The following is a 230,686-nucleotide window of genomic DNA, read 5'->3' as shown; positions in this document are numbered from 1 at the left end:
TCGAACTGGCGCAGCGCTTCTTGCCGCCGATGCTGCTGCTCGCCGCGCTGGGTGCGCTCGTCGGCTATCTGATCGTGAATCGCTGGGTGCGCGTCGCGACCTTCGTGCTGATCGCGCTGGTTGCGATTCCGCTGTGGCACGAGGGTGGGGTGGTGCTCGCGCAATTGCGCGGAGCGTCGGCGAACGCGGCCGCGAATGCCGGCGCGAATGGAGCGAACAATCCGCTCGCCGCGCAGCCGCTCGACCATAACGCCGCACTCGCCGCGTTCCGCACGCAGGAGTCGCAACGGCAGGTCAGCTTCGGCCATCTGGCCGCCGATCCGAACGCGCAGTTCGACGTGATCGTGCTGCACATCTGCTCGCTGTCGTGGGACGATCTCGATGTCGCGAAGGCGCGCAATCATCCGCTGCTGTCCCGCTTCGACTATCTGTTCACGAACTTCAGCACCGCGGCGAGCTATAGCGGGCCGGCCGCGATTCGCGTGCTGCGCGCAAGCTGCGGCCAGCAGGCGCACGCGGACCTGTACAAGAACGCGCCGCAGCAGTGCTATCTGCTCGCCGATCTCGCCCAGGCCGGCTACACGCCGCAGACGATGCTGAACCACGACGGCCACTTCGACAACTTCCTGGAACTGATCCACGACAACGCCGGCGTGCCAAACGTACCGCTGATTCCGAACACGAGCGTGCCGGTCGCGATGCATGCGTTCGACGGCTCGCCGATTCGCGACGACTACGAGACGCTCGCTGCATGGTACGCGCAGCGAGCGAGCATCGCCGGGCCGGTCGCGCTGTACTACAACACGATCAGCCTGCACGACGGCAACCGGCTGCCGAACAGCAGCCTGACGAGTATCGATTCGTATCCGCTGCGCGTGAACAAGCTGATGAGCGACTTCGACCGCTTCGCCGATCTGATCGCGTCGTCGGGGCGGCGCGCGGTGATCGTGTTCGTGCCCGAGCACGGCGCGGCGCTGCGCGGCGACACGAACCAGGTCGCGGGCCTGCGCGAGATTCCGACGCCGCGCATCGTGCATGGGCCGGTCGGCGTGCGGGTGGTCGGCTTCCAGGGCAGTCATGGGTCGACCACCGTGATCGACAATCCATCGAGTTTCCTCGCGCTCGCACAACTGCTGTCGAATCTCGTGTCGAACAGCCCGTTCAAGCCGGGCGTGAGCCTGTCGCAGTACGCGACGAATCTGCCGCAAACTCAGATGATCGGCGAAAACGAAGGGACGGTGACGATGAAGACCGCCTCCGGCTACGTGGTAAAGACGCCGGACGGCGTGTGGGTGGACGGCAAATGACGAACGCGCGCAATACGTCGAAAGACACTACGCACGGCGGCTGGCCCGTCGACGATATCAGCGGCCTCGCGTTGCGTCTGCCGGAGGTGGAGGCGGGCAGCTATTTCGATGCCCAGGCGAAGGAGGCTTACGAGCAGTCGCTGCTGAAGTGGCCGGTGCTCGCGCGGCTGATGAATCTCGTGCCGCGCGACGAGGCCGAAGCGCAGGCCACGCAAGATGCGCGGCAAGAATCGGGCGTGGAATAAGGCCCGCGTCGAACGCTCAACGCAACTGCGTAACCGCCAGCAGCAACACCATGCTGCCGATCGCGCCATCCAGCACACGCCACGCAGTCGCGCGGCGAAACAGCGGCGCCAGCATGCGCGCGCCATAGCCGAGCGCGACGAACCACACCGCGCTGACCGTCATCGCGCCGAGCGCGAAGGCGACCCGCGCGCCTTGCGGCTCACGCGCGCCGGCCGTGCCGATCAACAGAAACGTGTCCAGATAGACGTGCGGATTGAGCCACGTGAACGCGAGCGTCATCAGGATGATCGGCAACGCGCGCTGCGTGGGCGGGGCTTGATCGGCGGATGCGCCGCTCGAACCGTCGAGCACCGCGTGTCCCGGCCGTACCGCGCGGCGCAGCGCGCTGATGCCGAACCAGGCCAGATACGCGAGCCCGACGTAGAGCATCACGTGCACGAAGCGCGGGTAGCGCTTCATCAGCACGGCGGCGCCGCCGACACCCGCGCCGATCAGAGTGAAATCCGACAGCGCGCACAACGTCACGATCTTGCCGACGTGCGAGCGCATGATGCCCTGCCGCAGCACGAATGCATTCTGCGCGCCGATCGTCACGATCAGCGATGCGCATAGCGCCGCGCCGTGGGAGAAAGACAGCCAGTTCATAAATGATCCGAAAAATGAAAGCAGTGGGGATAGACGGGAAATACCAGAGGCGCTAGTCTGCGTGATTGCGTCACATAAGAGAACCTAATTTACTTAATGCAGATTAAGGAACGCTAATGCTCGACTACGCCTTGCTCGACGCGCTGGCCGCCGTGGTCCGTCACGGCTCGTTCGACCGTGCCGCGAGCGAGCTCAATATCACGCCGTCCGCGGTGTCGCAGCGGGTCAAGCTGCTCGAGGAGCGCGTCGGCAGCGTGCTCGTGAAGCGCGGTCAGCCGTGCGTCGCGACCACCTCGGGTGCGCTGCTGTGCCGCCACACCGAGCGCGTGCAACTGCTCGAAGCGGAGCTGAACGGCCGCCTGCCGACATTGCCCGGCGCGCTCGTCGAGCAGTGGCCGGCTCTGCGCGTCGCCGTCAACGACGACAGCGTCGGCACTTGGTTCATCGACGCGGTCGCGCCGTTCTGCGTCGAACGGGAGATGCTGCTCGACCTCGTGATCGACGACCAGGACTACACCGCGCAGCGCATCCGCGACGGCAGCGTGCAGGGCGCGATCACGACGCAGGCCGAACCGGTGCAGGGCTGCCGCTCGACGCGTCTGGGGCGCATGCGATACCTCGCGGTATGTTCGCCGGCGTTTTTCGCGCGCTATTTCGCCGACGGCGTCACGCGCGACAGCCTGCGGCGCACGCCGTGCGTCGACTTCAATCCGAAGGATCAGCTGCAAAAGCGCTTCATGCGGCGCATCACGCGCGCGGAGATCGATCCGCCGCTGCACTGGATTCCGCACGTCGCCGGCTTTATGCGCGCGTGCGTGATGAGCCTCGGCTGGGGTATGTGCCCCGAGCGGATGATCGCCGGGCATCTGGCGCGGGGTGAACTGGTCGAGGTCGCGCCGGGCAAGCATATCGACGTCGATCTGTATTGGCAGAGCTGGCGGCTGTCGATCGGCTGGCTCGACGATTTCAGCGCGATGCTCAGAAAGCGGGCGGGCGAGTTTCTCGATTGACCGCGCGGCGGCGCGCCAACCGCTACAGCATCAGCTCGATCGAATGAAACAGCCGGCGCTGCTCGGGGTCTGGCGAGCGCGCGCCTGCGTCGATCGTCTCGCGCAGGCAGTCGAGAAAGCAGGCGGCCGCCGGGCTCGTGGGCGCGCCGCGCCGCGACGTGATGCTGATGATGGTCTCGTCGAGCGTTTCGCGTAGCGGCAGCGCCCACAGGTTTTCCTTCGCGCGGATCGCCTCGACGAGCGGCCACGGAAAGATGCTGACCATGTCCGTGTGCGCGAGCAGGCCCAGCACGATCGACAGCGAATGCGCGAGCACGATCGTCTGCGGCACCCGCATGCCGCGCTTGACGAACAGATTGTTCGACATCGACTCGCGGCTCGCCGGGTCCCAGTTGAGGATCCATTCCTCGTCTTGAAGGTCGAGCAGCGTGCGGCATCCGGCCTTCGGATGGTCGCGCCGCGCGACCACCGCCGCATGCGTCGAAAAGAGCGGCGCGTTCTGAAACTCCGACTGCGGCGACGCGGGCGGCGGCCGGCCGATTGAAAAATCGAGGCTGCCGTCGCGCAGACGCGGCTGCACGACCGCGAGCAGGCCTTCGAAAAATTCCAGTTGCACGTCCGGCATCCGTTCGCGAAAACGCCGCACGGCGGGCGGCAGAAAGGTCAGCGCGACCCACGGCGTGACGCCGATCGACAGCTTGCCGGCCGCGGCTCCGCGCAGCGCGTCGATCTCGGCTTGTGCGCGCTGCAATTGGCCGAGCACGAGCCGCGCATGCACGACGAGCGCGCGGCCGAACTCGGTAAACGCGACACCGCTCGCGCTGCGCACGATCAGCGGCGCGTGCAGATCGGCTTCGAGTTCGCGCATCGCCTTGGTCACGGCGGCCGGCGACAGCCCCAGCGAGCGGGCGGCGGCCCGGATACTTCCGGTATCCGCGATCGCCGCCAAGGTATTGAGCTGATGCAGTTTCATGCGTATCAGGAGTATGAAAGGCGGCAACCAGTGGTTGGCACCCGCAACGATTCTACGCCTGCCTGTCGAAATTCGCCGCGGCTATGCTCGGTTCACGCTGACATGGAGACAGACGGCATGAACACGATGGTCATTCCGGCGGGCATCGCCGAAATCGAACAGGAAATGGTCGCGCTGCGACACCGCATCCACGCGCACCCGGAGCTCGCCTACGAGGAGTTTGCGACCGGCGATCTGGTCGCCGAACGTCTGCGGGAGTGGGGCTATACCGTGCATTGCGGCTTGGGGCAAACGGGCGTGGTCGGTCAACTAAAGCTCGGCAACGGCACGCGCCGGCTCGGCCTGCGCGCCGACATGGACGCGCTGCCGATCCACGAGACCACCGGCCTGCCGTACGCGAGCAAGCTGCCCGGCAAGATGCACGCATGCGGTCACGACGGCCACACGGCGATGCTGCTCGCCGCCGCGAAGCATCTGGCGCGCGAAAAGAGCTTCGACGGCACGCTGAATCTGATCTTCCAGCCGGCCGAGGAAGGGCTTGCCGGCGCGAAGAAAATGCTCGACGACGGCCTGTTCGAGCGGTTCCCCTGCGACGCCGTGTTCGCGATGCACAACATGCCCGGCTTTCCCACTGGCAAGCTGGGCTTCATGCCGGGGTCGTTCATGGCGTCGTCGGATACGGTGATCATCAAGGTGATCGGCCGCGGCGGTCATGGCGCGGTGCCGCACAAGGCGGTCGATCCGGTCGTCGTGTGCGCGCAGATCGTGCTCGCGTTGCAGTCGATCGTTTCGCGCAACATCGCGCCGCTCGATATGTCGATCATCACGGTCGGCGCGATTCATGCGGGCGAAGCGCCGAACGTGATTCCGGAGACCGCCGAGATGCGCCTGTCGGTGCGCGCGCTGCGGCCCGAGGTGCGTGACCATCTGCAACAGCGCATCACCGAGGTCGCGACCGGCCAGGCGGCCGTATTCGGCGCGCGCGCCGAGGTCGACTATCAGCGCCGCTACCCGGTGCTCGTCAACGATGCGGCGATGACCGCGCTCGCGCGCCAGGTCGCGGTGGATTGGCTCGGTGAAGATGGGCTGATTCGCGACATGCAGCCGCTGACCGGCAGCGAGGACTTCGCGTTCCTGCTCGAGCGCTGCGCGGGCAGTTATCTGATCATCGGCAACGGTGACGGCGAGGGCGGCTGCATGGTCCACAACCCCGGCTACGACTTCAACGACGCTTGCCTCGCGACCGGCGCAGCCTACTGGGTCAAGCTCGCGCAGACGTTCCTCGTTTGACGCGGCGGCGGCGCGCGAGCGCCTTGCCCCGGCAGCACCAGGATAATCATGGAGACACAGATGGACTATTCCGCCACACCGCGGCCCGCAAGCGCCAACGGGCTCGATGCGCTCGATGCGCAGCGCCTCGCCGATCAACCTCAAAAGCGCGTCGGCCATGCGAAGGCGATCGCCGCGATCACGCTCGGCAACGGCCTCGAGTTCTTCGACTTCACGATCTACAGTTTCTTCGCGACGATCATCGGCAAGCTGTATTTCCCGGTCGAGGGCCAACTCGTGCAACTGATGCTCGCGGTCGGCACGTTCGGCGTCGGCTTCATCATGCGGCCGGTGGGCGGCATCTTGCTGGGCGGCTACGCGGACCGCGCGGGACGCAAGGCCGCGATGAGCCTGACGCTGTGGCTGATGACGCTCGGTTCAGCGATCATCGCGTTCGCGCCGACCTATGCGGCGATCGGCGTCGCGGCGCCGCTGCTCGTGATTTTCGCGCGGCTGATCCAGGGCTTTGCGCTGGGCGGCGAGGTGGGCGCATCGACGGCGCTGCTGCTCGAATACGGCAGCGATCGCACGCGCGGCTTTTACGGCAGCTGGCAGTTCGTGAGCCAGGGGATGAACACGGTGGTCGGATCGCTGCTCGGCGTCGGTTTGGCCGCGACGCTGTCGCCGGCCGCGCTCGAAAGCTGGGGCTGGCGCGTGCCGTTCGTGATCGGCATGGCGATGGGGCCGATCGGCATCTATATCCGGCGGCATCTCGACGAGACGCTGCCGGGTGTCGAAGATGGCGCGGCAGCGGCTGGTGAAATGGGTGCGCAGCGCGCTTCACAGCCTCCGTCGCTGCCGGTCCGCGACCTGTTCCGCGACCACGCACGCTCGATCACGACCGGCGTGCTGACGACGATCGGCGGCACCGCGGCGAACTACATCGTGCTGTTCTATCTGTCGACATACGCGATCCGCATCCTGCATCTGCCGATGGCGACCGCGCTGTGGGCCGCGTGGACCGGCGCGGTCGTCACGGTGATCTGCTCGCCGTTCGCCGGCGCGCTGTCCGATCGGGTAGGGCGCAAGCGCGTGCTGTGGGTATCGCGCGTGTTGCTGATTTTCGCCGTCTACCCGGCGTTCATGGCGATCAATGCGTCGCCGACGGTGCCGGTGCTGCTCGCGGTGGTCGCGGGCCTTGCGCTGCTCGTCACGTTCACCGCGGTGCCCAATATCGTGATGCTGCCTGAGCTGTTTCCGCGCGCAATTCGCGCGACCGGCATGTCGATCGTGTACTGCCTCGGCGTGTCGATTTTCGGCGGCTTCGCCCAGTTCTTCGCGACCTGGCTGATTCAGGTTTCGGGCAGCAATCTCGCGCCGGCGTGGTATCTGATCGGCTGCGGCGTCGTGTCGTTGCTGCCGTTGCCGTTCATGCGCGAGACCGCGGGCAGGGCGATCGATTGACGTGACGGGGACTGCGGTCGGCTGTAAAAAAAGAGGCGTGATATTTCGATCGCGCCTCTTTTGTCGTTTGCACCGCGGTGTCAATACGAACGCCGCGCATCACCGGTGAATTCGTGACCTGCTCGTTTGATTGCGACCGGACTACGACGGGCCGCCCGCGTCCGCCCTGACCCTGTTGCGCTCCAGTCTCATGTACAGGTTCGCGACGCAGATACCGAAGACGATGTGAACGAACAGGCTGGCGCCGTTGCGCGCTTCTGCAAACCACGGAAAAAACTGTGTCATGCCGTAGAAATTGATCAGGTAAACGACTACAGCGAAAGCGCCACCCGCCAGTGAAGCCATTCCCATGCTCGAGTCAAGCTTGAATGACGTCATGATCAGACCGAGGATAAGCGCCAATACGATGGCAAGGCCAAAATGCACCACAAAGGCCGCGAGCACGATGCCAATCGAGAATGATTGCGGCGATTGCAATGCGCCTCGTCCCAGCATGATCGCGGCGACCATGCGTGGGGGCTCCAGCAGACTTCCGCCCGTCATCACTGCCATCAGGACAACTCCTAACGCCAGGAACACAGCCCCCGCGATGACGCCTGCCAGCACGGCTGCGCGCCAGTCGGGCAGGCCGTGTGTGAATTGATGGGAACCCATGTGAAGTTGCACGATTTTTCTCCCGATTGATTCGGATAATTCATTCTAGTTCTCTGTGTCGCGAGATTGATAGCGCCGCGTGACTATCGTCAGCCCGAGGAATGATCTTCGTTCTGGCGACCACGTGGCGTGCAGTCGTGTCAGCGGATCGATAATTAATCTTTTAACTGGCAGTGGAGGATCAAATGCCTTGCTGTCTGCTTTCGGCAACGGCCGCAAGCTATCCGTTCGGTGTGCGCGAAAGTGATCAACCAGAACGGCGGCAATGGCGTAGTGTTACATAGCGGACTGTTCAGAGTGGACGGAATGGAACCCGATCGCGGCACCATGGCGTAGTCCCGGTGCGTGCCACCGCGTGCACCTTTGCCTCGGCACGGGTGAGGTGGGGCGGCATAGTCTGCTACCGCTAGTCAATGATGGAAGGAGGCCACATGTCACTCATCGTCGCAGCACGCTTTACGACATTCCCCGCCGCTGAAGACGCGGCGCAACGGCTCTTCAATGCCGGTTTCGTCGAGGAGGACGTCACCCTGTTTTTCGTCAATCCGCCCGGCCAGCACGCACGTTTTCAGCCCGGCGGTGGTACCAGCACCGACGCAAACGCGAGAGAGGCGCCGAAGGGTGCCGAGATAGGCGTCACGATTGGCGCAGCGGTTGGCGCCGTGCTCGGCGTCGGGATCTTCGCGGTGTTTTCGGCGCCGCTCATCGTGTCGCTGATCGCAGCCGGGGTGAGTGCGTATGTCGGCGCATTGGTCGGCGCGATGATGCGCACGCAGGAAGCCAGCGACGAAGAAATCCGTGATTCCGGCGTGCTGGTGGCCGTACACGTGTCGCCGGACAACCAGTTGGACGCCGCACGGGTGCTGCGCGATGCGGGAGGCGCGGCGATCGAACGCGCTACCGGCAACTGGCAACAAGGGCGGTGGGCCGACTTCGATCCGCTCAAGCAGCCTGTGCCGCTCAGCGAATTCAGTGAGAAGCACGCCTGATTCGAAGGTGTTTTTCGCCGAAATTTTCAGCGAGCGAGAAAACATGAACGGCCCGGCATTTGTCGGGCCGTTTCGTATTTGGAGCGGTGCGTTCCAGGCACGCCCCCGTGCTGGCGCTGCGCGCGGAACGCCTCGGCAGCAATGCGCTCGCGCTGGCGGCGCCCCCCACGATGGCGCGCGTCTACTACCCGGGCGCCGGACGCAACTCCCGCCACTCGAGGAACGGTCGGCGATTAGATCAATGGAAGAAGAGTTCGCGCATGCCGAAGGTGTGATGCGCTTCGGCAGCCATCAGCACCAGCAGCACCAGCAGGCACAGGGGCGGTATCAGGATCGCGTACACCAGCGCCAGCCGCTCCCACATCATGTGCATGAAAATCGACACGATCAGCCCAGCCTTGGCGATCATCAGTACGATGATCAGCGTCCAGCGCAGCAGGCCCTGCACGTGGAAGTAATCCACCATGTACGACAACGTGCTCAGTACGAACAGCAGGCCCCAGATCTTCAGGTAAATGCCGATCGGATGCTGCTGGCCGTGCGCGGCGTCGGGTCGATGGGCGAGATCGGTGTGTTCCATGGTCTGCCTCACCACAAATAGAACAGCGCAAAGATGAACACCCACACCAGGTCGACGAAGTGCCAGTACAAGCCGGCAATCTCCACGATCTGGAAGTTGCCGTGCTCGGTGAACCCCGGCTGCAGGATCTTGCGTCTTATCAGCAGCAGGTAGATCACACCGCAACTCACGTGAAAGCCGTGGAACCCGGTGATCATGAAAAAGCACGCGCCAAACTGCGCCGCGCCCAGCGGGTTACCCCAGGGGCGGATACCTTCATGGACGATCAGCTTGGTCCATTCGAAGGCCTGCATCGACACGAAGGTCGCGCCCAGCAGCGCGGTCGCCAGCAACAGTTGGGCGGCGCGCCGGGCGTTGCGCCGGTAGCCAAAGTTGACAGCCATCGCCATGGTGCCGCTGCTGCTGATCAGGACGAACGTCATGATGGCGATCAGCAGCAAGGGCACATCCACGCCGAAGACAGTGAGCCCGAACACCTTGGAAGGGTCGGGCCACGGCACGGTGGTCGACATGCGCACCGTCATGTAGCCGATCAGGAAACTGCTGAAGATGAAGGTGTCCGACAGCAGGAAGATCCACATCATCGCCTTGCCCCACGGCACCTTGAAGGCCTCGCGGTCGGCCGACCAGTCCGTGACGATGCCGCGCCAGCCGTCAGGCCCGGCGTCGGGGGGCGGGGTGACAGCGGATTCGGTCGGGAGCGTGGGCGTGGTCATGGCGCAGCTCCATACAGCGGCCCGCAGATGGCGGCGACGAACCCAGGGGTGATCCACCACATCGCCGCCAGCAGCACGAGCCAGACAGCCAGCAGGAAATGCCAGTAGATGGCGCACAGCGCGATGGCACGCTGGGTCCGGAACGGGTTCCCACGCTGCAGACGCGCGATCGTCACGGCCCAGGCCACCAGCCCGCCCAGCACATGCAACCCGTGCAGGCCGGTGAGCAGGTAGAGGAAGCTATTGGAAGGATTGACGGCGACAGTCTGCCCCGCCGCCGACAGCATGCGCCACGCGCTCAGTTGTCCGATCACGAACACGGCCGCGAGCACACCGCCGCACAGCAGCCACGCCGCGCGGTGCATGGTAATCCGCCGGGCGCGCTGCATGGCGATGCTTGCCAGCACCAGCGCGCCGGTGTTCCACCACAGCAGAGCCGGATGCGGGATCGGCTGCCAGTCGGGCTCGCGCATGCGCATCGCATAGGCGAGCAGCAGCAGTGAAAACAATGTCGTTGCCACCGCCATGAAGATGATCAGGCCGATGCGGCTCGCATTCGGCAAGACAGGCGGCGGGTCAGGAACGAAGGAGCGGCGCAGTGTAGTCATTCGCTTGCCTCGCCGGGTTGCAGCGTCGGGTGGGCCGGTGCCGGTTCGGGCGCCGTCTCAGGCGGCTGGTTTTGCGGGACGAAGTCTTCCGCGCGCCCCGGCGGGCTGTATTCGTACGCCCAGCGGTAGACGACGGGCTGCACGGCGCCCCAGTTGCCGTGCACGGGCGGTGTTTGCGGCGTCTGCCATTCCAGCGTGGTGGCGCGCCACGGGTTGCCGTCGGCACGCTTGCCGCGCACGAGGCTCCACACCAGGTTGTACAGGAACAGCAACTGCGCCGCCGCGACGATCAGCGCAACGACGGTGATGAACGTGTTGAGCGTCTGCGCCGAATGCGGAATGAAGCTGTAGCCCTCATACTGGTAATAACGCCGCGGCATGCCCAGGATGCCGAGATAGTGCATCGGGAAGTAGATCGCATAGGTGCCGACGAAGGTAACCCAGAAGTGCACGCGCCCGAGCGTGTCGTTGAGCATGCGGCCCGTCACCTTCGGAAACCAGTGGTAGATGCCGCCAAACACCACCAGGATCGGCGACACGCCCATCACCATATGGAAGTGCGCCACCACGAAGTACGTGTTCGACAGCGGAATGTCCACGCTCACGTTGCCGAGGTAGAGCCCGGTTAGCCCACCCAGCACGAAGGTGCTGATGAAGCCGATGGCAAACAGCATCGGCACGGTCAGGTGGATATCGCCGCGCCACAGCGTCAGCACCCAGTTGTAGACCTTGAGAGCGGTCGGAACGGCGATGATGAGCGTGGTCGTGGCAAAGAAGAAGCCGAAGTACGGATTCATGCCGGCGATGAACATGTGGTGCGCCCAGACCACGAAGCTCAGCGCACCGATGATGATGATGGCCCACACCATCATCTTGTAGCCGAAGATGTTCTTGCGCGCGTGGGTGCTGATCAGGTCCGACACGATTCCAAAGGCCGGCAGCGCGACGATGTAGACCTCCGGATGCCCGAAGAACCAGAACAGGTGCTGGAACAGCAGCGGGCTGCCGCCGGCATGCTTGAGCGTCTGCCCCATCGACACCACGGCCGGCACAAAGAAGCTGGTGCCGAGTGTCCTGTCGAGCAGCATCATCACCGCCGACACGAACAGCGCCGGAAACGCCAGCAGCGCCAGAATGGTCGCCGCGAAGATGCCCCACACCGTGAGCGGCATGCGCATGAGCGTCATGCCGCGCGTGCGCGCCTGCAGTGTGGTGGTGACGTAATTCAAGCCGCCCATCGTTGCCGCGACGATGAAGATCGCCAGCGACACCAGCATCAACACGATGCCCCATTCCACGCCCGGCGTGCCCGGCAGGATCGCCTGGGGTGGATACAGCGTCCAGCCCGCGCCGGTCGGCCCGCCTGGCACGAAGAAGCTCGACACCAGCACCAGCACGGCCAGCAGGTAGACCCAGTAGCTCAGCATGTTGAGAAACGGGAACACCATGTCGCGCGCGCCCAGCATCAGCGGGATCAGGTAGTTGCCGAAGCCGCCCAGAAACAGCGCCGTCAGCAGGTAGATCACCATGATCATCCCGTGCATGGTGACGAACTGATAGTAGTGGTTGGCGTCGATGAAGCTGAACTTGCCCGGAAAGCCGAGCTGCAAGCGCATCAGGTTGGACAGGACAAGGCCGACCAGGCCGATGGCGATGGCCGTCAGCGAGTACTGCACGGCGATGACCTTGTGGTCCTGGCTCCAGACATACCGGGTCCAGAAGCTTTGCGGGCCGTGTTCGGGGTGCGCGTAGGTCATTGCGTCTGCTCCGCTAGGGTTGGGCTGCGCTGGTGGCGGCCGAGCCGCCTAGCGATTGGATGTAGGCCACCAGTGAGGTCAGCTCCTGCTCGCTCAGGTCGAACTTCGGCATGATGGGTGCGAAGCCCTTCACGACGCGGGCCGTCGGGTTGCGGATGAAGGCGCGCAGATAGGCTTCGTCCACCTTCGCGGTGCTGCCGTCGGCCATCGTTTCGGTCTTGCCGTACAGGCCCTTCCAGGTGGGGCCCACGCGCGGACTGCCGTCCACGGTATGGCAGGCGAAGCAGCCCTTGGCCTCTGCGAGCGTCTTGCCCTGGTTAGCGAGCGCCTGGGCGCCGCCGCCTGCAGCGGCGGTTGCGGCCTGCACCCTGGCCTGCTGCTGCGCGAACGTGCTCTGCTGCGTCAGCCAGCGCGCGAACGATGCTTCGTCTTCCACTACCACCACGCCGCGCATGTTGGCGTGCCCGAGACCGCAAAGCTGCGCGCACAGAATGTCGTAACGCCCGGCCTTGGTCGGCGTGAACCAGAAGGTGGTCACCATGCCGGGCACTATGTTCATGCGCGCGCGGAACGGCGGTACATAGAAGTCATGAAGCACGTCGCGCGACCGTGTCAGGACCTGGATCGGCCGGTTCAACGGCAGGTGCACCTCGGGTGTCTCGATCAGGTAGTTGTCACGGCCGTTGGGGTCGCCGGGGTTCATGCCGAAGGGGTTGTCGTTGCTGATGTAGCGCACGTCCGTCGTGCCCAGCTTGCCGCCGGGGCCGGCAAAGCGGAAGCGCCATTGCCATTGCTGGGCGAACACTTCCATCTGCAGCACGTTGGACGGCGGCCGTATGTAGTCCGCGTAGACGAAGAGCCCCGGTGCCAGCAACGCTGCCACGCCTACCGAGGTCAGGCCGATCAGCCACCATTCCAGCCGCCTGTTGTGCGGCTCGTAGTCAGCGCGATGACCCTTGCGGTGGCGGTAGCGCACCAGTGCGATCACGATGAACAGGTTGATCGCGATGAAGAACACGCCGGTAATGACGAGCGTGATCGTCAGCATGTCGTCCATGCGCACCCAGTTCGAGGCGATCGGCGTGGTCCACCACGGGCTGGCAAAGTGAAACCCCACCGCCAATACGATGATCAGGAACAGGGCAATCGCAAGCGACATAGGTCACCTCGCTGCGCGTCACTCGCTGGGAGCCGCTAACAAAAGGCCCCAGGCGTCGGCGCCGCCTTGCCGTACTTCGGTACTGTCCGCGCCGGCACGTCTTTAGACCAAAGGTAGTCCTCTCCTCTGCATCGTGCAAGGCTGCGCAAGGGGGAAGTGCGCCCCATGTATAGGGCGGATGAATGGAGGAGCCGCTTGCTGCGATGCAATGCGAAACGGCCGCCTCCTGCATCGATTTCCCAGGCCAACTATGTCTCCTGATGGCACGCGGCAGGGGTACGATAAACAGCATCGACCCGTTGGGGGACTCCTTGATTGATGGAGAGCCGACATGAGACGTCTTTATTTCCTCGTACCTGACACGACGACGGCGAAGGCGATCGTAGACGACTTGCTGCGGGCGCGGATCACATGGCGACATATCCATGTCCTCGCGAATCACAGTGTCGCACTCGAACAGTTACCCGAGGCATCCTTACTGCAAAGCAGCGACGTCGTGCACTCGCTAGAACGCGGCGTTGCGCTCGGCGGTGCGACCGGCGCGCTTCTCGGCCTCGTGGCACTGGTGTTTCCTCCCGCGGGGCTCACGATTGCGGGCGGAGCCGTCGTCGCATTGACGTTGACAGGTGCCGGCTTCGGAGCCTGGACGGCCACGATGATCGGCGTCGACGAACCGAACGCACGACTCGAGCGCTTTCGCGGCGCCATCCGTGACGGCCAGATTCTGATCATGGCCGACGTGCCTGGATCGCGCGAACAGGAGATCGAGCAGATGGTCGCGCATCATTTTCCGAAGGCCGATCTCGAAGGTGCGGAGCCGACGACCCCGATCTTCCCCTGAGTAGCAGTCGAGACGAGGCCATCGGCGCCCCTTGTCCTTCGTCACGACTTTCTTGAACGTGTGTATTTCTTGAAGAGCCGACACAAAAAAAATCTACAAACCGCAGACCGAATCGTTCCAGCTCACGAACACGGCGCCGCTGACCGCCCAGTGTGACGGCACGACGCCGTCGGAATGGTTCAGCCGCTTGCGGCGCGAACTGACTATGACAGTCAGCTCACGCGCCGACTCATACACCTGACGCGCCTCACCGCGCCGCCGACTTCCCACGCCCAGGCACCGCCGCGCCATTGCCATCGCCGTTGCTGGTTGCCGCCACGCGCGTCTCGGGCATCGCCGCCCACACCAGCAGCACCGCGAGTGCACCGGCCGCCGCGAGGCAGAAGAAGCTCACCATGTTGCCGAAACGATCGGCGACGAAGCCCGCCGCGGTCGTGCTCAGCGTCGCGCCGATGCCGGCCGCGAGTCCGAACAGACCGATACACAGGTTGTAACGGCCCTTGTCGCCGGCGACGTCGGCGGCGATCAGCGGCAGCATCACGCCGAATACCGCGGCGCTCAAGCCGTCGAGCATCTGCACCGGCACGAGCAGATAAGGGCTGCTGATGCCCGCGAACAGCAGCGCGCGCAGCGGCAGTGCGGAGAAGCCGAGCAGCAGGATCGGCCGGCGGCCCCAGCGTTCGGCCGAGCGTCCGACCCACGGCGACATCATCGCGACGATCGCCTGCGGCACGATGATGCACGCCGCGATCACGAGCTGCACGTTGTCGCCCATGCCGGCCGTCACTTCGCCGGCTGCGAGGTTCAGCATCGCCGCGTTCGACAGATGGAACAGCACGATGCACGCGGCGAACAGCAGCATGCGCCGGTCGCGCAGCAGCTCGCGCAGGCTTTCGCGGCGCTCGAGCTGCTCGGGGGTGGGCAGCGCTTGCGGCAGCTCGATCGTGTCGGTGCGCTGGATCATCGATAGCGCGATCAGCGCGGGAACCGCGAGACCGGCGGTCAGAAAGAACACTGCGCGCGGCGAGTAGTACTCGCCGAACAGTCCCATCAGACCGGCCGCGACCGCGCTGCCGATCGACGCCCAGCGCGCATTGCGGCCGAGCCGGTCGCCGAGCTTCGCGCGACCCACCAGCGCGAACGAGATCGCCGCGAGCGCCGGCGTCAGCATGCAGCTCGCGAAGCCGTGGAACACCTCGGCGGCGATCACCGGCAGCAGGGTCGGGCTCATCGCGAGCAGCATCGCGCTCAGGATGATCGCGGTGATCGCCCACGCGGCCGCCGCCTTCTTGTTGCGCAACGCATCGACCGCGGCGCCGCCGGGCACCTGGCTGACCATCGCGCTGATCGTGCCGACCGACAGCACCATGCCGATCTCGCCCTGGGTCCACTTGTGCGACGCGAGATACGACGCGATGAACGGCCCGAAGCCCGTCTGCACATTGGCGACGAAGAAGTTGAGCCAATCGAGCGCGCGCAGACTTCGCGCCGTGACCTGAGTGCGGACCGTCATCGGACCGCCCGTGCGTTGGAAACCGCGACGGCCGACGCTGCGGCCGGCGGCGCCGAGGCCGCCGGCGCGGCGCTCGCGGCAGACTGCGCAGGCGGTGCGGGTGGCGGCGCCGGCGACACCGCGCGGATCGGCTTGTCGGCCACATAGGGCGGCGTCGCGTTGATCTGCGCGTCGCTCAGCTCGATCTGCGGATGCAGCTCCTTGTCGCGCGTAACGAAGCGCAGCGCCGACCAGTTCGCGGCGATCGTGCGCCGGTCGGTGCTGACGATGCCGCTGACGTCGAGCACGACCGCCTGCGGCTGCGCGTTGCCGTCGATCAGCACGTCGACCACGCGGCCCACCTTGGCGCCGTTCGCGCGCTCGACGGTCGCATCGAGCAGCGCCAGCTCCAGCGCGTTCGTTTTGTTCGCGGCGGCCGGCACGGCCGTCGCGGTCAGCGTGATCGGCGCGCCCTTCGCGGTCGGCGTGAAGTGGAACGCGCCCCACGGGAAGTTCACCTTGCGATCCCCGACGCCGAGGAAGCCCTGCAGATTGACGACCATTTCACGCGGCTTGCCGGCTGCGTCGGCAGTCATGTCGACCGCGCGGCCAACCACCTTGCCGTCGGGTTTCTGCACCTGGCTGTCGAGCAGCGTGTGCGCGTCGCTGCGCTCGATCGTGCGCAGCACGATCAGCGGCGGCGGCGGTGGCGGGGGCGGCGGCGGAGCCGGCACGACGACGGGCGGCGGCGGTTCGACCTTGTGCGGCTTGACGACCGGCTTCTTCGGCTTCTTCGGCTCCTCCGGCCCCTCGTTCGCCTCGGTCTCGACCGGCTCGGGCGCCGATGCGGCGACCGGCGCGCTCGCCGGCTCGACCGGCATCACCCTCGCGTCGACGATCGGCGCCTGCTGCGTACCCCACAGCAGGCTGCTGCAACCGGACAGCGCGGCGAGCGCGAACAGCGCGGCCACGGTGCATAGCCAGCGAAACAATCGAAGCATCTCTAGCGAATCAGGCGACTCGAGCGGGCGAAGCGATCCAAGCGGTCCAAACGGGACAATCGGCAGGCGCCCGGCGGGGCGCGGAAAACCGCCAGTCATCGGGAAAAACTCCACGGGCAGGTGCGGACGGGCGCGATGAGCCGCCGCGGTTGGAATGGGGTACGGCCCAGAGTTTAACCTGCGCTGCCGCGCGGACAGGCTTTCGCGGACAGGCTTGCAGGCGTTTCGCCGATGCTCTGGCGATACGGCGCTGCACGCCGCGTGCCTGGAACGCCATCGCCGCGATGGGTTCGGCACGTTTCGCGGCGGCTCCGACATCGTAGGTGTAAACGCGCGCAGTGCTCGCGTGAGCGACCGCCGCGCAAAAGTTATAAGTCGCGCGACATGCCCGGCATGCCATACATGCGATTGGACACATAGTTCTCTTCACCTACATTTCGACTCAGAAAAGCGTTACCCACACCAACAATTCCACGAGACGAACCTGATGACGGCCGCGCCAGCGGCCGTTTCAGCGCGCTGATAAAGGAGGCACTCATCATGATGGAACCCCAGGCCCTCGCGAATTCCGACGTCGCGAGCGAATCCTTCGACACCGGATCATTCCGCGGTAAAGGCTTTCTCGACCGCTACTTCGACATTTCCGCGCGCGGCAGCACGCAGCGCCGGGAGATCGTCGCGGGCATCACGACCTTCCTCGCGATGGTCTATTCGGTATTCGTCGTGCCGGGCATGTTCGGCAAGGCGGGCTTCGATACCAGCGCGGTGTTCGTCGCCGTGTGTCTGACCACGGCGTTCGGCTCGCTGCTGATGGGCGTGTGGGCGCGTCTGCCGATCGCGATCGGCTGCGCGATCTCGCTGACCGCGTTCACCGCGTTCGGCCTCGTGCTCGGCAAGGGCCTGCATCCGAACGTCGCGCTCGGCGCGGTGTTCCTGATGGGCGTCGTGTTCACGACGATTTCGGTGACCGGCGTGCGCTCGTGGATTCTGCGCAATCTGCCGACCGGCATCGCGCACGGCACCGGCATCGGCATCGGCCTGTTCCTGCTGCTGATCGCCGCGAACGACGTCGGCCTCGTCGTCAAGAATCCGGGCGCCGGGCTGCCGGTGTCGCTCGGCAATATCACGGCGTTGCCGGCGCTGATGTCGGTCGCGGGACTCGCCGCGATCTTCGGGCTGGTGCGGCGGCGCGTGCCGGGCTCGATCCTGATCGTGATCGTCGCGATCTCGGCGATCGGGCTCGCGATCGATCCGGCCGTGGCGTTTCACGGCATCTTCGCGGTGCCGTCGTTGAGCGCGCCGGGGCACGCGTCGCTGATCGGCGCGATGGACGTGAAGGGCGTGCTGTCGATGGCGGTGCTGCCGAGCGTGCTCGCGCTCGTGATGACCGCGGTGTTCGACGCGACCGGCACGATCCGCGCGGTCGCCGGCCAGGCGGGGCAACTCGACGAGAACGGCCGCATCATCAACGGCGGCCGCGCGCTGACCGCCGATTCGCTGAGCTCGATCTTCTCGGGCCTGCTCGGCGGCGCGCCGGCGGCCGCGTATATCGAATCGACGGTCGGGGTCGCGGCGGGCGCGAAGACCGGGATGGCGGCGGCGGTCGTCGGTCTGCTGTTTCTGGTCGTGATGTTCTTCTCGCCGCTCGCCGCGCTGGTGCCTTCGTACGCGACCGCGCCCGCGCTGATGTACGTGGGGCTGCTGATGCTGTCGAACGTCAGCAAGCTGCATATGGACGACATGGTCGACGCGATGGCGGGACTCGTGTGCGCGGTGTTCATCGTGCTGACCGCGAACATCGTGACCGGCATCATGCTCGGCTTCGCGACGCTCGTGATCGGACGCGTCGTCAGCGGCGAGTATCGCAAGCTCAACGTGGGCACCGTGGCGATCGCGGTGGTGCTGGTCGGGTTTTATGTCGGCGGCTGGGCGATCTGAGTTTCGTTGCAGGTAGTCGTGGTTCTCCACCTTGACGCGGTGCGTCGCGATCCGCGGCGTGCCGCGTATCTTTTTGTCCGGTCCTCGGTGCCCACTGTCCTTGACTTCCGCGCCGGCGCTTCTAAACCATATCCTTATGGTCAAGCCCTGCATGCGCAGGAAAGGAGACGCAGATGGAACCGCAACATCGCATCGGCAGCCGGGAAGAGTGGCTGGCCGCGAGCCGCGCGCTGCTCGCCGACGAAAAAGCGCATATGCGCGCCGGCGACGAACTTGCGCGCAAGCGTCGCGAATTGCCGTGGGTCAAGGTCGACAAGCTTTATACGTTCGATACGCCTGACGGCCGCAAGACGCTCGCGGAACTGTTCGACGGCCGCAGCCAGCTGATCGTTTATCACTTCATGCTGGGCCCGGACTGGGAGGAGGGGTGCGTCGGCTGCTCGTTCCTGTCGGACCATATGAGCGGCATTCTCACGCATCTGGTCCATCACGACGTCAGCTATGTGACGGTATCGCACGCGCCGCTCGAGAAGATCGACGCGTTCAAGCGGCGCATGGGATGGACCTTTCCGTGGGTGTCGTCGAGCGGCAGCGATTTCAATTTCGACTACCACGTGTCGTTCACGCCCGAGCAGCTGGCGAGCAAAAAGGCGTTCTACAACTTCACCGAGCAGGACGTCGGCATTGACGAACAGCACGGCCACAGCGTGTTCTACAAGGACGAAAACGGCGACGTGTACCACACGTACTCATGCTACGCGCGCGGCGACGAGCGCTTCGTGAACACCTACGCGCTGCTGGACATCGCGCCGAAAGGCCGCAACGAGCAGAGCAATCTGACCGACTGGGTCAGGCATCACGACCGCTATGACGATCACGCGCGCGCGGCTTGCCCGGCCTGCGGATCGTACACGGTGTGAAATGGTGAAGCGTCGATGCAGAGGGTGAGGGGCGCGCGCCGCGCCAAGCCGGCGCGCCGCCTCCTGCAAAGCTCGTTACAGCGCCATGTCGAAGGCGGGTTTGAGGAACATTTCCATCGCCATCACGATGAGGCTCATCGCGGCGGCGGCCAGCGTCAGAACCCCGTATTCGTCGTAGCGCGTGTCATACAGACACGCTACGACGAACAGAATCGCCATCAGGTTGGTCAGCCAGTCGAAGTTCAGCGCGAAGCTCATCGGTCGAATCGGAGCGGGTATGCGACGGTGGCATCGCACCGTCAGGTGCCCGCGATTCTAGCGAAATGAGCTTACGGATTCGCAACGGCCGCGCTTACACAGTTTACGGTGCGTGGCGCGCAAAGCCCCGTCAGACGGCGCTTTGCGGCACCATCATGTCGCGTTCGATCCATTCGATCACTGACGTGCGCCGCGGTTGCCAGCCAAGCAGCTTGCGCGCGCGTTCGCCGCGCACGCGGCTATTCGAGCCCAGGCCGTACGAGGCCATTTCGTAGCCCCATTCCTGTTTCGCGTCTTCGAGCGGCCAGTCTTGCGGCGCGCCGAGCTTCATCGCGCGTGCAATCGCGGCGCTCATGTCGCTGAACGACGCTTCGCCGCTCTCGACGAAATAGAACGTGCCGGCAGGGGTTTTATCGAGCGCGAGGCGGTACAGCTCGGCGACGTCGTCGATATGCACGTTCGACCAGATGTTGCCGCCGCTGCCCACATGACGCACGACGCCGCTCTTCTGCGCCTGGCGCACGAGCCGCGGCAACTGCACGCTCGCGCTGCCGGCCACCGCGCCGTGACCGTAGATCAGCGTGTTGCACAGCACGGCCGAGCGCACGTTGCGCTGCGCGGCGTCGAGCACCAGTTGATCGATCGCGACGCGCGCGGCCTTGTCGGCGGTCGGGGTGGGCAGCGCGTCTTCGTGATAGATGCGCGCGTCACCGGCTTCGCCGCCCGACGCATCGCCGACGATGCTCGACCCGCTGGTGTGCAGAAACACCTTGCCCGAACCCGCGAGTCCGTCGATCAGCGCGCGCGCCGCGCCTTCGTGATCGCTGCTCGCGGCGTTGATCACCGCGTCGGCCGCTTGCGCTTCGGCGATCAGCACCGCGCGGTCGTCGAGCGTGCCGATGACCGGCTCGATGCCGAGCCGTTGCAACTCGGCACTGTGTTCGGGCTTGCGGATCAGCCCGCGCACCTGATGGCCGGCGCGCGCCAGATGCGCCGCGATCGAGCCGCCGATGAAACCGCTTGCGCCAGTAACGAAAATCTTCAAGACGTTCTCCTGAGGGAAATGCCAGACAGGCACGCAGTATCGCTCGCGCGGATTCTCGCAAAAAGCGTGTTAGTCTCAAATCAATCTTGATTTGAAATCAACAATGAAAACCTCCACCGACGAATTGCTGGTGTTCGTCACCGTGATCGACAGCGGTTCGATCACGGCGGCGGCAGAGAAGCTGGGTCAGACCGTCTCGGGCGTGAGCCGCGCGCTCACGCGTCTCGAACAGAAGCTCGACACCGCGCTGGTGCGGCGTACGACGCGGCGACTGCACCTGACCGAGGAGGGCGACGCGTTCCTGCGGCGCGCCCGCGCGATTCTCGACGCGCTCGAAGAGGCCGAGGAGTCGGTCGCGCGCGGCCGCGAACGGCCGTCGGGGCGCTTGCGCGTCGATGCGGCGTCGCCGTTCATGCTGCATTGCGTGGCGCCGCATATGACCGCGTTTTCGGCGCTGTATCCGGAGATCCGGCTCGAACTGACCAGTAACGAGCGGATCGTCGATCTGCTCGAGCAGAAGGTCGACATCGCGATCCGGATCGGCGCGCTGCAGGATTCGACGCTGCATGCGCGCGCGCTCGGCGAGAGCAGGCTGCGCGTGCTCGCGAGCCCGGCGTATCTGGCCGAGCACGGCGAGCCGACCACGCTCGATGCGTTGCGCGCGCATCGGCTGATCGGCTTTACGGCGCCGGAGCATCTGAATCGCTGGCCGTTGACGGCAGGGGGCCGGGGAACGAAGCGCGCCAACGGGCAGCGGGACGAAGCCGCGCTGCTGAAGATCGAACCGTCGATCACCGCATCGAGCGGCGAAACCTTGCGGCAACTGGCGCTATCCGGCTGGGGTATCGCCTGTCTGGCCGACTTCATGGCCGCCGCCGACGTGCGCGAGCACCGCCTCGTGCCGATTCTCGGCAACCTGCTCGTCGACGAACGGCAGCCGGTGCATGCGGTGTACTACCAGAGCGCATCGCTCGCCGGGCGCGTGCAGTGCTTTCTCGATTTCATCGCGGCGCGGGTCAAGCTCTGATCCGCGTCGCAGCGCCTTCTCTCCTATAACTCAGATATCGGGCGAGCCGCGCCGCGAAGGTGTATATACAACCGTGGTTTAAGCCACAGGACCGACCTGCGCCAGCCGATGCGTCCCGCATCCACCACATGCGGCCAACGGCCAAACGTGCCGATTTCGCGCCGAGCCATGCGGCAAATAATGGAAATCCCCAGGCACGAAATCTCGAAAAACAAGTTGTATATACAAGGCTCGCCGGCTAGACTTATTTGAACTTGTATAGACAGGACGACAACTATGATTCTGAAGCCCGGCTACCTGACCCTGCCGCAACTGCGCCAGATCGCACGCGAGCAGGTCACCCTGCAACTCGATCCCGCGAGCCATGCCGCCATCGACGCGTGCGCGCAGGCCGTCGCCGACATCACCGCCAAGGGCGAGCCGGCTTATGGCATCAACACCGGCTTTGGCCGCCTCGCCAGCACGCACATTCCGCGCGATCAGCTCGAACTGCTGCAACGCAATCTGGTGCTGTCGCACGCGGTCGGCGTCGGCGAGCCGATGTCGCGCCCGGTCGTGCGTCTGTTGATCGCGCTGAAGCTGTCGAGCCTCGGCCGCGGCCACTCGGGCATCCGCCGCGAAGTGATGGAAGCGCTGATCGCGCTGTTCAACGCCGACGTGCTGCCGGTGATCCCGGTCAAGGGCTCGGTCGGCGCCTCGGGCGACCTCGCGCCGCTCGCGCATATGTCGGCGATCCTGCTCGGCGTCGGCGAAGTGTTCGCAAAGGGCGAGCGCATGCCGGCCACCGAAGGGCTCGCGCTCGTCGGCCTGAAGCCGATGACGCTGCAGGCGAAGGAAGGTCTCGCGCTGCTGAACGGTACGCAGGCGTCGACCGCGCTCGCGCTGTACAACATGTTCGCGATCGAAGACCTGTTCCGCACGGCGCTCGTCGCCGGCGCGCTGTCGGTCGATGCGGCGATGGGCTCGGTCAAGCCCTTCGATGCGCGCATCCACGAACTGCGCGGCCATCAAGGCCAGATCGACGCGGCGGCCGCTTATCGCTCGCTGCTGCAAGGCTCGGCGATCAACGTGTCGCACGCCGATTGCGACAAGGTGCAGGACCCGTACAGCCTGCGCTGCCAGCCGCAGGTGATGGGCGCGTGTCTCGACCAGATGCGTCAGGCCGCCGAAACGCTGCTGAGGGAAGCGAACGCGGTTTCCGACAATCCGCTGATTTTCCCGGACACCGGCGAAGTGCTGTCGGGCGGCAACTTCCACGCCGAGCCGGTCGCGTTCGCGGCGGACAACCTCGCGCTCGCCGCGTCGGAAATCGGCGCGCTCGCCGAACGCCGCATCGCGCTCCTGATCGACGCGACGCTGTCGGGCCTGCCGCCGTTCCTCGTCAAGGATGGCGGCGTGAACTCCGGCTTCATGATCGCGCACGTGACGGCCGCCGCGCTCGCGTCGGAGAACAAGACGCTCGCGCATCCGGCCTCGGTCGATTCGCTGCCTACGTCGGCGAACCAGGAGGACCACGTGTCGATGGCGACGTTCGCCGCGCGCAAGCTCGGCGATATCGCCGACAACACCGCGAACATCCTGTCGATCGAACTGCTCGCCGCCGCCCAGGGCGTCGATCTGCGCGCGCCGCACAAGACCAGCCCGAGTCTGCAGAAGGTGATGGACCTCGTGCGCAAGGACGTTGCGCACTACGAGCTCGATCACTACTTCGCACCGGACATCGCGGCGGTCACGAAGCTCGTGCAGGCCGGCGCGGTCGCGAAGCTGAGCCCGTTCTCGTTCGTGTCGGAACAGTGAATTGTCGAGAGCGCGGATCACAACAATGAACGCACCCGCCTATCAGGGCATCAAGGACTTCATCCTCGCGCGCATTCATGCGGGCGAGTGGGCCGAAGGCGATCAGGTGCCCTCCGAAAACGAGCTTGCGCGCGAGTTCAGCGTCGCGCGCATGACGGTCAATCGTGCGTTGCGCGAGCTGACCTCGGAGCAGGTGCTGACACGCGTACAAGGCTCGGGGACTTTCGTCGCGCGGCCCAAGTACGAGTCGACGTTGGTGGCGATCCGCAGCATCTCCGATGAAATCGTTGCGCGCGGTCACCGCTATCAGGCGAAGGTGCTGAACATCGGCGCCAGCATCGCCGATGCGGCGCTCGCCGAAGAGATGCAGGTGAGCGCGGGCAGCCCCGTGTTTCATTCGCGTCTGCTGCATTTCGAAAACGACGAGCCGGTGCAGTTGGAGGAACGCTGGGTCAATCCGGCCGTCGCGCCCGAATACGGGTTGCAGGACTTCACGAACACGACGCCGAACCAGTACCTCGTGCGCGTCGCGCCGCTGCAGCGCGTCGAGTACCGCATCGAGGCGCTCGCCGCCGACGACATCACGCGCGAGCTGTTGAACATGAGTGAACGCGAGCCGTGTCTGGTGCTGCATCGGCGCACGTGGTCGCAAGGCGCGGTCGCCTCGATCGCGAACCTGTGGCACCCGGGCACCCGTTACCGCTTCACTGGGCATTTCTGAATTCGCGTTTTCGCCTTTTCGCGCTTTTTCGTCTTCGCCGAATCTTTATCGAACATCTTCCGCATTCCGAGGGACACCATGAACAATCCGAAACACATCGATCCGCGTCTTGATCCGACTCGCACGATCCGCGCACCGCGCGGCGCGGAAAAGACCTGCAAGACCTGGATCGCGGAAGCCGCGTACCGGATGATCCAGAACAATCTGGACCCCGAAGTCGCCGAGCACCCGCACGCGCTCGTCGTGTACGGCGGCATCGGCCGCGCCGCGCGCAACTGGGATTGCTTCGACCAGATCCTCGCGTCGCTGAAGGATTTGAACGAAGACGAAACGCTGCTGATTCAATCGGGCAAGCCGGTCGGCGTGTTCCGCACGCATGCGGACGCGCCGCGCGTGCTGCTCGCGAATTCGAACCTCGTGCCGCATTGGGCGACGTGGGAGCACTTCCACGAACTCGACCGCAAGGGCCTGATGATGTACGGCCAGATGACCGCGGGCAGCTGGATCTACATCGGCAGCCAGGGCATCGTGCAGGGCACCTACGAGACCTTCTTCGCGGTCGCGAACGAGCACTTCAACGGTGACCCGAAGGGCCGCTGGATTCTGACCGGCGGTCTCGGCGGCATGGGCGGCGCGCAGCCGCTTGCGGCGACGATGGCGGGTTTCTCGATGATCGCGGTGGAATGCGACGAGACGCGCATCGACTTCCGTCTGAAGACGCGCTACGTCGACAGAAAAGCGAAGACGCTCGATGAAGCGCTCGCGATGCTCGACGAAGCGAAGAAGACCGGCACGCCGATTTCGGTCGGCCTGCTCGGCAATGCCGCCGACGTGTTCGCCGAATGCGTCGCGCGCGGCATCACGCCGGACTGCGTGACCGACCAGACCAGCGCGCACGATCCGATCCACGGCTACCTGCCGCAGGGCTGGACGGTGGAAGACTGGCGCGAGCGTCAGAAGACCGCGCCGGACAGTATCGTCACGCCGGCCAAACAGTCGATGGCGAGGCAGGTGCAGGCGATGTTGACGTTGCAGGAACGCGGCGCGGCCACGCTCGACTACGGCAACAACATCCGTCAGATGGCGCTCGAAATGGGCGTGGAAAATGCATTCGATTTCCCCGGCTTCGTGCCGGCGTATATCCGCCCGCTGTTCTGCGAAGGCAAGGGGCCGTTCCGCTGGGTCGCGCTGTCGGGAGATCCCGAGGACATCTACAAGACCGATGCGAAGGTCAAGGAACTGATCCCCGACGATCCGCATCTGCACAACTGGCTCGATATGGCGCGCGAGCGCATCGCGTTCCAAGGTCTGCCGGCGCGGATCTGCTGGGTCGGGGTGAAGGATCGTTATCGTCTCGGTCAGGCGTTCAATGAAATGGTCAAGAATGGCGAGCTGAAGGCGCCGATCGTGATCGGCCGCGATCATCTCGACACGGGCTCGGTCGCGAGCCCGAACCGCGAAACCGAATCGATGAAGGACGGCTCGGACGCGGTCAGCGACTGGCCGCTGCTGAACGCGCTGCTGAACACGGCGGGCGGTGCGTCGTGGGTGTCGCTGCATCACGGCGGCGGCGTCGGCATGGGCTTCTCGCAGCACTCGGGCGTCGTGATCGTCGCGGACGGCACCGAAGCCGCGCACCAGCGCCTCGGCCGTGTGCTGCTGAACGATCCGGCCACCGGCGTGATGCGTCACGCGGATGCGGGTTATGAACTCGCGCAACAAACCGCACGCGAGGCGGGTCTCAATCTGCCGATGCTGGGCCGCTGATCGTGACCCAGGCCAACCACGCTGGCGACATGGCAAACGTCACGTTGATTCGCGGCGCCGAGCTCGTGGCGGCGCCGTGGAAAAACGGCGGCGGCGTTACGCGCGAAGTCGCGGCGTTTCCGTCGCAGCGCGGCGGCCAGGGCGCGGCGAGCGGCCATTTCGTGTGGCGCGTGAGCGTCGCCGATGTCGCGCAGGCCGGGCCGTTCTCGCGTTTCGACTGCGTCGACCGCACGCTCGTGTTGCTGTCTGGCGCGGGCATGCTGCTCGATGAGCTCGGCGACGCCGGCGTCGTGTCGACGCATGTGTTGCGGCAGCCGCTCGACATCGCGCGCTTTGACGGCGAGACGCGCATCGACGCAAGGCTCGTCGACGGCGCGACGCGCGACTTCAACCTGATGGTGCGGCGCGACGTGGCGCAGGGCGACTTGGACGTGTGGCGTGTCGGCGCGAAGCAGGACGCGCCGCGCGTGCTCGACGGCGACGTGGCGCTGCTGTTTTGCGCGGGCGGCGCGGTTACGGTCGCGTTGGCGCCGGATCACGCGCAAACGGTGCGGCTCGACACCGGCGATACGTTGCGCGTCGACGGGCCGAACGCGCTCGCTTGCACGCTAACGGGCGATGGCGCCGTGCTTGCGATCACGATCCGCTACACGCGATGACGATTCAACCGTGATCGGACAGCGCATGCGCTCCATCACGGCCAACCCATCCACAGACACGCAACGAGCGGCAAAGAGCACGCGATGAAGCAAACCGTCTGGCATCACCTGAACTTGTGCCCGCAGGGCGATCCTCGCCACACGCTTGCCGACGCCGCGATCGCCGTCGAAGACGGCCGTATCGCGTGGCTCGGCGCGTTCGCCGATTTGCCCGCGCAATATGCCGGATGGCCGCGCGAAGAGCTGCGCGGCGCGTGGGTGACGCCGGGCCTGATCGATTGTCATACGCACCTCGTGTATGGCGGCCAGCGCGCCGACGAATTCGCGCAACGGCTCGCGGGCGTCAGCTACGAAGAAATCGCGCGACAGGGCGGCGGCATCGTGTCGACGGTGCGCGCGACGCGCGCGGCGGACGAAGCGTCGCTGTTCACGCAAGCGGCGGCGCGGCTCGAACCGCTGCTCGCCGAAGGCGTGACGGCGATCGAAATCAAATCGGGCTACGGCCTCGACCTCGCGAGCGAGCGCAAGATGCTGCGCGTCGCGCGACAACTCGGCGAGCGCTATCCGGTCACGGTCTATACGACGTTTCTCGGCGCGCACGCGCTGCCGCCCGAATTCGCGGGCCGTGCCGACGCGTATATCGACGAAGTCTGCAACACGATGCTGCCCGCGCTCGCGGACGAAGGCCTCGTCGATGCGGTCGACGTGTTCTGCGAGCGCATCGGTTTTTCGCTGGAGCAAAGCGAGCGTGTGTTCAACGCGGCCGCGCGCTACAAGCTGCCGGTCAAGATGCACGCCGAGCAGTTGTCGAACGGCGGCGGCACCGCGCTCGCGGCGCGGCATCGCGCGCTGTCGGCCGATCACCTGGAGTTTCTCGACGAAGCCGGCGTCGCCGCGATGAAGGAAGCGGGCACCGTCGCGGTGCTGCTGCCGGGCGCGTACTACTTCATCCGCGAGACGCAGTTGCCGCCGCTCGAACTGCTGCGGCGCTACGAGGTGCCGATCGCAATCTCGACCGACAGCAACCCGGGCACGTCGCCGGCGACTTCGTTGCTGCTGATGATGAACATGGCGAGCACGCTGTTTCGCATGACCGTGCCCGAGGTGCTGCAAGGCGTGACCACGCATGCGGCGCGCGCCCTCGGCAACAGCGATCGGCACGGCGCGCTGCAAGCCGGTCGCGCGGCCGACTTCGCGGTGTGGTCGGTCGATTCGCTGGCCGAGCTCGCTTACTGGATTGGCCGGCCGCTGTGCTCGCGTGTCGTGCGCGCGGGCGAAACCGTTTATACGCGGCGCGAGTCGAGTGTGACCTGAACCGGAACTAGAACCTGAGAGATGACGCAATCCAATCAATCGTTGTTCGCCGCCGACGCGTATCTGCCCGAGGGCTGGCGCCGCAACGTGCTGCTCGAATGGGACGCACGCGGCACGCTGCGCGCCGTCATGCCGGATCAACCCGAAGCGCCGGCGGGTGTGCCGAAAGCGGCAGGTCCGCTGATGCCTGGCATGCCCAACCTTCACTCGCACGCGTTTCAGCGCGCGATGGCGGGGCTCACCGAATATCGCGCCAACGCGACCGATAACTTCTGGTCGTGGCGCGACCTGATGTATCGCTTTGCCGCGCGCATCACGCCGGAAGGCCTCGCGAGCGTCGCGCAGTGGCTTTACATCGAAATGCTGAAGGCGGGCTATACGTCGGTGTGCGAGTTCCACTACGTGCATCACGCACAGGACGGCCAGCGCTACGCGAATCAGGCCGAGCTTGCACAGCGTGTGGTGGACGCGGCAGCGGCGAGCGGTATCGGCATCACGATGCTGCCGGTGCTGTATCAGTACAGCGGCTTCGGCGCGCGTGCGCCGCGCGACGATCAGCGGCGCTTCATCAATACGCCGGAAAGCCTGCTCGATCTGCTCGGCACGCTGCGCGCCGCGCGCCCCGAACACGCGGCACTGCGTTACGGTGTGGCGCCGCATTCGCTGCGCGCGGTGTCGGAGGCATCGTTGCGCGCGCTGCTTAGCGGCATCGACGCGAGCGCGCCCGTGCATATCCATATCGCCGAACAGACCGCCGAGGTCGATGCGTGCATCGAAACCGAAGGCGCGCGGCCGGTGCAATGGCTGCTCGATCGATTCGACGTGGACAGCCGCTGGTGTCTCGTGCATGCGACCCATGTCGATGCGAACGAAACACTCGCGCTCGCGAAAAGCGGCGCGGTCGCGGGTTTGTGTCTGACCACCGAGGCCAATCTCGGCGACGGCATTTTCCCCGCGCACGACTATCTCGACGCGCACGGCCGCATCGGCGTCGGCTCGGATAGCCATATCGGCGTCGACTGGCGCGCCGAGTTGCGTCTGCTCGAATACGGCCAGCGCCTGACGCGCCGGCAGCGCAACGTGCTGGCGTCGGCGCAGGCTCCGCATGTCGCGGACCGCCTGTATGCGGCGGCGCTCGACGGCGGCGCGCGCGCAACCGGCCGCGCGGTCGGCGCGTTGCAGCCCGGCCATCGCGCGGACTGGCTCGTGCTCGACGCCGAGCATTCGAGCATCGCCGAGCACGAGCGAGAAGCGTGGCTGTCGGGCGTTGTATTCTGCGAGCACGGCGATACGCCGATCCGCGACGTCTATGCGGGCGGCATCAAGGTCGTCGACGATCGCCGGCATCGCGACGAAGAGGGTGCATATGCGCGCTATCGCGCGGCGCTCGCGGAACTGCTCAAATAGCGGCGATCACCACTGACCCGATTCTCCGATCCCAATGATTCCGGACTGACATGACTGCTTCGAACCTCACGCCGGTTTTCTCGCTGCATCAGGGAAGCCTGCCGCTGCTGATCTCGATCCCGCATCTGGGCACGCAAATCCCCGCCGACATCGCCGCGACGATGACGCCGGTCGCGCAACGCACCGACGATTGCGACTGGCATCTCGATCGCCTTTACGCATTCGCGAAGGTTCTCGGCGCGTCGTTCCTGACGCCTACCTACGCGCGCTACGTGATCGACCTGAACCGTCCGCCCGACGGTGCGAACCTGTACCCGGGGCAGGACACCACGGGTCTCTTGCCGGTCGATACGTTCGACAAGGAGCCGCTTTATCGCGACGGCCATCTGCCCGATGACGCCGAAGTCGCGCGCCGGCGCGATGCGTACTGGAAGCCGTATCACGACGCGCTCACCGGCGAGCTCGCGGCGCTGAAGGCGAAGCACGGCAAGGTGCTGCTGTGGGAAGCGCATTCGATCCGCTCGCGCGTGCCGCGATTTTTCGACGGACGTCTGCCGGACTTCAACTTCGGCACGTCGAACGGAGCGAGCGCGGCGCCGGGCCTGGCCGACGAACTGGCCGCGCTGGTCGAGCGCCACGGCGGCTATACGGCGGTCGCGAATGGCCGCTTCAAGGGCGGCTACATCACGCGGCAATACGGTCAACCCGAAGAGGGCGTGCATGCGGTGCAACTCGAGCTGTCGCAGATCACGTACATGGAGGAGCGCTTGCCTTATGCATACGATGAAGACCTCGCCGCGAAGGTCACGCCGCTGCTCGAAGCGCTGGTGACGACGGCTCTCGCTCGCGTGAAAGCGGCCTGACGCAGCGGTGTCTGACGGGTGCCGCGAAGACCGCGTCGGGGTGCATTGGTCAGCGGATCGCGAAGGTGTAACAGCATGTGTCCGTGATTGCCTATCGGCGCGATGATATGGAATGGTTTGGGCGTCGAGCGCGCACAGCGTATCGTGCGCCGGCTGTTTCACGACGCGGCGCGCCATGAAAAAAAGCCCCGCGAAAGCGGGGCTTTTTATGTGCACCGCGTCCTTGGACACGGTTTCACCGCCATTAGTGGCAGCGCTTTTCCCAATGGTGATGAACCTTCACCTTATGGCACTCGTGGTGATGTTCATAAGCTTGAGCGGGAGCGATCGCGCTCAGGGTGGCGACGGCTGCGGCGATGGCGAGAACGATTTTCTTCATTACAAAACCCTTAAGTCGATGTTGTGGAGCGACCAATGCAGCACGGCGCGTGCCGCATCGGCGTGTAAGCATGCCACATCAAACGGGTGCCGTTAGGAACGGCGCGCAAATGCGTGTGTCAATGCAACACGCGGTGTGTTGTAAGCCCTGTTTTAGCGTGCTTTGCGCTGAATCGGCCGGCGGGTACCGTGTCATGCGTGTACCTTCGGCGTCTGGGCTCCACCGCACGCAACGCGGCATAGCGGCGTTGCACGCGACACCGCGAGACGACTACCCTTTCAAAATGATGACATGCGCGACGCGGTCATCGATTCATCAGGCGAAAAGATGGAAGACCCAGCGATGGAAGATTCCGACGAATTGCTGCTGCCAGTCTGGCGCGCGAACCTGGTGTTGCTGACCAGCGAGGTTGGCGCCGCGAGCCGGCTCGCGCGCATGATGACGTTTTCCGCGAGCTATCTGAAGCTGATGCTGTCCGGCCAGCGCGAATTCAGCGAGGAATTCGTGCGCGGCGTCGAGGCGGTCACCGGCTTGCCGGGCGGCTGGATGAATGTGCCGCACAGCGGTCACGAGATTCCGCCGAATGCGCGCGAGGCGATCGACAACGAGCAGCCGCTCGCGCGCTTTCGTGGCACCGCGCATCCGGTGCGCAAGAAGACGGTGCTGCGGCCCGAGCCGATTTTTGGGCAGCCGGGGCCCGCGCGTCGCGTCGAGGAAGAAACGCTCGATGTCGAAGCGCACCGCCGTCATGTGCATTTTCGCAAGGTGCGCGATGTCGCGACGCAGGAAGTGCGGCGCTTCGAGCGGCATCTGCTGCATGCGCCGGTGGAACTCGCGTCGATGCGTGCGAAGGTCGAGGATGTGATGGCCGCGGCCGAGCTCGACGACCGCATTCAGGCCGACCTCGAGGGGCGGCTCGAACAGATCGACAAGCACCGGCACATGCTGCTGCGGCACGTGGAAAAACTGCAGGCGCTGCTGAGCCAGCTCGACGACGGCGAATGATCATGATTGACGGCGATTGACTGCGCCCGCTGCGCCGCCGCTGCGGCGGTGACTTCAACGAGGCTCGAGCTCGACGCGGCAACGCCGGGCGGCCCGAAACACGCGGGCCGGCGATGTGCTACAACGACGACACGAATCTGGCCGAGGTGGATCTTGCGGAACATCGTCGTTAGGTTGGCGCACGCGTCGATCGCGCGCAGCATGCGCGCCGCGGCGTTGCTTGCGGCGCTAACTGCCGCAAGCGGCATCGCCTTCCCCCTTTGCGCGACCGCCGCCGAAATCGCCACCTCCCCCAATGAACGCGCTCCCGCGACGATCGAGCGCGACGTCCATTGGTTCGTGATCCAGAAAGACGGCTCCATCGAGGAACGCGACGACACGGTGATGCGCGCGGACACGGCCAGCGGCGTCGACGCGATCGCGCAGCGCTACGTGTGGTTCAACAAGGACATCGAGCAGGTGCAACTGCTGGCCGCCGAAACGATCGATCCTGACGGCAGCGCGCATGCGGTCGGTCCCGAGGCGATCCGCGACGTGCAGGAGCCGCGCTCGTCCGGTGCGCCGAGCTTCGAGGACGGGGTGTTGCGCACGGTGATCTTCCCCGGCGTCACGACCGGCTCGCGCGTGCATCTGGCGTTTCGCAAGACCCGTGCGAAGCCGCTGCAGGTGGGCACCTTCGGTTATCTGGTCGAGCCGTCGCTCGAGCCCGTCGACGAGCAGCGTCTGATCTTCGATGTGCCCGCCGACGTGCCGCTCTATACGGACGCACGCGGCTACGTCGCGGTACCGCCCGTCACCGCGAACGGGCGCACCCGCTACGAGTTCGACTACCGGCACGGCCCGTATCCGCGCGTCGAAGCGGGCGCGGTCGGCTACGCGAACTGGGGCGACCGGCTGATGGTGTCGACGGTGCCGGACTTCGCGAGCTTTGCCGCGCGCTATCGCGGTCCCGCCGACAACGACCCGACCCGCGACGATCCGGCGATCGTGAGTCTTGCTCGGCAACTGACGGCCAGCCTCGGCGATCCGCGCGACAAAGCCCGCGCGCTGTACGACTGGATGCGTCTGAACATCCGCTACGTCGCGCTCTTTCTCGGCGAGACGGCGGCGATTCCGCACAAGGCGGCCGACATCCTGCGCAACCGCTATGGCGACTGCAAGGACCACGTCGCGCTATACGGCGCGCTGCTCGCGGCGGTCGGCATTCGCAGCGAGCCGGTGCTGCTCAATCTCGGCTCGTACTACTCGCTGCCCGAGGTGCCCGGTTACGGTGCGAGCGCGATCAATCACGCGATCATCTGGATTCCCGAACTGGCGCAATTCGCGGACACGACGGCGGGCGGCACTGCGTTCGGCTATCTGCCTGGCGGCGTGATGGACCGGCCGGTGCTGCTCGTCGGCGACGGCGTGCTCGCGCACACGCCGGCCACTCAACGGCACGAACGCACCGCGCGCGTGCAGATCGACATCGATGAAAGCGGCACTGCGCATTACGCGTACCGCGTCGAAGACCGGGGCTATCCCGCGGAGATCGAACGCAACACGTTCCGACGCGCGACGCGCCAAGGCGCGCAGCAGATTGCCGCGAGCCGTCTGCTGAAAACGGGCCTGCATGGCACCGCGCAGTTGCAGACCGACGACGTCGCCGTGACCGGCGGACCGTTCGCGACGTCGATGCAGGGCAGCGTGCCGCATCTGATCTGGCCGGACGGCACGACCGCCGTGCCGGCATTGACGAGCCTCGCGGGCGGCATGAACTCGCAGGTCGAGTCGTGGCTCGCGGAGCCCGTCAGAACGCAGCCGTGGGCATGCATCGGCGGGGAGTTCGATGAAACGCTGGAAATGAGTTTGCCGCGCTTCGTGCGCGTGACGGACCTGCCCACCGACAGCACGGTCGAGGACCCGTTGCTGTCATTTGCGTCGCGCTACGTGTTCGATCCGGCGACGCGCACGTTGCAGGTCAACCGCCATCTGCGCGCCGCGTTCGGCCATCAGATGTGTACGGCTAACGAGTTCGCGGCGATTCGCGACGACCTCGTGCGCATCGAGCGCGATCTGGATGCCGAGGTGGTCGTCAGGGCGGCGAGCGCGAGGCAGTCGCGCGAGTAGCGCGCCCCGCGCCGGCCGTAAGCCGGGCAGGGCCGCTACGGTTCACCGGACGGCGAGCTTAGGTGCCGCTCTTCGTCACGACCGGCACCCACGCGCCGTTCTTGACCTGATACAGCGTCGAGGCGCCGCTCTTCAACGCGCCGGTGCTGTCGAACGAGATCTTGCCGGTCACGCCGTCGTAGTCGATCGACTTGAGCACCGGACGGTACACGTTCGGCGATTCGGATTTGGCCTGCTGCATCGCCTTGATCGCGACCCACGCGCCGTCATAGCCGAACGGCGCATACGACAGCACGTCCGCGCCGAAGCGCTTCTTGAACTTCGCGTTGAAGTCCTTGCCACCCGGCAGTTGCGCGAGCGGGCGGCCGTATTCCCAGGCCATTGCGCCGTCGGACGCATCGCCCGCGAGCTTGATGAAGTCTTCGTCCATCACGCCGCCGCCGCCGACCAGTTGCGCGTTCAGGCCGAGCTGCTTCATGCGCCGCGCGAAGCCCGCCGCCTGGCTGTCGAGGCCGGCGAAGAACACGAGGTCCGCGTTGGCGCCCTTGAACTTGGTGATCTGCGTGCTGAAGTCGACCGCGTGGTTGTCGGTGTAGTCGCGCGCGACGATCGTGCCGCCGCGCGCCTTCACGGCCTTCTCGAATTCGTCGGCTTCGCCCTGGCCGAACGCGGTGCGATCGTCGATGATCGCGATGCGCTTGGCCTTCGTCACGTCGACCGCATAAATGCCCGCGTTGCCGGCGTTCTGCGCGTCGGTCGAAATCACCATGAAGGTGTTCGCGAAGCCGCGGCCCGTGATGATCGGATTCGTCGCGGCGGGGTCGAGCACCGGAATGCCGGCCTGCTCGTAGACCTGCGAGGCCGGGATCGTCGTGCCCGAGTTGAAGTGGCCGACGACCACCGCGACGCCCGAATCGACCAGCTTCTGCGCGGCCTGCACGCCGACGCGCGGGTCGGCCTGGTCGTCCTGCGAGACGATCTCGAAGTGCGCGACCTTGTCGCCGATCTTGATCTTCTGCGCGTTGGCTTCGTCGATCGCGAGCCGCACACCGTTTTCCAGATCCTTGCCGTAGCCGGCATTGGCGCCCGTCAGCGGCGCGGCAAAACCGATCTTGACCGGTAGATCGTCGGCGAAACTGGCGACAGGCGCGACGGCAAACATCGCACCCACGAGCATGGCCAGCGGTTTCAGCGTGTTGCGAAGACTCATGGTCTCTCCTTGCATCGACGGTTGTTATGAAAGCGGTACGACAGCAAAGCGGTACGACGCGTGAGGCCGGGGGAAGCCCTCGCGCATCGCAAGGCTACGAAGGATCGGTCGCCGCTCACAATGCTGGAATACGCGCAGTGGTGTTCGCTTCACAGCGTGCTCGCGGGGTCAATCTGGGGCGAATATAGAAAGCCAAATTGCTGTCGTCTTGGCAATTCGTGGCGTTTTGGATGAGCATTTCGGCACAGATCGCGGGGTCTGCATCGCGTGCACATGGAGCGTGCGTGAAGCATCCAGGCTGGCTTGCCGCGAGAAGGTCCGCTGGGGCTGCGGATTACGGCATACGCTTAAGAAACCGGCGCGAGCGCGCCGGCCGGTGTTGCGGTGTTGCGTTTGCGGCGGGGAGATTCGAGCCTTTGCCTAGCGCTCGCCTTGCTGGCGCAGCAGTTCTTCGCGCAGACGCAGAAGCGGCGCCTTCGTGTCTTCGTCGGCCCACGTGTCGAGATCGTCGATCGCGCGCTGGCAGCCGTCGAGCACCACGTCGAGATCGACCGGCACGCCGTTGTTCAGCGCGAATTCGATCGTCTCGGCGAACTGCTGGCACTCGTCCTCGCCGTACGAGATGTCGAGGTTGTCGGCGATGATTTCTGCGATGTTGCTGCGCGCCTTGTCGTCGGCCGTCACCATGTCGACGATGCCGCGCGAGACCGCGGGTGAATAGTAGAGCGCGATATCGAGCCATTGGGCGGGATCGAAGTCGGGCTGGTCGAACTGGTTCTCGAAGAACTCGATCGCTTCCTGTTCGTGCGCTTCGTCCGCGTCGACGCTGATGCACAACTGCTCAAAAAACTCTTCCCGCTCGCTGCGGATATGACCGTCCATCGAATGCCTCGTCTGCTGAATGCCGGATGCTGAAAAATCCCATGGAATGCGGGCGCAAGCCCCGTTCCACGCGGCACGCATTATAGGACGGCCGCTGGTGCGATGCTGGCGGCGTGCGCCCAGCAATGGGCGACGCGCCGGGATGACCTGAGCTCGACCTAAGCCGTCTCCGCAACCCACGCATCGAACCACTCGCGCGGCTGGGCGATTTCATTTTGCATCGCCACGAGTTCGAGTTCGTAGCGTCCGGCCTGCCAGGTCGCCTTGACCACCGCGTTGACCGCGGCGAGCGTGTGCTCGAAGGCCGAGCGGATCGAATCGCCAAGCAGCGTGCGCGCGACGAAGACCGCGCTCGTCAGATCGCCGACGCCGACCGGCTGGCGCGCGAACGGATAGAGCGGGCGCTGTCCCATCCACGCTTCGCGCTCGGTGACGACGAGCATGTTGAAGCGGTCGGCGGGACTGTTTCGATCGAGCAGATGCTTGACGAGCACGAGCTTCGGCCCGCGCGCGAGCACCTCGCGGCACGCGGTGACGGCTTCCTCGAGCGTCTCGATCTCGCGGCCGACGAGGCGCTGCAATTCGATGTGATTCGGCGCGATCCCGTCGGCGACCTGCGGCATTTCGTTCACGAGGAACTCCTGGATGCCGGGCTCGACCTTGTAGCCGCCCATGGCGCCCATCACCGGATCGCAAAAGTACCAGGCGCGAGGATTGGCCGCCTTCACGGCCTTGACGATTTCGATCACCGCCTGCGCCTGTTCCGTCGTGCCGAGATAGCCGGAGAGCACCGCGTCGCAGCGCGGCAGCATGCCGATCGCGCCGATGCTGTCGACGAGATCTTCCATCTTCGAGGCGTCGATCGCGCTGCCGCTCCAGTGCCCGTATTGCGTGTGATTCGACAGCTGCACGGTGTTGAGCGGCCACACGTTGACGCCGAGCCGGCACATCGGAAACACGGCCGCACTGTTGCCGGCGTGACCGAACACGACATGGGACTGGATGCTCAGAACATTTTTCGTCATGGTAAGGCTCGCGCAACCGGTCATGCGCGATCAACAAAGCGGGAAGGGAAGTCTCGCGCGGGCGGGCCGATGGCCCTGGTCCCGCGCGGCAGACATGCCTGATACAGATGGTGCAGGAAAAACACACGAACTGCATAGCCGGCAAGTCAGCAAACGATACAGGAGTTTGACAGCCGCGAGTTGATCCGTCCCCGTGCTGTTGCGCCGAACCATCAAACGCGCCTGAAGCTTAACGAAACCTGACAATTTCCCGCGTGGCCGATGCTTCAGACGAGCTCGCGATACAAGGCCAGATAGCGGTCGGCCGACGCGCCCCAGCCGAAGTCCTGGCGCATTGCGCGCCGCTGCGCGGCCTTCCATTCGGTGCGGCGTCCGTACAGCGCGAACGCGCGGCGGATCGCTGCGGCGAGTCCGGCAGGATCGAAGCGATCGAACACGAAGCCGGTGGCGAAGTCGTCGGCGAGGTTTTCGAGCGATGCATCGGCGACCGTATCCGCGAGACCGCCGACGCAGTGCACGAGCGGCAGCGACCCGTAGGCAAGCGCATACAGCTGCGTGAGCCCGCACGGCTCGAAGCGCGACGGCACCGCGACCACGTCGCTGCCGGCGATGATCGTATGCGCGAGCGCTTCGTCGAAACCGAGTTCGACCGCGACCGATTCCGGATGCGCCTGCGCGACCCTCTTCAGGCCGTTCTCGAGCGCCGGATCGCCGGTGCCGAACACGACCAGTTGGCCGCCACGCTTGACGATCTCGGGCACCGCGCCGAGCAGCAGATCGAGGCCTTTCTGCTCGGTCAGCCGGCTCACCACGCCGAACAGCAGCGCGTCGCTTCGTTGCGCGAGGCCGAAGCGCTTTTGCAATGCCTCCTTGCAGGCGAGCTTGCCGGCGAGCCGCGACGAGCTGTAGCGCGTCGCGAGCAGCGTATCGCTGGCGGGATTCCACACTGTGTAGTCGACGCCGTTCAGAATCCCGCTCAGATCGTGCGCGCGATGGCGCAGCAGCGCATCGAGCCCGCCGCCGTGCGCGAGCGTCTGGATTTCGCGCGCATAGTTCGGGCTGACGGTCGTGATGCGGTCGGCGTAGTAGAGCCCCGCCTTCAGGAACGACAGCTGTCCGTAGAATTCGACGCCGTGCATGTTGAAGAAATCGTGCGGCAGGCCGAGCAGACCGAACTGATGCGCGGGGAAGATCCCTTGGTAGGCGAGGTTGTGGATCGTGAACACGCTGCGCGCGGGCGCGCGGCCGTGCTCGCGTTCGGCGGCCTTCAGGTAGGCGGGCGCGAGTCCCGCGTGCCAGTCGTGCGCGTGAACGATCTGCGGCGACCAGGTCGGGTCCATCTGCTGCGCGAGTTGCGCGGCGACCCAGCCGAGCAGCGCGAAACGCTGCGCGTTATCGCCGTACGGCACGTGTTCATCGTTCAGATACGGGTTGCCGGGGCGGTCATATAGCGACGCGGCGCGGATCACGTAGACGGCGAGCCCGGTGGTGGGCAGCGTGCCGCGTTCGAGCGTCACGTTCGGCGCGCCGAAGCGGTTGCCCAGTTGCGCGAACGGTTGCAGATCGTGCAGGCCGGCGAGTACCGCCGGGAAACCGGGCAGCAGCACGCGCACGTCGGCGCCGCGCTCGATCAGCGCGGACGGCAGCGCGCCCGCGACGTCGGCGAGACCGCCCGTTTTGAGAAGGGGATACAGCTCGCTTGCGACGTGCAGGGCGCGAATCGTCATTGGCCGGGTCTCTGTCGGGTTGGCAGGGTTGCTCGGGTTGGTAAAAGGTCAGCGGTGTTGCGGGTGAAGCCGGATGAAGCGAGGAAAGGCATGGCCGGCGGCGCCGTGGCCGCCGGTGCATGCATGCGGCGGGCGCGCTACTTAGGATGCTTGCGCAGCGCTTCCTGCGTGACCAGCACGACGCCATCGTCGGTGCGATAGAAGCGCTCGGCGTCGCGCGCCGGGTCTTCGCCGATCACGGTGCCTTCCGGAATCGTGCAGCCGCGGTCGATCACCACCTTCTGCAGGCGGCAACTCGCACCGACCGTGACCTGCGGCAGCAAGACTGCCTCATTGATATTACAGAATGAACTCACTTTCACGTTCGACGACAGCACCGAGCGCGAAATCTGCGAGCCCGAGATCACGCAGCCGCCGCAGACGATCAGGTTGTTGCCCGAGCCTTGCAGCCCCTTCATGTCGCGTACGAACTTCGCGGGCGGCAACTGCTCCTGATAAGTCCAGATCGGCCATGACTCGTCGTACAGGTCGAGCGTCGGGATCGTCGACGCGAGGTCGAGGTTCGCGGCCCAGTACGCGTCGATCGTGCCGACGTCGCGCCAGTACGGCTCGACGCTCGGGTCCGACGACACGCACGACATGCTGAACGGATGCGCGATCGCCACGCCCTGCGTGACGACGCGCGGCAGGATGTCCTTGCCGAAGTCGTGGTCGGTATCGATCGCGGCGATGTTCTCTTCGAGCTGCGTGTACAGGTAGTCGGCGTTGAACACGTAGATGCCCATGCTCGCGAGCGCGATGTCGGGCCGGCCGGGCATCGCGGGCGGGTCGGCCGGTTTTTCGACGAAGCCGGTCACGCGGCGGTTTTCGTCGACCGCCATCACGCCGAACGCGACCGCGTCCATGCGCGGCACCTCGATGCAGCCGACCGTGCAGTCGGCGCCGCTGTCCGCGTGATCGGCGATCATGCGCGTGTAGTCCATCTTGTAGATGTGGTCGCCCGCGAGCACGACCACATACTTCGGACGGATCGAGCGGATGATGTCGAGGTTCTGGAACACCGCGTCGGCGGTGCCGCGATACCAGTGCGCGCCTTCGACGCGCTGCTGCGCGGGCCACAGATCGATGAACTCGCCCATCTCGCCGCGCAGGAAGCTCCAGCCGCGCTGCAGATGCCGCAGCAGCGAATGCGCCTTGTACTGCGTGACCACCGCGATGCGGCGGATGCCGGAATTCAGGCAATTGGACAGCGCAAAGTCGATGATCCGGTATTTGCCGCCGAAGTGCACCGCCGGCTTCACACGCTTGTTCGTCAGCGGCCCGAGTCGGGTGCCGCGTCCGCCGGCGAGGACGATCGCCAGGGTAGTGCGCTGTAAGTCGTTCAGCCGTGCCGGAGTATTCATATTTGTCTCCTGTCGATCGGCGTGAGACCTTCAGCACTCACGCCAACCTCATGCAAGATGGTTGCTTGATTGATATACCCCCGGGGATGATCTGGCCGCGTCCTCTCCGCTGATGATTTGGGCTGCCTGGCAGTCGTACCGCATTGCCGTTCTTTGCTGCCTGTTTTTCGCGAGTCCGTCAGTCAGTTCTAGCACCGATTGGGCTCGAATGAATAAATGTTTATTGCGGGGGCCGCGTGGCCGACCATCCTGTAACGATCGCCTGTCAGGGCGCATTTTTCGGTGCGGCGCAGCACATTGGCCACGAGGTCGCGTACGGACGATGCTCGAGCATAGGGCCGCAATATGCGTGCCACATCGGTGCTGCCGCGTGCCGTGTCTGCGCTGCACGACTGGCGTCAGAGTTCGGCGGTGCATCGTAGAATCGTGCGCTCCACTCCCCGTGCATCCGTGTTGCGTTTTTTACAGACCATCCCGATGAATCTTCGCCACTCATTCCTGCTTGCCCTGTCGAGTGTCTGCGCCTGTGCGGTGCTGTGCGCGGCGTCCGTCGCCGCGGCCGCGTCTTCGCTCGACGATTCCGGCCCGGCCTATGGTCCTGAGTTGCAGGGCTTCAGCTATCCGGCGCCGGTGGAACGTTTCGAATTCACGTCGCAGGGCGTGCCTTTGCAGATGGCCTACATGGACGTGAAGCCCGCGCATCCGAACGGCCGCACCGTGGTGTTGCTGCATGGCAAAAATTTTTGCTCGGCGACATGGGATACGACGATTCGCCGGCTGAGCGATGCCGGTTATCGCGTGATCGCACCGGATCAGATCGGCTTTTGCAAATCGAGCAAGCCCGAGCGTTACCAGTACAGCTTCCAGCAGCTCGCGCGCAATACCCATGCGCTGCTCGAGTCGCTCGGCGTCAGCGATGTGACGGTGGTCGGCCATTCGACGGGCGGCATGCTCGCGGTACGCTATGCGCTGATGTATCCGCGCGAAACGCAGCAACTGGTGCTCGTGAATCCGATCGGACTCGAGGACTGGAAGGCGAAGGGGGTGCCGTCGCTATCGGTCGACCAGTGGTATCAGCGGGAGCTGAAGACCAGCGCCGACGGCATTCGTCGCTACGAACAGGCGACCTATTACGCGGGGCAATGGCGCGCGGACTATGAACCGTGGGTGCAGATGCTCGCGGGCATGTATCGCGGGCCGGGCAAGCAGATCGTCGCGTGGAATTCCGCGCTGCTGTACGACATGATTTACACGCAGCCGGTTTTTTATGAGCTGGGGCAGCTCAGCATGCCGACGTTGCTGTTGATCGGTCAGAAGGACACCACTGCGATCGGCAAGGATGCGGCGCCGGCCGAAGTGCGCGAGAAGCTCGGCCATTATCCTGAACTGGGCCGCGCGGCCGCGAAGGCGATTCCGCATGCGACGCTCGTGGAGTTTGCGACGCTTGGTCACGCGCCGCAGGTGCAGGACCCGGACGCGTTTCATAAGGCGCTGCTCGAAGGACTCGCGGCGGTACCGACCGATCGTTGAGCGTCCAACCGGCTTGCTGTCCCGCTACCGTACTCCTGCGTCCTACGTCGCCAGGCGAAACTTCCTGGCAGCTACTTTATGGTTTTTCGCGGATTTCCAGGGAGGACGCTGGCGGACAGGCTGTAGTCGGCCGAGGCCGTGTAAAAACGTGCTTGATCGCCTAGACTAAATCAACCTGTTGGCGCGAAAGGCGAAGATGGGGCGATTTGTCGAAGGTGCAGACCGCAATCAGGCAACGCTGCTGCCGGAATGTCTCGATGACTTTATTGCAGAAGACAATCCCGTCCGGATCATCGACGCATTCGTTGAAGAACTCGAGCTGGTTTCTCTGGGATTTGAAGGCGCCACGCCTGCAATCACTGGTCGACCGTCTTACCACCCCACAGTGCTGCTCAAGATCTATATCTACGGCTATCTCAATCGCGTGCAGTCGAGCCGACGTCTGGAGCGGGAGTGCCAGCGCAATGTCGAACTGATGTGGCTGACCGGCCGGCTCGCGCCAGACTTCAAGACGATTGCCGAGTTCAGGCGCAGCAATGGTGATGGTATTCGCAACGTATGCCGTCGCTTCGTCGTGATATGCCGTGACCTGAAGCTGTTCACACAAGCGGTCGTGGCCATCGACAGCAGCAAGTTCAAGGCGGTCAACAGCCGCGACAACAACTTCACGCCCAACAAGATCACGCGGCGTCAGGCGCAGATCGAACAAAGCATCCAGCGTTATCTGGATGCGATGGAGACTGCCGATCGCACTCAACCAGCCGAGGTAGAAGCGAAGACTGAGCGGCTAAGGGAGAAGATTGAGACGCTGCGCGAACAGATGCGCGATCTGGATCACGCAGCAGAGCTTCTGAACGATCTGCCGGAAAAGCAGATCTCGATGACCGACCCCGACTCACGCTCGATGATCTCGCAAGCCAAGGGTACGGGCGTGGTTGGCTACAACGTCCAGGTAGCCGTCGACACCCGACACCATCTCATCGTCGCCCACGAAGTCACGAATGTCGGCAGCGACCGAACGAAGTTGAGCCCGATGGCTAAAGCCGCGCGCGATGCGATGGGCAAGAAGAAAATCAAGGCACTGGCAGACCGCGGATACTTCAGCGCACCGGAGATCAAGGCGTGCGACGACGCGGGTATTGCGGCGCTGGTGCCAAAGAGCCAAACCTCCGGTGCAAAGGCTGACGGTCGGTTCGACCGGGCCGACTTCATTTACATCGCCAAGGATGACCAGTACCTGTGTCCGGCGGGTCAACGTGCGATATACAGGTACACCTCCTTTGAGAGTGCCAATCTGCTGAAACTGCGGACCTACTGGAGCAGCGCCTGTCCGCGCTGTCCGCTCAGAAACCAGTGCACGCCGGCTCCTTACCGGCGCATTCGTCGGTGGGAACACGAAGCGGTACTCGAGAGAATGCAACTCAGACTCGATCGCCAGCTTGACGCCATGACAATACGACGTCGAACGGTCGAACACGTGTTCGGCACACTGAAGCACTGGATGGGCTCAACCCACTTCCAGACGCGCAGGCTCGGGCACGTATCGACTGAAATGAGCTTGCATGTGCTGGCATACAACCTCAAGCGCGTCATCAGGATTCTCGGATTTGCAAAGACATTGCGAGCGATGAAGCTGGCAGGCGCGTGATCTCACGCCTGACCATGATTGCTCGCATAACGCGATCCGGTCAGTCGCTGGCAAACCGGAACTGCGCAGACGCGGTCTCACAGGTGCTCTTCCGGCCTGCCGCCCCAGACGTTTTTACACGGCCTCGGCCAGTACCAGACGCTCGGCAACATCATGAGAATCGCTGGCAATTGGTCACGGATGGCAACCGTCCTGCGCCATGAAGCATAGCTTACGTCTATTGACATCTCCCCCAAGCCCAAAAAACTATGGCCGAGCCCTAAATTTCGCCAGCGTTTGGCCGATGTAGCTCTGTGAGGCGGTTTTATCTCCAGCGATGGTGGTTGGGTGTTCGGAACGAGAGCACGTGTTGAGAGCGTACGTAGCCGAGGGTTCGACTCCTGTCGTCTCACTGGGCAAAAATTTTTGCATTCGGAAATGGAAAATGAAGGGATATTACAAAGATCGTGCAGAAAATCCAGCCCATCAAATTACAAGTCGTATGGAGGGGGCATACCAGCGGTTCCTCGCCGGTTTCATCGAGGCAGGCGGTATCTCACACGCCTTATCCAAGGGCGAGCAGCGCGAAAACCCTATCAAAGAATTTTTTGAGTCTCTGTTGCCACGTCGGTTCTCCGTCACATCTGGGGAAATCATCGACTCTAAGGGTAATGTTAGCCCTCAAAGCGATCTCATTATCTACCGCGCTATCGACGGTATTCCCGTATTGAATCAGCAGCCTACGATTTTGCAAGCTGAGTCGGTAATGTCCGTCACTGAGGTAAAATCGACAATTAACACAGAAGAATATAAAGATTGTCTTATAAAGGCGGAAAAATTATTTAAACTAAAACCATTTGGCAACAAGCTTAATCGATATGCCCGCGGACATGAGCCAACGTCGGAAGAGTGCCGATATTTCATATCTATTTTTGCATACAGTAGCAATATCAAAGGAAATTTAGAGGATGAATATTTGCGCTATAAAGCTTGCGCTGATAGTGCTGGCATCGATGCGAAAATAATTGATCGGATTTATATTTTGGGAAAGGGAATTATCAATCCGTCAGAAGGTCGTTACGCCGAAGACACCGACGATAGAAAAATTGGTTTATTCTACTTTTACTCAAACCTCCTGCAGTTTGCGACTCGAGAGGCAAGACGACGAAAGGAAACGCCTTATATAGAGTATTTTGGAAGAATGTCCGAGGGTTGGAAAAAAATTAAAACGCATCACATCCGCAACAATGCTCCTGCGGTTGAGTTCAAATAATAGCTCGCTAAACAGGGTCGTAATCGGTCGTCGTTCGTGTGACAGCCGACTTATCCAGTTTCCGGGCGCTGGCCTTTGTTTATTTCAAGGGCCGCGTTGAGGAAAATCGAATGTCCCGTCACGGTCGGGTAAAGTATTTTGCATTATGGACCCGACAAGCACCGTCACGCTCGGTCGTGAGACGGCAGTGCGGACACAAGCGAACATTCGACGCCTCAGCCGAAATCGCCGACACCGATTACATCAGCGGCCCGGTAGTCGATTACGTCAAAGCAATCGATCGAAACAGATATAGAAAATATCACGCGCTTACATGAAATCACTTCCAAACGTAGATCAGCTTCAAGATGGATTCGTAGACTTTTCCATGTTCTCCTTCGAACTTCTTGAGCGAGCGGATAGGGATCGTAAGTATCTAAAGTTTGCGGCCGTCAATGCGCAGATTGCTCTAGAACTTTTTCTTAAATTTTATTTCACAAAGAAGGGGAGAATCGATCAAATTCGAAAGAAAAAGAATGGAATCGGGCAAAATGAATACATTGATTTTTCTCAGATATTGAATCTTTACTACTCTACGAGGACATGGTCTTTCGGCGTGAAGCGTGAGCTTGTTAACCTCTTGGATGCCAGAAACTCGATTCTGCACAAAGCGCAGCACACCGGTTCACCGGATGAACTTGCCATAAACGTAGTAAAAACACTTTATTTTATTCATAGCACATGGCATTCTGATTTCGGTGGACTGCTGTTTGAGAGGAGTTACGGCTTGCCTTCCGTTATGTCGAAAAATAGAATGTGGGGAAAAGGCGTCCAAGGATTCGTGGAGCAGCTAAAAAACGTGCATAAGATGGATGTCAGGCCTTGCTTGACCTGCCAGCAGCGTACTGTAATAACCGGAGAATTTTTTGGACTGATAGGCGCAGATGGAATGGAGTATCTGATCTGCCTCAACTGCTTTGACTCTCTTGATGTAGAGCACGAAGTGAGGTTGATTAAATGTCATGTTTGCCACAATCACACGTATATTGTCGAAGCTTTGAATGAACAAAAGCAGCAGCTCTATGCCGGGAAATGCACTGCTTGTCACGAAGATAGCTTCGTTCGTCGGTGTATTCAGTGTGAGAATTTTTACCATCCGGAAGATGGGGAATTCAATGAAAGCGGAAAATACTTCTGCTCATCTGGCTGTCTAGAGTGTGCATCGGACAGTTTTCCATGACGACCATCGCAGGTCCTAGGAGTTTCGCGCAAGCAGTAGCCTCCTCTCCCACTGGATGTAGATCTCAGCAGATCGAGCGACCGCTTCCGAGAAAGGCGATCGGCTGCTTCGGGTCGGGAACCGCCGTTCCCTAGAAGTCCGCGAACAACCATTTTGCTGCCTCTGGCCCAACTGAATTGCGCTCAACCCCTTATCGGATAAGGATTTGGACGGCGTCGGCGAAAAGTTATTGGTGTCAACAGTTGCACGCAGCCGGTTTTTTATGAGCTGGGGCAGCTTAGCATGCCGACGTTGCTGTTGATCGGTCAGAAGGACACCACTGCGATCGGCAAGGATGGGGCGCCGCCCGAAGTGCGGGAGAAGCTCGGCCATTATCCTGAACGGGGCACTCTTTCATGACCTGACAATGAATTATCGGTTGCCTATGATCTTGCATGTGTCGTCGGGGCGTTCGGTGCGCGCATGTCCACGGGCGCGCTCGCGAAGAAAAAATTTCGTCTCTACCAGTTCAGCGGCAGCAATCTCGAACTACACCTGTTTGACCGCTTGACGGCATACAACCGCAAGCTAGGACAGAATTTCTGATCACGGGCTTTTGAGCGTGGACCGCGGTGTTCTGATCGCGCGAGTGACCGCGGTGGCAGAAGACGAGTCCATCGACGACTGAATGAGTACATCGGGCCAGTTCCGTGCCGGCATGGCGCTACCAGCGCCCCGTCCTGGAAAATGCCACGGCACTCCCCACGCTTCTATTTGGTTCCGATCACCATTGAATCCGGGCCAGCGAGCGGCTCGACGCGAACCTGTGTGAAGCCAACCTCCTTCATCCATGCGCAACATTGCGCACCGGTATAGTCGAAACCGCCCGGCGTCTCGATAAGCATGTTCAAGCTCATCAGAAGGCCGAAGGCATTCTGCCTGCGCTCATCGTCGATCACTGCGTCGTAGACGATCAGGCACCCTCCGGGAGGCAGCGCTGCGTGGCACTTCGTGAGGAGCTCCATCTTCTGCGCAAGGTCCCAGTCGTGGAGGATGTGTCCCATCACCAGCACGTCTGCCGAGGGGCACGGATCTTTGAAGAAGTCGCCCGAATGGAAACTTAGCCGCTCCTGCAGGCCGTGCGACGCCACGTACTGCTCGAACACAGGGCCCACTACTGGCAGGTCGAAACCACCGCCACGCAAGTGGGGATGCGCGAGTGCGATCTCTACGGGCAAGGCTCCTTGCGCCGCGCCAATGTCGAGGAAAGTGCGGTAGTTTTGCCAGGGAAATTTTTGCGCCATCGCCTTGGCTGGGCCTAGGCTGATCCCGGTCATCGCTTGCAGGAAGCCTCGCAGTGACGGCTCGTCGCGATAGAGTGCATCGAAGGGGTTGCCGCCGTGTTTGATCTCATTTTGCGGCATCCCCGTGCGAAGCGCTTCCGTCAGCAAGCCCCAAAACGGATACAGCCGAGCGTTGGCCATTTCCAGCAATCCACCCACGTAGCTTGCCTTGGCCTTGTCCAGAAAAAGCTCGGCATCCTGTGTATTGCGGTATTTCCCGTTTTCGCGTTCCAGCAGATTCAAAGCGACCAGCGCATCGAGAAAATCGAGTGCCGAGCGCGGATGCAGTCCGACTGCTTCTCTCAGTTCCTCAGCGTTCTGAGGCGCGATCGCAAGGCGTGTGAATACGCCGAGTTCGACTGCTGACAACAGCGTCTTGGTCGCCCAGAATCCCATGCCCAGTTGGAGCAACCGTTCAGGAGAGGGTTCGCGCTGATTCGTGGAGGCAGCCCCAGACTCCTGCCGAACCACGGGTGGTATGTTGGCCATCGTTGCTCCCGGAGCGGAAGGGCGGGTGAAGTGCCTGCTCCCATCGTAGGCGGGCCAAATTCTTTTAATGTTCGCCACCGTACGGAGCGAAGTCGAACACCTTATGTAGCGGCTAAGGCTGAACTGTGTTTGTGAGCGAACCGCTGACTGAGGTTCGAGCGAATATTTGTCCCGTATCCACGACGATCTCACCAAAAGGAGACAGCCCGATCAGCGTAAGCCGATCGGGCTGTTCCGGTCAGGCTGACCGCCCAGACCGAGGGCACGTCAGCGCACGCGCATAGCGCGGCGGCTAAGGGAGCCGCGGTATCACTTCCGCTTCGAAGTTCACGCGACGCCGACGGTCGCGCGGGCGCGCATCAATAGCCACCGCTGCTGGTGGCGCCGCTGCTGCTGCCCGACGAGCCCATGTCGCCGCCCGTGGACTGGCACGCGGCCAACGACAACGATGCGACGCCTAGCGCGATGATCACGGATACGGCCGATAACAATCTTGATACTTTCATGTAGAACTCTCCTGCACAGCCAACGCGACTGACTTGCCGCGCGGCCACGCGTTGAGCCGGCGAGTCGCGGATCGCTGGCGGCAAGTCCCGCGACGCCGGCGTTGGTTACAAAAAGGACAGGCAAACCTTCTACAAAACGGGCAAGCAACCGCTGTGCGCGGCCGACGATTCCGTTTCGCGGTTCCACGGCTCCGCGCTCTTGCACGCGACGCCTAACCTACGAACGCCAACGGCGCGCCTTTATTCCACCGCAATGGTTATTTGTGACAGGTATCGCATCGGGATGATGGACTTCGATGCGGCAAGGACTTTGCGCACGCCCCGCGACGGTTACCGGCGCTAACATTGAGATGTGTAAGGAGTACGGATGTAGACAAGATCCATGCAAACCTCACCGATCCTCGAGTCCGCGTTGACCTGTCCGCACTGCCGGTGCATGTCAGACGTGACGATGCCGACCGACGCCTGCGTCTACTTCTACGAATGCCCGAGCTGCCAAACCTTGCTTTCTCCGAAGCCCGGCGACTGCTGTGTCTTCTGTTCGTATGGCTCGGTCAAGTGCCCGTCCATGCAAGAGGCAGGTGCGTGCTGCGCGAAATCTGTCACTCAAGCCGGGCCTTGCGGTCAACGCGTAGCCTGAAAGTAGGCTAAGCGTCGACCGAAGTCGCGGGATGCATGTCGAGCTTCGCGTTGGCGTCCCTTTTAAATGGCACCGCCGCCAGCACCGATGCAAGCACCATCAGACCTCCGCCGAACCACGCCGAGGCCGAAAGATGCTCACCCAGCCATACGTATGCGAATAGCGCACCAAACGCGGGCTCGCTGCCCATCAGCAAAGCGACCCGCGTTGGGTTACTGCGCTTGACTGCAAAGTTCTGTGCGAAGAATGCGAACAACGTACAGGCGAGCACGAGGTAAGCGATGCTCGCCCAGAAGTCGCCGTGCCCACCGAGCGACGGCAGCGCATGCCAATGTTGTGACGGCAACACGAACACCGCGAGGACACTGCCCAGTGCGACGACGCCAGCCTGGAGCGCCGTCACCGACAACGGCGCAAGTTTCGATTCGCGCATCACACGCTTGGTCACGCAGACCATCAGCGCACGCAGCAACGCCGCAACCAGAATCAGCGCATCGCCTGCGCCCGGAATCATCACGCCTCCGCTGACGAACGCGGCACCCGTCAACGACAGGCCCACGGCGATCCATTCGCCGCTCGAAGGCTTTCGTCGCAGCAGCACCCATTCGACCAGCGGCGTCAGCGCGACACACAGACTGATAAGGAACGCCGCATTCGACGCACGCGTGTGCGCGATACCGAATGTCTCGGCCAAAAAGATGCTGAGCAGGATTGCGCTGGAAGCGAGCGCACCCAGCAAGGCGGACGCTTTGACGTGCCGCAGCGAGCGCAACGCCGGCGACAACAAGACGAACGTCAGCCCGAAGCGCAACGCCAGCAGACCGAGCACCGGATAGACCGTGAGCGCGCCTTTCACAACCCCATAGCTCGTCCCCCACACCATCGCGACCGCAAGCAGCATGAGGTCGGATATCCATAACGCGCTCTTTTGCTTCGACATGACGGACCTTCTGTTTTCATTCGGATGGTCCGAATTGTCGGGTATTGCACTGAAAACTATAATCCGCGGCAGCGGAACATCTTTTATGTTTGAAATGCACAAATGTAAGAACAGGTGCGAGGATCGCGATGAATCCCAATGAGCTTTTTGCGTTGCTGCCCGACATGGCAATGTTTGCGAGGGTCGTCGACGCCGGCAACTTCTCCATTGCGGCGCGGCAACTGGGCAGTACACCGTCGACTGTCAGTCGGCAGATCAAGCGGCTCGAGGACTCGCTTGGCACGCGCTTGCTCGAGCGCTCGACCCGTAGCATCCGTTTGACGGACCCGGGCGCGCAGATTTACCGGTATTGCCGGGATATGGTCGGCGCGGCGTCGGGCGCCGTCGACGTCGCTGGACAAGGAGTAGGTGATCCGCGAGGCAAGGTCAGCATCAGCGCGCCGATTTCATTTGCCAGATCGGTCATCCATCCGCTCGTTCCCGAATTTCTGCGCAGGTGGCCCGACGTGGATGTCCATCTGGTCTTCGCCGATCACGATGTCGATCCGCTGCGCGACGATGTCGATCTGGTGATCCGGCTCACGCGTTCGCCTCCGCCCGGCCTTGCTGCGCGGCGACTTGGCGCGGTCAAATGGCTTCTATGCGCGTCACCTGCGTATCTCGCGGAGCGAGGAACGCCGGCCGAGCCGCGCGACCTTGCGCGGCACGCATGCATGTATCTAGGGGAGACGGTCGACGACAATCGATGGCATTTCCGCCGCGACTCCGAGACGCAGACGGTCGAAGTCAAGGGGCGCTACATCGCCAACGATGCGAGCGCGCGGTTGGATGCAGCGCTGAATGGCCTGGGCATTGCGAGCTTGCCCGATTTTGTCGCTGCGCAGGCGATTTCGGCTGGCGACATCGTTCGTGTGCTGACCGACTGGGAGTTCGAGGCGCGTCCCTATATGGGACCGGTCTGGCTGCTGTATCCGCCGAATCGATTTTTACCGTCGCGAGCACGCGCGCTGATCGATTACCTGGTGAGTCACCTCCACGACATGTAACGAGCGCTCGATGACTGCTTACGACACCACGCGACCCGACGCGGCAGGAATCAAGACGTCGTCAGGACGGAGCCGTCGCGCACGCGCTGGCCCCGCCTGTGGCATCGGGCGCGCAGGACTGCGCGCCGCCTTTCTATTAGCCGTGGTAGAAGCCGTCGGTAACGGAGTTTTGCAGCACGCCGTCGACATAGACGGCGACAGGGTCGCCATCGGCGGTCGTGAGGATCGAGCCGACGTGCTGGCCGGGTAGCTTCATCCGGCCACCCTGAATGTTGGTCATCTCCTCGCGATCAAGTTCCGCACAGTTCTGGATGTCGTCGATGGTCAGTGTGTTCATGGGGTGTCTCCTTGAACAAGAGGGTTGTAGAAACATACAAGCGGCCGGCTGCTTAAAGCACAGTAGGCATATGTCATGCCATCCGGGCGTGACCCGCGCAGAGCGTGTCCCAAGGCGAATCGCGATGATGCGAGTTCGGGCGCGACCATCACTCAGCCAAACGAAGTCGGAAAATCGCTGACATGGCCTCGTTTTCCTGCTCCTTCACGTACTTCAGATCTGCCTGCTTCGCTGTGCGTCTGTCACTCATGTGCGTTCCCGCACATACACGTTTTGCTGCTCCCGGCCATCGCCGCCAGATCATCTAGTCTTTTTGCTGTTCGAAAGCAACTGTACCCGACGTCGCGATTCTTAATTCATCCATTGAAAGGAAAACACCCATGGACCTGAATCTGACAGGCAAACTCGCACTGGTGAGCGGCAGCACAGCCGGCATCGGTCTCGCTATCGCCAGCACGTTGGCGCAGGAAGGCGCCCGCGTAATCGTGAACGGCCGCTCGCAGTCATCCGTGGATGACGTGGTCGCGCAGCTGAAAGCGCAGACGGGCGGCGACGTGCAGGGGTTCGCCGGCGATCTCAGTACCGCCGCTTCGGCAGAAGAACTCGCGCGACGCTATCCGGGCGTCGAAATTCTGGTCAACAACCTGGGCATCTTCGAGCCCAAGCCGTTTGAAGAGATCCCCGACGCGGACTGGCTGCGGTTCTTCGACGTCAACGTCTTGAGCGGGGTACGGCTCGCCCGCCTGTACTTGCCTGCGATGAGGCAGGCCAACTGGGGGCGCATCATTTTCATCTCGAGCGAAAGCGGCGTGCAGATCCCAGCCGAAATGATCCACTATGGGATGACGAAAACCGCGCAGCTGGCGGTCGCGCGCGGGCTCGCCGAAGCCGTCGCCGGTACGGGCATTACAGTCAATAGCGTGCTGCCGGGGCCGACGAAATCGCGCGGAGTGGGTGAATTCGTGGAGTCCCTTGCCAAGGCCGATGGCAAATCATTCGAAGCGTTCGAAAAAGAGTTTTTCGAGAAGGTCCGTCCCACTTCGCTGATCAAGCGATTCGGTTCGCCGCAGGAAGTCGCGTCGCTGGTGGCCTATATCGCCAGTCCGCTTTCGTCGGCCACCACGGGAGCTGCGTTGCGGGCCGACGGGGGCGTTGTAAAGAGCGCCTTCTAGCGCAACGCCGGCATGGAGCCGGTTTTTCATGCGGCCGGTCCAACTCGGTGCAAAAGACAAGGGCGGCTCGCCATGAGCCGCCCTTTTTTCGTGCGAGGCCGTGTCGGCCGATCGGTTCGCGAATCGCTTATTTGACCGCCATTAATTCGTCGCGCACCTCGGCGCCGATCTCGAACGAGCGCAGCCGCGCTTCGTGATCGTAAATCTGCGCGGTCAGCATCAGCTCGTTCGCGCCGGTCTGCTCGATGATCGATTGCAGACCTTCGCGGATTGCGTCGCGATCGCCGAGCACCGTGCATGCGAGCGCACGCGCGACGTTGTTCAGCTCCATCTCCGATGCGTCGAGCCGCTCGACCGGTGGCTGCAATTGCCCCGGCGTGCCGCGCCGCAGATTAATGAACTGTTGCTGCAGCGACGTGAACAGGCGCGCGGCCTCCTCGTTGGTGTCCGCGGCGAACAGATTGACGCCGACCATTGCATACGGTTTCGCCAGCGTCGCGGACGGCCGGAACTGCGAGCGATACACCTGTAGCGCGCTCATCATGTAATCGGGCGCGAAGTGCGACGCGAACGCGAACGGCAACCCGAGCGCCGCGGCCAGTTGCGCGCTGTACAGCGACGAGCCGAGCAGCCACAGCGGCACATTGAGGCCTGCGCCCGGCACCGCGCGAATGCGCTGGCCGGCGACCGGTTCGGCGAAGTAGCGTTGCAATTCGACGACATCGTCGGGGAAGGTTTCGGCGCTTGCTTGCAGATCGCGGCGCAGCGCGCGGGCCGTGGTCTGATCGGTGCCGGGCGCGCGGCCGAGGCCGAGATCGATCCGCCCCGGATACAGCGACGCGAGCGTGCCGAACTGTTCGGCGATCACGAGCGGCGCATGGTTCGGCAGCATGATGCCGCCGGAGCCGACACGAATCGTCTTCGTGCCGCCGGCCACGTAGCCGATCACGACCGAGGTCGCCGCGCTCGCGATGCCGGTCATGTTGTGATGCTCGGCGAGCCAGTAACGCTTGTAGTTCAGCTTTTCGGCGTGTTGCGCGAGTGACAGTGTGTTCCTGAACGCGTCAGCGGGCGTGGCACCCGCGGTGACCGGCGAAAGATCGAGAACCGAGAAAGGGATCATTGTCTATTGATTGCGATGGCGCTTTCGCGCGATGGGGCATTGTGGCAAAGCGGCGGCTTTTCTGCTGGCGGCGCGGCGATGCCCCTGATGGCCGAAGGGTCGCCAGCATCGGTGAGGCGCGCCGAGCCGCGACGAGGGGCGACGCGTGGCGCGGAAATTGCGCTTGCGTAGCGTGTTCGCGCGGCGGTGCTTCGCAATCGCAGTTCGCTCGAATAAGCAATCCCATGACTGACCGTGCGCCGATCGGAATTCGAGAGTACGGTTTAAGTATTCGGTACGGTGACGCGACCCGTTGCCCGAAATCTGGAATGTAGCGAAGGAGTTCCCGATCCCATGAATGTCGTCAAAGAGTTTCGTACCCGGTCATTCCAAGACGTGTGCCACGCATTGCTCGACCGCGAGGAGATCGCGCTTATCGACGTGCGTGAGGAAGATCCGCACGCGCGCAGTCATCCTTTGTTCGCCGCCAATCTGCCGCTGTCGCGGCTCGAACTCGATGCGCCGCTGCGGCTGCCGCGCCTCGCCGTGCCGATCGTCGTGTTCGATGCCGGCGAAGGCCTCGCGAGGCGCGCGGCCGAACGCCTCGACGAGCTCGGCTATAGCAACGTCGCATTGCTCGAAGGCGGTCTGCAAGGCTGGCGCGAAGCGGGCGGCGAGTTGTTCAAGGATGTCAACGTGCCGAGCAAGGCGTTCGGCGAACTGGTCGAAAGCGTGCGTCATACGCCGTCGCTGTCCGCGCAGCAGGTGCAGGCGCTGCTCGATCGCGAGGCCGATGTCGTGGTGCTCGACGCGCGCCGCTTCGACGAGTTTCAGACCATGAACATTCCCGGCAGCATCAGCGTGCCGGGCGCGGAGCTGGTGCTGCGCGCGCGACAGCTCGCGCCGGACCCGGCCACGCGCATCATCGTCAATTGCGCGGGACGCACGCGCAGCATCATCGGCGCGCAGTCGCTGATCAATGCGGGCGTGCCCAATCCGGTGGCCGCGCTGCGCAACGGCACGATGGGCTGGACGCTCGCCGGTCAGCCGCTCGCGCATGGCAGCACGCGGCGCGTCGAAGGCGCGGTCGACGACGTATCCCGTCTCGCCGCGGCCGACGGCGCGCGCGTGCTTGCCGACCGGGCGCGCGTGCGCCGCACCTCGCGGGACGAAGCGCGCCGCTGGGCCGACGAGGCGGTGCGCACCGTGTATCGCTTCGACGTGCGCACGCCCGAGGAATACGAGGCAGGCCACGTGCCCGGCTTTCGCAGCGCGCCGGGCGGTCAGCTCGTGCAGGAAACCGACCTGTTCGTGACGGTGCGCGGCGCGCGCGTGATCCTCGCGGACAACGACGGCGTGCGCGCGAACATGACCGCATCGTGGCTCGCGCAGATGAACGTCGAGGTGTTCGTGGTCGATGGCCTGACGGCGGGCGATTTCGCCGAAAAGGGCGTGGCGCCGCTCGTGCGCAACGCGGTGACGCCGCCCGACGTCGACGAGATCGAGCCGGCCGAGCTCGCCGCGCTGTTGCAGTCGCCGGGAACCGTCGTGCTCGACTTCGCGAGCAGCACGAATTATCTGAAGCGGCACATTCCGGGCGCCTGGTTCGTGATCCGCAGCCAGCTTGCCGACGCGCTGCGCACGCTGCCCGATGCGAAGCGCTATGTGGTGACGTGCGGCAGCGACGTGCTCGCGCGCTTCGTCGCGCCGGAGCTCGCGGCGGCGACCGAGCGGCCGGTGCAGGTGCTGCGCGGCGGCACGCGCGCGTGGATCGACGCGGGCTTGCCGGTGGAGTCGGGCGGCGCGCGGATGGCGTCGCCGCGCATCGATCGTTATCAGCGGCCGTATGAGGGCACTGAGAACGCGCGCGAAGCGATGAGCGCGCATCTGGAGTGGGAGCATGGGCTCGTCGCGCAACTGGCGCGTGACGGCACGCACGGCTTTCGGGTGATTTGACAGGCCGGCCATCCGGCGGCCGCGCGAATCTTCTGCCGATTCGGTGTAAACGCGCTCTCGTCGAAAGCCTCCGATGCGTTTAGATTATCGGCATCTGGAAGGCTTATCGAGGGACCAGGGCGGCCGTAAAAGGCAGCGGTTTGTCATTCGGCGATGGCGCAAGGTGAGTAGCCAAGGTTGCTCATCGCTTCGTCCGGAGCAGGCCGCTGCGCGTCGTCCGCGGTGCTTCGCGCAAGGCGGCCGATGAGCCGCCGTCACTTCCGGTTGATCGTATCGACCGACATGGCGACGCTGCACACAGCGTCGCCTTTTTGCTTCTGGCGTACCCATTTCAACCACTCCCCAGCCGATCTTTAGCGCTGCGCGCAACACGTTGCGTGCGTAGCCGCACTTGTCGCGCCTGCGTTGCTCGCGGTTTTGTCCGTGCGCGGTTATCCTTGTAGTACACACTACAGACCGGCCATGCGCAGCGACCGCAGATCCCGCGTATCCGGACAGGAATCGAAGTGAGCCTCAAACCGCTGGGCGTCACGCTGCTGATAGCGTGTGTTGCGCTGACCGGCTGCGACCAACAGCAGAGCGATCAAGCCGTGCAAAAACTCAAGGACTTTTTCAACGCCGTCAAACCGGACGCGCTGTTGCTCAAGAACATGACGCCGGGCGTCACGACCGAAGCGCAAATCCTCGCGCAGATGGGCAAGCCCGAGACCACCCGCACCTTCACCGACGGCTCGAAGCGCTTCGAGTATCCGCGCGGCCCGCAAGGCCTCAACACCTACATGGTCGATATCGATCGCGACGGCAAGCTGCAGGCGATCACGCAGGTGCTGACGGCCGACAACTTCGCGAAGATCCGCTCCGGCATGACCGAGGACGAGGTGCGTCGATTGCTTGGTAAGCCTGGACAGGTCGCGGTGTTTCCACTGAAGCCGGAAACCGTGTGGAGCTGGAAATGGCGCGAGGGCGGCGTGACCGAGGAAGGCATCTTCAACGTTCACTTCGACCGGAACCAGAGGGTGTACACCACGTCACGCTCGGACGTGATCCGTGGGCGATAGGTGGGAAGAATGTCGATTAGAAGACGGCCGGATAAGCGGGCCGAAAGAGCGGGGTAGGCATGATACGTCGACGTCGATACAGCCGGATCGGGCTGGTGTTGGGGGGCGGCGCCGCGCGCGGCTGGGCGCATATCGGCGCGATTCGCGCGCTGCAGGACGCGGGCATCAAGCCCGACGTCGTGTGCGGCACGTCGATCGGCGCGCTGGTCGGCGCCGTCTATGCGAACGGCGATCTCGACTGGCTCGAGGAGTGGGTGTCGCGTCTGACGTGGCAGACGGTGGTGCGGCTGCTCGATCTGCGCATCTCGGGCGGCCTGCTCGGCGGGCGCAAGGTGATCCAGCTATTCGCCGACAAATTCGCCGGCCGCTCGATCGCGCAATTGAACATGCCGTTCGCGGCAGTCGCGACCGAACTCGACACGGGCCGCGAAATCTGGCTGCAGGACGGCAGCACGGTCGACTCGGTGCGCGCGTCGATTGCGATTCCGGGCATCTTCACGCCGGTTTGGCACAACGGCGTGTGGCTCGTCGACGGTGGGCTGTGCAACCCGGTGCCAGTGTCGGTCGCGCGCGGCATGCGCGCCGACTGCGTGATCGCGATCGATCTGAACAACGACATCCTGAACGGCCGCGACTTCGGCGGTCCGGTCATTGAAACGCCCGCGCTCGATCCCACCGCGCCGCCGCCCGTCGCGCTGCGCCGCAACGGCAAGCCGTGGCCGCGCTGGCTGGCGCCCGCCGAGGCGAGCGCCACCGACGACGTGCGCGTGCCGCCGAAGCCGAGCGCGCACGTGCCGTCGATGCTGGCCTCGATCGCGCAAAGCATCGACATCATGCAGGTGCGCATCACGCGCAGCCGGCTCGCTGGCGAACCGGCCGATATCCTGATCCAGCCGCGTCTCGGTGGCATGGGCATCTTCGATTTTCATCGCGCGGAGCCGGCCATCGAGGAGGGGCGCGCGGCGGTCGAGCACATGCTGCCGGCGATTCGCGCGCGGCTCGCGCTCGATTGAGCGCGAGCGGTCCAGCGTCGGAGCCGGCGCGCTCGCGCTAATGCAGCAGCACCGCGAGTTCGGCCGGGGCGCCTTCGAACGCGAAGGGATTGAGGAACTGGCGCCGCCACATCAGTTCGCGATCGACCTCGCTCAACTGCGCATCGGCGCAGACCGCGTCCCAGTGCTCCAGGATGACCTCGATCTGCTGGCGCGCGATCGCCAATGAGTGATTCATATGTGCTTCACAAAGCGCCTTTACGACTCATATATGAGTCAGGCTGGCCCGCGTCGGGCGGAAGGGCGCCTGCCAACGCGGTCGCCGCGGCCTATCGAAAAAGCGACCCGAACTTTGCGAAATCGCGGCGCGGCCAGGCGCGCGCCGCACACCTGACAAAACGATAACCCTCGTGATACCAAGCGCTGCGAGCGCTCAGTGCGCGTGGGCAGCGTCATGCTGCGTCGCAGCAAGGCACCCACGCGCCATTTGAGAAATTGATTTCAGCTTGCGAGACTCCGCGCCATGCCGGAGCAGCGAGCCGCCTACGCAGCAGCCGCCATCCGCGCCAATTCAACGAACCTGGATGGAGACACGCGTGTTCCTATACGGCTTTGGTCCCGTGCTGCTCGCCGGCACGCTGCAGACGATCGAGCTGTCCGTTCTGTCGCTGGCGGCCGCTGTGTTGCTCGGCCTCGCGGGCGCGGCGGCGAAACTCTCGTTCAACCGGCCGTTGCGGGCCGTCGCGACCGGCTACACGACGCTGATCCGCTCGGTGCCCGACCTCGTGCTGATGCTGCTGCTGTTCTACAGCATCCAGATCGCGGTCAACGATGTGACCGACGCGCTCGATCTGCCGCAGTTCGACATCGATCCCTTCGTGGCCGGCGTGCTGACGCTCGGCTTCATCTACGGCGCGTATTTCACCGAAACCTTCCGCGGCGCCTTTCTGGCGGTGCCGCGCGGCCAGCTCGAAGCGGGCAGCGCGTACGGCATGAGCGGCGTGCGCGTCTTCACCCGCATCCTGTTTCCGCAGATGATGCGCTTCGCGCTGCCCGGCATCGGCAACAACTGGCAGGTGCTCGTGAAGGCCACCGCGCTCGTGTCGATCATCGGTCTCGCCGACGTCGTCAAAGCCGCGCAGGACGCGGGCAAGAGCACCTTCAACATGTTCTTCTTCATCATGGTCGCTGCGCTGATCTATCTGGCGATCACCACCGTCTCGAACGTCGCGCTGATCTGGCTGAACCGCCGCTATTCGATCGGCGTGCGACACGCGGAGCTCTGAGCGTCATGATCGATATCCTCAATCAATTCTGGAAGGCGTATCTGTTCTGGGACGGGCAGCGCCTGTCGGGTCTCGCGGTCACGCTGTGGCTGCTGGTCGCGTCGATTGCGATCGGCTTCGTGTGCGCGGTGCCGCTCGCGGTCGCGCGCGTGTCGAAGAAGCGCTGGCTGTCGACGCCGGTACGTCTGTACACCTACGTGTTTCGCGGCACGCCGCTCTACGTGCAGCTGCTGTTGATCTACACCGGCGTGTACAGTCTCGCGTTCGTGCGTTCGCACAGTTTGCTCGACGCGTTCTTTCGCAGCGGCTTTCACTGCGCGATCCTCGCGTTCGCGTTGAACACCTGCGCGTACACGACGGAGATTTTCGCGGGCGCGATCCGCTCGACCTCGCATGGCGAAGTCGAGGCGGCGCGTGCCTACGGCATGAGCTGGTTCACGATGTACCGGCGCATTGTGATACCGTCCGCGCTGCGTCGCGCGTTGCCGTTGTACAGTAACGAAGTGATCCTGATGCTGCACGCGACCACGGTCGCGTTCACGGCCACGGTGCCCGACATCCTGAAGGTCGCGCGCGATGTGAACTCGGCGACCTACCAGTCGTTCAACGCGTTCGGGCTCGCGGCGTTAATTTACCTCGTGGTGTCGTTTGCGCTGGTTGCGTTGTTCCGGCGCGCCGAGCGTCGCTGGCTCGCGCATCTCGCGGTGCGCACGCATTGAGCGCGCGTTGACATTGCGGTGGGCGCCGCGCGCTTGCGCACGGCGGCGTCCGCACCAGACCGATCCGTATCTTCACAGGGAGAGCATCTTGCTCCATACCACTCAAACCGAAGCTTGCAAGCTCGCCGTACAGGACATCCACAAGCGCTACGGCGACAACGAGGTGCTCAAGGGCGTGTCGCTGAACGCGAACAAGGGCGACGTGATCAGCATCATCGGCGCGAGCGGCTCGGGCAAGAGCACCTTCCTGCGTTGCATCAATTTTCTCGAACGGCCGAACGCCGGGCAGATCGTCGTCGATGGCGAGGCGGTGAAGACCAGGACCGATCGCGCCGGCAATCTCGAAGTCGCCGATCACAAGCAGCTGCAGCGCATCCGCACGAAGCTCGCGATGGTGTTCCAGCATTTCAATCTGTGGTCGCACATGAACGTGATCGAGAACATCATCGAGGCACCGATTCACGTGCTCGGTCTGAAGCGCAAGGAAGCCGAAGACCGCGCGCGCGAATATCTGGAGAAGGTCGGGCTCGCGCCGCGTCTCGAGAAGCAATACCCGTCGCATCTGTCGGGCGGCCAGCAGCAGCGCGTGGCGATTGCGCGGGCTCTCGCGATGCATCCCGACGTGATGCTGTTCGACGAACCGACCTCGGCGCTCGACCCCGAACTCGTCGGTGAAGTGCTGAAGGTGATGCAGAAGCTCGCCGAGGAAGGCCGCACGATGATCGTGGTCACGCACGAAATGGGCTTTGCGCGCAACGTGTCGAACCATGTGATGTTCCTGCACCAGGGCCGCACCGAGGAAGAGGGCAATCCGGCCGAGGTGTTGCGCGCGCCGCGCAGCGAGCGCCTGAAGCAGTTCCTGTCCGGCAGCCTGAAGTAACGCGCGGCTCGCTGTCACGGACACCCGATGGCCCGCACGTCCAGCCCGGCTCGCACGACTCAGGTCGCGGTCGTCGCATTGCCGCCCGTGTCGATGTCGGGCGTCGGACCGATCGTCGACGCGCTCAATCTCGCCAATGAAATCGACGGCCGAGCGCTGTATCGCGTGCAGGTCTGTTCGTGGGACGGCCGCGCGGTGCCGCTGTCGGGCGGCGCGCAATGGCCGGCCGATGCCGCGTTCGGCGACGCGATCGCGTGCGACTGGCTGATCGTCGTCAGCGAGCGGTTCCAGCAGTTCGCCGACTACCGGTTGTTTCTCGCGAGCCTCGCGCGCGTCGGCCAGCGCACGCCGCTCGTCACCGGCATTCATCACGGCGTGTGGTGGCTCGCGATGGCGGGGCAGCTGTCCGGCTATCGCGTCAGCGTGAACTGGGAAACCTATCAGCAGTTCTCCGAACAGTTCGAACGCTCGATCGTCACGCAGCAGATCTTCGAAATCGACCGCGATCGCGCGACCTGCGCGGGCGGTCAGGCGACCGTCGACTTCATGCTCGCGATGATCGGCCGCGAGCACGGGCCCGAACTCGCGGAGCGCATCGCCGATACGCTCGGCGTCGGCGTGCTGCGCGCCGGCGAGGAGCGTCAGCGCATTCCGTTCGTGACCGCGCCGGGCGAGCGTCATCCGCGCCTGAACGATGCGCTGCTGCTGATGGAAGCCAATATCGAGGACCCGCTGACCACCGACGAAATCGCCGGCTTGGTCGGCGTGTCGCGGCGGCAGCTCGAACGGCTGTTTCGCCAGTATCTCGGCTCGATGCCGTCCAAATACTATCTGGGGCTGCGGCTGTCGAAGGCGCGCACGCAATTGCAGCGCACCAGCAAATCGGTCGTGCAGATCAGCCTCGCGTGCGGATTTTCGTCGGCCGCGCATTTTTCGAATGCGTATCGGGAGCGCTTCGGCGTTACGCCGCGCGAGGATCGCCGCAACTGGATCGACCGCCAGACCGGCGCGCACGGCGGCACGAGCGAGCCGCGGCCGGCCGCGCTGATCGAGCGGCCCGAACTCGATTGATGCACAGCGGCGCGCGCAATCAGGCATGGCTCGTACGCGGTCTGGAAGCCGTCTGAAAGCGAAGTAGGGGCACGCCCGGCGCGGGCGGCGCGGCCGCACCGCCGAAGCCCGACACCAGGGCGACACAAACCCGACACGAACCGCTCACAAAGTACGAACGAAACGCCTGCACGAACAGTACCCGCAATACCCGCCGTGGCGGGACGACGCGCGGAACCTCATAGAAAGCGTCGCGTATGCGCAAGACGCGCCGCGCACGGTTTCCTACACTAGCTGTATTACCTGTCACCCGTAAAAGGATTAGCCATGAACGACCTGACTGTGACACGCCAGACCTTCGACGAAGTCATGGTGCCGGTGTTTGCCCCCGCCGCCTTCGTACCGGATCGCGGTCTCGGCTCGCGCGTGTGGGACACGCAAGGCCGCGACTATATCGACTTCGCCGGCGGCATCGCCGTCACCGCGCTCGGTCATGCGCATCCGGAACTGCTGAAGGTGCTGCATGAGCAGGGCAGCAAGCTGTGGCACATCGGCAATGGCTACACGAACGAGCCGGTGCTGCGCCTTGCGAAGCGCCTCGAAAGCCTGACGTTCGCCGATCGCGCGTTCTTCGCGAACTCGGGCGCCGAAGCGAACGAGGCCGCGCTGAAGCTCGCGCGCCGCGTCGCGGTCGACCGTCACGGCGCGCAGAAAGACGAAATCATTTCGTTTACGCAGTCGTTCCACGGGCGCACGCTGTTTACCGTCAGCGTCGGCGGCCAGCCGAAGTATTCGGAAGGCTTCGGCCCGGTGCCGGCCGGCATCACGCATCTGCCGTACAACGACATCGCAGCGGCGAAGAAGGCGATCGGCGCGCAGACTTGCGCGGTGATCGTCGAGCCGATCCAGGGCGAGGGCGGCGTGATCCCGGCCGATCCGGCGTTTCTGAAGGCGCTGCGCGAAGCGTGCGATCAGCACGACGCGGTGCTGATTTTCGACGAAGTGCAAACCGGCGTGGGCCGCAGCGGCTACTTCTACGCGTACCAGGACACCGGCGTGACGCCCGACATCCTGACCACCGCGAAGGCGCTCGGCAACGGCTTCCCGATCGGCGCGATGCTGACCACCAAAGAGCTCGCCGCGCACTTCAAGGTCGGCGTGCACGGCACGACCTACGGCGGCAATCCGCTCGGCTCGGCGATCGCGGAAAAAGTGGTCGAGCTCGTCAGCGACCCGAAGCTGCTCGAAGGCGTGCGCTCGCGCAGCGAAGTGCTGAAGGGCCACCTCGCGAAACTGAACGAGCGCTTCGGGCTTTTCACCGAAGTGCGCGGCAAGGGCCTGCTGATCGGCGCCGAACTGAACGACGCGTATCGGGGCCGCGCGAAGGACTTCGTCACCGCGGCCGGCCAGCACGGCGTGATCATGCTGATGGCGGGCCCGGACGTGCTGCGCTTCGTGCCGTCGCTGATCATGCCGCTCGACGACATGGCCGAAGGCTTCGCGCGTCTCGATAAGGCGTTCGGCGAACTCGTCGGCGCGAACGCGCAGGCGGCGTCGCGTTGATGTTCAGGCAGCTCCGCACGCCCACGCTGATGCGGCGATTCATGCGTCACATTCAACAGGAACGATGATGTACTTCGTACGTCCCGCCCGCCTTGCCGATCTCGATGCGCTCGAGCATATGGCGCGCACCGCTCAACCGGTGCTGCATTCCCTGCCGCACGACCGGCGCGCGCTCGAAGCGCGCGTCGCGTTGTCGGAAGACTCGTTTCGCGCGGAAGTCGACTTTCCGGGCGAGGAGTTCTATCTGTTCGTGCTCGAAGACTCGGACACCGGCAAGTTGATGGGCACCGCGAGCATCGTCGCGGCGGCCGGTTACGCGGACCCGTTCTACGTGTTTCGCAACGATGCGCTGATTCATGCTTCGCGCGAGCTGCATGTGAATCGCAAGATTCACGCGCTGACGATGTCGCACGAGCTGACCGGCAAGAGCCGGCTCGCGGGCTACTACATCGACCCGTCGCTGCGCGGCGACGCGGCCGCGCAGCTGATGTCGCGCGCACGGATGATGTACATCGCCGCGAATCGCAAGCGCTTCACGCCCGAGGTGTTCTCGCTGCTGCTCGGCGTCACCGACGAAAACGGCATGTCGCCGTTCTGGGAAGCGGTGGGCCGCAAGTTCTTCGGCCGCAATTTCGCCGACATCGAAGTCGAATCGGGGGGGCGCAGCCGCACGTTCATCGCCGAGGTGATGCCGACCTATCCCGTGTATGTGCCGCTGTTGCCCGAAGCGGCGCAGCGCGTGCTCGGCGAGCCGGACGCGAATGCGCTGCTCGCGTACGAGATTCATCTCGAGGAAGGCTTCGAGACCGATCGCTACGTCGACATTTTCGACGCGGGGCCGGTGCTGACCGCGCAGATGGATCGCAGCGTCAGCGTGAAGCACAACGAAACGCGCGTCGTGCGCGAAGCCCCGGCGCCGCACGGTGCAACGTACCTGATCGCGCACAACGGCGCCGACGGCGAGTTCCGTTGCGTGCTCGGCGATCTCGCGTCCGACAAGGAGTCGGGCGCCGCATTGTCGCAGGCGGCGCTCGCCGCGCTCGGGGTACGGGAAGGCGATACGGTGCGCTGCGTGCCGCTGCATCAGCCGCAGGATGAACAATCGGGAGACGCGCAATGATCGTCGTTCGCGTAGTGCAACGAGGCGATGTGGATGCGCTGATGCGGCTCGCGCAGGAAACCGGGCCGGGTCTGACCACCTTCAAGCCGGATCGCGATGCGCTTGCGGCGCGTGTCGAACGCGCGCGCCGCACGATGGAGGATCAGGCCGAGCCGCATGAGGCCGGTTATTTCTTCGTGATGGAAGACACCGCGACCGGCGACGTGGCCGGTGTCTGCGGGATCGAAGCGGAGGTGGGCCTGCAGCAGCCGTTCTACAACTATCGCGTGAGCACGGTCGTGCACGCGAGCCAGGATCTCGGCATCTGGACCCGCATGCACGCGCTGAACATCTCGCACGACCTCACCGGTTATGCGGAAGTGTGCTCGCTGTTCCTGAGCCCGCGCTATCGGACGAGCGGCGTCGGCGGCTTGCTGTCGCGCTCGCGCTTCATGTTTCTCGCGCAGTTTCGCGAGCGCTTTCCGCAGCGTCTGTGCGCGGAGCTGCGCGGCCATTTCGACGAGCAGGGCACGTCGCCGTTCTGGCGCGCGGTCGGCTCGCACTTTTACCAGATCGATTTCAATGCCGCCGACTATCTGAGCTCGCACGGCCGCAAGGCGTTTCTCGCCGAGCTGATGCCGCGCTATCCGGTGTACGTCGAGCTGTTGCCGGAAGAAGCGCAGCGCTGCGTCGGCCTCACGCATAGCGACACGATTCCCGCGCGCCGCATGCTCGAAGCCGAAGGGCTGCGCTACGAGAACCACGTCGATATTTTCGATGCGGGTCCGGTGCTCGAATGCCATATCGCCGATTTGCGCACGGTGCGCGAGAGCGTGCTGGTGGCGGCCGAGATCGGCGACGCAGCGGAGCCAGCCGCGCAGGACGGACTGAAGTCGATGGTATCGAATACGTCGCTCGGCGATTTTCGCGTCGGTGTCGTGGCGGGCGTGGCGCGCAACGGTGTGTTCCGCCTCAGCGCGGCCGAAGCCGACGCGCTTCGGGTGAAGGCCGGCGATCCGCTTAGGGTGCTGCCGGTGAAACACAAACAAGGATGATCATGAACGAGCTTTTCATCGCCGGCGAATGGGCCGCCGGCACAGGACCTGTATTCGCGTCGCACAATCCCGGCACGGGGGCGGTGGTGTGGCAAGGCAATAGCGCGTCGGCGGACGACGTCGATCGCGCGGTACGCAGCGCGCGCCGCGCGTTCGCCGCATGGTCGGCGCTGACGCTCGACGAGCGCTGCGCGGTGGTGCGCCGCTTCGCCGCGCTCGTGACCGAGCGCAAGGAAGCGCTTGCCGAAGCGATCGGCCGCGAGACCGGCAAACCGCTGTGGGAAGCGCGCACCGAAGCGGCGTCGATGGCCGCGAAGGTCGAGATCTCGATCCAGTCGTACAACGAGCGCACCGGCGAAAAGCGCTCGGCGATGGCCGATGGCACCGCGGTGCTGCGGCATCGTCCGCATGGCGTGGTCGCGGTGTTCGGGCCGTACAACTTTCCGGGCCATCTGCCGAATGGGCATATCGTGCCCGCGCTGATCGCCGGTAACGCGGTCGTGTTCAAGCCGTCCGAACTCGCGCCCGGCGTCGCGGCGCTCACGGTGCAAATCTGGCGCGATGCGGGGCTGCCCGCCGGCGTGCTGAATCTGGTGCAGGGTGAGAAGGACACCGGCGTCGCGCTCGCGAATCACCGGCAGATCGACGGGCTGTTCTTCACTGGGAGTTCGGATACCGGAACATTGCTGCACAAGCAGTTCGGCGGCCGGCCGGAGATCGTGCTGGCGCTCGAAATGGGCGGCAACAATCCGCTTGTGATCGGCCCGGTCGCGGACCTCGACGCCGCCGTGCACCACACGATCCAATCGGCGTTTCTATCGGCGGGGCAGCGCTGCACCTGCGCGCGCCGGATCTTCGTGCCCGACGATGCGTTCGGCGAGCGTTTCCTCGCGCGCCTGACGGAAGTCACCGCGCGCATCGGCGTCGGCGAATACAACGCCGAGCCGCAGCCGTTCATGGGCGCGGTGGTGTCGGAGCGCGCGGCCTCGCGTTTGATCAGCGCGCAGGAACGCCTGCTCGCGAGCGGCGCGAAGGCGTTGTTGAAGATGGAGCAGCGCGATCCGCAACTCGGCTTCGTCACGCCCGCGATTCTCGACGTGACCGACGTGAAGGACCTGCCCGACGAGGAGCACTTCGGCCCGCTCGCGCAGATCATCCGCTACCGCAACTTCGACGACGCGCTCGAACAGGCGAACGATACGGAGTTCGGTCTGTCCGCGGGCCTGCTCGCCGACGACGAAGCGCTGTGGACGCATTTCCAGCGCACGATCCGCGCGGGCATCGTCAACTGGAACCGGCCGACCAATGGCGCTTCGTCGGGCGCGCCGTTCGGCGGTCCGGGCCGCTCGGGTAATCATCGGCCGAGCGCGTACTATGCGGCCGACTACTGCGCGTACCCGATGGCCTCTGTCGAAAGCGCGCAACTGAACATGCCCGCGAGCGTCTCGCCGGGCCTTCAATTCTAAGGATCGACGATGCTGCAAGCCACTGAAGCCAATTTCGACGGCCTGGTCGGCCCGACTCACAACTACGCGGGCTTGTCGTTCGGCAACGTCGCGTCGCAGAGCAACGAGAAGTCGGTCGCGAATCCGAAGGCCGCCGCGCGCCAGGGTCTGCGCAAGATGAAGCAGTTGGCGGACCTCGGCTTTCATCAGGGCGTGCTGCCGCCGCAAGAGCGTCCGTCGATGCGTCTGTTGCGCGAGCTCGGTTTTTCCGGCGACGACGCTTCGGTGATCGCGCGCGTCGCGAAGAACGCGCCCGAACTGCTCGCGGCGGCGAGCTCGGCCTCGGCGATGTGGACCGCGAACGCGGCGACGGTGAGTCCGTCCGCGGATACGCACGACGGCCGCGTGCATTTCACGCCGGCCAACCTGTGCAGCAAGCTGCATCGCGCGATCGAGCATGAATCGACGCGCCGCACGCTGCGTGCGATGTTCAGCGACACCGACCGTTTCGTCGTGCACGAGGCGCTGCCCGGCACGCCTGCGCTCGGCGACGAGGGTGCGGCGAATCACACGCGCTTTTGCGAGCAATACCGGGCGCGCGGCGTCGAATTCTTCGTGTATGGCCGCAGCGAGTATCGTCGCGGGCCGGAGCCCAAGCGCTATCCGGCGCGTCAGACGTTCGAGGCGAGCCGCGCGGTCGCGCATCGTCATGGCTTGCAGGAAGCGGCGACCGTGTATGCGCAGCAAAACCCGGAAGTGATCGACGCGGGCGTGTTCCATAACGACGTGATCGCGGTCGGCAATCGCAACACGCTGTTCTGCCATCAGCTCGCGTTCGTCGATCAGCAAGCGGTGTACGACGAGCTGCGCTCGAAGCTCGCGAGCCTTCACGCGGGCTTCAACGTGATCGAGGTGCCCGACGCGCAGGTCAGCGTCGCCGATGCGGTGACGTCGTATCTGTTCAACAGCCAGTTGCTGACGCGGCCCGATGGCAAGCAGGTGCTGGTCGTGCCGCAGGAGTGCCGCGAAAATCCGCGCGTCGCCGCGTATCTGGATGAGCTGACTGCGCACAGCGGTCCGATCGACGAGGTGCTCGTGTTCGATCTGCGCGAGAGCATGAAGAACGGTGGCGGCCCGGCCTGTCTGCGTCTGCGCGTCGTACTCGACGACACCGAGCGCGCGGCGGTTGCGCCGGGCGTGTGGATCGACGACACACTGTTCGGCCGTCTCGATGCGTGGATCGAAAAGCACTATCGCGATCGTCTCGCACCGGCCGATCTCAGCGATCCGCAACTGCTGGTCGAATCGCGCACCGCGCTCGATGAGCTGACGCAAATCCTCGCTCTGGGCTCGCTGTATGACTTCCAGCGCTGATTACGCGATGCAAGCCCCGAGCGCGATGCTCGACGATTTTCTCGCGTGGACGCTCGCGGGTTCGCGGCCTGCCGCGCATCAAGCGCAAGGCACGTGCGCGAACGGTATGCGCTGGGCGTGGCAGGGCGACGGCGTACTCGTCATCGAGCCCGCGGAGCAGCATGCGGACGTACGCAGCGTGCTCGTCTCGGCCGGCGTGCATGGCGACGAGACCGCGCCGATCGAACTGCTGTCGCGCATCGTCGCCGATATCGCACACGGCCGCGCGGCGCTCGCGTGCCGGCTGCTCGTGATTCTCGGCAATATCGATGCGATGCGCGACGGCGGCCGCTATCGCGACGACGATCTGAACCGGCTGTTCAGCGGCCGTCATCTGCAACTGCCGCACAGTCATGAAGCGCCGCGCGCGGCCGCGCTCGAACAGGCCGCCACGCGCTTTTTCGCCGCCGCGTCCGACGCGCCCGGCGCGCGCTGGCATATCGACATGCATACGGCGATCCGCGCGTCGGTATTCGAGCGCTTCGCACTGTTGCCGCATACCGGCAAGCCCCTTTCGCGCGCGATGTTCGAATGGCTCGGTGACGCGCGTATCAGCGCGGTGCTGCTGCACACGACGAAGGGCAACACCTATTCGCACTTCACCGCGCAAGCGTGCGGCGCTGATGCGTGCACGCTCGAACTCGGCAAGGTGCGGCCGTTCGGCCAGAACGACCTGACGCGCTTCGAGGGCGCGGATCTCGCGGTGCGCGCGCTGCTGGCCGGCACGCGTGTGGGTTCGCGAGCCAACGCACCAGCCGGCGCGCAGGCGACGCTGCCGCGCGTGTTCACCGTCGTCGATCAGCTGACCAAGCAAAGCGACGCATTCGAGCTGCTGCTCGCGCCCGACGTGCCGAACTTCACGCCGCTCGCAAATGGCACCCTGCTCGCCCGCGACGGCGACTATCAATACAGGGTGCAGCGCGATGAAGAGCGCATCGTGTTTCCGAACCCGGCGGTCAAGCCCGGCCTGCGCGCCGGCCTGCTCGTCGTCGATACCACCGCCGAGACGCTGCCCAAGCTTGTCTAGACAGGTTCCGTGTACAATCGCGCGCTTCGCGGCTGTCGCACCTACCGGTCCCGCCGGCCGCGCGAGTCCGAAGCGCCGCAGGCGTACACCGCCTGTTCGCGCCGGATCGGCTCCGTTTCTGTCAACACCGTAAAGGAACACCCGTAAATGAAGAAGAATTGGCCCAATCTGGCCGCGCTCCCGCTGATCGCGACGGCTGCGTTGACCGCAGGCACCGCGTCGGCGGCTGAGATCAAGGAAGTGCGCTTCGGCGTCGAGGCTTCGTATGCACCGTTCGAATCGAAGTCGCCCGCCGGCGAGCTGCAGGGCTTCGATATCGACGTCGGCAATGCCGTGTGCGCGAAGCTGAAGGCCAAATGCGTGTGGGTCGAGAATTCGTTCGACGGCCTGATCCCTGCGCTCGAAGCGCGCAAGTTCAGCGCGATCAACTCGGATATGACGATCACCGATCAGCGTCGCCAGGCGATCGACTTCACCGATCCGATCTACACGATCCCGAATCAGATGATCGCGAAGAGGGGCAGCGCTCTGCAGCCCACGCCCGCATCGCTGAAGGGCAAGCATGTCGGCGTGCTGCAGGGCACGATCCAGGAAACCTATGCGAAGGCACGCTGGGCGCCGGCCGGCGTCGACGTCGTGCCGTATCAGACCCAGGACCAGATCTACGCGGACCTCGCGTCGGGCCGTCTCGATGCGTCGTTCCAGGACGCCGAAGCGGCATCGAAGGGCTTTCTGAAGAAGCCGCAGGGCGCGGGCTTCGAGTTCGCCGGTCCAGCCGTCAGCGACGACAAACTGCTCGGTGCGGGTGTCGGGTATGGCGTGCGCAAGAACGACAAGGCGCTCAAGGATGCGCTGAACGGCGTGTTGAAGGAGCTGAAGGCGGATGGCACGATCGACCGCCTCGCCGCCAAATACTTCGACGTGAAAGTCGTGCTGAAGTAACGATGCATCGAAGTGTGCAAAACGGCCGCTAATGCGGCCGTTTTGCTTTTTGCGCGCGTGTCGCAAACGTTCAACAAATATTTCGAGATATTGCCCTGTAAGCCTGTTCGTGCCCAATGACGCTGCGATAAAATTGCGACGCACGCTGCCGCGCGTCGACGAGCTTCCAACGTCATAGAAACGCGCGTACGTGCAGCGAAAAACAGAACATAGCGGCCAGGCGCCAGCGGCGCCGAGCGGGGGACTGGAATGACCACCATCGCAATCGAGACTCTGAGCGACAGCGGCACGACCGACGACGCGTCGCTCACCGCCAGCTACGCGCGGCAGCCCATACTGAATCGGGACGGCATGCTGTGCGGCTACGAGATCAAGGTGCGTGCGCCCGAGCTGCCGCTCGCCGACGCGGACCTCAGCGCCCCAGCAACCGATACCGATCTTCATCCCGACGCCGACGCGTCGCCGGGCCGCGCGCCCACGCCGGTGCAACGCGTTGCGCGCGCGATCGTTCGCGGGCTCGTGCAAAGCGACGTGCGCGGCGCGCTGACCGGCCATCCGGCCTACGTCGACGTGAACCGCGAGCTGCTGCTCGATGACGCGATCCTGCGACTTCCCGCCGAGCGCTTCATGCTCGAGCTGTCCACCTCGCTCGAAGTCGATGACGAGTTGATCGCGCGTATCGTGTATCTGCATGGCCGCCGCTACCGCTTCGCGCTCGACGACGTCACGCAGCCCAATGAGACTTTCGCGAAGCTGCTGCCGTACGCCGAAGTCGTCAAGATCGACGTCCCGCATACGCCGCGCGCGCTGCTGCCGAAGCTCGCGAGCGTGCTGAAGTCGGCGGGCAAGCTGCTGCTCGCATCGGGTGTCGATGCGCAGGCCGACTTCGAAACGGTGCATGAGCTCGGCTTCGACCGCTTCCAGGGCTATTACTTCGCGCGGGCGCAAAGCGCGTCGACGCGCAGCGTCAGCGCGCCGCGCCACGCGCTGCTCAATCTGCTGCAACTGCTCGCGGGCGACCCGACGGTCGCGCAGCTCGAAGCCGAGCTGAAGCTGAACCCGGTGCTGGTCATGCATTTGATGAAGCTCGCGAATTCGAGCGGCCTCGCGGTCGGTCACAAGGTGACGACGCTGCGCGACGCGATCAACGCGACCGGCACCGACCGCATCGCGCGCTGGACGCAGCTGCTGCTCTACGCCGACGGCCGCAAGGTCGCGCTCGAAGACGATCCGCTGCTGCAACTTGCGGCGACGCGCGCGCGCTTCATGGAGCTCGCGATCGAGCGCATGCCCGAGGCGGGCCGCGACGAAGCCGACGCGGCCTTCCTGACCGGCGTGTTTTCGTTCGTCGATGCGGTGTTCGGCGGCTCGCTCGAAAAAACGCTGAACATCCTGACGTTGTCGCGGCCGATCCAGGCCGCGATCCTGCATCGCGAGGGCAGGCTGGGTCTGCTGCTGAGCGCGGTCGAGGCGCTCGAAGGCGGCGCATGGGAGCGCGTCGCCACGCTATCCGAGCGTCTTGCGCCGTTGACGCTGGAAGAGGTCGCGCAGATGGGTCTCGCGGCCGGCGCATGGGCCGGCGTCGCGGATCGCAGCGCGGAAGGGCTGGAGCGGATCGAGGATTGAGTGGGGTAAAAGCCCCACACGGTGCCCGGATAAAATCGTTTTCGGGCAAACACGGAAAGGATCAAAGTGAAGCGGAGTGATCAGCGATCACGCCATGTCTTCACATCGTCTCCATTTCCCGCATCTGCCCCTGGCCGAAAAAACGTCCTAACTCCTTTGCCAGTTCGTTGAGCACGCCCATCTCCTTCTGCGAGATGCGGCGTGCCTCCTGCGTATGCGACCAGTCGCCGTACAGCAGCGCGACGGTCTGATCGGTTTCGTCGATGATCGGCAGCAGCACGAACGCGCGCGCGTCGTCGAACGAGCGTCGGAACCACTCCGGCAGCCGCGCGACCATCTTCGGATCGCGCGCATTCTCGATGAAGATGCCCACCGAGTTCGCGATCGCGAGATGAAACACGTCGGGCTCGAACGCGGTGTTGAACGCGAGCTTCGGCAGCGCCGCGTCGATCTTCGGCCCGAAGCCGATACGCGCCCTGAACGTGCCGTTGCTATGCTTGACGTAGACCACGGTGCGCGCGAAGCCGAGCGCCGCGAGCACGGTCTCGGCGGCCATCGCGAGCGCCGGCGCGAGCGGGCTGCCTTCGGGCAGGCCGCGCAGATCCTGCACGCCGACCTCGATGCGCGCCTCGGGCGTCAGCGCCTCGCGCGCGATCGCATCGGCATTGGCGCGCAGCTCGACGATTTCGCGCATCACGCTGTCGCCGCCATCCTCGCGCGCGAGCGCGACGCTCATCTGCAGCAGCACCTCGGGGTCGGTGTTCAGCACGCTGCCGTACTCGTGCGCAAGCTCACCGATGCGTGCCTCGCGTTCCCCCTCGGGCATGTTCTGCTGCGTGAGCACGTCGGCGACCGCGGTCGAGTAGTTGGTGATCGCGCGCAGCCACTGCACCTGGCGCGGTTGTGTCACGTCCTCGGGATCGAACTCGCCCATGCCGGAGCGGATCGTGTCGGGCAGACGCCAGCGCACCGCGGCTTCGGCGCCGATTTCATCGAAAGTGACGCCGAGCACGAGCACGCACGCATCGGCTTCGAGCGCACCGCCGTCGATATGGCGGCGAATCTGGTCCCACTCGGCGTCGAGATAGAACACGACCAGCAGCTTGCCGATCTGGCGCATCAGCGTGCAGACCACCGCTTCCTCGCCGGCGCGCAGGTCGCCGCGCTCGGTCAGCTTGCGCGCGACGCAGCCCGACAGCAGCGTGCGGTTCAATTCGAGTTTCGCGTCGATGCGGCGCGGCGCGCTTTGATGAAAGTGATCGACGATCTTCAGACCGACTACGAGGTGACCGACCGCATCCATGCCGAGCACCATCAGCGCGCGCGACACGGTCGTGATGTTGCCGCCGAACGCCATATACATCGCCGAGTTCGCGAGCCGCAGCACCTTCTGCGTGAGCGCGAAGTCCGACAGCACCACTTGCACGAGGCCGGTGAAGTCGAGGTCGTCGTTGGTCACTGCCGCCATGGTGGTGCGCAGCGATTGCGACAGCATAGGGAAATCGCCGCGCTCGCTCATTCGCGTCCAGAGCCGGTCGAGCACTGCCGCCTTTACCATGTGTGTCCCGCAAAAACCATACGTGTTCCAGTGAATGCCATGCCGGTCGTGAGCCGGCTTGTTCCGCTGCCTGGGCGTCGTGTCTGCATCGCCCGTTATGCGCCGTGCAGTTGAAGCTCGCGCGTTTCGAAGCGCTGCGCGAGTTCTTCGGACGGCAACGCCTTGCAGACGAGCCAGCCCTGAATGTGATCGCAGCCCATCTCGGTGAGCAGGGTGCGCTGCGCTTCCGTTTCCACGCCCTCGGCAACCAGTTCGAGGTCGAGCGTCTGCGCAAGGCCGACCACAGCGCTAACGATTGCCTGATCGTTTCGCGAGGTTAGCAGATTCTCGACGAAACTCCGGTCGATCTTCAGCTTCGCGAGCGGAAAGCGCTGCAGGTACGCGAGGCTCGAATAGCCGGTGCCGAAGTCGTCGACGGCGAAGCGGATGCCCATCGCGGTCAGGTCTTCGAGCAAGCCCTTCGCGTGCGCCGGGTCGTGCATCAGCAGACTTTCGGTGATCTCGAACACGAGCCGGCGCGGATCGATGCCGGTCAGCTCGATCGCCTCGCGCACCGAGTCCTTGAAGCGCGGATCGCGAAACTGCTGCGGCGACACGTTGACGGCCACGTACTGCAGCGGGATGCCCTTCGCGTCCCACTGGATCAGCTGCATGCACGCGACCTTCATCACCCAGTTGCCGAGGAAGTTGATCAGCCCGATCGACTCCGCGAGCGGAATGAACATCGACGGCGGCACGAGGCCATGCACCGGATGCGTCCAGCGGATCAACGCCTCGACACCGACCACGCCCCGCGTGCGGCTGCTCGTGATCGGCTGGAAGTGTAGCGAAAACTCGCCGTTGCGTACGCCGTCGTAGAGGTCGGCCTCGAGCTTCAGACGCTCGGCGTCGGCCGGGTTGTCGTCCGGCACGTAGAACGCGAGCGTGTTGCCGCCCGCGGCCTTCGCCTGCAACAGCGCGTGGTCGGCCCAGCGCAGCAGGTGGGTATCGTGGCCGCCGGTGTCGTTGGCATGGCGCACGTCCGGGTACAGCGCGATGCCGATGCTGGCCGACAGATGGACCTGCTGACCCTTGAACACGTACGGCTGCTGGATCGCGGTCAACAGACGCCGCGCCAGCGCTTCGGCGGCGGCCGCCGCGTCGGTGCGGCTCGCGGCAGGCTTCACGAGGATCGCGAACTCGTCGCTGGCGATCCGCGCGATCGTTTCGTTCGGGCTCGTCATGTTCAACAGGCGCCGCGACGTGTCGCGCAGCATCTCGTCGCCGGCGTCGTAGCCGAGCGCGCGGTTCACCCGCTGATAGTCGTCGAGATCGAGCAGCAGCAGCGCGACCGGCGTGCCGTGCGCGTCGGCCTTCTGTTGTGCGTCGAGCAGCGCGTGCACCAGACCCGACTGGTTCGGCAGACTGGTCAGCCGGTCCAGATGCAGCGCCTGGGTCAGCCGCTCTTCGGTGGCGCGCCACGACGACACGTCGAAGCCGGCGATCGCGTAGCCGTCGACGCCGTCGTGGCTGCTGCGCACGACCCGCAGCTCGACCGTGATCGGATAGGTCAGCGACTTGACGAGCCCGAGCGTCGCTTTCTCGACGTTGCCCGAGGCCGCCGCCTGCTTGAGCAGCGCATCGAGGCGCGGCACGTCGGCGGGGGCGACCAGATCGTGCAGCGTCGCGGTTTTCAGGTATTCGCGGTGATAGCCGATGAAGCGCAGGCTCGCGTCGGACACGTAGATGAAGCGCAGCGCATCGTCGACGTGGGCGAGCAGGTCGACCGCGCCTACCACCTGTTCCAGTGGGGGCGGGCGGTTCGCGCTGCTCGGCCGGTCGTCGTCCTCGCGCCGGCCGAACGTCCGCAGCCGGTCGATGACCGTGCGCAAGGAGCCCCGGCGGGGCGCGGTGATCGTGTTCGCTTCCATGTTCGTCGCTGGCAACCTGGGTTCGTCCGCGGGCGGGGCTGCTTGTCCGCCGGTCCGGGCGGCCGGGAGATAGCAGGCCGCCCCATCAGAACGAGATAACGACGCTAGCGGGGAAATCTTTAGCGGCGCGAGGAGAAAAACATCTGGTAATGCCTCGGCCGCTGCCGTCGCCGGGACGATTCGGTTAAAGTGACGCCGCTTCGCGGCCGTTAATACGGCGAATCTCCCTTAATTTGGCGGCGCTGAGGCGTCGCGCTGCGTAGACTTTCCGAACCTTGCACCGATGATCCATCTTCGAACGCTCCGTCATCAGGTCCGCCAGCGCCCCACGGCCCGTTCCGCGGGACGTCGAGGTGCGTGATGTCGCCGCCGGCGCGTCGGCCGGCTATCCTGAGCGCGGGCACCCGGACGCGGTCCCCCAGTACGTCTATGTCGGCCGCCAGCCGATTCTGGATCGGGATGGGGCGCTTCACGCCTACGAGCTGCTGTTCCGTGCCGGAACGTACAACTACGCCGAAATCAGCGACGACGCGCAGGCCACCGCGCAGGTGGTCGCGCGCACGATCGGCGGAATCGGCGTGCCGGCCGTGCTCGGTCAGCATCGCGGCTTCGTCAATATCGACCGCGGGCTGCTCTTTAGCGACATCGTCCATCTGATGCCGCCCGAGCGCTTCGTGCTCGAAATCCTCGAAACGGTGCGTTACGACGCTTCGCTCGCGCGTCGGCTCGACGAGCTGCATTGCGCCGGCTTTCAGGTCGCGCTCGACGACGTGCACGACCTGACCGACGAGCTGAGGGCGATGCTGCCGTACGCCGACATCGTCAAGATCGACTTCCTGCAAACGCCGCGCCGCAAGGTCGCCGAGCTCGCTGCGGCCTTGCGCGGCTACGGCAAGACGCTGCTCGCCGAGAAGGTCGAAACGCGCGAGGACTTCGCACTCGCTCACGAGCTCGGCTTCGATCTGTTCCAGGGCTACTTCTTCGCGCGGCCGCAGGTGCTGGCCGCGCCGCGCAACCGCTCGCTGCGCCCGGGCCTGCTGCGGCTGCTCGCGCTGCTGTCGCGCGACGCCGGCATCGTCGAGCTCGAGGCGGAGCTGAAGGTCAATCCGGGCGTGGTCGTGCAACTGCTGCGGCTCGTCAATTCGAGCGCGTTCGGCCTCGGGCGCAACATCGCGTCGCTGCGCGAGGCGATCATCGCGACCGGCACGCGGCAGATCGCGCGCTGGGCGCAACTGCTGCTGTACGCGGACACCGGCGACCTGCCGTGGCGCGCCGATCCGCTCGTGCAACTGGCCGCGACGCGCTCGCGCTTCATGGAGCTTGCCGCGAACTGGCTGCGTCCGGCCGACGGCGAATTCGCCGATGCCGCGTTCATGACCGGGATTTTTTCGCTGGTGCACATCGTGCTCGACAGTACGCCGGACGCGGTGCTCGAAAAGCTCGGACTCGCGCCGCAGATCCGCGAGGCGATCGTCGCGCGCAAGGGCGAACTGGGCGCGCTGCTGCTGATCGCCGAGGTCGCGGGCGAGGGCGGTGACGCCGCGCCGGTCGCGACGGCGGCGGGCTTTCACGCGCTGACGCCCGACGTGCTATCGCAGCTGAATCTGTCGGCGGCGGCGTGGTTCGGCGCGCACGTGGCGGAGCCGGACGCTTGATGCGCTGGGCCCGCGCGCCGCACCCTTTCGATTTGCTTGTGTTCCGGGCGCCCACCGACGCCGCGTGCGCATCCGTGGTCCAATAGACCGTTCAGCGGCGGCCTGTAACGCCGGCCGAAGCTGCTTCGATGGACCGGATCAACTGCGTGCGCTCACGCATGGAGGAGCAGATGAAGACAAAACACATACCGGCGGTATTGGCCGCCGTCATGGCGTTCGGATTCGCAATGCATTCGCCGCTCGCCTCGGCAACCCTGAAGCCCGGCGATACGGCACCGGCGTTCACCGCCGAGGCCTCGCTCGGCGGCAAGACCTACACGTATTCGCTGGCCGATCAGCTGAAGAAGGGGCCGGTCGTGCTGTACTTCTATCCGGCCGCGTTCACGAAGGGCTGCACGATCGAGGCGCACGAGTTCGCCGATGCGGTCGACGAATACAAGAAGTACGGTGCGACGGTGATCGGCGTGTCGCACGACAACATCGATACGCTGACGAAGTTCTCGGTCAGCGAATGCCGCAGCAAATTCCCGGTCGCGGCGGACGCCGACGCGAAGGTGATCAACGCATACGACGCGGCCTTGCCGATGAAGGCCGGCATGGCGAATCGCGTGTCGTACGTGATCTCGCCCGAAGGCAAGATCATCTACGAGTACACGAGCCTGCAGCCCGACAAGCATGTCGAGAACACGCTGAACGCGCTCAAGGAGTGGGCGGCCGCGCATAAGGGGCAGTGAGTGAAGGGCGCGCGCGCGGCATCGCCTGTTGCTCGTGCCAGGCTAACACCATTTACCGGATGAGCTTGCGATGCCGATTCTCGTTGCGTTGATTGCGCTGGTCGCGCTGGGGTACGGCGCGGTACGCGCCTTCGATGCGCTGCGGGCCAGTTTGGGGCTGGCGGTGGCGGAAAGCGTGGCGGTACTGGTTGCGTTGCTGATTGCCGGTGCGCTCGCGTACTGGCGGCAGCGGCGCCGCGAAGTCGCGCCGAACGTGCGCGACGGCGACTGGACGCACGAGCTGAAGGGCAGTTGGGGTTCGGTGCGGCTCGCGGCGGCCAAGCGGCTTTGCGAGATTCGCGTCGGCGACGAGCAGGGTGCGTATATCTTCGCGGATCTGCTCGGCGCCGAAGCACAGGGCCGCGACGCACAGGCGCGGCTCGCGGTGAAGGTCAAGGACACACGGCGCGGCGAGTGGCTCGTGCCGATGTCGAACGAGCGGGTGGCGCGCCGATGGCAGCGGATCTTCTCGCTGGCCATCGAGCAGAAGCTGTGAGCGCCACTTCCACTACATCATGACGACGTCGGCGCCGCGCCACCCGCGCGGCGTGCCTTTCTCGCCTCCCAGCGCACGCGGATGCGATCCATATACAGATAGACGACCGGCGTCGTATAGAGCGTCAGCATCTGGCTGACGATCAGGCCGCCGACGATCGAAATACCGAGCGGCGCGCGCATCTCCGCGCCTTCGCCGCTGCCGAACGCGAGCGGCAACGCGCCGAGCATGGCTGCGAAGGTGGTCATCATGATCGGCCGGAAGCGCAGCAGACAGGCCTGGTAGATCGCGTCGCGCGACGACAGCCCCTTGCGCGACGCGTCGATCGCGAAGTCCACCATCATGATCGCGTTCTTCTTCACGATGCCGATCAGCAGGATCACGCCGATCAGCGCGATGATGCTGAACTCGGTCTTGAACAGCAGCAGCGCGAGCAGCGCGCCGACGCCCGCGGACGGCAGCGTCGACAGGATCGTCAGCGGGTGGATGTAGCTCTCGTACAGGATGCCGAGCACGATATACACCGCCGCGAGCGCGGCGAGGATCAGGATCGGCTGATCGGACATCGACTGCTGGAACGCCTGCGCGGTGCCCTGGAAGCTGCCGTGGATCGTGGCGGGCATGCCGATTTCGGCCATCGTGTCGTAGATCACCTGCGTGGCGGTGGACAGCGACACGCCCGGCGGCAGGTTGAACGAGATCGTCGAGGCGACGAACTGGCTCTGGTGATTGACCGACAGCGGCGTGGTGCCCGGCCCGAAGCTGGCGATCGCCGACAGCGGCACCATCGTTTCCTTCGCGGTCGACACCGGCGAGCCCGACGACGCGCTCGACTTGCCGCTCGCCGCGATCGAGTTGATCGCCTGGTTGCGCGCCGAGTCGGCCGCGATGCTGGCCGCGCTGGTCGTGGTGGTGGCTGCGGTGCCGCCGGTTGCCGCGCCGCCGGCGGCCCCGCTCGTCGTGGCCGCCGTGGTGGTCGCCCTGGACGTCACGGTGCCGGCCGGCGCGTTGGTGGTCTGCGCGCCGCTCGCGCTGCCGCCCGAGGTGCTGACGTAAATCTGGCTCAGTATCTCCGGGCTCTGCCAGTAGCGCGGCGCGACTTCCATCACGACGTGATACTGGTTGAGCGGGTTGTAGATCGTCGACACCTGGCGCTGGCCGAACGCGTCGTACAGCGTGTTGTCGATCTGCGCGGGCTTGATGCCGAGGCGCGCGGCGGTGGCGCGGTCGATCGTCACCATCGCTTCGAGACCGCCTTGCTGCTGATCGGAGTTCACGTCCGCGAGTTCCTTGCGCGCCTGCAGCGCCTCGGTGAGCTTCGGCCCCCACTTGTACAGATCGGGCGTCGAGTCGGCGAGCAGCGTGAACTGATACTGCGCGTTCGATTGCCGGCCGCCGACGCGGATGTCCTGCACCGCCTGCAGGAAGGTGCGCGCGCCGGCCACGTCGCCGAGCGGCGCGCGCAGTTGCTGGATCACCTGGTCGGCGGACAGCTTGCGTTCGCTCTTCGGCTTCAGCGACAGGAACATGAAGCCCGAATTGGTCTGCCGGCCGCCGGTGAAGCCGACCACGCTGTCGACCGCCGGGTTCTTGCTGACGATGTCCATCATCTGCGAGAACTTGCCCTTCATCGCCTGGAACGACGTGCTCTGGTCGGCCTGGATGCCGCCGATCAGGCGCCCGGTGTCCTGCTGCGGGAAGAAGCCCTTCGGCACGATGATGTACAGCGCGACGTTCAGCCCGATGGTCAGCAGCAGCACGAAGAGGATCAGCCGTGGATGCCGCAGCGCCCAGCCGAGCGTGCGCTCGTAGCCGCGCTGCATCGACGTGAAGCCGCGTTCGAGCCAGCGGCCGAAGCGGCTTTCCTGTTTTTTCTCGTGCGGCTCGCGCAGCAGCCGCGAGCACATCATCGGCGTGAGCGTCAGCGAGACGACTAGCGACACCGCGATCGCGAGCGACAGCGTCAGCGCGAACTCGCGGAACAGCCGCCCGACGATGCCGCCCATCAGCAGGATCGGCAGAAACACGGCGACGAGCGAGATGCTGATCGACATCACCGTGAAGCCGACCTCGCGCGCGCCGAGGAACGCGGCCTTCATGCGTGGCACGCCGTCCTCGATGTGGCGCGAGATGTTTTCGAGCACGACGATCGCGTCGTCGACGACGAAGCCGGTTGCGATGGTCAACGCCATCAGCGACAGGTTGTCGAGCGAGAAGCCCATCAGGTACATCGCGCCGAACGTGCCGATGATCGAGATCGGCACGGCCACGCTCGGAATCAGCGTCGCGCGCCAGTTGCGCAGGAACAGGAACACGACCATCACGACCAGCGCGACCGCGATCACGAGCGTGCGCTGGGTGTCCTTCAGCGACGCCCGGATCGTCGTCGAGCGGTCCGAGGTCGGCGAGATTTCGACGTCGGCGGGCAGCGACGCGTGCAGCTGCGGCAGCATCGCCTTCACGCGGTCGACGGTCTCGATGATGTTGGCGCCCGGCTGCCGGTACAGGATCACGAGCACCGCGTGCTTGCCGTTGAAGAGGCCGAGGTTGCGCAGGTCCTCGACAGAATCGACGACCTCGCCCATGTCGGAGAGTTTGACCGGCGCGCCATTGCGATAGGCGATGACCAGATCCTTGTACTGCGACGCCTTGGTGGCCTGGTCGTTGGTGTACAGCTGCACGCGGTTCTCGCCGAACTCGATCGCCCCTTTCGGGCTGTTCGCGTTGGCCGAGGCGAGCGCCGCGCGCACGTCCTCGAGGCCGATGCCGTAGTGCGACAGCGCATGCGGCAGCAGCTCGACGCGCACCGCCGGATTCGCCGAGCCGCTCACGTCCACTTCGCCGACCCCCTGCACCTGCGACAGCGACTGCTGCAGCACCGTGGCGGCCGAATCGTAGAGCTGGCCGGGCGTGCGCGTGCTCGACGTCAGCGCGAGAATCAGGATCGGCGCGTCGGCCGGGTTGACCTTGTGGTAGGTCGGATTGCTGCGCAGGCTCGCGGGCAGGTCGGCGCGCGCCGCGTTGATCGCCGCCTGCACGTCGCGCGCGGCGCCGTTGATGTCGCGGTTCAGGCCGAACTGCATCGTGATGCGGGTCGAGCCGACCGAGCTTTGCGACGTCATCTCGGTGACGTCGGCGATCGAGCCGAGATGCCGCTCGAGCGGACTCGCGACGCTGGTCGCGACGGTCTCCGGGCTCGCGCCAGGCAGCGTCGCCTGCACCGAGATGGTCGGGAAGTCGACCTGCGGCAACGGAGCCACCGGCAGCTTGGTGAACGCGAATACGCCCGACAGCGCGATGCCGATCGCCAGCAGCGTGGTGGCGACCGGACGGGAAATAAATGGACGCGACAGGTTCATCGCTCAGTTCCCTGCATCGGTGGCGGGCGGCGTGGCGCTACCGGACGAATCGCCGCGGTTAAAGCGCTCGCGCAGCCGGCGGCCGAGCGAATCGAACGCGAGGTAGATCACCGGCGTCGTGAACAGCGTCAGCAGCTGGCTCACGATCAGGCCGCCGGCGATCGCGATACCGAGCGGCCGGCGCAGCTCAGAGCCCGCGCCGGTGCCGAGCATCAGCGGCAGCGCGCCGAGCAGCGCGGCGAGGGTGGTCATCAGGATCGGCCGGAAACGCAGCAGACACGCCTGGTAGATCGCCTCGCGCGGCGGCTTGCCTTCCTCGCGCTCGGCGTAGAGCGCGAAGTCGATCATCATGATCGCGTTCTTCTTCACGATACCGATCAAAAGCACGATGCCGATGATGCCGATAATGTCGAGATCGTGGCCGGTGATCAGCAGCGCGAGCAGCGCGCCGACGCCGGCCGATGGAAGAGTGGACAGGATCGTGATCGGATGGATGAAGCTCTCGTACAGCACGCCGAGCACGATGTACATCGTGACGATCGCCGCGAGGATCAGGAACAGCTCGTTCGCGAGCGACGCCTGGAACGCGAGCGCCGCGCCCTGGAAGCGCGTCTGGAACGACGCGGGCAGGCCGATGTCCTTTTCGGCCTGTTCGATCGCCTTCACGGCCGCGCCGAGCGACGAACCCGGCGCAAGGTTGAACGACACCGTGGTGGCCGGGAACTGGCTCAGGTGCGTGACCAGCAGCGGCGCGGGCCGCTCGATGAACCTCGCGATCGAAGACAGCGGCACCTGGCCGCCCGCCGCCGTGGAAGAGGGCAGGTAGATCGAGTTCAGCGACGTGGTGTAGTGCTGCATCGTCGGCTGCGCTTCGAGAATCACGCGGTACTGGTTCGACTGCGTGAAGATCGTCGAAATGATGCGCTGGCCGAACGCGTCGTACAGCGCGCTGTCGATCGTGGCCGGCGTGATGCCGAAGCGCGCGGCGGTCGCGCGGTCGATCTCGATGAACACCGAGCGGCCGTTGTCCTGCAGATCGGTCGCGACGTCGGCGAGTTCGGGCGACTGCTTCAGGCGCTCGACCAGCTTCGGCACCCACGTGGTGAATTCGCCGATGTTCGGATCGGTCAGCATGAACTGATACTGCGTCGGGCTGACCGTCGAATCGATCGTCAGGTCCTGCACCGGCTGCATGTACAGCGACGCGCCCGGAATATGCGCGACGTCCTTCTGCAACTGGCGGATCACTTCGCTCGCGGCGTTGCTGCGGTCGTCGCGCGGCTTCAGATTGATCAGCATGCGGCCGCTGTTCAGCGTGATGTTGCTGCCGTCCACACCGATGAACGAGGTCAGGCTTTCGACGTCCGGGTTCTTCAGGATCTGGTCGGCGAGCGCCTGCTGTCGCTCGGCCATCGACGCGAACGACACCGACTGCGGCATCTGCGTGATCGCCTGGATCACGCCGGTGTCCTGCACCGGGAAGAAGCCCTTCGGTATGAACACGTACAGCAGGCCGGTCAGCACCAGCGTGAGGACAGCTACGACCAGCGTGGAGCGCTGACGGTTCAGCACCCACGTGAGCGCGACCGCGTAGCGCGCGATCACCCAGTCTATGAAGCGGTGCGCCTTCGCCTCGAAACGGTGACTGTCGTGCGGCGGCGTGTGGCGCAACAGCTTCGCGCACATCATCGGCACGAGCGTCAGCGACACGACCGCGGAGATGACGATCGTCACCGCGAGCGTGATCGCGAATTCATGGAACAGGCGGCCGACCACGTCGCCCATGAAGAGCAGCGGAATCAGCACCGCGATCAGCGAGACCGTCAGCGAAATGATCGTGAAGCCGATCTGCTTCGAGCCCTTCAGCGCGGCTTCGAGCGCCGAGTCGCCTTCCTCGACGTAGCGCGCGATGTTCTCGATCATCACGATCGCGTCGTCGACGACGAAGCCGGTCGCGATGGTCAGCGCCATCAGCGATAAATTGTCGAGCGAGAAGCCGCACAGGTACATCACCGCGAGCGTGCCGATCAGCGACAGCGGCACCGACAGGCTCGGAATGATCGTCGCGTAGATGTTGGCGAGGAACAGGTACATCACCAGCACGACCAGCACGACCGACATCGCCAGTTCGAACTGCACGTCGCGCACCGACGCGCGGATCGTGGTGGTGCGATCGGTGACGACCTCGACCTCGAGCGCGGCGGGCAGCGACTGCTGCAAGCGCGGCAGCAGCGCCTTGATGCTGTCGACCACCTGGATCACGTTCGCACCCGGCTGGCGCTGCACGTTCAGGATGATCGCGGGCGTGTCGTTAACCCACGCGCCGAGCTTCGTGTTCTCCGGACCCGGCACGATGCTCGCGACGTCGGTCAGCATCACGGGGCGGCCGTTCTTGTACGCGACGACGGCGCTCTTGTACTCGTCGGCGTCGGTCAGCTGGTCATTCGAATTGATCGTGTAGTTGCGCGTCGGGCCGTCGAAATTGCCCTTCGGCGTGTTGACGTTCAGGTTCGAGATCGTGGTGCGCAGATCATCGAGATTCAGCCCGTACGCGGCGAGCGCGCGCGGGTTAGCCTGAATGCGGATCGCCGGGCGCTGGCCGCCCGACAGGCTCACGAGACCCACCCCCGCGACCTGCGAGATCTTCTGCGCGAGACGCGTGTCGGCGAGATCCTGCACCTGCGTGAGCGGCAGCGTTTTCGACGTGATCGCGAGCGTGATGATCGGCGCGTCGGCCGGGTTGACCTTAGCGTAGATCGGCGGCGCGGGCAGGTCGGACGGCAGCAGGTTGCCCGCCGCGTTGATCGCCGCCTGGACTTCCTGCTCGGCGATGTCGAGCGGCAGGTCGAGGCTGAACTGCAGCGTGATGATCGACGAGCCGGCCGAGCTTTGCGACGACATCTGGTTCAGCGACGGCATCTGCCCGAACTGCCGCTCGAGCGGCGCCGTCACCGACGACGTCATCACGTCCGGGCTCGCGCCCGGATAGAAGGTCTGCACCTGGATCGTCGGATAGTCGACCTCGGGCAGCGCGGACAGCGGCAGAAAGCGCAGCGCGACGAGGCCGACCAGCATGATCGCCGCCATCAGCAGCGCGGTGCCGACGGGACGCAGAATAAAAGCGCGGGATGGATTCATGCGGTAAGTGCCGTGCCTTTACTTTATTGCGATGCTTGCGACGCGCGCCGGCCGCGACGCTCGTGCGCGCCCGAGGCGGCCGCCGGAGCGCTCGCGCCGTGCGCGCCGGACGCGCCACGCGGCCGTTCGGCCGGGATCGTGATCTTCGAGCCTTCGCGCAGCCGGTCCGAACCGTCGATCACGACGCGTTCGCCGACCGCGAGACCCGACTGGATGCTGGTGCGCTCGCCATCGACCGGGCCGACCTTGACCTGGCGCACGGTGACCGTGTTGTCGGGCTTCACGATGTACACGAAGGTACCCTGCGAGCCGTTGAGCACCGCCGAGGTCGGCACGATCACCGCGTCCTTGATCGTATCGACGAGCAGACGCGTATTGACGAACTGGTTCGGGAACAGGCCGTTGTCCTTGTTCTCGAAGATCGCGCGCAGCTTGATCGTGCCGGTGGTGGTGTCGATCTGGTTGTCCATCGTCTTCAGCGAGCCGACTTCGAGCGGATGCGTGTTGCTGCGGTCGTACGCGGTGGCCGACAGCGACTCGCCGTTGCGCGTGTGCTGGATGATCTGCTGCAGATTGTCTTCGGAGGTCGTAAACAACACGCTGATCGGATCGAGCTGCGTAATCACGACGATGCCGTTGGCGAGGCCCGAGGTCACGTAGTTGCCCGGGTCGACCTGACGCAGACCGACGCGTCCCGACACCGGCGCGGTGATGCGCGCGTATACGAGGTCGAGCTTGAAGCTGTCGACGTTCGCCTGGTCGGCCTTCACCGTGCCTTCGTATTGCCGCACCAGCGACGCCTGCGTGTCGACCTGCTGACTCGCGATCGAGTCTTGCGCGAGCAGCGTCTGATAACGCTTCAGATCGAGACGGGCGGTGGCGAGCAGCGCCTGGTCGCGCACCAGCGTGCCCTCGGCGTTGCGCAACGAAATCTCATACGGACGCGGGTCGATCTGGGCCAGCACGTCGCCCTTCTTGACCATCTGGCCTTCCTTGAAATAGACGTCCTGCAGCACGCCGCTCAGCTGTGGCAGCACCGTGACGGTGGCAAGCGGCGTGACCGTGCCGAGCGCGGTCAGCACGACCGGCATCTCGCCCTGCGTCGCGGCGGCGACGTGCACCGGCTGTGGCATGTTGGCCATTGCGTTCGGACCGCCGCGGCCCAAGCGGCCACTGCGCGCGCCGCTCGCGGCACCCGGCGCGCTCGCGCCGCTGCCGGGGCTGCCCCACGGATGCCAGCGCCACAGTACGACGCCGAGCACGACCAGCGCCGCGACGATCAGCGCGACAGTGCGGCCGCGGTGGCGTTTCACCGCGCCGGGCGCGCTCGATTGCGCGCCGCTCGCGGACGGTTGGGAAGCGGCAGGGCGTTGGGTTTCCGGGTGCTTTTGTTGTTCGTCCATCGGTTCGGTCAGGTGGCTGGCTTTGTGATGTGAGCCGCCGATGCGCTCGCCGCCGTTCGAAAGACGGCGGGCCGGCATATGGGCGGCATGTCAGGCGGTCGTGGCGGCGCGCGCCGCGCAATATTTAGCGCGATGCTATCCGAGGCGCGGGACAGAGATGTTAACGCAATGCGGAATCATCACGGATCGGCGAGGCCGTTTCGACGGCGCTCGCGGCTCGCGGCGCGGTCCCGCGACGGGATGCGTGATCGTACGTTGCGGCGTCTGTAACAGTCCAGCCGCGTATTTTTCGGTTAATTACGAAGGTTACAGGCTGTTGGTGAATTGTAGGGTAAAGGTGGGCGCGATGCCTTCGTCGCTGCGCAGACCGCAGGCGGCCGGCGCCGCGTTCGGCCTGCGCGGGGCGCCGCGTTGGCGCCGGTTGCCGCCGCCGGGCTATTCGTCGAGCCGGCGCCCCGGCGTGCCGCCGATCTCCAGCACGATCTTGTCGATGCATTCGAGCAGCGCGGGTGCGGCGTCCGAGATCAGCCAGTCGCGCGGACACTGATCGGCCGAGCCGCCGCAATTGACCGCGTAGCGCTCGCCCGACGGCCCGACGAAGCCGAGCGCGATCGCGTTCAGCCCGTTGTACCATTCGCCGGTGGCAATCGCGAAGCCGCGCTCGAGCGTGTCCTGGATCGCGCTGGCGAGACGGCTGCCGATGTAGCCCCAATCGTCGCCTTCGGCCGTCTGCAGACCGACGAGCAGACGGTCGCGGTCCGGTTGCGCGAGCGCGGCGAGATACGCCCGGCCGACCGCGGTGCGCGTCAAGCTCATGCGCGAGCCGATCTCGAGTCGCGATACGAGCACCGCCGAACGCGGCCGGATCGCGTCGATGACGACCATGTCGTAGCGGTCGCGCACCGCCAGATGCACGGACAACGCGGTGCGTTCCGCGAGTTCGATCAGGAATGGCCGCGCGCGCGAGCGGATGTCGAAGTTGCGCAGAAAGCCGTTGCTCAGTTCGAGCACCGACGAGGTCAGCACGAAGCGCTCGCTTTCGGGCAGTCGCAGCAGGAAACCGGCGCCGACGAGCGTCGCGGTGATGCGCGACACGGTGGGCTTCGGAATCCCGGTTAATTCGGCGAGTTCGCGATTGCTGAGTGGTGCGTGCGCGGCGGCGACGGCACGCAATACGGTCAGGCCGCGCGCGAGCGCGGTGACTTCATCGCCCGGGCCATCTCGGTCTTTGCTGGCAGGGACCTTGGCGGTGACGGTTTGGTTGGGTGTGGATCGGTTCATGCTTTTTTTGGAACAGTATTTCAAATTGCTCGTTCGTTAACCTGTTGACGACCGTCCGCGCGGGGCGGGGGCATCTCCAAACCGGGGCATCCATTCAAATATGTTTTAGAAAATTATTGTATCGGAAGAAATTGCCGATCGATCAGCGACGGTATCTTTTTGCTTGACTTAGTCAGCATAACCATAAAAAATGGAACCTCATTTCGAAAGTCACATTTGTCCGCTGCGTTTTGGTGCCTGCGAGCGGAAAAATCCCGGAATCCAGGATCGATCGCCCTCCAATGCGCTTGCGCCTTTCGAATACCTTCTCTCAGGTTCTAGCACGGCCCTCGGAATGGCTAGAACTTTTTAAGGCGTCACGGCAACGTGACGCCTTTTTTTTGGGTCATCGCTCAGCACCCAACAGCTGAAGCCTGATTTTCAATGGCACGGTGGCCGTCGTGGTATCCCTCGGGTTCACTCGAACAAGGGCTATCAGAGCACGCAAACTCCAGGTTGTCGGGAATTTCCGCCCACGGAGAGTTCGACGAACGTCGCAAAAATCGGCGCCCCGTATTAAGTCGCTCAAGTCGCTTCATCTGAACTGTTAAATCCTGCCAAACCATGAGCGGCGTTGAAGTATCCGTCAATGCGGTTTTGCAGCTTCTGATATTGCAGGAGAGGAATCCCTTTTATCTGTCATTCAACATTCCGTCGTGATCGTTGTCGACGGTGTTCTTTTTCTATTTGTTGTTTCCGGCGCTCGCGCCACGCCTGCTGTCGATGCGCTTCGAGTGGGCGATGCAGATGGCGATGTGGGGCGCGAGCCTGTTGCCGACTTTTCTCGTTACGCGAGAACGACGCACCGGCGCGTTACCACCGGAGACCCCGCGTGGCGCTCACGAGCTGAATTGCGCTGCAAGGCTTCGCCTGTCGCGGAGCACGGATAGCACGAGCGCCGACATGCCGCACATCGCGATCAGCGCGGTCAACGCGCTCTTTCCAGCGTGCACGAGCACCCAGCCGCCGACGGCCGGAAAGCCGAACGCACCGAGCGAGTAAGCGACGATGAACCATGTCAGCGCGGCGTGACGATGGAGGGCGTCGGAATCGTTGACAGCCTGTTCCTGGATCACGGGGTAGGCGAGGCCGTAGCCGGTTCCGAACAGCACGGCGCTGGTCGGGTGAAAGAGCGTGTGATACGGAACGGCGAACATTGCGACAATGCCAAGCAGCATCAACATGAGCACGAGTTTCGTCGTGATTTCACGCCGCGAACTGATCACGAGCCGTCCGAGCAGCCAGCGCGCGAGAATGACCGTCACGGTATAGAAGCTGAAGAACGTACCGGCGTGCGAGCCAGTTCCCTGAACGAGCGACATCTGGAACGTCAATAAGCCGGAGAAAACGCAGGCGCACAAGCCAATCATCGCGATCGAATAAACCGCGCGCGTGCGGAGTATGGCGCCGGAATTGAGTGCCCATGGCTTTTGCGTGTGCGGTGCGGGATTCGGCGACAGCCGTGCGAACACTTCCAGCATCAACGAACCAACCATGCACAGCCCCGCGACGACGAGCAGCACGCTCGTCACGGTCCAGTGCAGCGAGCGGATCGCGAACGCGGCTAGCGCGGGACAGGTGCCGATGCCCACCATTTGTATCGTGCCGAACCGCATGAACCACGAGCCACGATCGGTATTCGTGGTTCGTTCGGCCAGTGCCATGGGTGCGGCGAGACTGAAGGAACCCCAGCCGAAACCGACAAGGAACCCGGGGACGAAACCGATCGCATGCTCTGGCGCGATTACCGTGAAAGCCGCGACACCTGCGCCCAGGCATAGTGCCGCGAACGCGGACAATCGCGCCGCGCCGACGCGCGGCGCGAGCCAGTCGACCAGCGGAAAGCTCACGAACGTGCCGATCACCGCTTGCGCCAACGCGACGCCGGTATTCAGGTCGGTTCCGCCGGCGGAGCGGAAATGCATCGACAGCAGAAACGTCGCGCCATAACCGCTGGCGGCGAGCAGCGTGCCGAGTAGAACGAAAAGAGCGTGGAATGGTTGCATGCGTCGAACTCTATTGATCGACAAGGGCAGACATATTAATCCGCCAGCCGGCGCTCAGACGGTCCCGAACGACTAACTCATACCAAGGTATTAGCTCACCATCCGAAAAATCTGTATGCCCTGGACATTCCGATTCAGGCCGCTCGACGCGAATTCCAATACCAAAGTACTAGAGCCTCTTCATTACGCCCCATGTAAGCTTCAGGCTTGACGTGACAGGGATGACCGCATCCCGGCCGGCAACCGGGCGGCTATTCCCTGCAACTGTCGAGTCAGGTATTGAAGTCCAACTGATATCGAGGGTGTCTGCGATGGCCCCATTCGCAGACCGTATCGTCGTAGAAGACTATCGTGATGCTAAATACTGAGACCGCGTGGTCCGCTACCACCGCAGCCAACAGAACCGCGGGCATCGTCTATGTCGTAGACGACGACGATTCGGTACGCGAAGCGCTAACGGGTCTGCTGCGCTCGATCGACCTGGAAGTCGACGCCTTTCGCTCCGCTGAGGAGTTCCTCGCGGCGCCCAAAGGCCCGGGGCCAGCGTGCCTCGTGCTGGACGTGCGCTTGCGTGGCCAAAGCGGATTGGCGTTGCAGAAGTCGCTATTGACGCAGCAACGCGCTCCGATGCCCGTTGTCTTCATGACGGGATATGGCGATATCGCCATGACGGTCGAGGCGATGAAAGCGGGGGCGCTGGACTTTCTCACCAAGCCGTTCCGCGATCAGGACATGATCGACGCGGTGGTCACGGCATTGCAGTGCGACGCACGACGCCTCGAAGCGGATACCTCGCTGTTCGAGGCTCGCGAACGGTGGGGCGCGCTGACGCCTCGCGAGCGGGAGGTGCTGGTCAACGTCGCGTCCGGTCTGATGAACAAGCAGATCGCATCCAGAATGCGCATCGCCGAGGTGACGGTCAAGATTCATCGGGGCCAGGCAATGCGCAAAATGAATGTGCGCTCCGTTGCCGACCTCGTGCGTAAAACCGTTGCGCTTGGCGTTGGTCCATCCGGGCAGTAAAGGCGGGTGCGAATGACGCCCGCAACGTGGCAATCAGCCAACTTCGCGGTCTTCAATACCACCTCAATGCGGCTTTGATCAGCCCGCCTTTTGCGCACCCATTGCAATTGCGATGACATTCGTCGCATGGGATAATCGCGCAACCTTCTGGTCGCACCAAACTACGCACCTGAACGCAGGTTTCGGCGAACGTTTGAGAATCTCGCGCCTGCTCGCAAAATCAAAACAATGATGGGACTGGCAATTGATCCCGGCATCGTCCTCGATGCGCTGTCTGTGATGGCCTGGACCGCGCTGCCCGACGGTCGGGTCGACTTCGTTAACCGAAAGTGGTCCGAATACACAGGACGCGTGCTCGGCACTTCGTCTGACTGGCAGTGGCGCGACGTGACCAGCGCCGACGACTTGCCGAAGCTGCTCGAGCGGCAAACCGCCATTCTGGCGTCCGCAGAGCCGGGTGAAATTCCGGTGCGTCTACGGCGCTTCGACGGCCAGTACCGTCGGTTCGTGCTTCAGATCAGTCCGCTGCGTGATGCCGAAGGGCGGATCGTCCGGTGGTGCGGAATCTGCAATGACGTCGAGGACTTGCAGCGAGCGGAGGAAGCACTGAAGCGCCGGGAGCTCGACCTGCAGTTGATCGTCGAGAGCATTCCCGTGCCCGTCACGGTGATGTCGCCAACAGGCGAAGTCGAAGCCCAGAATCGGCTCACGTCGGAATACTTCGGAAAGTCGTTCGAGGAACTCAAAGCGTGGCGGAGCGGCGGGTTCATTCATCCGGAAGATCTCGAGGCGGTGATCGTCGCACAGGAAGCATCGCTCGCGAGCGGCGCCGCGCACAATGTAGAGACCCGTTACCGGCGTGCCGACGGAAGCTACCGCTGGTTCAACGTGCGCGGATTTCCGTTGCGCGGCCGGGACGGCGGCATTCTGCGCTGGTTCTTTCTGTCGATCGATATCGAGGACAGCAAGCGTGCGGAAATCACGCTCGCCGCGAGCGAGCGCCACCTCAACGAGACAATCAATGCACTGCCCGCGCTGATCTGGTCAGCGCGCCTGAACGGCACCGGCGAGTTTTACAACCAGCACTACCTCGATTATCTCGGCAGAACCCTGTCGCAGGTGCGAGATTACGGATGGATGGACTCGGTGCATCCGGACGACCGGGCTGGGCTGATGTCGGTGTGGAGCGCCGTGATGGCCAGTCAGTTGCCCGGCGCAGCGGAGGCGCGAATGCTGCGCTACGACGGCCAGTACAGATGGTTTCTGTTTCGCACCAGCCCATTGCGCGACCAGCACGGCAAGGTCGTCAAATGGTACGGCGTCAACATCGACATCGACGATCGCAAGCGTGCGGAGGAGGAACTGCGGCGCAGCGAAGCATTTCTCGCCGAAGGTCAGGCGCTGGCGAGAATGGGCAACTTCTCGTGGCACGTCGATACCGGCGAGATCGCCTGGTCGGATCAGCTTTATCACATCTTCGAGTTCGAGCCGGGCACCACGGTGACGCTCGATCGTATCGTCGCGCGCTATCACCCGGAGGACGTCGGTCTCGCGTTTCAGTTGATCGAACAGGTGCAACGCGGCGATAGCGATGTCGAGAGCCAGTATCGCCTGTTGATGCCCGACCAGTCCGTCAAGCATGTGCATTTGCTCGGGCATCGCGCGACTGACCGTCCGGGACGCCGCGAATACATCGGCACGGCTCTCGATATCAGCCAGCGCCGTCGCTCGGAAGAGGCGCTCGACAAGGCGCGCTCGGAGCTTTTGAATGTCGCGAGGATAACGAGCCTTGGCGCGTTGACGGCTTCGATCGCCCACGAAGTCAACCAGCCGCTGTCGGGAATCGTGACCAACGCCAGCACCTGTCTTCGCATGCTGGCCGCGGTGCCCGCCAATATCGAAGGGGCGCAGGAGACCGCGCGGCGCACGATCCGCGACGGCAACCGCGCGGCCGATGTCATTGCGCGCTTGCGTGCGCTCTTCAGCAAACGCAGCGTGACGCTCGAGGCAGTCGATCTCGGCCATACGGCGCGCGAGGTCGTTGCCCTGATGCAGAGCGATCTGGACCGGGACCGGGTCAGCGTGCGCGCGGAGTTCGCGGACGGGCTGCCGTTGGTCGGCTGTGATCGGGTACAGGTCCAACAGGTGATCATGAATCTGCTGCGCAATGCCGCGGATGCGATGAGCAGCGTCGACGATCGGCCGCGCCGCATGTCGATCAAGACGGAGGCCGAGTCCGACGGGATGGTTCGTTTGACCGTGCAGGACGCAGGGATCGGCTTCGATCCGCAACACACGGAACGGCTTTTCGATGCCTTTTATACGACCAAGAATGACGGCATGGGCATTGGTCTCGCGATCAGCCGGTCGATCATCGAAAGCCACAACGGGCGTCTTTGGGCGGCTTTGCCGAAGGAGGGGCCCGGCGCGAGCTTCGCATTCTGTCTTCCCATATACGGCGGGTAAAGGCGGATAACGGGCATATACATACCTCTGTATGATGGATGCGCATCAGCGAATCCGGCATTGTCCGGTGTTCGGACCAGGATTCATTCGGTGCCTTCACACGAATCGGCGACCGATATTAGCGAGGTATGCCATGAAGAGACCTGGCGAAACCCAGGACCGCGTGTCCACGAGTACCCCGCAGGCGGTTCCTGTCGTGTTCGTCGTGGATGACGACATCTCCGTGCGCGAATCCCTTGAACTGCTGATTCGCAGCGCGGGATGGCAGCCGCGGGTATTCGGATCAGCCCGGCAATTTCTCGCGCACCCGCGTGTTTGCGGACCAAGCTGCCTGCTGCTCGATGTCTCTCTCCCGGATCTGCATGGTCTGGATCTGCAGCGGCAAATCGTGGCCGACCGCGCCGACATGCCGATCATTTTCATCACCGGCTACCCCGATGTGCCCGTTACCGTGCGGGCCATGAAAGCCGGCGCGATCGAATTCTTCACCAAGCCGTTCAACGGTGAAGCTTTGCTCGAGGCCATTCGCGACGGCATTGAACATAGCCGTCACGCGATCGAAGCGGCGAGCGAACATGCCGCGCTGCGGGCTCGCTATGCCGCGCTGACTCGTCGCGAGCGTGAAGTGATGGCGTTGGTGGTTTCCGGGTTGCTCAACAAGCAGGTGGCGGCCGAGCTAGGTATCAGCGAGATCACGGTCAAAGGCCACCGTGGCCGCTTGATGGAGAAGATGGCGGCGAACTCGCTGCCGGACCTCGTGATCATGGCCGCCCAGGTGGGCGGCCAGTTCAACTCGCGTGTCGGCGCGCCGAAGAGTTTTTCATTCGATTGATACCAAGGTATCGTGGATCAGCCGCTCCGCTTCGTGCATGCTTCGAGCGGAGTAATGGACTCAACGAGACTTGATTGCGGGAAATCATGCTGGTAACGGTGGTCGATGATGACGAAGCGGTGCGGGAATCGCTTCCGGATCTGGTGAGAATGTTCGGATATGCGGTCAGCGTGTTCGCGTCGGCGGAAGCTTTCCTTGCGTCCGGCGTCGTCGATCAGACCGATTGTCTGGTCCTCGACGTCAACATGACCGGGAAGGGCGGACTCGGGCTTTTTTCCGAGTTGAAACGTCTCGGCCAGAAGATTCCCGTTGTCTTCATCACCGCCCACAAGGACGAAGCCGTTCGCGAGCGCCTGCTCGCGCAGGGCGCGTCTGATTGTCTGTTCAAGCCCTTTAGCGATACCGCACTTCTCGCGGCACTCCAGTCTGCGCTAGGTGAAAACTGCAAGTAGCTCAGTACTTCGGCGCAATAGCGAGGCCGTTGCTCCGCGTGCGGATATACCTGCGTATAGGGCGCTAAACCGATCGCCGTATAGTCCGATCCGTTGATCGGATGGTGCCATGTCACGTCTGCCCATAAGCTTGATCGAGTCGACTTTAAACTACTCGAGAGGAGATGGAGCGTGGCAAAACTGATTAACGAACGTCGCCGGCAAATTCTGAGAACCGGCCTTGCCGGCGTTGCGGTAGCGGGATCGGGAGTTGCCGGATTCGCTCACGCGCAATCGGTGTCCGCGAGCACGAACGCCGCTTCCTTCGGAGAGATTCGCCGCGTTCAAGCAAATGGTTTGAGCATCGGCTACGTCGATGTGGGCCCGAAAGAAGGTCCGGTCGTTATCCTGCTGCACGGCTGGCCCTACGATATCCACAGCTTCGCCGAGGTCACGCCGATACTCGTGGCGGCCGGGCATCGGGTGCTCGTGCCGTATTTGCGCGGCTATGGTCCGACGCGATTCGTGTCGGCGGACACTCCGCGCAATGGACAGCAAGCCGTTGTCGCCGTCGATATCGTCGCGTTCATGGACGCGCTGAACGTCAGGCAGGCGGTGATCGGCGGATTCGACTGGGGCGCGCGCACCGCCAATATCGTCGCGGCGCTGTGGCCCGAGCGCTGCAAAGCGCTCGTTTCCGTCAGCGGTTATCTGATCGGCAGCCAGGCGGCCAACGAGAAGCCGCTGCCGCCGCAGGCCGAACTCGCCTGGTGGTATCAGTTCTATTTCTCCACGGCGCGCGGCCAGGCAGGCTATGCGCAGAACAGTCACGATTTCAACAAGCTGATCTGGCGTCTTGCGTCGCCGCAGTGGCGCTTCGATGATGCAACCTACGAACGCACGGCGGCATCGTTCGACAACCCTGATCATGTGGCGGTGGTGATCGACAACTATCGCTGGCGTCTGGGGCTTGCGCGCGGCGAGGCCAGGTACGACGACATCGAGAAGAAGCTTGCGCAGTCGCCGGCGATCGCGGTGCCGACCATCACGCTCGAAGGTGACGCCAACGGCGCGCCGCATCCGCAGCCGGCCGCGTACGCCGCGAAGTTCACCGGCAAATACCAGCACCGCGACATCAGCGGTGGCATTGGCCACAATCTGCCTCAAGAGGCGCCCAAGGCGTTCGCCGACGCGCTGCTGCAAGTCCAGCGTCTTTAACGGAAGAGTGTGCGAAATGATGCTCGCTCACTTCAGGGCGCCGCTTGTCGCAACGGCGCTCGTGCTGGCGGCAGCGGCGAATCAGGGTGCCGTGGCCGCCGATGCAATGGGCACGCCGTCGCCCATCTATGGCGTGACGATTCCCAAAGGCTACCGGCAATGGCAGATGGTTGCCCCGGCGGAGGAAGCCGCGCCGCTCGACGAACTGCGCGTGGTGTTGGGCAATCCACTCGCGATCAAGGCAATCGAGAGCGCCACGCAGCCGTTTCCGGACGGGACCGTTCTGGTCAAGCTGGCATACAGAAAGAAGCAGTCGGACGACTTTGCGCCGGCGACCGTGCCGGGCGAACCGACGACGGTGCAGGTCATGGTGAAGGACTCACGCCGCTATGCATCGACGGGCGGTTGGGGCTTCGGACGGTTCGTCAACGGTGTGCCCGCGGATGCCGCGCAGCATCAGACGTGCTTTGCGTGCCATGCCGCGCTTGTCAAGGATCGCGACTACGTTTTCACGCGATACGCGCGTTGACCTGAACGCATTAGCGGCAGCTTGCCCACGATCTTCCGGCTTTCCGCAGGATCATTGGCGTACCGTCGGCGCCGCCGTTCCCGCTCGATGAGCCTATCGAAATGCGCCGGCATTGCCGGCGCGATCTCCCACGATGAAACCGGCAAGATCAGGGCGCTGCGTACAGCGTCAGCTTGCTCGACACCGACTGAACGCCCGGCACTTTCGACGCGACATCCTGAGCGAGCTGGTCCTGCGATTCGTCGAGAATGGTGCCCGCGAGCGTGACCTTGCCCGTGCGCGTATTCGCGAATACGGCGATGTCCGTGTCGTTCAGACTTTTGGAACTGAACAGAGCCTCGCGAACCTTCTTTGCCAGTGCGTGATTGGCGGCGCGATCGGCGCGCATCTCCGCGCGAAGCTGCTCTTTGGTCGGAGCGGCGTTGTCGGCGGGGGGCGTGGCAGCTTGTACGAGTGCGGCCGACGACAGCAGAACGGCGAGAGCACCCGTGAGTGCCTTGTGGCGTAACGTCATGGAATCACCTGTTGACGAGGGATTGAGGAGGAGTCTTGAATGTGGGTCTTGCCCGCTCGAAAGCATAGTCTGCTGTCCGCCTCTTCTCTATCAGACATTCGGTGCCCAACCCTATACGGATGTCGACACAGCGTTATACCTTTGGATATGGCTGCGAGCGTGCGCACATGCAATTGCGCGTCAAACATCACCGCGTTTTTATCGATGCCCGGGAGAAACTCACAATGTGCCGTTACAAATAACGAAGTACCAGACAACATGCGGATACAAAGTGCGCGCTAAATGATGCCTGTATGCATGAGGCTCAATCCGGCACGGCGGCATAACCATCGTTCGGATTGGCGAAGACCAACGACGACTCCCGGGAGAATCCATGAAAGAACTTTGGCGCCTGAGTGCAAGCGAACTTGCGACGCGGATCAGGAACGGTGACGTATCGGCAAAAGAGGCCGCGCAATCCGCATTGGAGCGACTCGAATCGGTGAATCCGGTGCTGAATGCGATCGTTGCGTACCGGCCAGAAGCGGTGATTCAGCAGGCCGAGGCGGTGGACCGCGCGCGCGCTCGTGGCGACAAGCTGGGGCCGCTCGCCGGCGTTCCAGTGACGGTGAAGATCAACATCGACCAGCGTGGTTTTGCGACGACGAACGGAGCGCGGAGCCACGAGAATCTCGTCGCGCAGGTGAACAGCCCGCTCGTCGACAACCTGGAAAAGGCGGGCGCGGTGTTGCTGGGCCGCAGTAACTCGCCGACTTTTGCGTTGCGCTGGTTCACGTCGAACCAGGTGCACGGCAAAACCTTCAATCCCCGAGACCGGTCGCGCACACCGGGTGGTTCGTCGGGCGGCGGCGCTGCCGCCGTCGCGGCGGGCATTGGGCAACTCGCGATCGGCACCGATATCGGCGGTTCGGTCCGCTATCCCGCGTACGCGTGCGGTGTTCATGGAATTCGCCCGAGCCTGGGACGCGTGCCTGCGTATAACGCGACTTGGCCGGAACGCCCGATCGGTCCTCAACTGATGTCGGCGGCGGGCCCGATGGGCCGAACGATCGCCGACCTGCAGCTGGGTCTGCTGGCGCTGTCGGCACCGGACGTGCGGGACCCCTGGTATGTGCCGATGCCGCTGGTCGGCGCCGAGGCGCCGAAGCGCGCGGCGTTGTGCCTGCGTCCCGGCGGTTTGCGGATCGCTGCGGAAGTCGAAACGGCGCTGCGCGAAGCCGCGCGCAAACTCGTCGATGCGGGCTGGACGGTCGATGAAATTGACGACACGCCACCGATTCGCGAGGCAGCGCAAGTCCAGGAGCGGCTGTGGCTTGGCGATGGATTCGACGCCCTGGCAAATTCGGTGGAGAGCGATGGCGACCCGGGCGCGGCCGCGGTGGTCGCGGCGGCGCGGCTGAAGGTAGTCGACCTGCCGGTCGATGTCATCAAGGATTCGCTCGTCAAACGTACCACCTTGATGCGGCAGTGGCGGACATTCTTCGATCGCTATCCGCTTCTGGTCCTGCCCGTATCGGCGGAGCTGCCGTTTCCCGACGATCTGGATCGCGAGGGCATCGCAGGGTTCGAGCGCGTGTGGGAGTCGCAACTCACGATGCGAGCGCTGCCCGCGATGGGCTTGCCGGGTCTCACGGTCACGACTGATCTGGTGAACGGAGTTCCAGTGGGCGTTCAGATCGTTGCCGCGCATTTCAGGGAGGACCTGTGTCTGCAGGCCGGGCTTGCGATCGAACAGCGCAGTGCGCCGGTGTCGGTGGTCGATCCGGTAGCGGACTGATCATCCGTACGCGAAGCCGCGAAGCAGAATCGAATAATGAATGGAAGAAAGGACCATGCGTGAAATCAATGGAGGCTATATCAATGGCGAGTTCGCGCGCTTGCATGGCGCCGAGACCATCGAGTCTCTGAACCCCGCCACCGAGCAACCGATTGCGATAGTCCGGCTCGCCGATCGCGACGACGCCCGAAATGCGATCGCCGCGGCGTGTGCCGTCCAGCCATTCTTGCGGGATACGTCGAAAGCGGAGCGTATCGACATGCTGCATAGCCTGCAGGCAGCGATCCTCGCTCGTACCGACGACATCCGTGAAGCCACCATCGAGGAATACGGCGGTCCGTTGGCGCGGGCGCAGTGGGTCAGTCGATACGCGTCCGATTGCCTGTCGAGAACGGCCGACCTGTTGAAGGATTTTCCGTTCGAACGACAGATAGGCGATGCGAGCGTGCGTCTCGAACCGGTGGGCGTCTCCGCGCTGATCGTTCCATGGAACAGCATCGCGGGGACGATCTGCAGCAAGCTGGCGTCCGCGCTCGCGGCCGGCTGCGCAACCGTCATCAAGCCGAGCGAACTCGCTCCGTTGCAGACGCAGGTGGTGACGGAAGCCCTGCATGCAGCGAAGCTCCCTGCCGGCGCCGTGAACGTCGTGCTGGGACGTGGCAGTGACGTCGGCGACGAACTGAGCATCAATCCTGGCGTCAGGAAAATCTCGTTCACGGGTTCGACTTCGACGGGCAAGCATATCGCCCGCGCCGCTGTCGATACGATGAAGCGAGTGAGCCTGTCGTTGTCAGGAAAATCGGCGTCGATCGTGTTACCCGATGCCGATCTCGACAGTGCGATCCCTCTCGCACTGAACGCGGCCCTCATGAACAACGGCCAGGCTTGCGTGAACGGTACGCGTCTGCTTGTGCCGCGGATCAGGTTGAACGAAGCGTTGTCTCTGGTCGAACGTACGGTTTCGGCGATGCCGGTTGGCGACCCGCGCGACCCGGCAACGGTAATTGGGCCGCTGTCCACGCGCAGCCAGTACGAGCGCATCCAGCGCTACATTCAGGTCGGCCTTGCGCAAGGGGCGACGCTGGTAACCGGCGGGGAAGGCCGCCCAGATGGTTTGACTAAAGGTTTCTTCGTCAAGCCGACCGTTTTCGCTGACGTGCATCCGGAGATGGATATCGCGAAAGAGGAAATCTTCGGCCCGGTACTCTGCGTTCTCGCGTACGACTCCGAAGACGAAGCCATCAGAATGGCCAACGACTCGATCTACGGACTGCAGGCCTACGTCTTCTCGGGGCGGCAAGAACATGGCGTCGCGATTGCTTCGGCGTTGGAGGCGGGCAGTGTGCTGGTCAATCGCATCGTCCCGGAAACGATGGCGCCTTTTGGCGGCGTAAAGCAATCGGGGGTTGGCCGCGAATTCGGCGTGTACGGCCTCGAGGCATTCCTCGAGCCAAAGTCGATCGTGTCTCCGAAGCACTGATCACGCGTACGCAACAGCTATATCACCACAGAACCAGATCTATCGAGGAGGTCTTGATGAGTCGTATCGATATCTATGAAAAACTGAGCGAGCTTGGCATCGGTCTGCCGACTGCCGGCGCGCCGGCGGCCGCTTACGTGATGTGTCGTCAAGCGGGCAGCAGCGTCTATCTGTCCGGTCACATTGCGAAGCGTGATGGCAAGGTCTGGGTGGGCAAACTCGGCGAAACATTGGCGACGCAGGAGGGCAAACAGGCCGCCCGGCTGACCGCGATCGATGTACTGGCCTCGCTGCACACCTTTCTGGGCGATCTGAATCGGGTACAGGGGATCATCAAGCTCCTGTGCCTCGTCAATTCGGCGCCCGATTACACCGAGCAGCATCTGGTGACCAACGGCGCTTCCGAACTGCTGGTTGAAATCTTTGGCGAAGACGGCAAGCACGCCCGTTCGGCCTTCGGCGTCGCGCAGATTCCGTTGGGTGCGTGCCTTGAACTGGAAATGACGGTACAAGTGGCCTAGGTTCGTCCGGCAGGCGCGCGCCTCAGCGCGCCAGCAGCGAAACCGTCGCGATGCCGAGAATCGTCATGATCAGCGACGTGCTCACGTGAATCGCCACTTCGCCAGCCGCCCAGCCGAGCCGGCCGTCCTGCAGGCGCTGCACGACTTCCGCGGAGAACGTCGAGAACGTCGACAGCCCGCCCATCAGACCGGTGATGACGAATAGCCGCCATTCCGGCGAGAGCTGGGGCACACGCGCGAAGCCCGCGACCGCCACGCCGATGATGTAGCCGGCGATCACGTTGGCGGCGAGGGTGCCAAGCGGCAGGTCACTAAAGAGTGGGTTCAGTCGAAAGCCGAGGAACCAGCGAAACAGCGAGCCGAGTGCGCCGCCAATCGCGACAGCGAGAAAAGACCAATACATGGACGAGGATCGAACCGGGAATGTCGACAAACCGGTTGATGCGGGCGAGTTGATGCCGCGTCCGCATAACCGGGCGTAGCAGGCATCATCAGCCCCATGGGCGGTTAATGGAGAATGCCATCTCCAGCCGCGAAGTCTAACATCGGCGTGCGGATTTTGGGGACAGGCGTGTGGCCCACGCCGTCCCGCGTCCCGCGAGCGCCGCCCTGGTTTACTCCGGCGTCGCCGAAATCTTGTGAATCGACAGATCGGCGCCGTTGTACTCCTCTTCCTGGTCGAGCCGCAGACCGACCGTCATGCGGATCACGCCATACACGACCGTGCCGCCGAGCCCCGACACGACGATCCCGCCGAGCGTGCCGATGATCTGCGAGGCGAACGACACCCCGCCCAGCCCGCCGAGCGCGTGGGTGCCGAAGATGCCGGCCGCGATGCCGCCCCATGCGCCGCACAGGCCGTGCAGCGGCCACACGCCGAGCACGTCGTCGATGCGCCAGCGGTTCTGCACGCAGGTGAACATATAGACGAACAGCACGCCGGCGATGCCGCCCGTGACCAGCGCGCCGAGCGGATGCATGATGTCCGAGCCCGCGCACACGGCGACGAGCCCAGCGAGCGGGCCGTTGTACGTGAAGCCCGGGTCATTGCGGCCCGCGAACCACGCGCTCAGCGTGCCGCCGACCATCGCCATCAGCGAGTTGACCGCGACGAGGCCGCTGATCTTGTCGAGCGTCTGCGAGCTCATCACGTTGAAGCCGAACCAGCCGACCGTCAGCACCCATGCGCCGAGCGCGAGAAACGGAATATTCGACGGCGGGTGCGCGGCGATGCCGCCATCGCGGTGATAGCGGCCGTGGCGCGCACCGAGCAGCAGCACGGCCGGCAGCGCGACCCAGCCGCCGAACGCGTGCACCACCACCGAACCAGCGAAGTCATGGAACGGTGCGCCGAACGTCTGCGTGAGCCAGTCCTGAATGCCGAAACGGTCGTTCCACGCGATGCCTTCGAAGAACGGATAGACGAAGCCGACCAGCACGAACGTCGCGAACAGCTGTGGATTGAACTTGGAGCGCTCGGCGATGCCGCCCGACACGATCGCGGGGATCGCGGCGGCGAACGTCAGCAGGAAGAAAAAGCGCACGAGCGCATAGCCGTTGTGCTGGGCGAGCGTTGCCGCGCTGTCGAAAAACTGCACGCCGTATGCGATCGTGTAGCCGATGAAGAAGTACGCGATCGTCGAGACCGCGAAGTCCACCAGAATCTTGACCAGTGCATTGACCTGGTTCTTCTTGCGCACGGTGCCGAGCTCCAGGAAGGCGAATCCCGCGTGCATCGCCAGCACCATGGCGGCGCCGATCAGAAGAAATTCGGTATCGGCGCCGTATTTCAGACTTTCCATCGATATGTCCCGCTTATGCCAAAAAAGTGCGCTATGTGAGCAAGAACCGGGCCAAACTAGTGCTGGCCGCGTCGGCTCGGTGCAATCGGGCACCGGGATGGGAGTCCGGATGGTTTCGGGCGGTGCGCTGCCCGAGTGGGCCATGCACCTGAACCGAGATGTTAGGCACAACAAAAGTGCATGAATCGACGACTCTGCGCAGAATGACCCATACGAGGGCGAAATATTCGATTTAAATTACATTATCATTCGGAATCCTGACGCAAGAAGATGCTGGCGGCGCAACGGAGAAAGAGCCGCGATCCACAGGTTCGTGCCCCTCTTTCTTTTCCCGCGCAAACGCCGACATAATGTGCCGACTCCGTACACGATCCGCCTGCCAACCCTCCCATGGGCACGCATGAGACTGACCACAAAAGGCCTGCTGCTGATCGCGATCCCCGCCGTCTTCGAACTCGCGCTACTCACCGGCGTCGTGAAGGCGCAGGCCGACGCGACGATGGCCGAGCGCCGGGCGATACATAGCGAGGAGGTGCTGCGCCAGGCCACGGCGATTCTCGATCCGGTGCTGTCCGAGTCGGTCGCGCTGCGCGGCGCGGTGCTTGCCAACGATGCGCGCTTCACGACCCCGATCGCGGTATGGATGGACGTCGATCGGCGCATCGACGAGCTCGTCGATCTGGTCGGCGACAATCCCGCGCAAGTCGAGCGCGTGGTCGAGGTGCGCCAGGCGGTGCAGGCGTACCGCCAGTGGTCCGACCGCATTGAGGACCTGCTGCACGCCGGGCGGCGGGCCGAGATTCTCGCGCGCTTTCACGATCGCGCCCAGGCCGACGCGCTCGATCAGTTCCGTTTGCAGGTGACCGCGTTCCAGGCCGAGGAGCGCCGCCTCGACATGTCGCGCTCGAATGCCGTCGCCGCCGTGCGCGAGCGGGAACAGACGCTGATCGTCGCGGCCGCGTTGGGCTCGCTGCTGTTCGTCGCGCTCGCCATCTGGATGTTCACGCGCGGCGTGCGCGGCCGGCTCGCGCTGCTGTCCGACAACGCGGGCCGGCTTGCCGGCAACGAGCCGCTCGCGCCGCTCGGCGCGGGTCGCGATGAAATCGCGCGGCTCGATCGGACCTTGCACGAGACGAGCCGCCGTCTGCTCGAAGCCGAGCGCATCGAGGCGCGCTTTCATGCGGACCTCGAGCGCCGCGCCGCCGAACTCGCGCGCATCAACGAGACGCTGCGCCAGCAGACCCAGGAAAACGAAATGTTCATCTACAGCGTGTCGCATGATCTGCGCGCGCCGCTCGTGAACCTGCAGGGATTTTCGAAGGAGCTGATTCGCGCCTGCGACGAGTTGCGCGACGTGGTGCGCGGCTCGTCGCTCGCAATCAGCTCGCGCGAGCGGATCGAGCGGATCGTCGACGAGGACATCGGCGAGGCGCTGCATTATCTGCAGACCGCGGTGCTGCGCGCGTCGCACATCATCGACGCGCTGCTGCGGCTGTCGCGTGTCGGACGTGTCGAGTACCGCCGCCAGAAGGTCGATGTGCGCGACATCGTGCAACGCGTCGTCGATGCGATGCAAGTCTCGATCCGCGCGCGGCGCGCGCGCGTGACGGTCGGCGAATTGCCCGCGGTATGGGGCGACCCGACCGCGCTCGAACAGATCTTCGCGAATCTGATCGGCAATGCGGTCAACTATCTGGACCCGGCGCGCGAGGGCCGCGTCGAAATCGGCACGACGCCCGCACCGCCGGGCGTGCATTCGCTGCGAATCTTCTATGTGCGCGACAACGGCCTCGGCATTCCGTCGATCGCGCTGCCGCGGCTGTTCACCGCGTTCCAGCGCCTGCACGGCCACGCGGCGGCCGGCGAGGGCATCGGCCTCGCGCTCGTGCGACGGATGGTCGAGCGGCATGGCGGGCGAGTGTGGGCGGAATCGAGGGAGGGAGTTGGCACGACGTTCTATCTGTCGCTGCCGGTGGCGCGTGCCGCGGGCGCGAAACCGGTCGCGGCAGGAGCGGCTGTGCTCGACGCGGCGGGGCCGGCTCCGGCGGCGCGCGGTGCGCGCGAGAGTGGGCAGGGCGCTGCGGGGTCAGGCTGTGGCGCCGGCAGCGGGTTGCCCGCACCTGCGCTCGACGATGTGCGAGAGATCACTACGCGGTAGGAGCATTCGATCGTACGGCGCGGATGACGCCCGCCCGTTCCCTAGCGGGCGAAAATCCGCCGTGGCTTCAGCAGTCTTCGGCCGCGCACCGACCAGTAGCAGCTGCATGCCAGCAGCACGGCGATGCCGGCGGACGATTCGGCCGGCGTCGGCCGAACGCCGGCGATACCCTCGACGGCAAACAGGCCGTTCGTGACACCGAGCAGCGCCGCCCACAGCGCGCACGCGGCCTGCATCAGCAAACGGGTTCCCTTCATATGCCGAGCGCGGGTGTCGTGCGACCAGGTGGGTGGCCGGCGTGCGCAGAAGAAGACGATCACCATCAGCATGATGACGAGGGTGACGATCCAGTCGATCAGTTTCATCGAAACAGCACTCCCTAAAAGCAGCCGCGACTATAGGGAGGTGTTTCGTCTACAACTGTCGGAAGATTCTGAAATGTGGGGCGCTGTTGAACGATGTTGAGGCGAGCTCCACTGCATGTCGGGGCTCGTCGCGGGATGCATCAATCCTCGCTGGGTTCAGGATCGAATCCCGCCCTGGCCAGGCCTTCCGTGAAGACGGCAAGGTTTTCATCGCGCTGGATCGGCATCCAGTCGGTCAAGTTGACGACGCGAAAGTCGGGAATCAGTTCGCGTAAGCGAAGCGCAGCTTGTTGAGCTTCTGCGGGTTTCCCGAGCCAGGCCTGGCTCGCGGCGAGCGTTGCGTAGGCCAGGCCGAAACCCGGCAAATCCCGGATGGCTTTCTCGGCCCACGCAGCGGCCTCGACGAAGTTGCCCATGAACAAATGCGCAGCCGATAACCCGAACTGCATCCGGTAGCGTTCCGGGTCCAACGGACTCAACTGCATCGCATGGGCAAATTGCTGGATTGCCTGTTCAGTTTCGCCGTGCCACAAGCGGAGAAATGCGCCGAGAAACCAGGCGGCGGCAAGATTGGGATTCAACTCGAGCGCCCGATCCAGCAAGGCAATACCTTCAGGCAAATCGCCGGCCAGATGCGATAGGGCGTGACCGCTGCGCGCGAGAGCGACGGCGTCGTATTTGCCTAACTCCACGGCACGACGCGCCCACTGGGCGCCTTCAGCCATTTCCCTTGGGCGATCCTGCATCCAGCCATTGACCTTGCGCCAGCAATGACACCAGGCCGCCATTGCATACGCCGATGCAAGATCAGGGTCGCACGCAAACGCGCGCTGAAACAAGGGCAACGCTTCGTCGATCGCTTCGCGGCTGCCTTGATGAAGCCGCGCCATGCCGCGCAGGTAGTAGTCGTAGGCACGCAGACTTTCGGTCGGTTTGAACCGCGCGCGAGCGATCTCCGCCTGTTCGACCTGCGGTGCGATCGCGCCGACCACACTGTCGGCGATCTGGTCCTGGAACTCGAAAATATTGTCGAGCACGCCCTCGAAGCGGCCAGCCCAATGGGTCGCGCCGGTGCCCGCATCGACGAGCTGGCCGGTGATGCGAACGCGCCCCTGTGCCTGCCGCCAACTGCCTTCGAGCACGTAGCGCACGCCGAGCTCTCGCCCGATCTGCTTCACGTCTACGTTGCGATGCTTGTAAGTGAAGCTCGAATTGCGCGCGACGACGAACAGCCAGCGGTATCGCGACAGCGCGGTGATGACGTCCTCGATCACACCGTCGGCCAGATAGTCCTGCTCGGGGTCACCGCTGAGATTGACGAAAGGCAAGACGGCGATCGAAGGCTTGCTGGCCTGCGCCGCATCCGGCGATGACGTTCCGGTTGCCGTCGCTGGTTTCTCACCGGACTGCAGAGATGCCGGATGTTCGATGACGTCGGCGACAAACCGGAATCCCTTGCGCGCCACGGTTTTGATCACCCGCTGCTGTTGACCGTCATCGCCGACCGCGCTACGCGCGGCGTTGACGTGGCTGGCCATGGTGGATTCCGAAATCACGCGTCCATCCCACACCGCATTGATCAACTCATCACGGCCCACGACGCGGTTGCGATGGCTCGCCAGATAAACCAGCAGATCGAACACTTTCGGCGTGGTGGCAACCGCTTGGGACGCACGGCGCAAGTCGCGACGCTCCAGGTCCAGCGTGCAGTCAGCGAAAACCCATTGCATTCGGGACTCCAGGGCGAGAAAGACGCCAGTTATGCGCTAGCCGGCGCGCTGATGAAGCAGGTCAAGGAATTTTGGACGGAAATACAAGGCGCAGACAAAGCGGCGCCGGCGGCTGGAAATGATACTGCACCCATCGGATCAAGCAGCAAGCCCTTCGTCAACCGAACCTGAGGGAGTGGTACATGAAAGTGGTCGTCATTGGTGGTAGCGGACTGATCGGCTCGAACGTGGTGCGGCGGCTTCGCCGCGATGGTCACGACGTGGTGGCCGCCTCCCCGTCGACCGGGGTGGACCTGATGACAGGCGAGGGGGTGGCGAAAGCGCTTGAAGGCGCGCAAGTCGTCGTCGATGTCGCCAACGCGCCGTCCTTCGAGGACGAGGCCGTGATGGCCTTCTTCCAGACGACGGGCCGCAACCTGCTGGCCGCCGAACACGCGGCGGGCGTCGAGCACCATCTTGCTCTGTCCGTCGTGGGCACCGAACGCCTGCAGCAAAGCGGCTATTTTCGCGCCAAGGCCGCGCAGGAGACGCTGATCAAGGCGTCGCCCGTTCCGTACACGCTGCTGCGTGCCACCCAGTTCTTCGAATTCGTCAGCGGCATCGTCGAGGCCAGCGCCCAGCGAGGCGAGGTGCGCCTTTCGCCCGCGCTGATCCAACCGGTCGCCGCCGACGATGTCGCCGCAGTCCTGGCCGATCTGGCGGCGGGGATGCCACTGAACGACACGACCGAAGTCGCCGGTCCGGACCGCTTCCCGCTCGACGAACTCGCCCGCAAGTTCCTCGTCGCGCACAAGGACCCACGCACGGTGATCGCCGATATCCACGCCCGCTATTTCGGCAGCGAGCTGGACGACCGCACCCTCGTCGCCGGCAGAGGTCATCGCGTCGGCCCGACGCGCTTCCACACCTGGCTCAGCCGCTCCATCGCGAAAGGCTGAACCGCATTCCCGCAACGTTTTTCCTCTCTTTAACCGCACAAAGGACATGCCATGACCCAGCGCATCGACTACCAGCAGCAATCCCCGGAACTGTTCAAAAAGTTCGTCGAGTTCAGCCTCGTGCTCAAGAAGTCGGCAATCGAGGAGACCATCCGCCATCTCGTCGACATCCGCGCCTCGCAGCTCAACGGCTGCTCGTTCTGCGTCGACATGCACGTGAAGGAAGCCACGATCCATGACGAGCGTCCGTTGCGCCTTCATCACGTGGCCGTGTGGCGCGAGTCCAACCTGTTCACGCCGCGCGAGCGTGCCGCGCTCGCATGGACCGAGGCGCTGACCCAGATTTCGCCGCTGGGTGTGAGCGATGAAATCTACGATCGCGTGCGGACCCAGTTCTCGGAGAAGGAACTGTCCGACCTGACCTTCCAGGTGATGTCGATCAACGCGTGGAACCGGGTCAACATCGGCTTCCGCATCCCGCCGGGTATCTACGACAAGGCTTTTGGTGTGGACAAGTCGGGCCTGGCCTGATCGATAAGCAAAGGAGCACCGTCATGCATGTTTCCAGATTGCTGATCGCATCGCTGCTGCTGGCAGCGGGCGCCGCACACGCGCACGAGCCGCCGCAGGCGCAAGTTACGCCGCTGATGACCAAGGCGCTGGAAGACTATCCGGGCAAGGAGGTCACGGTGCTCTCGGTCGAGTATCCGCCCGGCAGTGCGGACCCGGTACATCGGCATGATGCGCACGGTTTCATCTATGTGCTGGAAGGCTCGATCGTGATGGGCGTGCGCGGCGGCAAGACCGTCACGCTGAAGCCGGGCCAAACCTTCTACGAAGGACCGAACGACGTGCACACGGTCGGGCGCAATGCCAGCAAGACCAAGCCGGCTAAATTCCTGGTTTTGCTGCTGAAGGATGTCGGCGCCCCGATTCTGACGCCGACGAACTGACTGGCCCGGCGGTATTCGCGCAACGGCCATTCAGGTGAACAGCGGTTCGGCCCATTCCGAACCGCTGCTTTTGTCACTTAGGCAGCGAAGTCAGTCGATGACGACAGCTGTTTCCAGGCTTCCGTTTCCTGCGTCACATAAGCGTTTTTCGCGGCGATGGCAGCCAGCGTGTCCGTCCCCAGCGGAAGGCGCAACGGCGGGGACGCCGCGTCGACCAGCGCGATCATCGCGGCCGCAAGCTTGGTCGGGTCGCCGGGCTGGTTGTGATTCAGTTGCATGGCTTTGCGGCGAACCGCACCCGAGGTTTCGTCGTAATCGTCGATCACGTCCGGCGCAACGACCAGCGACGACGCATCGAGAAAGTCCGTACGAAAATACCCCGGCTCGACGACTGTCGCGTGAATACCCAGCGGCTTCAACTCGGCATGCAATGCTTCCGTGATGCCTTCGACGGCGAACTTCGTCGACGAATACACGCCGAAGCCCGCTGCGGCACGATAGCCGCCAATCGACGACACATTGATCACGTGGCCCGAGCGGTTCGCGCGCATCGTCGGCAATACGGCGCGGGTGACGTTGAGCAAGCCGAAGACGTTGGTGTCGTACATGCGACGCACGTCCTTGTCGGCGGATTCTTCCACCGCGCCGAGCAGACCGAACCCGGCGTTGTTGACCAGCACGTCGACGCGGCCGAATTTTTCGACTGCGGCCTGCACCGCCGCCTTTGCCTGCGCTTCGTTGGTCACGTCCAGTTCCACCGGCAGCAGCGCAGCCGACTCGCCAAGCCTTTCGGCGATCGCAGCGACTTTGCGTCCGGCGGCTACCACCGCGTTGCCGTCTGCAAGCGCGGCTTCGGCAATCAGTGCGCCGATGCCTCGCGACGCGCCGGTGATGAACCAGACCCGCTTGAAACCGCCCTGTTGGATGTTTGCCATGATGTGTCTCCTACGTGTGGGTGATGAAGTGATGCCATCGTAAGCTCAGCGATTGACACAAACTAGCCATGCTTTACTGGAGTCATAATCAACTTATATTTGCTAATCGTCGGCTCCAGCATGTTTCGCAGACAGAGACTCGACCGGGCTCGCCGGGGCGACTCGAAGCGTCCGCGCGGCGCAACGGCGGTATCATGGGCACGTCTTCGCAAGTGCGAGCCGCCCGGCGCGGCTCCTTTCTGATCATGAATTCATCTGTTTCCTCATCGTTATTGCGCCGCGCGGCGGTCGTGGTCTTCGTGTTCGGCGCGCTGGCCGCGTGCCAGAAGAACGACGCGTCGGCCGGCCAGGTCGCGGGCAAGCTCAACGACGCCGCGCAGCTTGCCGGTCAGAAGCTCGATCAGGCCGCCAGCTTCGTCGGCCAACAGGTCACCGCGACCAAGGACGCCGCACAGCAGAACCTCGACTCGGCCTCCGCGCCGTCGATCAGGATCGACCCGGCCGCGCTCGCGTCGAGCGCGCAGGCCAACCTGCAGAACGCCGCCAGCGCGGCCAACGCGCAGCTCGGTAGGGCCGCGTCGATCACGGGCCAGGGCCTCGAAACGGCGGGGCGCAAGCTGCAAGCGTGGTCGGCGCAGAATGCGAGCTCGTCGGCTTCGTCGAGCGCATCGACCGATTCCGCCGACGCCCAGAAGCAGATGGACAAATAACCCGCGCGCCGTTCGAGCCGGCTTTCGCCGTTTGACTTTAGAGGTATATGTAATTACTATGGTTACACATTGTCGTTGCGGGATCTGTCGTGAACACGAGTAGCCGGTTTGCCTTTGCCGTGCATGTGCTCGCGCTGTTGTCGTTACAGGGCGGCGTGCCGTTGTCGTCGGAGATGATTGCGGGCAGCGTGAACACGAATCCCGTGCTGATTCGCCGGCTTCTGGCCATGCTCTCCGAGGCCGGCCTCACCACGTCGCAGATGGGTGCCGGTGGCGGCGCGTTGCTCGCGCGGCGGCCGGAACAGATCACGCTGCTCGACGTCTATCGGGCGGTGGAAGACGCGAAGTTGTTCGCGTTGCATCGCGAGGAGCCGAATCCCGCGTGCATGGTGGGGCGCAATATTCAGAGCGTACTGAGCGGGATCGTCGACGAAGCGCAGCAGGCAATGGAAGCGGCGCTGGCAGCACGCACGCTCGCCGATGCGACCGCCGACGTGGTCCGCTCGGAGAAGCATCGCGCGCGCAAGCGCCGAGCTTGAGCGCGTCTAGCAAGTGAACGGGGTGAGAGCCCCGCTTTTTTTCTCGCTATATGTAACTATAGAAGTTACATATAAAACAACTTGAGGAGTACGCTGATATGAGCAAGCAACTGAAGATCGCCTTGTTTGGCGCGACCGGCATGATCGGTTCGCGGATTGCCGCGGAAGCCGCGCGTCGTGGGCATCAGGTGACGGCGCTGGTGCGCGATCCGGCGCGCGTGCCGGCCGGCGTCGCGAATCTGCACGCGGCGCAGGCCGATCTGCTCGACGCGGCGAGCGTCGGCGCGGCGGTGCGCGGTCAGGACGTCGTCGCAAGCGCGTATGCGCCGCCGCAAGGCGATCTCGCCACGCTGACGCAGGCCACCCGCGCGCTGGTCGAAGGGGTGCGCGCGGCGGGGCTGAAACGCGTCGTCGTGGTAGGCGGCGCGGGCTCGCTCGAAGTCGCGCCGGGCAAGCAACTGGTCGATACCGACGGTTTTCCGGACGCGTACAAGGGCATCGCGCTCGCGCATCGCGACGCCTCCGACTACTACCGCGGCGTGACCGATCTCGACTGGACCTTCTTCGCGCCGGCCGCGCTGATCGCGCCGGGCGAGCGCACCGGCAAGTTCCGCACGGGCGCGAACACGCTGATCGCGGACGCGGACGGCAACAGCCGCATTTCGGCCGAAGACTACGCGATCGCGTTCGTCGACGAACTGGAGCAGGGCCGCTTCATCCGCCAGATCGCGACGGTCGCGTACTGACGACCGGCGCATCGATTTCGCCGGCCGCGCAAGCGTACTAACATTCGGTTACGCATGTTCGGGCGCGCCGGGCGTAACTGCGGCTACACTGGCGTCTGCCGTTTTCTCACGGATTGCCATGCAGTCATGCCCGTCGCGGCGTGAGTCCGAGGCTGCGCCGTCTGGCGGCGGGCAGCAGCCGGCGATTCTCACCGCCACTCACCTCTCCTCCAATTGCACCGTTCGCGGCACTGCCAGCGGCGACGCCCGCCCGCGCGCGAGCGCCAGTGCGCCCGGTTGGTTTGCCGTGCTGCTATGCGCCGCGCTGATTCTGTGTCTCGGCGTGCTGCCGCGCCTCGCGCAGGCAGCCGGCCCCGCGGTCGGCGGCGGCACGCCGGTGATTCCGGCCTTGCAGAGCCTGATCAACAGCGCGACGGTGAACGCGGCGCCCGCGTCCGCGGCGTCGGGTGCATCGGCGCCCGAGGCGGCGTCGGCGCCGTCGCCCGCCAGCCAGGCGGAGCTTGCGCGCTCGCTCGACAGCGTGATCGCCACGCTCGACAACGACCGCCAGCGCAGTGCGCTCGTCGCCCAACTGAAGAAATTGCGCGACGTATCGCAAAGCGCCGCGCAAACCGTCGGCCCGCCCGCGCCCGCGGCCGTGCAACCGAGCCCGGGCCTGCTCGGCGCGATCGCATCGGGCATCGCGTCGTTCGAATCCGATGTGCATCAGGGCCGCACGCCGGTGCGTTACTGGAGCGGGCGCGTGACCGCGGCCGGCAACGAGCTGTACACGATCGTCTCCGGCCAGGGCCGCGAGGGTGTCGGCACGATCCTGCTGGCGATGCTGGGGATGCTGGCCGGCTGGGGCGCCTGTGCCGGCGCGCTGATCTACCTGCAGCATCGGGTGCACAGACGCTTCGGCATCGAACTGGTGCTGCGGCCCAATCCCACCACGCGCGAGCTGCTGATCTTCGCGTTGCGCCGCGTCGGCCCGTGGATCATCGCGTTCATCGCGGCGCTGCTGTTCATGCGCGCAATGCCCGATGCGCTCGGCCGCACGCTCGGCATGGTGGTCGCGTACGCGATCGTCGCGGGCGCGGTGTTTTCCGCGATCTGCCTGATCATGTTCTCGCTGTTCGGCTCGGGCCACCGGCGCGTCGCGGTGCGCCTGCTGATCGATCACGCGCGCCGCGTGCTGTTCGTGATCGGCGTGTGCGGCGCGCTCGGCGACGCAGCCGTCAATTACGACGTCGAGCATCAGATCGGCACCAACCTCGCCGCGCTGATTTCGACCGCGGCCAACATGACGGCCGCCGTGCTGACCGGCTATTTCGCGCTCGCGTTTCGCCGGCCGGTCGCGCACCTGATCCGCAACCGGCCGTACGAACAGCGCAACGACCACAGGGCCGCAACCGATGCGTTCGAGGTGCTTGCCGCGATGTGGCACGTGCCGGTGCTGGTGCTGGCGGCCGCGTCGGTGGTCGCGACGCTGGGCGGCTCCGGCTCCAGCGAAAACGTGCTGCAGATCTCGATCGTTACCGCGCTGCTGCTGGTGCTGGCGTTTTTCCTGTCGGCGATCGTGCTGCGCATGACGCGGCCGCGCAGCGCCCGCGCGCGGCGCCGCTCGCCGTACCTGACGCGGCTGCTGCGCTTTTGCGGCACCTTGCTGACCTTGTTCATCTGGCTGTTTTTCTTCGAATTGGCGGCGCGTCTGTGGGACGTGTCGCTGGCCGCGGTAATCGAGAGGAACGTGGCGGCGCGCGGCATCGCGCATGCGATGACGGCGATCGTCGCCACCGTGTTCATCGCGTGGCTGCTGTGGATTCTGGTCGACACCGCGATCACCGAAACGCTCAATCCGGGCAGTCCGCGCAACAAGGCGCGCATCCCGAGCACGCGTGCCCGCACGATGCTGCCGCTGGTGCGCAACGTGTTGCTGGTTTCGATCATGACGATCGGCGGCATCGTCACCGCCGCTAACCTCGGCATCAACGTGACGCCGCTGCTCGCCGGCGCGGGCGTGATCGGTCTGGCGATTGGTTTCGGCGCGCAATCGCTGGTGACCGACCTGATCACCGGACTCTTCATCATCATCGAGGACACGATCTCGGTCGGCGACTGGATCGACGTCGATGGCGGCCATGCGGGCACGGTCGAACATCTGTCGATCCGCACCGTGCGGCTGCGCGACGGGCAGGGCGCGATCCACGCGATTCCGTTCTCGCAGATCAAGATCGTGAAGAACCTGTCGCGCGATTTCGCGTATGCGGTGTTCGAGGTGCGCATGTCGTTCTCGACCGATGTCGACGAGATCACGCAGCTGATCCGCGAAGTCGGCGCGGAACTGATGGCCGACTTCCGCTACCGGCGCGAGATGCTCGGGCCGATCGAGGTGTGGGGCCTCGACCGTTTCGATCCGAACTGGATGGTCGTCAAAGGGCAGATCAAGACGCGGCCGTTGCAGCAGTGGAGCGTGGCGCGGGCGTTCAATTTGCGGCTCAAGCGCAAGATGGACGAGGCGGGCATCGAGATTCCGGTCGCGCAGATGCGGGTGTACACGTCGTCGAAGGATAGCGAGGGCGAGCCGTTGCGCGACGATGAGATGACCGGGTTCGTCGCGCCTGTCGATGCCGGTGCCGATGACAGCAGGCATGCACATGGCGATGTGCGTCAGCGGGCGCGCGACGGCGTACACGGCAAAGCGCATCGAAAGGCGCATGAATCCACGCGCGAGCGCACCGGCGAAGCGGCGCACGAGTATCCGCGCGAAGCGGAGTATCAGGTGGGCGCTGTCGGCCCGTCGGCGCGAGCATCGACACATGTGCCGCTTGCGCCCGCGCGTGACGTGTCGCACGAACCGCGTCCGGCGCCGCCGCCGACCGGACAGACCGCGCCGATTCCGCCGCAGATTCCGACGGCAGGCGATGTGGGTGGGAAGAGTTGAGGCGGGGGGTGTTGCGGGCGGTGCGGCGACGCCCGCGTGCTGGTGTATTCGCGTGATTGCTTAATCGCGCGAACGCGTTACTTCACGTCACGCGTCGTCGCGACGTGCAACCATCGTCAAACCATCTCCGCGGCGTCGGCCATGCGCACGATGTCGTTCACGTGCGTGCCGATCCGCGCGCCTTCGACGCCATAGACATGCAGCGACACCGCCGGTGCATCGCTGCCGTTGCCGAGCCGATGAATCGCGGCACGGCCGCCGCGCACGTACGACACCGCGCCGCGTTTGCGCGTCTGAGCGCGCAGCGCGCTCGCGCATTGCTGCGCGTCGTCCCATTGGAAGACCGTTTCGCTCAGTTTGCCTTCGACCACCGCGTAACCGCACCACGTGTGATGCGCGTGCACGGGGCTCGCCTGGCCGGGCTGCCAGACCAGCGCGGCGATTGCATAGCGGCCATGCGGATCGGCGACGAGCAGATGGCGCCGATAGGTGTCGGCGGAACCTTCGCGTTGCATCGGTGCGAGCAGCGCCGGGTCGGCGGCCGCCTCGGCGAGCGCGAGCCGCATGGCGCGCGCGAAGAATGTCGAATGCGACGGTTCCGGACATTTCGCGCAGGCTTCGAACATCGCGTCGAGCGTGTCGCTCAGTCGCTCGAGCGGTGTGCGCTTCATATCGCGCAGCGCGTGCATAGGTAACGCGGCCGCTTCGGCTCGCGCCGGGTCCGGCAGCGACTTCAGGTAGTCGGGAAGGGGCTCGAAAGCGGTGGCGCGAAGGTCGTCGCTCATGATGTTGATGCAGCGCGGGCGCTGCTGGTCGGCAATTTTCGGTATCGATATTTATACCGGTTTGCCCGGAGAAAGAGTTTCCATATAATTCCCTCGACCGTCAGAAAAGTAGAATAATTTCCTATAAGGGGTGGGGGTATGGGTATGGATATCATCGATCGGAAGCTGCTCGAATTGCTGCAGGCAGACGCTACGATGCCGATCGCCGAACTCGCGCAGCGCGTGAACCTTTCACAGACGCCCTGCTGGAAGCGGCTGCAGCGCCTGAAGGAGGCGGGCGTGATTCGCGCGCAGGTGGCGCTGTGCGACGCGCGCAAGCTCGGCGTCGGAACCACGGTGTTCGTTGCGGTGCGCACGAACCAGCACACGGAGACATGGGCCGCCGCATTTACACAAGCGGTGCGCGATATTCCCGAAGTGGTCGAGGTCTATCGGATGAGCGGCGAGACCGACTATCTGCTGCGCGTGGTGGTCTCCGATATCGACGACTACGACCGGATCTACAAGCAGTTGATCACGGCCGTGCCGCTGTACGACGTGAGTTCGAGCTTCGCGATGGAGCAGATCAAATATTCGACGGCGTTGCCGGTGCGTTCGTCGGCGGTAACGTGATGACCGTGGAGCATCCGTGAATGCCGGGTGCGCCGCTTGCTGTTTCGAAAGCAACCGCGCCACGGCGCATGCATACCGCTCCCGTCGGCTGCAAGCCGCGTGCAAGCCCACTGGGCGTAGAATGCCGCCTTCTCCGACCCATCCGCGACTGCTTCGCGATCGAGCCCGCTTCATGACCAGACCGCCGCGCAAGAAGAACCCGACCTTTGGCATCGCCGTCTTCATCGTGGCGGCGATTCTGCTCGTGACCGTCACGCTGATCTACAACGCGATCCGTGAAAAGCACGAGTTCGAGAGCCAGCCCACGCAGGTGCCGCCGGTGGCTTCGGAGGCAGCCGCGGCAGTCAACGCGCTGAGGCCGGCGAGCGGCGCCGCGCAATAACGCGCGCCTGGCTGCTTCACTCGTCCGGCAACCGGATGATGCTCGCGTCCTTGCGAATCTGCGCGGATGCCGCGAGCATCTGCTTGCATTGATGCGCGAGCAGCTTCGTGTCGTGCACGGCATCGGCCGTATAGTCCGGCGATTTCTCCGTTTTGACGACCATCGCGTCGAGCTCGCGACTCATCAGTTTGATCTGCTCGCTCTGCTCGGCGGGCAACGCGGTGCCGGCTTCGGCGGCGCTCAGGTTGTCGCGCACGAGGCTCAAAGCGCGCTGCAGCGGTTGTAGCGAGACGTCCTCGACCTGTTGCTGCTGTTGCGCGGAAGTGCGCAGCAGCGGCGCGGCGGCCGTGATCTGCGACGCGAGCACGTGGCTGCGCACCAGCAGCCCGTTCAACTCCGGCACGAACTTCTGCGCGGACTTCGGTTCGAGCATCATCCGCTGGAACGCCTGGCCGAGATTGGCGAACGCAACGTGGACGTTCTTGCGCGCGAGCCGATAGCGGTAATCGCGGTCGAGCGCGGTCGCCGCCGCGGCAGCGGCAGCCGATGCGCCGCTTGCCGGGCGCGCGGTCGGATTGCGGATCGTGGTGGTGCCTGGGGTGGCGTCGCGCGCGTTCGCGCCGGCACTTGCGTCCGCGAGCGGCTGCGCACGGTTCGCGCGCTCGGCGCCGCGTGCACCGCCGGCATTCTCCACTTCCCGTTCGGCTCCGGCGACCGCGAGCGCCGGCCCGCCAAAGCCGAGCGCCGGGTCTGCCATCGCGGCCGCCGGCGCGCGCGCGCCCGCTTCGGTCACGGCCGCGACCACCGCCGCGGCCGGCTTGCCGCTCCACCACCAGCTCGCTTCGAGATACTGCCGCGTCGCGCTGATCATGTTGTTGACCAGCTTGCCCATCAAGCGGTACTCCCAGTACGGGAACAGGTGGCTCGCCGCGATCGCGATCGCGCAGCCGACCACGGTATCGATCGCGCGCTCGCCGATGATGCGCAGGCTGCCCGGCGCAAGCAGATGGAACAGCAGCAGCACGTACGACGACGTGAACACGACGCTCGCCGTGTAGTTGAACAGCAGCAGGCTGTAGCTCATCACCATCGACGCGAACATCACGACCATCAGGATGTGCGGCTCCTTCACGAAGATGATCAGCGCGATGCTCGCCGCGCAGCCGATCAGCGTGCCGATGATCCGCTGCCCGTTGCGCTGCTTGGTCAGCGAGTAGCCGGGCTTCAGGATGATGACGGTGGTCATCACGATCCAGTACGCGTTCGTCAGCGGCAGCAGGCGGCCGAGCCAGAAGCCCACGGCGACCGCGATCGTCACGCGCAACGCATGGCGAAAGCTCGGCGAGGCCATCGTCAGATTCGAGAAGATCTGCCCGAACGGCACGCGCCGGCTCGTCACGAAGCGGCTCAGCGCCTGGTCGATGCGCAGTTCGGTTTCGGTCGGGCTCGGCTCGGTGGTGAGGCTGCGGTGCATCTTGTCGATCAGCCGCGTGGCGCTCCAGATGCGCCGGAAATTCGACGACACCGCCGAATATGCCTCCGGGTTCTGCGTCGGCAGCTCCTGCTTGCGCATCAGCTCGATTTCATACTCGATCGCGCGCAACTCGGCCTTCACGTTCACGCGCTTGCGCGGCGCCTGGTTCTGCAGCACCGCGAGGCCGATCTCCTCGAGATCTTCGGCGGCCTTGCGGATCAGATCGCGATAGAACACCAGCAGGTCGGAGCCGCCGAACGTGCTGCGCACGAGCGTGTAGTCGGTTTGCGCGCCGACGAACAACTCGTGCAGATCGACGGTATTGATGAACAGGTTGTACAGCATCGCCCGGCGTGGTTCGAGCTTGCCGCGTTTGAGCTTGGGCAGATTGCGCAGCACGATGTCGCGCGCGGCCTCCTGGCGATCGACCGCGGCGATCTGCTTGTCGACCAGGTTGCGATAGCACTCGTCGAGATCGTTGTCGAGATCGTAGAAGGCGGCGCGCGCGAGCAGATAGTCCGCGCACGCGAACACGCTTTCGGCGAGCGCCTGCTGCTCGATCCGATACACCATCCATTGGCTCACGAAGGTCGACCAGTATGTGTACCAGAGGCCGCCGAGCAGGATCCACGACGCATTGACGAGCGCCTGCAGCGGCGTGAAGTGCTCCTCCAGCGTCAGGATCATCATGAACAGCGTCGCGAAGCTGATCTGCGGCCAGCGGTTGCCGTACACGACGATCAGCGACAGCACGAACGTGAGCGGCACGACCGTGCACCACAGCGCGATCGGATTGACGGTGGCGAGGCCGGTGGCGAGCGCGGACAGAAAGCCGATCACCGAGCAGGCCAGCATCTCGTTGTGCTTGTACTTGAGCGGGCCCGGCATGTCGACGACGCAGGCGCCGAGCGCGCCGGTCGCGATCGTGAAGCCGAGCTCACGATTGTGAAACACGATCAGGCACAGGATGGCCGGTAACGACACGCCGACCGCGATGCGCAGGCCGCCATAAAAGTACTGGCTATAAAGGAATTTTCTTATTTCGACCGAATAGCGCATCGACTACCTGAATCCATTCACCGAGAAAAACCGCAGTTGGAAAGACAGCGCGAAACTGCCGTCGAGTCTAACTGATTTTGCGCGCGTTCTGACCTCGTCCATTCGGCCAGGTTATGCCCTGGGGGATCGGTTTGTTATGCTGTCGCTTCAATGTTCGCCGTGGCTCGCGCGCATCGCTCGCGGGCCATCAGCGTGCCAAATGTGATCTGGAATCCATGCTTCAGCTCTTCTACTCGAACCGCTACGAAACGCTGGTGGGCGCGCTGCTCGACGACCTCGCGCAAGCGCCGTCCGACCCATGGACCGCGCGGCCCGTGATCGTGCCGAGCGCGGCCGTGCGCCGGCGGCTCGAACTCGATATCGCCGCGCGCCAGGGCATCTGCGCGAACGTGAACTTTGGTTATCTCGCGCAATGGTTGTGGGCGCAGATCGGCGGCGTGATCGAGGTGCCGAAGCATTCGCCGTTCGCGCCGGACCGGCTCGTGTGGCGCTGCTACCGGCTGCTCGACGACACTGACGAAGCGCTGCCATGGAACGCGTCGCCGCGTCTGCGCACCTATCTCGATGCGGCCGACGCGTCGATGCGCTACGAACTCGCGCGGCGCGTCGCGACCGTGCTCGATCACTATCTGACCTATCGCCCCGAATGGCTGCTGCAATGGCAGAAGGGCGGCTCGATCTTCGCGAGCGGCGCGGCGGACGACACCGGTCCGCGTCTGACCGGCGCGAGCGATGCGGCGCGCGAAGACGAGCGCTGGCAGGCGGCGCTGTGGCGCGCGGTGCTCGCCGAACTCGCGCAAGCCGGGGGGCATGCGCAAACATCCGCGGCCGCGCTGCCGCCCGCGTATCGGTTCCTCGATGAAATCGCTGCGCTCGATCTCGAGGCGATCTCGAACGCGCAATGGCCCGAGGCGGTCAGCGTGTTCGCGCTGCCCACCATGCCGCCGCTGCACATTGCGTTGTTGCGCGCGCTGTCGCGCTGGATCGACGTGCGTCTGTACGTGATGAACCCATGCCGCGAGTTCTGGTTCGACGTGGTCAGCGAAGGGCGCGTGCAGGCGCTCGACGCGGCGGGGCAGCTCGACTATCAGGAAGTCGGTCATCCGCTGCTCGCCGAATGGGGACGGCAGACTCAGGCGCAGCTGCATATGCTGCACGAGCTGACCGAAAGCGCGGCATCGGCCGAGACCGGCGAGTTCACCGAGAACCCCGAGCCGAGCTGGCTCGCCGCCGTGCAGAACGGCATCCTCGATCTGCGCAATGAAGCCGATGCCGACGAGTTGCCTGTCGAGCGCGGTATCGAGGTACACGTCTGCCATAGCCTGTCCCGGCAGCTCGAAGTGCTGCACGATCGCCTGCTCGGCTGGTTCGACGAGTTCGACGATCTGCAGCCGTCCGACGTGCTGGTCGCGGTGTCCGATCTCGCGGCGGCCGGTCCGCTGATCGATGCGGTGTTCGGCACCACGCCCGCCGGCGACACCCGCCGCATTCCGTACCGGATCACCGGCTTGCCGCCGTCGCAGGCCAATCCGGTCGCGCGTCTGTTGCTCGACTGGCTCGCGCTGCCCGAGCGCAGCGTCGGCGCGCCGGATCTGATCGAATGGCTGCGCGTCGATGCGGTCGCGGTGCGTTACGGCATCGACGCGAATTCGCTCGAAGCCGCGCAGGAATGGCTCGCGGCCGCCGGCGCGCGGCGCGGGCTCGCGCCGCTCGAACCGGTCGGCGAGCACGTGCCGGTCGCGCGTCATACGTTCGCCGATGCGCTGACGCGCCTGTACCTCGGCTATGCGATGCCGGCCGGCGGCGAGCCGGTCGATGCGTGGCTGCCGGTCGAAGGCGCGGGCGGTTCGGATGCTGAATTGCTCGGCCGTCTGTCGCGCTTCGTCGACGATATCGACAGCTTCGCGGCGAGTTGCGCGAGCGAGCGCACGCCGGCCGACTGGTCGCAACTGTTGCTCGAAACGCTCGGGCAGTGCTTCGACGGCGGCGTCGAGTTCGCCGATTCGCTCGCGGCCGTGCGCGACGCGCTCGATGCGATGAGCGCCTCGATGCAGGCCGGCGCGCATGATGTGCTGCTGCCGGCCTCGGTGGTGCGTACCGCGCTCACCGAAGCGCTCGACGACCCCGCGCGCGGCGGCGTGCCGTGGGGCAGCGTGACGTTTTCTTCGCTGACGAGTTTGCGCGGCTTGCCGTTCCGTGTGGTCTGCCTGCTCGGCATGGACGACGGCGTGCTGCCGTCGCTCGCGCGTGCCGACGAATTCGATCTGATGGCCGCGTTCGGCAAGGCCGGCGACCGGCAGCGCCGCGACGACGAGCGCAATCTGTTCCTCGATCTGCTGCTCGCCGCGCGCGAGCGGCTCTTCATCGCTTACACGGGCCGCAGCATTCGCGATAACGCGCCGCTGCCGCCGGCCGCGCTCGTCGACGAACTGCTCGATCATCTCGCGCAGGTGTCGGCGGGCGAGGACGCGAGTCCGGCCGAGGTCGACCGCGCGCGGCGCGAGTTCATCGTCGAGCATCCGTTGCAGGCGTTCGCGTCGGACTACTTTGCGGCGAAGCCTGACCTGTTCACCTACGACGCCGATCGTGCCGAGTTGGCCACGTTGCTCGCCGAACCGCAGCACGCCGACGCCGCGCCGTTCTTCGATCAACCGCTGCCGCCGGAAGACATGCGCGAGGTGCAGTTCGACGACTTCGTGCGTTTTTGGCGTCATCCGGCGCGCGCGCTGTTGCGCGACCGGCTCGGCATCGCGTTGTCGGATGCGCAGGGCGAGTTGCTCGATACCGAGCCGTTCGATCTCGACTATGCGGGCCGCGATGCGCTCGCCGAGCGCCTGCTGCCGGTGCTGCTCGATACCGACACCGCAGACGACGTGATGTACGGCCGCGTGCAGCGCGTCGCCGAGGCGAGCCCCGAGTTGCCGGGCGGCGCGACCGGCGCGGTGTGGCGCGCGCGCGAGCTGTCCGCGCTGCGGCAGTTGGCGCAAAGCGTGCGGCGCGAGGTGGCGGCCGGTGTCGAGCGCTTGCCGTTCGTGCTCGACATCAGGCCGCGCTGGCCGCAGGGCGGCGATGGCACCGATAGCGCCGATTCCCTGTTCGGCGACTACGACGCGCTGCTGCGCCAGTCCGCCGAAACGCCGCTGCAATTGCGCGGCACGTTGAACCTGCTGACTGGAACGGGACAAGTGATCTTTCGTTATGCCAAAGCCAGCGCGCGCGATTATCTATCAGCGTGGCTCGCGCATCTGGTCTATTGCGCGGCGCAGCCGGACGGTCCGCGCCGCACCGTGTGGCACGGCAGCGGCGAGAGCTTCGAGCTCGCACCGGTCGCGGCGCCGCTCGACGAACTCGCGCCGTTGGCCGCGCTCTTCAAGGCCGGCCGCCGGCTGCCATTGCGCTTCTTCCCGAAGAGCGCATGGGCGAGAGTCAGCGAAAGCGAGTCGGTGGCGCAAGGCGTGTGGATCAACGACCGCGTGCGCGGCGAATCCGACGATCCCGCGTTGCGCATCGCGCTGCGCGGCACCGCACTCACGCTCGACGAACCGTTCGGCAGCCTCGCCGCGATCGTCTTCAAGCCACTGATCCAGCATGTGCGGAGCGCCTCATGAGCGAAGCGCTGCGCCATCAACACCTCGTCGCCGACGAGCTCGACGTGTTCGCGTGTCCGCTCGACGGCGTGAACCAGATCGAAGCGTCGGCGGGCACCGGCAAGACGTGGAATATCTGCGCGCTGTACGTGCGGCTGCTGCTCGAAAAGAACCTGAACGCGGATCAGATTCTGGTGGTCACGTTCACGAAGGCCGCGACCGCGGAGTTGCACGAACGCATTCGCGGCCGTCTCGCGGAGTTGCATCGCGCGATCGAGATGGACGACGACGGCGGCGATCCGTTCATCCGCCGGCTGTTCGAAACGACGCTCGCGCCTGAGAACGGTATCGAGCGCGAGGCGGCGCTGAAGGTCGTGCGCCGTGCGCTGCGCACCTTCGATCAGGCCGCGATCCACACGATCCACGCGTTCTGTCAGCGCGCGTTGCAGGAAGCGCCGTTCGCCGCCGCGATGCCGTTCGCATTCGAGATGGAAGCCGACGACGCGGCGCTGCGCTTCGAACTCGCCGCCGATTTCTGGCGCGAGCAGGTCGAGCCGGTCGCGCATGCGCATCCGGCGTTCGCCGCGTGGCTGGTGGCGAGGCGCGCCGGTCCGGCGTCGCTCGACGAGCAGTTGGCGCGACGCCTGAAAAAGCCGCTCGCGCAATTGCGCTGGGGCAGCGTTCAGGCGGACGGCGCCGGCACCGATTCGCAGGCCGGCTTCGATGTCGCGTGCGCGATCTGGCAGGCCGAGCGCGACGCGATCGTCGCGCTGCTCGCCGAAGCGCAGGAGCGCCTGAGCAAGACCACACACAAGCCCGATCACGTCAGCGCCGCGATCGCCGCGTGGACCGACTACTTCGCGCGGGGCGACTGCCATGCGCCGCCGCCGCGCGCCGCGTTGAAGCTGACGGCGTCGGCGTTGAAGAAGGCGACCAAGGCCAAGTTCGAGCCGCCCGCGCATCCGTTCTTCGAGCACGCCGACGCGTTGGCCGCGGCCGTGGTCGCTGCCGAGGCCGCGCAGCGCGCGCGCTGGCTCGGGCTCGTGCAGACGTGGCTCGACTTCGCGCCGGCCGAGCTGGTGACGCGCAAGCGCACGCGCCGCGTCGTGTCGTTCGACGATCTGCTCGCGAATCTGTATCGCGCGCTGGCCGCGCATCCATGGCTCGCCGATGCATTGCGCAGCCGCTATCCGGCCGCGCTGATCGACGAGTTCCAGGACACCGATCCGCTGCAATTCGCAATCTTCAGCCGCATCTTCGCGCCGGCTGGGCCGCTGTTCCTCGTCGGTGATCCGAAGCAGGCGATCTACAGTTTCCGTGCGGCGGACCTGCATACGTACCTTGCGGCGCGCGAGTCGGCGTCCGCGTGCTACACGCTCGCGGTCAACCAACGCTCGACCGCACCGATCGTCGATGCGTGCAACCGGATCTTCGAGGCGAACCCGCAGGCGTTCGTGCTCGACGGGCTCGACTATCAGCCAGTGCGTGCGGGCGAACGGCGGCGCCCCCCGTTCGCCGATCCCGACGCGAGCGGCGGCGATTTCCGCATCTGGACGTTGCCGCGCGGCGAGACCGCGCTGAGCAAACGCGACGCGCAGCGCGCGGCGAGCGAAGCGTGCGCGGCCGAGATCGTGCGGCTGTTGCGAGGGGCGCGTGAAGGCGTGGTGACGATCGGCGACAAGCCGCTCGCGCCGGGCGATATCGCAGTGCTCGTGCAGACGCACAAGCAGGGCAGCCTAGTCAAACGCGTGCTCGCGGCGTGGGGCGTCGGCAGTGTGGAGCTTGCGCAGGCGTCGGTGTTCGCGACGCTTGACGCCGAGCAGATCGAGCGTGTGCTGGCCGCCATCGATACGCCCGGCGATCTGCGCCGTCTACGCGCCGCGCTCGCCACCGACTGGCTCGGGCTCGATGCTGCCGCGCTGTGGCGCCTTACGCAGGTCGCCGATGCGCCAGCGGCCCAAACCGGAGGCGTGGCTGATTCAACGTCCGCACCCGATCCCGCCGACGCGATGGGCTGGGTCGAACGTTTTTCACGCTACCGGATGCTGTGGCACGAACGCGGCTTCGCCGTGATGTGGCGCACGCTGATGCGCGAGCTGCGCGTCGCGCAGCGGCTCGTCGCGGGTGTCGATGGCGAGCGCCGGCTGACCAACGTGAATCATCTCGCCGAGCTCGTACAGGCGCGCGCGGCCACCCAGCCCGGCATCGCGCCGACCCTGCGCTGGCTCGCCGCGCAGCGCGAGCACGGCGGCGGGGAAGAGGCGCAACTGCGGCTCGAGTCGGATCGCAATCTGGTGCAGATCGTCACGGTCCATAAATCGAAGGGACTCGAATACGCGGTCGTGTTCTGTCCGTTCCTGAACGATGGGGGCTTGCGCGAGCCGCCGTCATCGGGCTTGCCCGATGCGCGCGAGTACCACGACGACAGCGGCGACGCGGTGCTGCACTACGGTTGCGACGAACAGGAAGCCGAGCGCGCGTCGCGCTACGCGGTGCGCGAGCAGGCGGCGGAACGCGCGCGGCTCGTCTATGTGGCGCTCACGCGCGCGGTGTATCGCTGCTACCTGGTCGCGGGCACCTATCTGTCGTCGCGCTCGACCAAGGAGTCGCGCCGCAGCGTGCTGAACTGGCTCGTCGGCGGCAGTGGACACACGTTCGACGCATGGCTCGCCGAGCCGCCCGACGAAGCCGCGCTCGCGGCGAGCTGGCATGCGCTCGCGGGCGGACCGGTCACGTTGCGGGCGCTGCCCGAAGTGACGCGGCGCGTGCCGCTCGAAAGTCTGCAGGATCACGGCGCGCATCTGCGCGCGCGCGCGAATCGGCGGGCGTTGCGCGATCAGTGGCGCATGGCGAGTTTCAGCGGCCTGATCGCGGCCGGCAGCAGGAGCGCGGATGCGCACGCGCACGCGCCGCAGGAAGACTTGCGGCCCGATCACGATGAGATCGCCGATGCGCTACGGTCCGCGCCGTTGCTCGTGCCGGTCGCCGCGACCAACGCCCCGGCGCATGCCGACGACGACATCCTCGCGTTCCCGCGCGGTGCGGCGGCTGGCGATTGCCTGCATCGGATGTTCGAGCTCGCCGATTTCAGCGACGCGCGCAGCTGGCCCGACGCGATCCGCGGCGCGCTGCGCGAGCGACCGGCGCCGGCCGCGCCCGAGCTGGCCGCGCGCTTGCCCGCGATGATGCATCGGCTGATCGCCGACGTGGTCTCGACCGAACTGGTGCCGGGCATGACGCTCGCGCGGCTCGATCCGCGTCGGCGCCTGAACGAACTCGAGTTTCTGTTCGCGGCGCCGTCGCTGGATTTTCCGGCGCTGCGCGAACTGCTGATCGAATACGGCTACCCCGACGTCGCGCTCGAGCCCGGCGTGCTGCGCGGGTACGTCAAAGGGTTTATCGACATGATCGTCGAGCACGACGGCCGCTTCTGGATCGTCGACTGGAAATCGAACCATCTCGGCGACACCGCCGCCGACTACGCGGCCGCGCCGCTCGAAGCAGCGATGGCGAGTCACGCATATCACCTGCAGGCGCTGCTTTATACGGTCGCGTTGCATCGCTATCTGAAGACGCGCGTGCGCGATTACGCGTACGACACGCATATCGGCGGCTATCTGTATCTGTTCGTGCGCGGCGTGCGGCCGGATTGGCGCGATGTCGACGGCGCCGCCGGCGTGCATAGACGGCGCGCGCCGTTCGAACTGGTGGCGCTGCTCGACGCGGCGATGATCGGAGGTGGCGCATGAGCACGCCGGGCACGCTTGACGAGCGCGCGGCCACGCCGCTCGGGCTCGAAGACATTGGCGTCAACCTGCCCGCGCCGGCCGATTTCAGCATCGCGCTGGCCGAAGGGTTCGCGCGTCGGATCGGCATGCTGGCGCGGCGCGGAGGCGCATCGACCGAGGTAGTGAAGTGGGCCGCGCGCGGCGCGTTCGCGGCGAGCCGCGCGACCGCCGAAGGGCATGTGTGCGTGCCGCTCGCGGCGCTCGCGCGCCGCTTCGACGCATCGAGCGCCGAAGTGCGCGCGGCGCTGCTCGCGAGCGGCATGGCAAGCGATGGCGCCGCGGACGCAGCGGGCGCGGCGGCGTTGCGGCCGCTCGTGATCGACGCGCAGGGGCGTCTTTATCTCGCGCGCTACTACGACTACGAGCGGCGCCTGGCCCACGCTCTGGTCGCAAAGGCGACGGCCGACCGGAGCACCGCGAATGTCGACGCCGACACCGCCCCCGCCGCTTTGCGCGAACGCCTGCTGCGTTACTTCGGTCCGCCGAGAGACGACGAAGTCGACTGGCAACGCGTCGCGGCCGTGATGGCGCTGTCGGGGCGGCTGACGATCGTCAGCGGCGGTCCGGGCACCGGCAAGACCACGACCGTGGTCGGCGTGCTCGCGTGTCTGCTCGATGCGCGCGCCGATCTGCGCATCGCGCTCGCGGCGCCGACCGGCAAGGCGGCGCAACGGATGCAGGAAGCGTTGCTCGCGCGCGCGGGCGAGCTGCCGGCAGAACTCGCCGAGCGTTTGCCGCAGACGTCATACACGCTGCATCGTTTGCTGGGCTCGGGGCCGGGCGGACGTTTCCGGCATCATCGCGATAATCCGTTGCCGTATGACGTGGTCGTGATCGACGAGGCGTCGATGATCGACGTCGCGATGGCCACGCATCTGCTCGACGCGATCGGAGCGCAGACGCGGCTCGTGATGCTCGGTGACAAGGACCAGCTCGCCGCGGTCGAAGCCGGCGCGGTGTTCGCCGAGCTCAGCGCCCGGCCGGCGCTGAGCGCGAGCGGATTGCGGCGGGTCGCGCAGGCGCTCGACATCGACGAGGCGCGGCTCGCGCGGGCTTTGCCGCGCGTGTCGCGTCAGGGCGATGAAGCGCCGTCGGATGATTTTTTTGTGCCGCCCGAGGCGCTGCAAACGTTCGAGCCGGACGCATCGGGCGATCTGTTCGCCGGTGTCGCGACAGCGGCGGGTGACGAGCAGCCCGATCGCGATGCGCTCGCGGACTGCGTCGTCTGGCTCGAGCGCAACTACCGGTTCGGCCTCGAGTCGCCGATCGGCCGTTTGTCGGTTGCGATTCGCAACGGCTCACCGAGCGCGGCGCTCGACGTACTGCGGACCGACCCGACCGAGGTCTGTGCCGCGGCGCTGCACGAGGACGCGCACACGACGCTGACCGAACGCACCATCACCCGACTTGCCGCCGGCTTCGCGCCGTACGCCGACGCACTTGCCGCGACGCTCGCCAGCGATACGCCCGATCCCTTGCCGCTGTTCGATGCGCTCAACCGCTTTCGCATCCTCTGTGCGACGCGGCTCGGTCCTCGCGGCGTCGATCAGGTCAATGCGGCGATGGCGGCTCAGGTGCGCCGCGCCGCGGGCGTCACGCTCGCGGTCGGCGCGCAGTGGTTTGCCGGACGGCCGGTGATGGTGACGCGCAACGACTACGCGCTGGGGCTGTTCAATGGCGACATCGGCATTGCGCTGCCGGGCGCGGGCGGCGCGCTGCGCGTGTATTTCCGCACCGGCGACGGCGGCGTGCGCGCGGTGTCGCCGGCCGCGCTGCCGCCGCACGACACCGCGTTCGCGCTGACGGTCCACAAGTCGCAAGGTTCGGAGTTCGAGCACGCGGTGCTGGTGCTGCCGTCGGCGTTCAGCCGGGTGTTGTCGCGTGAGCTCGTGTACACGGCGATTACTCGGGCGCGCGAACGCGTCGAGGTGATCGGCGCGCGGGCCGTGCTCGCGCAGGCGATCGCGACGCCGACGCAGCGTGATTCGGGGCTGGCCGCGAGGATTGCGGAGGCGTCGCGTTGATCGCGAACGCCGGCGGAACGAGCGGAGTGGGGGCTTAAAGTGCGAGCGGCGCTCAACCGGCCATGCCGCTCGCCCGCTCGATACACTCGACGCGGCTGCGCATCGTCTTGCGATACCACAGCGTCCACAGCGCGAGTCCGGCGTAGATGCCGTAGCCGATAAAGGGTGAAACGACGAGGAAGCGTTCGATCGGCCACGTCAGCGCCATACACGCGCGTAGCGCAGTTTCGGCGGTCAGACCGACGCCCCACACGAGCGTCATGGCTCGCATCGCGGGGGCGAGACCGGGGCGTTCGCGCCAAAGCGTCTCGAAATGCGCGGCGCCGCCTTCCATTTCGCGCGCGACCGTCGCGCGCGCGAGGTAGAAGATCAGCGGACGATGCATCGGCAGCGACAACAGGAACACGACGCCGACCGCGCCGGACACCAGCGACTCGCGCAACAGCAGCATGCGCGGACTGCCGCCGAGTGCCATGGCCGCCACCGACAACACGATGCCCGCGACCACCATCACGCTGAGGGCATCGACGCGCTTGAAGCGCGCGAGCTCGATCGCGCTCCACACGAGCGGGGGCACGGCGGACGCGATCAGCGCGCCGGTTTCGCCGACCCGCGGTAACGCGAGCCGGTAGGCCAGCCACGGCAGCAGAAAGTTGACGGCCAGTTCAAGCACGAAACCGGGACGGATCTTCATGTGAATTTACGCCGTAAGCGAAAAAGCCAGTATCGATGAACCCGTCGCGCCGACGCAAATGGTTTTTTTCGTAACGCGTTCGCGGCCGGGCGCCGCCGGGCACTCGACCTGGCGCTCCAGCGCGCTCCGGCAACCGCGGGCAAGCCGCGCCGAGCGCTTGTACACTGATGCAACTTTCTTCCCGACTTCTCATGACATCCCGCTATCCGATCCCGCCCAACGAAATCGAATTGACCGCCGTGCGCGCGCAAGGGGCGGGCGGGCAGAACGTCAATAAGGTATCGAGCGCGATTCATTTGCGTTTCGACGTGCGCGCCTCGTCGCTGCCGGAAGTGCTGAAGATGCGTCTGCTCGCGCTGTCCGACCACCGGCTCACGCGCGACGGTGTCGTGGTCATCAAGGCGCAGGAGCATCGAACCCAGGAGATGAACCGCGCGGCGGCGCTCGCGCGGCTCGATGAACTGATCGAAAGTGTCAGCGTGACCCGCAAGCATCGTGTCGCGACACGGCCGACCCGCGCGTCGAACCTGCGGCGGCTCGACAGCAAGGCAAAGCGCAGCGAGGTCAAGTCGGGGCGCGGCCGCGTGCACGAGTAGCGGCGCGGGTCGCTAATGCCGGGCGCCGCGTCTACCGGTGCGCACATCCGGCGGCGATGCCTCCGGCACGAAGTCGACGCACAGCACATGCGTGCCGTCGTGCTCGAACGCGATCGCCGCGGTGTAGCAGTCCTGACCATCGGCGAGCGAATAGTGCGGCCCCATCATCGCGACGCGGCCCGGCGCCGCGAGCGCGTGGCGGAAATACGCACGACGCGACCAGTTGCTGCGCGTCTCCGTATACAACGGCGCGAGCCGCTTCGGAGGCGGCGAGACCGACGCCGCCGTCACCGAAGGCTGGGTCTGCTCGCCCTGGCCGTCGGTGAGGAACACGCGGCGCGCTTCGGGCAGATGCCAGACCTTTTGCGCGGCCTGTTTGAGGTCGCCGGTCGCCTTGTAGGTGTCGGCGGCGGCCAGCACCGCCTCCGCGAAGCCCTCGAACCCGAGCCGCTGGTGGCCGGCGTGTGCGCGCTCGTAGTCGGCGAATTTGCTCCAGATCGACTCGACGAGCGCGGGCACCCTCGTGCAGGCGGCCCGCACGCTGCTCTTCGGCTGACCGAACCAGAAACCCTGCACGAAATCGACATCGGCCTGCATCAGGATCATCAGCTCTTCATCGGTTTCGACGCCTTCGGCGAGCACCAGCGTGCCCGACTGATGCAGCATCGCGATCAGATGGCTGATCATCGATTCGTCGCCCTCGCGCTTGCCCGCGCGTGCAACGAGCGAACGGTCGAGCTTGACAATGTCGGGGCGGAAGCGCCACACGCGGTCGAAGTTCGAGAAGCCGGTGCCGAAGTCGTCGATCGCTATCAGGAAATCGCGCGGCTGCGAGGCGGCGAGCATGCTGGCGACGGCGGATTCATCGTCGGCAGGCTGCTCGAGCACTTCGATCACGATGCGCTCCTGCGGCAGCCCGAAATGCGCGGACAGCTCGTCAATGAACGCGCGCTGCGGCCAGCCGGTTTCGAACACCTGCGGGCGCGTGTTCAGAAACAGCCACCCGGTGCTGATGCCTTGCTCCATGAAGTTCGCCACGTGCAGGCAGCGCGCGATGCGATCGAGTTCGCGCGCCTCGGCGGCCGAGCGCGTGCCGGAGAACAGGACTTCGGGCGAGACGGGCAGGCCGACCGGATCGAACGCGCGCAACAGCGCTTCGTAACCGACCACGCACTGATGCGTGACCGACAGCACCGGCTGGAACACGCTGTGCAATGTCAACGCGCGCCAGGTCGCGGTCCAGCCCGACTCGCCGCGGACCAGGTGCGGGAGCAGGCCGCTCACGGTCAATTCGCTGACGGATGGCATAGAAGCGGGCATGAGAGCTGACATGGGATTGTTGCGGCAAGGGGTGAAGGGGCTCGCAAACCCATTCGGCGCGCAGCGCTCGCAAACCCGAAGCGTCGCCGGGACGACACAGACGCGTCCCGCGAACACGGAGGGCTGTACCAGCTACGCTGGACTCCGGCGAATTGGTCAAAATGAGTCTAGCAGTTTGCAGCGCGCATCAATGTGCGGGTTATCACAAACGCATAAGCGCGAAAATTGTCCGCAAAACGGCTGCCAACGGCCGTGCGGCAACCCGTTGCGGTCATGCGCCGGAGCGTTTCGCGCGCTTGCCACGCGTGAAACCGATTCTCAATCGCAATGAGTTGCCGTACCACGCCGAGGTTAGCAGGGCGCCCAGTGGTCGCCCGCCAAACTCCAGGCGCCGACGGTGCTCTCATGTTAGTGCCGGTGCGGGGCTGATGTGGCGGTTCGGGCGGCGGGCTTGGCACTGCTTTGCCGGGCGGATTCCGGCTTGACGCGACGGTGGTCCGGTATGGCGGGCAGAGGCGAGATTCATGCGTCGCCAGGCTGGTTAGCGCCGGCGTCGGCAGGTTCCGCGATCGGCGGGTATGCTGCTGATTTTCGTAAACAGGAGATCAGGCATGGCGGAAATCGCGGTGGTCGCAATTTCGGTGGCGAAACCGGGGCACGAGGAGTTGTTGCGCGAGGCGCTCGAAGGCATCGTCGGGCCGACGCGCAAGGAAGCGGGTGTGCTGCAGTACGACTTGCACCGCGATGTGCAGGAGCCTCGTCGGTTCGTGTTCGTCGAGCGATGGGAAAGCCAGGATGCGCTCGCGGTGCATGCGCAATCCGCGCATATCCAGGCGTATAAGAAAGCGGCCGCGGATTGGATCGAGCACGCGGAGATTCGCGTGGTGTCGAAGATCGCCTGAGTTCGGCGGGCGGGCGTCGGGGGGTGCGGACAACACGCTCGACAGGTGCGGCGGCACCGACGCCGCCGGCGCACCGTCAGCGATCAGTGGGTTGCTTGCGGGACATCGAGAATCAGGATGATGGTCCAGTCGGCGTCGCCGTCATGGTGATACTGACGCTCCGCGACGATGAACGGCTGCTGCTTGCCAGCCGGGCCGAGAAACAGCACGTCGCCTTCCATCGGCAGGCATTCGACGGGCGGCAGCGCGAGGTACGCTTCCTGACCGCCACGCGGCATCAGTTTTTCTATCTTGCGAGATGCTGCTTCGGTCCATTCGATATCAAGCTGGATGTTGCTCATGCTGTCCTCCGCACCAGGGTGCGCACGGGTTAGGGGATGCCGGCGGCTCGCCGGTCGGTGCGCGACTTTAGCATACTGAAAGCCGAGCGCAGGCGGCTTCGCCAAGCCGGTGTGCGTTCGGCGTGCCTCGGCCGCGGCGAGCGGATCAGGCAAATAAAAAAGCCGAAACTGGCGCTGCCAGCTTCGGCTTTTTCACCTTCACGGCGAGGCCGCTACGCCAGGTCCGTGAAGTCGCTCAGGTACCCGACGTGTCCGCACCCTTCTTCGGATGATGCGGAGCCATCTTGTGGTGCTTGGCCGGGGCGGCGGGTGCGCTTTCCATCGACTGCTCGCGGTTTTGCAAAGCTTGCGCGCGCTGCTCGACGTCGGCGGCCTTGGCCGGATCGGTGCTCGTCGTGATGCCCTGGTCCTGCGCGTAAGCTGCGCCAGCCGCGGCACACAGGGAAACCAGGATCGCCATGGACACTTTCTTCATCGTTACCTCCATAGAGTGGTGGTGGACCCGAGTATTGCCTGTCCAGTGGGAAAGACAATTCATTCTATCGAGCAAACTCCGCTCCAACCGATGGCTTTGTAACCGCGCTCGACATTTGTTACGTTTTGTAATGGCTTCCTTGACGTGCGATAGCGGGTCGGCCTTACATGGTGCGTCAGAACCAGCCGATCGCGCGATACAGGTGAAATTGCGCGAGGCCGATCAGTTCATGCAATGCGATCTCCGCGGCCACGAGATTGCCGAAGCGCGGCAGCACGCCGAGCCGGACGCGCCGCGCGCTCGAAATCTGCGGCTGCGGCTCCACGCCGAAGCGCTGAAAGTCGAGCAGCGCACGCGGCATGTGATACGCGGAAGTGACGAGTATCAACTTGTCGTAATGTGATTGGCCGACAATCACCGAAACGTTGCGCGCGTTCTCGTAGGTCGTGCGGCTGCTTTTCTCGAGCACGATGTCCGAGCGCGGCACCTGCTGACGCAGCAGATAGGGCAGGTAGGTGTCGGCTTCGGTCGCGCTGTGCCGCTGAGGATTGCCGCCGCTCACGATCACCTGGCAGATGATCGCCGTGCGCTTGCAGGCCGCATAGTTCTGCGCGCTGACTTCGATGCGCGAAAGCACGTCGCGCGGCGGCACCAGCACGTGGTCGTGGTCGTAGATCGTGCCGCCGCCGAGCAGGATGATCGCGGTGCGCGGCGCGAAGGTGGCGGCCTCGGCGCTCTGTCGTTGCGGCTGCGCCAGATCGAGCAGTGGCGCGGTCAGCCAGCCGGCCGCGAGCAACCAGAACAGCGCGATCATGCAGATCACGAGCGGCCGGCGCGCACGTTTCCATAGCACGATTGCTGCAAAAAAAAGCGCTAATAAAGTGAATAGAATCAATTTAAATGGGGTAACGTATGTCTTTCGGGACAAATCCACGGACCAGCCATCGCGCCGCCGCGGTTGCATCGTCGGTTCGGGGAGAGAACGCTAACATGCCGTTCTGACGGGGGTTCCGAAAACGAGACCAGGCAGCACCTGGCCGAAATCCGCTGTCAAACAGGCGGCGAGCTTCTGACCAGGAGCGGGTGCTACGCGCGTCGCCGGTGGCGCAGCGGCGCGTGGGCATGAATGTGTCATAGCTGCACTTTAAGAAAGAAGTGAGATGACCACGTATTCCAACGAAGCGGTACTTGAAGCGCTGCGGCGAGCGCAATATCGCCAGGTTCCTTGGGCCAGAAGGCCGGGTGTCTTCCAATATCTTCGCGCGCTGGGGCTGATGGACACCGTTCGTCAGCGAACCGTCGCACCGGCGCCGGGCTTTCATGCCCCCGTCGACATCGCCGTGCTCACCGAGCGCGGCAAAGCGGAGTTTGCGCGGCTCGAGCACGACGAGCGTCTGCTCACATGGACAGCGCAACGCATGAACGATTACGTTCTCGGCACGGCTGAAGCGCGGTCCGCGGCGACAGCCGAAGTCAGGTCTTAGCTCAAGGTTCATCGCTTATCTGAATCACTGTCCGCCCGGGCCTGTCACCCCCACGGCGGGCGGTCTCTACCGTGGGCCGGTCGCTGCACGCGTCCGCGGGCGACTCTCGGCTTCCCCTTCGACGAAGTGACGACGCGGCCCGCGCCGGCCGTTGCGCGCCTGTCATGTCATCAACGCCTCGGGGGCGAAAAAAAGCCCGTATCACGAAGATACGGGCATACCGGAATTACTACTGCCACGCTGTGCTAATGGCGTTGAGTCAGACTGGTGCCGCGCCCGGTGGTTCCCCGATCGTGCATACGCAATGCGAGAGACTCGCTGCCGCGTCGCACGACGCGCCATCCACGCGGCGACACACGACATCAACGCCGCCGCTGCTGCTCACGCGGCGCATCGGGCCGAGCCCGCACATTGCTGGCGATATCGCCGCGCAGATCGCCTCGCGGCGTCGGCGGCGTGAAGTCGCGATTGTGGGCCTCGCTTTGCTGCCACGCTTCCAGCGTAGCTTGACGGTCCGGGCGCCAATTCCACCCTTGCGGGCGTTGTTGGGCAAATGCCGGCGCGACCATCGATGAAATCACAATGCCGCACAACAGCACTGACATTGGTTTCATTCCGAAATCCCCCTCAACCTCGAGCCCGTCGACTCAAGGCCTGTTTGCATAAGTATTAAGGTATGCCGGGGGAAGAAAGGGTGCTGTAATTAATAGTAAATGGATGTTTCACCCGGAGCTGTCGGGTCGGTTCGAGTCTGAGGCAGCGTGCAACGAGCGGGGCGCTCGGCGTGCGGAAGGCGCGCCGAAAGCGGGCGCGCGCTAAACCGAGAAGGCAGCGTCTCGCGCCGCGACCGTCAAATGCCGGTGGGTCGTGGCGCGCACGCAATCGTGAATAAGGCGGCTGGAAAAAAACCGGGCGCCCGCAGGCGCCCGGTGACAACGTAGTTTCGCGTCAGGCCATCTTGACCGGCGCGCGCCACGACTCCGGATTCGTCCAGAACGCGCCGCGCATACGGTCGCGGCTCGGCGGTGCGGGCGGTTTCGCGGCCGTTGCGCCGATCCTGCCGCGCAGCGAGATTTCGCGGCCGCTGGTGCCAAGCCGCTTCACAATTTCAGCGAGCGTGCCATCGGCCTGCCACTCGTCGAAGCGCCGACGGCACGTCGGCGGGGACGGGTAACGGCCCGGCAGCTTAGACCAGCCTTCGCCCGTCGACAACACCCAAAGCACGGCGTTGACCACCGCCCGAGCTTCCACGCGCGGCCGACCGCGCCGTTCGCTGCGCGCCGGCTCGGCACAGAACAAAGCCTCGACCAGCGCCCACTCGTTATCTCTCAAATCGTCGAACAGCATCATGTTTCACCTCAGCGAAGCTAACTCCGGTGCGCTGCCCCGCGCCGCGCACTCTTCATACACTCGATAGGCGAGTGCCAAAAGGGGACGGGCTTGCCACGGATTGCCTTTTCAGTCGGAAATCATGGCGCCGACCCTGCGCGTCTCTTAACGCACGAAGTGTGCCAATTTGATATCGATTGCCTGAAAGCCCCGTGGCGGCGGGCCAACGCGGGCGCCAACCAGGGCCGTATATGAATCCAAAAAACCCATCTCGCAAATCAGGACAATCACCAATCTTGTGCAGATGGGCCCGGCCAGCGTGCGTTCGCGCCTTTTTGCTGCATTGCAGCGACCATTGTGAACGGCGCTGTGCATCATAGATTTAGCCGTACAATGCGCATTAAATTGCGCTATTGATGAGGTCGACAAATGAATGTGACGCTGCGACAACTCAGGGTTTTCATCGAGGTGGCGCGCTTGCAAAGCTTCAGTCGGGCTGGCGACGAAATCGGCCTCACGCAGTCGGCGGTCAGTCGCTGCGTGCGCGAGCTCGAAGGCGAGATCGGCCTGAAGCTAATCGATCGCACGACGCGCGAAGTGCAACTAACCGACGTCGGCGGCAACCTGGTGTCGAGCGTGTCGCGACTGCTGTCGGATCTCGACGACGCGTTGCGCGAGATCCGCGAAATCGGCGAGCAGCGCCGCGGACGCGTGGTGGTCGCGGCGAGTCCGACCGTCGCGTGCCGGCTGATGCCGCGCGTGGTCGCATCGTGCGGGCAGCAGTTTCCGTATGTGACCCTTGGCCTGCGCGACGACGTGCAAAGCGACGTGGTGCGCAAGGTGAAGTCGGGCGAGGTGGACTTCGGCGTGATCATCGGTCCGTTCTCCGACGACGATCTGCTCAGCGAGACGCTGATGACCGACTCGTTCTGCATCGTGTCGCGTGACGATCATCGGCTCGCCGCGCGCAAGCAGGTTACGTGGAAGGACCTCGACGGCGAGCAACTCGTGATGCTCGATTATGCGTCCGGCAGCCGCCCCCTCATCGACGCCGTGATGCAGGCGCAGGGCGTGAACGCCACGGTGGTGCAGGAACTCGGCCATTCGGCGACGGTGTTCGGGCTCGTCGAGGCAGGCGTCGGGATCAGCGTGCTGCCTTGGCTCGCGCTGCCGCTGCCGGCGGGGGCGTCGCTGGTCGCGCGTCCGCTAGTGCCGCGCGCGGAGCGCCGCGTCGAGCTGGTGCGGCGGCGCGACCGGTCGCTGTCGCCCGCGGCCGAGGCGGTGTGGAATCTGATCAGGCAGTTGCCGGGGCGGGCCGAGGAATTGAATTAACGGGCGGGGTCGCGTGCGGTCCATCCGACTGATGGGGGTGGCGCCAGGCGCGGCCCGCCGCCCGTCCTGCACCCGCCACGCGTTCCGCCACTGTCCGGCCACCCGGCGCGCTAAACTACCGCCTTCATCGCGCATGCCTTCACGGTTGCGCCCCGAGCCTCTCACCCCTCACCGTCCGGAAGCCTCGATGAGCGAATTGGACCTGCCCGTGCCCTCCATCCCGAATGCGCGCGACGCCGTGCGCGCGCTGCGCCCATCGCAAATCCGTGAAGTCGCGAATGCCGGTTTCGGTGTCGAAGACGTGCTGCCGTTCTGGTTCGGCGAGTCCGACCGCGTCACACCCGCGTTCGTCCGCGACGCCGCGAGCGCCGCGCTCGCCGCCGGCGCGACGTTTTACACGCACAACCTCGGCATCGCGCCGTTGCGCGCGGCACTCGCGGGCTACGTCAGCAAGCTGCATGGTGCGACGTCGCCGGAGCACATCGCGGTCACGAGCGCGGGCGTCAATGCGCTGATGCTCGCCGCGCAACTGGTGGTCGGCGCCGGCGACCGGGTCGTCGCGGTGACGCCGCTATGGCCGAATCTGGTCGAGATTCCGAAGATTCTCGGCGCGCATGTCGAAACTGTCGCTCTCGGCTACGGCGAGCGCGGCTGGGAGCTCGACGTCGGGCGATTGCTGGCCGCGCTGACGCCCGACACGAAGATGCTGATGATCAACTCGCCGAACAATCCGACCGGCTGGGTGATGAATCGCGACGACCAGCGCAGCGTGCTCGAACACTGCCGTCAGCACGGTATCTGGATCGTCGCGGACGAGGTCTACGAGCGGCTCTACTATCCCGGCGATGACGGCGCCGAGGCGGACGGCGCACGCACGGCGCCTTCGTTTCTCGACCTCGCGACGCGCGACGAACGCGTGATCTGCGTGAATTCGTTCTCGAAAGCCTGGCTGATGACCGGATGGCGGCTCGGCTGGATCGTCGCGCCGACCGCGTTGATGGATGACCTGGCAAAGCTGGTCGAGTACAACACGTCGTGCGCGCCGTCGTTCGTGCAGCAGGCGGGCATCGCGGCGCTCGAGCAGGGCGAGCACTTTACGCAGGAACTGGTGCGTGATCTGAGGCGGTCGCGTGATCATCTGGTGCGCGCGCTGTCGGCCACTCCCGGCGTCGATGTGAAGGCTCCGCTGGGCGCGATGTATCTGTTCTTCTCGATGCCAGGCTCGAGGCGCAGTCTCGACTTGTGCAAGGCGATGGTGCGCGAGGTCGGGCTCGGCGTTGCACCGGGCAGCGCGTTCGGGCCGCAAGGCGAGGGGTTCGTGCGCTGGTGCTATGCGTGCGATACGGCGCGGCTCGATGCCGGCGTCGAGCGCTTGACGCGGTTTCTGGCGCGCCGCGCCGGCGCGTGAGGACACACAGCTTCATGGGTCCGCCGCGCAGCGTCTTTGCGCGCCGCGAGCGGCGAAAGGCCGCGAATTTGGAAAGTCTTCTTGCTCGCGACTCGGCCCGGACGGGCGCGGGCGCACTGGTCGGCGCCGCAGCAGAAGATGCACGGCAGATCGCGGCTTTACGCCCCGATCGTTTTTGCGTAATATGGCGCTCAGTTCACGCGAATCCTTTCAGGAATATCGCCGCTCCGTCCGGCTGGGTCTGGCTCGATAAGTCTGTTCGCCACCCCCCCGGTGCGTGCTCCCATCAATATGACCGATCAGAATCGGGCGAGCGCGTCTTCAGTTCCACATCGTCTGTTTGATCCGGTTCTTTGACCACAGGGTCTGACCTAGCTGCATGAATACCCAAGAGGCGAAGATCGTCCTCGAGACTGCCTTGATCTGCGCGCAGGAGCCGTTAAAGCTCGGCGAATTGCGCAAGCTCTTTGCCGACGGCGTGTCGGCAGACACTGTTCGGACTTTGCTCGAAGACCTGAAGCGGGACTGGTCTGGGCGCGGTGTGGAGTTGGTCGGGCTGGCGTCGGGCTGGCGGTTTCAAAGCAAGCCCGCGATGCGTTCGTATCTGGATCGACTGCATCCGGAAAAGCCGCCGAAATATTCGCGCGCGGTGCTCGAAACGCTCGCGATCATTGCCTACCGGCAACCGGTGACACGGGGCGATATCGAAGAAATTCGCGGTGTGACGGTGAACACGCAGGTCGTCAAGCAGCTCGAGGATCGCGGCTGGATCGAGGTGATCGGTCATCGTGACGTGCCGGGCCGTCCAGCGCTGTATGCGACCACGCGTCAGTTCCTCGACGACCTTGGCCTAACGGCGCTCGACGAGTTGCCGCCGCTGGCCGACCCGTCCGCGCAACTGAACGCGGATCTGTTGGGTCAGCATGCGATCGAGTTTGCCGAGAGCGATGCGCAAAGTGTGCAGCGGCCGGATCAGGATGCAGGGCACGACCCGGCGGCTGACGCGGTCGAGCCGGCTTCGCGCGAAGCGACGCAGCACGCCGCGTCGGGACTTGCAGCAGCGCCGTCCGAGACGGTTGCCGAATCGACGTTCGAGACAGAGCCCCATGTGGAAGCGGCCGGGCAGGCCGGCACGACAAATGCGCCGAGTGCATCAGATCCGTCGAACGCGCCGCACGACACGCAACAACAGCCCGAACCGGCACCCACGGCAACGCAGACCAGCGTCGCCGGTTCGGCACAGAATCACGATCCGGTCACCCCGACCGATCCGGCAACACCCGCGCACGACTCGGGCGAAGCTCGCAATACGGAGCACGCCGCCGAGCCGAACCCGATCGATGCGGCGCACGACGATCCCGAGGATCGCCGCGATGCCGCACAGGACGCAGGTTTCCTGACCGACGACGAAACCGAGTCGCGCAGCGCCTGACGTAACCGAACTTTTTTGCCGCGCCCGCAACGGGCGCGCGCGACCTGACATTTTGAGGTTGTTTTGACACATACCCACGACACTGATTCGTCCGAATCCGAGCGCCCCGTGCCGTCGGCGCGGACCGACGAACGCACTACGCAAGCGTCGGCAGGCGAGGGCGAGCGCCCGGCTCACGGCGCGGAAGCAGAGGGCGAAGAGCGCCCCCGCCGCGGTCTGCGTCGCGGGCCGCGCAGCCTGATCGCGCGACGCCGCGCTGGCGCGAAGACGAAGGCAGCCGAGGGCACGCCCGCGCAAAGCGCGCCGGTCGTCGCCGAAACGCCGCCGGACGGCGAGGTCGTCGCCCAGGCGCGCGCACCGCGCAAGGACGCGGGCGCGAAACAAGGCGGACGTCGCAATGCCGGCGGCGGCGCGAAGCGCGAAGGCCAGCGCGAACGTCAGCCGCGCGAAGGTCAACGTGAGGGCCAGCGCCAGAATCGACGCGGCGCCGAGGTGGCCGCGGCTACGGAAACAGCTCAGGACGATCTGTTCTCGTACGTGACGTCGCCCGCATTCGATGCCGACAACACCACGACTGGCGGCGTACGCGCGCCGATGCTGCGCCGTGGCAAGGCAGCGGGCCCGAAGCGCGTGCTGTCGCCAGATGACGACGCGCCGAAGTTGCACAAGGTGCTCGCCGAGGCGGGCATGGGTTCGCGCCGCGACATGGAAGAGCTGATCATTGCCGGCCGGGTGTCGGTGAACGGCGAGCCGGCGCACATCGGCCAGCGCATCATGCCGACCGACCAGGTCCGCATCAACGGCAAGCCGGTCAAGCGCAAGCTCGCCAGCAAGCCGCCGCGCGTGCTGCTGTACCACAAACCGACCGGCGAAATCGTCAGCCACGCGGACCCGGAAGGCCGTCCATCAGTGTTCGACAAGCTGCCGCCGATGAAAACCGCCAAGTGGGTCGCGGTCGGCCGTCTCGACTTCAACACCGAAGGTCTGCTGATGCTGACCACCTCGGGCGATCTCGCAAACCGCTTCATGCACCCGCGTTATAGCGTCGAGCGCGAATATGCGGTGCGTGTCGTCGGCGAGCTGGCCGAGGGTATGCGTCAAAAACTGCTGCACGGCGTCGAACTCGAGGATGGTCCGGCGAACTTCCTGCGCATCCGCGACGGCGGCGGCGAAGGCACTAATCACTGGTACCACGTCGCGCTCGCCGAAGGGCGGAATCGCGAAGTACGCCGCATGTTCGAAGCGGCCGGCCTGATGGTTAGCCGGCTGATCCGCACGCGCCACGGCCCGATCTCGCTGCCGCGTGGTTTGAAGCGCGGCCGCTGGGAAGAACTCGAGGACAATCAGGTGCGCGCGTTGATGGCCTCCGTCGGCCTGAAGGCTCCGACCGAAGAGCGCGGCAGCCGCAATGCGGCGCCGGAGCGTCGTCAGCCGGATCCGATGCAGACGTCGATGGGCTTCATCAACCGCGAGCCGGTGCTGATGTCGCATAGCCGCTTCGAGCAGCAGCCGCGCGGACAGGGCCGCCGTGGCGCAGCGGGCGGCGGCTTCGGCGCGGGCATGGGGGGCGGCGCTGGTTTTGGTGCCGGCGCAGGCAATCGTGCCCCCGGAGGACAGCGTGGCCGCGACGTCGACGGCAATCGCGCGCCGTCGCCCAACGGCAACCGTGCGCGCACTGGCGGTAAGCGAGCCGGCGCGGCCGGCAACAGCGGTGGGAATCGTGGGCCGGGTGGCAATCGTGGCGGCAACACAAACCGTGCCGGCGGCAACGCGGGTTCTGGCGGCGCCAATCGTGGCAGTGGCACGGCGCGCGGTCGCTCGCGCGGCCGCTAAGCGGGGCGCTGTACCGCGTTTGAGGGGCAGGCGTTGAGCGGCCATCCCCTTTGATGCAAATTCGTACGACCTGCAAGGCTACGGCCGCTTCAGACGGCTCGTTCAGCAATCGCGACGCACAGAAATGCCGAGCGATTGCCGGACGAGCCGTTTTTCGTTTTGGCGATTTTATGCCGCCTCTTCTTTGCAGCGTTCGAGCGTGGTTTCTGACGTGTCAAAACGCGTGCGAAACAGCACCGCATGGCAAAAGGACGATTCGCCGCAAAGTGTCGACGTAGCCCGTCCGGCTTCCTTTCCACACGGCTCGCGCGACCTTGCAAAACCCCGGATTTGCCGCCACATTGTCGAAAGATTCCTATCAAATCAAGCGGAAATGCGCATCGCCCGTCGTTCTGCGGATTGCCTTTGGACCGAAAAATGGCTACAATCGCGAAGTCGCTGGGCGTACGGTTTCATGTGCGGCTCAGGTGCGACCACCGGCAATAAGATGATGGGCGTTCAGCCCATTTTTTTTTGCCGCTCAGTTCATCGTGGTTCGGCATCTCGGGTTCGCACCAACGTGCGCCGGCTTGGCGCGCGGCCCGCATTGGTTGTTTGCAGAAGAGGCGAGGCTCGCTGCGCGAACATCTAAGAGGGCACTGTGCAACTGACGGAACTGATTGAAACCACGGTCGTGGGACTCGGCTACGAGCTCGTCGATCTCGAGCGCACCGGGCGCGGCATGTTGTGTATCTACATCGACCAGCCGGCCGGCATCGCAATCGAAGACTGCGAGAAAGTCACGCGTCAGCTCCAGCACGTTCTGACGGTCGAAAATATCGATTACGAGCGGCTCGAAGTATCGTCGCCCGGTCTCGACCGCCCGCTGAAAAAACTGGCGGACTTTGAACGTTTCGCGGGCAGCGAAGCGGTTATCACACTGAAAAAGCCATTAGACGGTCGGAAATCGTACCGGGGTATTTTGCATGCTCCGCAGGGCGAGACGATCGGTCTGGAATTTGAAGGAAAAGAAGGCGCCGCGATGCTCGATTTCACGCTCGCGGACATGGACAAGGCGCGCCTTGTTCCGAAAGTTGACTTTAGGAGCCGCAAACAATGAGTCGCGAAGTGTTGATGCTGGTGGATGCGCTGGCACGCGAGAAGAATGTCGACAAGGACGTGGTATTTGCCGCGCTCGAAGCGGCTCTCGCTTCGGCCTCCAAGAAACTCTTCGAAGAAGATGCGGATATCCGCGTCCACATCGACCGTGAAAGCGGCGAGCACGAAACGTTTCGCCGCTGGAAGGTGGTGCCGGACGAAGCCGGTCTGCAGGAGCCGGATCAGGAAATCCTGCTGTTCGAGGCGCGCGAGCAGCAGCCCAACATCCAGCTCGACGAGTTCATCGAGGAGCCGGTGCCGTCGATCGAATTTGGCCGCATCGGCGCGCAGGCCGCCAAGCAGGTGATCCTGCAGAAGGTGCGCGATGCCGAGCGCGAGCAGATCCTGAACGACTTCCTCGAGCGCGGCGAACACATCATGACCGGCTCGGTGAAGCGCCTCGACAAAGGTAACTTCATCGTCGAATCGGGTCGGGTCGAAGCGCTGCTGCGTCGTGACCAGCTGATCCCGAAGGAAAACCTTCGCGTCGGCGACCGCGTGCGCGCGTATATCGCCAAGGTAGACCGCACCGCGCGTGGTCCGCAGATCGAGCTGTCGCGTACGGCGCCGGAATTCCTGATGAAGCTGTTCGAGATGGAAGTGCCGGAAATCGAGCAGGGCCTGCTCGAGATCAAGGCGGCCGCTCGCGATCCGGGCGTGCGTGCGAAGATCGGTGTAGTCGCTTATGACAAGCGCATCGATCCGATTGGCACCTGTGTCGGAATTCGCGGCTCGCGCGTGCAGGCCGTACGCAACGAGCTCGGTGGCGAAAACGTCGACATCGTGCTATGGTCGGAAGACCCCGCCCAGTTCGTGATCGGCGCGCTCGCGCCGGCAGCCGTGCAGTCGATCGTCGTCGATGAAGAAAAGCATTCGATGGACGTCGTCGTCGACGAGAACGAACTCGCGGTCGCGATCGGCCGCAGCGGCCAGAACGTGCGACTTGCCAGCGAGCTCACCGGCTGGCAGATCAACATCATGACGCCGGACGAATCTGCGCAGAAGCAGAATCAGGAGCGCGGCGTCCTGCGTGACCTGTTCATGGCGCGTCTCGATGTCGACGAGGAAGTCGCCGACATCCTGATCGACGAAGGCTTCACGAGCCTCGAAGAGATCGCTTACGTGCCGCTCAACGAAATGCTCGAAATCGAGGCATTCGACGAAGACACCGTTCACGAACTGCGCAACCGCTCGCGCGACGCGCTGTTGACGATGGCGATCGCGAACGAAGAAAAGGTCGAGAATGTGGCGCTCGACCTGAAGAGCCTGGACGGCATGGATGCCGACCTGCTCGCGAAACTGGCCGAACATCAAATCCAGACGCGCGACGAACTCGCCGAGCTGGCCGTGGATGAACTGGTCGAGATGACTGGGATGGGAGAGGATGCCGCTAAGGCGTTGATCATGAAAGCACGTGAACACTGGTTCCAGTGAGAAATGACCATGGCGCACTGAATTGAACGCGGCCGCGAGGCCGCATGACCCGATGCTAACCGCAAGGAATCGGTCCTTGCATTAAGAGGAATGAATGGCGAGTAACAACGTAGCCCAATTTGCCGCGGAACTGAAAATGCCTGCTGGCGTGCTGCTCGAGCAGCTGCAGGCAGCGGGCGTCCAGAAAGCAAGCGAAGACGACAACCTGTCCGAGGCGGACAAGGCGCGTCTGCTCGATCACTTGCGCAAGTCGCATGGCTCGAACGATGCCGACAAGCGCAAGATCACGCTGACGCGCCGGCATACGTCGGAGATCAAGCAGTCCGATGCGACGGGCAAAGCTCGCACCATTCAGGTCGAGGTGCGCAAGAAGCGCACGTTCGTCCGCCGCGACGAGACCGTCGCGGAAGGCGGGGATGCATCGAATCATGTGGCCGAAAACGCGGACGTCGAAGATCTCGAACTGCAGCGTCGTGAGGAAGAAGCACGTCACGAAGCCGAGCTGCTCGAAAAGCAGGCGCAGGAGCTGAAGGCGCGTCAGGAACAGCTCGAGCGCGAAGAGGCCGAGCGTCAGGCGCGCGAGCAGGCTGCGGAAGCCGAGCGCCAGCGCGCGGAAGAAGAAGCGAAGAAGCGCGCAGCGGCTGCGGCCGAGGCGGCGGCTCGCGAGAAGGCTCAGCAGGCGGCCGCGCAAGCGGCTGCGCCGGTTGCCGCCAAGGCAAGCGAGCAGGACGACGAACGCGCGGCAGCGGAACGCGCCGCGCAGCGCGAAGCTGCGAAGAAAGCGGAAGACGCTGCGCGCGTGGCTGCCGAAAAGGCGCGCGCCGAACAGGAAGAAATCGCCAAGCGCCGTGCGGCGGCCGAAGCCGAAGCGCGCGCGATTCGCGAAATGATGAATACGCCGCGCAAGGCGCAGGTGAAGGCGCCGGAACCGGCACCGAAGCCCGTTGAGCCGGCCAAGGCGGCCGAAGCCAAGGGTACGCTGCACAAGCCGGCGCGTCCGGCTGGCGAAGCACCGGCTCGCCCGGCAGCGAGGAAGCCGGCAGCGGCGGCTCCCGCACCCGCAAGCGCACCGTCCGCGGGCGACAAGAAGAAGCCGGGCGCCGGCGGCAAGGGCGGCGGCAACTGGCAGGACGACGCAGCGAAGCGCCGCGGCATCAAGACGCGCGGCGATTCGAGCGGCGGCGTCGATCGCGGCTGGCGCGGCGGTCCGAAGGGTCGTGGCAAGCATCAGGAGCAGACCACCACGTTCCAGGCGCCGACCGAACCGATCGTGCGTGAAGTGCACGTGCCGGAAACCATCACGGTGGCGGATCTCGCGCACAAGATGGCGGTGAAGGCTTCGGAAGTCATCAAGGTGATGATGAAGCTCGGCCAGATGGTCACGATCAACCAGATGCTGGACCAGGAAACGGCGATGATCATCGTCGAGGAACTGGGTCACCGTGCGCTCGCAGCGAAGCTGGACGATCCGGAAGCCATGCTGGTCGAAGGCGAAGCGAGCGACGCCGAAGCGCTGCCGCGTCCGCCGGTCGTTACCGTGATGGGTCACGTCGACCACGGCAAGACCTCGCTGCTCGACTACATCCGCCGCGCGAAGGTTGCGGCAGGCGAAGCGGGCGGTATTACGCAGCACATCGGCGCTTACCATGTCGAAACGCCGCGCGGCGTGATCACGTTCCTCGACACGCCGGGTCACGAAGCCTTTACGGCAATGCGTGCCCGCGGTGCGAAGGCAACCGACATCGTGATTCTGGTAGTGGCCGCCGACGACGGTGTGATGCCGCAGACGAAGGAAGCGATTTCCCACGCAAAGGCTGGCGGCGTGCCGCTCGTCGTCGCAATCAACAAGATCGACAAGCCGGAAGCGAATCCGGAGCGCGTGAAGCAGGAACTCGTCACGGAAGGCGTCGTGCCGGAAGAGTACGGCGGCGACTCGCCGTTCGTGCCGGTGTCGGCGAAGACCGGCGCGGGCATCGACGATCTGCTCGAGAACGTGCTGCTGCAGGCCGAAGTGCTGGAGTTGAAGGCACCGGTCGAATCGCCGGCCAAGGGTCTCGTCATCGAAGCGAAGCTCGACAAGGGTAAGGGTCCGGTGGCAACGATCCTCGTGCAGTCGGGTACGCTGAACCGCGGCGACGTCGTACTGGCAGGCAGCGCCTACGGTCGCGTGCGGGCCATGCTCGACGAAACCGGCAAGCCGACCAAGTCCGCTGGTCCGTCGATCCCGGTCGAAATTCAGGGTCTGTCGGAAGTGCCGCAGGCTGGCGAAGAAGTGATCGTGATGCCGGACGACCGCAAGGCGCGTGAAGTTGCGCTGTTCCGTCAGGGCAAGTTCCGCGACGTGAAGCTCGCGAAGCAGCAGGCCGCGAAGCTCGAGACCATGCTCGAGCAGATGGGCGAAGGCGAAGTGCAGTACATGCCGCTCATCGTCAAGGCCGACGTGCAAGGTTCGCAGGAAGCGCTGGTGCAGTCGCTGCAGAAGCTCTCCACCGACGAAGTGCGCGTGCAGATCGTGCACGGTGCGGTGGGCGGCATCAGCGAGTCGGACGTCAACCTCGCGACGGCGTCGAAGGCGGTCATCATCGGCTTCAACACCCGCGCAGATGCGCAGGCTCGCAAGCTGGCGGAAGCCAATGGCGTCGATATCCGCTACTACAACATCATCTACGACGCCGTGGATGACGTGAAGGCGGCGATGTCGGGCATGCTGGCGCCGGAGAAGCGCGAAGTCGTGACGGGCACGGTCGAAGTGCGCCAGGTCTTCAAGGTGCCGAAGGTCGGCACGGTCGCCGGTTGTATGGTCACGGACGGGTTCGTCAAGCGCTCGTCGTCGGTGCGCGTGCTGCGCAACAACGTCGTCATCTTCACGGGCGAGCTCGATTCGCTCAAGCGCTTCAAGGACGATGTGAAGGAAGTCCGTCAGGGCTTCGAGTGCGGTATGTCGATCAAGAACTTCAACGATATCGTCGAAGGCGATCAGTTCGAAGTCTTCGAGGTCACCGAAGTCGCGCGTACGCTGTAATCCACGCGGCACGGCACAACGGGCGGAACGGGCTTGACGCCCGCTCCGCCCGTTGTTTTTGAGCCCGTTGCGTCGAATTTGTCGCTGGCTTCGTTGCCGCGTTCGTCGCCAATGGACTCTCACCGGCCGAGGCGATCGCGACGCCGTCGTATCGAACGGATAACGAACACGGGTCCCGCGAACCAATTTTTGCATCCGTCATAGCGGAGCACTTAACACCATGCCTAAGAAACGTACTACTCCCAATCGCAACGTGCAGATCGCCGATCAAATCCAACGCGACCTGGCCGAGCTGCTGCGCGAGGTCAAGGATCCGCGCATCGGCATCGTCACGTTTCAGAGCGTCGAGCTGACACCCGACTACGCGCACGCGAAGGTCTACTTCACGACGCTGACGGGCGACCCGCAGCAGACGCTCGAAGCGCTGACGCACGCGGCCGGCCATCTGCGCAACCTGCTGTTCAAGCGCCTGCATATCCATACGGTGCCGACGCTGCATTTCCACTACGACAAGACGATCGAGCGCGCCGTCGAGATGTCGCGCCTGATCGACGAGGCAAATTCCACGCGTGCGAAAGACGACTGAGTGACTGCCATGCCGTGGCGTTCCAATTAGCGCGCGGCGCCGTTTTTCGTATTTCCCGAACGTTCTGCCTCCCTCGACATGACCGCACCTCAACGCCCCCGCGTGCCGCGTCGCGCGCTCGACGGCGTGCTGCTGCTCGACAAGCCGCTCGGCCTGTCGAGCAACGACGCGCTGGTTCGCGCGAAACGTCTCTATCTGGCGAAAAAGGCGGGCCACACCGGCACGCTCGATCCGCTCGCCACCGGCTTGCTGCCGCTGTGTTTCGGCGAGGCCACCAAGTTCTCGCAAGACCTGCTCGAAGCCGATAAGACCTACGAGGCCACGATGCGTCTCGGCATCCGCACGACCACCGGCGACGCCGAGGGCGAGGCGCTCGACATCCGCGCCGTCGACTGCGACGAAGTGGCGGTGCGGGCGGCGTTGCCCAGATTCATCGGCGAAATCGTTCAGGTCCCGCCGATGTACTCGGCGCTCAAGCGCGACGGCAAGCCGCTGTACGAGTACGCGCGCGCCGGCCAGACGGTCGAGCGGGAAGGGCGGCAGGTGACGATTCACTCGCTCGAACTGATTGCGTGCGCGCTGCCGGATGTGACGTTTCGCGTGACGTGCAGCAAGGGCACGTACGTGCGCACGCTTGCCGAGGATATCGGCGAGGCGCTCGGCTGCGGCGCGCATCTGGTCGCGCTGCGCCGCACGGGCGTCGGCGCGCTGACCCTCGAACATTCGGTCACGCTCGACGCGTTGTCCGACGCGACCGAGCTCGAACGCGACGCATGGCTGCAGCCGGTCGACGCGTTGCTGTCGACGTTCCCGCAGGTGTGTCTGAGCGACGACGACACGCGCCGCTTCCTGCACGGCCAGCGTCTGAAGCTGTCGTCCTTGACTATCGCCGCCGACGCGGTAAATGCCCCGCGCGTGAGGGTGTACTCGGCACAGGGGCGCCTTCTCGGGGTCGCGAAACCCGGCGAAGGCGTGCTCGCACCCGAACGTCTGGTCGTGACGACGGAGACCTAGAGTTCGCCGTATTGCCAGCCCGGCACAGACAATAAAAAAGCGGGATCGCCATCGAGCGATCCCGCTTTTTTCATACTCCTAGGGTGGAGCGGTGTCGAACTAAAGCAACACCACAAACACCCCACTCAATGCGCCGCGGCGGCCGCCGCTCCCGAGTCACCGCCCGCCCGTTCCGGTCGGGTGATCCAGATCAGCGCGATCAGTGCGACGAAAATGCCGGCTGAAATGAAGAACAGATCGTTCACGCCGAGCTGCGCGGCCTGCTGCGTGACCATGGTGTTGAAGAGACCATAGGTTTGCTGCTGATCCAGGCCCGCTGCGCCCATCTGATGGATCGACTGACCAAACGCCGGATTGTAAGCGTTCGCCTGTTCAGTCAGTTGCGCATGATGCATGATCGTGCGGTGATCCCACGCGGTCTGAAAAATCGACGTGCCGATACCACCGCACATGATCCGCACGAAATTCGACAGCCCCGACGCCGCTGGAATCCGATGGCCCGGCAAGCCCGACAGCGTGATCGACACGAGCGGAATGAAGAAGCCGGCCATGCCGATGCCCTGAATCAGCGTGGGCAGCATCAGCGAGTACGTATCGACGCCGGTCGTATAGCGCGAGCGCATCCAGAAGCAGAGCGCGAAAATCAGGAACGACAGCGTCGCGATATAGCGCGGATCGGTGCGCGGCAGCACCTTGCCGGTGATCGGCGACAACAGGATAGCGAACACACCGACCGGCGCCATCACGAGTCCCGCTTCGGTCGCGGTGTAGCCGATATCGGTCTGCAGCCACAGCGGCAGCAGCACGAGATTGCCGAAGTAGAGCCCATAGCCGATCGACAGCGCGATCGTGCCGCCGGTGAAATTCCGCCGGCTGAACAGCGACAGGTCGACCACCGGATGCTCGGCCGTCAGCTCCCACACGATGAAAAACGCGAGCGCGATCACCGCGACGAGCGCGAGCACGACGATCGTCGTCGACGAGAACCAGTCGAGGTCCTTGCCCTTGTCGAGCATGACCTGAAGCGAGCCGACCCAGACGATCAGAAGACCGAGGCCGACGCCGTCGATTGGCGCCTTCTTGATCACCGAGTCGCGGTTACGGAAGATCATCCACGTCGCGGCAGCCGCGACCGCGCCGACCGGAATGTTGACGTAGAAAATCCACGGCCACGAGATGTTGTCGGAAATCCAGCCGCCGAGAATCGGACCGGCAACCGGTGCGATCAGCGTGGTCATCGCCCACATCGATAACGCCATTGGCGCCTTCGCGCGCGGATAGCTCGCGAGCAGCAGCGTCTGCGACAGCGGGATCATCGGGCCGGCCACCGCGCCTTGCAGCACGCGCGACGCGAGCAGGAACGGCAGGTTCGGCGACAGCCCGCACATCCATGACGACAGCACGAATAGCACGATCGACGCCATGAACAGCCGCACCTGGCCGATGCGGTCGGTGAGCCAGCCGGTCAGCGGCACCGAGATCGCGTTGGCCACCGCGAACGACGTGATCACCCACGTGCCCTGGTCGGACGACACGCCGAGGTCGCCGGAAATCGACGGGATCGACACGTTGGCGATCGACGTATCCAGGACGTTCATGAACACGGCGAGCGACACCGCGATCGTGCCGATCACCAGTTGCGCGCCCTCGAGCGGCGGGTGAGGGACTTGCGCCTGAGCCTGAGCCATTAAAAGAGCCTTCTAGGAATCGTCGGGCGGAGCCTTAGCTCTTATGGGCCACCGGTTTGGTGGCGGCCGCGGCGCTCGCCGCAGTCGACTTCTGCGCGCCGCCGTTCGCGTTCTGACCGGCGTTTTCCGCGATGATGCGGGCGATTTCGGCATCGGCTTCCGCGCCGTACTTGTCGAACACGTTGGTCTGGTAAGACGTGGACGGCGCCTGACCGAGCTGGCCGCCGGTGTCATCCTTGATGTTCACGTCAGCCTGCATCGACAGACCGATACGCAGCGGATGCTTCTCGAGTTCCTGCGGATCTAGCGAAATACGCACCGGCAGACGCTGCACGACCTTGATCCAGTTGCCGGTCGCGTTCTGCGCGGGCAGCAGCGAGAACGCGGAGCCCGTGCCGGCCGAGAAGCCGATGACCTTGCCGTGATACGGCACCGAAGAGCCGTAGACGTCGGCCGTCAGCTCGACCGGCTGGCCGATGCGCATGTGCTTCAGTTGCACTTCCTTGAAGTTCGCGTCGACCCACACGTCATGCAGCGGCACGATCGCCATCAGCGGCGTGCCCGGCGAGACGCGCTGGCCGACCTGCACCGAGCGTTTCGCGACATAGCCGGTGACCGGCGCGGGCAGCGTATTGCGAGCGTGGTTCAGGTAAGCGTCGCGCAGCTTCGCGGCGGCGGCCTGCACGTTCGGGTGGTTGGCGATCGTGGTGTTCGCGGTCAGCGCGCGGTTTGCCGCGAGTTGCTGTTTGGCGGCGTCGAGCGCAGCCTGTGCGCTCTTGACGGCGTCGCGTGCGTGCGAGATTTCTTCCTGCGATACCGCGCCGGTCTGCGCGACCGTCATCCGGCGCTTCAGGTCGTCCTGGGCTCGCGACAGGTCGGCCTGGCTCGCCGCGACCCGCGCTTCGTACTGGCTGTCGTCGGCGAACAGGCCGCGCACCTGACGCACCACCTGCGCAAGGTTGGCCTCCGCCTGTTCGAGCGCGACGCGCGCGTCGGCCGGGTCGAGCACGACGAGCGGGTCGCCGGCCTTGACCACCTGCGTGTCGTCCGCGTTGACCGCGATCACGGTGCCCGTGACCTGCGGCGTGATCTGCACGACGTTGCCGCTCACGTAGGCGTCGTCGGTGTCTTCATGGAAGCGTGCGTCGAGGAAGTAGTACAGGCCGTACGCGACCGCGGCAATCAGGATCACGATGACGAGCAGCGTCATCATGCGCTTGCGTTTGCCGTTGTTCGCCGCTTGCGGTGGAGTGGCGGGCTGCTGGGGGGTGCTCATTGATGTGCTCCGGGTTCTTTTGAACGTCGTCGTTTATTCGGGTGTTCGCGTGTATGCGTGTGTTGGCGCGGACGGGCTCGCTCAGTTCGCGGCGGTGCTCGTGGCGTGGTTCGCGGCGTTGGCCGATGCCGGAGCATCGGTCGGCACGACGAGACCGGTCTGGGTCGCGTCGAAGCCGCCGCCCAGTGCCTTGATCAGGCCGATCTGCAGACTGCGGCGGCGCATCTGCAGACCGGTGACCGTCTGCTCGGCGGCGAGCCGGTTGTCGTCGGCGGTCAGCACCTGCAGTTGCGGCGACAGCCCGGCCTTATAGCGGATCACGGCCAGCTGGTACGCCTTGCTCGACGCCTCGAGCGCGCGCTGGGCGTCGCCTTCCTGGCGGTCGATCGAGCGAATCGACGACACCTGCGTGGACACGTCCTGCAGAGCGTTGATCAGCGTCTGGTTGTAGTTCGCGACGTCGCCCTCGAAGTCGGCGTAGCGGCCCTTCAGCTGCGCACGCAACGCGCCGGCGTCGAAGAGCGGCAGATGGATCGCCGGGCCGAACTGGATCTGACGGCTCGACGAGGTCAGGAAACGGCCCCAGCCGAACGCGTCGAAGCCGAAGCCGGCCGCGAGATTCACGTCCGGATAGAACTCGGCTTTCGCTTCTTTCACGTCGTGCATCGCGGCTTCGACCTGCCAGCGCGCGGCGACGATGTCCGCGCGACGCGCCACGAGGTCGGCCGGGATGTTGTCCGGCAGCGCGACCACGTTGCCACCGGTGAGCACCGGCTTGTCGATCTGCAGGCCACGATCCGGGCCTTTGCCGAGCAGCGCGCCCAACTGGTAGCGCACGACGGTGATCTGGCCGTCGAGGTCGGTCAGGTTCGACTGGCTCGTCGCGATGTTGCCGGCGGCGGTCTGCTTCTCGACGTTGGTGTCGAGACCGGCCTTCACGCGGTTATCCGTGATACGGCCGACGTCCTGGCGGTTCGCGATTTCACGCGCGGCGATGTCGCGGAACGCATACAGCTGCGCGAGCTGGTTGTAGGTGCTCGCGACCGACGCGGCGAGCGTCACGCGCGCCTGCTGCATGTCAGCCTCGGCGGCTTTTTGCTGCGATACGGCCTGGCCGAGCCGCTGACGATTCTTGCCCCACAGGTCGAGATCCCACGACGCGCTCGCGAGCACGTTGTTCTCGCTAAACCAGGTGCCGCCGAACGGAGGCGGGAAGAGGGCGTTTGCCGAGTACAGCTCGCGAGTCCACGAATAGTTGAGTTCGGCCTTCGGGAACAGCGCCGAGCGCGAGCTTTCGATATACGACGAAGCCTTCGCGAGCCGCGCCTGTGCCTGGGCGATTGACGGGCTGCCCTCGAGCGCTTCCGCGATCAGCTTCGGCAGTTGCGGGTCCCCGAACTGATTGGCCCAGTCGAGCGATGGCCACTGGCCGCCTTCGTTGGGCAGACTCTGCGTCGACTCGTACTGCGTCGGCGAGGCGATCTGCTTGTCGCTCTTGACGCCGAAGTAGTTCGCGCACCCCGTGAGGGCGAGCGCCGTCGCCGCGGCGGCGACAGCGGCCCGGCTCGACAGTGCGGGCGCGGACAGGGAAAGGGATTTCATCGCTCGACTCTTCTTTGAGTGGAATGTATTGATGGACGCAGCAAGCAAGCTATTACGATTTGTTATCGGGATGGCTTGCGGCATCGCGGGAAAGTCCCGTGTGTTCGCCGGAATTGGCGAGCACGCGGCGCAGCATGCTCTTCAGGAAGCCCACTTCCTCCGGGGTGAACCCGTTCAGCAGGGTATCGAGCACGCCGTTGAAAATGGCCGGCATGCGGGCCGCGATCGCATTGCCTTCCGGCGTCAACGCGAGGCGCACTACGCGCCGGTCTTCGTTGCTGCGCACCCGAGTGAGCAAGCCGCGCTTTTCGAGCCGGTCGATCAGGCGCGTGACGGCGCTTGCGTCGATACCATATTCACGCGCCAACTCGGCCGCGAGCAGGCATTTGCCGCTCGCCACCATGAACAGGATGCTGCCTTGCTGGCTGGTGATGCCGAGTTCGGCCATGCTGCGCTGCGTAACCAGATTGTGCAGTGTCGATTTCACCCGCGAGATGAGATAACCGACACTTTCGCCGAGTTGATACTCGCTGAGGTCCGGCGTGGGTTCGTTGGACGGCTCCGTCATGATTCTCGTGCGATTGCAATGGTTGACTAGGCATTAGTATAGCTGGCTGTTGATTGACACGACAAGCGTTAATACAGCTTAGGCAAGGATTATTTCGCGCTCAAGCAGGAAGCCGTACGGATTGACGTAGGGGCGCGGGCGACGCGGATTCACAAGGTCATCAGAAGCACGGAGAGCGCACGGTCTATCGGGGAATACCAGAAAGGATCATCCGCGCGTGCTATAATTTTGGGTTCCCAAAAGTGCGCTTTGGGCTTGTTGTCGTGGTTTGGCTCCTCAACCAGCAGCATAAGCAAGCGGCGCACTCAACCGTCTTCAGGTTTCCTATGACCCGCGCCCTACGCAACATTGCCATCATTGCTCACGTCGACCACGGCAAGACTACGCTCGTCGACCAGCTCCTCCGTCAGACCGCCACGTTCCGCGAGAACCAGCAGATCGCCGAGCGCGTGATGGACTCGAACGACATCGAAAAAGAGCGCGGCATCACGATCCTGTCGAAGAACTGCGCGGTGGAGTACGAAGGTACCCACATCAATATCGTCGACACGCCGGGGCACGCCGACTTCGGCGGCGAAGTGGAGCGTGTGCTGTCGATGGTCGACTCGGTGCTGCTGCTCGTCGACGCGGTGGAAGGCCCGATGCCGCAAACCCGCTTCGTCACGAAGAAGGCGCTCGCGCTCGGCCTGAAGCCGATCGTCGTGATCAACAAGGTCGACCGACCGGGCGCGCGAGTCGACTGGGTGATCAACCAGACCTTCGACCTGTTCGACAAGCTCGGCGCGAGCGAAGAGCAGCTCGACTTCCCGATCGTTTACGCGTCGGGCCTGAACGGCTATGCGGGTCTCACGCCCGACGTGCGCGATGGCGACATGCGTCCGCTGTTCGAGGCAATCCTGCAGCACGTGCCGGTGCGCCCGGCCGATCCGGAAGGTCCGCTGCAACTGCAGATCACGTCGCTCGACTACTCGTCGTACGTCGGCCGTATCGGCATTGGCCGTATCACGCGCGGCCGCATCAAGCCGGGCATGGCCGTCGCGGTGCGCCAGGGCCCGGAAGGCGAAATCCTCAATCGCAAGATCAACCAGGTGTTGTCGTTCAAGGGCCTCGATCGCGTGCAGGTCGACTCGGCTGAAGCGGGCGACATCGTGCTGATCAACGGTATCGAGGAAGTCGGCATCGGCGTGACGATCTGCTCGCCGGAACAGCCGGAAGCGCTGCCGATGATCACCGTCGACGAACCCACGTTGACGATGAACTTCCTCGTCAACTCGTCGCCGCTCGCGGGCCGCGAAGGCAAGTTCGTCACGAGCCGTCAGATTCGCGACCGCCTGATGAAGGAACTGAATCACAACGTTGCGCTGCGCGTGCGCGACACCGGCGACGAAACCACGTTCGAAGTGGCGGGCCGCGGCGAGTTGCACCTGACCATTCTGGTCGAAAACATGCGTCGTGAAGGCTACGAGCTGGCCGTGTCGCGTCCGCGCGTCGTGATGCAGGAAATCAACGGCGAGAAGCACGAGCCGTACGAAAACCTGACCGTCGACATGGAAGACACGCACCAGGGCGGCGTGATGGAAGAACTTGGCCGCCGCAAGGGCGAAATGCTCGATATGGCGTCGGACGGCCGTGGCCGCACGCGTCTCGAGTACCGGATTTCGGCGCGTGGCCTGATCGGCTTCCAGTCGGAATTCCTCACGCTGACGCGCGGCACGGGTCTGATGAGCCACACGTTCGATTCGTACCAGCCGGTCAAGGATGGCGCGGTCGGCGAGCGTCGCAACGGCGTGCTGATCTCGCAGGACGACGGCGCGGCAGTCGCGTACGCATTGTGGAAACTGCAGGATCGTGGCCGCATGTTCGTGTCGCCGGGCGAGGCGCTGTATGAAGGCATGATCATCGGCATTCACAGCCGCGACAACGACCTCGTCGTGAACCCGATCAAGGGCAAGCAGCTCACCAACGTGCGCGCGTCGGGCACCGATGAAGCCGTGCGTCTCGTGCCGCCGGTTCAGCTGTCGCTCGAATACGCGGTCGAGTTCATCGACGACGACGAACTGGTCGAAGTCACGCCGAAGTCGATCCGTCTGCGCAAGCGCTACCTGAAGGAACACGAGCGCCGCAGCGCGAGCCGCAACAAGGTTGCCGGCGAATAAGCGGGATTCGAATCCGTCTGGATTAGCAGGGAACGGAAGCCACCTTCGGGTGGCTTCTTCGTTTCTGGGGCATCAAAACATGTGGCGCCGCACCATGCCTGCCCTTTGTCGAGCAGTGCACATGTAGACACCTATTGCGCTGTTCGTTTTCATTTTTCACAGAAGACTGTTGCGCGCTGTGAAAAAGCCCCGCACCACCCGCGAAACGCCCGCCGTCACAGGCTTTGCGCGTGTGCTGTCCGCTATCTGGGGTATTCGTTCTGTGCTATGCTCCCGGGTGCAAAGTTTTAGGTCCTTCCAAGCAAGACTTGATTCGCGCAATCCGCTAAACGGTCAGGCCGTGTCGCGGAAGGTTCTGTAACCCGCTATTTCTCGAGAAGCTCGAAGAAAGGTGAGCGTAAAAATGATGAAGCAATTCCAGTCGAACTCTTATCTGTTCGGCGGCAATGCTCCGTACGTTGAAGAAATGTACGAAGCGTATCTCGATAATCCGGCGTCAGTGCCCGAGACCTGGCGCAGCTATTTCGATGCATTGCAGAACGTGCCCGCATCGGATGGCAGCAACGCCAACGACGTGGCTCACGGCCCGATCGTCGAATCGTTTGCACAGCGCGCCAAGGCCAATGCCTTCCTGCCGCGCGCAACCGCCGGCGGCGAAGATCTCGCAACTGCCCGCAAACAGGTTTACGTCCAGTCCCTCATCGGCGCATATCGCTTCCTCGGCTCGCAATGGGCCAATCTCGATCCTCTGAAGCGCCGCGAACGTCCCGCGATCCCCGAACTTGAACCCGCGTTCTACGACTTCACTGAAGCCGATATGGACCAGGAGTTCAGCGCAACGAATCTGTACTTCGGGTTCGAGCGCGCGACGCTGCGCGAGATCGTCAAAGCCCTGCGCGACACGTACTGCGGCACGATCGGCGCCGAGTACATGTACATCAGCGATCCGGAACAGAAGCGCTGGTGGAAGGAGCGCCTCGAATCGATCCGTTCGACGCCGAGCTTCAGCAACGACAAGAAGAAGCACATCCTGAACCGCCTGACGGCCGCCGAAGGCCTCGAGCGTTTCCTGCACACCAAGTACGTTGGCCAGAAGCGCTTCTCGCTCGAAGGCGGCGAGAGCTTCATCGCGGCGATGGACGAAGTCGTGCGTCACGGCGGTCTGCGCGGCGTTCAGGAAATCGTCATCGCGATGGCGCACCGCGGCCGTCTGAACGTGCTGGTCAACACGCTCGGCAAGATGCCGGCTGACCTGTTCGCCGAATTCGAAGGCAAGCACGTCGACGATCTGCCGGCTGGCGACGTGAAGTACCACAAGGGCTTCTCGTCGGACGTCGCGACGGAAGGCGGCCCGGTTCACCTGTCACTCGCGTTCAACCCGTCGCACCTCGAAATCGTCAACCCGGTGGTCGAGGGCTCGGCGAAGGCGCGTATGGACCGCCGCGGCGACGAGAACGGCATCCAGGTGCTGCCGGTGCAGATCCACGGCGACGCGGCCTTCGCAGGCCAGGGCGTCGTGATGGAAACGCTGAACCTCGCGCAAACGCGCGGTTACGGCACGCACGGCACGCTGCACATCGTCATCAACAACCAGATCGGCTTCACGACGTCGGACCCGCGCGATTCGCGCTCCACGTTGTACTGCTCGGACGTCGTCAAGATGATCGAAGCACCGGTGCTGCACGTGAACGGTGACGATCCCGAAGCGGTCGTGCTGGCCATCCAGATGGCAATCGACTTCCGCATGCAGTTCCACAAGGACGTCGTCGTCGACATCGTCTGCTTCCGCAAGCTCGGCCACAACGAGCAGGACACCCCGGCGGTCACGCAGCCGCTGATGTACAAGACGATTTCCAAGCACCCGGGCACGCGCGCGCTGTACGCTGAAAAGCTCGTGCAGCAGGGCGTGATCAAGGCCGACGAAGGCGATGAATTCGTCAAGGCCTACCGTAAGGCAATGGACGAAGGCCATCACACGGTCGACCCGGTGCTCTCGAACTACAAGAGCAAGTACGCGGTGGACTGGGTGCCGTTCCTGAACCGCAAGTGGACCGACGCGGCCGACACGGCCGTGCCGCTGGCGGAACTGAAGCGCCTCGCCGAGCGCATCACCACGATTCCGGAAAACTTCAAGGTTCACCCGCTCGTCGAGCGCGTGATCAACGACCGTCGCGCCATGGGCCGCGGCGAAGCGAAGCTCGACTGGGGCATGGGCGAGCACCTCGCGTTCGCATCGCTGGTCGCATCGGGCTACGCAGTTCGTCTGACCGGCCAGGATTCGGGCCGCGGCACGTTCACGCACCGTCACGCGGTGCTGCACGACCAGAACCGCGAGCGCTGGAACGACGGCACCTACGTGCCGCTGCAGAACATCGCCGAAGGTCAGGCGAAGTTCACGGTGATCGACTCGGTGCTGTCCGAAGAAGCGGTACTCGGCTTCGAATACGGTTACTCGACCGCTGAACCGAACACGTTCGTCGCGTGGGAAGCGCAGTTCGGCGACTTCGTGAACGGCGCACAGGTCGTGATCGACCAGTTCATCTCGTCGGGCGAAGTGAAGTGGGGCCGCGTGTCGGGCCTGACGATGCTGCTGCCGCACGGCTACGAAGGCCAGGGTCCGGAGCACTCGTCGGCGCGTATCGAGCGTTTCCTGCAACTGTGCGCAGACCACAACATGCAGGTCGTTCAGCCGACCACGCCGGCGCAGATCTTCCACCTGCTGCGTCGCCAGATGATCCGTCTGTTCCGCAAGCCGCTGATCGTCGCAACGCCGAAGTCGTTGCTGCGTCACAAGGAAGCCGTGTCGGATCTGTCGGAGCTCGCGAAGGGTTCGTTCCAGCCGGTCATCGGCGAAGTGGACGAAACCATCGACGCGAAGAAGGTCAAGCGCGTACTGGTCTGCTCGGGCCGCGTGTACTACGACCTGGTTGCGCATCGCCGCGAAGCGAAGGTGAACGACGTCGCGATCGTCCGTATCGAGCAGCTGTATCCGTTCGCGCACAAGCAGTTCGAAGCGGAAATGAAGAAGTACGACAACGCTACCGAAGTGGTGTGGGTGCAGGACGAGCCGCAGAATCAGGGCCCGTGGTTCTACATTGAGCACCATCTGAAGGAAGGCATGAAGGAAGGGCAGAAGCTGGCGTACAGCGGCCGTCCGGCTTCGGCTTCGCCTGCGGTGGGCTACTACGCGAAGCACTACGAGCAGCAGAAGGCGCTGGTCGAAGGCGCTTTCGGCCGCCTCAAGAGCGCGTCGATCGCCAAGTAAAGAAACAGACGAGCCCGGGAAAACGCAGTGCGTTTTCCCGCGCCGCGCCGAACGATCCCATGAGATTCAGGCGCGGCGCTCGTGGTTCGCAGGCGGTCGCGATGAAGCGCCGTCACCCGATACGTATTCAGGATACTCATAATGGCTATTGTTGAAGTCAAGGTTCCCCAGCTCTCCGAGTCGGTCTCGGAAGCGACCATGCTGCAGTGGAAGAAGAAGCCCGGCGAGGCTGTCGCTCAGGACGAAATCCTCATCGAAATCGAGACCGACAAGGTCGTGCTCGAAGTGCCGGCTCCGGCAGCAGGCGTGCTCGCGCAAGTCATCTCGAACGACGGCGACACGGTCACGGCGGATCAGGTGATCGCGAAGATCGACACCGAAGGCACCGCAGGCGCCGCCGCTGTCGAAGCGGAAGTGAAGCCGGCTCCGGTTGCCGCAGCGGCTCCCGCGCCGGCAGTTCAGGCTGCTGCCGCAACGGGCTCGAACACCGCAGCTTCGCCGGCTGCCGGCAAGCTGATGGCCGAGAAGGGTCTGGCTGCTGGCGACGTCGCCGGCACGGGCCGCGACGGCCGCATCACCAAGGGTGACGTGCTCACCGCTGGCGCACCGGCTGCCAAGGCGGCTCCGGCTCCGGCTCCGGCTGCCGCACCGAAGGCTGCGAAGCCGTCGCTGCCGGACGTCAAGGCTCCGGCATCGGCCGACCAGTGGCTGAAGGACCGTCCGGAACAGCGCGTGCCGATGTCGCGTCTGCGTGCGCGTATCGCCGAGCGTCTGCTCGAGTCGCAGCAAACCAACGCCATCCTCACGACGTTCAACGAAGTGAACATGGCGCCGGTCATGGAACTGCGCAACAAGTACAAGGACAAGTTCGAGAAGGAACACGGCGTGAAGCTCGGCTTCATGTCGTTCTTCGTGAAGGCGGCTGTTCATGCGCTGAAGAAGTTCCCGCTCGTGAACGCGTCGATCGACGGTAACGACATCGTCTATCACGGCTACTTCGACATCGGTATCGCGGTCGGTTCGCCGCGCGGTCTGGTGGTGCCGATCCTGCGCAATGCAGATCAGCTGAGCCTCGCCGACATCGAGAAGAAGATTGCCGAATTCGGCCAGAAGGCGAAGGACGGCAAGCTGTCGATCGAAGAAATGACCGGCGGTACGTTCTCGATCTCGAACGGCGGCGTGTTCGGCTCGATGCTGTCGACCCCGATCATCAACCCGCCGCAGTCCGCGATTCTCGGCGTGCACGCCACGAAGGAACGCGCTGTGGTCGAAAACGGCCAGATCGTGATCCGCCCGATGAACTACCTCGCGCTGTCGTACGACCACCGCATCATCGATGGCCGCGAAGCCGTGCTGTCGCTGGTCGCCATGAAGGACGCACTGGAAGATCCGGCACGTCTGCTGCTCGACCTGTAAGCGCCCGCTCGTAGCGCGCCGGCTTGTGAAAACGCAAGCCGGCGCCATCTAGTCAGCACTATCTAGCATTTCGCAGTACAGGAACGGCGCGCGTCACGTCAGGTGACCCGGCGCCGTTCCGCCATCAAAGGGATTGTCATGTCCAAAGAATTTGACGTCGTCGTGATCGGCGCAGGCCCTGGCGGTTATATCGCCGCCATCCGCGCAGCGCAGCTCGGCAAGACCGTCGCATGTATCGAAAAGTGGAAGAACCCGGCCGGCGCGCTGAAGCTCGGCGGCACCTGCCTGAACGTCGGCTGCATTCCGTCGAAGGCGCTGCTCGCGTCGTCGGAAGAGTTTGAAAACGCGTCGCATCACCTCGCCGACCACGGCATCTCGGTGGATAACGTCTCGGTCGATATCTCGAAGATGATGGCCCGCAAGGATGGCATCGTCGAGAAGATGACCAAGGGCATCGAATTCCTGTTCCGCAAGAACAAGATCACGTGGCTCAAGGGCCACGGCAAGTTCACCGGCAAGACCGATGCCGGCGTGCAGATCGAAGTGAGCGGCGAGGGCGAAACCGAAGTCGTCACCGCGAAGAACGTGATCATCGCGACGGGTTCGAAGGCGCGTCATCTGCCGGGCATCCCGGTCGACAACAAGCTGATCGCCGACAACGAAGGCGCACTGTCGTTCGACACGGCACCGAAGAAGCTCGCCGTGATCGGCGCAGGCGTGATCGGTCTGGAGCTTGGCTCGGTGTGGCGCCGTCTCGGCGCGGACGTGACCGTGCTCGAAGCGCTGCCGGAATTCCTCGGCGCGGCTGACCAGGCGCTGTCGAAGGAAGCGGCCAAGCAGTTCAAGAAGCAGGGTCTCGACATCCACGTCGGCGTGAAGGTCGGCGAAGTGAAGACGAGCGCGAACGGCGTGACGATCGCCTACACGGACAAGGACGGCAACGCGCAGACGCTCGAAGCCGACCGCCTGATCGTGTCGGTCGGCCGCGTGCCGAACACCGACAACCTCGGCCTCGAATCGATCGGCCTGAAGGCCAACGAGCGCGGCTTCATCGACGTCGACGACCACTGCGCGACGGCCGTGCCGAACGTTTACGCGATCGGCGACGTGGTGCGTGGCCCGATGCTCGCGCACAAGGCTGAAGACGAAGGCGTGATGGTCGCGGAAGTGATCGACGGCCAGAAGCCGCACATCGACTACAACTGCGTTCCGTGGGTGATCTACACCGAGCCGGAAATTGCTTGGGTCGGCAAGACCGAGCAGCAGCTGAAGGCCGAAGGCCGCGAGATCAAGACCGGTCAGTTCCCGTTCATGGCGAACGGCCGCGCGCTCGGTATCAACAAGGCGGACGGTTTCGTCAAGATGATCGCTGACGCGAAGACCGACGAACTGCTCGGCGTGCACATCATCTCGGCGAACGCATCGGACCTGATCGCGGAAGCCGTGGTCGCGATGGAGTTCAAGGCGGCGTCGGAAGACATCGGCCGAATTTGCCATCCGCACCCGTCGCTGTCGGAAGTCATGCGCGAAGCGGCACTCGCCGTCGACAAGCGCGCGCTGAACATGTAAGCGCGCACGCCTGACCGAAACGCAACCTTGGCATCACCAAAGGCGGGCGGGGTTCACTCCCTCCCGCCTTTCTTTTTGCAGCAACACGATGAACGTCACCGAATACTACGAAAAAGAACTGCAGACGCGGGGCTATCAATCCGACCCGGCGCAGCGCGCCGCGGTCGACCGCCTGCAGCGGTGCTATGAAGAGTGGGTCGCATACAAATCGCGCCGCTCGAACGCGTTCAAGAAGCTGATCATTCACCCGGATCTGCCGCGCGGCGTGTACATGTGGGGCGGCGTGGGCCGCGGCAAGAGCTTCCTGATGGACAGCTTCTACATGATCGTGCCGTTGCATCGCAAAACGCGCCTGCACTTCCACGAGTTCATGCGTGAAGTGCATCGCGAGCTCGAAGAACTCAAAGGCCAGGCCGATCCGCTCGACGAACTCGCGCGCCGCATCGCGAAGCGCTATCGGCTGATCTGCTTCGACGAATTCCACGTGTCGGATATCGCCGACGCGATGATCCTGTATCGGCTGCTCGACAAGCTGTTCGAGAACGGCGTGCAGTTCGTGATGACGTCCAACTACGCGCCCGACACGCTGTATCCGGACGGCCTGCATCGCGACCGCATGCTGCCCGCGATCGAGCTGATCAAGCAGAAGCTCGACGTGGTCAACGTCGACGCGGGGATCGACTATCGCCAGCGCACGCTCGCCCAGGTCGAGGTCTATCACACGCCACTGGACGCCGCTGCTGGCAAGGCGCTGCGCGACGCTTTCGCGCGCCTCGCCGCGGTGCCCGACGAAAGCCCGCTGCTGCATATCGAGAAGCGCGAACTGAAGGCGCTGCGCCGCGCGGACGGCGTCGTCTGGTTCGACTTCGCGACGCTGTGCGGCGGCCCGCGCTCGCAGAACGACTACCTCGAACTCGCGAGCCGCTTTCACGCGGTGATCCTGTCGGACGTGCCGCAGATGTCGGTGCGCATGGCGTCGGAAGCGCGCCGCTTTACGTGGCTCATCGACGTGTTCTATGACCACAAGGTCAAGCTGCTGATGTCGGCCGCGGTGCCGCCGGAGCAGTTGTACGTCGATGGTCCGATGGCCAACGAATTCACGCGGACGGTGTCGCGCATCGTCGAGATGCAGTCGAAGGAGTATCTCGATACACCTCGCCGGATCGTCGACACATCTCTAACCTGAGCATCGGCGTACGACAGTTTTTAGGAATCGGAGTGGTCTTATATTCCGCGCGCGGGTGACTAGCTATCTTTTGTCGTTGTTCTGACAAAGGAGGAAGCATGAACCCGTATCGCGAAATCACGGATGAAGAATGGCAGCGCGTTGCGCCACTGCTGCCCGAACTCCAGCCGCGTCCCGAAATGCGTGGCCGTCCGCTTGCCAATACCCGCTCGGTGCTCAACGGCGTGCTCTGGGTCATGTATAGCGGCGCCACCTGGTCCGCCATGCCGCGCCGCTATCCGTCATATCAGACCTGTCATCGCCGCTTCAAGTCGTGGTACCAATCGGGCGTGCTCAAGCACGTCACGGAGCAACTGTGCGGCACCGCGAGCGAGGATCTCTGCAGATTGATGGAAGCGCGTATGCGCACGCACGCGAGCGCGCCGCACAAGCGCGCCGCGACTGGCCGCGCATCCTCGGCGTTTCGTCTTCCGCCCGCCGTGTACAAACGGGTATCGGCCATGTCGGCGCCCGCGACGTCGACCGGTGACGCTTCACAGTTCAAGCGGGCGGCATGACCCTCGCAAGCAATTTGCCCCAATGAAAACGGCCGCGCGACTCTTGATCGCCGGCCGTTTTTTTCATGCCGCGCCTCCGGGTGCCGAGCGCGCCATCGTTGCAGCATGACGCGCTCATTCAGGCGTCGTGCGAGCCGCCACGCATGCGCCCCACGTCGAACCTCACTGCTGCCGAATCCAGGTCTGCGAGCGGCCGAGCAGCGCGACGCCAATATAACCTCGCACGACGAGCTTGTTGCCGCCATCTTCGAGATGCATCTTGCATTTGTAGACCTTGCCGTTTTCAGGATCGAGAATCTGGCCGTGGTCCCACGCGTCGCCATCCTTCTTCATGCTGCTAATGATGGTCATGCCGAGGATCGGTTGGTCCTTGCGCGCGTCGGTGCATGCGCTGCAGCGGCGATCCGGCTGGTCGTTCGCGGCTAGACCCTTGATCACCTTGCCGTTCAATTCTCCATTGCCGTCTTGTGTGATCTGCACGAGCGCCTTCGGCTGGCCCGTGTGATCGTCGATGGTTTGCCACGTGCCGATCGGTGTCTCCGTTTGCGCCATCGCGGTCACGGCACTGGCGAGCAGGGCGCCGGCGAGCGTGGCGTGACGGGCCGTGCGCAGTGCGAGAGCGCGCGCACGTCGAGTGAATTGGATCATTGTCTTCCTCCTTGATATGAGACAGCGCGATCGTGGTCGCGCGGAATTATGGGCATCGTGGTTCGATGTTCGGCGCCGGTCTTCGCGATGCGGGACGATGCGAGCGGCGTGCCTTTTGCATCGTCAGCGCAGAATACGCGAAAGTGCATGCGCCGTTTGATAGAGGGGCTTCTAATCAGCACGCGGCACTTCGGAGTCGTGTCAATTCAGCCGTCCACCGGCGTATCACTGACCGGTTTCGCGACGAAAAGATCAAGGCGCGCGCCAGCTCGAACGACACACGCACGTGAGCCAGCGCAGATGCTTAATGTCGGGCGTGATCGGCCCGTCGACGTCGAACGTCCGGAGTTGGAAGTGAACGACTTGCCGTCGACTTTCAGCTCAAGCGTGGGGCCGCCGCCGAGGAAGTGCCATATTTGCGACGAAGAGCCCGGAACTCGCAAAATTGAGTAATAATTCCCCGTTTTCTACTAAAACAAGATCTGTTCAACGGGTGTCACATGGACCGAAAGTCGAAGCTACGAAAGATTGCTCTGGCCGCATGCATCGTATCGGGGGCCCTTCAGGGCGCGAATGCACAGGCTCTGCAGAACAGTGGTGCGAGCGGTACGATCGAGTCCCAGCCGGGTCCGACGAGCGCGTTGCCCGACACGCCGCAGGCCGGCCAGGCAGAGACCACTGCACTGACGCCGGATGAAAACCGGCAATCCGCCACCGGGAATGTGGCTGAATTGCAGCAGATGATCCACGGCTCGGATCTGAGCGAATTGCGCACCACGTACAACGGCAGCTATGGCGCGAGCCTGCTGTTCTACGGGAAGGAGATGACCTATTACGTCGCGCTGTTCCAGCAGAAAAACTTTTGGCGCGTGATCAAAACGCAGGACGTCGTGCGCGCCGAGCTGATCTACAAGGATTTCGCGCGGCAGACGATGCAGTTGTCGGACGTCGAGATCCGCCGTACGCAACTCGAAGCGCAGAAGGCGTTCACGCAGCGCCTCGTCGCGTTGTCGCAGGAACGCGCGAGCCGGCTGCAGGCCGACCTCGATGTCGCGCGTCAGCAGCAGAGCATCGTCGCGAGCCAGCAGGAGCAAAAGCGTGCCGAGGCGACCGAACTGGCGCAGCAGAAGGCCGCCGCGCAGGATCAGTTGCGCGTTGCGCAGCGTCAGGTCCGCGACCTGCAGCGTCAGCTCAATAGCGGCTTGCCGCTGCGTTGAGCGCGACGATTTGAACCGTGGACAAGGGGCGGGACGGCGCGCAAATCGATGCGCCGTCCGGCTCGTCCGCGGACGTTAACGTCGCGAAGTTTGAGGGTGCTGTCCGCACCCCGCCAACCCGCGCATCGCACTCCAGCGGCCGGGCTCTTCGGCATTTCTACTCGGCATTTTTCGCGAGCCATGACGGCTCACTGCGGCGCCGTCGTGCGACGCGAGACGGCGCGGCTTCAATGCCGCTTGCGCGTATCCGCCTGAGTTTTGCGCATCCGCTCGCGAAACGGCTCCGTCACGTCGACGGCGATCGGATCGCTGGCGGGAAAGCTTTCCATCAGGGCTTCATCGAGCCGCGTGTCGGCGGACGTCGGCGGCGTCCGGCGCGTGCGCGCAGGCCGGGAAGCATGCTGGCTTTTGCTGGTCATGGCGCGCTCCATCGGTAGAGATCAATCATTTAGCATAGCGCATTGCGGCTATCGACGAACGTCGGCCGAATGGCGCAGGCGCGTCGTTTGAAACCGGCCCGCAGCGATTCGTTCTTCGAGTGTCACGGCCGCGCGCGAGCCGCGCTTGCATCGCGCTCGAGCCGCAAGCGACACCTCCATCGATCCATCACACAGCGAACCACATGAACGGGAAAAAGCCGGCGGGTACGCGGCGAGTGCTCGCAGCGCACGTCGTGGAAGCCGAACTGGAACACCTGGATTGGGCGACGCGGCAACCGGCGCTGCACCTGTTCGACGCCGGCTACTGGCGGCGCCGCGTGCTGGTGGTCAAGGGGAAATTCGAGCTGACCGAGCGGCAGCTGATCCAACTGGAGAAAATTCTGCGGCGCCTCGGTCCGTCCGTGGACTAGCGAGGCGCGGCCGTTACCGCTGCTTCGTATTTATTCCTGATTGCCGCCGGGGCTGCCGCTGCCGTGGTTGCCGCCATGATTGCCGCCTTCGCCGCCGGTGCCGAATAGACGCCGCCGCCGCGTGACGACCACCGGACCTTCGGAGTTGCCGCTGCGCTCGCTCGGCGCGCGTTCCGTCGCCGACGCGCCATACGATTCACGCCCCTCGCGCGGCTCGCGATGTTCGCGCGAACCATGCGGACCGCGCGCGCCATGTTCGCCATGCGACGTCCGGCCCGTGCGCGGCGCAGGACGGGTGCCGGTGTCGAGCTGGATCGTGGAGATCGCGCGCTTGTAGATGCCTTGCAGGCCAACCGGCGTGCGCAGCATCACCAGGTACTGATCGAACGACTCGATGCATCCGGTCAGGCGGATGCCGTTGACCAGATAGATCTCGACGCGCTTTCGTTCCTTGCGCGCGGCGTTCATGAAGTCGTTTTGCGGATGCGATTCTGCGGAAGCCATGGACAATTCAGGTTAGATAGACGGTGGTTCGCCGCGATTCTACCCTTTCTACTCCAGGCGGGGGCAGTACGCGTCGACGGGGCGAACTTTGTCCACTATAACGACTTGTGAGCACATAAGCATCCGATAACGCGGGACTGTAACGTTGAGTTACGAATCTGCTGGTCAATGGCGTCTTCTTCCGGTCTCTCCAGGCATTGCCGGCAAGGTTGGCGGAAAAGGAAGAATATAGAGGCGTGTTGCGCGAGCACCGCGGTGGCGTCGAAGCGCCCCGAAAAAACCCAAAAAAGCCCGAAAAGGCCCGGAGAAAGCAGCGCAACAGCAGCGCAGCGACACGGCGCCACGACGGCGGTGGAATAAACCGCGCGCTCGCAGCGTTAAATCCAGTATGACAGCACCGCATTGCGCGGCCTGCCGTCCACCGCTCACCACGCCAGTCGGTCGATCGCGCGCTGGGCATCTGCCAGGAGGCTCAACATGATGAAAGCATCCCGTATTCTGTCAGCCCTGTTCGTCCTGCTCGCGCTCGCGTGCGGCTCCCTTGCACACGCGGCCGATACCGACAACGCCGCGTCGGGCTCGAGCAGCAACAGCAACAGCAGCGGCGGCTACTAAAGCCGCGACCGGGCCTGGCACACCGGGTGACCTTCGAATCGGAAGTGATCGCGTGGCTGCCCCAGCTGCGCCGCTATGCGCGCGCACTGACGGGCGACCGCGCCTGGGCCGACGATCTCGTCCAGGATACGGCGGAGCGTGCGCTTGCGCGCTGGTCGGCATTCCGGCCGAACAGCAACCTGCGCGCGTGGTTGCTGACGATCCTGCGGCATCTGTACATAGACCAGCTGCGCGGGCGGCGCGAGATCGCCGTCGACGAGGAAAGCGCGCCGTGGCGCAATCTCGAGGCGCCGCACGGCGAGGTCGATGGTCTGGTACTGCGCGACGTGCAGCGCGCGCTGTACTGCCTGCCACTCGAGCAGCGTGAGGTGCTGCTACTGGTGTGCGTCGAGGAGCTGTCGTACCAGGAGGCATCGAGCGCATTGGGGGTGCCGATCGGTACAGTGATGTCGCGGCTATCGCGTGCGCGCGAGCATATGCGCGCGTTGCTGTGCGAGGAGCCGCCGGGGCCAATGCACGGACCGCAGCCCCGTGCGCCGCGGGCGGCGCACAAAGTCGCGCCGCTGAAAGTGGTGAGAAACCGATAATGAACAACGATAACCCCGAATCCGGATTGCCCGACGAGCTCGATCTGCGCTCGCTGTCGGCCTATGTCGACGGTGAATTGACGGATGAGCAGCGCGCCGCGGTCGAAACGCAGCTCCGCCAGTATCCGCAGGCCGCCGCGCGCGTCGCGGCGTGGCGCGCGCAGAAGGCGGCGCTGCGGGCGCTGTGCGGCGTGCCGGGCAGCGATGCATGGCACGCGCAAGCGGGGCAGGGGGCCGACTATGAGCAGCAAGCCGCTGAATCCGGCGAGCGACGTTACGCAGGCAGCCAGCCCGCTGAGGCGGAGGAGCCGGCTTTCATCGTCGTGCGGCGTGCGCGGCCGTGGTGGCAGCGCGCGGGTCTCGCCGCCTGCTGGCTGGTGGCCGGGGCCGGGCTCGCGCTGGTGCTCGGTCCGCTCGCGCCGCGGCTGACCGGCGGCGCCTGGAGCGGCTTCGGCGGCCAGCCGGCCGGGTTTGCGCAGCGCGCGAATGTCGCGTATGCAGTGTACTCGCCGGAGCGGCGTCATCCGGTCGAAGTCGCGGCGAGCGAAGAGGAGCATCTGATCGCGTGGCTGTCGAAGCGGCTGAATCGGCCGCTGTCGGTGCCGTCGCTGCAGGAGTATGGTTATTCGCTGGTGGGCGGCCGGCTGCTGCCCGGCGAGGCCGGGCCGGCCGCGCAGTTCATGTACGAAAACCAGGACGGCGCGCGCCTGACGCTGTACGTGACCGGCGTCACGCGCGACGAAACCGAGTTTCGCCTGTTTCGCGACGGCAACCGCCGCACCTTCTACTGGGTCAGCGACCGCATGGGCTACGCGCTGTCCGGCGCGATCACGGAAGGCAAGCTGCGCGAAATCGCGATCGACGTGTGCAGCGAGCTCGGTGGCAAGCCTGAGGCGTGGCAGCAGTAGCGGGCGGTAGCGTGTCGTAAAGGCCGTCGGCGGCCACGCACGCATTGCTGCCCCCGCGCGACCACCCCCTCGGGTTACCCGACCGACAAGGAGACGCCTTGCCCCCGACGCTGCCGCCCAACCTGTCCGCCGCGCAGTTCGACCGTGCGCTCGCCGGCTGGCGCGCGATCGTCGGTGACGCGCACGTGCTGAGTTCCGACGCCGGCCTCGCCGTCTATATCGATCCGTTCGCGCCCGGCGAGCCGCGTGCGTTTGCCGCGAGCGCCGCCGTGCTGCCCGCGTCGGTCGATGAAATCCGCGCGGTGCTGCGCATCGCCAATCAGTACCGCATTCCGCTGTGGACCGTGTCGACCGGGCGCAACTTCGCCTATGGCGGCGCCGCGCCGCGGCTGACCGGCTCGGTCGTGCTCGACTTGCAGCGCATGAACCGCATCCTCGAAGTCAACGAAACGCTCGCCTATGCGCTCGTCGAGCCCGGCGTCAGCTATTTCGATCTGTACGCGCATCTGCGCGACAAGGGCTACAAGCTGTGGGTCGATCCACCGGCCGCCGGCTGGGGCAGTGTGGTCGGCAACACGCTGGAGCGCGGCTTCGGCTATACCGACTACGGCGATCACGCGGCCGCGCAATGCGGGATGGAGGTGATGCTCGCCAACGGCGACCTGCTGCGCACCGGCATGGGCGGCGTCGAGATCGGCACTGCGTGGCAGCTGTACCAGCCGGGCTACGGGCCGTCGTTCGATGCGATGTTCATGCAGTCCAACTACGGCATCGTGACGAAGCTCGGCGTGTGGCTGATGCCCGCGCCGCCCGCGTATCTGCTCGGCGAAATCCAGTTTCGTCGCGAGGCCGATCTGGAGGCGATCGTCGAGATTCTGCGGCCGTTGCGGCTCGACGCCACGATTCGCAATCACGCGGTGATCGAGGGCGGCTTGCGGCGCGCGGCGGGCCTGTCGCCGCGCCGGCAGTGGTACGACGGCACGGGCGCGATGCCCGAGAGCGCGGTGCAGGCGACGCTCGACAAACTCGGCGTCGGCCGCTGGAACCTGCATTTCGCGTTATACGGCACGCCCGAGCTGATCGATGCGCGCTACGCGCTGATCGAGCGCGCGTTCGCGCGGGTGCCGGATGCGCGGCTCACGGCGGCGCGGCATGCGGGCGATGCGCAGCCGACCGGGGGCGGCGACCGCAACATGGCCGGCATCCCCGCGATGACCGCGTTTCGCATGCTCGACTGGCGCGGCGGCGCGGGCGCGCACGTCGACTTCGCGCCGATCTGTCCGGCGACGGGGCGCGACGCGATGCGCCAGTACACGATGGTGAAAGCGCGCGCCGCCGAATACGGCTTCGATTACTACGGCGGCTTCACGGCGGGCGCGCGGCATCTGCATCACATTTTCGCGGCGATATTCGATCGAGACGACGCGAACCAGGTGGAGCAGGCCGGCGCGCTGCTGCGCTCGCTGATGAGCGACGCGCGCGCGGCCGGCTACGGCGAATATCGCGCGCATCTCGCGTATATGGATTTCGCGGCCGCGCAATACAGCTTCAACGACGGTGCGTCGCTGCGCTTCGCGGAAACGCTGAAGGATGCGCTCGATCCGAACGGCATTCTCGCGCCGGGCAAGCAGGGCATCTGGCCGGCGGCGTGGCGCGACCGGCGAGGCTATACATGAACTGCGCGTGAACAGCGCGTGAACAACGCGTGAACAACGAGTGAATGGAACGTACACGGCAATGGATCGACGCACTTTCATGCTCACTGGCGCATGGCTCGCGACGGCCGCCGGCGGCGCATGGCCGTGGCTCGCGCAAGCCGCCGCGTGCGCCGACGGCGCACGCACGTTCGCGATCGTCGATTCGACGCTCGAATGCGGCGCGTCGTTCGCACGCTATGCCGCGCACCTTCGATTGCCGACCTTCGAAACCGGCGACGATGCGGGCGCGCTGTGGTTCACCACCCTGGCGCCCCTGCTGGACGACGGTCAGCCCCCGCGCGCGATGCCTGCGCTGATCGGCTTCACGCGCGGGTCCGACTACTTCGTGCTGCAACACCTCGCGCTGCGCACCGGACGCTTCGTCGAGCATCGTCACGAAGCGCGTGAGGGGCTGCTTGCGCAACCCGCCCACGTGGCCTTCGCGCTTACGCCGCGCGGCTAGAACCCGGCTAGAACTTATAGTCCTTATTGTTCGGATCGAAGGTCGAATCGTCGAACGTCTTCGGCGTGATGCTCTCGAATACGATCTGCTCGAAGATCTTGCCGTCGTTGTCGTAAGACTCGATGGTGCGAAAGAACGGATGCCGCAGATCGAGCCCGAGCGTTTCCTTTTTCGCGTAGAACTGCGGCTGGCCGACCGGTGTCTCGAACGTGAACGCGACGACGCGCACATCGTCGATCGTCTTCACGTCGATCTGCACCGAGCGCGGCAAGCCGGTCTGACTGTATTTTTTCCCTTCACTCAGGTATTGATCGGCGACGTACTCGGTGCCGAGATCGCGCACGCTGTGATTCGATTGCGAGCGTGCGAGCGCGCCTGTCAGCGAGGTCCACAACGGCATCACGTTCATGATGCCGCCGAGGTGGCCGAACGTTTCGTCGCTGCGTTTCGATTCGTCGTAGATGATTTCCTGGCCCGCGTGCGCGCCGTCGGGCAGCCACTTCGCGTAGATGCGCAGCGGGTCGTGTGCGACGCGCACCAGCATGTGATCGGGCTTGTCGGGCCAGATGCCGCGAATGCGCTCGGAGCGCGACATCGTGAACTCGTACGACGGGTAGCCGTTCGGCCCTTCCTTGATATAGCGCGGCAGCGTCAGCGGATCGAGCGACTTGAACAGCGCGACCAGTTGCGCGTCCTCGAGTTTTTCGAGCGTGCCGCTTTTCTGCGCGGCGCGCAGCCATTTGACCTGCTGGTCGAGCGTCAGCTTGCCGACCTGCGAGGCCGGCGTGGTGGGCGGTTTCACAGCGCTCGCGGCGTCGAGCGGGGGCGGGCGGTCGTCGTTCTGCGCGAACGCCGTCGGCGCCGACAGCAAAGCGACGGTGACGAACAGCGCGCCCGGCAGCAAGCGGGGTCGCAGGCGATGCGAACGGGCGGACAAGCGGTGCTTCATGAATTTCTCCAGAAAGTGACGCGGCCGCTCATGCAACATGCAAGGCAATAACGCAAAGCAACAAAGCTATAACGCATTGAAGCAATGCTTATTCCCGTCAGGCAGACCCCTGTTTCGCGAGTGCCTCGTCGCGCAACGCACGGCGCAGAATTTTGCCGACATTGGTTTGCGGCAGCTCGTCGCGAAACTCGACGAGCTTCGGCACCTTGTAGCCAGTCAGATTCTTGCGGCAGTACGCGATCACCTGCTCTGCGGTCAGTGTCGGCGTGCGCCGCACGATGAATACCTTCACGCGCTCGCCCTGCGCGGGATCGGGCACGCCGATCGCGGCCACTTCGCGTACGTCCGGATGAGCGGCGATCACGTCCTCGATTTCGTTCGGATACACGTTGAAGCCCGACACGAGGATCATGTCCTTCTTGCGATCGATCAGACGGATAAAGCCGCGCGAGTCCATTACGCCGATGTCGCCGGTTGCGAGCCAGCCGTCGCCGTCGATCACCTTCGCGGTTTCGTCGGGACGGTTCCAATAGCCCTTCATCACCTGCGGGCCCTTCACGCACAGCTCGCCCGCCTCGCCGATATTGGCCCAGCTGCCGTCGTCTCTCCTGAAGCGCACCTGGGTGGACGGCGCGGGCAAGCCGATCGAGCCCTCGAAGTCGCGCAGATTGGTCAGATCGACCGGATTCATCGATACGATCGGCGAGCACTCGGTCAGCCCGTAGCCCTCGACGATCGGCTTGCCGGTCACCGCCTTGAAGCGCTCCGCGACGGACTTCTGCGTCGCCATGCCGCCCGCCATCGCGAGCTTCAGGTCCGAGAAGTCGCGCCGGCAGAATTCCTCGTTGTCGAGGAACGCGTTATAGAGCGTGTTGACCGCGGTCATGCTGGTGAATTTTTCGTGACGCAGGATCATCATCACGCGCTTCATGTCGCGGGGATTCGCGATCAGGATGTTGCGCCCGCCGAGCCCCATGAAAATCAGCGCGTTCACGGTCAGCGAGTAGATGTGATAAAGCGGCAGCGGCGTGAGCACCGTTTCGCCTGCGCCGGAAAGCTGACCCGCAGCCCACGCCTTCGCCTGCAACAGATTGGCGATGATGTTCCGGTGCGTGAGCATCGCGCCTTTCGCGACGCCGGTGGTGCCGCCCGTGTATTGCAGGAACGCGATGTCTTCGTGGGTCGCGCGCACCGGCGTGTGCGGCCGCGCGTAACCGATCGACAGCGCTTTCAGCAGCGGCACCGCCTGCGGCAGCTTGTACGCGGGCACCATCTTTTTCACGTGACGCAGCATGAAATTGAGCAGGTGGCCCTTCAGATTCGCGCCGTCGGCGAGCAGGTCGCCGAGGCCGGTCACGATCACGTTGCGCACCTTGGTGCCGGGCAACGCATCTTCGAGCGTCTTCGCGAAGTTTTCGAACACGACGATCGTCTGCGCGCCGCTGTCCTTTAGCTGGTGCGCGAGTTCGCGCACCGTATAGAGCGGATTCACGTTGACGACCACGGCGCCTGCCTTGATCGTGCCGAACAGCGTGACCGGATACTGGAACGTGTTCGGCAGCATGATCGCGACGCGCTCGCCGGGCTCCACGCCGATGCTTTGCAGGTAGGCCGCGAACGCGCTCGCCTTGCGGGCCAGCTCGCCGTACGTCAGGCTCGCGCCGACGCTGACGTACGCGACGCGCTCGCGGAACTGCGTGGTGCATTCGTCGAAGAACTGGTCGATCGATTCGTATTGCGTGACATCGATGTCGCGCGGCACGTCGTCCGGATAGGACGCGTACCAGATGCCGTCGGTGTTCGGGGCGGGGCTTGGCACCGGGTTTCCGCCTGCATCCGGCACGTGCTGCGGCGCTTGGGTGGGCTCGATCATCGGTTGCTCCTGAAATGTTGGTATCCGCTGCCGCGCTAGCGTTCCAGAATCGCGACGACCCCCTGGCCGCCCGCCGCGCAGATCGAGATCAGCCCGCGTGCGCTGCCGGCCGGTTTGTCGAGTTGCGCCAGCATCTTCGCGAGCGCGGCGACGATACGTCCGCCCGTCGCCGCAAACGGATGGCCGGTCGCGAGCGAACCGCCGTTCACGTTGAGCTTGGTGCGATCGACCGCCCCGAGCGCGCCGGCGAGGCCAAGCTGCGTGCGGCAATATTCGTCATCCTGCCATGCCGCGAGCGTGCACAACACCTGGGCCGCGAACGCTTCGTGGATTTCATAGAAATCGAAGTCCTGCAACCCGATGCCGGCGCGCGCCAGCATGCGCGGCACCGCGTACGCGGGCGCCATCAACAGGCCTTCCTGCTTGTCGAAAAAGTCGACCGCCGCGGTTTCCGACCAGCTCAGATACGCGAGCACCGGCAAGCCGCGCTCGGCCGCCCATGCTTCGCTCGCGAGCAGTACCGTGGATGCGCCGTCGGTCAGCGGCGTCGAGTTGCCGGCGGTCAGCGTGCCGGCGTCGCGGTCGAACACCGGCTTCAGATTCGAAAGCTTTTCGAGCGACAGGTCGGCGCGCAGGTTGTTGTCGCGCGCGAGGCCTTTGTACGGCGTCATCAGATCGTTGACGAAGCCGCGCGCGTACGCATCGGCGAGCTTGCGATGGCTCTCGTACGCGAGCACGTCCTGCGCCTCGCGCGAGATGTTCCAGCGCTTGGCCATCAGCTCGCAATGCTCGCCCATCGACAGCCCCGTGCGCGGCTCGACGTTGCGCGGCAGCAGCGGCTTGAAGAACATGCCGGGCCGCAGCCTGCTGAGCGCGGCAACACGTTGCCCGGTGCTCTTGCCGCGATTCGCTTCGAGCAGAATCTTGCGCATCCGCTCGTTGACGCCGATCGGCGCGTCGGACGTGGTATCGACGCCGCCCGCGATGCCCGCGTCGATCTGCCCGAGCGCGATCTTGCTGGCGACGAGGATCGCGGCTTCGAGGCCGGTGCCGCAGGCCTGCTGCACGTCGTAGGCGGGGGTTTCCTTCGCGAGCGTGGTGGACAGCACGGACTCGCGCGTCAGGTTGAAGTCGCGCGAATGCTTGATTACCGCGCCCGCCGCGACTTCGCCGAGACGCACGCCGTGCAGGTCGTAGCGATCGACCAGCCCTTGCAGCGTGAAGGTCAGCATGTCCTGATTCGATGCGCTCGCGTACGCGGTGTTCGAGCGCGCAAACGGAATCCGGTTGCCCCCGATAACGGCGACGCGGCGCACGGCGGGTTGCGGGTGGGACATGCTCGGCTCCTTTGGGTCGTGCCCAGATTATTGGTCGAAGCAAACGATGCGAACGCTACGAACGCTACGAACGGCGCGATCGCGGCTCACAGCAGCCGCCACTGCATGCGCGCGCGCAAATGCGGCTTGACCCCGGCAATATCGCGCACCTCGAGATCGCGCTCGATCAGCGAAGGCGATGCGCTCCACAGCGATGCTTCGCCGGGCAGCAGCATCGGCAGCTTGAACTCGGCGGCGAGCGTCGCTTCGGCGAGCGGCTTGGGCGGTTGCAGCGACGACGCGGCGCGCGCGAGCGTCCACATGCCATGCGCGATCGCGCGCGGAAAGCCGAACGCCTTCGCCGACAGCGCGCTGATGTGGATCGGGTTGTAGTCGCCGGACACGCTCGCGTAGTCGCGGCCCAGTTGCGGCGCGAGCTGCCAGCGCGCGATCCGTTGCAGCGCATCGGGGCCGAGCGTCAACGCTTCGAGCGGATGGCCGAGCGCCGGCACCGCGCGCTTCAGATAGACGCTGTCGCCGTCCCACACGGCCTCGCCGCGTCGATAGATGCGGGTATGCACGACGAACGCCTGGCCCTTGTCGTGACGCAGCAGCGCGCCGAATTCGACCTCGATACGCAACAGATCCTTGTAGGCGAGCGGCCGGCGCAGCCGCACGTGATTGGCCAGATGCACGAGACCGAGCGCGGGCCACGGAAACGCGGGGTCGGTCAGCATCAACAGATGCAGCGGAAACGCGAGCAGATGCGGGTAGGTGAGCGGCACGCCATGCTCGGGAATGAAGCCGCACACGCGCGCATAGCGCCACACGGGGCCGGGATCGAGCACGACGGCGGGGCGCACGAGCCGCAACGGCGGCAGCCGCGATTCGCGGCCTCGCTTGACGATGCCCGTCAGCGCGCGCCCGTACAGCTTCGCCGGCGCGGGCAGCGTTTCGATGACGACGGTCTTCGGCCGCGGGCCGTCGCCGCCCGGCGCGGGCGCAAGCTGACGGCTGCCGAACGGATCACGCGGTTCGTCCATAGCCATGCTCCCGTTCAGGCGCCAATCAGGCTTTGACCGCACACGCGCACGATCTGGCCGGTCACGCCGGCCGAGCCCGGATGCGCGAGCCACGCGATGGTCTGCGCGACGTCGACGGGTTGGCCGCCCTGGCTCATCGAATTCATGCGGCGGCCGGCCTCGCGGAGCGCGAGCGGCATTTTCGCGGTCATTTGCGTTTCGATGAAGCCGGGCGCGACCGCGTTGATCGTGATGCCGCGCGCGCGCAGTTGCGGCGCCATGCTCTCCACGCGGCCGATCACGCCGGCCTTCGACGTCGCATAGTTGGTCTGGCCGGCATTGCCCGCGATGCCGCTGATCGACGACACCGCGACGATGCGCCCGTCATCGCGCAGGATGCCGCCCGCGAGCAGCGCGTCGTCGATACGCTCCTGCGCGCTGAGATTGATGTCGAGCACACTCTGCCACGCGGCGTCCGTCATCCTCGCGATGGTCTTGTCCTTCGTGATGCCGGCGTTGTGCACGACGATGTCCACGCCGAGCTCGTCGAGCGCGGCGGCGATCTGCGCCGGCGCTTCCGGCGCGGCGATGTCGAACGAGAGCGCGCTGCCGTTCAGCTGACGCAGCGTTGCATCGAGCGCGTCGCGCGCTGACGGAATGTCGACGCCGATCACATGCGCGCCCTCGGCCGCGAGCACGCTCGCAATGGCGGCGCCGATGCCGCGTGCGGCGCCCGTGACGAGCGCACGCTTCCCGGCGAGCGGCTGGCGCCAGTCGAACGCGGGCGCGTCGGGCGGCGGCGCTTGGTTGCGGTTGCCCGCGATCCGCAACACCTGACCCGACACATAGGCCGAGCGCGGCGACAGGAAGAAACGCAGCGTCGCGTCGATGGCGCTTTCAGAGCCGTGCGCGACGTACACGAGATTCGCGGTGATGCCGCGCCGCGCTTCCTTGCCGAGCGAGCGCACGAGCCCTTCGAGCGCGCGCTGGGCGGTCCACTGACGCGGGCTCGCGCAGGCCTCGGGCGGCCGCCCCAGCACGACGATGCGCCCGCATTTGCCGAGCGAGCGCAGCGTGTCGTGGAAAAAGCCGTGCAATGGTTGTAACTGGCTGCTGTCGTCGATACCACTGGCGTCGAACAGCAGCGCGGCGAGCTTGCCCGGCGCACCGGCTTCGGCCGGCTCGAAGCGGCCGGTCATCAGGCCGTGTCGATTGGCGAGCGGTACCCACAGCCCGGCGCTTTCGTGCGCGACGCTCGTCATGCCGATGCTGGCGATCAGACTCGCGAGCGCGTCGAACAGGCGCGGCTCGCGGCCCGCGCCGATCGCGATCAGACCGTCGAACTCAGGCCGGTCCGCGCGGTAGCGCCGCAGCACCTCGGGCTTCGGCAGGCCGAGCGAGCGCGCGAGACGGCCGCCGAACGGCGAGTTGACGAACTTCAGGTAGGAGTCGTTCATGTTATCGGTTGCTCCGCTGGACGCGCCGCGGGCAGTCCCGTTGATTTTTCGGGGGTGCCGGACGTGTGTCAGTGTGCCTTGAGTTGCGTGACTCGGGTACGGTTAGCCGTGCCGCCTCGGTAGTTTTTTCTGCGTGAACGCGCGCGTCAGGCAGCCAGATCCAGCGCCTTTTCGAGCGCCTGCTTGCGCTGTTGCAAGCTCGCGAGCAGGTCGAAGTCGGCGGGGAAATCGTCGACTTTGACGACCTGCGCGCCGTAGCGCGCGTAATCGTCGAGCACGCGCCGCTCGTCGGCGTCGATGAGGCCCTGGCGTTGCGCCGCATGGGTCCATGCGGCGAGCTGCGGCAGGCTTTGCGGCAGCGGTTCGAGCAGGCCCTGTTTGACCGCGTCGCGCAGTTTGTGCTCGATTAGCGTGAACTGTGGATTCAGCGCGAACACGAGTTCGCCATAGCCGAGCGCGTCGACGTCGGGATGCGGCAAGTAGGAGTCGGCGACGAGCCGCTCGCGCGCGGCGCCTGGCGTCTGCATCAGTTCTGCGATCTCGCTGCCGAGCCGGTCCGACGGCTCGCGATGCGGCAGACCGAACGGGAACGCGAGCACGCGCACGAGCGTCGCGACGAGCCGGTTCGGATAGTTCGCGAGCACGCCGTCGAGCGCGTGCTGCGCCTTGTACAGCGCATCCTCGACGCCCCAGCGCACGAGCGGCAGGTCGTCCTGCTGACGGCCTTCGTCCTCGAAACGCTTCAGCGTGGCCGAGATCAGGAACAACTGTGACAGCACGTCGCCGAGGCGTCCCGAGATGCGTTCACGGCGCTTCAGATCGCCGCCGAGCACCAGCATCGACACGTCGGCGAGCAACGCGAACACGGCCGACAGCCGCGTCGCCGCGCGATAGTACGGGTGGAGCGGCGCGTACGCACCGCGCGGCTTCGCGATCAGCGCGCCGCCGGTCAGCCCATACACGGCGCTGCGCACCACGGTCGATACCGTGAAATTCACGTGACCGAAGAAGGCCGCGTCGAACTCGCGCAGGGCCTTCGCGCGATCGGGCTCGCGCGTCGCCGTCATTTCCTTCAGCACGTATGGATGGCAGCGAATCGCGCCCTGTCCGAAGATGATCAGGCAACGCGTCAGAATGTTCGCGCCTTCGACGGTGATCGAGATCGGCACCTGCTGATACACGCGCGCCAGGAAGTTCGACGGTCCCATGCAAATACCCTTGCCGGCGACCACGTCCATGCCGTCGTTGATGACGATGCGCGCGCGCTCGGTGATGTGGTACTTGGCGATCGCCGAAATGACGGACGGCTTTTCGCCGAGGTCGACCGCCTGCGCGGACAGGCGGCGCGCGGCGTCCATCACGTACAGGTTGCCGCCCATGCGGCCGAGCGCTTCCTGCACGCCCTCGAACTTGCCGACGGCGGTGCGGAACTGGCGGCGAATCGCGGCATACGCGCCGGTGCCGCGCACCGCGACCTTCGCCATCCCGACATTCGACGACGGCAGCGAGATCGCGCGGCCTGCCGCCAGACACTCCATCAGCATGCGCCAGCCGTTGCCGACCTGCGCGCGTCCGCCGATCACCCAGTCGAGTGGGATGAACACGTCCTTGCCCGAGTTCGGGCCGTTCTGGAACACCGCGTTCAACGGCCAGTGACGGCGGCCGATGTCGACGCCAGGGTGGCTGGTCGGAATCAGCGCGCAGGTGATGCCGGGCTCGTCGTTCGCGCCGAGCAGATGGTCGGGATCGAGCGCGCGGAACGCGAGGCCGAGCACGGTCGCGATCGGCCCGAGCGTGATGTAGCGCTTGTCCCACGTGACGCGAAAACCGAGCGTTTCGCGACCCTCGTGCATGCCCTTGCAGACGATGCCGACATCGGGAATCGCGGCCGCGTCGGAACCGGCATACGGGCTCGTCAACGCAAAGCACGGGATTTCCTCGCCGCGCGCGAGACGCGGCAGATAGTAGTTCTTCTGCGCGTCGGTGCCGTAGTGCATCAGCAGCTCGGCGGGGCCGAGCGAGTTCGGCACCATCACGGAGACGGCCGCGGCCGAGCAGCGCGTCGCGAGCTTCATGATCACCTGCGAATGCGCGTACGCGGAGAACTGTTTGCCGCCGTACTGCTTCGGAATGATCATGCCGAGAAAGCCGTGCTGCTTGATGAACTGCCATGTTTGCGGCGACAGGTCCTGCCAGACCATCGTGGTTTCCCAGTCGTTCGCGAGGTCGCACAGTTGCTCGCATTCGACGTCGAGGAATGCCTGCTCTTCGGCGCTGAGCGTGGCCGGGCCGTAGCCGAGCAGCGTGTCCCAGTGCGGGCGTCCCGAGAACAGCTCGGCGTCCCACCACACCGTGCCGGCTTCGATCGCGTCGCGCTCGGTCGGCGACATTTCAGGCAGGATCTTGCGGAACGTGTCGAGCACCGGTTTCGCGAGCCATGCGCGGCGCAGCGGCTTGATCGTCAGCACGAGGGCGGGGAGCACGAACACGATCGCGAGCAGTGTCGTCAGCAGCGGGCCAGCCGCGCCGCTCAGATGGGCGGCCGCGACCCAGGCGATCAGCGCCGCGAGCCACCACGAGGCGCGCGCCTGAACGTAGACCAGAGCGAATGCGGCGATGACGAGCGCCAGGATGAACCACGGCATGATGTTTCCTCCTCTGTCTTGCTGCGTGCGAGTTCTTCCCACGGGCGCGCGCCGCTCGCGCTGTGCTGATTTGTCAGCCGCCTTTTCTGCGGTGATGCAATCGCCGGGCCACCTGCGAGCCGCGCTACGTGTCGCATGCCACGGCGCGCGCGGCCGCCTCGCCGCTGGAGTCTCGTTGCGCACTAGCGAACGTGCGATCCGCGCCGTCGTCGTCGGTCGCATCGCCGAGTACCGCCGCGAATGCGGCCAGTTGCGTGCCGTCGGGCAACGGCGCCTTCAGCGCGGCGACCATCAGCGACGCGAGGCGCGCGATCAGCTGCAGATCGTTCATCGACTTGCCTTGCGAGAACTCGGCAATCAGGCGGTCGGTATCGGTGCCGGCGAGCACGCCCGACAGCGCGCCGATCGCGAAGTGCAGCCGCCAGCCGAGCTCCTCGCGCGGCAGATGCGGCAGCGCGCGCTGGAACGCGTCGAAGAAACGCATCGCCACCGACTCGTAATGCGCGTTCAGAAAATCGCGGATGAACGCCGACGGATCGGTGTACGCACGCCCGAGCAGCCGCAGAAACGCTTTGCCGCCGACACGCGGATCGCGCGACAGGCGCAACGCCGGAATGAACATCGCACCGAGCACGTGCTCGCAGGTCAGGCGCGCGCCGAGCATGACATCGAAGCGGTCGAGCAGCTTCAGGCGCTCCTCGTTCAGCCGATCGAGCCGGCGCGACAGCATCGAATGAATCAGCGATTCCTTGTGGCCGAAGTGATAGTTGACCGCCGCGAGATTGACTTCGGCGCGCGAAGTGATCTGGCGCATCGACAACGCCTCATAACCGCATTCGATGAACAGCGTCTCCGCGGCGTCGAGAATGCGCAACTTCGTATCGCCGGCATGCCGGCCCGTGGTGCGAACTGCCATGTTGCGTCTCCCAGTTGCCGGCGCTGCCGGCTCGCAAACACGCGATTCAAATTGATATTTGAAACAATCGTTTTTTTTAGGATAAAAAAGGAGGGCCGGTGCGAGCAAGGAGCGGGCTCGACTAACTCCTCTAGAAGATCTGACGAAAGTGGTGTTCGTGAAGCGGGGCTCGCGATACCGCGCGGAAAATGAAAAGGCCGTTCCGAATGAATCGGAACGGCCTCTATTGCGCTGCGAATGTGATGCACGCCAGGCGTTCATTCGAACGCCCGAAGCGGTCAAACGCGCTGTCCTCCGACCGCGCCGCCCGTCGCTCCCGCGCCGACGATCTCCCGCGCGGACTGCGTCATGTCGATGCCGCGGCGCTCGCGGCTGAACGGAATCAGCGCGCAGATCACGATCGCGACAATGCCGATCACGACCGCCATCACGAGCGCGTAGTTGTTGTCGTGCATCTCGGCGATCTTCGATTGCAGCGGACCGTTGACCGACGCGATCAGATTGCCCAGCTGGTACACGAGCCCGGGGAAGGTCGCGCGGATTTCATCGGGCGAGATTTCGTTCAGGTGCACCGGGATCACGCCCCAGGCGCCTTGCACGGAGATCTGCATCAGGAACGCGCCGAGCGCGAGCAGAAACGGCGTGGTCGAGAACGCCCACAGCGGCAGCACCGGCAGCGCGATCAGCGCGGCGATGAAGATCGCGCGCTTGCGGCCGATCTTCTCCGATGCCCAGCCGAAGAACAGACCCCCGCAGATCGCGCCGATGTTCAGGATGATCGTGATCCACGACACCGTGTGCGGATCGAACTTGAGCTGAACGCGCAGGAATGTCGGATACAGATCCTGCGAGCCGTGCGAGAAGAAGTTGAACGCGGTCATCAGGATGATCGCGTAGATCGACAGGCCGATATTCTGCCTGAGTGTCGCGACGAGGCCGGGACGTACCTTCTTTTCGAGCGTCCGGAACGCGGGCGACTCCGGCACGTGCGCGCGAATGTACAGCACGAGCAGCGCCGGCAGCACGCCGACGAAGAACATGCCGCGCCAGCCGATGTATTGATAGAACACGCCGAACACGATCGACGCGAGCAGGTAGCCGCTCGGATAACCGGCCTGCAGCAGACCCGAGACGATGCCGCGCGATTTCGGCGGCACGGTTTCCATGGTCAGCGCGCCGCCGACACCCCATTCGCCGCCCATCGCGATGCCGAACAGCGCGCGCAGCACGAGCAGCGTCATCAGGTTGGGCGACAGGCCGGACAGCAGTTCGAGCAACGAGAAGCACCCGATGTTGACCATCAGCGTCGGACGGCGGCCGTATTTGTCGGCGAGCCAGCCGAAAATCAATGCGCCGAGCGGGCGCATCATCAGGGTCAGCATGATCGCGACCGCGACCGACGGAATGTCCGTATTGAATTCCTGCGCGATATCTTTCAATACGAACACCATCAGAAAGAAATCGAATGCGTCGAGCGTCCAGCCTAGATAGGCGGCGATCGTGACGTTTCTCTGTTCCCGTGTCCAGCTCATTGGTTGTTTCTCCTGAGTATTCACATTCCGCGTTTGATCGCGGCCGGAACCGCAGCCCTTGCGCCTTATAGCAAGCGCCTTCCGGCGAGTGTACGCCGAGCATTAAGCGTTTGCATGGTTGAAGCCGTTTTTCTCCGTGTTAATGCGCGCAGCAATTGTCGTGCTGAATGAGTAACGCAGGTTTAATGTCGGGTAAATGTAAATGTCGGTTTATTGGGATGGGTTTTTTGTAATATTTATCGGGATTATCCGGGAGCCGATTTTTATCAAGTTTATGGCAATGGCATTGGGTGCGCGGACCGGTTTCATGCTGCCCGCAGCCCGGGATGAGCGGGGAGGCCGCATCCCGGCATAACGACGCGGCGACTTCCGCGCCGAACAGGAATACCGCCGCGCAGAAGTACAGCCACATCATCAGCACCGCGAGCGAGCCGGCTGCGCCGAACACGCCCGCCGTGCCCGCATGCACGAGATAGAAGCTGAACAGATGCCGGCCCGCCGTAAACAGCAGGCTCGCGATGGCGCCGCCCACGAGCGCGGGCCGGAAGGGCACCGCGGCGTCGGGCAGCCACTTGATCAGCGCGCCTAGCCCGACGGCCAGAATGACGAAACCGAGTAACGATTGCAGCACGTCTGCAACGATGCCCAGCGCCGAATTGCCGAACAGCGCACCGCCGAGGGTCTGAATCGCGGCATCGACGACGAGCGAAACGACCAGCAGAAAGCTGAGCCCGATCAGCAGACCGATGGACACGAGTCGCGCGCGCACCAGCAGCGCGATCCCGGCGATGCCTTTGCGCGGGTGGGCGGCAAAGACGATGTCGAGCGCGGTATTCAACGATGAGAACGTGGCCGACGCGCCGACCAGCAGCAGCGCGAGCGAGAACGCGGCGGCGACGCCGCTTCCGCCCGCGTAGTGCGCGTGGGCGACGATGTCCTGCATCGCGCGCGCCGCGTCGTTGCCGACCAGTTGCCGCGCCTGCTCGAAAAGCCGCCCCTGGGCGGCATCGCGGCCGAAGATCCAACCGATGACCGCGAGCACGAGCAGCAGCGTCGGGGCCAGCGAGAACGCCGAATAGAACGCGATGCTGGCGCCAAGCATCGCGCATCGGTCCGACAGAAAACGGCTGGCGGCGTCGCTCGCAACGTTGATCGTGCGGCGCCAGCGAGCGGGCCTCGCTGCGGTTTTCGGTTGCTGTGCTGACATGCTGTCCTCGGCTTGCGGCTGCGCGCGAACGCTCGCCTCGCGCTACCGCGACGATAAAGTGGCTGCGTCGAGCGCTGATGCAGCACGACGCGCGCCAGCCATCAGCGGCCCGTGCCGGTTCGCGCGCCGCACCGAACCTTCATGTAAAGTTATTTCGCCAACTTATCGACATATCGCTATGTCCGTGACGCCATCGCCTTCGTTGCTCGACGAGATGCTCGACGCTGTCGTGCGCCGCTATCGCCTGCCGGCGCTCGCGGCCGTCTGCGCGCCGACGCCGCAAGCGAGCCCCGCCACCGTGCTCGCGCTCGCGATCGAGCAGGCTCGCGAGGCGAGCGCGCGTGACGATGCGCCGGATGCCGCGAACCAGCGCTTCTTCGTCGAGGCGCTGGCGCGCATGATTCGCGAGGCGCTGCGCGAGGAAGCCGGCGACCCGGTGTTTCAGGCGATGCTGCTACGGCATCGCAGCGTGGTGGTGCGCGAGTACGCGTCGCTGGCCGCGCACGCGAGCGTCGATCGCCGGCTGATCTACGCGGCCGTCAATGCGATCGCACATCCGGCCAAACAGCAGCGGCTGCTCCCCGGTCCGCAACGCGATGCGCTAGCGCGTCTGCACGCGCTCGCGGTCGCCGAAGCGTGGCCCGAACTGGCAGTAGCCGTGCAAACTTGCATCGATACGCCGCAAATCGCGCACGACGCGGCGCTGCAACGCGGTCTCGCGCAATTGCTAGAAAGTGCCGCGTTGCAGCGCTTACGCCGCCTTGACGCGCTCACGTCCGACGAGCGCGTGCGCCACTACCAGACGCTGTGGGATCGTCAGGGGCCGCGCCCGGGAAGCTCGACCGCGGTCGAGCGAGGCTTGAGTTCGAAGCAGCGCGGCGCCGCGGTCGAAGCGTTGGCCGCCGATGCACTCGACGCACTTGCGCAGCGCCTCAATGACGCTCAGGGAGCGGTCGCCACCTACCGCGTCGTGAACTCGATGCGCGTGCCGGCCGCGATACCCGCAAGCCATGAGCGCGCCAAAACCGAATGGGATGTGGTGCTGCTGCGCCAGGCACAGCCCCCGGCCGACGCAGCGGCGTGGGACGTATGCCTGCTCGTCGAAGCGAAGGCATCGGTCGACGCGGCCACCACCGATCTGCCGCGGCTCGTGCGCGGACTGACGCTGCTGGCGCACGCGGACCCGCACACTGTCTACTCGTTTCGCACGCAGCAGGGGACGGTGCATTTGAGCGGCGCGTCGCTTGCCGCGCTGACGAGCGACGCAACCGGTCTTCGCAGCACCGTGCTCTATTGCTGTGACGCTCCCGTCGAAGCGGCGCCGCGCGTGCTGAGTCCCGCGAGCCGGATGCAGTTGCTGTCGGCCCAAGCCAGCCTCGATTTCGCAGGTGCGCTGGCGGACGGACGCGACGCCGACTGCGCGGATCTCGAACCGGTATGGCATCAGTTGCTCGAATCGCCGAGATGGCGGACGGTGCTCGATCAGTACGCGACGCTGCGCGAGGTTCGCGAATTGATGGTGCATCCGGACGACTTGCGGGCCGCGGTCGGCATCGCGGACGCGAGACGGTTGAGCGCGGCGCGCTAGGCCTCTGATGAAGAGGTGGCGCGCGCGTTGCTCGTGGCGATAGATCTTCGAGCAAAAAGGAGTGGTGATGGAAACGCCGTCGAAGCGACTGTCGGACACGCGGGTGCAGGTTGCCAGCAAGATCTACCAATTTCGCTCGCCGCAGGAGGCGGACCGTTTCGTGCAATGTCTGCGCGACGGGGGTGCGAGCCGCTGTGTCGCGGACGTTCCGCCCGAGACCGCAACCGATGCCTATCCCCCGGGAACCCGCACAGGGTCGGGCGCGGGCATCACGATCGCGCCGCCGCCAGGCGGGCTCGATAGCGACGAGTAACGCGTTTGCGACATGCAGGTTTGCGACATGCGCGTATGCGACGTGCGCACGTGCAACGTGCGTGTGCGCGCCTCACGCGTCAGCGCACCGGCTCCAGCATCACCGAGAGCGTTCCCCGCTCGCTTTGCACCCCTGCCGCGAGATCGATCTGGTGAGGCGTCAGCGCGGCGATCGCTCGCTGCAGCCTTGGGGCGAACGTCGTGGCGAAGCGGGCGAGCGCCGCTTCGCGCGCGGCGCCTTCATCGTTGGCGACATCGCGCAACTCGTCGAGCGGCAAGCCGACGAACAGATCGAGCGGGTAGGGCGGCGCTTGCGGCTCCATCGCGATGTCCGGACCGGCCGGCACGCGAATGCGTAATCCGGGCTGCAGATGCTCGTGCAGTTCGGCGAGAACTTCGTAATCGGCGTCGGCGGGAAGAGCGCTTCTGGCTTCCTCCCGCAGGAACGGCTCGACGCCTTCCAGCCGCGCCAGTTCTTCATCGCTCAGTACCATGTGAGTTTCCTCCGAATGGGGCCGTGCTTATCGGTCTTCGTCGAGGCGCCGCTGCGACGCCGACAGGGGGGCGGCGTGCTCGCCCAGTGTCCGGTCGATCAGATAGCGGCCCTGTTCGATGCCGGCGCGCAACGCTTCGGCCTCGGTGAGCCATTCCGGCGTCACGGGCTCCACGTTGGCCAGATTGGCCGGGATCTCCATCGGCCGACCGTCGCGCGAAATCGACACGTCGGCGATCCAGGCGCCTAGCGAGTTCCGATGCGCGGTCACCGTAATCAGCGCGCCGCGGTGCGCGCCATGCATCGCGTGGAGGGGGGCGCGCTCGTCGCGCCCGGCCGGCATCGCGCGTCCGTCCGCGGTAGTCATATCGGAGCCGGTCTCGCCGATGCTAGCGCCGGCGCTGTGGTCAGTGTGATCGGTTGGGGGGAGCGGGGTCATGCTGTCCTCGGCGAGCGAATGATCTGCCAGAGTCGAGCAAGCCCTGTGCCGCCAGCGCGAACGCGTGAAGGCATCAATCCGGCTACGGGCACGCGGCGTGCGATCGTTCAGCGCGGGCCCGGCTCTTGCGCTGCGTTCAGCGCTGGTGTCGCTTCGCTCTGTCGGCCGAGGGGCGAAGTCTTAGCTGATCGCGGCCGGCGCAAATGAATCGTGAGGAGGACGCAATGTCAATCCATGCGAAGGTCACGAGGTGGCGCAACGTCGGGCGATTCTGCGTCGAACGCGTCACCGACTATAGCGAACTGTTCTCGCTGGAAGTCGAGGAAACGCGAAAGCGCCTGGTGCGCGAACTGAGCGCACTCGTGGCGCTGGCAGTCGCGGGGCTGTTCACGCTGTCCTTCATTTGCATCGCGATCATCGCCACCGCGTGGCAGACGCCTTACTTTCTTGGCGTGGTCTGGGGCGTGGCTGCCGCGTGGTTGCTCGTGTGCATCGTGTCTTTGCTGGTCTTGCGGGCGCAAAAACCGGCGCAATCGCTGCACGTGCTCAAGGCCGAGATTCACTCCGATCTCGACGCTCTCAGGGAGTCGCTCAAATGAGTCAGCCACGTCACGCAAACGAGCTTGCCCGGATCACCATTCTGGAACGCATGGAGGCATCGCGAACCGCCTTGGTCGCGGCGAACCGGACTGCCGTGTTGCCGACGGCGCGGGCAGCGTCGCGCTCCCCGGTCAGCACCGTGTTCGCGTCGCTCGCCGAGGCGCCGCATGTCGCGTTGCTGCTCGCTTTGGTGGTCGGCGGCATCGTGCTGGGGCCGCGCCGCACGCTGTCGATCGCGGGCCGCTCCGGTGTTACGGCGTGGATCGCCCGCAATGTGCGAAGGGCGATCGCTCAGTGACGCGCTCACGGCTCGTGCATCGTCTTCTGGAATCGAACGAGCGGTTCGGCCAGATCGTCGTGGCGCTCCGAGCGAAAGCACACTGATCGTTCATGCGCCGATCGGCTTCGCCTGGTTCCCCGCGAAGTCCCAGTACAGCGCCTGCTTCGTCTCGACTGGCGCGGGCAGCAATCCCGCGCGATAGAACGCGTCGGCGATCGTCTGCTGCTCGCTGAAGTTCGGCGGCGCGACTGCTCGTACCCGATAGCTGCGCCGGGCATTGGCGCGTTCGATCGTCGGCGCGTCGAGGCCCCACACCGGCGCGAGCGTGTTGGCCGCGTCGAGCGGATTCGCGCGCAGCCAGTCGCCGGCCGTCTTCAACTGCTCGAACACGGTCTCGATGATCTGCGGATGCGCGTCGGCGAACGCGCGCGACGCGAGGTAGTACCGCTGATAGGACGCGAGGCCCGCGCCGTCGCTCAGTATGCGCACGTCGCCGTCGCGCTCGACTGACGCTACATAGGGGTCCCACGTGATCCAGACATCGACGCTGCCGCGCTCGAACGCGGCGCGGCCATCGGCCGGGCTCAGGTAGTTCACGCCGACGTCAGTGGGCTTGAGCCCCGCGCGCGCGAGTGCCGCAAGCAGCAGATAGTGGCTGCCCGCCGCCTTCGTCACCGCGATCCGGCGGCCCTTCAGATCGGCTAGCGTGCGCAGCGTGCCGTCCTTCTTCACGATGATCGCCTGCGCGCCCGGCGACGGCGCTTCCTGCGCGACATAGACGAAGCGCGCATGCGCGGCCTGCGCGAAGATCGGCACGGTGTCGGCGACATCGGCGCTGAAATCGACGGCATCGACGTTGAGCGCTTCCGTCAGCGGCAGTCCGCTCGCGAACTCGTTCCAGGAGATGCGCACGTTGAGCGGGGCGAGCGCTTTTTCCAGCGATCCGCGTGCTTTCAGCAATGTGATGAGCGTAGAAGACTTCTGATAGCCGATGCGCAGCGCGACAGGCGCGCTCTGCGAGAAGCCGCGCGGAGCGCTGGCGGCCAGTAGTGATGCCACTGCGAAGCGGGTGAATGCGCGCCGGGTTATTTGCGTCATGACGTGGGCGTCCTGTCGAGCGGTGAAAACGGGAGAATCGAGCCATCGTAACAACCCGATGTCATCGCGCTAACCGACGGATTGAGCTATCGATCGCAGTGATCGTCATATGAGGCAGGCCACAACGCTTTTCGCGACTTCGCGATCCGTATAATGCAGTCCAGTTGATTACGAGCGTGCTCGCGTCAACGCTGACGCAGCTGTCCGGTGCCCATGAATTACGGACAGCCGCAGCATCGCACCGGGTTCCTATACTGCGTCCGCTGTTCATGGGACGCCATGTCGACGGTGAGCGGAGCAGAACGTTGCGGACAAATAGAAGTAAAAAGCGCTGTGCAAATGAGACAAGGCGAGACCGCGCGCCCCAGCTGACCTACACTCGTCGGCAGCGGCATCGGCGCGGTATCGGCCCTTACGCCCGCGTTGCGCGCGGGTGCCAGTCAACGTCGGTGGAACATCATGGCTCCCAGTGCTGACGAATTAGCGAGCCGTCCAGCCAAACAGGCTGATTACGCCCGAGAGAACCAGTCGCTGCTGCGGCTCGCGCGTGCGCAAACCGGCTCGCGTGAACACCTGCTGAACGCGATTGCCAGCGAGGCCATGGCGCTGTGCTGCGCGGGCAGCGCGGGCATCAGTCTGGTCGAGGGGCCGCCCGATAGCCGGCGCTTCCGCTGGCTCGCGGTGGCGGGCCTGTGCGCCGGTCTGGAGGGGCGCACGACCGCGTGGGACGAATGTCCCTGCGGCGTCACGCTCGAAGGGGGCGCGGCGCGCCTGTTCGTCGATCCGCAACAGCAGTACCCCAGTCTGAACTTTCCGGGCGTCGAGGTGCCCGAGGGGATCGTCGTACCCATTCCGTGCGATAACGGCCACCTGGGCGCGATATGGGTGATGTCGCACAACACCGGGTGCCGCTTCGACAGCGAAGACGCACGGGTGCTGTCGGATCTGGCGATGGTCGCGGGCGCGGCCGTGACGATGGTCAACGTTCGCGACGACGGCGCGGACAACGACCGCCGCCACAACGAATTCATCGCGATGCTCGCGCACGAGCTGCGCAACCCGATGGCGCCGATCGATGGCGCCATCGCCGCGGCGAAGCGTCTGGTGCTCGACAACGGCAAGGCCGACGCGGTGCTGACCATCGCGCAACGGCAGATGAAGCATCTGCGCACGCTCGTCGACGACCTGCTCGACGCCGCGCGTCTAAAGCACGGAAAGCTGACGATCCGGCGCAGCGATACGCTGCTGGCCGAGATCGTCTCCGACGCGGTGACCACGATCGACCACGACGTGCGCTCGCGCGGCCATACGCTGAGACTGACCGGTCTGGACAGCGCGATTCCGGTGCGCGCCGACCATGTGCGGCTCAGTCAGGTGCTTGGCAATCTGCTGTCGAACGCGGCGAAGTACACGCCGGCGGGCGGACTCATCGAGCTGACGGTGCGCGCGCGAGACCCGCTCGATGCACAGATGCTCGTGATCGAAGTCAGCGATAACGGCATCGGCCTCGATGCGTCGATCGCGCCGCATGTGTTCGACCTGTTCGCGCAGTGCTCGAGCGGCAGCGCGCGCTCGGAAGGCGGGCTCGGCATCGGTCTGGCAGTCGCCAAACGGCTGGTGGAGCTGCACGATGGCGAGATCGACATCCATAGCGATGGGCCGGGCCGCGGCACCCGGGTCACATTGCGTTTGCCGATCCTGCGAACGCAGCCGCTAGCGCCGCCTGCCGACGCCGCCGACAAGGGCAGGGAGTTCCGGGCGCTGCGTATCGTTCTGGTGGACGATAACGTCGACGCGCTGCACGTTTTGTGCGTGCTGCTCGACCTCGAGGGTTATCGCGTGTCCGCGGTCGACAACGGTCGCGCGGCCATCGAGCTGATCGCGCGAACGAGGCCGGAGCTTGCCATCGTCGACGTGGCGATGCCCGTCATGGACGGCTTCGAGGTGGCGCGCAGAATTCGCGCGAACCCCGAGCTGAACGGCACGATACTCGTCGCGCTGACCGGCTATTCGTCGGACTCGGACCGCAGCCGGACGCTTGCCGCGGGCTTCGATCATCATCTGAGCAAGCCGTTGTCGCTGGAGAAGCTGCGGGACGTGCTGGCGAATTCGGCGGAGCGGCTGGTTCGCGGCGGTCGGTGACCCGGCGAGTCTGCGCAACTTTGCCAGCCTGCTAGACTGGAAATTGCCCTGCAAGCCACGGAGGGAGATATGACGACCGTCTACGTCGTAAAGACCGGCGATAAGTTCCTCTGCACCGCGGAGGACGGCGATATCGGCATGGCGCCGGAGATCAAGGAAGCCACGTCGTTTCGCTCGTACGAGGAAGCGAATAAAGTCGCGACCGAGAACGCCGACCCCGGATACGAAATCCTGACCGTCGACGTTAACAAACGCTGATGAGGTGTTAGCTGTTCGCGTCCGCGCGCTCAGCGAAAGAGGGTTAGCAATTCAGCAGGCGCCATGCAATATGGCGCGGTGCGGGTGTGTGCGAAATTCGGCACGTACTCCAATAGCCCAGCGCATCGTCACGATTTCCGGCTGAGCAAATGCGCACAGCACGACTCTCCATGCCGTCCCTGGCAGGGACGGCATGCTCTGCATCGTCGAGCTGGTCAGACGGGCAAGCTCAAGATCCGCCAAAGAACACCGGCTTCATCCCAGTCGCGCCGGCCGGATGGCCCATCTGCTGCGTACCGCTGGTCGCAGGGCCATAGCCGCTGCTCTGACCTGCGGCAGGGGCGGTGGTGGTCGGCATATAGGTAGGAAAGTCGACGGTATTCGCATTGGCCGGATTGAAGCCGGCTTGCTCGAGTTGCGCGATCTCTGCCTGGACTTGTGCGTGCGTCAGCGTGCTTTCGGTCTGTGCCACCGATGCGATTGGCAAAGCCATGACAGCGACCGCGCAAACTGTGTGGACTAACGTCTTCATGATGGCCCACCTCCTTGTTAATGACTCCGGCTGACTCGCGCTTCGCTTTTCGCGGTCAACTGATCAAAGATTAGGTGAGGAACCAAACAGTGTTCGTTTATTTTTTATGGTATCGGCCTCGTCGATCAGCCGACGCTGATCGACGAGGCCGAACGCGCTGATGCCGGCCGCGCATCCGATACCAGACTTCCGGACACGAGCCGACATCCTCGGATGCCGCCGTCGAACAGCTCAGGTGCGCGTAATCGAAGCCCCACCGTCGACCAACGAAGCCGTGCCCGTCACGAAGGACGAATCGTCGGAAGCGAGGTACAGCGCCGAGCGGGCAATCTCTTCCGGCTTTGCGACCCGCTTGAGCGCGTGCAGCCCGGTCACGAAGGTCTGCGATTCAGCCGTATCGTTCATGCCGCGATACATCTCCGTGTCCACCGCGCCCGGCAGGATCGCGTTGACACGCACGCCTTGCGCGCCGTATTCGGCCGCGAGCGCTTGCGTGAGTCCGATCAGCCCGGCTTTGCTCGCGGCATAGGCGGCCGTCCCCGGGAACGCGAACGAGTAGCCGACGAACGTCGACGTGAAGATGATCGATCCGCCGCCTTGCTTGATCATTTCAGGAATCTGATGCTTGGCGCCGATAAACGCGCTAGTCAGGTTGGTGGCCAGCGTCGCTGACCAGCCTGCTTCCGACACGCCGGTCGACGGTCCCATCTCACCGAGCGTCCCCGCATTGTTGTACGCGATGTCGAGACGGCCGAAACGGCTGACGGCGAGTGCGACCAGCGCTTTCGCGAATTCTTCGGATTGCACGTCCCCCGCCAGCGAGACAGCCGTACCGCCGTCGCGAGCGATCTCGCTGACCAGCGTCTCGAGTTCGGCTTCGCGGCGTGCGGCCACCACGACCTTCGCGCCTTCCGCGGCGAACAATTTTGCGGCAGCGCGACCAATGCCCGCGCTGGCGCCGGTGACGATAGCGACTTTTCCTGTCAAGCGATGCATGTTGAATCTCCGGTTTGATCATCGGCCGATGCCCGATGCGTCGGCTCGTTGAGAAGCACTATAAGATTCCGCTCTTGAGACAGAAAGACCAAAAATATGGCGTTATCATTCAGTTTTTATGAATGATCGGAGCGCCATATGGACCGGCTGCGCGCATTCGAGGTCTTCGTAACCGTGGTCAACCGGGGCAGCTTTGCGCGCGCGGCCGATGCGCTCGAAACCTCGCCGGCGAACGTGACCCGCTATGTGAATGACCTGGAGGCGCACCTCGGTGCGCGACTGCTGAATCGCACCTCACGCAGATTGTCTCTTACCGAGGCCGGCGAAACGCTTTATTCGCGCTGCAAGGCCATTCTCGAAGACGTTGCCGAAACGGAAGGACTCGTGTCGACAACGTCGATCGAACCGCGTGGACGGCTGCGTATCAATGCACCGGTCAGCTTCGGCATTCAGCATCTCGCGCCGCTGTGGCCGCGGTTCATGCAGCAATATCCCGACGTCGAGCTCGACATCACGCTGATAGACCGCGTCGTCGATATCGTCGAGGAGGGCTTCGATCTCGCCATCCGCATCTCGCGCGCCGGCACGGTCGATCACGCGGCCCGCAAACTGGCGACGTCGACGAACATCCTGTGTGCATCGCCCGAGTATCTGAAGCGTTGGGGACATCCGGAAACGCCGCTGGACCTGCTCAGACATCGATGTATCGGCTACACGTATGCGGCCACCGCGGACCTGTGGCAACTGATCGACAAACACGGCAAAACGCATGCTGTCGAGGTGAGCTGCCAGATGCACACCAATAACGGCGACACCGCGCGCGCGGCGGCGCTCGCCGGGCACGGCGTGATCTGGCAGCCGACCTTTCTGATCGGCGAGGACCTTCGCGCGGGCCGGCTGCTGCGGGTCTTGCCCGACTACCGCTTGCCGGATATCGATGTGCTCGCGCTGTATCCGAGTCGTCGCCACGTGAGCGCAAAAGTTCGTGCGGCAATCGATTTCCTGGCCGACGCGTTCTCCGGCGTGCCGCCGTGGGACAAGACGTGAAGGGGATGTATGTCGGCAACCCCTGAAACGGGATGCCTGCAATAGCGGACAGAGGCCGCCTGGTATGGCGCGTTCGATAGCATGATTCAACTGGAATTCGGCCTGTCACCGTTCTTTAATGTGCCATATGGCGCGTAATGCAGGAGAGCTATACCCCCGATGAAAGCTGCAAATTGAATCGCCGGCACGGTCGCCCTCCAACAAGCTCACGCATCGGCAGGTCTGGATCAGCGATGTCCCGGAACAAGAACCGACGGGAGACATTCGTGAGAACATTGGGCGCCATCATGGCTGGTCTGATCTGCTGTTCATGCGCAGCGGCAGCCTGCGCCGCCGACATCAAAGGAGCCGGCAGCACGTTCGCCGCCCCGCTCTATACCCGCTGGGCCGCCGACTACCAGAAGTCGGGTGGAAGCAGGGTGATCTATCAGGGCACAGGATCGTCCGATGGGCTCAAGCAGGTGATCGCCCGCGAAGTCGACTTTGCGGGCTCGGACGCTCCACTGACCGACGATCAACTGACCCGCAACGGCTTGCGGCAATTTCCAACCGTGATCGGCGGCGTGGTGCCCGTCGTGAACCTTCCGGGGCTCAAAGCCGGCGAGGTGATGCTGACGGGGCCGGTCATCGCTGAAATCTATCTCGGCAAGATTCAGTTCTGGGACGACCCGGCAATCGTGCGGTTGAACCCAAAGATCAAGATGCCCAATTACCCGATCGCCGTGGTGCGTCGCCAGGATGGTTCGGGCACGACGCTGATCTGGACTCACTACCTCGCGCAGGTCAGTCCGGAATGGAAGCGCAGGGTCGGCGAAGGCACTAGCGTGCGATGGCCGCTCGGCATCGGCGGCAAAGGCAACGAGGGCATTGCCACGTACGTCGGCTATCTGCCCGGCGCAATCGGCTATGTCGCCTGGGATTTCACGAAACAGAACCGCTTGAAGTACGTGGCCATGACCAATGCGGCGGGCAATGTCGTTCAGCCCAGCGGCGTTACCTTCAAGGCCGCGGCAGCGAGCGCCGACTGGTCCGGTTCCCTGTCGCAGTTGCTGACCAACCAGCCGGGCAAGGATGCCTGGCCGGTCATGGGCGCGACCTATGTGTTGCTTCCCGCGACGCCGAACCAGCCGGGCCACGACGAAGCCACCTTGAAGTTTTTCGAATGGGCGTTGAGTCATGGCGGACCGACCGTCAACGCGCTGGACTACATACCGCTGCCGGACCTGGTGGTGACGAAGATCCGCTCACAATGGCCCGCCGATCCAGGCGACAAACCGGTGCGCAAAGTGATCGCGGTGCCGTGAGCCGAACTGCGCCCGGTGTCGCCGCGATGGCTAACCCAGGCGATGTGGCGCGGTAATCTCGCCGGTGGCGAGCGGCTGTTGCGAGTCGCTGACGAAGCAGGCTGATGCGACGTGTATCCGGAGCGTGCATACAGGGACCTACGATGTACGCGAACTCGACGAAAGGGTGTCGTCAGGACGAGTGGGGTGAGCTGGTCCTGATCGTGATGAAGACGAGCCTGGCGGTGGCTCACGAGCTGGGACTGACGCCTGACGCCGTTCTCGACTGTGCCGCGAGGCATCTGCGCTTTCAGGATTTCCGGTGTTTCGCAGCCGCGATGCTGGGTGCTGCGCGCGCGCAAGCGTGCTGTCGCCGGCGCGACGTCGGTCCGTCAGTGGAGGCGTCATACATCAAGACCCTTGCTGCACGCGTCGATATCGACAGGAACGTCCTTGCATTCATGCCGGCGCAATGCACAGTCGCGCCTCGGGACCACGCGAGAGCGCCTGCTCACGTCTATGAAAAGGTCGCCGCGGCCCTTCAGCAGTTGAAAGAAGACGTGCAGCGCGTCTTTTCGCGCGGCAGCGACGCTTTCAGCCGTGCCGACATCGAAGGCGCATCCGGCTTCGCAAAGGCGCTTGCGGCGATCATGCCGGCCGACAACGATGCCAACGCCTTCGAGCGCGCATTCGCCGCGGTTTTGCAGGTGCGGTTTTCATCGCAACTCCACCTCGTACCTGGCGATGCGGAGCCCGTGCTGCGTGTTCAGGGTATCGATGTCGATGTTCAACGCAGCCAGACGCCCTTGCCCTGATGGAGAAGCGTTTTGCAAATCCGTGCAGGCGTGTCTTGCGCATGTCGATTTCCCCCTTGATCATTCGTCGTAGTTACTGGAGGCGCTGTTGCCTCCCGACATTTTCGTCTTCACAGGGAAAACTCAAATGCGCGTCATGGTCATCATCAAGGCAACTCCCGAATCGGAAGCCGGGCAAATGCCGAGTACGGAACTCCTCACGGCGATGGGGCAGTACAACGAGCAATTGGTCAAGGCCGGCATCATGCAGGGCGGCGACGGGTTGAAGCCGAGCTCGGCCGGCGTTCGCGTGCGGTTCTCAGGCAAGGACCGCAGCGTCATCGACGGTCCGTTCGCCGAAACCAAGGAATTGATTGCCGGGTACTGGCTGTGGCAGGTTCAATCGATGGACGAAGCGATCGAATGGGTAAAGCGCTGCCCGAATCCGATGATGAGTGATTCGGAGATCGAGATTCGCCCGTTCTTTGAGCCTGCGGACTTTGGCGAAGCCTTTACACCCGAGCTTCAAGAAGAGGAAAACCGTCTGCGCAAGCAAATCGACGGGCAGATGCGTTGACGATTCTCACCGCATCAGCGTGCGGGGTATGCGCAGGCAATCCCGTTACGACCGTGTGAGACACGAGGCGGGCTTCCGAGCCGTTGTCCGGAAGCCCAACTTCATTGGGCGATGATTGCCGTCAGTGCGAAGGTATCTGCTCGATCTTGGCGGCGCTCAGGTCGCTCGGGAAGCAGTGAGGATGCTCGAAGCCCATCGGGGACCCGCTCGTCGAGTAGACGATGTTATCCGTGTTGTTCGGTCCTTGGCCGGCGGGGACACTGCCGAGCCCCGCGAGCTTGCGCATGCGATACGCGATCGCATGATCGGCGCAGGCGCTATCGCCACTCACGCCTAATCCTCCGATGACTTTCCCTCCCGCATAAAGTGCGACGCCGCCGCCGAAGGTAATGACGCCGCCAAGCGTGTGTCCGATGCCGCTGCCCTGTTCGAGGAAGCGCGCGTCAAAAGGATTCGAATTATTCAGTCCATAAAGGGAGCCGCCCGGTTGCGTGGCCGCGTAGAGGTTTGCCGTGGATAGCGCGAGTGCATCGTTGCTGAAACCGTTCGCGGTATAAGCCTTCGCGATGGCGATGGCCCGACTACCGGGCCAGGCGTCCCCGGTCACGATCACCGAACAGAGATGTCCCTGCCGATCGACGATGGCCGCCCACATCCGGTTGGGTTTGAAGATCCCGCCGTTGCCATCGGGCAGGTTCACGACCGTATGCAACTGCCTTTCCACCAATGCGACGGTACCTTGCGGTAGCGTGCATCGGGCTTGTGGGACATCATCGTCGCCAGTCGCGCGACTTTCTTGCGAAAAGGACGCAATGCAAAACGCTGCGACAGCGACGGTAAGCATCTTACGCATGACGATTCTCCTGACGATCGATTTGACAGCAGGCGCGCTGTGGGCGGGAAGGTGGACAAACAGTAGGACAGCAGATGAAACAAGCGACTCATTGCTGTTGGATGCGGGCACGAACTCATGGCAGCGAAGGTATCTCGCTGATCTGAGAGTTCGTGTAAATAGTGAAGACCATCATGCAAAGGGGAATGGCCAAAACAGAGTCCACGTCAGCCACGCGGCACGTCAGAAACGTCATGGTGATGGCGATGGTTTTGATGGATTGGATGGCGCGGCATATAGTTGGCGCGTGCGAAACACTTTCCTCGGAGATCGACGCGATGCCTTATCTGCAACTTGATGTAAACGATCACTACTCTGTCGAGAGTAAAAGACTGCTCGCAGCGAAAATGAGTGAGACGTATGCCCGAATGATGTCGGTCGATGTCAGGCGAATCAGCGTGGCCATACGAGAACTCGGTCCGGGTAGCGTATGGCGCATTGCGGAGGAGAGCGGGGAGCCGGTGCCGGTTGCGTTGATGATGCTCGATATCAGAAGAGGGCGGCCGCCTGAGTTGCGCATGGAGTTGGCCAAAGCCCTTTGCTCGCTCTGCATCGAGATTCTGGGCTTGCGGCAAGACCGGCTCAACGTTGAATTCACTCAGCACTCGGGCGACGAGATGTATCACCCGGCGCTCGGAGGTTACAGTCCGGAATGGGAGCCGGGCCAGCGATGAGGCTTCGCCGGATCGGATCTGCATCCGCTGCGCCACAACCTGAGCCAAAGTAGGAGAAGGACCATGAGCAGGCTTGCCACATCCCTGGCGGAGAATCGACGGACGCGACCGTGGTGGATCGTCTTGATCGCCACGGTGTTGTGTTTCTTATGTCACAGCGTCGTCGCGCAAGCAGACGACAGCGCCGCCCGCCTGCGCGAGAAATATCAAAGTCTGACGCAGCAACTCGCGCACAACCCGTTTCATCGACCGCTGTACCTCGAATCTCAGGAGCTGCCGTCGGCGCTCAAGGGCGATATCTACGGTGTGCTCAACTATCCTTTCGCGGCGGTCAGCGGCGCGCTCAGCGACCCGGCTCAGGGCCCGGCCAACTGGTGCGACGTGCTGATCCTGCATCTGAACACCAAATACTGCCACGCGTCGATTAGCGATAGCGGGACGGTCCTCACCGTGAACATCGGCAAGAAGACCGAGGAAACTCTTTCGTCGTCGTACCGCGTGCAATTCAACTTTCGCCCGGTGGCGAGCACCGCTGATTATTTTCGCGTCGAGCTCTCCGCGGCCACGGGTCCGCTGAGCACGAAAGACTACCGTATCGTGCTTGAAGCGATCCCGGTCGGCGATAACCGCACCTTTATTCACCTGACCTACGCATACGGATACGGCACCGCGGGACGGATCGCGATGAAAACCTATCTGGCGACGATCGGCAGCGACAAGGTCGGCTTTTCCTTGACGCCCGATTCGTCGACGAGCGAGCCGCAATACATCGGCGGCGTGCGCGGCCTGGTCGAACGCAATACGATGCGCTATTTCCTCGCCATCGATGCCTATCTTGGCGCGCTTTCCAGCCCGCCCAACGCCCGGCTCGACAAACGTCTGGCTGACTGGTTCGATGCGACCGAGCAGTTTCCGCGGCAATTGCACGAGGTCAGCCGCGCCGACTATATGCAGATGAAGCACAACGAGTATCAACGTCAGCAGACCGCCCAGTGACGAGCGCGGCGTCTGATCAATGCAACGCCATCACGCGTTGAAGATTTTTTCGCCTGGATGTCGATCGGGTGGTGCGTCGAGCGTCGTTAGCTGGTAAGACAATCGGTCAGGAACCCCTCGTAATCCGACTCAGGAGCACACACTGTGAACAGACTCGACCATCCGATCCTGCAAGTTCTGGAAGGCTACACAGCCGCGGTATGGGCCAAAGACGTGGACGCGTTCGTCGCGCTCTACGACCGCGATGCGGTGATCTTCGACATGTGGGGTACATGGTCGTACAACGGCATCGCATCGTGGCGCGCGATGGCGGAGGGCTGGTTCGGTTCGCTGGGTGCGGATCGCGTGATCGTCGATTTTAGCGAGGCGCAAACGATGGCCGCCGCGGACCTTGCCGTCATTCACGCCTTCGCGACATACAAAGCCGTCGACGCGAACGGCCAGGAACTGCGTGCGATGGACAATCGCCTGACCATGACGCTGAGGCAGCAGGCCGACGGATGGAAGATCGTCCACCAGCACACCTCTTCTCCGGTCGAAGCCGGCACGGCGCAGGTGATTTTCAGGCGCTAGCGGTCTGGCGGTTCGACAGCGCGCTTCGACTCGCGAATAATCATGGCTGCGCGACTTTCCCATTAGCGACATACCTTCTTTCTGAAAGCAGCCATGAAACCATTGCTTGCCGGCCAATGCCTTTGCGGTGCCGTCCATTACTCGGTAAAGGACGAATTCGTCTACGCGTTGAACTGCCACTGTTCAAACTGTCGGCGCGCAACCGGCTCGGCGTTCAAACCCTTCGCGGGAATCGAGCGCGGCAAGCTGCGTATCACTGAGGGTGAACACAGCCTGCTGATTTTCGGCGATCAGCGCGCGTCGCACGATGTGCGCTGCAAAATATGCGGAAGCCTGATGTTCTCGGTGGTTCGTAACGGTGAATACGTTCACGTCACACTGGGAACACTCACGGATTCGCCTACCATCTCTCCCACTGCCCACATTTTCGTGGGGTCAAAGGCGCCGTGGTATTCGATCACTGATCAACTGCCGCAACACGACGAATTCGGGTAAACCGGCGCGGTCTTGCGAGTGGCGCAACCGCCTGCTCGTCATGCGCTATCAGAAGGATTTTCTCTCTCCTAGTAGTACAGCGTGACGACGATCGTATCGATGTAATCGCCGACCGCGAGATTGGGTTGCGCTGGCACGAGGCCATAAACGGTCAGCGAGGCCGTGTTGCCGGCAACGTCGGTCGTTCCCGCCACCATGCTTGCATCATCGTTACCCCACACCTGCGTGGTGCTGGCGTCCTGATACAGCTGATAGCGGACGAATCCGCCCGGTCCGGACATGCGGCGCATGGAGCCATCGAAATTCAGACCATTGTCGAGGCCCACGCGCCAGGACGTGCCCGGCGCACATTGGACACGGATGTTGCCGTTCTCGCGCAACTGGCTTTGAGGCGGCGCCACCGCCCCGAAGTCGATATCGGTGGCGGCGACCCAGCAGCCGTATTCGAAGGTCGCGTTGACACCCGACGAACTGAGATAGAGGCAGACCTGGTAGTAGTAGGTCTGGCCGCCCGAATAGTCTGGCTGGCAGTTCACGGTTATCGCGGACGTGGCCGCGCGGCCGCTGCTGCTGACGGTGCCGAAGCTCATCCCGAACGCGCCGCTGACATAGCAGGACTGCGAGTGAGCCAGCGGTGCATGAAGCGCGAGAGCCACGACGACCACGAGCCAGATCATCAGTGCGGTCGGCTTGCGCGGCAATGCGCGGGCTATCGGCATGGCTGATCTCCGAGGTCGATCCGGCCGTGTTGGGGCAGTTGGGCCGGCAGGGCCACGACGCACCGACCGGTGCTCAAGGGTACGGAAAGCCGTGCGTCCGCGGGCGGATTCTCGAGGAACACGCGGCCGTCATAGCCGATCGTCACAGGGACGTTGCCGGGGTCGAGCACGGCTTGCGTGCCCGCCGGAATCGCCTCGCCGGCGACGCTGTGCACGGAGAAGTCCAGCATCAGCATGGTCTGGATCTCGAAGCGCGCCAGCATGCCGCTTCCTGTCGAGGGTACCGCCTGCATACGCACGCGCTCTACGCTGACATCGGCCGGAAGCGCTCGCGGATCTATGGACAGATCATTGTTCTGCCATGCGTTCAGTGGTGTGACCAGCAGCAGGCCGTGATCGTCGGTGCTGCCGACCAGCCGGTTTTCCAGTTTGACCGGGACACCGGCTATGCCATCGGTCGAGACCGCGTGCGGTGTGGCCGGCGCATCGGTCGGATACCAGATTCCGGCAGTGAGCGGCGGCTCGGCGCCGTTCGGTATGTCGACCTTCTGAAAGCCGACCCCGGCGGCGCGGGCCGGCGCGCCCGGCATCAAGGCCAGCAGAACGGCGACGATCACGATCCATCTCACGGTGTTCTCCATGATTGTCGTCCGCGAGTTGAACGCGGGGCGGCTCGAGGCTATGAGACCAAAGTCCAATTGAATATTTGAGGTGCGGGTTCAATAGTAGTGGAACGCCGCGTTCTGTCCGACGACGAAACCGGCGCGATTCTCTTCCTGAAGATGCCGGAATTGCAGGCAGGCCTTGGTATTGGCGTCAAAAACGTTCCAGTGGGTTTGAGTTTTCGCGATTGCTGGCATATCACGGTGTCGCCGCGCAACCGCGCCGCGACCTGGCCGGAGAGGAACCTATGCTGCTCACACCGCTTTCCCAACGCACGCCTGCGAGAGAGATGCTCGATGTGCTGATCCGCGCCGGACTCATTGCGATCCTGGCCGTGTTCTGCTTTCGGATCTTCGCGCCGTTTCTTAACCTGATGGCCTGGTCGGTGATTCTGGCGATCACGCTGTATCCGCTGCAGGTCCGTCTGCGCCATACGCTCGGCGGCAAGGATGGTCTGATCGCCACGCTGATCATCCTTGTCGCGTTTGCCGTGATTCTGGTGCCCACGTATGCGCTGGGTCTCGCGGTCGCCGATTCGATCGAGAAATCGATAGCCATTGCGAAGAGCGGTAGCTTCCAGATTCCGCCTCCCGCGGAGTCGGTGGCGAGTTGGCCCATAGTCGGCCAGCGCGTGTACGACTTCTGGCTACAGGCATCGACGGACCTGACCGGCCTTGCGCATAAGTTCGCCCCGCAGCTGAAGGAGGCCGGCCTTGCCGTGCTGGCGACGGTGACGGGCCTCGGCGCCGGGCTGGTGATATTTTTTGTCGCGCTGATCATCGCGGGAATCCTGATGGCCCACGGCGAGAAGGGCTATCACAGCGCGGTGCAGATCGCCTCGCGCATCTCGGGCCCCGAGAACGGCGTTCAGATCGCCGATCTGTGCACGGCGACGATTCGCGCGGTGGCTCAGGGCGTGGTGGGCATCGCGTTTATCCAGATGCTGCTGATCGGCATCGGCTTCGTCGTGAAGGGGATACCCGGCGCGGGGCTGCTCGCGCTGGCCGTGCTGCTGCTCGGCATCATGCAACTGCCGGCCACGCTGATCACCATTCCGGTGATCGCCTTCGTGATCGTCACGGACGGCGTGAGCACCGCAAACATCATCTTCGCGGTTTATGTGTTCGTCGCGGGCCTCGCCGATAACGTGCTCAAACCCTTGATGCTGGGCCGCGGCGTCGCCGTGCCGATGCCGGTCGTGCTGATCGGAGCGCTCGGCGGCATGGTGACGGGCGGTGTGATTGGGCTATTCGTCGGGCCGGTGATGCTGGCCGTCGGTTATCAGCTGTTCTGGCGCTGGGTCCGAGACCAGCCGCAACCCACGCAAACCACGCAGATCCACGAACAGAAGCAGACCTGAAGCGCGAGGATGGCTCCGTGTCACCGTTCACGCGTCCGTACGGGATCGCAGCGCTTTTCTGGGCGCTCGGCCTGAGCGGATGCATGCGGGTGGGACCGGATTTCAAGCCGCAGCATGAAGCGTGGAGCGAGCATTGGAGCAGCGGATCGATCACGCAGGTCACGCAGCAAAGCGCACAGCCCGATGTGCGCCAATGGTGGCTGATCTTCGGCGACCTGAATCTCGAAGGTCTGATCGCCGCAGCCGACGCGAACAACGGCGACCTCAAGATCGCCGGACTGCGCGTGCTCGAGGCACGCGCGCAGCTCGGCATCGCGCTTGCGGGACGCTATCCGCAGGTGCAGCAGGTTAGTGCCGATGTACTCGCTTCGGCGCGCAAGCGCTCGGGGGGCGCCAATCCGCGCTCGGGTGCGTTCGTGCAGTACGGCGCGGGTTTCGCCATCGGCTGGGAGCTGGATTTCTGGGGGCGTTTCAGCCGCGCGATCGAATCGGCCGACGCCGCGTTCTTCGCCGCGCAAGCGAACCGCGACGATGCGCTGGTTCTGTTGCACGCCCAGGTCGCGGATACCTATTTCACGCTGCGGGTCGCGCAGGCGCGGCTACGTATCGCGCGCGAGAACGCTCAGTTGCAAAAGCGCAGCTACGACATCGCTCAAAAGCTCTTCAAGGCCGGCGAATCCGATGAACTCGACTTCCAGCAGGCGAAGACGCAGTACCTGGGGACACTGAGCAGCATCCCCGACCTCGAAAGCCAGATCGTGCTGGCGCGTCATGCGCTGTCGGTGCTGATCGGGCGAGCGCCGGGTCCGCTGCCGGAACTCGACGTGCAGGCGGGCAAGGAAGGCGTGGTGCCGCTGGTGGATCATGCGGTGCTGCAGGACGTGCCGGCCGATCTGCTGTTGCGCCGCCCCGACGTTCGCGCGGCCGAGTATCAGATGGCTTCGCAGTCGGCGCTGATCGGCGTGGCCAAAGCGGATCTGTACCCGTCGGTATCGTTGCTCGGCACGCTGACGTGGACCGCCAGTTCGCTCGCCGGCGCACCGAGCACACTGCTCTTTGCCGCGGGCCCGAGCGTCACGTGGAACGTGTTCGATTACGGCAGGATCACGAACAACGTGCGCGTCCAGGACGCGCGGTTGCAAGAGTTGACGGTCGCTTATCAGAACACGGTGCGCGAGGCGGCGCGCGAGGCCGACGATGCCGCCACCGCGCTGATCGCCGCGTTGCAGCGCGACACCATTCTGAATGACGCGCAAGGCGCCGCGCGGCGCTCGCTGACGCTCGCCAATACGATCTATCGGGAAGGCTATTCGGACTTCCAGCGGGTGCTCGATGCGCAGCGCGCGCTGTTCGCGCAGCAGGACGCGTACGTGGTCAATCGTAGCAATGCGCTCGGCAGTGTGATCGCGCTCTATAAGGCGCTCGGCGGCGGCTGGGAGACCGAACAGCCGCTCGTCGACGCGGCGACACGTGCGCAGATGCGGCAACGCACGGATTGGGGCGACCTTCTCGACGAAGCGACGCCGTCTTCCGGTTCGCCTGTGCAGGCCGAAGGGATGTCACGATGAGCGATACGCAGGATACCGGCGAGCCTCAAGCCGCCGCCCCGCCGAAGCCGGCGCCCGCCGCCGACCCTTCGGGCAGGGCGGTCAAGGTGGTCGTCTGTCTGATCGTACTGAGCCTGATCTGGTATCTGCTCGCCGATCGTTTCACGCCGTATACGCAGCAGGCAAGGATTCAGGCCTATGTCGTGCCGGTCGCCGCCGAGGTGTCGGGACGCGTGACCCATGTGTTCGTCCATAACAACCAGGAGGTCAACGCGGGGGACGTGCTGTTCGAAGTCGACAGCGAGCCCTACCGGATTGCCGCTGACCGCGCGCGCGCCGATCTGGAGTCGACGCGCCGTCAGGTCGGGGCCAGCACGGCCGGTATCGAGTCGGCACTCGCGGCGTTGCGAGCCGCCGTCGCGAACGAGGTCAAGGCCCGCCAGGACAGCGACCGTCTCGAGCGGCTCTATCGTGAAGACGAGGGCACCGTTTCGCTGCGACGTCTCGAGGTCGCGCGGGCGACGCATGAACAGGCGCGAAGCCAGGTCGACGGAGCGCGTGCCGAAGTCGAGCGCGCGCGGGAGCAACAGGGCGGACACGAGGCGCAGAATGCGCAGTTGCGCAGCGCCGCCAGCGCATTGGAGAAGGCCGAGCTCGATCTCGCCAACGCGCGGATCAGGGCCCGTTCGAGCGGTGTCGTAACCGATCTGCGCACGGAAGTCGGTCAGTTCGCGGCGGCTGGCAATCCGGTGATGACGCTGATCGCGATCCGCGACGTGTGGATCAGCGCCGACATGACGGAGAACAATCTGGGCCATCTGAAACCCGGCACGCGCGTCGAGATCGCATTGGACGTGCTGCCCGGTGAAGTGTTCGACGGGCGGGTTCGCAGTGTCGGCTATGGCGTGAGCGTCGGACAGACCACGCCGGCCGGCAGCCTGCCCACCGTCCAGAATAGCCGTGACTGGCTGCGTCCCGCGCAACGTTTTCCGGTGATCGTCGAATTCGACGACGGCGAGCGCGCGCGTCTGCGCGATCTGCGGGTGGGCGGCCAGGCCGAAGTGATGGCGTTTCCGACTCAGGGCAATCCGCTCAATCCGCTGGGACACGCGTTCATCCGGCTGATGAGCTGGCTTTCCTATGTCTATTGAGAAGCCGATGCAGCCCGTGACCCAGCGCCTCGGTTATCGCGCGATACGTGTTGCCATCGGAACGGCGATCGCAGTTGCCGTCAGCTTTGGACTCGATTTTCCGATACCCGTCGTCGCGCCGGTATTCACGGTTTTTCTGCTGGCCACGCAGAATCGTCCGCTGTCGTTGAAGGCCGGTGTGATTCTTTCGCTGGTCGTGGCGTCGACCACCGGCAGCGGCCTGCTGCTCGTTCCGTTGCTGCGTCACTACGCGCTGGCCGGCGTGCTAATCGTTGGCCTGATGTTGTTCTGCGCGTTTCGTTATGGTCTGCGCGGCGGCAATAATCTCGTCGCCACTTTTCTGGTCGCGGGACTGACGATGATTTCCGCCGCGGGCACGGCCGACTTCGAGTTGGCCCTGACAGTCGTCGGCGCGCTGGCGAAGGGGCTACTGCTTGCCGTACTGGTGTCGACGCTTGCGCACAGCCTGTTTCCCGAGCGCATGGACGCACGAGAACAGCCCGCGGCGGCAGCGCTGGCGCAAGACAAGGCGGCCTATATCGCGTTGCGTGCCGCGCTCGTCGTGATGCCGGCCTATCTGCTCGCGATGACCGATCCGGCGAACTACATGCCGATCATCATGAAGTCCGTCAGCCTCGGCAGACAAACCTGCACGACCTCGGCTCGCGGCGCCGCGCGCGATCTGATCGGCTCGACGCTGCTCGGCGGTCTGCTCGCCATCGCGTTCTGGTTTGCGCTGAGGCTGTTCGCGCATCTGTGGATGTTCTTTCTATGGATGCTGCTGTTCGGCCTGCTGGTGGGGCGCAAGCTGTACGGCCTGCAACCGACGCGTTGCTCGCCGGGCTTCTGGCTGAACAGTCTCGTGACGATGATCATTCTGCTCGGGCAATCGGTGCAGGACAGCGTGGCGGGCAAGGATGTCTACACCGCGTTTGCCGTGCGAATGGGGCTCTTTCTGGCCGTCACGATCTACGCATGTTTGATGCTGCTGCTTTTCGAGCAACACCGCCGTGTGGAGTGAGGTGGTGCGTGATGCCGCAAAGCCGACCCGGTGATCGCAACAGGAGCATGCAATGGGAAATGCGACAGGAGAAGGCGCGGGCCGACCTCGGGCCGGCGAGATCCTGAAGGAAATGGCGATCACCGTGTGGTATCTGCGAGCGATTCTGATCGGCCTGCTTCTGCTATTCGTGCTGCTGACGATTGGCATGTACTACTGGGGCGCGCCTGTCGAGACCGCGAACCGCACACCGTCGCAGCTGGGCGAAACGGTGTACTTCTGCGCGATCACGGCGCTTACTATCGGCTACGGCGACGTCGTGCCCACTTCGTCGTTCGGCCGGATCGACGCCGCATGCCTCGGGTTGATCGGCGTGGTATTCACCGGCTTGATCGTGGCCGCGGCGGTACGGGGTGTGCAGGAGGCCGCGCATCGGGCGCAAAGGACGGCATAGCGAGGTAAGGTATCGCGTGCGGGCACAGTCCGGCCGTGCGATATCCACGTGGCCGTCGCCGGGACGGCGGGCTGGCGCGCGGTATGCTTCCCTCGAAGTCTTGACGCAATGGAGACGACACACAATGGCACGCTTGCTTTGCGATATCTGCGGTGTCCGGCCGGCGACGGTGCGGCTTGCGGTACTTCAGAACAACCAGCGTCAGCTGCTCGACGTCTGTGATTTTCACTACGCGCAACTGACCCGCCATCAACGCTCTATCTCGCCGCTCGAAGCGCTGTTTCGCGCGCAGGCATCGGCCCGGGAACCGTCCGCTGCCGATCCGCATGCCGCGCAACAGCCCGTCGAAGGCGGCGAATCGTTCAGCATCGAGCGGCATTTCAGCGATGTCGCGATGGAGATGCTGCAGCGCGCCGCTGAAACCGCGGCGCAGTTCGGCCGTCGCGAGGTCGATACCGAACACCTGCTGTACGTGCTCGCCGACCATGCGGCCGTCGAAGCGATCCTCGCTTCGCTCGGTGTGAAGGGGGGCGATTTGCGCGCGTATATCGACGCCAACGCGGAGAAGCGCGAGCCCGCCGCGCCGAGCCCGCGCGAGCCGATGGGTGTCTCGCCGCGGCTGAAGAGCGCGCTCGATCGCGCGTTCCTTGCGTCCCGCCAGCTGGGTCACAGCTCGGTCGGCGCCGAACATCTGCTGATCGGTCTGGCCGAAGTACCGGAGAGCTTTGCGGGGCAACTGCTGGGCCGGCTCGGCGTTCAAGCGCCGGCGCTGCGTCAGCAGACGCTGCGCGCGGCCGGCGTGCAGAAGCCAGCGGCGCCGCGCCAGCCGTCGCGCACGCCGCAGCTCGACAAGCACAGCCGGGACCTCACGGTACTCGCGCGCGAAGGCCGGCTCGATCCCGTGATCGGACGCTCGAGCGAGATCGAAACGATGGTCGAAGTGCTGGCGCGCCGGCGCAAGAACAACCCGGTGCTGATCGGCGAGCCCGGCGTCGGCAAAACGGCGGTCGTCGAAGGGCTGGCTCAGCGGATGGTCAACGGCGACGTGCCGGAGTCGCTGCGCAATAAGCGGCTCGTCGAGCTCAACGTGAATTCGATCGTCGCGGGCGCGAAGTACCGGGGCGAATTCGAAGAGCGCGTGAAGCAGGTGATCGACGAAGTGCTGGAAAACCAGGACTCGCTGGTGCTGTTCGTCGATGAAGTGCACACGATAGTCGGCGCGGGGCAGGGCGGTGGCGAAGGCGGTCTCGACATCGCCAACGTGTTCAAGCCGCCGATGGCGCGCGGCGAACTCAATCTGATCGGCGCAACGACGCTCGCCGAATATCAGAAGTACATCGAAAAGGATGCGGCGCTCGAACGGCGCTTTCAGCCGGTACTGATCGCCGAGCCGTCCGTCGTGCAGACGATCAACATTCTGCGCGGACTGCGCGACAGGCTGGAGGCGCATCACAAGGTGACGATTCAGGACGATGCGATCGTCGGCGCGGCGGAGTTGTCGGATCGCTATATCTCCGGGCGCTTTCTGCCCGACAAGGCGATCGATCTGATCGATCAGGCCGCGGCGCGCGTGAATCTATCGTCGACGTCGCGTCCCGCCGCCGTGCTCGAACTCGAAGCGGAAATCGGCCAATTGCGCCGCGAGCAGGACTATGCGGCATCGCGCAAGCAATTCGATCGCGCGCATGCACTCGGCGGCGAGATCACCGCGAAGGAAGAGCAGCTGCGCGACTCGACCGACGCGTGGAAGAAGAGCATTGGCACCCAAACATCGCATGTGGGCATCGAGCAGGTCGCGGAAATCGTCGCGCGCCTCACGGGCATTCCCGTCGCGCAGTTGACGGCCGAGGAAAAGGAGCGGCTTCTGAATATGGAGCAGCGCCTGCATCAGCGCGTGATCGGCCAGGATGAAGCCGTCGTGGCCGTCAGCGATGCCGTGCGGCGCGCGCGTGCCGGCTTGCAGGCGCGGCACCGGCCCACCGCCGTGTTTCTGTTTCTGGGGCCGACCGGTGTCGGCAAAACCGAGCTGGCGAAAGCGCTCGCCGAAGTCGTGTTCGGCGACGAGGATGCGATGCTGCGCTTCGACATGAGCGAATACATGGAGCGTCATACCGTCGCGCGTCTGATCGGGTCGCCGCCCGGATACGTCGGCTACGAAGAGGGCGGGCAACTGACCGAACGCGTGCGGCGCAGACCGTACAGCGTGATCCTGCTCGACGAAATCGAAAAGGCGCATCCGGACGTGTACAACGTGCTGCTGCAGGTTTTCGACGACGGACGCCTGACGGACGGCAAAGGGCGCGTCGTCGACTTCAGCAATACGCTGATTATCGCGACGAGCAATCTCGCGTCCGACGTGATCACCGGACAGAACCGCACGGGGCCGGGATTTTTCAGCCAGGCGGGCTCCGTTAGCGTAGAAAGCGGCGTGATGAACGTGCTGCGGCAGCATTTCAGACCGGAGTTCCTGAACCGGATCGACGACATCATCGTGTTCAAGTCGCTGGGCCGCGACGAGACGCGTCATATCGTGCGGATTCTGCTGGAGCAGGTGCGGCGCATTGCCAGCAGCCAGGACATCGAGCTGAGCTTCGACGACTCACTCGTCGACCATCTCGCGAGCGAGGGCTACCGGCCCGAGTTCGGCGCGCGCGAACTGCGCCGGCAGATTCAGCAGCGCGTCGAGAACCCGCTTGCGAAGGCGCTGATCAATGGCGAGATCGGTGAAGGGATGCGGGTGGTTTGCCGCTACGACTCGCAGGAGCAGCGGGTGGCGTTCGAGCCCGTCTCCGAAGCAGGGGGAGCATTGCCGTAGAAGGCGATCGAGGCGCTTACAGAGCCTCTTTCATGGGGCTCTTGACTATTGACGACCGGCGCAAAAAGGGGGAGCTTGTCTGCTTGGGTTGGGTTCGCTGTTGTCTCGATCGTTTCGACCATCCGAGGTGACCATGTGGATCTTCCGTGTAAATGAGCCTCGTCTTGGAGCCATCCGTATTCGCGAATGGCGCCGCCGCGCACGCCACACGGTCGGCCTTCTCGTTCTGCTGCTCTGCAGTGCCGCCACCGGGCTGTTCATCCTGGATCAGTCCAATACCTCGTTCCGAAACAAAGTACTTACATCGGTGTGGGATGGGCTCAACCTCGTCACGACACTCGGCGCCTTTGGCGAATTCAATCGGCCTCAAAAGATCTTCATGCTGGTAGCCATGATCGCGACCATGCTGATCGGCGGATTCGCGGTTTCGAGGCTCACTGGCATGCTATCCGGCGACGACGTGATGGCTTATCGGGAGAACAGGATCATGGAGCGCAAGCTCGACCAACTTGCCGATCATGTCGTGGTAGTGGGATTTCATTCGCTCGGTGAACTGGTCGCCGGGCGGCTGCGCGACGCCGGACATACGGTGCTCGTGCTCGTGGGCGATCAGGGGCAGGCCGAACGGGCGGCGGATCACGACTTTCAGGTCATCCTGGGTCCGCCCGGCGAATTCGACGACGTGCTTAAGCACGCGCGGCTGGACCGTGCCAAAGCGCTGGTCGTGACGACCCCCGACAGCAACAACAATCTGGCGATCACGCTGGCGGCGCATACGCTGAATGCGTCGCTCGCGATTGCAGTGCCCGGCGAAAACCCCTTGAGAAAGATGTTGTTCGAGAGCGCGGGGGCATCCAACGTAGTGATCGCGAACGAGATCATCGCGAACGCGCTGGTCGGCAAGCTCACGACCTGAGTGGAGGTGGACCCATGAAACCAGCGGCTTCCACGCGCGCTCATCTGCATCACTCGCCGTTTCTGCAAGGGCTTTTGCCCTTCAATTCCTCTCAACTGCCGCGCGACATCATCGCCGGGCTCACGCTCGCAGCCCTCGGCATACCCGAGGTGATGGGGTACACGAAGATATCCGGCACGCCCACCGTCACGGGTCTTTATACGATCCTGTTGCCGCTGGTGGCGTTCGCGGTTCTGGGTGCTTCGCGTCAACTGGTAGTCGCGGCGGACTCCGCGACGGCCGCGATCCTCGCCGGTACGTTGACGACCGTCGCAGCATTGGGCAGCAAGGAATACATCGGGCTGACGAGCACGGTGGCTCTGACAGTCGCCGTGATGCTGGTGATCGCGCGTATCTTTCGGCTCGGCTTTCTGGCCGACTTTCTTTCACGTAGCGCGTTGATCGGCTTTCTGACGGGGGTAGGCGTGCAGGTCGCGGCGGGGGAACTCGCCGGGCTGCTCGGGCTCGCGAAGCAGGGGCATGGCCTCGTCATGCAACTGGTGAGCGTGGTTCAACGGGTGGCCGAGGCGAACTATCCGACCACGCTTCTTTCGCTTGCCGTACTCGCGGTGATCATCGGCTGCAAGCGTCTCGTGCCGCACGCGCCTGGCGCGCTGATCGCCGTGATCGGCTCCATCGTGGCGAGCGGGGTGTTCAATTTCGCCGCACACGGCATTGCGGTGACGGGCGAAGTGCCCGGCGGACTGCCGTCGCTGTTCGTGCCGCCGCTGCACATGAGCGAGATCAACCAGGTGCTGGCGACGGCCGCTTCGTGCTTCATCGTGATCATCGCGCAGAGCGCGGCGACCGCGCGTGCCTACGCGACCCGCAACAACGAGAGGGGCGACGACAATGCCGACATCATCGGACTCGCGGCGGCGAACGCGGTCGCGGCGTTCACCGGCACCTTCGTCGTGAACGGCAGTCCGACCAAGACCGAGATCATCGACGACGCGGGAGGACGCACCCAGGTCGCCCATCTGACCACAGCCGTGATCGTGCTGCTGGTGCTGCTGTTCCTCACGAGGCCGCTCAGCCTGATGCCCGCCGCCGTGCTGTCGGCAATCGTCTTCCTGATCGGTGTGAAGCTGATCGACGTGAAGGGGATGGCCGAACTGTTTCGCATGCAGAAGGACGAATTCGTCGTTGCGTTGCTCGCCGCGGGCGTGGTCGTGTTCGTCGACGTGATGCACGGCATTCTCGCCGCCGTCGTGCTGTCGCTGATCGCGCATGCGCGGCATAGCTATCGGCTGCGCACGCGCGTGTTGACGCGCGGCCCCACCGGCCACTGGATTCCCCATCACGTCGAGCCGAATCTGCTCGCGGCACCCGGCATCGTCATCTACCGGTTCGAGGCGGATCTGTTCTATGCGAACACGGGGCGCTTCACCGAGGAAGTGCTGAAACTCGTCAACGAGGCGAGCGTTCCGTTGCGCTGGGTCGTGATCGACGCAACCGAGATCAGCAATATCGACTACACGGCCGGCAAGACCTTGCTCCAGCTAGGTGCGGAACTCGACCAGCGCGGCCTGGGTATCGCCGTGGTCGCGGTTCCGGCTGGCGTGCGGCACGAACTCGAGCGGTATAGGGCACTGCGCGTGAGCGGCGCCCATCGCGAGATCTTCGAGACGGTCGATGCGGCGATCGACGCACTGCGCGATCTGTCGCCGCCCGCGTGGGCGGCTGCACCGGACGCCGACCAGCCGCGATGAAGCAAAGCGAAGCGAAGGCAAGTGAAGGAAGTGAGATGACAAAGCCGCTTGATCCCGATTCGAACAAGGAGTGACGCGTGTCTGATGCCGCTGCTGAGAAGTCCATCGAACCCGCCATCGATCAAGCTGATCCGAAGACGCTGGCGGCACAGGAAGATCCGTCCATGCTGTTCGCCGGGCGTGGCTCGCTGGCCGCACGCATGGAGCAGGGCAAGGCGGCGCGCAAGAAGGCGCCGCGCGCGGAACTGGGAATCTGCAAGATCGTCGATCGCGATCCCATCGCTCTGCTCGATGCGTCCAACGTGGGCCGGGTGCCCGAGCTGATACCGATCCGCTACGGTCGGATGGTCGCGAGTCCGTTCGCGTTCTATCGGGGCGCCGCACCGCTGATGGCGCACGACCTGTCGAAGCTGCCGCATTCCAACGTGACCGTGCAATTGGGCGGCGACGCGCATCTGGCTAATTTCGGGCTGTTCGCGAGTCCGGAACGGCGCATTCTTTTCGGCCCCAACGACTTCGACGAAACCCTGCCGGGCCCATTCGACTGGGACGTGCGCAGGCTCGCCGCTTCGTTCGTGATTGCCGCGCGCGAGCGCGGCTTCGCAATGCGCGACCAGCGCGCGGTGGTACGCCGGCTCTGCGAGACCTTCCGGCAACGGCTCGCCGGATTGAGCAGCATGGACACGCTCGACGTCTGGTACTGCCAGTTCAAGGCAGCGAGCATGCTGGCGATTGCCGATTCGGAGGAGGAGAGGCAGAAAGAACTGGCGGTCATCGAAAAGGCGAGGCAGCAGTCATCACGTTCCGTGCTGACTCGCGCAACCGAGATGGTCAACGGCAAGCTGCGCATCAAGGACTCGCCCCCGCTCGTGTACCACGTTCCGCTCGAGAGCAAGCACGACCAGAAACAGTACCAAACGCTGGTACGGCGCTTCTTTGCCGACTATCGGCTGACGCTTCCCGATGACAGGCGCGCACTGTTCGATCGCTACGAACTGGTGGATGTCGCCATTCGCGTGGTGGGCATCGGCTCGGTCGGAACGCGTTGCTACGAGACGCTCTTCATGGCCGACGGAGAGTGCCCGCTGTTCCTGCAACTGAAGGAGGCACGGGCTTCCGTGCTGGAGGAGTATCTGGCGCCGAGCCGCTATGCCAATCACGGCCAGCGCGTAGTGAACGGACAGCGTCTGCTGCAGTCGGCCAGCGACATTTTTCTCGGCTGGTCGAAGATGCATCACACCGGCAACGACTTCTATGTGCGGCAATTGCGCGACATGAAGGGGGCGTTCGATTTCACCACGTTCGACGTCGAAGATCTCGGCGAATACGCGGTGTCCTGCGCTCACGCGCTGGCGCATTCGATGGCGAAAGCAGGCGACCCCGCGTTGCTCAGCGGATATGTCGGCAAGTCGGACGCATTCGACGAAGCCGTCGTGCAATTCGCGCTCGCTTATGCCGAACAGAATGAGGCGGACTGGACGCTTCTGAAAGCGGCAGTCAAGGCGGGACGTATTCAGGTCATTCGTGATTGAGGTTCGAGTCCGAGCCTGATTTTTTCTCAATCACATCGCCTAATTGCCCTCCGGCATCTTCGACGAATGATGGCTGGTGATCAGCCACTTGTGCCCATTCCACGCGTAGGTGAACGTATAGCGGGCCTTGACGACCGAGCCGTCCGCGAACTTGAACGTATAGAGCCCCGAGTCGATCGCCGTATTGCATTCGATCATGATGTCGCGGAAGTCGATCGTGCCGACCGGCTTGTTTTCGAGGAAGTGCCTGAAATAGTCGAGCTTTTCGTCGGCGGTCAAACGCGGCTTGTTCGAGACGGTCGGGAGCAGGATCGAGTTCGGCGCGTAGTTCGCCACGACCTTCTGCGCGTCGCCGGTTTTCAGCGAGTCGTTCCAGCGATCGAACAACGCGGAAATCTGCTTCTCCGAGGCGGGATGGCACGCTTCGGACCTCGCGAATGCGCTGCCATGCACTACGACCGCAACCATCGCGATGACGATGGACGGCCCATATGCGCTGATTTTCATGATGCCCTTCGCGATTGGTGGCCGATGGGTTGTTCCGCCAGTAGATCGAAACTGCGCGCGGCATATCCGCCACAGCATCGACATTAGAGGACAGGAGATGGTGTAACTTGCGTCAGTTCAGCTCGCTTCTTCCAGTACCACGACACTGCGCGCCTCCACGCGACATTGCCCGCTTTCGATGACGCCCTGCTGCGCAACTTGCACGATGTCATGCGGACTGTCGCGCGCGGTATCGACGATACGCCGCCAGTGCCGCGCCTCCGGCGCGGGCAACTCGACCAGGCACGCGCGATCGTTCATGTTGAACACCATGTGCAGCGCCGGCTCACCCGGCTTCTCGCCGCCCAGCGTGACGGCGAGCAGCCGCGCGCCGGCATCGTGCCAGCCGGGCTCGTTCAGGCGCTCGCCATGCCATGCCACATCCGGCCGCGTTTGCCCGGGCGAAGGCCGGCCGGTCAGGAAATTTTGCCGGCGCAGACTTGCGTGGCGCATGTGCAGCGCAATCAATTCATGCACGAAGCGCGACATGGCCGAGCCGTCTTCGGTGGGTGTCCAGTCGAACCAGCTGAGCGCGTTGTCCTGACAATAGGCGTTGTTGTTGCCGCGCTGGCTGCGCAGCACCTCGTCGCCGGCGAGCATCATCGGCACGCCCTGGCTCAGGAACAGGATGGCCATCAGGTTGCGCGCCTGGCGCAGCCGCAGAGCGAGAATCATCGGGTCGGAGGTCTCGCCCTCGGTTCCACAGTTCCACGACAGGTTATTGGAACTGCCGTCGCGATTCTCGTCGCCGTTCGCCTCGTTGAGTTTCGACTCGTAGCTCACCAGATCGATCAGCGTGAAACCGTCGTGGCACGTCACGAAGTTGATGCTGTTGTCGGGCAGCCTGCCGTCGTCCGCATAAAGGTCCGAGCTGCCCGCGATGCAGGTGGCGACCTCCCCGATGAGGCCCGGGTCGCCGCGCACGAAACGGCGAATCACGTCCCGATAGCGGCCGTTCCACTCGGCCCACGCCATGCCGGGAAAGGCGCCGACCTGGTACATGCCGGCGGCGTCCCACGCTTCCGCGATCAACGGCACGCGCGCCAGCACACGCGAAGACTCCATCGCCCAGGGCAGCGGCGGATCGGCCATCAACTCGCCGTGCTGGTCGCGCGCGAAGACACTCGCCAGATCGAACCGGAAACCGTCGACGCCCAGTTCCTCGACCCAGTATTCGAGGCAGTGAACGATGAACGCGGTCACCAGCGGATGGTTGCAATTGACCGTGTTGCCGCAGCCGGTGTAGTCCCGATAGCGTCGCCGGTCGGCCTCGTCGAGGTGGTAGAAGATGTCGTTGACGAGGCCCTTGAAGTTGATGACAGGTCCCGTCTCGCCAGCTTCCGCCGTATGGTTGAACACGACGTCGAGCAGCACCCCGATGCCCGCGGCGTGCATCGCGTCGGTGAGCGCGCGAAATTCCTGCGGCGCGCGCGCAGGGTCCAGGCAGTAGCGAGGATGCGGGCTGTAGAAGCTATGGGTGCTGTAGCCCCAGTAGTTGATCAAGCCGAGGGCCGCCGTCCCGGGCGGAACGTCCTGCTCGTCGAAGGCCATCACCGGCAGCAGCTCGACGTGGGTCACGCCGAGTTGCGTGAGATACGGAATCTTCTCGATCAGGCCAGCGAAGGTGCCGGGATGCTGGACGCCGCTCGACGGATGACGCGTGAAGCCGCCCACGTGCAGCTCGTAGATGATCGCGTTGTCGAGTCCGCGCGAGATACGGTTGGGGGGTGCGCGCAGCGGTTCCGTCACGATCGCGCGGTGCGTGGCGTGCGGGTTGGGGTTCGGGTCGCCGGCCGGACGCCGTGTCCACAGAACGTCGCTGATCGCGCGGGCATACGGATCGAGCAGTTCGCGCTCGGGATCGAACGCGGAGCCGCCAGACTGCGTATCGCGCGGACCATCCACTCGCCACGTGTAGTGCGTGCCGAACGGCAGTCCTTCCACCATCACATGCCAGAAGAAGAAGGTTCGATTGTCATCGGTACAGAGAGGGACGATCTGAAACGGCTCCGGGCTGTCGGCGGCCTCGTACAGCAATAGCTCGACGCGCGTCGCGTGGCGGCAGAAGATGCAGAAATTGATGCCCCCGGGCACCACGCTGACGCCCGTCGGAAACCGCGAGCCTGGGCGAACCGCATGAGCACGCAGCAATGCCGTTTCAGGGTCATTGGTCAAGGGTGATCCTTATCGGGCAGATCCGCCAGATCTTCTTGCAGTATTCGCGGATGGCCCGGTCGGAGGAGAACTTGCCCGAGCGCGCGGTGTTCAGGATCGACATGCGGTCCCAGCGCCGCGTGTCCTGCCAGGCGGCGCTAACGTCGTCCTGACGCGCCACGTAGGCGGCGTAATCGGCGAGCACGAGAAACGGGTCCGCGTGCAGCAGATTGTCGATGAGCGGACGGAACATCTCACGGTCGCCGCGCGAGAAATGACCGTCGGCGATCAGTTGCAGCACTTCGCCCAGTTCCGCGTTGTCCTTCACGTAGTCCGCGGGGTGATAACCGGCGCGCCTCACTTCTGCCACTTCGTCGGCGGTCAGGCCGAACAGGAAGAAGTTTTCGTCGCCGACTTCTTCGCGGATCTCGACGTTGGCGCCGTCGAGTGTGCCGATCGTCAGCGCGCCGTTCATCATGAACTTCATGTTGCCGGTGCCCGACGCTTCCTTGCCGGCCGTCGAAATCTGCTCGGACAGATCGGCGGCGGGGTACATGAAGTGCGCATTCTTCACATTGAAGTCCGGATAGAACACGACCTTCAGCCGGCCGTTCACCACCGGGTCGTTATTCACGACTTCGGCGATGCCGTTGATCAAACGGATGATCAGCTTGGCCATCACATAGCCCGGCGCCGCCTTGCCGCCGAACACGAAGCAGCGCGGTGTCAGCGCGAGTTGCGGATCGTGCAGCAGGCGCCGGTACAGCGTAACGATCAGCAATGCGTTCAGATGTTGCCGCTTGTATTCGTGGATGCGCTTGACCTGCACGTCGAACAGCGCGCCGGTGTCGACGCCGATGCCCGTGACGCGGCGGATATGCTCGGCGAGCACCTCCTTGTTCGACTGCTTCACGCTGCGCCAACGCTGCTGGAACGCGGCGTCGTCGGCATAGGCTTCGAGCTTGCGCAGTCGCGCGAGATCCGTGACCCAGCCAGCCCCGACGGTCTCGTCGAGCAGGCGCGCGAGCCCCGGATTGCAAAGCAGCATGAAACGGCGCGGGGTGACGCCGTTCGTGACGTTGTGAAAGCGCTCGGGCCACAATTCGGCGAAGTCCCGCAGCACGGTCTGCTTGAGCAGCCCGGAATGCAGTTCGGCCACGCCGTTGATCGCGTGCGCGCCGACCGTCGCGAGATGCGCCATGCGCACGAGCTTGTCTCCGCGCTCGTCGATCAGCGACATGCGTGCGATGCGCGCTTCATCGCCCGGAAAGCGTTGCCGGACCTCGTCGAGGAAACGCCGGTTGATCTCGTAGATGATTTCGAGCAGGCGCGGCAGCAGATTGCGCATCAGCGGCAGCCCCCAGGTTTCGAGCGCTTCGGGCAGCAGCGTGTGATTGGTGTACGCGAGCGCGCGCCGCGTGATGTCCCAGGCCTCGTCCCACGGCAGCTCCTTGTCGTCCACCAGCAGTCGCATCAGCTCGGCGACGGCGATCGACGGGTGCGTGTCGTTCAACTGCACGTTGAACAGATCCGCGAAGTGTCCGAGCGGTTTGCCCTTGATTTCGAGCAGGCGCAGCATGTCCTGCAGCGAGCACGATACGAAGAAGTATTGCTGCGCGAGACGCAGGCGCTTGCCGATCTCCGGCTCGTCGTTCGGATACAGCACTTTCGACAGCGTCTCTGAGATGACCTTTTCGTTGACGGCCTCGTAATAGTCGCCGGCGTTGAAGTCTTGCAGGTCGAACGACTCGACCGCTTCGCTCTTCCACAGCCGCAAGGTGTTGCAGGTGTTGACGCGATAGCCGGGAATCGGTATGTCACACGCTACGCCTTTGACTTCCCGCGTGGGGGTCCAGCGCACACGCAGGTGCCCGCGTGCATCGGTCTCGTTGTGCGTGCTGCCGCCGAACCTGACGTAGTAAGCCACCTCCGCGCGCACGATCTCCCACGGATTGCCTCTTTGCAGCCATTTGTCGGTGGTTTCGACCTGCCAGCCGTCGCGAATCAGCTGGTCGAAGATGCCGAACTCGTAGCGGATGCCATAGCCGATGGCCGGGATTTCCAGCGTCGCGAGCGAATCCAGATAGCAGGCCGCGAGCCGGCCCAGCCCGCCATTGCCGAGCCCCGGCTCCTCCTCGATCTCGAGCAGCGTATCGAGGTCGACGCCGAGCGAGGCAAGCGCTTCACGCGCGTTGGCCTCGATGTCGAGGTTGGCGAGGTTGTTGCCGAGTTGCGGGCCGATCAGGAATTCGGCGGAAAGGTAGCAGGCCACGCGCGCATCGTTGACGGCGTAGGTCTGGACGGAGGCGGCCCAGCGCGCCAGCATGCGGTCGCGCACGCTGTACGCGAGCGCCATGTACCAGTCGTGCGGCGAAGCGATGGCCGGATAGCGGCCGAGCAGGCACAACAGATTGTCGAGCACGCCGCGCCGCAGCGCGGCGGCGCTCAGGCCGGTGCGCGCCGCATCCATGCTTTGCGGCGAAGTCGTGGTGGGAGCGTCGTCCATGGAGCTTTCCCCGGTGCGTGCTGCGCGTGAGGTTCAGAAGGGCCAAAGCCAGTCGGTGACCCCGGCGCGGTCCGTGACGTGCGTCTGCGCATAGGTCAGGTCGCCGCCGAGCGCGGTCTGCTGCGAAGCGTCCGCCGCGGGATGTTTGCCCATACCGACGTCTCCTGTGTTTGCAGTGGGAGCCCGAAGGTGTGGATCGTGTCGGGCGCGCTGTGCAGGCGTTTCGATGATTGATGGGGTCCGGATCGCGCCTGTTGCGGACCGCTACAACCGGGTAGTCTTTGGCAGCCGACGAACATCCATAACGAGAATATGTTACTGCGCGAAGATTGCAAGGATGATCCGACACCGTATTGCGCGGCCCGGAAAACCGTGTGCTGTATTCAGGCTGCGATCCGATGTTCGTAGAACGGCCGGTCCCGGTCATCGAGAATCGCGTACGACGCTGCCAGATCGCGCGGATCGGGATTCAGCCATGCGTCGATATGCTCGGGCTTGATCGGAATGATGCAGCGATCATGGCCGGCGGCGGCAACCTCGGGTGGCGGATCATCGGTGATGGCCGCGAAGGACAATAGATCGGGCTCGCCTTTGCCGCTCCAGCGTGACCATAAGCATGCGACCAGCATGTCGTGGGGCGGATTGGGGCTGAACTCCAGCCGGACATTTTCATCTTTGTCGCCGGGCGCCAGTGCACGGCCTTCCATCCGCGCGCGCGATACGTTCTCATAGAACGAACTGGCCAGCACGAGTCCATGCGAGTAGCCGAATAGTGTCTTCCAGAAACCTTCGAGACTGTCGCGACGAGCGTTGTACGTGCCCGGATAGCGGGTGTCGTGCGAGGCGGGCTTGCCGGCGAGGCGGCACTGATAGCGCATCGGCTTGACGACGCGCTGGCCGTTTTCCATCACCAGTACCGGCGCGTAGTAGCCTGGAAAGATGCGCGAGTCGCTTGCTTTGGGATCGACCCGGCGCAGATCGTCGAGCCGTTCGAGCGTGCGGTCGATCTTGTCTTTGGCGATCCGTTGGCTCTCGGTCGCCGCCTTCGTGACTTTGGTCTGCAAAGAGCGCTCGGCATCGGCGAAGCGGGTGCGCTGTTTGAACAGTTCCTGTTCGAGCTTCACGGTCTGCTGCGATCTGAAGCGCTCGATCAGCGCCCAGACTTCCCGTTCCGCGTCGGACTGCGGTTCCGAGAAGGCGTCTTCCATCGCTTTGGGAATCTTGGCCTGATTGTCCTCAGCGCGTTCGAAGAAAAGTCGCGCGAATTCCTCGATGCTCATCTGCGCGCCGAACATGCGGACGTAGCGCCGGTAGTCCGCCAGAATCTGAGCCGAATAGCACATGGATGCCCTCCGTTTGCTGTTCCGATGATACGCATTCGCGCGCCCGCGTCAGCAGAAGTTTCTGCTCGTCGTTTGCAACTCGCCCAGCAGATGAGACATATCGACGAGCCGCTGCGCGACCAGATGCCGTACTTCTCCCTGACACTGCCACGTGCCGTACACGGCGAGCAGCGTGGCGCCCAGCGCTTCCTTGCGCTGTTTTTCGAGCAGGCTCGGCCAGATGATCACATTGACGTTGCCCGTCTCGTCTTCGAGCGTGACGAACACGACGCCCTTGGCCGTGCCAGGACGCTGACGCACCGTCACCAGTCCGCAGCCGCGCGCGAGGCGGCCGTGGCGATAAGTCCGCAGCGTCGAGGCCGGCATCAGCCGGTTCGCGAGCAACTGCGGCCTGAGCAGTTCCAGCGGATGGCGGTTCAGCGTCAGGCCGAGCGAGCGGTAGTCGGCGACGATGTCGTGCGCTTCGCTCGGTGCGCCCAGTTCGGGCGTTTCGTCCTGAGTTGCCGCGGCCGCGAGCATATCCTTGTCCGGCACCGCGACGACCGACTGCCACAGCGCTTCGCGGCGGTTTCCCGCGAGCGCTGCCAACGCATTCGCATCCGCGAGCGCATGCAGGTCTTTGCGGTCGAGCTGCGCGCGGCGCGCGAGATCGTTGACGCTCGCGAACGGACGAACCGCGCGCGCGTTCTCGATCCGTTCGGCGGCGCCGTCCTTCATGCCGCGCAGCAGCGAAAGACCGAGCCGCACGGCGGGGCGCATCGCCCCCGCACGCGGTTCGAGCGAGGAGTCCCAGCCGCTCACCGTCACATCGACCGGCAACACCGTGACGCCGTGCCGCTGCGCATCCTGAACCAGTTGCGACGGCGAATAGAAGCCCATCGGCTGGCTGTTCAGCATCGCGGCGAGAAATGCCTCCGGTTCGTGACACTTGAGCCAGCTGCTCGCATAGACGAGCAGCGCGAAACTGGCCGCGTGACTTTCGGGGAAGCCATATTCACCGAAGCCCTTGATCTGCTCGAAGATCGCCTCGGCGAAGGCCTCATCGTAACCGCGCTCCTGCATGCCGAGCACGATGCGGTCATAGTATTTTTCGAGTCCGCCCTTGCGTTTCCACGCGGCCATCGCGCGCCGCAGCTGGTCGGCTTCGCCGGCGGTGAAGCCGGCCGCGAGAATCGCCACCTGCATCACCTGCTCCTGGAAGATCGGCACGCCGAGCGTGCGGCCCAGCGCGGTCTTCAACGCGTCGCTCGGATAGGTGACGGGCTCGAAGCCCTGGCGGCGCTGCAGGTACGGATGCACGGCGCCGCCCTGAATCGGACCCGGCCGCACGATCGCGACTTCGATGACGAGGTCGTAGAACGTGCGCGGCTGCATGCGCGGCAGCATGCTCATCTGCGCGCGCGATTCGATCTGGAACACGCCGACCGTATCGGCGGCTGAAATCATCGCGTAGGTCGCCGGATCTTCAGACGGAATGTCCTGCATTTCGAAACGTTCTCCGCGCTGTTCCGAAACGAGGTCGAGCGTGCGCCGGATCGCGGACAGCATGCCGAGCGCGAGCACGTCGACCTTCAGCAAGCCCAATGATTCGAGGTCGTCCTTGTCCCACTCGATCACCGAGCGGTCGGCCATCGCCGCGTTTTCCACCGGCACGAGCCGCGTGAGCTTGCCGCGGCTGATCACGAAGCCGCCCGAATGCTGCGACAGGTGGCGCGGAAAATTCAGCAGTTGCGAGGCGAGCTTCGCCCAGGCCTGAATCAGCGGCTTGTCCGGATCGAGGCCGGATTCCGCGAAACGCGCGAGCAGATCCCGGCTGGTATCGAACCAGTGATGCGACTTCGCGACCGCATCGACGATCTGCGGATCGACGCCGAGCGCCTTGCCCGTTTCCCGCAGCGCACCACGTGGACGATAGGTCGACACCGCCGCGGCGATCGCCGCCCGGTCGCGGCCGTACTTGCGATAGATGTACTGGATCACTTCTTCGCGTCGCTGGTGCTCGAAGTCGACGTCGATATCCGGCGGCTCGCCGCGCTCCTTGCTGATGAAGCGCTCGAACAGCATGTTGCCGCGCGCGGGGTCCACCTCGGTCACGCCGAGGCAGTAGCAGACCGCCGAGTTCGCGGCCGAGCCGCGCCCCTGACACAGAATGTGCTGACTGCGCGCGAAACGGACGATGTCATAGACGGTCAGGAAATACGGCTCGTATTGCAGGTCCGCGATCAGTTCGAGTTCGTGCTCGATCTGCTGCTGCACGTGATGCGGAATCCCCGCCGGAAAACGCCGCTGCGCGCCGATATAGGTCTCCTGGCGAAGATACGAGGCCGGCGTATGGCCGGCCGGCACCAGCTCGTCGGGATACTCGTAGCGCAGCTCGTCGAGCGAAAACGTGCAGCGGCTCATGATGTCGACCGTCGCGGCCAGCGCATCTTCCGGGTACAGGTTGGCCAGGCGCAACCGCGAGCGCAGATGCTGCTCGGCGTTCGGCGCGAGATCGTAGCCGCACTCATGGACCGGTTTGCCGACCCGGATCGCGGTCATCGTGTCTTGCAGCGGCTTGCGCGAGCGCACGTGCATCACGACTTCGCCGAGTGCGACGACGGGCACGTCGCGGCTCTTCGCGACGAATTCGACCGCGCCGCGATGCATGTCGTCCATCGCGCGCTGATGCAGCACGAGGCCGACCCATGCGCGGCCGGTGAAGGTTTCGTCGAGCCATTCGACCTGCGCGTCGAGCGCGTCTTCGCTGGCCGGGAAATCCGGCACCAGAATCGCGAGGCAGTCGGGCATGCCGAGCAGGTGGCGATATTCCTTCTCCGGCCGCGACAGATCCTGCGGCGTGAGCCGGTATTCGCCCTTGGGCGCGCGCATGCGCGCGAGCGTGATCAGCTCGGACAGATTGCCGTAGCCGTTGCGGTTGCGGGCGAGCAGGATCAGGCCGAAGGCCGGCGAACCATCGGCATTGACGAGCCGGAAATACGAACCGACGATGAACGGCAGCTTCGCTTCCTTCGCCGCGACATGCGCGCGCACCACCCCCGCGAGCGAGCATTCGTCGGTGATCGCGAGCGCGGAGTAGCCGAGCTGCGCGGCACGCTCGGCCAGTTCCTCAGCGTGCGATGCGCCGCGCAGAAACGTGAAGTTGGAAAAGCAGAACAGCTCGGCATACGCCGGCAGCATCGTGAAGGTGGTGTCCATGGCCGTTCATCCGCGCATATCAGCCGCGCCTGTCAGCCGAACAGGCCATGAAGGAACCAGCGTTGCTCTTCTTCCGCGTCGCGGCTGCTCACGCGCTCGCGGTAGATCCAGTAGCAGCTCTGGTCGTCCGCCTGCGCGACGAAGTAATCGCGCGTGACGAGTTCGCCGTCGAACCAGCCGCTCTCGATGCGCTCGCCCGGCGACACCATGCGCAACGGCGAGCCATAGAACGGGCGGTGCTGGCGCATCAACAGACGCACCGGCGTGTCGAGCATCCACGTCGGGCGCGGCAGATTCTGCGGCAGCGGTTCGGGTTTGACCGGCTGCGACACCGGCAGCCAGCGGTTCGCGATCTCCGGGCGATGATCGGCGCTCGGCGCGGGCTTCAGCACGTTCTCTTCGCCGAGCCGCGCGACCAGCAGTTCGAGCAGGCGCTCGTGGTCTTCCTGCGAGCCGCCCGGTTCGGGAAACAGCGTATCGGACGCGGGCGCGGCCGACTCGACGTTCGACGCATCGAGCCGCAACGCAATCACGGGCGCGGCGAGCTCGATGCGATGCAGCCGCTCCTTCAGCAACCGCATCAGATGTTCTTCGCGCCAGGTCGGCTCGCCAAGTGCGATGTCGATCGTGGTCGGCTCGATCGCATTGCGGCCGCGCTCGTGTTCGAGCGACAGGCGAATGCCGCTGACCGCCAGCTGTTTCGCACACAGCCATCCGCACAGTTGCACGACGAGCCGCTGCGCGCCGAACACCGCGCCATCCGCGTGTTCGAGCCGGTCCGGCATCTCGATGCGCGCCGAGAACGTGGGTGGCAGTTCGAGCCAGTCGAACAGTTCAGGCGCGGTCCCGAATGCGCGGTCGAGCGAGTCGAGCAGATGTTCGCCGCAGCGGCGCTGCAAGCCGGCGCGGGGCAGGCGGCGCAGATCGGCGATGCGCTCGCAACCGAGGCCCGTGAACCAGTCGGCGAACGGGCGGACTTCGGGCACGGCGAGCATCGGCAGGGCAGCGAGGCGCTGTTCGAGCGATGCCAGCTTCAGCACGCGGCGGTTGCCGAACTTCGCGAGCAGCCACGCGCCCTGGCCGGTCGGCGCGGCACTGATGCGCGCGGTGAAGCCGAGCGCATCGAGGATGGCTTTCGCGCCTCGGCACAGCGCGAGCAGGCCGCCAAAGAGCCGCAGACTCGCGCCGATCTCGACGACCACCGTCGCCTCGTCGAGCAGCGCGACTTCGGGCGAGAAGCGCATCAGCGCGATCCCCACCTCGCGATGGGCCGCCGCTTCGCGGCCGCTATCGCGCTCGTACATCTCGGTTTCCGGCGACAGCGTCAGCACGCCGCCGCGCTTCATGCCCGCACGCACGCCTGCCGAGCGCGCGGCGGGATCGGCCATGACCACCTTGTCTTTCTCCAGCACCGCGCAGCCATGCGCGGGCTCAGGCGACCACTTCGGTCTGAAGACCTCGAGCGGCAACTTTGGCAGATGAACGGCGAGAAAGACGCGCATGTCGGGAAAGCAGAACGGGAGTGGGTTGAAGGGGAATCGACAGGGGCTCTGCGCGAGCGGGCCCTCGTCGTTTCACGATGTCGATGGTCAGACCTTCGGCCGATGGCCTGAGCGCGAGCCGCAGCAGCGCGGGCGACGCGTCCTGCGCGGTGGCGAGCGGCCGCACCATGATGAACAGCGTCTCCGACGACTGCGCGGCCAGATGCAGCCGGCGCAGCGACGACGCCTGCGCGTACTGCGCCCAGAAGATCAGCGCGCCGCAACTGCCGGCGCGCAGGATCTGCTCGGCGGACCACAGCGCGTCGGCGGTTTTCGGCGCATTGATGCGTAGCACCTGCTGCAGCGACAGGCCGATGTAGTTCAGCCCGAGGCCGTCCGGCGTATGCGGCGGCTGCACGAAGGCGACCGGACGCTCGCCGACGGCGCTGAGCGCCGGCTGCAACAGCCGCAGTTCGCCGACGCCGGCCTGCTGCACCAGCAGATCGACCAGCGCGCCGAGCGGCCAGCCGCCGCCGGGCAATTCCGCCGACAGGGCCGGATAGCCGGTATCGACGCTGCGGCCGCGGCCAGCGCCAAGCTGGGACGCCCGCCACAAGGACGGGTGAATGGCTTCCGGTGCTGGCAGGGCGGTTGTCATTTGCGAAAATACCTGTATGGATATACAGTATCCTACATCGTTTTTAAGATATGGCGAATAGGCACTTTTTTCGGGAGCGGATGAATGGACATGCGAGTGCGCAAGCCGGCCGGGCATCCGATGCCCGAGATCGCGGCGTTCGTGGCCGAACTGAAAGCGGTGTTCGGCGAGCCGGGCATCGATGAAGCGATCCGCCGCGGCAAGGCGGGCGAGCCGAGCTTTCATGCGCGGGAAAACGGCCGCTCGGTGGGGACGGCGCAGCCGGTTGCGGCGAATGTCTGGCGCGTGGATCGCGCGGTGCGCGACCGTCATTACTGCGAGGGTTGCGACGGCTCGTGCGTTGGCAGCGCGAAGTCGTGCCGTCCATAATTGCAGCGGTCCTCAACCTCGGAGAACCCCATGCTGCGCACGTACCTCGGAAGTTGCCATTGCCAATCCGTGAAGTTCGAGGCTCGCATCGATTTCGACGAAGGCACGTCGAAATGCAATTGCAGTTATTGCAGCAGGCTGCGATTCTGGCACGTGCAGGTTCGCCGGGAGGACTTTCGTCTGCTTTCGGACGAAGCCGCGCTCAGCGAATATCAGGGGAAAAATGCGGTCGCGCATCATCCGTTCTGCCGGCGCTGCGGGGTCCATGTATTCGATCGGATCGATATGCCGAACGGCACGGGGTATCCGTATATCAACGTCAACATCATGTGTCTCGATGAACTCGATCTCGATGCGGCGTTGAGTGCGCCCGTGACTTATCGCGATGGGTTGCACAATGACTGGGGCAATCCGCCCGAGCAAACGCGGCATCTTTGATCGCTGCGTCTCCTGAATAATGCAAAATAATCGGATTCCAAGATGCGGAGACCGGTCGTGGGCGTCAACTTCGACTTGAACGACTTGCAGGCATTTCGCGCGGTGGTGGAGCTGGGCAGCTTCCGCAAGGCCGCCGAGGCGGTGAGCATTTCGCAACCGGCCTTGAGTCGTCGGATCGACAAGCTCGAGGAAGCGCTCGGCGTGCGTCTCTTCGAGCGAACCACGCGTAGCGTCACACTCACAACGGTCGGCCGCGTGTTCGCCCCGAGCGCGGAACAACTGCTGGATGACCTTGACATCGCACTGCTCGGCATTCGCGATGTTTCATCGAGCCGCCTGGGTCATGTGACTATCGCGTGCGTGCCATCGGTCGCGTACTACTTTCTGCCGAGCGTCATCGCGAGCTACCATCGCCGCTTTCCACGCATCCGGGTCAAACTTCTGGATGCGAGCGCCAACGAGGTGCTTGGCGCCGTCATCAGCGGCGAGGCTGATTTCGGCGTGAGCTTCATGGGCAGTCAAGAGTCCGAGATCGAGTTCAAAGTCCTGCTGCAAGAGCGGTTCGTTGCTGCTTGCCGCCGCGATCATCCCCTCGCACGCAAGAAGCGCGTGACCTGGAGAGAGCTTTACGAGCACGATTACGTGTCGGTCGACAAGACTTCCGGCAACCGTCTGTTGCTCGACCAGGCGCTCTCGAGCGTCGCGCCACGTGCGCCGAGCGTCTGCGAGACGCGACACGTGACGACCATGCTCGGGTTAATCGAAGCGGGGCTCGGCGTCGCCGCCGTGCCGTCGATGGCCATGCCCGGACATGACCACCCGATCCTCACGAGCGTGCCGCTCGTCGAACCGGTGGTGAGACGACGCGTGGGAATCGTAAGACGGCGCGGACGGCCGCTCACACCGGCCGCCCAGGAGTTTCATCGGACGATCATCGAGATGAAGCGCGCCGGAGCCGCAAGCGGTGATGCCGTGGGCAATAACGTTACGGCGACAGTCAAGACAGGAAGGAAGACCGCATCGTGAGGTTGGCAAGACCGCTTCGTCCGCTCTATGTGCAAGTCCTGCTGGCCATGGTGCTCGGCATGATCCTCGGCCATTTCTGGCCGGCAACGGGCGCGCTGCTCAAGCCGCTCAGCGACGCGTTTCTCGGGCTCGTGCGGATGATGGTCGCGCCGATCGTCTTCTGCACGATCGTCTCGGGCATTACGTCGCTCGCCAGCGGGAAGGCCATCGGACGCACGATCATCCGGGCGCTGGCACTTTTCTATTGCCTGACGGCCGTCGCGCTCGTGTTCGGACTCGGCATCGCGTTCGTGCTGCGACCTGGCGCGGGCATGCACATCGACGTACATCATCTCGATTCGAGCATCCTCGCGCAATATACGAAGCACGCGCAGGCGCGCGGACTCGTGGCGTTCGGCTTGAGCGTGATCCCGGAGACGATGCTCGGGGCCTTCGAGAAGGGCGAGGTGCTGCCGGTGCTGCTGCTCTCGCTGCTGTTCGGCTTCTCTCTGAATTCATATCCGCAGGCCGGCCGGCCCGTGCTGGCGCTCATCGACGGCGTCGCCCAGATCCTGTTTCGCGTCCTCGCGATGATCATGCGGCTCGCTCCGCTCGAAGCGTTCGGCGCGATGGCGTTCACGGTGGGCCGCTTCGGCATCCGCTCGGTCGGCTCGCTCGGCATGCTGATGGTGTCGTTCTACGTCGCATGCGTGATGTTCGTTGCGCTGGTGCTCGCGCCGCTCGCGCGGCTGCACGGTTTCGCGCTTTGGCGACTCCTGCGCTACCTGCGCGAGGAATTGCTCATCGTTCTCGCGACATCGTCGACGGAGCCGGTGCTGCCGCGTTTGATCGGGAAGCTGGAGGCGCTCGGTTGCGACAAGGGCGTCGTCGGTCTCGTGCTGCCCGCGGGCTATTCGTTCAATCTGGACGGCACCGCGATCTATCTGACGCTCGCCTCGATGTTCATCGCTCAGGCGTGCGATGTGCCGCTATCCGCGTCTCAGACCGCGACGATGCTCGCCGTCATGCTGCTCACTTCCAAGGGCGCGGCCGGCGTGTCCGGCAGCGGGCTGGTCGCGCTCGTCGCTACGCTCACGGTGATTCCGGACTTGCCGGTTGCCGGGGCGGCGCTGCTGGTGGGCATCGACCGCTTCATGTCCGAGGCGCGGGCGCTGACGAGCGTCATCAGCAACGCGTGCGCAGTGATCTTCGTTTCGATGTGGGAAGGCGCGTGCGATCGAGCACGTCTCGCACAGATGCTCACGGCGCCCGAGCCAGCCCGCCCGGACGTCGCGAATGATCCCGCGACAGACGCCTTGCGGTGACGGGAATACTGGCTGAGACAAGCCTTTCCGTGGTTCTGCCTCAATGCGCCACGACGGAATCGAGCCCGGTCGATTTCACTTCCGCTTGTACATCGGGTGAAGCAAGATAGTCGAGAAGCGCTTTCGCTTCCTTCGGATGCCGCGCCCCGACGGGAATGCCGGCGGCGAAACGTGTGACGGACTGCAGAGACTCGGGAATCTTGCCGACGAACGTGGCGCCCTGGACGGGCAGCAATTCGCTCACCTGCTGGAAGCCGATTTCGTAGTCCCCGTTTGCCACCACCGACGCCACCGGAATCCGCGGGATCATTTTCGCCTTCGACCTGACCTGATCCTCGATGCCCAGCTTCCTGAACAGCTCTCGCTCGATATAAACGCCGCTCGCGCTGTCCGAGTAGGCGATCGACTTCGCCTGCAACAGGGTCTGCCTGAGGCCCTCGGGTGAGCCGATGTCGGGCTTCACCGCCCCTTCGCGCACGACCATGCCGATGCGCGAATCGGCCAGCTCTACCCGCGATCCGGGGATGACCTTGCCTTGCTTGATCAGCTCGTCGAGTGCGTAGCCGACCATGATGACGGCGTCCGCGGGCTCGCCGCGCTCGAGCCTGTTGGGGATCGCTTCGGGCGATTTGCCCATCGAGGGCCCGAGCGAGGTGTCGAGCGTGTTGCCAGTCTGGGACGCGAACCTCGGGCCGAGCACCTTGTACGCGGCGGTGAAGCCGCCGGAGCTCATCACGTGCAGGTCGGCGGCCTGCACGTTCGCCGCAGCGGCCGAGCCTGCGACGAGCGCCGCGGCGCAAAGTTTCAGAAGCAGATTTTTCATGGTCATGGTCGTGTGCGGTTGCGGTGGATGCGGGGCAAGCGCATCAGTGCGCCGGCGTCAGCGTTACTGCGCGGCGGCGATAGAGCGCGAACGTCGCCAACAGCGCGCACGCTGCGGCGAGGCTCATCCAGTATCCGGGCGCGGCCTTGTCGCCAGTCATATGAATGAGCGCCGTCGAGATCGCGGGCGTGAAGCCTCCGAACACGGCCGTCGCGAGGCTGTAGGCGAGCGAGAACCCGGCAACGCGCACCTGCACCGGCATCACTTCCGTGAGCGCGACGACCATCGCACCGTTATAGATGCCGTACATGAACGAGAGCCAAAGGAGGACGAGCAGCATGTTGACGAAGCTCGGCGCGTGAGCGAGCAGCGACAGTGCCGGGTAAGCGGTCGCGATGGCGAGCACCGTCATGGCGACGAGGAGCGGCCGGCGGCCGAGCTTGTCGGAGAGCGCCCCGCCGATCGGCAGCCACACGAAGTTCGATACGCCGACACACAGCGTCACGAGCAGGCTGTCGGCGGTGCTCAGGTGCAGGACCGTCTTGCCGAAGGTCGGCGCGTAGACCGTGATGAGGTAAAAGCTCGTGGTGGTCATCGCCACCAGCATCATGCCTGCGACGACGACGGCCCAGTTCTGGACCAGCGTGCCGAGTACTTCCTTCATGGTCGGACGATGCTGGCGCGCCTTGAACTCCTGCGTTTCCTCCAGATTGCGACGCAGCATGAAGATGAACGGCACGATCATGCAGCCCACGAAGAACGGCACGCGCCAACCCCATGCTGCGATGGCCGATGCGCTCAGCCACTGATTGAGCCCGAAGCCGAGGCCCGCGGCGACGACGATCGCCACCTGTTGGCTCGCGGACTGCCAGCTCGTGAAAAACCCTTTGCGGCCGGGCGTGGCCATCTCGGCAAGATACACCGACACGCCGCCCAGCTCCGCGCCCGCCGAGAAGCCCTGCAGCAGCCGTCCGAGCAGCACGAGCGCGGGCGCCAGAAGTCCGATCGTCGCGTAGCCCGGTACGAACGCGATCAGGATCGTGCCGCTCGCCATGATCGAAAGCGTGACGATGAGGCCCTTGCGGCGGCCGACGTCGTCGATGTAGGCGCCGAGCACGATCGCGCCCAGCGGGCGCATCAGGAAGCCGGCGCCGAACACGGCGAACGTCATCATCAACGAGGCAAACTCGCTGTGGGCGGGGAAGAAAACGTTGGCGATCTGCGTGGCGTAGAAGCCGAACAGGAAGAAGTCGAACTGCTCCAGGAAATTCCCGGCCGTTACACGGAAAACCGTGGCGGCCTTCGAACGTCCGGTGGAAAGGTTAGACGAGGGGTGCATCGAGGTGTCTCCTGAGATCTTGAAAAGACGCGGTGGTCCGGCCGATTGTGGTTTTGGAAATATTGGCCTGGAGGCGGCAAAACGATAAGTGCAACT

The 230,686-nt window shown here is 64.6% G+C and carries 198 protein-coding genes, 1 pseudogene and 1 riboswitch (1 of these 200 running past the window's edge); of the genes and pseudogenes, 119 read left to right on the top strand and 80 right to left on the bottom strand.

The features are described from left to right. Both bcsG and GCT19_RS13440 read left to right on the top strand, forming a co-directional pair. Positions 1-1,307: the 3' portion of a cellulose biosynthesis protein BcsG gene (bcsG, locus tag GCT19_RS13445; protein WP_152852212.1), read on the top strand. The gene continues 265 nt to the left of window position 1, outside the view; only the last 1,307 of its 1,572 coding nucleotides appear in the window; its start codon lies beyond the left edge, outside the window; the stop codon is at positions 1,305-1,307. Further along, positions 1,304-1,552 carry a hypothetical protein gene (locus GCT19_RS13440; protein ID WP_152852211.1) on the top strand — a complete coding sequence of 83 codons (249 nt, stop codon included), beginning with the start codon at positions 1,304-1,306 and terminating at the stop codon, positions 1,550-1,552. The genes bcsG and GCT19_RS13440 overlap by 4 nt, the downstream gene beginning before the upstream one ends. A gap of 16 nt (positions 1,553-1,568) precedes the next feature. Here the strand turns inward: GCT19_RS13440 and GCT19_RS13435 are convergent, their stop codons facing one another. Next, entirely contained in the window at positions 1,569-2,198 is a 630-nt protein-coding gene (locus tag GCT19_RS13435) for a LysE/ArgO family amino acid transporter (protein ID WP_152852210.1), read from the bottom strand. Between the two features lie 116 nt (positions 2,199-2,314). Between GCT19_RS13435 and GCT19_RS13430 the strand changes: the two genes are divergently transcribed. Beyond that, on the top strand, positions 2,315-3,208 hold the full coding sequence (locus GCT19_RS13430; RefSeq protein WP_018432354.1) for a LysR family transcriptional regulator ArgP: 894 nt from the start codon (positions 2,315-2,317) through the stop codon (positions 3,206-3,208). 22 nt (positions 3,209-3,230) lie between these two features. Here the strand turns inward: GCT19_RS13430 and GCT19_RS13425 are convergent, their stop codons facing one another. Further along, positions 3,231-4,181 (bottom strand): LysR substrate-binding domain-containing protein, encoded by a 951-nt coding sequence (locus GCT19_RS13425; protein ID WP_018432353.1) that lies wholly within the window; start codon positions 4,179-4,181, stop codon positions 3,231-3,233. Positions 4,182-4,298: 117 nt separating this feature from the next. Here GCT19_RS13425 and GCT19_RS13420 point away from each other — a divergent pair, with 117 nt between their 5' ends. Together GCT19_RS13420 and GCT19_RS13415 are read left to right on the top strand one after the other, a co-directional pair. After that, positions 4,299-5,471 (top strand): M20 aminoacylase family protein, encoded by a 1,173-nt coding sequence (locus tag GCT19_RS13420; RefSeq protein ID WP_152852209.1) that lies wholly within the window; start codon positions 4,299-4,301, stop codon positions 5,469-5,471. A gap of 60 nt (positions 5,472-5,531) precedes the next feature. Continuing rightward, positions 5,532-6,914, top strand: coding sequence for an MFS transporter (locus GCT19_RS13415; protein ID WP_152852208.1), 1,383 nt, complete (start codon positions 5,532-5,534; stop codon positions 6,912-6,914). A 141-nt stretch (positions 6,915-7,055) separates the two neighbouring features. Here the strand turns inward: GCT19_RS13415 and GCT19_RS13410 are convergent, their stop codons facing one another. After that, entirely contained in the window at positions 7,056-7,568 is a 513-nt protein-coding gene (locus tag GCT19_RS13410; RefSeq protein ID WP_152852245.1) for a hypothetical protein, read from the bottom strand. A 431-nt stretch (positions 7,569-7,999) separates the two neighbouring features. On the opposite strand from GCT19_RS13410, the gene GCT19_RS13400 reads away from it, so the two are divergent. Then, positions 8,000-8,557 (top strand): glycine zipper domain-containing protein, encoded by a 558-nt coding sequence (locus GCT19_RS13400; RefSeq protein ID WP_013089046.1) that lies wholly within the window; start codon positions 8,000-8,002, stop codon positions 8,555-8,557. 238 nt (positions 8,558-8,795) lie between these two features. Here GCT19_RS13400 and GCT19_RS13395 read toward each other — a convergent pair whose 3' ends face one another. The 5 genes from GCT19_RS13395 to GCT19_RS13375 are packed head-to-tail and all read right to left on the bottom strand — an operon-like array spanning position 8,796 to position 13,377. Then, positions 8,796-9,137 carry a cytochrome C oxidase subunit IV family protein gene (locus GCT19_RS13395; RefSeq protein ID WP_018432348.1) on the bottom strand — a complete coding sequence of 114 codons (342 nt, stop codon included), beginning with the start codon at positions 9,135-9,137 and terminating at the stop codon, positions 8,796-8,798. A gap of 8 nt (positions 9,138-9,145) precedes the next feature. Beyond that, a complete protein-coding gene (locus GCT19_RS13390; protein WP_152852207.1) occupies positions 9,146-9,853 on the bottom strand; it encodes a heme-copper oxidase subunit III family protein in 708 nt (235 codons plus the stop codon). Next, positions 9,850-10,461, bottom strand: coding sequence for a cytochrome c oxidase subunit 3 (locus tag GCT19_RS13385; RefSeq protein WP_026228074.1), 612 nt, complete (start codon positions 10,459-10,461; stop codon positions 9,850-9,852). The genes GCT19_RS13390 and GCT19_RS13385 overlap by 4 nt, the downstream gene beginning before the upstream one ends. Then, positions 10,458-12,218: a cytochrome c oxidase subunit I gene (gene ctaD / locus GCT19_RS13380; protein WP_018432345.1), complete on the bottom strand. Its 1,761-nt coding sequence runs from the start codon at positions 12,216-12,218 to the stop codon at positions 10,458-10,460. The genes GCT19_RS13385 and ctaD overlap by 4 nt, the downstream gene beginning before the upstream one ends. A 13-nt stretch (positions 12,219-12,231) precedes the next feature. Then, positions 12,232-13,377, bottom strand: a complete 1,146-nt coding sequence (locus tag GCT19_RS13375) for a c-type cytochrome (protein ID WP_152852206.1) — start codon at positions 13,375-13,377, stop codon at positions 12,232-12,234. 331 nt (positions 13,378-13,708) lie between these two features. Here GCT19_RS13375 and GCT19_RS13370 point away from each other — a divergent pair, with 331 nt between their 5' ends. After that, entirely contained in the window at positions 13,709-14,218 is a 510-nt protein-coding gene (locus tag GCT19_RS13370; protein WP_013089052.1) for a hypothetical protein, read from the top strand. A gap of 247 nt (positions 14,219-14,465) precedes the next feature. On the opposite strand, the gene GCT19_RS13365 is transcribed toward GCT19_RS13370, so the two are convergent. Both GCT19_RS13365 and GCT19_RS13360 read right to left on the bottom strand, forming a co-directional pair. Beyond that, on the bottom strand, positions 14,466-15,731 hold the full coding sequence (locus GCT19_RS13365) for an MFS transporter (RefSeq protein WP_018432343.1): 1,266 nt from the start codon (positions 15,729-15,731) through the stop codon (positions 14,466-14,468). Beyond that, positions 15,728-16,711 (bottom strand): PRC-barrel domain-containing protein, encoded by a 984-nt coding sequence (locus GCT19_RS13360; protein WP_018432342.1) that lies wholly within the window; start codon positions 16,709-16,711, stop codon positions 15,728-15,730. The genes GCT19_RS13365 and GCT19_RS13360 overlap by 4 nt, the downstream gene beginning before the upstream one ends. 543 nt (positions 16,712-17,254) lie before the next feature. Between GCT19_RS13360 and GCT19_RS13355 the strand changes: the two genes are divergently transcribed. Continuing rightward, positions 17,255-18,649 (top strand): NCS2 family permease, encoded by a 1,395-nt coding sequence (locus tag GCT19_RS13355; protein ID WP_408582384.1) that lies wholly within the window; start codon positions 17,255-17,257, stop codon positions 18,647-18,649. Positions 18,650-18,822: 173 nt separating this feature from the next. Then, positions 18,823-19,569 (top strand): DUF899 domain-containing protein, encoded by a 747-nt coding sequence (locus tag GCT19_RS13350; RefSeq protein WP_013089056.1) that lies wholly within the window; start codon positions 18,823-18,825, stop codon positions 19,567-19,569. 75 nt (positions 19,570-19,644) lie between these two features. Here GCT19_RS13350 and GCT19_RS13345 read toward each other — a convergent pair whose 3' ends face one another. Further along, positions 19,645-19,827 (bottom strand): hypothetical protein, encoded by a 183-nt coding sequence (locus GCT19_RS13345; protein WP_018432340.1) that lies wholly within the window; start codon positions 19,825-19,827, stop codon positions 19,645-19,647. Between the two features lie 130 nt (positions 19,828-19,957). After that, entirely contained in the window at positions 19,958-20,872 is a 915-nt protein-coding gene (locus tag GCT19_RS13340; RefSeq protein ID WP_152852204.1) for an NAD-dependent epimerase/dehydratase family protein, read from the bottom strand. Positions 20,873-20,975: 103 nt separating this feature from the next. On the opposite strand from GCT19_RS13340, the gene GCT19_RS13335 reads away from it, so the two are divergent. The 8 genes from GCT19_RS13335 (at position 20,976) to hutG (ending at position 30,427) form a co-directional block, all read left to right on the top strand. Further along, entirely contained in the window at positions 20,976-21,899 is a 924-nt protein-coding gene (locus GCT19_RS13335; protein ID WP_018432338.1) for a LysR family transcriptional regulator, read from the top strand. Positions 21,900-22,175: 276 nt separating this feature from the next. Then, entirely contained in the window at positions 22,176-23,696 is a 1,521-nt protein-coding gene (hutH, locus tag GCT19_RS13330) for a histidine ammonia-lyase (RefSeq protein ID WP_013089060.1), read from the top strand. Positions 23,697-23,721: 25 nt separating this feature from the next. After that, positions 23,722-24,417 carry a histidine utilization repressor gene (gene hutC, locus GCT19_RS13325; protein WP_018432337.1) on the top strand — a complete coding sequence of 232 codons (696 nt, stop codon included), beginning with the start codon at positions 23,722-23,724 and terminating at the stop codon, positions 24,415-24,417. 78 nt (positions 24,418-24,495) lie between these two features. Then, positions 24,496-26,184 (top strand): urocanate hydratase, encoded by a 1,689-nt coding sequence (gene hutU, locus GCT19_RS13320; RefSeq protein ID WP_152852203.1) that lies wholly within the window; start codon positions 24,496-24,498, stop codon positions 26,182-26,184. Between the two features lie 29 nt (positions 26,185-26,213). Further along, positions 26,214-26,843, top strand: coding sequence for a HutD/Ves family protein (locus GCT19_RS13315; protein ID WP_152852202.1), 630 nt, complete (start codon positions 26,214-26,216; stop codon positions 26,841-26,843). 84 nt (positions 26,844-26,927) lie between these two features. After that, a complete protein-coding gene (gene hutI / locus GCT19_RS13310; protein ID WP_152852201.1) occupies positions 26,928-28,157 on the top strand; it encodes an imidazolonepropionase in 1,230 nt (409 codons plus the stop codon). 21 nt (positions 28,158-28,178) lie between these two features. Further along, positions 28,179-29,564 (top strand): formimidoylglutamate deiminase, encoded by a 1,386-nt coding sequence (locus GCT19_RS13305; protein ID WP_152852200.1) that lies wholly within the window; start codon positions 28,179-28,181, stop codon positions 29,562-29,564. 50 nt (positions 29,565-29,614) lie between these two features. Further along, positions 29,615-30,427 (top strand): N-formylglutamate deformylase, encoded by an 813-nt coding sequence (gene hutG / locus GCT19_RS13300; RefSeq protein ID WP_018432332.1) that lies wholly within the window; start codon positions 29,615-29,617, stop codon positions 30,425-30,427. 244 nt (positions 30,428-30,671) lie between these two features. Here hutG and GCT19_RS44385 read toward each other — a convergent pair whose 3' ends face one another. Next, positions 30,672-30,806, bottom strand: a complete 135-nt coding sequence (locus GCT19_RS44385) for a hypothetical protein (protein ID WP_013089067.1) — start codon at positions 30,804-30,806, stop codon at positions 30,672-30,674. 342 nt (positions 30,807-31,148) lie between these two features. Between GCT19_RS44385 and GCT19_RS13295 the strand changes: the two genes are divergently transcribed. Together GCT19_RS13295 and GCT19_RS13290 are read left to right on the top strand one after the other, a co-directional pair. Next, positions 31,149-31,811: a hypothetical protein gene (locus GCT19_RS13295; protein WP_026228072.1), complete on the top strand. Its 663-nt coding sequence runs from the start codon at positions 31,149-31,151 to the stop codon at positions 31,809-31,811. A 153-nt stretch (positions 31,812-31,964) separates the two neighbouring features. Further along, positions 31,965-33,920, top strand: a complete 1,956-nt coding sequence (locus GCT19_RS13290) for a DUF3857 domain-containing transglutaminase family protein (protein ID WP_152852199.1) — start codon at positions 31,965-31,967, stop codon at positions 33,918-33,920. Positions 33,921-33,978: 58 nt separating this feature from the next. On the opposite strand, the gene GCT19_RS13285 is transcribed toward GCT19_RS13290, so the two are convergent. The 5 genes from GCT19_RS13285 to glgC form a co-directional block, all read right to left on the bottom strand. Further along, positions 33,979-35,130, bottom strand: coding sequence for a branched-chain amino acid ABC transporter substrate-binding protein (locus tag GCT19_RS13285; RefSeq protein ID WP_013089070.1), 1,152 nt, complete (start codon positions 35,128-35,130; stop codon positions 33,979-33,981). A gap of 420 nt (positions 35,131-35,550) precedes the next feature. Beyond that, a complete protein-coding gene (locus GCT19_RS13280) occupies positions 35,551-36,012 on the bottom strand; it encodes a hypothetical protein (protein ID WP_018432329.1) in 462 nt (153 codons plus the stop codon). A gap of 158 nt (positions 36,013-36,170) precedes the next feature. Further along, entirely contained in the window at positions 36,171-37,037 is an 867-nt protein-coding gene (gene pdxY / locus GCT19_RS13275) for a pyridoxal kinase PdxY (protein WP_013089072.1), read from the bottom strand. Positions 37,038-37,303: 266 nt separating this feature from the next. Further along, positions 37,304-38,764 (bottom strand): glycogen synthase GlgA, encoded by a 1,461-nt coding sequence (gene glgA, locus GCT19_RS13270; RefSeq protein ID WP_152852198.1) that lies wholly within the window; start codon positions 38,762-38,764, stop codon positions 37,304-37,306. Positions 38,765-38,901: 137 nt separating this feature from the next. Then, complete coding sequence (glgC, locus tag GCT19_RS13265; protein ID WP_152852197.1) at positions 38,902-40,167, bottom strand: glucose-1-phosphate adenylyltransferase; 1,266 nt, start codon at positions 40,165-40,167, stop codon at positions 38,902-38,904. Between the two features lie 477 nt (positions 40,168-40,644). Between glgC and GCT19_RS13260 the strand changes: the two genes are divergently transcribed. The 5 genes and pseudogenes from GCT19_RS13260 to GCT19_RS13240 all read left to right on the top strand — a co-directional run. Next, entirely contained in the window at positions 40,645-41,697 is a 1,053-nt protein-coding gene (locus GCT19_RS13260) for an alpha/beta fold hydrolase (RefSeq protein ID WP_152852196.1), read from the top strand. 196 nt (positions 41,698-41,893) lie between these two features. Further along, positions 41,894-43,345: an IS1182 family transposase gene (locus GCT19_RS13255; RefSeq protein WP_152852195.1), complete on the top strand. Its 1,452-nt coding sequence runs from the start codon at positions 41,894-41,896 to the stop codon at positions 43,343-43,345. A 424-nt stretch (positions 43,346-43,769) separates the two neighbouring features. Then, positions 43,770-44,597 (top strand): DUF6602 domain-containing protein, encoded by an 828-nt coding sequence (locus GCT19_RS13250; RefSeq protein WP_152852194.1) that lies wholly within the window; start codon positions 43,770-43,772, stop codon positions 44,595-44,597. A gap of 313 nt (positions 44,598-44,910) precedes the next feature. Continuing rightward, the gene (locus GCT19_RS13245; RefSeq protein ID WP_152852193.1) at positions 44,911-45,816 is read left to right on the top strand and encodes a hypothetical protein; all 906 of its coding nucleotides are present in this window, start codon (positions 44,911-44,913) and stop codon (positions 45,814-45,816) included. A 246-nt stretch (positions 45,817-46,062) separates the two neighbouring features. Next, a pseudogene (locus GCT19_RS13240) lies at positions 46,063-46,203 on the top strand (alpha/beta fold hydrolase); the annotation flags it as partial. 362 nt (positions 46,204-46,565) lie between these two features. On the opposite strand, the gene GCT19_RS13235 reads toward GCT19_RS13240, so the two are convergent. Together GCT19_RS13235 and GCT19_RS42730 are read right to left on the bottom strand one after the other, a co-directional pair. Next, a complete protein-coding gene (locus GCT19_RS13235; protein ID WP_152852192.1) occupies positions 46,566-47,627 on the bottom strand; it encodes a methyltransferase in 1,062 nt (353 codons plus the stop codon). 359 nt (positions 47,628-47,986) lie between these two features. Next, on the bottom strand, positions 47,987-48,133 hold the full coding sequence (locus GCT19_RS42730; protein ID WP_013089077.1) for a hypothetical protein: 147 nt from the start codon (positions 48,131-48,133) through the stop codon (positions 47,987-47,989). 382 nt (positions 48,134-48,515) lie between these two features. On the opposite strand from GCT19_RS42730, the gene GCT19_RS43305 reads away from it, so the two are divergent. Beyond that, complete coding sequence (locus tag GCT19_RS43305; RefSeq protein ID WP_152852191.1) at positions 48,516-48,773, top strand: GDCCVxC domain-containing (seleno)protein; 258 nt, start codon at positions 48,516-48,518, stop codon at positions 48,771-48,773. 7 nt (positions 48,774-48,780) lie between these two features. Here GCT19_RS43305 and GCT19_RS13225 read toward each other — a convergent pair whose 3' ends face one another. Continuing rightward, complete coding sequence (locus tag GCT19_RS13225; protein ID WP_152852190.1) at positions 48,781-49,713, bottom strand: DMT family transporter; 933 nt, start codon at positions 49,711-49,713, stop codon at positions 48,781-48,783. 128 nt (positions 49,714-49,841) lie between these two features. On the opposite strand from GCT19_RS13225, the gene GCT19_RS13220 reads away from it, so the two are divergent. After that, positions 49,842-50,759 carry a LysR family transcriptional regulator gene (locus tag GCT19_RS13220; protein ID WP_152852189.1) on the top strand — a complete coding sequence of 306 codons (918 nt, stop codon included), beginning with the start codon at positions 49,842-49,844 and terminating at the stop codon, positions 50,757-50,759. A 136-nt stretch (positions 50,760-50,895) separates the two neighbouring features. Here the strand turns inward: GCT19_RS13220 and GCT19_RS13215 are convergent, their stop codons facing one another. After that, entirely contained in the window at positions 50,896-51,096 is a 201-nt protein-coding gene (locus tag GCT19_RS13215) for a hypothetical protein (protein WP_018432320.1), read from the bottom strand. Positions 51,097-51,476: 380 nt separating this feature from the next. On the opposite strand from GCT19_RS13215, the gene GCT19_RS13210 reads away from it, so the two are divergent. Beyond that, a complete protein-coding gene (locus tag GCT19_RS13210) occupies positions 51,477-52,268 on the top strand; it encodes an SDR family NAD(P)-dependent oxidoreductase (RefSeq protein WP_152852188.1) in 792 nt (263 codons plus the stop codon). A gap of 127 nt (positions 52,269-52,395) precedes the next feature. On the opposite strand, the gene GCT19_RS13205 is transcribed toward GCT19_RS13210, so the two are convergent. Next, positions 52,396-53,391: an LLM class flavin-dependent oxidoreductase gene (locus GCT19_RS13205; RefSeq protein WP_152852187.1), complete on the bottom strand. Its 996-nt coding sequence runs from the start codon at positions 53,389-53,391 to the stop codon at positions 52,396-52,398. Positions 53,392-53,724: 333 nt separating this feature from the next. Between GCT19_RS13205 and GCT19_RS13200 the strand changes: the two genes are divergently transcribed. The 3 genes from GCT19_RS13200 to GCT19_RS13190 all read left to right on the top strand — a co-directional run bounded on the left by GCT19_RS13200 (position 53,725) and on the right by GCT19_RS13190 (position 57,397). Then, entirely contained in the window at positions 53,725-55,326 is a 1,602-nt protein-coding gene (locus GCT19_RS13200; RefSeq protein WP_152852186.1) for a rhodanese-related sulfurtransferase, read from the top strand. Between the two features lie 506 nt (positions 55,327-55,832). Then, positions 55,833-56,384: an outer membrane protein assembly factor BamE domain-containing protein gene (gene bamE / locus GCT19_RS13195; RefSeq protein WP_184248294.1), complete on the top strand. Its 552-nt coding sequence runs from the start codon at positions 55,833-55,835 to the stop codon at positions 56,382-56,384. Positions 56,385-56,443: 59 nt separating this feature from the next. Beyond that, positions 56,444-57,397, top strand: a complete 954-nt coding sequence (locus GCT19_RS13190; protein WP_026228068.1) for a patatin-like phospholipase family protein — start codon at positions 56,444-56,446, stop codon at positions 57,395-57,397. Positions 57,398-57,434: 37 nt separating this feature from the next. Here the strand turns inward: GCT19_RS13190 and GCT19_RS13185 are convergent, their stop codons facing one another. Continuing rightward, the gene (locus GCT19_RS13185) at positions 57,435-57,614 is read right to left on the bottom strand and encodes a hypothetical protein (protein WP_018432313.1); all 180 of its coding nucleotides are present in this window, start codon (positions 57,612-57,614) and stop codon (positions 57,435-57,437) included. A gap of 358 nt (positions 57,615-57,972) precedes the next feature. On the opposite strand from GCT19_RS13185, the gene GCT19_RS13180 reads away from it, so the two are divergent. From GCT19_RS13180 to GCT19_RS13125, 12 genes are all read left to right on the top strand, one after another. Further along, the gene (locus tag GCT19_RS13180; protein ID WP_026228067.1) at positions 57,973-58,662 is read left to right on the top strand and encodes an ABC transporter permease; all 690 of its coding nucleotides are present in this window, start codon (positions 57,973-57,975) and stop codon (positions 58,660-58,662) included. A gap of 5 nt (positions 58,663-58,667) precedes the next feature. Next, positions 58,668-59,381 carry an ABC transporter permease gene (locus GCT19_RS13175; RefSeq protein WP_013089088.1) on the top strand — a complete coding sequence of 238 codons (714 nt, stop codon included), beginning with the start codon at positions 58,668-58,670 and terminating at the stop codon, positions 59,379-59,381. A gap of 88 nt (positions 59,382-59,469) precedes the next feature. Beyond that, positions 59,470-60,261, top strand: coding sequence for an ABC transporter ATP-binding protein (locus GCT19_RS13170; protein ID WP_018432310.1), 792 nt, complete (start codon positions 59,470-59,472; stop codon positions 60,259-60,261). 27 nt (positions 60,262-60,288) lie between these two features. Then, positions 60,289-61,332, top strand: a complete 1,044-nt coding sequence (locus GCT19_RS13165; protein WP_018432309.1) for a GlxA family transcriptional regulator — start codon at positions 60,289-60,291, stop codon at positions 61,330-61,332. 306 nt (positions 61,333-61,638) lie between these two features. Beyond that, positions 61,639-62,874: an aspartate aminotransferase family protein gene (locus tag GCT19_RS13160; RefSeq protein ID WP_152852185.1), complete on the top strand. Its 1,236-nt coding sequence runs from the start codon at positions 61,639-61,641 to the stop codon at positions 62,872-62,874. Positions 62,875-62,941: 67 nt separating this feature from the next. Beyond that, complete coding sequence (gene aruF, locus GCT19_RS13155; protein ID WP_018432307.1) at positions 62,942-63,994, top strand: arginine/ornithine succinyltransferase subunit alpha; 1,053 nt, start codon at positions 62,942-62,944, stop codon at positions 63,992-63,994. Continuing rightward, complete coding sequence (gene astA, locus GCT19_RS13150; protein ID WP_152852184.1) at positions 63,991-65,028, top strand: arginine N-succinyltransferase; 1,038 nt, start codon at positions 63,991-63,993, stop codon at positions 65,026-65,028. The genes aruF and astA overlap by 4 nt, the downstream gene beginning before the upstream one ends. A 2-nt stretch (positions 65,029-65,030) precedes the next feature. Beyond that, entirely contained in the window at positions 65,031-66,494 is a 1,464-nt protein-coding gene (gene astD, locus GCT19_RS13145) for a succinylglutamate-semialdehyde dehydrogenase (RefSeq protein WP_152852183.1), read from the top strand. A gap of 12 nt (positions 66,495-66,506) precedes the next feature. Then, positions 66,507-67,847: an N-succinylarginine dihydrolase gene (gene astB / locus GCT19_RS13140; RefSeq protein WP_152852243.1), complete on the top strand. Its 1,341-nt coding sequence runs from the start codon at positions 66,507-66,509 to the stop codon at positions 67,845-67,847. Next, positions 67,831-68,913, top strand: a complete 1,083-nt coding sequence (astE, locus tag GCT19_RS13135) for a succinylglutamate desuccinylase (protein WP_152852182.1) — start codon at positions 67,831-67,833, stop codon at positions 68,911-68,913. The genes astB and astE overlap by 17 nt, the downstream gene beginning before the upstream one ends. Before the next feature lie 147 nt (positions 68,914-69,060). Next, complete coding sequence (locus GCT19_RS13130; protein WP_152852181.1) at positions 69,061-69,855, top strand: ABC transporter substrate-binding protein; 795 nt, start codon at positions 69,061-69,063, stop codon at positions 69,853-69,855. 249 nt (positions 69,856-70,104) lie between these two features. Further along, a complete protein-coding gene (locus GCT19_RS13125) occupies positions 70,105-71,481 on the top strand; it encodes an EAL and HDOD domain-containing protein (RefSeq protein ID WP_018432300.1) in 1,377 nt (458 codons plus the stop codon). A gap of 100 nt (positions 71,482-71,581) precedes the next feature. On the opposite strand, the gene GCT19_RS13120 is transcribed toward GCT19_RS13125, so the two are convergent. After that, the gene (locus GCT19_RS13120) at positions 71,582-73,039 is read right to left on the bottom strand and encodes an HDOD domain-containing protein (RefSeq protein ID WP_013089099.1); all 1,458 of its coding nucleotides are present in this window, start codon (positions 73,037-73,039) and stop codon (positions 71,582-71,584) included. A gap of 95 nt (positions 73,040-73,134) precedes the next feature. Further along, positions 73,135-74,949, bottom strand: coding sequence for a putative bifunctional diguanylate cyclase/phosphodiesterase (locus tag GCT19_RS13115; RefSeq protein ID WP_013089100.1), 1,815 nt, complete (start codon positions 74,947-74,949; stop codon positions 73,135-73,137). Between the two features lie 353 nt (positions 74,950-75,302). Between GCT19_RS13115 and GCT19_RS13110 the strand changes: the two genes are divergently transcribed. From GCT19_RS13110 to GCT19_RS13100, 3 genes are all read left to right on the top strand, one after another. Further along, the gene (locus GCT19_RS13110) at positions 75,303-76,604 is read left to right on the top strand and encodes an EAL and HDOD domain-containing protein (protein WP_018432299.1); all 1,302 of its coding nucleotides are present in this window, start codon (positions 75,303-75,305) and stop codon (positions 76,602-76,604) included. A gap of 170 nt (positions 76,605-76,774) precedes the next feature. Further along, on the top strand, positions 76,775-77,338 hold the full coding sequence (locus GCT19_RS13105) for a peroxiredoxin (protein ID WP_152852180.1): 564 nt from the start codon (positions 76,775-76,777) through the stop codon (positions 77,336-77,338). A 70-nt stretch (positions 77,339-77,408) separates the two neighbouring features. Next, entirely contained in the window at positions 77,409-77,873 is a 465-nt protein-coding gene (locus GCT19_RS13100) for a hypothetical protein (RefSeq protein WP_018432297.1), read from the top strand. Positions 77,874-77,890: 17 nt separating this feature from the next. Here the strand turns inward: GCT19_RS13100 and GCT19_RS13095 are convergent, their stop codons facing one another. From GCT19_RS13095 to GCT19_RS13075, 5 genes are all read right to left on the bottom strand, one after another. Continuing rightward, complete coding sequence (locus GCT19_RS13095; protein ID WP_152852179.1) at positions 77,891-81,232, bottom strand: efflux RND transporter permease subunit; 3,342 nt, start codon at positions 81,230-81,232, stop codon at positions 77,891-77,893. Positions 81,233-81,235: 3 nt separating this feature from the next. Beyond that, a complete protein-coding gene (locus GCT19_RS13090) occupies positions 81,236-84,370 on the bottom strand; it encodes an MdtB/MuxB family multidrug efflux RND transporter permease subunit (protein ID WP_018432295.1) in 3,135 nt (1,044 codons plus the stop codon). A 23-nt stretch (positions 84,371-84,393) separates the two neighbouring features. Continuing rightward, the gene (locus GCT19_RS13085; RefSeq protein WP_026228063.1) at positions 84,394-85,773 is read right to left on the bottom strand and encodes an MdtA/MuxA family multidrug efflux RND transporter periplasmic adaptor subunit; all 1,380 of its coding nucleotides are present in this window, start codon (positions 85,771-85,773) and stop codon (positions 84,394-84,396) included. Positions 85,774-86,208: 435 nt separating this feature from the next. Further along, positions 86,209-87,054, bottom strand: a complete 846-nt coding sequence (locus tag GCT19_RS13080; RefSeq protein ID WP_152852178.1) for an IclR family transcriptional regulator — start codon at positions 87,052-87,054, stop codon at positions 86,209-86,211. Positions 87,055-87,932: 878 nt separating this feature from the next. Continuing rightward, a complete protein-coding gene (locus GCT19_RS13075) occupies positions 87,933-89,099 on the bottom strand; it encodes an MFS transporter (RefSeq protein WP_152852177.1) in 1,167 nt (388 codons plus the stop codon). Positions 89,100-89,453: 354 nt separating this feature from the next. Here GCT19_RS13075 and GCT19_RS13070 point away from each other — a divergent pair, with 354 nt between their 5' ends. From GCT19_RS13070 to GCT19_RS13045, 6 genes are all read left to right on the top strand, one after another. Continuing rightward, entirely contained in the window at positions 89,454-90,122 is a 669-nt protein-coding gene (locus tag GCT19_RS13070; RefSeq protein ID WP_152852242.1) for a response regulator transcription factor, read from the top strand. A 228-nt stretch (positions 90,123-90,350) separates the two neighbouring features. After that, positions 90,351-92,588 carry a PAS domain-containing sensor histidine kinase gene (locus GCT19_RS13065; RefSeq protein ID WP_152852176.1) on the top strand — a complete coding sequence of 746 codons (2,238 nt, stop codon included), beginning with the start codon at positions 90,351-90,353 and terminating at the stop codon, positions 92,586-92,588. Positions 92,589-92,721: 133 nt separating this feature from the next. Continuing rightward, a complete protein-coding gene (locus GCT19_RS13060) occupies positions 92,722-93,420 on the top strand; it encodes a response regulator transcription factor (protein WP_152852241.1) in 699 nt (232 codons plus the stop codon). Positions 93,421-93,506: 86 nt separating this feature from the next. Continuing rightward, positions 93,507-93,872, top strand: a complete 366-nt coding sequence (locus GCT19_RS13055; RefSeq protein ID WP_152852240.1) for a response regulator transcription factor — start codon at positions 93,507-93,509, stop codon at positions 93,870-93,872. Positions 93,873-94,043: 171 nt separating this feature from the next. After that, positions 94,044-95,069, top strand: coding sequence for an alpha/beta fold hydrolase (locus GCT19_RS13050; protein ID WP_321576799.1), 1,026 nt, complete (start codon positions 94,044-94,046; stop codon positions 95,067-95,069). A gap of 16 nt (positions 95,070-95,085) precedes the next feature. Beyond that, the gene (locus tag GCT19_RS13045) at positions 95,086-95,598 is read left to right on the top strand and encodes a cytochrome P460 family protein (RefSeq protein ID WP_152852175.1); all 513 of its coding nucleotides are present in this window, start codon (positions 95,086-95,088) and stop codon (positions 95,596-95,598) included. 148 nt (positions 95,599-95,746) lie between these two features. Here the strand turns inward: GCT19_RS13045 and GCT19_RS13040 are convergent, their stop codons facing one another. Then, positions 95,747-96,112, bottom strand: coding sequence for a BON domain-containing protein (locus GCT19_RS13040; protein ID WP_152852174.1), 366 nt, complete (start codon positions 96,110-96,112; stop codon positions 95,747-95,749). Positions 96,113-96,485: 373 nt separating this feature from the next. Here GCT19_RS13040 and GCT19_RS13035 point away from each other — a divergent pair, with 373 nt between their 5' ends. Genes GCT19_RS13035 through GCT19_RS13025 form a run of 3 tightly spaced genes read left to right on the top strand, consistent with a single transcriptional unit; the run spans position 96,486 to position 99,890 of the window. Continuing rightward, positions 96,486-97,889 carry an amidase family protein gene (locus GCT19_RS13035; RefSeq protein WP_152852173.1) on the top strand — a complete coding sequence of 468 codons (1,404 nt, stop codon included), beginning with the start codon at positions 96,486-96,488 and terminating at the stop codon, positions 97,887-97,889. Between the two features lie 55 nt (positions 97,890-97,944). After that, positions 97,945-99,369, top strand: coding sequence for an aldehyde dehydrogenase family protein (locus GCT19_RS13030; RefSeq protein WP_152852172.1), 1,425 nt, complete (start codon positions 97,945-97,947; stop codon positions 99,367-99,369). Between the two features lie 56 nt (positions 99,370-99,425). Continuing rightward, a complete protein-coding gene (locus GCT19_RS13025; RefSeq protein WP_152852171.1) occupies positions 99,426-99,890 on the top strand; it encodes a RidA family protein in 465 nt (154 codons plus the stop codon). 22 nt (positions 99,891-99,912) lie between these two features. Here the strand turns inward: GCT19_RS13025 and crcB are convergent, their stop codons facing one another. Both crcB and GCT19_RS13015 read right to left on the bottom strand, forming a co-directional pair. Beyond that, the gene (crcB, locus tag GCT19_RS13020) at positions 99,913-100,293 is read right to left on the bottom strand and encodes a fluoride efflux transporter CrcB (RefSeq protein ID WP_013089119.1); all 381 of its coding nucleotides are present in this window, start codon (positions 100,291-100,293) and stop codon (positions 99,913-99,915) included. 72 nt (positions 100,294-100,365) lie between these two features. Next, positions 100,366-100,427: riboswitch (Fluoride riboswitch) on the bottom strand. Positions 100,428-100,504: 77 nt separating this feature from the next. Beyond that, on the bottom strand, positions 100,505-101,692 hold the full coding sequence (locus GCT19_RS13015) for an ammonium transporter (RefSeq protein ID WP_152852170.1): 1,188 nt from the start codon (positions 101,690-101,692) through the stop codon (positions 100,505-100,507). A gap of 400 nt (positions 101,693-102,092) precedes the next feature. Between GCT19_RS13015 and GCT19_RS13010 the strand changes: the two genes are divergently transcribed. Further along, on the top strand, positions 102,093-103,850 hold the full coding sequence (locus GCT19_RS13010) for a sensor histidine kinase (RefSeq protein WP_152852169.1): 1,758 nt from the start codon (positions 102,093-102,095) through the stop codon (positions 103,848-103,850). Positions 103,851-103,891: 41 nt separating this feature from the next. On the opposite strand, the gene GCT19_RS13005 is transcribed toward GCT19_RS13010, so the two are convergent. Further along, on the bottom strand, positions 103,892-104,215 hold the full coding sequence (locus tag GCT19_RS13005) for a hypothetical protein (RefSeq protein ID WP_018432280.1): 324 nt from the start codon (positions 104,213-104,215) through the stop codon (positions 103,892-103,894). A 140-nt stretch (positions 104,216-104,355) separates the two neighbouring features. Continuing rightward, positions 104,356-105,945: a winged helix-turn-helix domain-containing tetratricopeptide repeat protein gene (locus GCT19_RS13000; protein ID WP_152852168.1), complete on the bottom strand. Its 1,590-nt coding sequence runs from the start codon at positions 105,943-105,945 to the stop codon at positions 104,356-104,358. Positions 105,946-106,127: 182 nt separating this feature from the next. On the opposite strand from GCT19_RS13000, the gene GCT19_RS12995 reads away from it, so the two are divergent. From GCT19_RS12995 to GCT19_RS12985, 3 genes are read left to right on the top strand one after another with little or no spacing between them, the layout of a single operon-like run. After that, the gene (locus tag GCT19_RS12995; protein WP_152852167.1) at positions 106,128-106,883 is read left to right on the top strand and encodes an SDR family oxidoreductase; all 756 of its coding nucleotides are present in this window, start codon (positions 106,128-106,130) and stop codon (positions 106,881-106,883) included. 51 nt (positions 106,884-106,934) lie between these two features. Next, positions 106,935-107,414, top strand: a complete 480-nt coding sequence (locus GCT19_RS12990; protein ID WP_018432277.1) for a carboxymuconolactone decarboxylase family protein — start codon at positions 106,935-106,937, stop codon at positions 107,412-107,414. 23 nt (positions 107,415-107,437) lie between these two features. Beyond that, the gene (locus GCT19_RS12985; RefSeq protein ID WP_152852166.1) at positions 107,438-107,836 is read left to right on the top strand and encodes a cupin domain-containing protein; all 399 of its coding nucleotides are present in this window, start codon (positions 107,438-107,440) and stop codon (positions 107,834-107,836) included. Positions 107,837-107,913: 77 nt separating this feature from the next. Here GCT19_RS12985 and GCT19_RS12980 read toward each other — a convergent pair whose 3' ends face one another. Further along, the gene (locus GCT19_RS12980; protein WP_152852165.1) at positions 107,914-108,771 is read right to left on the bottom strand and encodes an oxidoreductase; all 858 of its coding nucleotides are present in this window, start codon (positions 108,769-108,771) and stop codon (positions 107,914-107,916) included. 245 nt (positions 108,772-109,016) lie between these two features. Between GCT19_RS12980 and GCT19_RS12975 the strand changes: the two genes are divergently transcribed. From GCT19_RS12975 to GCT19_RS12960, 4 genes are all read left to right on the top strand, one after another. Continuing rightward, positions 109,017-109,481, top strand: a complete 465-nt coding sequence (locus GCT19_RS12975) for a hypothetical protein (RefSeq protein WP_026228059.1) — start codon at positions 109,017-109,019, stop codon at positions 109,479-109,481. Between the two features lie 89 nt (positions 109,482-109,570). Further along, entirely contained in the window at positions 109,571-110,020 is a 450-nt protein-coding gene (locus GCT19_RS12970; RefSeq protein WP_026228058.1) for an Rrf2 family transcriptional regulator, read from the top strand. 98 nt (positions 110,021-110,118) lie between these two features. After that, the gene (locus GCT19_RS12965) at positions 110,119-110,766 is read left to right on the top strand and encodes an NAD(P)-dependent oxidoreductase (protein WP_152852164.1); all 648 of its coding nucleotides are present in this window, start codon (positions 110,119-110,121) and stop codon (positions 110,764-110,766) included. A 118-nt stretch (positions 110,767-110,884) separates the two neighbouring features. Next, positions 110,885-113,689 (top strand): mechanosensitive ion channel family protein, encoded by a 2,805-nt coding sequence (locus GCT19_RS12960; RefSeq protein ID WP_152852163.1) that lies wholly within the window; start codon positions 110,885-110,887, stop codon positions 113,687-113,689. 116 nt (positions 113,690-113,805) lie between these two features. Here GCT19_RS12960 and GCT19_RS12955 read toward each other — a convergent pair whose 3' ends face one another. Then, complete coding sequence (locus GCT19_RS12955) at positions 113,806-114,474, bottom strand: cysteine dioxygenase family protein (RefSeq protein WP_152852162.1); 669 nt, start codon at positions 114,472-114,474, stop codon at positions 113,806-113,808. Positions 114,475-114,612: 138 nt separating this feature from the next. Here GCT19_RS12955 and GCT19_RS12950 point away from each other — a divergent pair, with 138 nt between their 5' ends. Together GCT19_RS12950 and GCT19_RS12945 are read left to right on the top strand one after the other, a co-directional pair. After that, positions 114,613-115,086, top strand: coding sequence for an Lrp/AsnC family transcriptional regulator (locus GCT19_RS12950; protein ID WP_013089133.1), 474 nt, complete (start codon positions 114,613-114,615; stop codon positions 115,084-115,086). Positions 115,087-115,258: 172 nt separating this feature from the next. Next, positions 115,259-115,468, top strand: coding sequence for a hypothetical protein (locus GCT19_RS12945; RefSeq protein WP_018432268.1), 210 nt, complete (start codon positions 115,259-115,261; stop codon positions 115,466-115,468). Between the two features lie 16 nt (positions 115,469-115,484). On the opposite strand, the gene GCT19_RS12940 is transcribed toward GCT19_RS12945, so the two are convergent. After that, positions 115,485-118,001, bottom strand: a complete 2,517-nt coding sequence (locus GCT19_RS12940) for an FUSC family protein (protein WP_018432267.1) — start codon at positions 117,999-118,001, stop codon at positions 115,485-115,487. 215 nt (positions 118,002-118,216) lie between these two features. Between GCT19_RS12940 and recC the strand changes: the two genes are divergently transcribed. The 3 genes from recC to GCT19_RS12925 are packed head-to-tail and all read left to right on the top strand — an operon-like array spanning position 118,217 to position 127,400. Next, a complete protein-coding gene (gene recC, locus GCT19_RS12935) occupies positions 118,217-121,609 on the top strand; it encodes an exodeoxyribonuclease V subunit gamma (protein WP_152852161.1) in 3,393 nt (1,130 codons plus the stop codon). Further along, positions 121,606-125,337 carry an exodeoxyribonuclease V subunit beta gene (gene recB, locus GCT19_RS12930; protein ID WP_152852160.1) on the top strand — a complete coding sequence of 1,244 codons (3,732 nt, stop codon included), beginning with the start codon at positions 121,606-121,608 and terminating at the stop codon, positions 125,335-125,337. Before recC ends, recB begins: the two co-directional genes overlap by 4 nt. After that, the gene (locus tag GCT19_RS12925) at positions 125,334-127,400 is read left to right on the top strand and encodes an AAA family ATPase (protein WP_152852159.1); all 2,067 of its coding nucleotides are present in this window, start codon (positions 125,334-125,336) and stop codon (positions 127,398-127,400) included. The genes recB and GCT19_RS12925 overlap by 4 nt, the downstream gene beginning before the upstream one ends. A 52-nt stretch (positions 127,401-127,452) precedes the next feature. On the opposite strand, the gene GCT19_RS12920 is transcribed toward GCT19_RS12925, so the two are convergent. Then, positions 127,453-128,094, bottom strand: a complete 642-nt coding sequence (locus tag GCT19_RS12920; protein ID WP_018432263.1) for a VC0807 family protein — start codon at positions 128,092-128,094, stop codon at positions 127,453-127,455. A 191-nt stretch (positions 128,095-128,285) separates the two neighbouring features. On the opposite strand from GCT19_RS12920, the gene arfB reads away from it, so the two are divergent. Continuing rightward, positions 128,286-128,690: an alternative ribosome rescue aminoacyl-tRNA hydrolase ArfB gene (gene arfB / locus GCT19_RS12915; RefSeq protein ID WP_013089140.1), complete on the top strand. Its 405-nt coding sequence runs from the start codon at positions 128,286-128,288 to the stop codon at positions 128,688-128,690. Between the two features lie 12 nt (positions 128,691-128,702). Here arfB and GCT19_RS12910 read toward each other — a convergent pair whose 3' ends face one another. After that, positions 128,703-129,998 carry a sensor domain-containing phosphodiesterase gene (locus tag GCT19_RS12910; protein ID WP_152852237.1) on the bottom strand — a complete coding sequence of 432 codons (1,296 nt, stop codon included), beginning with the start codon at positions 129,996-129,998 and terminating at the stop codon, positions 128,703-128,705. 623 nt (positions 129,999-130,621) lie between these two features. Here GCT19_RS12910 and GCT19_RS12905 point away from each other — a divergent pair. Beyond that, positions 130,622-130,912 (top strand): putative quinol monooxygenase, encoded by a 291-nt coding sequence (locus tag GCT19_RS12905; RefSeq protein ID WP_152852158.1) that lies wholly within the window; start codon positions 130,622-130,624, stop codon positions 130,910-130,912. Positions 130,913-130,995: 83 nt separating this feature from the next. On the opposite strand, the gene GCT19_RS42725 is transcribed toward GCT19_RS12905, so the two are convergent. The 3 genes from GCT19_RS42725 to GCT19_RS12890 form a co-directional block, all read right to left on the bottom strand. Next, on the bottom strand, positions 130,996-131,253 hold the full coding sequence (locus tag GCT19_RS42725) for a hypothetical protein (protein ID WP_008923870.1): 258 nt from the start codon (positions 131,251-131,253) through the stop codon (positions 130,996-130,998). A 235-nt stretch (positions 131,254-131,488) separates the two neighbouring features. Beyond that, positions 131,489-131,728: a hypothetical protein gene (locus tag GCT19_RS12895; protein WP_018432260.1), complete on the bottom strand. Its 240-nt coding sequence runs from the start codon at positions 131,726-131,728 to the stop codon at positions 131,489-131,491. A 175-nt stretch (positions 131,729-131,903) separates the two neighbouring features. Further along, positions 131,904-132,623, bottom strand: coding sequence for a YdcF family protein (locus tag GCT19_RS12890; RefSeq protein WP_375791971.1), 720 nt, complete (start codon positions 132,621-132,623; stop codon positions 131,904-131,906). 265 nt (positions 132,624-132,888) lie between these two features. Between GCT19_RS12890 and GCT19_RS12885 the strand changes: the two genes are divergently transcribed. Further along, complete coding sequence (locus GCT19_RS12885; protein WP_152852156.1) at positions 132,889-133,212, top strand: hypothetical protein; 324 nt, start codon at positions 132,889-132,891, stop codon at positions 133,210-133,212. Positions 133,213-133,574: 362 nt separating this feature from the next. Here the strand turns inward: GCT19_RS12885 and GCT19_RS12880 are convergent, their stop codons facing one another. Continuing rightward, positions 133,575-133,826: a hypothetical protein gene (locus tag GCT19_RS12880; RefSeq protein ID WP_013089146.1), complete on the bottom strand. Its 252-nt coding sequence runs from the start codon at positions 133,824-133,826 to the stop codon at positions 133,575-133,577. Positions 133,827-134,160: 334 nt separating this feature from the next. Continuing rightward, entirely contained in the window at positions 134,161-134,562 is a 402-nt protein-coding gene (locus GCT19_RS12875) for a transposase (protein WP_013089147.1), read from the bottom strand. Positions 134,563-134,970: 408 nt separating this feature from the next. Here GCT19_RS12875 and GCT19_RS12870 point away from each other — a divergent pair, with 408 nt between their 5' ends. The 9 genes from GCT19_RS12870 to truB all read left to right on the top strand — a co-directional run bounded on the left by GCT19_RS12870 (position 134,971) and on the right by truB (position 147,739). Further along, complete coding sequence (locus GCT19_RS12870) at positions 134,971-135,873, top strand: LysR family transcriptional regulator (protein ID WP_013089149.1); 903 nt, start codon at positions 134,971-134,973, stop codon at positions 135,871-135,873. A 187-nt stretch (positions 135,874-136,060) separates the two neighbouring features. Beyond that, positions 136,061-137,281, top strand: a complete 1,221-nt coding sequence (locus GCT19_RS12865) for a pyridoxal phosphate-dependent aminotransferase (RefSeq protein WP_152852155.1) — start codon at positions 136,061-136,063, stop codon at positions 137,279-137,281. Positions 137,282-137,660: 379 nt separating this feature from the next. Next, on the top strand, positions 137,661-138,713 hold the full coding sequence (scpB, locus tag GCT19_RS12860) for an SMC-Scp complex subunit ScpB (protein WP_018432255.1): 1,053 nt from the start codon (positions 137,661-137,663) through the stop codon (positions 138,711-138,713). 63 nt (positions 138,714-138,776) lie between these two features. After that, the gene (gene rluB, locus GCT19_RS12855) at positions 138,777-140,546 is read left to right on the top strand and encodes a 23S rRNA pseudouridine(2605) synthase RluB (RefSeq protein WP_152852154.1); all 1,770 of its coding nucleotides are present in this window, start codon (positions 138,777-138,779) and stop codon (positions 140,544-140,546) included. Positions 140,547-141,186: 640 nt separating this feature from the next. Next, the gene (gene rimP, locus GCT19_RS12850) at positions 141,187-141,645 is read left to right on the top strand and encodes a ribosome maturation factor RimP (protein ID WP_006052964.1); all 459 of its coding nucleotides are present in this window, start codon (positions 141,187-141,189) and stop codon (positions 141,643-141,645) included. Further along, positions 141,642-143,117, top strand: coding sequence for a transcription termination factor NusA (gene nusA / locus GCT19_RS12845; RefSeq protein ID WP_018432253.1), 1,476 nt, complete (start codon positions 141,642-141,644; stop codon positions 143,115-143,117). Before rimP ends, nusA begins: the two co-directional genes overlap by 4 nt. A 94-nt stretch (positions 143,118-143,211) precedes the next feature. Beyond that, positions 143,212-146,139 carry a translation initiation factor IF-2 gene (infB, locus tag GCT19_RS12840; protein ID WP_152852153.1) on the top strand — a complete coding sequence of 976 codons (2,928 nt, stop codon included), beginning with the start codon at positions 143,212-143,214 and terminating at the stop codon, positions 146,137-146,139. Between the two features lie 220 nt (positions 146,140-146,359). Next, a complete protein-coding gene (gene rbfA, locus GCT19_RS12835; protein WP_008922231.1) occupies positions 146,360-146,725 on the top strand; it encodes a 30S ribosome-binding factor RbfA in 366 nt (121 codons plus the stop codon). Positions 146,726-146,803: 78 nt separating this feature from the next. Beyond that, positions 146,804-147,739, top strand: coding sequence for a tRNA pseudouridine(55) synthase TruB (truB, locus tag GCT19_RS12830; RefSeq protein ID WP_026228055.1), 936 nt, complete (start codon positions 146,804-146,806; stop codon positions 147,737-147,739). 125 nt (positions 147,740-147,864) lie between these two features. Here truB and GCT19_RS12825 read toward each other — a convergent pair whose 3' ends face one another. The 4 genes from GCT19_RS12825 to GCT19_RS12810 all read right to left on the bottom strand — a co-directional run bounded on the left by GCT19_RS12825 (position 147,865) and on the right by GCT19_RS12810 (position 152,873). After that, positions 147,865-149,427 carry a DHA2 family efflux MFS transporter permease subunit gene (locus GCT19_RS12825; RefSeq protein WP_018432249.1) on the bottom strand — a complete coding sequence of 521 codons (1,563 nt, stop codon included), beginning with the start codon at positions 149,425-149,427 and terminating at the stop codon, positions 147,865-147,867. A 34-nt stretch (positions 149,428-149,461) separates the two neighbouring features. Beyond that, the gene (locus GCT19_RS12820) at positions 149,462-150,703 is read right to left on the bottom strand and encodes an EmrA/EmrK family multidrug efflux transporter periplasmic adaptor subunit (RefSeq protein WP_018432248.1); all 1,242 of its coding nucleotides are present in this window, start codon (positions 150,701-150,703) and stop codon (positions 149,462-149,464) included. Positions 150,704-150,784: 81 nt separating this feature from the next. After that, entirely contained in the window at positions 150,785-152,305 is a 1,521-nt protein-coding gene (locus GCT19_RS12815) for an efflux transporter outer membrane subunit (RefSeq protein WP_018432247.1), read from the bottom strand. 52 nt (positions 152,306-152,357) lie between these two features. Next, positions 152,358-152,873, bottom strand: coding sequence for a MarR family winged helix-turn-helix transcriptional regulator (locus tag GCT19_RS12810; RefSeq protein WP_018432246.1), 516 nt, complete (start codon positions 152,871-152,873; stop codon positions 152,358-152,360). Positions 152,874-153,199: 326 nt separating this feature from the next. Here GCT19_RS12810 and typA point away from each other — a divergent pair, with 326 nt between their 5' ends. The 6 genes from typA to GCT19_RS12780 all read left to right on the top strand — a co-directional run bounded on the left by typA (position 153,200) and on the right by GCT19_RS12780 (position 163,022). Then, on the top strand, positions 153,200-155,029 hold the full coding sequence (gene typA, locus GCT19_RS12805; protein ID WP_018432245.1) for a translational GTPase TypA: 1,830 nt from the start codon (positions 153,200-153,202) through the stop codon (positions 155,027-155,029). 403 nt (positions 155,030-155,432) lie between these two features. After that, the gene (locus GCT19_RS12800) at positions 155,433-158,294 is read left to right on the top strand and encodes a 2-oxoglutarate dehydrogenase E1 component (RefSeq protein ID WP_013089161.1); all 2,862 of its coding nucleotides are present in this window, start codon (positions 155,433-155,435) and stop codon (positions 158,292-158,294) included. 141 nt (positions 158,295-158,435) lie between these two features. Then, on the top strand, positions 158,436-159,710 hold the full coding sequence (gene odhB, locus GCT19_RS12795; RefSeq protein ID WP_152852152.1) for a 2-oxoglutarate dehydrogenase complex dihydrolipoyllysine-residue succinyltransferase: 1,275 nt from the start codon (positions 158,436-158,438) through the stop codon (positions 159,708-159,710). 138 nt (positions 159,711-159,848) lie between these two features. Continuing rightward, positions 159,849-161,279: a dihydrolipoyl dehydrogenase gene (gene lpdA / locus GCT19_RS12790; RefSeq protein ID WP_152852151.1), complete on the top strand. Its 1,431-nt coding sequence runs from the start codon at positions 159,849-159,851 to the stop codon at positions 161,277-161,279. 88 nt (positions 161,280-161,367) lie between these two features. Then, complete coding sequence (zapE, locus tag GCT19_RS12785) at positions 161,368-162,465, top strand: cell division protein ZapE (RefSeq protein ID WP_013089164.1); 1,098 nt, start codon at positions 161,368-161,370, stop codon at positions 162,463-162,465. A 98-nt stretch (positions 162,466-162,563) separates the two neighbouring features. Continuing rightward, complete coding sequence (locus tag GCT19_RS12780; protein ID WP_152852150.1) at positions 162,564-163,022, top strand: transposase; 459 nt, start codon at positions 162,564-162,566, stop codon at positions 163,020-163,022. Between the two features lie 162 nt (positions 163,023-163,184). Here the strand turns inward: GCT19_RS12780 and GCT19_RS12775 are convergent, their stop codons facing one another. Next, positions 163,185-163,670, bottom strand: coding sequence for a DUF2147 domain-containing protein (locus GCT19_RS12775; RefSeq protein ID WP_018432241.1), 486 nt, complete (start codon positions 163,668-163,670; stop codon positions 163,185-163,187). Between the two features lie 500 nt (positions 163,671-164,170). Between GCT19_RS12775 and GCT19_RS12770 the strand changes: the two genes are divergently transcribed. Next, positions 164,171-164,887: a DUF2968 domain-containing protein gene (locus GCT19_RS12770; RefSeq protein WP_018432240.1), complete on the top strand. Its 717-nt coding sequence runs from the start codon at positions 164,171-164,173 to the stop codon at positions 164,885-164,887. Positions 164,888-165,114: 227 nt separating this feature from the next. Here GCT19_RS12770 and GCT19_RS12765 read toward each other — a convergent pair whose 3' ends face one another. Then, complete coding sequence (locus tag GCT19_RS12765) at positions 165,115-165,306, bottom strand: hypothetical protein (protein ID WP_018432239.1); 192 nt, start codon at positions 165,304-165,306, stop codon at positions 165,115-165,117. Positions 165,307-165,509: 203 nt separating this feature from the next. On the opposite strand from GCT19_RS12765, the gene GCT19_RS12760 reads away from it, so the two are divergent. After that, positions 165,510-165,737, top strand: coding sequence for a hypothetical protein (locus tag GCT19_RS12760; RefSeq protein ID WP_152852149.1), 228 nt, complete (start codon positions 165,510-165,512; stop codon positions 165,735-165,737). Positions 165,738-165,767: 30 nt separating this feature from the next. On the opposite strand, the gene hfq is transcribed toward GCT19_RS12760, so the two are convergent. Next, positions 165,768-166,241 (bottom strand): RNA chaperone Hfq, encoded by a 474-nt coding sequence (hfq, locus tag GCT19_RS12755; protein WP_018432237.1) that lies wholly within the window; start codon positions 166,239-166,241, stop codon positions 165,768-165,770. A gap of 477 nt (positions 166,242-166,718) precedes the next feature. Between hfq and GCT19_RS42720 the strand changes: the two genes are divergently transcribed. The 5 genes from GCT19_RS42720 to GCT19_RS12735 all read left to right on the top strand — a co-directional run bounded on the left by GCT19_RS42720 (position 166,719) and on the right by GCT19_RS12735 (position 170,511). Continuing rightward, the gene (locus GCT19_RS42720) at positions 166,719-166,856 is read left to right on the top strand and encodes a hypothetical protein (protein ID WP_018432236.1); all 138 of its coding nucleotides are present in this window, start codon (positions 166,719-166,721) and stop codon (positions 166,854-166,856) included. A gap of 26 nt (positions 166,857-166,882) precedes the next feature. Next, a complete protein-coding gene (locus GCT19_RS12750; RefSeq protein ID WP_013089172.1) occupies positions 166,883-167,443 on the top strand; it encodes a sigma-70 family RNA polymerase sigma factor in 561 nt (186 codons plus the stop codon). Then, positions 167,443-168,351 (top strand): anti-sigma factor family protein, encoded by a 909-nt coding sequence (locus GCT19_RS12745; protein WP_152852148.1) that lies wholly within the window; start codon positions 167,443-167,445, stop codon positions 168,349-168,351. The genes GCT19_RS12750 and GCT19_RS12745 overlap by 1 nt, the downstream gene beginning before the upstream one ends. 98 nt (positions 168,352-168,449) lie before the next feature. Continuing rightward, entirely contained in the window at positions 168,450-170,027 is a 1,578-nt protein-coding gene (locus tag GCT19_RS12740; protein WP_152852147.1) for an FAD-binding oxidoreductase, read from the top strand. A 61-nt stretch (positions 170,028-170,088) separates the two neighbouring features. After that, positions 170,089-170,511: a hypothetical protein gene (locus tag GCT19_RS12735; protein WP_152852146.1), complete on the top strand. Its 423-nt coding sequence runs from the start codon at positions 170,089-170,091 to the stop codon at positions 170,509-170,511. 7 nt (positions 170,512-170,518) lie between these two features. On the opposite strand, the gene GCT19_RS12730 is transcribed toward GCT19_RS12735, so the two are convergent. The 9 genes from GCT19_RS12730 to GCT19_RS12690 form a co-directional block, all read right to left on the bottom strand. Beyond that, a complete protein-coding gene (locus GCT19_RS12730; RefSeq protein ID WP_152852145.1) occupies positions 170,519-171,460 on the bottom strand; it encodes a DUF1571 domain-containing protein in 942 nt (313 codons plus the stop codon). A gap of 97 nt (positions 171,461-171,557) precedes the next feature. Beyond that, positions 171,558-173,333, bottom strand: a complete 1,776-nt coding sequence (locus GCT19_RS12725) for an AMP-binding protein (protein ID WP_152852144.1) — start codon at positions 173,331-173,333, stop codon at positions 171,558-171,560. A gap of 35 nt (positions 173,334-173,368) precedes the next feature. Beyond that, entirely contained in the window at positions 173,369-174,670 is a 1,302-nt protein-coding gene (locus GCT19_RS12720; RefSeq protein ID WP_152852143.1) for an acetyl-CoA C-acetyltransferase, read from the bottom strand. Positions 174,671-174,756: 86 nt separating this feature from the next. After that, complete coding sequence (locus tag GCT19_RS12715; RefSeq protein WP_018432229.1) at positions 174,757-175,692, bottom strand: MaoC family dehydratase; 936 nt, start codon at positions 175,690-175,692, stop codon at positions 174,757-174,759. A gap of 14 nt (positions 175,693-175,706) precedes the next feature. Beyond that, positions 175,707-177,128, bottom strand: a complete 1,422-nt coding sequence (locus GCT19_RS12710) for a 3-oxoacyl-ACP reductase (protein ID WP_152852142.1) — start codon at positions 177,126-177,128, stop codon at positions 175,707-175,709. Between the two features lie 146 nt (positions 177,129-177,274). Further along, the gene (locus GCT19_RS12705) at positions 177,275-179,773 is read right to left on the bottom strand and encodes an acyl-CoA dehydrogenase (protein ID WP_152852141.1); all 2,499 of its coding nucleotides are present in this window, start codon (positions 179,771-179,773) and stop codon (positions 177,275-177,277) included. 124 nt (positions 179,774-179,897) lie between these two features. Continuing rightward, entirely contained in the window at positions 179,898-180,689 is a 792-nt protein-coding gene (locus tag GCT19_RS12700) for a TetR/AcrR family transcriptional regulator (RefSeq protein ID WP_152852140.1), read from the bottom strand. Positions 180,690-180,967: 278 nt separating this feature from the next. After that, the gene (locus GCT19_RS12695; protein WP_152852139.1) at positions 180,968-182,221 is read right to left on the bottom strand and encodes an MFS transporter; all 1,254 of its coding nucleotides are present in this window, start codon (positions 182,219-182,221) and stop codon (positions 180,968-180,970) included. 139 nt (positions 182,222-182,360) lie between these two features. Next, positions 182,361-183,428: a YihY/virulence factor BrkB family protein gene (locus tag GCT19_RS12690; protein ID WP_227749244.1), complete on the bottom strand. Its 1,068-nt coding sequence runs from the start codon at positions 183,426-183,428 to the stop codon at positions 182,361-182,363. Between the two features lie 178 nt (positions 183,429-183,606). On the opposite strand from GCT19_RS12690, the gene GCT19_RS12685 reads away from it, so the two are divergent. Both GCT19_RS12685 and GCT19_RS12680 read left to right on the top strand, forming a co-directional pair. Further along, a complete protein-coding gene (locus tag GCT19_RS12685) occupies positions 183,607-185,016 on the top strand; it encodes a 3-deoxy-D-arabino-heptulosonate 7-phosphate synthase (protein ID WP_152852138.1) in 1,410 nt (469 codons plus the stop codon). 67 nt (positions 185,017-185,083) lie between these two features. Beyond that, on the top strand, positions 185,084-185,329 hold the full coding sequence (locus GCT19_RS12680) for a hypothetical protein (protein WP_152852137.1): 246 nt from the start codon (positions 185,084-185,086) through the stop codon (positions 185,327-185,329). Between the two features lie 79 nt (positions 185,330-185,408). Here GCT19_RS12680 and GCT19_RS12675 read toward each other — a convergent pair whose 3' ends face one another. Beyond that, the gene (locus GCT19_RS12675) at positions 185,409-185,822 is read right to left on the bottom strand and encodes a hypothetical protein (protein WP_013089187.1); all 414 of its coding nucleotides are present in this window, start codon (positions 185,820-185,822) and stop codon (positions 185,409-185,411) included. Between the two features lie 27 nt (positions 185,823-185,849). After that, positions 185,850-186,260, bottom strand: a complete 411-nt coding sequence (locus tag GCT19_RS12670) for a DUF6566 family protein (protein ID WP_018432221.1) — start codon at positions 186,258-186,260, stop codon at positions 185,850-185,852. A 224-nt stretch (positions 186,261-186,484) separates the two neighbouring features. On the opposite strand from GCT19_RS12670, the gene GCT19_RS12665 reads away from it, so the two are divergent. Together GCT19_RS12665 and GCT19_RS12660 are read left to right on the top strand one after the other, a co-directional pair. Beyond that, positions 186,485-186,859: a phage holin family protein gene (locus GCT19_RS12665; protein ID WP_013089188.1), complete on the top strand. Its 375-nt coding sequence runs from the start codon at positions 186,485-186,487 to the stop codon at positions 186,857-186,859. After that, positions 186,856-187,158: a hypothetical protein gene (locus GCT19_RS12660; protein ID WP_152852136.1), complete on the top strand. Its 303-nt coding sequence runs from the start codon at positions 186,856-186,858 to the stop codon at positions 187,156-187,158. Before GCT19_RS12665 ends, GCT19_RS12660 begins: the two co-directional genes overlap by 4 nt. 90 nt (positions 187,159-187,248) lie before the next feature. On the opposite strand, the gene GCT19_RS12655 is transcribed toward GCT19_RS12660, so the two are convergent. Continuing rightward, positions 187,249-188,238: an aliphatic sulfonate ABC transporter substrate-binding protein gene (locus tag GCT19_RS12655; protein WP_152852135.1), complete on the bottom strand. Its 990-nt coding sequence runs from the start codon at positions 188,236-188,238 to the stop codon at positions 187,249-187,251. A 459-nt stretch (positions 188,239-188,697) separates the two neighbouring features. Here GCT19_RS12655 and GCT19_RS12650 point away from each other — a divergent pair, with 459 nt between their 5' ends. Both GCT19_RS12650 and GCT19_RS12645 read left to right on the top strand, forming a co-directional pair. Further along, the gene (locus GCT19_RS12650) at positions 188,698-190,380 is read left to right on the top strand and encodes a hybrid sensor histidine kinase/response regulator (protein ID WP_152852134.1); all 1,683 of its coding nucleotides are present in this window, start codon (positions 188,698-188,700) and stop codon (positions 190,378-190,380) included. A 69-nt stretch (positions 190,381-190,449) separates the two neighbouring features. Then, a complete protein-coding gene (locus GCT19_RS12645; RefSeq protein ID WP_018432217.1) occupies positions 190,450-190,638 on the top strand; it encodes a hypothetical protein in 189 nt (62 codons plus the stop codon). Between the two features lie 229 nt (positions 190,639-190,867). On the opposite strand, the gene GCT19_RS12640 is transcribed toward GCT19_RS12645, so the two are convergent. Next, the gene (locus tag GCT19_RS12640; protein WP_152852133.1) at positions 190,868-191,170 is read right to left on the bottom strand and encodes a DUF4148 domain-containing protein; all 303 of its coding nucleotides are present in this window, start codon (positions 191,168-191,170) and stop codon (positions 190,868-190,870) included. 231 nt (positions 191,171-191,401) lie between these two features. Continuing rightward, complete coding sequence (locus GCT19_RS12635) at positions 191,402-192,166, bottom strand: SDR family oxidoreductase (RefSeq protein ID WP_152852132.1); 765 nt, start codon at positions 192,164-192,166, stop codon at positions 191,402-191,404. Between the two features lie 138 nt (positions 192,167-192,304). On the opposite strand from GCT19_RS12635, the gene GCT19_RS12630 reads away from it, so the two are divergent. The 4 genes from GCT19_RS12630 (at position 192,305) to GCT19_RS12615 (ending at position 195,867) form a co-directional block, all read left to right on the top strand. Continuing rightward, positions 192,305-193,213: a LysR family transcriptional regulator gene (locus GCT19_RS12630; protein ID WP_152852131.1), complete on the top strand. Its 909-nt coding sequence runs from the start codon at positions 192,305-192,307 to the stop codon at positions 193,211-193,213. Between the two features lie 233 nt (positions 193,214-193,446). Beyond that, on the top strand, positions 193,447-194,517 hold the full coding sequence (pstS, locus tag GCT19_RS12625) for a phosphate ABC transporter substrate-binding protein PstS (protein WP_152852234.1): 1,071 nt from the start codon (positions 193,447-193,449) through the stop codon (positions 194,515-194,517). A 143-nt stretch (positions 194,518-194,660) separates the two neighbouring features. Further along, positions 194,661-195,311, top strand: coding sequence for a hypothetical protein (locus GCT19_RS12620; protein WP_152852130.1), 651 nt, complete (start codon positions 194,661-194,663; stop codon positions 195,309-195,311). A gap of 127 nt (positions 195,312-195,438) precedes the next feature. After that, positions 195,439-195,867 (top strand): YciI family protein, encoded by a 429-nt coding sequence (locus GCT19_RS12615; protein WP_013089197.1) that lies wholly within the window; start codon positions 195,439-195,441, stop codon positions 195,865-195,867. 121 nt (positions 195,868-195,988) lie between these two features. Here GCT19_RS12615 and GCT19_RS12610 read toward each other — a convergent pair whose 3' ends face one another. Next, entirely contained in the window at positions 195,989-196,567 is a 579-nt protein-coding gene (locus GCT19_RS12610) for a GlcG/HbpS family heme-binding protein (RefSeq protein ID WP_227717596.1), read from the bottom strand. A 470-nt stretch (positions 196,568-197,037) separates the two neighbouring features. On the opposite strand from GCT19_RS12610, the gene GCT19_RS12605 reads away from it, so the two are divergent. The 4 genes from GCT19_RS12605 (at position 197,038) to GCT19_RS12590 (ending at position 199,497) form a co-directional block, all read left to right on the top strand. Then, a complete protein-coding gene (locus GCT19_RS12605; RefSeq protein WP_013089199.1) occupies positions 197,038-197,433 on the top strand; it encodes a tautomerase family protein in 396 nt (131 codons plus the stop codon). 63 nt (positions 197,434-197,496) lie between these two features. Next, positions 197,497-198,429 (top strand): hypothetical protein, encoded by a 933-nt coding sequence (locus GCT19_RS12600; RefSeq protein ID WP_152852129.1) that lies wholly within the window; start codon positions 197,497-197,499, stop codon positions 198,427-198,429. A gap of 144 nt (positions 198,430-198,573) precedes the next feature. Continuing rightward, the gene (locus tag GCT19_RS12595; RefSeq protein WP_018432207.1) at positions 198,574-199,002 is read left to right on the top strand and encodes a YybH family protein; all 429 of its coding nucleotides are present in this window, start codon (positions 198,574-198,576) and stop codon (positions 199,000-199,002) included. Positions 199,003-199,095: 93 nt separating this feature from the next. Further along, on the top strand, positions 199,096-199,497 hold the full coding sequence (locus GCT19_RS12590) for a GFA family protein (protein ID WP_152852128.1): 402 nt from the start codon (positions 199,096-199,098) through the stop codon (positions 199,495-199,497). A 68-nt stretch (positions 199,498-199,565) separates the two neighbouring features. Here the strand turns inward: GCT19_RS12590 and GCT19_RS12585 are convergent, their stop codons facing one another. The 3 genes from GCT19_RS12585 to GCT19_RS42715 form a co-directional block, all read right to left on the bottom strand. Continuing rightward, positions 199,566-200,216: a Csu type fimbrial protein gene (locus tag GCT19_RS12585; RefSeq protein WP_152852127.1), complete on the bottom strand. Its 651-nt coding sequence runs from the start codon at positions 200,214-200,216 to the stop codon at positions 199,566-199,568. Continuing rightward, the gene (locus GCT19_RS12580) at positions 200,207-200,857 is read right to left on the bottom strand and encodes a FimD/PapC C-terminal domain-containing protein (protein WP_152852126.1); all 651 of its coding nucleotides are present in this window, start codon (positions 200,855-200,857) and stop codon (positions 200,207-200,209) included. Before GCT19_RS12580 ends, GCT19_RS12585 begins: the two co-directional genes overlap by 10 nt. Before the next feature lie 78 nt (positions 200,858-200,935). Then, on the bottom strand, positions 200,936-201,076 hold the full coding sequence (locus GCT19_RS42715) for a hypothetical protein (RefSeq protein WP_018432201.1): 141 nt from the start codon (positions 201,074-201,076) through the stop codon (positions 200,936-200,938). 50 nt (positions 201,077-201,126) lie between these two features. On the opposite strand from GCT19_RS42715, the gene GCT19_RS12575 reads away from it, so the two are divergent. The 9 genes from GCT19_RS12575 (at position 201,127) to GCT19_RS12535 (ending at position 213,405) form a co-directional block, all read left to right on the top strand. After that, complete coding sequence (locus tag GCT19_RS12575) at positions 201,127-202,239, top strand: AI-2E family transporter (protein ID WP_026228051.1); 1,113 nt, start codon at positions 201,127-201,129, stop codon at positions 202,237-202,239. 17 nt (positions 202,240-202,256) lie between these two features. Then, positions 202,257-203,807, top strand: coding sequence for a TolC family protein (locus GCT19_RS12570; protein ID WP_321576798.1), 1,551 nt, complete (start codon positions 202,257-202,259; stop codon positions 203,805-203,807). Beyond that, positions 203,804-204,937, top strand: coding sequence for an HlyD family secretion protein (locus GCT19_RS12565; RefSeq protein ID WP_152852124.1), 1,134 nt, complete (start codon positions 203,804-203,806; stop codon positions 204,935-204,937). The genes GCT19_RS12570 and GCT19_RS12565 overlap by 4 nt, the downstream gene beginning before the upstream one ends. A gap of 7 nt (positions 204,938-204,944) precedes the next feature. Further along, entirely contained in the window at positions 204,945-205,958 is a 1,014-nt protein-coding gene (locus GCT19_RS12560) for a DUF2955 domain-containing protein (RefSeq protein WP_152852232.1), read from the top strand. Positions 205,959-206,010: 52 nt separating this feature from the next. Next, a complete protein-coding gene (locus tag GCT19_RS12555) occupies positions 206,011-206,391 on the top strand; it encodes a potassium channel family protein (RefSeq protein WP_035490051.1) in 381 nt (126 codons plus the stop codon). Positions 206,392-206,515: 124 nt separating this feature from the next. Continuing rightward, positions 206,516-209,206 (top strand): ATP-dependent Clp protease ATP-binding subunit, encoded by a 2,691-nt coding sequence (locus tag GCT19_RS12550; protein WP_152852123.1) that lies wholly within the window; start codon positions 206,516-206,518, stop codon positions 209,204-209,206. Positions 209,207-209,339: 133 nt separating this feature from the next. After that, positions 209,340-210,122: a potassium channel family protein gene (locus GCT19_RS12545; RefSeq protein ID WP_018432194.1), complete on the top strand. Its 783-nt coding sequence runs from the start codon at positions 209,340-209,342 to the stop codon at positions 210,120-210,122. A gap of 14 nt (positions 210,123-210,136) precedes the next feature. Continuing rightward, positions 210,137-211,873 carry a SulP family inorganic anion transporter gene (locus GCT19_RS12540; RefSeq protein WP_152852122.1) on the top strand — a complete coding sequence of 579 codons (1,737 nt, stop codon included), beginning with the start codon at positions 210,137-210,139 and terminating at the stop codon, positions 211,871-211,873. Positions 211,874-211,950: 77 nt separating this feature from the next. Then, positions 211,951-213,405: a DUF2252 domain-containing protein gene (locus GCT19_RS12535; RefSeq protein ID WP_321576797.1), complete on the top strand. Its 1,455-nt coding sequence runs from the start codon at positions 211,951-211,953 to the stop codon at positions 213,403-213,405. A 39-nt stretch (positions 213,406-213,444) separates the two neighbouring features. Here the strand turns inward: GCT19_RS12535 and GCT19_RS12530 are convergent, their stop codons facing one another. From GCT19_RS12530 to imuA, 7 genes are all read right to left on the bottom strand, one after another. Beyond that, a complete protein-coding gene (locus tag GCT19_RS12530) occupies positions 213,445-213,912 on the bottom strand; it encodes an SgcJ/EcaC family oxidoreductase (protein ID WP_152852121.1) in 468 nt (155 codons plus the stop codon). Between the two features lie 117 nt (positions 213,913-214,029). Further along, positions 214,030-216,126 carry a glycogen debranching protein GlgX gene (gene glgX, locus GCT19_RS12525; RefSeq protein WP_227749243.1) on the bottom strand — a complete coding sequence of 699 codons (2,097 nt, stop codon included), beginning with the start codon at positions 216,124-216,126 and terminating at the stop codon, positions 214,030-214,032. Then, positions 216,116-218,611, bottom strand: a complete 2,496-nt coding sequence (locus tag GCT19_RS12520; protein ID WP_152852120.1) for a glycogen/starch/alpha-glucan phosphorylase — start codon at positions 218,609-218,611, stop codon at positions 216,116-216,118. Before GCT19_RS12520 ends, glgX begins: the two co-directional genes overlap by 11 nt. A 383-nt stretch (positions 218,612-218,994) precedes the next feature. Beyond that, positions 218,995-219,954, bottom strand: coding sequence for an SOS response-associated peptidase family protein (locus GCT19_RS12515; protein WP_152852119.1), 960 nt, complete (start codon positions 219,952-219,954; stop codon positions 218,995-218,997). 48 nt (positions 219,955-220,002) lie between these two features. Beyond that, entirely contained in the window at positions 220,003-223,152 is a 3,150-nt protein-coding gene (locus GCT19_RS12510; protein ID WP_152852118.1) for an error-prone DNA polymerase, read from the bottom strand. A gap of 32 nt (positions 223,153-223,184) precedes the next feature. After that, positions 223,185-224,654 carry a Y-family DNA polymerase gene (locus GCT19_RS12505; protein WP_184129880.1) on the bottom strand — a complete coding sequence of 490 codons (1,470 nt, stop codon included), beginning with the start codon at positions 224,652-224,654 and terminating at the stop codon, positions 223,185-223,187. Then, complete coding sequence (gene imuA / locus GCT19_RS12500) at positions 224,584-225,291, bottom strand: translesion DNA synthesis-associated protein ImuA (RefSeq protein ID WP_026228047.1); 708 nt, start codon at positions 225,289-225,291, stop codon at positions 224,584-224,586. Before imuA ends, GCT19_RS12505 begins: the two co-directional genes overlap by 71 nt. 84 nt (positions 225,292-225,375) lie before the next feature. Between imuA and GCT19_RS12495 the strand changes: the two genes are divergently transcribed. The 4 genes from GCT19_RS12495 to dctA are packed head-to-tail and all read left to right on the top strand — an operon-like array spanning position 225,376 to position 228,428. Then, entirely contained in the window at positions 225,376-225,660 is a 285-nt protein-coding gene (locus GCT19_RS12495) for a hypothetical protein (protein WP_152852117.1), read from the top strand. Positions 225,661-225,690: 30 nt separating this feature from the next. Next, positions 225,691-226,098: a GFA family protein gene (locus GCT19_RS12490; RefSeq protein WP_018432183.1), complete on the top strand. Its 408-nt coding sequence runs from the start codon at positions 225,691-225,693 to the stop codon at positions 226,096-226,098. 57 nt (positions 226,099-226,155) lie between these two features. Continuing rightward, positions 226,156-227,124: a LysR family transcriptional regulator gene (locus GCT19_RS12485; protein WP_321576796.1), complete on the top strand. Its 969-nt coding sequence runs from the start codon at positions 226,156-226,158 to the stop codon at positions 227,122-227,124. After that, a complete protein-coding gene (dctA, locus tag GCT19_RS12480) occupies positions 227,121-228,428 on the top strand; it encodes a C4-dicarboxylate transporter DctA (protein WP_321576795.1) in 1,308 nt (435 codons plus the stop codon). The genes GCT19_RS12485 and dctA overlap by 4 nt, the downstream gene beginning before the upstream one ends. Positions 228,429-228,468: 40 nt before the next feature. Here dctA and GCT19_RS12475 read toward each other — a convergent pair whose 3' ends face one another. After that, complete coding sequence (locus GCT19_RS12475; protein ID WP_152852115.1) at positions 228,469-229,251, bottom strand: substrate-binding domain-containing protein; 783 nt, start codon at positions 229,249-229,251, stop codon at positions 228,469-228,471. A 43-nt stretch (positions 229,252-229,294) separates the two neighbouring features. Beyond that, positions 229,295-230,590: an MFS transporter gene (gene tcuC / locus GCT19_RS12470; protein WP_152852114.1), complete on the bottom strand. Its 1,296-nt coding sequence runs from the start codon at positions 230,588-230,590 to the stop codon at positions 229,295-229,297. Positions 230,591-230,686: the final 96 nt, after the last annotated feature.

It is taken from the genome of Paraburkholderia atlantica (assembly GCF_009362785.1).
Taxonomy (GTDB): domain Bacteria; phylum Pseudomonadota; class Gammaproteobacteria; order Burkholderiales; family Burkholderiaceae; genus Paraburkholderia; species Paraburkholderia atlantica.
The sequence above is the reverse complement of the archived record's forward strand: the minus strand, read 5'-3'. Positions and strand labels throughout refer to the sequence as shown.

Excerpts from the sequence above, each read along its gene's own strand:
- GCT19_RS13440 (WP_152852211.1), top strand. The coding sequence starts at position 1,304 with ATGACGAACGCGCGCAATACGTCGAAAGACACTACGCACGGCGGCTGG.
- GCT19_RS13435 (WP_152852210.1), bottom strand. The coding sequence starts at position 2,198 with ATGAACTGGCTGTCTTTCTCCCACGGCGCGGCGCTATGCGCATCGCTG.
- GCT19_RS13430 (WP_018432354.1), top strand. The coding sequence starts at position 2,315 with ATGCTCGACTACGCCTTGCTCGACGCGCTGGCCGCCGTGGTCCGTCAC.
- GCT19_RS13425 (WP_018432353.1), bottom strand. The coding sequence starts at position 4,181 with ATGAAACTGCATCAGCTCAATACCTTGGCGGCGATCGCGGATACCGGA.
- GCT19_RS13420 (WP_152852209.1), top strand. The coding sequence starts at position 4,299 with ATGAACACGATGGTCATTCCGGCGGGCATCGCCGAAATCGAACAGGAA.
- GCT19_RS13415 (WP_152852208.1), top strand. The coding sequence starts at position 5,532 with ATGGACTATTCCGCCACACCGCGGCCCGCAAGCGCCAACGGGCTCGAT.
- GCT19_RS13410 (WP_152852245.1), bottom strand. The coding sequence starts at position 7,568 with ATGGGTTCCCATCAATTCACACACGGCCTGCCCGACTGGCGCGCAGCC.
- GCT19_RS13400 (WP_013089046.1), top strand. The coding sequence starts at position 8,000 with ATGTCACTCATCGTCGCAGCACGCTTTACGACATTCCCCGCCGCTGAA.
- GCT19_RS13395 (WP_018432348.1), bottom strand. The coding sequence starts at position 9,137 with ATGGAACACACCGATCTCGCCCATCGACCCGACGCCGCGCACGGCCAG.
- GCT19_RS13390 (WP_152852207.1), bottom strand. The coding sequence starts at position 9,853 with ATGACCACGCCCACGCTCCCGACCGAATCCGCTGTCACCCCGCCCCCC.
- GCT19_RS13385 (WP_026228074.1), bottom strand. The coding sequence starts at position 10,461 with ATGACTACACTGCGCCGCTCCTTCGTTCCTGACCCGCCGCCTGTCTTG.
- ctaD (WP_018432345.1), bottom strand. The coding sequence starts at position 12,218 with ATGACCTACGCGCACCCCGAACACGGCCCGCAAAGCTTCTGGACCCGG.
- GCT19_RS13375 (WP_152852206.1), bottom strand. The coding sequence starts at position 13,377 with ATGTCGCTTGCGATTGCCCTGTTCCTGATCATCGTATTGGCGGTGGGG.
- GCT19_RS13370 (WP_013089052.1), top strand. The coding sequence starts at position 13,709 with ATGAGACGTCTTTATTTCCTCGTACCTGACACGACGACGGCGAAGGCG.
- GCT19_RS13365 (WP_018432343.1), bottom strand. The coding sequence starts at position 15,731 with ATGACGGTCCGCACTCAGGTCACGGCGCGAAGTCTGCGCGCGCTCGAT.
- GCT19_RS13360 (WP_018432342.1), bottom strand. The coding sequence starts at position 16,711 with ATGCTTCGATTGTTTCGCTGGCTATGCACCGTGGCCGCGCTGTTCGCG.
- GCT19_RS13355 (WP_408582384.1), top strand. The coding sequence starts at position 17,255 with ATGGAACCCCAGGCCCTCGCGAATTCCGACGTCGCGAGCGAATCCTTC.
- GCT19_RS13350 (WP_013089056.1), top strand. The coding sequence starts at position 18,823 with ATGGAACCGCAACATCGCATCGGCAGCCGGGAAGAGTGGCTGGCCGCG.
- GCT19_RS13345 (WP_018432340.1), bottom strand. The coding sequence starts at position 19,827 with ATGAGCTTCGCGCTGAACTTCGACTGGCTGACCAACCTGATGGCGATT.
- GCT19_RS13335 (WP_018432338.1), top strand. The coding sequence starts at position 20,976 with ATGAAAACCTCCACCGACGAATTGCTGGTGTTCGTCACCGTGATCGAC.
- hutH (WP_013089060.1), top strand. The coding sequence starts at position 22,176 with ATGATTCTGAAGCCCGGCTACCTGACCCTGCCGCAACTGCGCCAGATC.
- hutC (WP_018432337.1), top strand. The coding sequence starts at position 23,722 with ATGAACGCACCCGCCTATCAGGGCATCAAGGACTTCATCCTCGCGCGC.
- hutU (WP_152852203.1), top strand. The coding sequence starts at position 24,496 with ATGAACAATCCGAAACACATCGATCCGCGTCTTGATCCGACTCGCACG.
- GCT19_RS13315 (WP_152852202.1), top strand. The coding sequence starts at position 26,214 with ATGGCAAACGTCACGTTGATTCGCGGCGCCGAGCTCGTGGCGGCGCCG.
- hutI (WP_152852201.1), top strand. The coding sequence starts at position 26,928 with ATGAAGCAAACCGTCTGGCATCACCTGAACTTGTGCCCGCAGGGCGAT.
- GCT19_RS13305 (WP_152852200.1), top strand. The coding sequence starts at position 28,179 with ATGACGCAATCCAATCAATCGTTGTTCGCCGCCGACGCGTATCTGCCC.
- hutG (WP_018432332.1), top strand. The coding sequence starts at position 29,615 with ATGACTGCTTCGAACCTCACGCCGGTTTTCTCGCTGCATCAGGGAAGC.
- GCT19_RS44385 (WP_013089067.1), bottom strand. The coding sequence starts at position 30,806 with ATGAAGAAAATCGTTCTCGCCATCGCCGCAGCCGTCGCCACCCTGAGC.
- GCT19_RS13295 (WP_026228072.1), top strand. The coding sequence starts at position 31,149 with ATGGAAGATTCCGACGAATTGCTGCTGCCAGTCTGGCGCGCGAACCTG.
- GCT19_RS13285 (WP_013089070.1), bottom strand. The coding sequence starts at position 35,130 with ATGAGTCTTCGCAACACGCTGAAACCGCTGGCCATGCTCGTGGGTGCG.
- GCT19_RS13280 (WP_018432329.1), bottom strand. The coding sequence starts at position 36,012 with ATGGACGGTCATATCCGCAGCGAGCGGGAAGAGTTTTTTGAGCAGTTG.
- pdxY (WP_013089072.1), bottom strand. The coding sequence starts at position 37,037 with ATGACGAAAAATGTTCTGAGCATCCAGTCCCATGTCGTGTTCGGTCAC.
- glgA (WP_152852198.1), bottom strand. The coding sequence starts at position 38,764 with ATGACGATTCGCGCCCTGCACGTCGCAAGCGAGCTGTATCCCCTTCTC.
- glgC (WP_152852197.1), bottom strand. The coding sequence starts at position 40,167 with ATGAATACTCCGGCACGGCTGAACGACTTACAGCGCACTACCCTGGCG.
- GCT19_RS13260 (WP_152852196.1), top strand. The coding sequence starts at position 40,645 with ATGAATCTTCGCCACTCATTCCTGCTTGCCCTGTCGAGTGTCTGCGCC.
- GCT19_RS13255 (WP_152852195.1), top strand. The coding sequence starts at position 41,894 with ATGGGGCGATTTGTCGAAGGTGCAGACCGCAATCAGGCAACGCTGCTG.
- GCT19_RS13250 (WP_152852194.1), top strand. The coding sequence starts at position 43,770 with ATGAAGGGATATTACAAAGATCGTGCAGAAAATCCAGCCCATCAAATT.
- GCT19_RS13245 (WP_152852193.1), top strand. The coding sequence starts at position 44,911 with ATGAAATCACTTCCAAACGTAGATCAGCTTCAAGATGGATTCGTAGAC.
- GCT19_RS13235 (WP_152852192.1), bottom strand. The coding sequence starts at position 47,627 with ATGGCCAACATACCACCCGTGGTTCGGCAGGAGTCTGGGGCTGCCTCC.
- GCT19_RS42730 (WP_013089077.1), bottom strand. The coding sequence starts at position 48,133 with ATGAAAGTATCAAGATTGTTATCGGCCGTATCCGTGATCATCGCGCTA.
- GCT19_RS43305 (WP_152852191.1), top strand. The coding sequence starts at position 48,516 with ATGCAAACCTCACCGATCCTCGAGTCCGCGTTGACCTGTCCGCACTGC.
- GCT19_RS13225 (WP_152852190.1), bottom strand. The coding sequence starts at position 49,713 with ATGTCGAAGCAAAAGAGCGCGTTATGGATATCCGACCTCATGCTGCTT.
- GCT19_RS13220 (WP_152852189.1), top strand. The coding sequence starts at position 49,842 with ATGAATCCCAATGAGCTTTTTGCGTTGCTGCCCGACATGGCAATGTTT.
- GCT19_RS13215 (WP_018432320.1), bottom strand. The coding sequence starts at position 51,096 with ATGAACACACTGACCATCGACGACATCCAGAACTGTGCGGAACTTGAT.
- GCT19_RS13210 (WP_152852188.1), top strand. The coding sequence starts at position 51,477 with ATGGACCTGAATCTGACAGGCAAACTCGCACTGGTGAGCGGCAGCACA.
- GCT19_RS13205 (WP_152852187.1), bottom strand. The coding sequence starts at position 53,391 with ATGATCCCTTTCTCGGTTCTCGATCTTTCGCCGGTCACCGCGGGTGCC.
- GCT19_RS13200 (WP_152852186.1), top strand. The coding sequence starts at position 53,725 with ATGAATGTCGTCAAAGAGTTTCGTACCCGGTCATTCCAAGACGTGTGC.
- GCT19_RS13190 (WP_026228068.1), top strand. The coding sequence starts at position 56,444 with ATGATACGTCGACGTCGATACAGCCGGATCGGGCTGGTGTTGGGGGGC.
- GCT19_RS13185 (WP_018432313.1), bottom strand. The coding sequence starts at position 57,614 with ATGAATCACTCATTGGCGATCGCGCGCCAGCAGATCGAGGTCATCCTG.
- GCT19_RS13175 (WP_013089088.1), top strand. The coding sequence starts at position 58,668 with ATGATCGATATCCTCAATCAATTCTGGAAGGCGTATCTGTTCTGGGAC.
- GCT19_RS13165 (WP_018432309.1), top strand. The coding sequence starts at position 60,289 with ATGGCCCGCACGTCCAGCCCGGCTCGCACGACTCAGGTCGCGGTCGTC.
- GCT19_RS13160 (WP_152852185.1), top strand. The coding sequence starts at position 61,639 with ATGAACGACCTGACTGTGACACGCCAGACCTTCGACGAAGTCATGGTG.
- aruF (WP_018432307.1), top strand. The coding sequence starts at position 62,942 with ATGTACTTCGTACGTCCCGCCCGCCTTGCCGATCTCGATGCGCTCGAG.
- astA (WP_152852184.1), top strand. The coding sequence starts at position 63,991 with ATGATCGTCGTTCGCGTAGTGCAACGAGGCGATGTGGATGCGCTGATG.
- astD (WP_152852183.1), top strand. The coding sequence starts at position 65,031 with ATGAACGAGCTTTTCATCGCCGGCGAATGGGCCGCCGGCACAGGACCT.
- astE (WP_152852182.1), top strand. The coding sequence starts at position 67,831 with ATGACTTCCAGCGCTGATTACGCGATGCAAGCCCCGAGCGCGATGCTC.
- GCT19_RS13130 (WP_152852181.1), top strand. The coding sequence starts at position 69,061 with ATGAAGAAGAATTGGCCCAATCTGGCCGCGCTCCCGCTGATCGCGACG.
- GCT19_RS13125 (WP_018432300.1), top strand. The coding sequence starts at position 70,105 with ATGACCACCATCGCAATCGAGACTCTGAGCGACAGCGGCACGACCGAC.
- GCT19_RS13120 (WP_013089099.1), bottom strand. The coding sequence starts at position 73,039 with ATGGTAAAGGCGGCAGTGCTCGACCGGCTCTGGACGCGAATGAGCGAG.
- GCT19_RS13115 (WP_013089100.1), bottom strand. The coding sequence starts at position 74,949 with ATGGAAGCGAACACGATCACCGCGCCCCGCCGGGGCTCCTTGCGCACG.
- GCT19_RS13105 (WP_152852180.1), top strand. The coding sequence starts at position 76,775 with ATGAAGACAAAACACATACCGGCGGTATTGGCCGCCGTCATGGCGTTC.
- GCT19_RS13100 (WP_018432297.1), top strand. The coding sequence starts at position 77,409 with ATGCCGATTCTCGTTGCGTTGATTGCGCTGGTCGCGCTGGGGTACGGC.
- GCT19_RS13095 (WP_152852179.1), bottom strand. The coding sequence starts at position 81,232 with ATGAACCTGTCGCGTCCATTTATTTCCCGTCCGGTCGCCACCACGCTG.
- GCT19_RS13090 (WP_018432295.1), bottom strand. The coding sequence starts at position 84,370 with ATGAATCCATCCCGCGCTTTTATTCTGCGTCCCGTCGGCACCGCGCTG.
- GCT19_RS13085 (WP_026228063.1), bottom strand. The coding sequence starts at position 85,773 with ATGGACGAACAACAAAAGCACCCGGAAACCCAACGCCCTGCCGCTTCC.
- GCT19_RS13080 (WP_152852178.1), bottom strand. The coding sequence starts at position 87,054 with ATGAACCGATCCACACCCAACCAAACCGTCACCGCCAAGGTCCCTGCC.
- GCT19_RS13075 (WP_152852177.1), bottom strand. The coding sequence starts at position 89,099 with ATGCAACCATTCCACGCTCTTTTCGTTCTACTCGGCACGCTGCTCGCC.
- GCT19_RS13070 (WP_152852242.1), top strand. The coding sequence starts at position 89,454 with ATGCTAAATACTGAGACCGCGTGGTCCGCTACCACCGCAGCCAACAGA.
- GCT19_RS13065 (WP_152852176.1), top strand. The coding sequence starts at position 90,351 with ATGATGGGACTGGCAATTGATCCCGGCATCGTCCTCGATGCGCTGTCT.
- GCT19_RS13060 (WP_152852241.1), top strand. The coding sequence starts at position 92,722 with ATGAAGAGACCTGGCGAAACCCAGGACCGCGTGTCCACGAGTACCCCG.
- GCT19_RS13055 (WP_152852240.1), top strand. The coding sequence starts at position 93,507 with ATGCTGGTAACGGTGGTCGATGATGACGAAGCGGTGCGGGAATCGCTT.
- GCT19_RS13045 (WP_152852175.1), top strand. The coding sequence starts at position 95,086 with ATGATGCTCGCTCACTTCAGGGCGCCGCTTGTCGCAACGGCGCTCGTG.
- GCT19_RS13040 (WP_152852174.1), bottom strand. The coding sequence starts at position 96,112 with ATGACGTTACGCCACAAGGCACTCACGGGTGCTCTCGCCGTTCTGCTG.
- GCT19_RS13035 (WP_152852173.1), top strand. The coding sequence starts at position 96,486 with ATGAAAGAACTTTGGCGCCTGAGTGCAAGCGAACTTGCGACGCGGATC.
- GCT19_RS13030 (WP_152852172.1), top strand. The coding sequence starts at position 97,945 with ATGCGTGAAATCAATGGAGGCTATATCAATGGCGAGTTCGCGCGCTTG.
- GCT19_RS13025 (WP_152852171.1), top strand. The coding sequence starts at position 99,426 with ATGAGTCGTATCGATATCTATGAAAAACTGAGCGAGCTTGGCATCGGT.
- crcB (WP_013089119.1), bottom strand. The coding sequence starts at position 100,293 with ATGTATTGGTCTTTTCTCGCTGTCGCGATTGGCGGCGCACTCGGCTCG.
- GCT19_RS13015 (WP_152852170.1), bottom strand. The coding sequence starts at position 101,692 with ATGGAAAGTCTGAAATACGGCGCCGATACCGAATTTCTTCTGATCGGC.
- GCT19_RS13010 (WP_152852169.1), top strand. The coding sequence starts at position 102,093 with ATGAGACTGACCACAAAAGGCCTGCTGCTGATCGCGATCCCCGCCGTC.
- GCT19_RS13005 (WP_018432280.1), bottom strand. The coding sequence starts at position 104,215 with ATGAAACTGATCGACTGGATCGTCACCCTCGTCATCATGCTGATGGTG.
- GCT19_RS13000 (WP_152852168.1), bottom strand. The coding sequence starts at position 105,945 with ATGCAATGGGTTTTCGCTGACTGCACGCTGGACCTGGAGCGTCGCGAC.
- GCT19_RS12995 (WP_152852167.1), top strand. The coding sequence starts at position 106,128 with ATGAAAGTGGTCGTCATTGGTGGTAGCGGACTGATCGGCTCGAACGTG.
- GCT19_RS12990 (WP_018432277.1), top strand. The coding sequence starts at position 106,935 with ATGACCCAGCGCATCGACTACCAGCAGCAATCCCCGGAACTGTTCAAA.
- GCT19_RS12985 (WP_152852166.1), top strand. The coding sequence starts at position 107,438 with ATGCATGTTTCCAGATTGCTGATCGCATCGCTGCTGCTGGCAGCGGGC.
- GCT19_RS12980 (WP_152852165.1), bottom strand. The coding sequence starts at position 108,771 with ATGGCAAACATCCAACAGGGCGGTTTCAAGCGGGTCTGGTTCATCACC.
- GCT19_RS12975 (WP_026228059.1), top strand. The coding sequence starts at position 109,017 with ATGAATTCATCTGTTTCCTCATCGTTATTGCGCCGCGCGGCGGTCGTG.
- GCT19_RS12965 (WP_152852164.1), top strand. The coding sequence starts at position 110,119 with ATGAGCAAGCAACTGAAGATCGCCTTGTTTGGCGCGACCGGCATGATC.
- GCT19_RS12960 (WP_152852163.1), top strand. The coding sequence starts at position 110,885 with ATGCAGTCATGCCCGTCGCGGCGTGAGTCCGAGGCTGCGCCGTCTGGC.
- GCT19_RS12955 (WP_152852162.1), bottom strand. The coding sequence starts at position 114,474 with ATGAGCGACGACCTTCGCGCCACCGCTTTCGAGCCCCTTCCCGACTAC.
- GCT19_RS12950 (WP_013089133.1), top strand. The coding sequence starts at position 114,613 with ATGGGTATGGATATCATCGATCGGAAGCTGCTCGAATTGCTGCAGGCA.
- GCT19_RS12945 (WP_018432268.1), top strand. The coding sequence starts at position 115,259 with ATGACCAGACCGCCGCGCAAGAAGAACCCGACCTTTGGCATCGCCGTC.
- GCT19_RS12940 (WP_018432267.1), bottom strand. The coding sequence starts at position 118,001 with ATGCGCTATTCGGTCGAAATAAGAAAATTCCTTTATAGCCAGTACTTT.
- recC (WP_152852161.1), top strand. The coding sequence starts at position 118,217 with ATGCTTCAGCTCTTCTACTCGAACCGCTACGAAACGCTGGTGGGCGCG.
- recB (WP_152852160.1), top strand. The coding sequence starts at position 121,606 with ATGAGCGAAGCGCTGCGCCATCAACACCTCGTCGCCGACGAGCTCGAC.
- GCT19_RS12925 (WP_152852159.1), top strand. The coding sequence starts at position 125,334 with ATGAGCACGCCGGGCACGCTTGACGAGCGCGCGGCCACGCCGCTCGGG.
- GCT19_RS12920 (WP_018432263.1), bottom strand. The coding sequence starts at position 128,094 with ATGAAGATCCGTCCCGGTTTCGTGCTTGAACTGGCCGTCAACTTTCTG.
- arfB (WP_013089140.1), top strand. The coding sequence starts at position 128,286 with ATGACATCCCGCTATCCGATCCCGCCCAACGAAATCGAATTGACCGCC.
- GCT19_RS12910 (WP_152852237.1), bottom strand. The coding sequence starts at position 129,998 with ATGCCATCCGTCAGCGAATTGACCGTGAGCGGCCTGCTCCCGCACCTG.
- GCT19_RS12905 (WP_152852158.1), top strand. The coding sequence starts at position 130,622 with ATGGCGGAAATCGCGGTGGTCGCAATTTCGGTGGCGAAACCGGGGCAC.
- GCT19_RS42725 (WP_008923870.1), bottom strand. The coding sequence starts at position 131,253 with ATGAGCAACATCCAGCTTGATATCGAATGGACCGAAGCAGCATCTCGC.
- GCT19_RS12895 (WP_018432260.1), bottom strand. The coding sequence starts at position 131,728 with ATGAAGAAAGTGTCCATGGCGATCCTGGTTTCCCTGTGTGCCGCGGCT.
- GCT19_RS12885 (WP_152852156.1), top strand. The coding sequence starts at position 132,889 with ATGACCACGTATTCCAACGAAGCGGTACTTGAAGCGCTGCGGCGAGCG.
- GCT19_RS12880 (WP_013089146.1), bottom strand. The coding sequence starts at position 133,826 with ATGAAACCAATGTCAGTGCTGTTGTGCGGCATTGTGATTTCATCGATG.
- GCT19_RS12875 (WP_013089147.1), bottom strand. The coding sequence starts at position 134,562 with ATGATGCTGTTCGACGATTTGAGAGATAACGAGTGGGCGCTGGTCGAG.
- GCT19_RS12870 (WP_013089149.1), top strand. The coding sequence starts at position 134,971 with ATGAATGTGACGCTGCGACAACTCAGGGTTTTCATCGAGGTGGCGCGC.
- GCT19_RS12865 (WP_152852155.1), top strand. The coding sequence starts at position 136,061 with ATGAGCGAATTGGACCTGCCCGTGCCCTCCATCCCGAATGCGCGCGAC.
- scpB (WP_018432255.1), top strand. The coding sequence starts at position 137,661 with ATGAATACCCAAGAGGCGAAGATCGTCCTCGAGACTGCCTTGATCTGC.
- nusA (WP_018432253.1), top strand. The coding sequence starts at position 141,642 with ATGAGTCGCGAAGTGTTGATGCTGGTGGATGCGCTGGCACGCGAGAAG.
- infB (WP_152852153.1), top strand. The coding sequence starts at position 143,212 with ATGGCGAGTAACAACGTAGCCCAATTTGCCGCGGAACTGAAAATGCCT.
- rbfA (WP_008922231.1), top strand. The coding sequence starts at position 146,360 with ATGCCTAAGAAACGTACTACTCCCAATCGCAACGTGCAGATCGCCGAT.
- truB (WP_026228055.1), top strand. The coding sequence starts at position 146,804 with ATGACCGCACCTCAACGCCCCCGCGTGCCGCGTCGCGCGCTCGACGGC.
- GCT19_RS12825 (WP_018432249.1), bottom strand. The coding sequence starts at position 149,427 with ATGGCTCAGGCTCAGGCGCAAGTCCCTCACCCGCCGCTCGAGGGCGCG.
- GCT19_RS12820 (WP_018432248.1), bottom strand. The coding sequence starts at position 150,703 with ATGAGCACCCCCCAGCAGCCCGCCACTCCACCGCAAGCGGCGAACAAC.
- GCT19_RS12815 (WP_018432247.1), bottom strand. The coding sequence starts at position 152,305 with ATGAAATCCCTTTCCCTGTCCGCGCCCGCACTGTCGAGCCGGGCCGCT.
- GCT19_RS12810 (WP_018432246.1), bottom strand. The coding sequence starts at position 152,873 with ATGACGGAGCCGTCCAACGAACCCACGCCGGACCTCAGCGAGTATCAA.
- typA (WP_018432245.1), top strand. The coding sequence starts at position 153,200 with ATGACCCGCGCCCTACGCAACATTGCCATCATTGCTCACGTCGACCAC.
- GCT19_RS12800 (WP_013089161.1), top strand. The coding sequence starts at position 155,433 with ATGATGAAGCAATTCCAGTCGAACTCTTATCTGTTCGGCGGCAATGCT.
- odhB (WP_152852152.1), top strand. The coding sequence starts at position 158,436 with ATGGCTATTGTTGAAGTCAAGGTTCCCCAGCTCTCCGAGTCGGTCTCG.
- lpdA (WP_152852151.1), top strand. The coding sequence starts at position 159,849 with ATGTCCAAAGAATTTGACGTCGTCGTGATCGGCGCAGGCCCTGGCGGT.
- zapE (WP_013089164.1), top strand. The coding sequence starts at position 161,368 with ATGAACGTCACCGAATACTACGAAAAAGAACTGCAGACGCGGGGCTAT.
- GCT19_RS12780 (WP_152852150.1), top strand. The coding sequence starts at position 162,564 with ATGAACCCGTATCGCGAAATCACGGATGAAGAATGGCAGCGCGTTGCG.
- GCT19_RS12775 (WP_018432241.1), bottom strand. The coding sequence starts at position 163,670 with ATGATCCAATTCACTCGACGTGCGCGCGCTCTCGCACTGCGCACGGCC.
- GCT19_RS12770 (WP_018432240.1), top strand. The coding sequence starts at position 164,171 with ATGGACCGAAAGTCGAAGCTACGAAAGATTGCTCTGGCCGCATGCATC.
- GCT19_RS12765 (WP_018432239.1), bottom strand. The coding sequence starts at position 165,306 with ATGACCAGCAAAAGCCAGCATGCTTCCCGGCCTGCGCGCACGCGCCGG.
- GCT19_RS12760 (WP_152852149.1), top strand. The coding sequence starts at position 165,510 with ATGAACGGGAAAAAGCCGGCGGGTACGCGGCGAGTGCTCGCAGCGCAC.
- hfq (WP_018432237.1), bottom strand. The coding sequence starts at position 166,241 with ATGGCTTCCGCAGAATCGCATCCGCAAAACGACTTCATGAACGCCGCG.
- GCT19_RS42720 (WP_018432236.1), top strand. The coding sequence starts at position 166,719 with ATGATGAAAGCATCCCGTATTCTGTCAGCCCTGTTCGTCCTGCTCGCG.
- GCT19_RS12745 (WP_152852148.1), top strand. The coding sequence starts at position 167,443 with ATGAACAACGATAACCCCGAATCCGGATTGCCCGACGAGCTCGATCTG.
- GCT19_RS12735 (WP_152852146.1), top strand. The coding sequence starts at position 170,089 with ATGGATCGACGCACTTTCATGCTCACTGGCGCATGGCTCGCGACGGCC.
- GCT19_RS12730 (WP_152852145.1), bottom strand. The coding sequence starts at position 171,460 with ATGAAGCACCGCTTGTCCGCCCGTTCGCATCGCCTGCGACCCCGCTTG.
- GCT19_RS12725 (WP_152852144.1), bottom strand. The coding sequence starts at position 173,333 with ATGATCGAGCCCACCCAAGCGCCGCAGCACGTGCCGGATGCAGGCGGA.
- GCT19_RS12720 (WP_152852143.1), bottom strand. The coding sequence starts at position 174,670 with ATGTCCCACCCGCAACCCGCCGTGCGCCGCGTCGCCGTTATCGGGGGC.
- GCT19_RS12715 (WP_018432229.1), bottom strand. The coding sequence starts at position 175,692 with ATGGACGAACCGCGTGATCCGTTCGGCAGCCGTCAGCTTGCGCCCGCG.
- GCT19_RS12710 (WP_152852142.1), bottom strand. The coding sequence starts at position 177,128 with ATGAACGACTCCTACCTGAAGTTCGTCAACTCGCCGTTCGGCGGCCGT.
- GCT19_RS12705 (WP_152852141.1), bottom strand. The coding sequence starts at position 179,773 with ATGCCGTGGTTCATCCTGGCGCTCGTCATCGCCGCATTCGCTCTGGTC.
- GCT19_RS12700 (WP_152852140.1), bottom strand. The coding sequence starts at position 180,689 with ATGGCAGTTCGCACCACGGGCCGGCATGCCGGCGATACGAAGTTGCGC.
- GCT19_RS12695 (WP_152852139.1), bottom strand. The coding sequence starts at position 182,221 with ATGAGCTGGACACGGGAACAGAGAAACGTCACGATCGCCGCCTATCTA.
- GCT19_RS12690 (WP_227749244.1), bottom strand. The coding sequence starts at position 183,428 with ATGTCAGCACAGCAACCGAAAACCGCAGCGAGGCCCGCTCGCTGGCGC.
- GCT19_RS12685 (WP_152852138.1), top strand. The coding sequence starts at position 183,607 with ATGTCCGTGACGCCATCGCCTTCGTTGCTCGACGAGATGCTCGACGCT.
- GCT19_RS12680 (WP_152852137.1), top strand. The coding sequence starts at position 185,084 with ATGGAAACGCCGTCGAAGCGACTGTCGGACACGCGGGTGCAGGTTGCC.
- GCT19_RS12675 (WP_013089187.1), bottom strand. The coding sequence starts at position 185,822 with ATGGTACTGAGCGATGAAGAACTGGCGCGGCTGGAAGGCGTCGAGCCG.
- GCT19_RS12670 (WP_018432221.1), bottom strand. The coding sequence starts at position 186,260 with ATGACCCCGCTCCCCCCAACCGATCACACTGACCACAGCGCCGGCGCT.
- GCT19_RS12665 (WP_013089188.1), top strand. The coding sequence starts at position 186,485 with ATGTCAATCCATGCGAAGGTCACGAGGTGGCGCAACGTCGGGCGATTC.
- GCT19_RS12660 (WP_152852136.1), top strand. The coding sequence starts at position 186,856 with ATGAGTCAGCCACGTCACGCAAACGAGCTTGCCCGGATCACCATTCTG.
- GCT19_RS12655 (WP_152852135.1), bottom strand. The coding sequence starts at position 188,238 with ATGACGCAAATAACCCGGCGCGCATTCACCCGCTTCGCAGTGGCATCA.
- GCT19_RS12650 (WP_152852134.1), top strand. The coding sequence starts at position 188,698 with ATGGCTCCCAGTGCTGACGAATTAGCGAGCCGTCCAGCCAAACAGGCT.
- GCT19_RS12645 (WP_018432217.1), top strand. The coding sequence starts at position 190,450 with ATGACGACCGTCTACGTCGTAAAGACCGGCGATAAGTTCCTCTGCACC.
- GCT19_RS12640 (WP_152852133.1), bottom strand. The coding sequence starts at position 191,170 with ATGAAGACGTTAGTCCACACAGTTTGCGCGGTCGCTGTCATGGCTTTG.
- GCT19_RS12635 (WP_152852132.1), bottom strand. The coding sequence starts at position 192,166 with ATGCATCGCTTGACAGGAAAAGTCGCTATCGTCACCGGCGCCAGCGCG.
- GCT19_RS12630 (WP_152852131.1), top strand. The coding sequence starts at position 192,305 with ATGGACCGGCTGCGCGCATTCGAGGTCTTCGTAACCGTGGTCAACCGG.
- pstS (WP_152852234.1), top strand. The coding sequence starts at position 193,447 with ATGTCCCGGAACAAGAACCGACGGGAGACATTCGTGAGAACATTGGGC.
- GCT19_RS12620 (WP_152852130.1), top strand. The coding sequence starts at position 194,661 with ATGTACGCGAACTCGACGAAAGGGTGTCGTCAGGACGAGTGGGGTGAG.
- GCT19_RS12615 (WP_013089197.1), top strand. The coding sequence starts at position 195,439 with ATGCGCGTCATGGTCATCATCAAGGCAACTCCCGAATCGGAAGCCGGG.
- GCT19_RS12605 (WP_013089199.1), top strand. The coding sequence starts at position 197,038 with ATGCCTTATCTGCAACTTGATGTAAACGATCACTACTCTGTCGAGAGT.
- GCT19_RS12600 (WP_152852129.1), top strand. The coding sequence starts at position 197,497 with ATGAGCAGGCTTGCCACATCCCTGGCGGAGAATCGACGGACGCGACCG.
- GCT19_RS12590 (WP_152852128.1), top strand. The coding sequence starts at position 199,096 with ATGAAACCATTGCTTGCCGGCCAATGCCTTTGCGGTGCCGTCCATTAC.
- GCT19_RS12585 (WP_152852127.1), bottom strand. The coding sequence starts at position 200,216 with ATGCCGATAGCCCGCGCATTGCCGCGCAAGCCGACCGCACTGATGATC.
- GCT19_RS12580 (WP_152852126.1), bottom strand. The coding sequence starts at position 200,857 with ATGGAGAACACCGTGAGATGGATCGTGATCGTCGCCGTTCTGCTGGCC.
- GCT19_RS42715 (WP_018432201.1), bottom strand. The coding sequence starts at position 201,076 with ATGCCAGCAATCGCGAAAACTCAAACCCACTGGAACGTTTTTGACGCC.
- GCT19_RS12575 (WP_026228051.1), top strand. The coding sequence starts at position 201,127 with ATGCTGCTCACACCGCTTTCCCAACGCACGCCTGCGAGAGAGATGCTC.
- GCT19_RS12565 (WP_152852124.1), top strand. The coding sequence starts at position 203,804 with ATGAGCGATACGCAGGATACCGGCGAGCCTCAAGCCGCCGCCCCGCCG.
- GCT19_RS12560 (WP_152852232.1), top strand. The coding sequence starts at position 204,945 with ATGCAGCCCGTGACCCAGCGCCTCGGTTATCGCGCGATACGTGTTGCC.
- GCT19_RS12555 (WP_035490051.1), top strand. The coding sequence starts at position 206,011 with ATGGGAAATGCGACAGGAGAAGGCGCGGGCCGACCTCGGGCCGGCGAG.
- GCT19_RS12550 (WP_152852123.1), top strand. The coding sequence starts at position 206,516 with ATGGCACGCTTGCTTTGCGATATCTGCGGTGTCCGGCCGGCGACGGTG.
- GCT19_RS12545 (WP_018432194.1), top strand. The coding sequence starts at position 209,340 with ATGTGGATCTTCCGTGTAAATGAGCCTCGTCTTGGAGCCATCCGTATT.
- GCT19_RS12540 (WP_152852122.1), top strand. The coding sequence starts at position 210,137 with ATGAAACCAGCGGCTTCCACGCGCGCTCATCTGCATCACTCGCCGTTT.
- GCT19_RS12530 (WP_152852121.1), bottom strand. The coding sequence starts at position 213,912 with ATGAAAATCAGCGCATATGGGCCGTCCATCGTCATCGCGATGGTTGCG.
- GCT19_RS12520 (WP_152852120.1), bottom strand. The coding sequence starts at position 218,611 with ATGGACGACGCTCCCACCACGACTTCGCCGCAAAGCATGGATGCGGCG.
- GCT19_RS12515 (WP_152852119.1), bottom strand. The coding sequence starts at position 219,954 with ATGTGCTATTCGGCTCAGATTCTGGCGGACTACCGGCGCTACGTCCGC.
- GCT19_RS12510 (WP_152852118.1), bottom strand. The coding sequence starts at position 223,152 with ATGGACACCACCTTCACGATGCTGCCGGCGTATGCCGAGCTGTTCTGC.
- GCT19_RS12505 (WP_184129880.1), bottom strand. The coding sequence starts at position 224,654 with ATGCGCGTCTTTCTCGCCGTTCATCTGCCAAAGTTGCCGCTCGAGGTC.
- imuA (WP_026228047.1), bottom strand. The coding sequence starts at position 225,291 with ATGACAACCGCCCTGCCAGCACCGGAAGCCATTCACCCGTCCTTGTGG.
- GCT19_RS12495 (WP_152852117.1), top strand. The coding sequence starts at position 225,376 with ATGGACATGCGAGTGCGCAAGCCGGCCGGGCATCCGATGCCCGAGATC.
- GCT19_RS12490 (WP_018432183.1), top strand. The coding sequence starts at position 225,691 with ATGCTGCGCACGTACCTCGGAAGTTGCCATTGCCAATCCGTGAAGTTC.
- GCT19_RS12475 (WP_152852115.1), bottom strand. The coding sequence starts at position 229,251 with ATGAAAAATCTGCTTCTGAAACTTTGCGCCGCGGCGCTCGTCGCAGGC.
- tcuC (WP_152852114.1), bottom strand. The coding sequence starts at position 230,590 with ATGCACCCCTCGTCTAACCTTTCCACCGGACGTTCGAAGGCCGCCACG.